General features: G+C 64.9%; 203 protein-coding genes (2 of these 203 running past the window's edge). 90 read left to right on the top strand and 113 right to left on the bottom strand.

Annotated features, from left to right (window positions below; genetic code table 11):
• The 3 genes from AB7535_RS06135 to AB7535_RS06125 all read left to right on the top strand — a co-directional run.
• A protein-coding gene (locus tag AB7535_RS06135) for a TonB-dependent receptor (protein ID WP_244623169.1) crosses the window boundary here: on the top strand, positions 1-1,148 show its end. The gene continues 1,201 nt to the left of window position 1, outside the view; the window shows 1,148 of its 2,349 coding nt (coding positions 1,202-2,349); the start codon falls outside the window, past its left edge; it ends in the stop codon at positions 1,146-1,148.
• A 138-nt stretch (positions 1,149-1,286) separates the two neighbouring features.
• Positions 1,287-1,694, top strand: a complete 408-nt coding sequence (locus tag AB7535_RS06130) for a GFA family protein (protein WP_085402715.1) — start codon at positions 1,287-1,289, stop codon at positions 1,692-1,694.
• A 160-nt stretch (positions 1,695-1,854) separates the two neighbouring features.
• Entirely contained in the window at positions 1,855-2,934 is a 1,080-nt protein-coding gene (locus AB7535_RS06125; RefSeq protein ID WP_085402714.1) for a Cj0069 family protein, read from the top strand.
• Between the two features lie 22 nt (positions 2,935-2,956).
• On the opposite strand, the gene AB7535_RS06120 is transcribed toward AB7535_RS06125, so the two are convergent.
• Positions 2,957-3,784 (bottom strand): MBL fold metallo-hydrolase, encoded by an 828-nt coding sequence (locus AB7535_RS06120; protein WP_135214853.1) that lies wholly within the window; start codon positions 3,782-3,784, stop codon positions 2,957-2,959.
• Positions 3,785-3,879: 95 nt separating this feature from the next.
• On the opposite strand from AB7535_RS06120, the gene AB7535_RS06115 reads away from it, so the two are divergent.
• The gene (locus tag AB7535_RS06115) at positions 3,880-4,743 is read left to right on the top strand and encodes a LysR family transcriptional regulator (protein ID WP_085402712.1); all 864 of its coding nucleotides are present in this window, start codon (positions 3,880-3,882) and stop codon (positions 4,741-4,743) included.
• On the opposite strand, the gene AB7535_RS06110 is transcribed toward AB7535_RS06115, so the two are convergent.
• Entirely contained in the window at positions 4,740-5,501 is a 762-nt protein-coding gene (locus AB7535_RS06110) for a hypothetical protein (RefSeq protein WP_085402711.1), read from the bottom strand. The genes AB7535_RS06115 and AB7535_RS06110 overlap by 4 nt on opposite strands.
• Before the next feature lie 15 nt (positions 5,502-5,516).
• Positions 5,517-5,705, bottom strand: coding sequence for a hypothetical protein (locus AB7535_RS06105; RefSeq protein ID WP_014496746.1), 189 nt, complete (start codon positions 5,703-5,705; stop codon positions 5,517-5,519).
• 255 nt (positions 5,706-5,960) lie between these two features.
• On the opposite strand from AB7535_RS06105, the gene AB7535_RS06100 reads away from it, so the two are divergent.
• Complete coding sequence (locus tag AB7535_RS06100; RefSeq protein WP_085402710.1) at positions 5,961-6,935, top strand: DUF2336 domain-containing protein; 975 nt, start codon at positions 5,961-5,963, stop codon at positions 6,933-6,935.
• Here the strand turns inward: AB7535_RS06100 and AB7535_RS06095 are convergent.
• Genes AB7535_RS06095 through AB7535_RS06085 form a run of 3 tightly spaced genes read right to left on the bottom strand, consistent with a single transcriptional unit; the run spans position 6,932 to position 9,914 of the window.
• Entirely contained in the window at positions 6,932-7,276 is a 345-nt protein-coding gene (locus AB7535_RS06095; RefSeq protein ID WP_063986550.1) for a DUF1491 family protein, read from the bottom strand. The genes AB7535_RS06100 and AB7535_RS06095 overlap by 4 nt on opposite strands.
• 57 nt (positions 7,277-7,333) lie before the next feature.
• A complete protein-coding gene (locus tag AB7535_RS06090) occupies positions 7,334-8,050 on the bottom strand; it encodes a peptidoglycan-binding domain-containing protein (protein ID WP_085402709.1) in 717 nt (238 codons plus the stop codon).
• On the bottom strand, positions 8,043-9,914 hold the full coding sequence (locus tag AB7535_RS06085) for a PAS domain-containing sensor histidine kinase (protein WP_085402708.1): 1,872 nt from the start codon (positions 9,912-9,914) through the stop codon (positions 8,043-8,045). The genes AB7535_RS06090 and AB7535_RS06085 overlap by 8 nt, the downstream gene beginning before the upstream one ends.
• 409 nt (positions 9,915-10,323) lie before the next feature.
• Here AB7535_RS06085 and AB7535_RS06080 point away from each other — a divergent pair, with 409 nt between their 5' ends.
• Together AB7535_RS06080 and AB7535_RS06075 are read left to right on the top strand one after the other, a co-directional pair.
• On the top strand, positions 10,324-10,749 hold the full coding sequence (locus AB7535_RS06080) for a DUF5330 domain-containing protein (RefSeq protein ID WP_063984586.1): 426 nt from the start codon (positions 10,324-10,326) through the stop codon (positions 10,747-10,749).
• Between the two features lie 68 nt (positions 10,750-10,817).
• Positions 10,818-11,246, top strand: coding sequence for a SufE family protein (locus AB7535_RS06075; protein WP_028149946.1), 429 nt, complete (start codon positions 10,818-10,820; stop codon positions 11,244-11,246).
• Positions 11,247-11,251: 5 nt separating this feature from the next.
• Here the strand turns inward: AB7535_RS06075 and AB7535_RS06070 are convergent, their stop codons facing one another.
• Both AB7535_RS06070 and AB7535_RS06065 read right to left on the bottom strand, forming a co-directional pair.
• Complete coding sequence (locus tag AB7535_RS06070) at positions 11,252-11,668, bottom strand: MucR family transcriptional regulator (RefSeq protein WP_063984587.1); 417 nt, start codon at positions 11,666-11,668, stop codon at positions 11,252-11,254.
• A gap of 158 nt (positions 11,669-11,826) precedes the next feature.
• Complete coding sequence (locus AB7535_RS06065) at positions 11,827-12,684, bottom strand: hypothetical protein (protein WP_085402707.1); 858 nt, start codon at positions 12,682-12,684, stop codon at positions 11,827-11,829.
• 312 nt (positions 12,685-12,996) lie between these two features.
• Between AB7535_RS06065 and AB7535_RS06060 the strand changes: the two genes are divergently transcribed.
• Positions 12,997-14,646 (top strand): glycosyltransferase family 39 protein, encoded by a 1,650-nt coding sequence (locus AB7535_RS06060; protein WP_085402706.1) that lies wholly within the window; start codon positions 12,997-12,999, stop codon positions 14,644-14,646.
• Between the two features lie 176 nt (positions 14,647-14,822).
• Positions 14,823-15,602 carry a class II aldolase/adducin family protein gene (locus AB7535_RS06055; RefSeq protein ID WP_028153549.1) on the top strand — a complete coding sequence of 260 codons (780 nt, stop codon included), beginning with the start codon at positions 14,823-14,825 and terminating at the stop codon, positions 15,600-15,602.
• A gap of 322 nt (positions 15,603-15,924) precedes the next feature.
• Here the strand turns inward: AB7535_RS06055 and AB7535_RS06050 are convergent, their stop codons facing one another.
• The 3 genes from AB7535_RS06050 to AB7535_RS06040 all read right to left on the bottom strand — a co-directional run bounded on the left by AB7535_RS06050 (position 15,925) and on the right by AB7535_RS06040 (position 20,487).
• On the bottom strand, positions 15,925-17,319 hold the full coding sequence (locus AB7535_RS06050; RefSeq protein WP_085402705.1) for a M20/M25/M40 family metallo-hydrolase: 1,395 nt from the start codon (positions 17,317-17,319) through the stop codon (positions 15,925-15,927).
• A gap of 24 nt (positions 17,320-17,343) precedes the next feature.
• Positions 17,344-18,627 (bottom strand): glycosyltransferase family 87 protein, encoded by a 1,284-nt coding sequence (locus AB7535_RS06045; RefSeq protein ID WP_193560885.1) that lies wholly within the window; start codon positions 18,625-18,627, stop codon positions 17,344-17,346.
• A 234-nt stretch (positions 18,628-18,861) separates the two neighbouring features.
• On the bottom strand, positions 18,862-20,487 hold the full coding sequence (locus tag AB7535_RS06040) for a helicase HerA-like domain-containing protein (RefSeq protein WP_085402703.1): 1,626 nt from the start codon (positions 20,485-20,487) through the stop codon (positions 18,862-18,864).
• A 348-nt stretch (positions 20,488-20,835) separates the two neighbouring features.
• Here AB7535_RS06040 and AB7535_RS06035 point away from each other — a divergent pair, with 348 nt between their 5' ends.
• The 16 genes from AB7535_RS06035 to AB7535_RS05960 all read left to right on the top strand — a co-directional run bounded on the left by AB7535_RS06035 (position 20,836) and on the right by AB7535_RS05960 (position 35,940).
• Positions 20,836-21,201, top strand: coding sequence for a hypothetical protein (locus AB7535_RS06035; RefSeq protein ID WP_063984593.1), 366 nt, complete (start codon positions 20,836-20,838; stop codon positions 21,199-21,201).
• A gap of 24 nt (positions 21,202-21,225) precedes the next feature.
• Entirely contained in the window at positions 21,226-21,633 is a 408-nt protein-coding gene (locus AB7535_RS06030) for a DUF4332 domain-containing protein (protein WP_071915663.1), read from the top strand.
• A 231-nt stretch (positions 21,634-21,864) separates the two neighbouring features.
• On the top strand, positions 21,865-22,725 hold the full coding sequence (gene folP / locus AB7535_RS06025; protein ID WP_135214856.1) for a dihydropteroate synthase: 861 nt from the start codon (positions 21,865-21,867) through the stop codon (positions 22,723-22,725).
• Positions 22,722-23,090, top strand: a complete 369-nt coding sequence (gene folB / locus AB7535_RS06020; RefSeq protein ID WP_008553485.1) for a dihydroneopterin aldolase — start codon at positions 22,722-22,724, stop codon at positions 23,088-23,090. Before folP ends, folB begins: the two co-directional genes overlap by 4 nt.
• Position 23,091: 1 nt before the next feature.
• Positions 23,092-23,583 (top strand): 2-amino-4-hydroxy-6-hydroxymethyldihydropteridine diphosphokinase, encoded by a 492-nt coding sequence (folK, locus tag AB7535_RS06015; protein WP_085402701.1) that lies wholly within the window; start codon positions 23,092-23,094, stop codon positions 23,581-23,583.
• Between the two features lie 81 nt (positions 23,584-23,664).
• Positions 23,665-25,536 carry a methylmalonyl-CoA mutase family protein gene (locus AB7535_RS06010; protein WP_439037241.1) on the top strand — a complete coding sequence of 624 codons (1,872 nt, stop codon included), beginning with the start codon at positions 23,665-23,667 and terminating at the stop codon, positions 25,534-25,536.
• Positions 25,533-25,997 carry a GFA family protein gene (locus AB7535_RS06005; RefSeq protein WP_085402699.1) on the top strand — a complete coding sequence of 155 codons (465 nt, stop codon included), beginning with the start codon at positions 25,533-25,535 and terminating at the stop codon, positions 25,995-25,997. Before AB7535_RS06010 ends, AB7535_RS06005 begins: the two co-directional genes overlap by 4 nt.
• Before the next feature lie 24 nt (positions 25,998-26,021).
• Positions 26,022-28,178, top strand: a complete 2,157-nt coding sequence (gene scpA / locus AB7535_RS06000; RefSeq protein WP_085402784.1) for a methylmalonyl-CoA mutase — start codon at positions 26,022-26,024, stop codon at positions 28,176-28,178.
• Positions 28,179-28,215: 37 nt separating this feature from the next.
• Entirely contained in the window at positions 28,216-28,512 is a 297-nt protein-coding gene (locus tag AB7535_RS05995; protein WP_085402698.1) for a nucleotidyltransferase family protein, read from the top strand.
• Positions 28,513-28,544: 32 nt separating this feature from the next.
• Entirely contained in the window at positions 28,545-29,318 is a 774-nt protein-coding gene (locus AB7535_RS05990; protein WP_085402697.1) for an RsiV family protein, read from the top strand.
• Between the two features lie 131 nt (positions 29,319-29,449).
• Positions 29,450-30,442 carry a tripartite tricarboxylate transporter substrate binding protein gene (locus AB7535_RS05985; protein WP_028146998.1) on the top strand — a complete coding sequence of 331 codons (993 nt, stop codon included), beginning with the start codon at positions 29,450-29,452 and terminating at the stop codon, positions 30,440-30,442.
• Positions 30,443-30,633: 191 nt separating this feature from the next.
• Positions 30,634-31,128, top strand: a complete 495-nt coding sequence (locus AB7535_RS05980) for a tripartite tricarboxylate transporter TctB family protein (RefSeq protein WP_039151132.1) — start codon at positions 30,634-30,636, stop codon at positions 31,126-31,128.
• A gap of 4 nt (positions 31,129-31,132) precedes the next feature.
• Complete coding sequence (locus AB7535_RS05975; RefSeq protein ID WP_085403858.1) at positions 31,133-32,644, top strand: tripartite tricarboxylate transporter permease; 1,512 nt, start codon at positions 31,133-31,135, stop codon at positions 32,642-32,644.
• 51 nt (positions 32,645-32,695) lie between these two features.
• Positions 32,696-33,685 carry a methylmalonyl Co-A mutase-associated GTPase MeaB gene (gene meaB / locus AB7535_RS05970; protein ID WP_085403859.1) on the top strand — a complete coding sequence of 330 codons (990 nt, stop codon included), beginning with the start codon at positions 32,696-32,698 and terminating at the stop codon, positions 33,683-33,685.
• Positions 33,682-34,338 carry a pyroglutamyl-peptidase I gene (locus AB7535_RS05965; protein ID WP_085403860.1) on the top strand — a complete coding sequence of 219 codons (657 nt, stop codon included), beginning with the start codon at positions 33,682-33,684 and terminating at the stop codon, positions 34,336-34,338. Before meaB ends, AB7535_RS05965 begins: the two co-directional genes overlap by 4 nt.
• 231 nt (positions 34,339-34,569) lie before the next feature.
• Positions 34,570-35,940 carry a TIGR03808 family TAT-translocated repetitive protein gene (locus AB7535_RS05960; RefSeq protein WP_063984604.1) on the top strand — a complete coding sequence of 457 codons (1,371 nt, stop codon included), beginning with the start codon at positions 34,570-34,572 and terminating at the stop codon, positions 35,938-35,940.
• A gap of 28 nt (positions 35,941-35,968) precedes the next feature.
• On the opposite strand, the gene AB7535_RS05955 is transcribed toward AB7535_RS05960, so the two are convergent.
• From AB7535_RS05955 to AB7535_RS05940, 4 genes are all read right to left on the bottom strand, one after another.
• A complete protein-coding gene (locus AB7535_RS05955; protein WP_094184353.1) occupies positions 35,969-36,721 on the bottom strand; it encodes a TIGR03809 family protein in 753 nt (250 codons plus the stop codon).
• 481 nt (positions 36,722-37,202) lie between these two features.
• On the bottom strand, positions 37,203-38,915 hold the full coding sequence (locus tag AB7535_RS05950) for a S8 family serine peptidase (protein WP_085403861.1): 1,713 nt from the start codon (positions 38,913-38,915) through the stop codon (positions 37,203-37,205).
• A gap of 15 nt (positions 38,916-38,930) precedes the next feature.
• On the bottom strand, positions 38,931-39,620 hold the full coding sequence (locus AB7535_RS05945) for a hypothetical protein (protein WP_085403862.1): 690 nt from the start codon (positions 39,618-39,620) through the stop codon (positions 38,931-38,933).
• Positions 39,617-40,186, bottom strand: coding sequence for a sigma-70 family RNA polymerase sigma factor (locus tag AB7535_RS05940; protein ID WP_008140099.1), 570 nt, complete (start codon positions 40,184-40,186; stop codon positions 39,617-39,619). Before AB7535_RS05940 ends, AB7535_RS05945 begins: the two co-directional genes overlap by 4 nt.
• 433 nt (positions 40,187-40,619) lie before the next feature.
• Between AB7535_RS05940 and AB7535_RS05935 the strand changes: the two genes are divergently transcribed.
• A complete protein-coding gene (locus AB7535_RS05935) occupies positions 40,620-41,777 on the top strand; it encodes a GGDEF domain-containing protein (protein ID WP_085403863.1) in 1,158 nt (385 codons plus the stop codon).
• 63 nt (positions 41,778-41,840) lie between these two features.
• A complete protein-coding gene (locus tag AB7535_RS05930) occupies positions 41,841-42,944 on the top strand; it encodes a DUF2336 domain-containing protein (RefSeq protein WP_085403864.1) in 1,104 nt (367 codons plus the stop codon).
• Positions 42,945-42,955: 11 nt separating this feature from the next.
• Here AB7535_RS05930 and AB7535_RS05925 read toward each other — a convergent pair whose 3' ends face one another.
• Together AB7535_RS05925 and AB7535_RS05920 are read right to left on the bottom strand one after the other, a co-directional pair.
• On the bottom strand, positions 42,956-43,594 hold the full coding sequence (locus AB7535_RS05925; protein ID WP_085403865.1) for an NrsF family protein: 639 nt from the start codon (positions 43,592-43,594) through the stop codon (positions 42,956-42,958).
• A gap of 2 nt (positions 43,595-43,596) precedes the next feature.
• Complete coding sequence (locus AB7535_RS05920; RefSeq protein ID WP_028146986.1) at positions 43,597-44,142, bottom strand: sigma-70 family RNA polymerase sigma factor; 546 nt, start codon at positions 44,140-44,142, stop codon at positions 43,597-43,599.
• A gap of 289 nt (positions 44,143-44,431) precedes the next feature.
• On the opposite strand from AB7535_RS05920, the gene AB7535_RS05915 reads away from it, so the two are divergent.
• From AB7535_RS05915 to AB7535_RS05895, 5 genes are all read left to right on the top strand, one after another.
• The gene (locus AB7535_RS05915; protein ID WP_085403866.1) at positions 44,432-45,067 is read left to right on the top strand and encodes a hypothetical protein; all 636 of its coding nucleotides are present in this window, start codon (positions 44,432-44,434) and stop codon (positions 45,065-45,067) included.
• 162 nt (positions 45,068-45,229) lie between these two features.
• Positions 45,230-46,009 (top strand): enoyl-CoA hydratase, encoded by a 780-nt coding sequence (locus AB7535_RS05910; RefSeq protein WP_085403867.1) that lies wholly within the window; start codon positions 45,230-45,232, stop codon positions 46,007-46,009.
• 188 nt (positions 46,010-46,197) lie between these two features.
• The gene (locus AB7535_RS05905) at positions 46,198-47,628 is read left to right on the top strand and encodes a TolC family outer membrane protein (protein ID WP_094184354.1); all 1,431 of its coding nucleotides are present in this window, start codon (positions 46,198-46,200) and stop codon (positions 47,626-47,628) included.
• 25 nt (positions 47,629-47,653) lie between these two features.
• Positions 47,654-48,211 carry a hypothetical protein gene (locus tag AB7535_RS05900; RefSeq protein WP_085403969.1) on the top strand — a complete coding sequence of 186 codons (558 nt, stop codon included), beginning with the start codon at positions 47,654-47,656 and terminating at the stop codon, positions 48,209-48,211.
• Between the two features lie 51 nt (positions 48,212-48,262).
• Positions 48,263-49,225 (top strand): amidohydrolase family protein, encoded by a 963-nt coding sequence (locus AB7535_RS05895; protein WP_085403869.1) that lies wholly within the window; start codon positions 48,263-48,265, stop codon positions 49,223-49,225.
• Positions 49,226-49,245: 20 nt separating this feature from the next.
• Here AB7535_RS05895 and AB7535_RS05890 read toward each other — a convergent pair whose 3' ends face one another.
• The 3 genes from AB7535_RS05890 to AB7535_RS05880 form a co-directional block, all read right to left on the bottom strand.
• Positions 49,246-52,362, bottom strand: coding sequence for an efflux RND transporter permease subunit (locus AB7535_RS05890; protein WP_063984613.1), 3,117 nt, complete (start codon positions 52,360-52,362; stop codon positions 49,246-49,248).
• A 29-nt stretch (positions 52,363-52,391) separates the two neighbouring features.
• A complete protein-coding gene (locus AB7535_RS05885) occupies positions 52,392-53,636 on the bottom strand; it encodes an efflux RND transporter periplasmic adaptor subunit (RefSeq protein ID WP_085403870.1) in 1,245 nt (414 codons plus the stop codon).
• A 145-nt stretch (positions 53,637-53,781) separates the two neighbouring features.
• Positions 53,782-55,194, bottom strand: a complete 1,413-nt coding sequence (locus tag AB7535_RS05880) for a CoA transferase (protein WP_439037240.1) — start codon at positions 55,192-55,194, stop codon at positions 53,782-53,784.
• Between the two features lie 113 nt (positions 55,195-55,307).
• Here AB7535_RS05880 and AB7535_RS05875 point away from each other — a divergent pair, with 113 nt between their 5' ends.
• The gene (locus tag AB7535_RS05875; protein WP_085403970.1) at positions 55,308-55,595 is read left to right on the top strand and encodes a hypothetical protein; all 288 of its coding nucleotides are present in this window, start codon (positions 55,308-55,310) and stop codon (positions 55,593-55,595) included.
• A 176-nt stretch (positions 55,596-55,771) separates the two neighbouring features.
• Positions 55,772-56,542 (top strand): SDR family NAD(P)-dependent oxidoreductase, encoded by a 771-nt coding sequence (locus AB7535_RS05870; RefSeq protein WP_085403872.1) that lies wholly within the window; start codon positions 55,772-55,774, stop codon positions 56,540-56,542.
• A gap of 255 nt (positions 56,543-56,797) precedes the next feature.
• On the opposite strand, the gene AB7535_RS05865 is transcribed toward AB7535_RS05870, so the two are convergent.
• Genes AB7535_RS05865 through AB7535_RS05855 form a run of 3 tightly spaced genes read right to left on the bottom strand, consistent with a single transcriptional unit; the run spans position 56,798 to position 62,440 of the window.
• A complete protein-coding gene (locus AB7535_RS05865; protein WP_085403873.1) occupies positions 56,798-60,172 on the bottom strand; it encodes an error-prone DNA polymerase in 3,375 nt (1,124 codons plus the stop codon).
• On the bottom strand, positions 60,169-61,755 hold the full coding sequence (locus tag AB7535_RS05860; protein WP_085403874.1) for a Y-family DNA polymerase: 1,587 nt from the start codon (positions 61,753-61,755) through the stop codon (positions 60,169-60,171). The genes AB7535_RS05865 and AB7535_RS05860 overlap by 4 nt, the downstream gene beginning before the upstream one ends.
• On the bottom strand, positions 61,658-62,440 hold the full coding sequence (locus tag AB7535_RS05855; RefSeq protein WP_085403875.1) for an ImuA family protein: 783 nt from the start codon (positions 62,438-62,440) through the stop codon (positions 61,658-61,660). Before AB7535_RS05855 ends, AB7535_RS05860 begins: the two co-directional genes overlap by 98 nt.
• Positions 62,441-62,603: 163 nt before the next feature.
• On the opposite strand from AB7535_RS05855, the gene AB7535_RS05850 reads away from it, so the two are divergent.
• The 3 genes from AB7535_RS05850 to AB7535_RS05840 all read left to right on the top strand — a co-directional run bounded on the left by AB7535_RS05850 (position 62,604) and on the right by AB7535_RS05840 (position 67,018).
• Complete coding sequence (locus tag AB7535_RS05850; protein WP_085403876.1) at positions 62,604-63,839, top strand: putative DNA modification/repair radical SAM protein; 1,236 nt, start codon at positions 62,604-62,606, stop codon at positions 63,837-63,839.
• Complete coding sequence (locus AB7535_RS05845) at positions 63,839-65,281, top strand: UdgX family uracil-DNA binding protein (RefSeq protein ID WP_085403877.1); 1,443 nt, start codon at positions 63,839-63,841, stop codon at positions 65,279-65,281. Before AB7535_RS05850 ends, AB7535_RS05845 begins: the two co-directional genes overlap by 1 nt.
• Before the next feature lie 108 nt (positions 65,282-65,389).
• Positions 65,390-67,018 carry an inorganic phosphate transporter gene (locus tag AB7535_RS05840; RefSeq protein WP_028146969.1) on the top strand — a complete coding sequence of 543 codons (1,629 nt, stop codon included), beginning with the start codon at positions 65,390-65,392 and terminating at the stop codon, positions 67,016-67,018.
• Positions 67,019-67,094: 76 nt separating this feature from the next.
• On the opposite strand, the gene AB7535_RS05835 is transcribed toward AB7535_RS05840, so the two are convergent.
• A complete protein-coding gene (locus AB7535_RS05835; protein WP_085403878.1) occupies positions 67,095-68,267 on the bottom strand; it encodes a M20 aminoacylase family protein in 1,173 nt (390 codons plus the stop codon).
• Between the two features lie 211 nt (positions 68,268-68,478).
• On the opposite strand from AB7535_RS05835, the gene AB7535_RS05830 reads away from it, so the two are divergent.
• From AB7535_RS05830 to AB7535_RS05805, 6 genes are all read left to right on the top strand, one after another.
• Positions 68,479-70,098: a GMC family oxidoreductase gene (locus tag AB7535_RS05830; protein WP_085403879.1), complete on the top strand. Its 1,620-nt coding sequence runs from the start codon at positions 68,479-68,481 to the stop codon at positions 70,096-70,098.
• 12 nt (positions 70,099-70,110) lie between these two features.
• On the top strand, positions 70,111-70,992 hold the full coding sequence (locus AB7535_RS05825) for an alpha/beta fold hydrolase (protein ID WP_085403880.1): 882 nt from the start codon (positions 70,111-70,113) through the stop codon (positions 70,990-70,992).
• A gap of 262 nt (positions 70,993-71,254) precedes the next feature.
• Positions 71,255-72,196, top strand: a complete 942-nt coding sequence (locus tag AB7535_RS05820; RefSeq protein ID WP_085403881.1) for a metallophosphoesterase family protein — start codon at positions 71,255-71,257, stop codon at positions 72,194-72,196.
• 39 nt (positions 72,197-72,235) lie between these two features.
• Positions 72,236-72,559: a cupredoxin domain-containing protein gene (locus tag AB7535_RS05815; protein WP_028146964.1), complete on the top strand. Its 324-nt coding sequence runs from the start codon at positions 72,236-72,238 to the stop codon at positions 72,557-72,559.
• A 142-nt stretch (positions 72,560-72,701) separates the two neighbouring features.
• A complete protein-coding gene (locus AB7535_RS05810; RefSeq protein WP_028146963.1) occupies positions 72,702-73,250 on the top strand; it encodes a sigma-70 family RNA polymerase sigma factor in 549 nt (182 codons plus the stop codon).
• Positions 73,247-74,014 (top strand): anti-sigma factor family protein, encoded by a 768-nt coding sequence (locus tag AB7535_RS05805; RefSeq protein ID WP_085403883.1) that lies wholly within the window; start codon positions 73,247-73,249, stop codon positions 74,012-74,014. The genes AB7535_RS05810 and AB7535_RS05805 overlap by 4 nt, the downstream gene beginning before the upstream one ends.
• 95 nt (positions 74,015-74,109) lie before the next feature.
• Here the strand turns inward: AB7535_RS05805 and hpnO are convergent, their stop codons facing one another.
• Entirely contained in the window at positions 74,110-75,501 is a 1,392-nt protein-coding gene (gene hpnO / locus AB7535_RS05800; RefSeq protein ID WP_028146959.1) for an aminobacteriohopanetriol synthase HpnO, read from the bottom strand.
• Between the two features lie 141 nt (positions 75,502-75,642).
• Between hpnO and AB7535_RS05795 the strand changes: the two genes are divergently transcribed.
• On the top strand, positions 75,643-76,320 hold the full coding sequence (locus AB7535_RS05795) for a DUF2147 domain-containing protein (RefSeq protein ID WP_085403884.1): 678 nt from the start codon (positions 75,643-75,645) through the stop codon (positions 76,318-76,320).
• On the opposite strand, the gene AB7535_RS05790 is transcribed toward AB7535_RS05795, so the two are convergent.
• Positions 76,288-78,876 (bottom strand): MMPL family transporter, encoded by a 2,589-nt coding sequence (locus tag AB7535_RS05790; RefSeq protein WP_085403885.1) that lies wholly within the window; start codon positions 78,874-78,876, stop codon positions 76,288-76,290. The genes AB7535_RS05795 and AB7535_RS05790 overlap by 33 nt on opposite strands.
• A 462-nt stretch (positions 78,877-79,338) precedes the next feature.
• Here AB7535_RS05790 and ispH point away from each other — a divergent pair, with 462 nt between their 5' ends.
• Positions 79,339-80,265, top strand: coding sequence for a 4-hydroxy-3-methylbut-2-enyl diphosphate reductase (gene ispH, locus AB7535_RS05785; RefSeq protein ID WP_063984631.1), 927 nt, complete (start codon positions 79,339-79,341; stop codon positions 80,263-80,265).
• 35 nt (positions 80,266-80,300) lie between these two features.
• Positions 80,301-81,461, top strand: coding sequence for an adenosyl-hopene transferase HpnH (gene hpnH, locus AB7535_RS05780; RefSeq protein ID WP_063984632.1), 1,161 nt, complete (start codon positions 80,301-80,303; stop codon positions 81,459-81,461).
• Between the two features lie 408 nt (positions 81,462-81,869).
• On the opposite strand, the gene AB7535_RS05775 is transcribed toward hpnH, so the two are convergent.
• From AB7535_RS05775 to AB7535_RS05750, 6 genes are all read right to left on the bottom strand, one after another.
• The gene (locus tag AB7535_RS05775) at positions 81,870-82,619 is read right to left on the bottom strand and encodes a phosphorylase (RefSeq protein WP_063984634.1); all 750 of its coding nucleotides are present in this window, start codon (positions 82,617-82,619) and stop codon (positions 81,870-81,872) included.
• Positions 82,616-84,583 carry a squalene--hopene cyclase gene (shc, locus tag AB7535_RS05770; RefSeq protein WP_085403886.1) on the bottom strand — a complete coding sequence of 656 codons (1,968 nt, stop codon included), beginning with the start codon at positions 84,581-84,583 and terminating at the stop codon, positions 82,616-82,618. Before shc ends, AB7535_RS05775 begins: the two co-directional genes overlap by 4 nt.
• A 50-nt stretch (positions 84,584-84,633) precedes the next feature.
• Complete coding sequence (hpnE, locus tag AB7535_RS05765) at positions 84,634-85,890, bottom strand: hydroxysqualene dehydroxylase HpnE (protein WP_085403887.1); 1,257 nt, start codon at positions 85,888-85,890, stop codon at positions 84,634-84,636.
• On the bottom strand, positions 85,890-86,729 hold the full coding sequence (hpnD, locus tag AB7535_RS05760; RefSeq protein ID WP_071915699.1) for a presqualene diphosphate synthase HpnD: 840 nt from the start codon (positions 86,727-86,729) through the stop codon (positions 85,890-85,892). Before hpnD ends, hpnE begins: the two co-directional genes overlap by 1 nt.
• Positions 86,719-87,603 (bottom strand): squalene synthase HpnC, encoded by an 885-nt coding sequence (gene hpnC / locus AB7535_RS05755; protein WP_014496822.1) that lies wholly within the window; start codon positions 87,601-87,603, stop codon positions 86,719-86,721. Before hpnC ends, hpnD begins: the two co-directional genes overlap by 11 nt.
• Before the next feature lie 192 nt (positions 87,604-87,795).
• The gene (locus AB7535_RS05750; protein WP_028143219.1) at positions 87,796-88,029 is read right to left on the bottom strand and encodes a hypothetical protein; all 234 of its coding nucleotides are present in this window, start codon (positions 88,027-88,029) and stop codon (positions 87,796-87,798) included.
• Positions 88,030-88,486: 457 nt separating this feature from the next.
• Here AB7535_RS05750 and AB7535_RS05745 point away from each other — a divergent pair, with 457 nt between their 5' ends.
• Positions 88,487-88,984 carry a hypothetical protein gene (locus AB7535_RS05745; RefSeq protein WP_028146949.1) on the top strand — a complete coding sequence of 166 codons (498 nt, stop codon included), beginning with the start codon at positions 88,487-88,489 and terminating at the stop codon, positions 88,982-88,984.
• Positions 88,985-89,059: 75 nt separating this feature from the next.
• The gene (locus tag AB7535_RS05740; RefSeq protein WP_085403889.1) at positions 89,060-89,893 is read left to right on the top strand and encodes a hypothetical protein; all 834 of its coding nucleotides are present in this window, start codon (positions 89,060-89,062) and stop codon (positions 89,891-89,893) included.
• Positions 89,894-89,918: 25 nt separating this feature from the next.
• Here the strand turns inward: AB7535_RS05740 and AB7535_RS05735 are convergent, their stop codons facing one another.
• The 4 genes from AB7535_RS05735 to AB7535_RS05720 form a co-directional block, all read right to left on the bottom strand.
• Entirely contained in the window at positions 89,919-92,285 is a 2,367-nt protein-coding gene (locus AB7535_RS05735) for an efflux RND transporter permease subunit (protein ID WP_071915703.1), read from the bottom strand.
• 207 nt (positions 92,286-92,492) lie between these two features.
• Positions 92,493-93,275, bottom strand: coding sequence for an ethanolamine ammonia-lyase subunit EutC (eutC, locus tag AB7535_RS05730; protein ID WP_085403890.1), 783 nt, complete (start codon positions 93,273-93,275; stop codon positions 92,493-92,495).
• Positions 93,276-93,281: 6 nt separating this feature from the next.
• Positions 93,282-94,868, bottom strand: coding sequence for a B12-binding domain-containing radical SAM protein (locus AB7535_RS05725; protein ID WP_439037239.1), 1,587 nt, complete (start codon positions 94,866-94,868; stop codon positions 93,282-93,284).
• A 152-nt stretch (positions 94,869-95,020) separates the two neighbouring features.
• The gene (locus tag AB7535_RS05720) at positions 95,021-96,403 is read right to left on the bottom strand and encodes an ethanolamine ammonia-lyase subunit EutB (RefSeq protein WP_085403892.1); all 1,383 of its coding nucleotides are present in this window, start codon (positions 96,401-96,403) and stop codon (positions 95,021-95,023) included.
• Positions 96,404-96,622: 219 nt separating this feature from the next.
• On the opposite strand from AB7535_RS05720, the gene AB7535_RS05715 reads away from it, so the two are divergent.
• Positions 96,623-98,362: a methyl-accepting chemotaxis protein gene (locus AB7535_RS05715; protein WP_085403893.1), complete on the top strand. Its 1,740-nt coding sequence runs from the start codon at positions 96,623-96,625 to the stop codon at positions 98,360-98,362.
• A 271-nt stretch (positions 98,363-98,633) separates the two neighbouring features.
• Here the strand turns inward: AB7535_RS05715 and AB7535_RS05710 are convergent, their stop codons facing one another.
• The 13 genes from AB7535_RS05710 to AB7535_RS05650 all read right to left on the bottom strand — a co-directional run bounded on the left by AB7535_RS05710 (position 98,634) and on the right by AB7535_RS05650 (position 116,049).
• Positions 98,634-99,143 carry an AAA family ATPase gene (locus AB7535_RS05710; protein WP_085403894.1) on the bottom strand — a complete coding sequence of 170 codons (510 nt, stop codon included), beginning with the start codon at positions 99,141-99,143 and terminating at the stop codon, positions 98,634-98,636.
• 147 nt (positions 99,144-99,290) lie between these two features.
• Positions 99,291-100,745, bottom strand: coding sequence for a hypothetical protein (locus AB7535_RS05705; RefSeq protein ID WP_085403895.1), 1,455 nt, complete (start codon positions 100,743-100,745; stop codon positions 99,291-99,293).
• 326 nt (positions 100,746-101,071) lie between these two features.
• On the bottom strand, positions 101,072-102,301 hold the full coding sequence (locus tag AB7535_RS05700; RefSeq protein ID WP_085403896.1) for an acyl-CoA dehydrogenase family protein: 1,230 nt from the start codon (positions 102,299-102,301) through the stop codon (positions 101,072-101,074).
• A gap of 357 nt (positions 102,302-102,658) precedes the next feature.
• Positions 102,659-103,870, bottom strand: a complete 1,212-nt coding sequence (locus AB7535_RS05695; protein ID WP_041955751.1) for an ABC transporter substrate-binding protein — start codon at positions 103,868-103,870, stop codon at positions 102,659-102,661.
• A 113-nt stretch (positions 103,871-103,983) separates the two neighbouring features.
• Complete coding sequence (locus tag AB7535_RS05690; RefSeq protein WP_014496835.1) at positions 103,984-104,208, bottom strand: hypothetical protein; 225 nt, start codon at positions 104,206-104,208, stop codon at positions 103,984-103,986.
• Between the two features lie 92 nt (positions 104,209-104,300).
• Complete coding sequence (locus AB7535_RS05685; protein WP_014496836.1) at positions 104,301-104,876, bottom strand: HdeD family acid-resistance protein; 576 nt, start codon at positions 104,874-104,876, stop codon at positions 104,301-104,303.
• A gap of 129 nt (positions 104,877-105,005) precedes the next feature.
• A complete protein-coding gene (locus AB7535_RS05680) occupies positions 105,006-106,529 on the bottom strand; it encodes an FAD-dependent oxidoreductase (protein WP_085403897.1) in 1,524 nt (507 codons plus the stop codon).
• Between the two features lie 32 nt (positions 106,530-106,561).
• Entirely contained in the window at positions 106,562-107,188 is a 627-nt protein-coding gene (gene folE, locus AB7535_RS05675; protein ID WP_071915711.1) for a GTP cyclohydrolase I FolE, read from the bottom strand.
• A gap of 126 nt (positions 107,189-107,314) precedes the next feature.
• Positions 107,315-108,205 carry an alpha/beta fold hydrolase gene (locus tag AB7535_RS05670; RefSeq protein ID WP_085403898.1) on the bottom strand — a complete coding sequence of 297 codons (891 nt, stop codon included), beginning with the start codon at positions 108,203-108,205 and terminating at the stop codon, positions 107,315-107,317.
• Positions 108,206-108,316: 111 nt separating this feature from the next.
• The gene (locus AB7535_RS05665) at positions 108,317-109,144 is read right to left on the bottom strand and encodes a metal-dependent phosphohydrolase (RefSeq protein ID WP_085403899.1); all 828 of its coding nucleotides are present in this window, start codon (positions 109,142-109,144) and stop codon (positions 108,317-108,319) included.
• Between the two features lie 207 nt (positions 109,145-109,351).
• Complete coding sequence (locus AB7535_RS05660) at positions 109,352-110,230, bottom strand: transglutaminase family protein (protein WP_085403900.1); 879 nt, start codon at positions 110,228-110,230, stop codon at positions 109,352-109,354.
• Complete coding sequence (locus tag AB7535_RS05655; RefSeq protein ID WP_135214867.1) at positions 110,227-112,752, bottom strand: circularly permuted type 2 ATP-grasp protein; 2,526 nt, start codon at positions 112,750-112,752, stop codon at positions 110,227-110,229. The genes AB7535_RS05660 and AB7535_RS05655 overlap by 4 nt, the downstream gene beginning before the upstream one ends.
• A 27-nt stretch (positions 112,753-112,779) precedes the next feature.
• The gene (locus tag AB7535_RS05650) at positions 112,780-116,049 is read right to left on the bottom strand and encodes a transglutaminase family protein (protein ID WP_354075227.1); all 3,270 of its coding nucleotides are present in this window, start codon (positions 116,047-116,049) and stop codon (positions 112,780-112,782) included.
• Positions 116,050-116,312: 263 nt separating this feature from the next.
• Between AB7535_RS05650 and AB7535_RS05645 the strand changes: the two genes are divergently transcribed.
• Positions 116,313-117,239, top strand: coding sequence for a lipase family protein (locus AB7535_RS05645; RefSeq protein ID WP_161495909.1), 927 nt, complete (start codon positions 116,313-116,315; stop codon positions 117,237-117,239).
• 13 nt (positions 117,240-117,252) lie between these two features.
• On the opposite strand, the gene AB7535_RS05640 is transcribed toward AB7535_RS05645, so the two are convergent.
• The 8 genes from AB7535_RS05640 to hpaR form a co-directional block, all read right to left on the bottom strand.
• A complete protein-coding gene (locus AB7535_RS05640; protein WP_071915717.1) occupies positions 117,253-118,776 on the bottom strand; it encodes a UxaA family hydrolase in 1,524 nt (507 codons plus the stop codon).
• A gap of 159 nt (positions 118,777-118,935) precedes the next feature.
• Complete coding sequence (locus AB7535_RS05635; RefSeq protein WP_028157190.1) at positions 118,936-119,712, bottom strand: HpcH/HpaI aldolase family protein; 777 nt, start codon at positions 119,710-119,712, stop codon at positions 118,936-118,938.
• A gap of 128 nt (positions 119,713-119,840) precedes the next feature.
• Positions 119,841-120,926: a malate/lactate/ureidoglycolate dehydrogenase gene (locus AB7535_RS05630; protein WP_085403904.1), complete on the bottom strand. Its 1,086-nt coding sequence runs from the start codon at positions 120,924-120,926 to the stop codon at positions 119,841-119,843.
• Between the two features lie 15 nt (positions 120,927-120,941).
• Positions 120,942-121,670 carry an ABC transporter ATP-binding protein gene (locus AB7535_RS05625; protein ID WP_063986556.1) on the bottom strand — a complete coding sequence of 243 codons (729 nt, stop codon included), beginning with the start codon at positions 121,668-121,670 and terminating at the stop codon, positions 120,942-120,944.
• Positions 121,670-123,448 carry a branched-chain amino acid ABC transporter ATP-binding protein/permease gene (locus AB7535_RS05620; protein WP_085403905.1) on the bottom strand — a complete coding sequence of 593 codons (1,779 nt, stop codon included), beginning with the start codon at positions 123,446-123,448 and terminating at the stop codon, positions 121,670-121,672. Before AB7535_RS05620 ends, AB7535_RS05625 begins: the two co-directional genes overlap by 1 nt.
• Complete coding sequence (locus AB7535_RS05615) at positions 123,445-124,317, bottom strand: branched-chain amino acid ABC transporter permease (RefSeq protein WP_071915720.1); 873 nt, start codon at positions 124,315-124,317, stop codon at positions 123,445-123,447. The genes AB7535_RS05620 and AB7535_RS05615 overlap by 4 nt, the downstream gene beginning before the upstream one ends.
• Before the next feature lie 83 nt (positions 124,318-124,400).
• Positions 124,401-125,546: an ABC transporter substrate-binding protein gene (locus AB7535_RS05610; RefSeq protein WP_085403906.1), complete on the bottom strand. Its 1,146-nt coding sequence runs from the start codon at positions 125,544-125,546 to the stop codon at positions 124,401-124,403.
• Positions 125,547-125,840: 294 nt separating this feature from the next.
• Positions 125,841-126,356 (bottom strand): homoprotocatechuate degradation operon regulator HpaR, encoded by a 516-nt coding sequence (hpaR, locus tag AB7535_RS05605; protein WP_085403907.1) that lies wholly within the window; start codon positions 126,354-126,356, stop codon positions 125,841-125,843.
• A 111-nt stretch (positions 126,357-126,467) separates the two neighbouring features.
• Between hpaR and hpaH the strand changes: the two genes are divergently transcribed.
• The 6 genes from hpaH to AB7535_RS05575 all read left to right on the top strand — a co-directional run bounded on the left by hpaH (position 126,468) and on the right by AB7535_RS05575 (position 133,059).
• Positions 126,468-127,274, top strand: a complete 807-nt coding sequence (gene hpaH, locus AB7535_RS05600) for a 2-oxo-hept-4-ene-1,7-dioate hydratase (protein ID WP_085403908.1) — start codon at positions 126,468-126,470, stop codon at positions 127,272-127,274.
• A gap of 30 nt (positions 127,275-127,304) precedes the next feature.
• Positions 127,305-127,703: a 5-carboxymethyl-2-hydroxymuconate Delta-isomerase gene (locus tag AB7535_RS05595; RefSeq protein WP_085403909.1), complete on the top strand. Its 399-nt coding sequence runs from the start codon at positions 127,305-127,307 to the stop codon at positions 127,701-127,703.
• Positions 127,696-129,234, top strand: coding sequence for a 5-carboxymethyl-2-hydroxymuconate semialdehyde dehydrogenase (gene hpaE, locus AB7535_RS05590; protein ID WP_085403910.1), 1,539 nt, complete (start codon positions 127,696-127,698; stop codon positions 129,232-129,234). Before AB7535_RS05595 ends, hpaE begins: the two co-directional genes overlap by 8 nt.
• 127 nt (positions 129,235-129,361) lie before the next feature.
• Positions 129,362-130,345 (top strand): 3,4-dihydroxyphenylacetate 2,3-dioxygenase, encoded by a 984-nt coding sequence (gene hpaD, locus AB7535_RS05585; RefSeq protein WP_085403911.1) that lies wholly within the window; start codon positions 129,362-129,364, stop codon positions 130,343-130,345.
• A gap of 194 nt (positions 130,346-130,539) precedes the next feature.
• The gene (locus AB7535_RS05580; RefSeq protein WP_085403912.1) at positions 130,540-131,409 is read left to right on the top strand and encodes a fumarylacetoacetate hydrolase family protein; all 870 of its coding nucleotides are present in this window, start codon (positions 130,540-130,542) and stop codon (positions 131,407-131,409) included.
• Positions 131,410-131,433: 24 nt separating this feature from the next.
• On the top strand, positions 131,434-133,059 hold the full coding sequence (locus AB7535_RS05575) for a thiamine pyrophosphate-dependent enzyme (RefSeq protein ID WP_439037238.1): 1,626 nt from the start codon (positions 131,434-131,436) through the stop codon (positions 133,057-133,059).
• Between the two features lie 6 nt (positions 133,060-133,065).
• Here AB7535_RS05575 and AB7535_RS05570 read toward each other — a convergent pair whose 3' ends face one another.
• From AB7535_RS05570 to AB7535_RS05550, 5 genes are all read right to left on the bottom strand, one after another.
• Positions 133,066-133,710: a hypothetical protein gene (locus tag AB7535_RS05570; RefSeq protein ID WP_028146918.1), complete on the bottom strand. Its 645-nt coding sequence runs from the start codon at positions 133,708-133,710 to the stop codon at positions 133,066-133,068.
• Between the two features lie 72 nt (positions 133,711-133,782).
• Positions 133,783-134,436, bottom strand: a complete 654-nt coding sequence (gene alkB / locus AB7535_RS05565; RefSeq protein ID WP_085403914.1) for a DNA oxidative demethylase AlkB — start codon at positions 134,434-134,436, stop codon at positions 133,783-133,785.
• A 9-nt stretch (positions 134,437-134,445) separates the two neighbouring features.
• Entirely contained in the window at positions 134,446-135,192 is a 747-nt protein-coding gene (locus AB7535_RS05560) for a 2OG-Fe(II) oxygenase (RefSeq protein ID WP_085403915.1), read from the bottom strand.
• A 156-nt stretch (positions 135,193-135,348) separates the two neighbouring features.
• A complete protein-coding gene (locus AB7535_RS05555) occupies positions 135,349-136,035 on the bottom strand; it encodes a DUF2848 domain-containing protein (RefSeq protein WP_085403916.1) in 687 nt (228 codons plus the stop codon).
• Positions 136,028-137,377 carry an amidase gene (locus AB7535_RS05550; protein ID WP_085403917.1) on the bottom strand — a complete coding sequence of 450 codons (1,350 nt, stop codon included), beginning with the start codon at positions 137,375-137,377 and terminating at the stop codon, positions 136,028-136,030. Before AB7535_RS05550 ends, AB7535_RS05555 begins: the two co-directional genes overlap by 8 nt.
• Positions 137,378-137,570: 193 nt before the next feature.
• Here AB7535_RS05550 and AB7535_RS05545 point away from each other — a divergent pair, with 193 nt between their 5' ends.
• The 4 genes from AB7535_RS05545 (at position 137,571) to AB7535_RS05530 (ending at position 141,461) form a co-directional block, all read left to right on the top strand.
• Entirely contained in the window at positions 137,571-137,984 is a 414-nt protein-coding gene (locus AB7535_RS05545; RefSeq protein ID WP_085403918.1) for a Zn-ribbon domain-containing OB-fold protein, read from the top strand.
• A gap of 3 nt (positions 137,985-137,987) precedes the next feature.
• Positions 137,988-139,127, top strand: a complete 1,140-nt coding sequence (locus AB7535_RS05540) for a thiolase C-terminal domain-containing protein (RefSeq protein ID WP_085403919.1) — start codon at positions 137,988-137,990, stop codon at positions 139,125-139,127.
• A 138-nt stretch (positions 139,128-139,265) separates the two neighbouring features.
• Positions 139,266-140,180, top strand: coding sequence for an SDR family oxidoreductase (locus AB7535_RS05535; RefSeq protein ID WP_085403920.1), 915 nt, complete (start codon positions 139,266-139,268; stop codon positions 140,178-140,180).
• 114 nt (positions 140,181-140,294) lie between these two features.
• The gene (locus tag AB7535_RS05530) at positions 140,295-141,461 is read left to right on the top strand and encodes an SMP-30/gluconolactonase/LRE family protein (protein ID WP_085403921.1); all 1,167 of its coding nucleotides are present in this window, start codon (positions 140,295-140,297) and stop codon (positions 141,459-141,461) included.
• Positions 141,462-141,533: 72 nt separating this feature from the next.
• On the opposite strand, the gene ppc is transcribed toward AB7535_RS05530, so the two are convergent.
• The 6 genes from ppc to AB7535_RS05500 all read right to left on the bottom strand — a co-directional run bounded on the left by ppc (position 141,534) and on the right by AB7535_RS05500 (position 149,518).
• A complete protein-coding gene (gene ppc / locus AB7535_RS05525; protein ID WP_085403922.1) occupies positions 141,534-144,332 on the bottom strand; it encodes a phosphoenolpyruvate carboxylase in 2,799 nt (932 codons plus the stop codon).
• 122 nt (positions 144,333-144,454) lie between these two features.
• Positions 144,455-144,859, bottom strand: coding sequence for a YccF domain-containing protein (locus AB7535_RS05520; RefSeq protein WP_071915736.1), 405 nt, complete (start codon positions 144,857-144,859; stop codon positions 144,455-144,457).
• Positions 144,860-144,922: 63 nt separating this feature from the next.
• On the bottom strand, positions 144,923-146,002 hold the full coding sequence (locus AB7535_RS05515; protein ID WP_085403923.1) for a rhomboid family intramembrane serine protease: 1,080 nt from the start codon (positions 146,000-146,002) through the stop codon (positions 144,923-144,925).
• 87 nt (positions 146,003-146,089) lie between these two features.
• Positions 146,090-146,884 carry an enoyl-CoA hydratase/isomerase family protein gene (locus tag AB7535_RS05510; protein ID WP_085403971.1) on the bottom strand — a complete coding sequence of 265 codons (795 nt, stop codon included), beginning with the start codon at positions 146,882-146,884 and terminating at the stop codon, positions 146,090-146,092.
• Positions 146,885-146,995: 111 nt separating this feature from the next.
• Entirely contained in the window at positions 146,996-148,540 is a 1,545-nt protein-coding gene (locus tag AB7535_RS05505) for an acyl-CoA synthetase (RefSeq protein ID WP_439037237.1), read from the bottom strand.
• Positions 148,541-148,708: 168 nt separating this feature from the next.
• Positions 148,709-149,518 (bottom strand): crotonase/enoyl-CoA hydratase family protein, encoded by an 810-nt coding sequence (locus AB7535_RS05500; RefSeq protein ID WP_085403925.1) that lies wholly within the window; start codon positions 149,516-149,518, stop codon positions 148,709-148,711.
• A gap of 105 nt (positions 149,519-149,623) precedes the next feature.
• Here AB7535_RS05500 and AB7535_RS05495 point away from each other — a divergent pair, with 105 nt between their 5' ends.
• The 3 genes from AB7535_RS05495 to AB7535_RS05485 all read left to right on the top strand — a co-directional run bounded on the left by AB7535_RS05495 (position 149,624) and on the right by AB7535_RS05485 (position 153,422).
• Positions 149,624-150,496 (top strand): SDR family oxidoreductase, encoded by an 873-nt coding sequence (locus AB7535_RS05495; RefSeq protein WP_063986558.1) that lies wholly within the window; start codon positions 149,624-149,626, stop codon positions 150,494-150,496.
• 285 nt (positions 150,497-150,781) lie between these two features.
• The gene (locus AB7535_RS05490; RefSeq protein ID WP_085403926.1) at positions 150,782-151,723 is read left to right on the top strand and encodes an IS110 family transposase; all 942 of its coding nucleotides are present in this window, start codon (positions 150,782-150,784) and stop codon (positions 151,721-151,723) included.
• Between the two features lie 118 nt (positions 151,724-151,841).
• Positions 151,842-153,422 (top strand): fatty acid--CoA ligase, encoded by a 1,581-nt coding sequence (locus AB7535_RS05485; RefSeq protein ID WP_085403927.1) that lies wholly within the window; start codon positions 151,842-151,844, stop codon positions 153,420-153,422.
• Positions 153,423-153,599: 177 nt separating this feature from the next.
• Here AB7535_RS05485 and AB7535_RS05480 read toward each other — a convergent pair whose 3' ends face one another.
• On the bottom strand, positions 153,600-154,874 hold the full coding sequence (locus AB7535_RS05480) for an acyl-CoA dehydrogenase family protein (RefSeq protein WP_085403928.1): 1,275 nt from the start codon (positions 154,872-154,874) through the stop codon (positions 153,600-153,602).
• Between the two features lie 212 nt (positions 154,875-155,086).
• Here AB7535_RS05480 and AB7535_RS05475 point away from each other — a divergent pair, with 212 nt between their 5' ends.
• Entirely contained in the window at positions 155,087-155,866 is a 780-nt protein-coding gene (locus tag AB7535_RS05475) for an enoyl-CoA hydratase-related protein (protein ID WP_085403929.1), read from the top strand.
• Positions 155,867-156,052: 186 nt separating this feature from the next.
• On the opposite strand, the gene AB7535_RS05470 is transcribed toward AB7535_RS05475, so the two are convergent.
• The 3 genes from AB7535_RS05470 to AB7535_RS05460 are packed head-to-tail and all read right to left on the bottom strand — an operon-like array spanning position 156,053 to position 158,205.
• Entirely contained in the window at positions 156,053-156,430 is a 378-nt protein-coding gene (locus AB7535_RS05470) for a DUF6285 domain-containing protein (protein ID WP_085403930.1), read from the bottom strand.
• 3 nt (positions 156,431-156,433) lie between these two features.
• Positions 156,434-157,420 carry a phosphotransferase family protein gene (locus tag AB7535_RS05465; RefSeq protein ID WP_085403931.1) on the bottom strand — a complete coding sequence of 329 codons (987 nt, stop codon included), beginning with the start codon at positions 157,418-157,420 and terminating at the stop codon, positions 156,434-156,436.
• Positions 157,417-158,205: an enoyl-CoA hydratase/isomerase gene (locus AB7535_RS05460; RefSeq protein ID WP_028146899.1), complete on the bottom strand. Its 789-nt coding sequence runs from the start codon at positions 158,203-158,205 to the stop codon at positions 157,417-157,419. Before AB7535_RS05460 ends, AB7535_RS05465 begins: the two co-directional genes overlap by 4 nt.
• Positions 158,206-158,384: 179 nt before the next feature.
• On the opposite strand from AB7535_RS05460, the gene AB7535_RS05455 reads away from it, so the two are divergent.
• From AB7535_RS05455 to AB7535_RS05440, 4 genes are all read left to right on the top strand, one after another.
• Positions 158,385-159,164: an SDR family NAD(P)-dependent oxidoreductase gene (locus AB7535_RS05455; RefSeq protein ID WP_085403932.1), complete on the top strand. Its 780-nt coding sequence runs from the start codon at positions 158,385-158,387 to the stop codon at positions 159,162-159,164.
• 109 nt (positions 159,165-159,273) lie between these two features.
• A complete protein-coding gene (locus AB7535_RS05450) occupies positions 159,274-159,654 on the top strand; it encodes a VOC family protein (protein ID WP_028146897.1) in 381 nt (126 codons plus the stop codon).
• A gap of 307 nt (positions 159,655-159,961) precedes the next feature.
• Positions 159,962-161,239 carry an acyl-CoA dehydrogenase family protein gene (locus AB7535_RS05445; protein ID WP_014496881.1) on the top strand — a complete coding sequence of 426 codons (1,278 nt, stop codon included), beginning with the start codon at positions 159,962-159,964 and terminating at the stop codon, positions 161,237-161,239.
• A gap of 151 nt (positions 161,240-161,390) precedes the next feature.
• Positions 161,391-162,008 carry a flavin reductase family protein gene (locus tag AB7535_RS05440; RefSeq protein ID WP_085403933.1) on the top strand — a complete coding sequence of 206 codons (618 nt, stop codon included), beginning with the start codon at positions 161,391-161,393 and terminating at the stop codon, positions 162,006-162,008.
• Positions 162,009-162,181: 173 nt separating this feature from the next.
• Here the strand turns inward: AB7535_RS05440 and yghU are convergent, their stop codons facing one another.
• Together yghU and AB7535_RS05430 are read right to left on the bottom strand one after the other, a co-directional pair.
• Positions 162,182-163,063, bottom strand: coding sequence for a glutathione-dependent disulfide-bond oxidoreductase (gene yghU / locus AB7535_RS05435; RefSeq protein ID WP_085403934.1), 882 nt, complete (start codon positions 163,061-163,063; stop codon positions 162,182-162,184).
• Between the two features lie 180 nt (positions 163,064-163,243).
• Positions 163,244-164,902 (bottom strand): flavin-containing monooxygenase, encoded by a 1,659-nt coding sequence (locus AB7535_RS05430; protein WP_135215958.1) that lies wholly within the window; start codon positions 164,900-164,902, stop codon positions 163,244-163,246.
• Positions 164,903-165,157: 255 nt separating this feature from the next.
• On the opposite strand from AB7535_RS05430, the gene AB7535_RS05425 reads away from it, so the two are divergent.
• Positions 165,158-166,291, top strand: coding sequence for a nitronate monooxygenase (locus AB7535_RS05425; protein WP_439037236.1), 1,134 nt, complete (start codon positions 165,158-165,160; stop codon positions 166,289-166,291).
• 184 nt (positions 166,292-166,475) lie between these two features.
• Complete coding sequence (locus tag AB7535_RS05420; RefSeq protein ID WP_085403972.1) at positions 166,476-167,987, top strand: acetyl-CoA acetyltransferase; 1,512 nt, start codon at positions 166,476-166,478, stop codon at positions 167,985-167,987.
• A gap of 106 nt (positions 167,988-168,093) precedes the next feature.
• Here AB7535_RS05420 and AB7535_RS05415 read toward each other — a convergent pair whose 3' ends face one another.
• The 6 genes from AB7535_RS05415 to ltnD form a co-directional block, all read right to left on the bottom strand.
• Positions 168,094-169,293: an efflux RND transporter periplasmic adaptor subunit gene (locus AB7535_RS05415; RefSeq protein ID WP_085403936.1), complete on the bottom strand. Its 1,200-nt coding sequence runs from the start codon at positions 169,291-169,293 to the stop codon at positions 168,094-168,096.
• On the bottom strand, positions 169,280-172,459 hold the full coding sequence (locus AB7535_RS05410) for an efflux RND transporter permease subunit (RefSeq protein WP_085403937.1): 3,180 nt from the start codon (positions 172,457-172,459) through the stop codon (positions 169,280-169,282). Before AB7535_RS05410 ends, AB7535_RS05415 begins: the two co-directional genes overlap by 14 nt.
• Positions 172,460-172,704: 245 nt before the next feature.
• Positions 172,705-174,396 carry a methyl-accepting chemotaxis protein gene (locus AB7535_RS05405; protein WP_063984694.1) on the bottom strand — a complete coding sequence of 564 codons (1,692 nt, stop codon included), beginning with the start codon at positions 174,394-174,396 and terminating at the stop codon, positions 172,705-172,707.
• 170 nt (positions 174,397-174,566) lie between these two features.
• Positions 174,567-175,844 carry a 3-oxo-tetronate kinase gene (gene otnK / locus AB7535_RS05400; RefSeq protein WP_135215959.1) on the bottom strand — a complete coding sequence of 426 codons (1,278 nt, stop codon included), beginning with the start codon at positions 175,842-175,844 and terminating at the stop codon, positions 174,567-174,569.
• Complete coding sequence (gene otnI, locus AB7535_RS05395; RefSeq protein ID WP_085403939.1) at positions 175,841-176,623, bottom strand: 2-oxo-tetronate isomerase; 783 nt, start codon at positions 176,621-176,623, stop codon at positions 175,841-175,843. The genes otnK and otnI overlap by 4 nt, the downstream gene beginning before the upstream one ends.
• Positions 176,624-176,639: 16 nt before the next feature.
• Positions 176,640-177,557 (bottom strand): L-threonate dehydrogenase, encoded by a 918-nt coding sequence (ltnD, locus tag AB7535_RS05390; protein ID WP_014496893.1) that lies wholly within the window; start codon positions 177,555-177,557, stop codon positions 176,640-176,642.
• 105 nt (positions 177,558-177,662) lie between these two features.
• Here ltnD and otnC point away from each other — a divergent pair, with 105 nt between their 5' ends.
• On the top strand, positions 177,663-178,337 hold the full coding sequence (gene otnC, locus AB7535_RS05385) for a 3-oxo-tetronate 4-phosphate decarboxylase (protein ID WP_028146885.1): 675 nt from the start codon (positions 177,663-177,665) through the stop codon (positions 178,335-178,337).
• A gap of 184 nt (positions 178,338-178,521) precedes the next feature.
• Here the strand turns inward: otnC and AB7535_RS05380 are convergent, their stop codons facing one another.
• The 6 genes from AB7535_RS05380 to AB7535_RS05355 all read right to left on the bottom strand — a co-directional run bounded on the left by AB7535_RS05380 (position 178,522) and on the right by AB7535_RS05355 (position 184,099).
• Complete coding sequence (locus tag AB7535_RS05380) at positions 178,522-179,226, bottom strand: ABC transporter ATP-binding protein (protein ID WP_085403940.1); 705 nt, start codon at positions 179,224-179,226, stop codon at positions 178,522-178,524.
• On the bottom strand, positions 179,210-179,941 hold the full coding sequence (locus tag AB7535_RS05375) for an ABC transporter ATP-binding protein (RefSeq protein WP_028146884.1): 732 nt from the start codon (positions 179,939-179,941) through the stop codon (positions 179,210-179,212). Before AB7535_RS05375 ends, AB7535_RS05380 begins: the two co-directional genes overlap by 17 nt.
• Entirely contained in the window at positions 179,938-180,921 is a 984-nt protein-coding gene (locus tag AB7535_RS05370) for a branched-chain amino acid ABC transporter permease (protein WP_063984699.1), read from the bottom strand. The genes AB7535_RS05375 and AB7535_RS05370 overlap by 4 nt, the downstream gene beginning before the upstream one ends.
• A complete protein-coding gene (locus AB7535_RS05365; protein ID WP_085403941.1) occupies positions 180,921-181,799 on the bottom strand; it encodes a branched-chain amino acid ABC transporter permease in 879 nt (292 codons plus the stop codon). Before AB7535_RS05365 ends, AB7535_RS05370 begins: the two co-directional genes overlap by 1 nt.
• A 150-nt stretch (positions 181,800-181,949) precedes the next feature.
• A complete protein-coding gene (locus AB7535_RS05360) occupies positions 181,950-183,194 on the bottom strand; it encodes an ABC transporter substrate-binding protein (RefSeq protein WP_085403942.1) in 1,245 nt (414 codons plus the stop codon).
• A gap of 89 nt (positions 183,195-183,283) precedes the next feature.
• The gene (locus tag AB7535_RS05355; RefSeq protein ID WP_071915761.1) at positions 183,284-184,099 is read right to left on the bottom strand and encodes a putative hydro-lyase; all 816 of its coding nucleotides are present in this window, start codon (positions 184,097-184,099) and stop codon (positions 183,284-183,286) included.
• A 119-nt stretch (positions 184,100-184,218) separates the two neighbouring features.
• Between AB7535_RS05355 and AB7535_RS05350 the strand changes: the two genes are divergently transcribed.
• From AB7535_RS05350 to AB7535_RS05330, 5 genes are all read left to right on the top strand, one after another.
• Entirely contained in the window at positions 184,219-185,136 is a 918-nt protein-coding gene (locus AB7535_RS05350) for a LysR family transcriptional regulator (RefSeq protein WP_085403943.1), read from the top strand.
• 32 nt (positions 185,137-185,168) lie between these two features.
• Complete coding sequence (locus tag AB7535_RS05345) at positions 185,169-186,419, top strand: Zn-dependent hydrolase (protein WP_085403944.1); 1,251 nt, start codon at positions 185,169-185,171, stop codon at positions 186,417-186,419.
• 12 nt (positions 186,420-186,431) lie between these two features.
• A complete protein-coding gene (locus AB7535_RS05340) occupies positions 186,432-187,343 on the top strand; it encodes an NAD(P)-dependent oxidoreductase (RefSeq protein WP_085403945.1) in 912 nt (303 codons plus the stop codon).
• A gap of 11 nt (positions 187,344-187,354) precedes the next feature.
• Positions 187,355-188,428 (top strand): malate/lactate/ureidoglycolate dehydrogenase, encoded by a 1,074-nt coding sequence (locus AB7535_RS05335; protein ID WP_071915764.1) that lies wholly within the window; start codon positions 187,355-187,357, stop codon positions 188,426-188,428.
• A 167-nt stretch (positions 188,429-188,595) separates the two neighbouring features.
• Positions 188,596-189,237 carry a suppressor of fused domain protein gene (locus tag AB7535_RS05330; protein ID WP_071915765.1) on the top strand — a complete coding sequence of 214 codons (642 nt, stop codon included), beginning with the start codon at positions 188,596-188,598 and terminating at the stop codon, positions 189,235-189,237.
• 200 nt (positions 189,238-189,437) lie between these two features.
• Here the strand turns inward: AB7535_RS05330 and AB7535_RS05325 are convergent, their stop codons facing one another.
• Positions 189,438-190,511 carry a tartrate dehydrogenase gene (locus AB7535_RS05325; protein WP_063984708.1) on the bottom strand — a complete coding sequence of 358 codons (1,074 nt, stop codon included), beginning with the start codon at positions 190,509-190,511 and terminating at the stop codon, positions 189,438-189,440.
• A 159-nt stretch (positions 190,512-190,670) separates the two neighbouring features.
• Between AB7535_RS05325 and AB7535_RS05320 the strand changes: the two genes are divergently transcribed.
• Positions 190,671-191,447, top strand: coding sequence for an SDR family oxidoreductase (locus AB7535_RS05320; protein WP_085403946.1), 777 nt, complete (start codon positions 190,671-190,673; stop codon positions 191,445-191,447).
• Positions 191,448-191,562: 115 nt separating this feature from the next.
• Positions 191,563-192,981, top strand: a complete 1,419-nt coding sequence (locus tag AB7535_RS05315) for an amidase (protein WP_135215960.1) — start codon at positions 191,563-191,565, stop codon at positions 192,979-192,981.
• Between the two features lie 53 nt (positions 192,982-193,034).
• Here AB7535_RS05315 and AB7535_RS05310 read toward each other — a convergent pair whose 3' ends face one another.
• The 3 genes from AB7535_RS05310 to AB7535_RS05300 all read right to left on the bottom strand — a co-directional run bounded on the left by AB7535_RS05310 (position 193,035) and on the right by AB7535_RS05300 (position 195,714).
• Positions 193,035-193,217 (bottom strand): hypothetical protein, encoded by a 183-nt coding sequence (locus tag AB7535_RS05310; RefSeq protein ID WP_135215961.1) that lies wholly within the window; start codon positions 193,215-193,217, stop codon positions 193,035-193,037.
• A 197-nt stretch (positions 193,218-193,414) separates the two neighbouring features.
• Complete coding sequence (locus tag AB7535_RS05305; RefSeq protein ID WP_085403948.1) at positions 193,415-194,524, bottom strand: amino acid ABC transporter permease; 1,110 nt, start codon at positions 194,522-194,524, stop codon at positions 193,415-193,417.
• A gap of 2 nt (positions 194,525-194,526) precedes the next feature.
• Positions 194,527-195,714 (bottom strand): amino acid ABC transporter permease, encoded by a 1,188-nt coding sequence (locus AB7535_RS05300; protein WP_439037235.1) that lies wholly within the window; start codon positions 195,712-195,714, stop codon positions 194,527-194,529.
• An 87-nt stretch (positions 195,715-195,801) separates the two neighbouring features.
• Here AB7535_RS05300 and AB7535_RS05295 point away from each other — a divergent pair, with 87 nt between their 5' ends.
• The 4 genes from AB7535_RS05295 (at position 195,802) to AB7535_RS05280 (ending at position 199,850) form a co-directional block, all read left to right on the top strand.
• On the top strand, positions 195,802-196,674 hold the full coding sequence (locus tag AB7535_RS05295) for a MurR/RpiR family transcriptional regulator (RefSeq protein ID WP_135215962.1): 873 nt from the start codon (positions 195,802-195,804) through the stop codon (positions 196,672-196,674).
• Positions 196,675-196,677: 3 nt separating this feature from the next.
• Positions 196,678-198,027 (top strand): aspartate aminotransferase family protein, encoded by a 1,350-nt coding sequence (locus tag AB7535_RS05290; RefSeq protein WP_085403951.1) that lies wholly within the window; start codon positions 196,678-196,680, stop codon positions 198,025-198,027.
• Between the two features lie 12 nt (positions 198,028-198,039).
• Positions 198,040-199,053: an amino acid ABC transporter substrate-binding protein gene (locus AB7535_RS05285; protein WP_063984716.1), complete on the top strand. Its 1,014-nt coding sequence runs from the start codon at positions 198,040-198,042 to the stop codon at positions 199,051-199,053.
• A 158-nt stretch (positions 199,054-199,211) separates the two neighbouring features.
• On the top strand, positions 199,212-199,850 hold the full coding sequence (locus AB7535_RS05280) for an aspartate/glutamate racemase family protein (RefSeq protein WP_085403952.1): 639 nt from the start codon (positions 199,212-199,214) through the stop codon (positions 199,848-199,850).
• Here AB7535_RS05280 and AB7535_RS05275 read toward each other — a convergent pair.
• Positions 199,847-200,494, bottom strand: a complete 648-nt coding sequence (locus AB7535_RS05275; protein ID WP_063984718.1) for a TetR/AcrR family transcriptional regulator — start codon at positions 200,492-200,494, stop codon at positions 199,847-199,849. The genes AB7535_RS05280 and AB7535_RS05275 overlap by 4 nt on opposite strands.
• 150 nt (positions 200,495-200,644) lie before the next feature.
• On the opposite strand from AB7535_RS05275, the gene AB7535_RS05270 reads away from it, so the two are divergent.
• From AB7535_RS05270 to AB7535_RS05250, 5 genes are read left to right on the top strand one after another with little or no spacing between them, the layout of a single operon-like run.
• Positions 200,645-200,854, top strand: a complete 210-nt coding sequence (locus tag AB7535_RS05270) for a ferredoxin (protein ID WP_007607931.1) — start codon at positions 200,645-200,647, stop codon at positions 200,852-200,854.
• Positions 200,855-200,913: 59 nt separating this feature from the next.
• Entirely contained in the window at positions 200,914-202,134 is a 1,221-nt protein-coding gene (locus AB7535_RS05265) for a cytochrome P450 (RefSeq protein WP_085403953.1), read from the top strand.
• A gap of 32 nt (positions 202,135-202,166) precedes the next feature.
• Complete coding sequence (locus AB7535_RS05260; protein ID WP_439037234.1) at positions 202,167-203,501, top strand: MFS transporter; 1,335 nt, start codon at positions 202,167-202,169, stop codon at positions 203,499-203,501.
• Positions 203,502-203,504: 3 nt separating this feature from the next.
• Positions 203,505-204,167: a sulfite oxidase-like oxidoreductase gene (locus tag AB7535_RS05255; protein WP_085403955.1), complete on the top strand. Its 663-nt coding sequence runs from the start codon at positions 203,505-203,507 to the stop codon at positions 204,165-204,167.
• A gap of 25 nt (positions 204,168-204,192) precedes the next feature.
• Entirely contained in the window at positions 204,193-205,416 is a 1,224-nt protein-coding gene (locus tag AB7535_RS05250; protein WP_085403956.1) for a bifunctional alpha/beta hydrolase/OsmC family protein, read from the top strand.
• A 61-nt stretch (positions 205,417-205,477) separates the two neighbouring features.
• Here the strand turns inward: AB7535_RS05250 and pdxR are convergent, their stop codons facing one another.
• Positions 205,478-206,923: a MocR-like pyridoxine biosynthesis transcription factor PdxR gene (pdxR, locus tag AB7535_RS05245; protein ID WP_085403957.1), complete on the bottom strand. Its 1,446-nt coding sequence runs from the start codon at positions 206,921-206,923 to the stop codon at positions 205,478-205,480.
• An 82-nt stretch (positions 206,924-207,005) separates the two neighbouring features.
• On the opposite strand from pdxR, the gene AB7535_RS05240 reads away from it, so the two are divergent.
• Positions 207,006-207,920, top strand: a complete 915-nt coding sequence (locus tag AB7535_RS05240; RefSeq protein WP_085403973.1) for a DMT family transporter — start codon at positions 207,006-207,008, stop codon at positions 207,918-207,920.
• Here the strand turns inward: AB7535_RS05240 and AB7535_RS05235 are convergent.
• From AB7535_RS05235 to AB7535_RS05160, 16 genes are all read right to left on the bottom strand, one after another.
• The gene (locus AB7535_RS05235; RefSeq protein WP_085403958.1) at positions 207,899-208,957 is read right to left on the bottom strand and encodes a YeeE/YedE family protein; all 1,059 of its coding nucleotides are present in this window, start codon (positions 208,955-208,957) and stop codon (positions 207,899-207,901) included. The two genes, AB7535_RS05240 and AB7535_RS05235, sit on opposite strands and share 22 nt — an antisense overlap.
• A gap of 2 nt (positions 208,958-208,959) precedes the next feature.
• The gene (locus AB7535_RS05230; RefSeq protein ID WP_085403959.1) at positions 208,960-209,964 is read right to left on the bottom strand and encodes a quinone oxidoreductase family protein; all 1,005 of its coding nucleotides are present in this window, start codon (positions 209,962-209,964) and stop codon (positions 208,960-208,962) included.
• A 180-nt stretch (positions 209,965-210,144) separates the two neighbouring features.
• On the bottom strand, positions 210,145-211,476 hold the full coding sequence (paaK, locus tag AB7535_RS05225; RefSeq protein ID WP_085403960.1) for a phenylacetate--CoA ligase PaaK: 1,332 nt from the start codon (positions 211,474-211,476) through the stop codon (positions 210,145-210,147).
• A 46-nt stretch (positions 211,477-211,522) separates the two neighbouring features.
• Positions 211,523-211,972, bottom strand: coding sequence for a hydroxyphenylacetyl-CoA thioesterase PaaI (paaI, locus tag AB7535_RS05220; protein WP_085403961.1), 450 nt, complete (start codon positions 211,970-211,972; stop codon positions 211,523-211,525).
• A 55-nt stretch (positions 211,973-212,027) separates the two neighbouring features.
• The gene (gene paaE, locus AB7535_RS05215) at positions 212,028-213,110 is read right to left on the bottom strand and encodes a 1,2-phenylacetyl-CoA epoxidase subunit PaaE (RefSeq protein WP_085403962.1); all 1,083 of its coding nucleotides are present in this window, start codon (positions 213,108-213,110) and stop codon (positions 212,028-212,030) included.
• Between the two features lie 2 nt (positions 213,111-213,112).
• Entirely contained in the window at positions 213,113-213,616 is a 504-nt protein-coding gene (gene paaD, locus AB7535_RS05210; RefSeq protein WP_085403963.1) for a 1,2-phenylacetyl-CoA epoxidase subunit PaaD, read from the bottom strand.
• On the bottom strand, positions 213,610-214,386 hold the full coding sequence (paaC, locus tag AB7535_RS05205; RefSeq protein WP_085403964.1) for a 1,2-phenylacetyl-CoA epoxidase subunit PaaC: 777 nt from the start codon (positions 214,384-214,386) through the stop codon (positions 213,610-213,612). Before paaC ends, paaD begins: the two co-directional genes overlap by 7 nt.
• Positions 214,386-214,673 (bottom strand): 1,2-phenylacetyl-CoA epoxidase subunit PaaB, encoded by a 288-nt coding sequence (paaB, locus tag AB7535_RS05200; protein ID WP_014496929.1) that lies wholly within the window; start codon positions 214,671-214,673, stop codon positions 214,386-214,388. The genes paaC and paaB overlap by 1 nt, the downstream gene beginning before the upstream one ends.
• Before the next feature lie 10 nt (positions 214,674-214,683).
• Entirely contained in the window at positions 214,684-215,676 is a 993-nt protein-coding gene (paaA, locus tag AB7535_RS05195) for a 1,2-phenylacetyl-CoA epoxidase subunit PaaA (protein WP_085403974.1), read from the bottom strand.
• 75 nt (positions 215,677-215,751) lie between these two features.
• A complete protein-coding gene (gene paaX, locus AB7535_RS05190; protein WP_085403975.1) occupies positions 215,752-216,618 on the bottom strand; it encodes a phenylacetic acid degradation operon negative regulatory protein PaaX in 867 nt (288 codons plus the stop codon).
• Between the two features lie 202 nt (positions 216,619-216,820).
• Positions 216,821-217,591, bottom strand: a complete 771-nt coding sequence (locus tag AB7535_RS05185) for an esterase/lipase family protein (protein WP_085403965.1) — start codon at positions 217,589-217,591, stop codon at positions 216,821-216,823.
• A gap of 201 nt (positions 217,592-217,792) precedes the next feature.
• On the bottom strand, positions 217,793-219,079 hold the full coding sequence (locus tag AB7535_RS05180; protein ID WP_085403966.1) for a DUF445 domain-containing protein: 1,287 nt from the start codon (positions 219,077-219,079) through the stop codon (positions 217,793-217,795).
• A 163-nt stretch (positions 219,080-219,242) separates the two neighbouring features.
• The gene (locus AB7535_RS05175; RefSeq protein WP_085403967.1) at positions 219,243-219,698 is read right to left on the bottom strand and encodes a phasin; all 456 of its coding nucleotides are present in this window, start codon (positions 219,696-219,698) and stop codon (positions 219,243-219,245) included.
• 202 nt (positions 219,699-219,900) lie between these two features.
• Positions 219,901-220,494 (bottom strand): GNAT family N-acetyltransferase, encoded by a 594-nt coding sequence (locus tag AB7535_RS05170; protein ID WP_063984735.1) that lies wholly within the window; start codon positions 220,492-220,494, stop codon positions 219,901-219,903.
• Positions 220,491-221,573, bottom strand: a complete 1,083-nt coding sequence (locus tag AB7535_RS05165) for a PHA/PHB synthase family protein (RefSeq protein ID WP_085404377.1) — start codon at positions 221,571-221,573, stop codon at positions 220,491-220,493. Before AB7535_RS05165 ends, AB7535_RS05170 begins: the two co-directional genes overlap by 4 nt.
• The gene (locus tag AB7535_RS05160; RefSeq protein ID WP_085404378.1) at positions 221,570-221,953 is read right to left on the bottom strand and encodes a hypothetical protein; all 384 of its coding nucleotides are present in this window, start codon (positions 221,951-221,953) and stop codon (positions 221,570-221,572) included. The genes AB7535_RS05165 and AB7535_RS05160 overlap by 4 nt, the downstream gene beginning before the upstream one ends.
• Before the next feature lie 164 nt (positions 221,954-222,117).
• Here AB7535_RS05160 and AB7535_RS05155 point away from each other — a divergent pair, with 164 nt between their 5' ends.
• The gene (locus AB7535_RS05155; protein ID WP_085404379.1) at positions 222,118-223,032 is read left to right on the top strand and encodes an alpha/beta fold hydrolase; all 915 of its coding nucleotides are present in this window, start codon (positions 222,118-222,120) and stop codon (positions 223,030-223,032) included.
• A gap of 124 nt (positions 223,033-223,156) precedes the next feature.
• Entirely contained in the window at positions 223,157-223,621 is a 465-nt protein-coding gene (locus AB7535_RS05150) for a nuclear transport factor 2 family protein (RefSeq protein WP_085404380.1), read from the top strand.
• A 99-nt stretch (positions 223,622-223,720) separates the two neighbouring features.
• Here the strand turns inward: AB7535_RS05150 and AB7535_RS05145 are convergent, their stop codons facing one another.
• From AB7535_RS05145 to AB7535_RS05125, 5 genes are all read right to left on the bottom strand, one after another.
• Positions 223,721-224,395, bottom strand: a complete 675-nt coding sequence (locus AB7535_RS05145) for a spermidine synthase (protein ID WP_085404381.1) — start codon at positions 224,393-224,395, stop codon at positions 223,721-223,723.
• 30 nt (positions 224,396-224,425) lie between these two features.
• Complete coding sequence (locus AB7535_RS05140) at positions 224,426-227,662, bottom strand: bifunctional cytochrome P450/NADPH--P450 reductase (RefSeq protein ID WP_085404382.1); 3,237 nt, start codon at positions 227,660-227,662, stop codon at positions 224,426-224,428.
• Positions 227,663-227,793: 131 nt separating this feature from the next.
• Positions 227,794-228,789: an alpha/beta fold hydrolase gene (locus AB7535_RS05135; protein WP_028146842.1), complete on the bottom strand. Its 996-nt coding sequence runs from the start codon at positions 228,787-228,789 to the stop codon at positions 227,794-227,796.
• 10 nt (positions 228,790-228,799) lie between these two features.
• Complete coding sequence (locus AB7535_RS05130) at positions 228,800-230,350, bottom strand: WS/DGAT/MGAT family O-acyltransferase (protein WP_028157105.1); 1,551 nt, start codon at positions 230,348-230,350, stop codon at positions 228,800-228,802.
• Positions 230,351-230,396: 46 nt separating this feature from the next.
• Positions 230,397-230,686: the final stretch of an esterase/lipase family protein gene (locus AB7535_RS05125; RefSeq protein ID WP_085404384.1), read on the bottom strand. Its footprint extends 511 nt past the window's final position; 290 of the gene's 801 nt are visible here — the last part of the coding sequence; its start codon lies beyond the right edge, outside the window — the gene reads right to left on this strand; its stop codon occupies positions 230,397-230,399.

Here is a 230,686-nt window from a genome sequence, read left to right as displayed (position 1 = left end):
AGCGCCTGGCGCTCGATCACGCGCAGCGGCTCTACGGCAACATCACCGACCTCACCGTCAATTCCAATCTCGGCGGAATGGACAATCGCTTCGTCGCCACCGTGGCGGCGAGCAGCAACCAGTTCAACGTCTCGCAGGACACGCTGTTCTTCAATGACTACGTCGACCTCCTCAATCCGGACCGCGGCCTCTACGGCCCGCGCAGCGACGAGAAGATCTACACCCATCTCGACACCGCCTCGCTGTCGTTCGAGGACCGGCTCAAGCTGACCTCGACCTTTGCGCTGATCGGCGGCATCCGTTTTGAGAATATCGAGCTGTCGCGGACCCGCTTCGACGAGAATGGCCTCCTGAAAGCCAACTATCCTTTCTCGAAGACGTTCAATCCGGTCACCGGACGCATCGGCTACACCTGGGACATCGCGCCCGGCGTGATGCTTTACAGCCAGTACGCGACGGCAGCCGACCCGACGGTGGCGAACATCTTCATCCTCAGGCCCACGACGCCGCTGCTGCTCACGACGTCGCGGACCTACGAGACCGGCGTGAAGCTGCTGTCGGCCGACAGGCGCGCGGAGGCCACGTTCTCGGCCTTCGACATCGAGCGCAAGAACGTCTACGTCCCCGAAAGCGGCATCCTCTTCAACGTCGCCGGCAAGATGGCCTCCAAGGGCGTCGAGATCGCCGCCGCGGTCAATCCGGTCGCGGGCCTGAAACTATGGGGCAACGTCGCCTTCGTGCAGTCGCGCTTCATCGACTTCACCTATGTCGACGGCAATGGCGACTTCCAGTCCTATTCGGGCAAGACGCCGCCCAACGTTCCCAACTTCATCGCCAACGCCGGCGCCTCCTATCGCTTCGACACGAAGCTGCCGGTCGAGATCGGCGGCCTCGTCCGTCACGTCGGCGACCGCTTCAACTTCCAGGACAATCTGGTCACGATGGACGCCTACACGATCTTCGACGCATACGCGTTCGTCGATATTCCAAAAGCCTATTTCCCGGGCGTCGACCAGACCCGGATCAGCTTTCGCGTGAGGAACCTGACCAACAAGCTCTACGCGGCCTGGGGCGATCCGGGTTACACCGACCAGATCATCCTGGGCGCGCCGCGCAGCTACGAGATCGCGGCTTCGTTCAAGTGGTAGTCGCGGATCACCTCGCCCGCGCCGTGGCAGGAGTTGTCACGCGACAGTAGGACGCAATCGCAAATCGATTGCGCCGTTGAAGCCGCAGGTCTCGAGAGCTATCGATCAACGAGACCTGTCTTCCATCGGGAGGAACGCATGAGCACCATCACCGGCGGTTGTCACTGCGGCGCGATCCGCTATCAGGTCGAGGGCGAAGCGATCGTGCACGCGCTGTGTCACTGCCGCGATTGCAGGCTTCACGCGGGCGCTCCCGTCGTCGGCTGGACGATGTACGCGGACGATGCCGTCAAGGTGACCAAGGGCGAGCCCAAGGTGTATCACTCCTCGGAAAATGCCCGGCGGCACTTTTGCGGCGACTGCGGAACCGGCCTGTTTTATGTCAATGCCGACATGTTGCCCGGGGTCATCGACGTCCAGAGCGCGACCTACGACGATCCCGATGCCGTACCGGCGACGATGCACATCCAGGTCGCAGAGCGCCTTCGATGGATGGAGCGCGCGCACGAACTGCCGACATTCGACCGCTATCCTCCGCCACCGTAGCGGCGCGCGCGAAGCGTTCGCCGTCTAGATGGAACCGCACAAGCACCATCTTGCAACGACCGGACGATTTCACGTACATTCATCGGCGTGGGGACGAAGCAGACTCCCCGTGAGACCTCGGTCCAAGCTCTGCGCAGCACGCCATTCGTGGAGCTTGCGCATGGATACCGAACGCCACCCTCCTCTCCGCCATACCGTTGCCATCCTCTCCCGCGGCGATGCAGCCGCGCGCCGGGACGCGACGGCGCAAAACAGCCGCTTCGTTCGCGTTTTCGAAGCACTCGCCGCGGTCGGCATCGAAGCCCGGCCGGTGATCTACGACGAGATTTTCGCCGACGCCGCGCGCGATCAACTGCTCGCCGTCGATGGCGTGCTCGTCTGGGTCGATCCGATCCATCAAGGCAAGACGCGCGAGGCCCTCGACCCGCTGCTTCGCGACGTTGCGGCGCAAGGGCCGTGGGTAAGCGCCCATCCCGACGTGATCCTGAAGATGGGCGTCAAGGACGTGCTCTACCGAACGCGTCACCTCGGCTGGGGAGCCGACACGCACCGCTATGACACCGCCGCAAGCTTCCGCGCCGAATTTCCTTCGCGCCTTCAGGCGAATGGTCCGCGCGTGCTCAAGCAAAATCGCGGCAATGGTGGCCAGGGGGTGTGGAAGGTGGAGGCCCTGCCCAACGTGGACGCCATGGTTCGCGTGCTGCATGCCCAACGCGGCAGTCTACCCGAGGACATTCCGCTCGATGCCTTGCTCGCCCGCTGCGAACCGTATTTCGGATGGGGCGGCTGCATCATCGACCAGGCGTTCCAACCCCGCCTACCCGACGGCATGATCCGCTGCTACATGAGCGGCGCCAAGGTCGCGGGCTTCGGGCATCAATTGATCAAGGCCCTGATCCCGCCGCCGCCGGAAGGCCCCGACGCACCCGAGGCTCAGCCGGGCCCACGGATCATGCACGGACCCGCTGCTTCGCAATTCCAGGCGCTCCGAAGAGCGATGGAGGACGAATGGACGCCGCAGCTGATGGGCACGCTCGGCATCGACGAGCCGTCGCTGCCGGTGATCTGGGACGCCGACTTCCTGTACGGGCCCCGCGACGCCGCCGGCACCGACACCTACGTCCTGTGCGAAATCAACGCGAGCTCATGCTTCGCGATTCCCGACGACGCGCCGGCGGCAATCGCCCGAACGGTGAAGCACCGCCTGCTCCGGACTCAAGCAGTGCGTTCGGGCGTATAACCGGCGGCCTGGCTTCGACACCCTAATGCGCAGCGCAGCGGCAGCTTTCATAGGCGACGGGATCGTGGCTATTGACGATGCTCACGCGGTCGCCGTGGTTGAGCTTCAGCGCGCGCAGCCGCGCCTGGTTGGCGATCCGCATCTTGCGATCCATGTCGCCGCGGCGCTGGAAATAACCCAGCATCAACGGCACGCGCGGCGATGGGTCGAGCTGGGCGTGGTGGAAATAGCTGTCGCCGGCATGCAACAGCCATTTGTCACCTGATCGCACCGCGATGCCGCAATGGCCGAGCGTGTGGCCGGCGAGCGGGATCATCAGGATGTCGGCTTCCTTGTCGCCGAGCGCGCGCACGCCCTTGAAGCCGAACCAGTCCTGGCCGGCCTCGCCATAGAAGGTCCAGCCCGGCCCATGGCTCCACTGCCCCGTGACATAGCGCCCTTCGGGCGGCGCGGGCTTGCGTAGCACCGCCATGTCGTATTCGGCGCGGTGGACGTGGATCGCGGCATGGGGAAAGTCCGGCACGCCGCCGGCGTGGTCGCGGTCGAGATGCGTCAGGAGCACGTGGCGCACATCGCCGGGTGAGTAGCCGAGCGCCTTCACCTGCTCGACCGCCGTCTCCGCCGGGTCCAGCCTCGGCGCGGTCTGGCGCAGCCATCGGCCACCCAGCCGATTGGGCGTTGCGATATCGCCGAGACCGATGCCGGTGTCGACCAGAGCGAGTCCGTCCCTCGTCTCGACCAGCAGGCAATGGCAGACCAGGCGGGCGCGCTGGAACAGGCCGCCGGTGCCGTTCACAAGGCGGCGGCCCATGGGGCACATCGTGCCGGTGTTGAGGTGGTGGATCTTCATGGCGCTTCCCTGCCTGTTGTGAGCAGGGCGCTGCTTGCCACCGGGCAATCCATAAGTAAAATATTGAATATTGATACTATCTCTAGGCATAACCTATGGACATCCGCGAGCTTCGCTACTTCGCCGCCGTGTATCGCGAGCGCAAACTGACCGCGGCGGCACGCGCTTGCTTCGTGTCGCAGCCGTCGATCTCGACCGCGATCACCCATCTGGAGGCCGAACTCGGCACCACGCTGTTCATCCGGCACAAGAAGGGCGTCGCGCCGACCGCCTCGGCCGAGCAGTTTCATGCGCTGGCCCGCCGCATCATCGACGAGGCGGACGCCGCACGCAGCCTCTTCAGGAAGCCGAATACGAAGACCACCGTCACGCTGGGACTGATGCGCACGCTCGACATACCCCGAACGATCGCGCTGCTGAAGCCGCTGACGGCGCGCACCGACATCGCGCTCCGCCTCGTCGGCAGCGACGAAGGCGCCGATGCGCGGATCATCTCAAAGAGCATGCTCCGCGCCGACGAGCATTTCGTCGCGCTGTGGAGCGAGCGCTATGTCGCCGCACTTCCGCCCTCGCATCCGCTGACGCTGAAGGAGAAGCTGCGGGCTGCCGATCTCGCCGGCGTCCCCCTGATCGACCGCTGCCATTGCGAGCAAAGCGAATTCTTCGGCCGGAGTTCACAACGAAGGCAGACCGCGGCGATCGCGCAATCGGAGGATTGGGCGATGGCGCTGGTCGCGGCCGGCGTCGGCATTGCGATCGTCCCGGAAGGCGTGGCGCGCGGCAATCCCGATGTCGCGGTGCGCGAGATCGAGGTCAGGGTCAAACGCGAGGTCGGGCTTGCCTACCGCGCCTCAGAGCCGCTGGCGGATGCGCTGAAGGATTTTGTCGGGAAACTTCAGAAGCAGCGGCGCAAGCCGGATCCGACCGGCCCACGGCGCAACAAACGCAGGAAGTCCTAGCCCTTCGAGATGACTGCGCGGCCATAGGGCGGCTGGGCCGCAACCGGCGGATTGGCGGTCTGGGCTGCGAGTTCGCCGATCAGGCGGTCGGCATCGGCGGCCATGCCGTCGGGCGCCTGGATCACCAGACGCTCCAGCGCCCAGCGATAGGACGAGACGCGCTGCTCGAGGCACAGCTGCACCCACTGGATGATCAGCGAGTTCTCCCGCATGCGCGCGACCGCATCCTCCCTCTCCCTTGGCGAGAGCTCGGAGACGCGCGCCATGGTCGCATCGCGCTTCCTGTCGAGATCGATGACGCGGATCGCGGAGCCGAAGAACGGCTCGAAACGGGTGATGTCGTTGCGCACGTCCTCGATCAGCTGCGCATAGCGCGAGGAATGCGAGCGATGCGGCTCGTCGATCAGCGTGCGCCCATACATAGTGCGGTCGAACACGACCTTCTGCTGCCAGGGCGACGGCAGCGCCTTGTAGTCGCCGAATACGCTCTTCCAGGCGGGCCGCGACAGCGGCGGCTCGATCATGGGATAGGCAAGATCGCGAAGCTGGCGCTCCGCGTCGGTGAGCTGGAATTGTGACGACTTCAGGCCAACGCTGCCGGTGGCCTCGGCCCCGAGCCAGCGATGCATGTCGTCGCTGCGCATGTCAGCGCGGGTGCGGCCGAAATCGCCGCCGCTGCACGCGCCGAGCGTCGCACCGACGAGTGCGAGCAGGACGGCCGTTACGACAGGCCGAATCTGGCGGATGGCATCCGGCATTGCAAAAGCCGGACGCTAGCGGCGACGACGACGGCGCCCCGGTGCTGTGCCCTGCTCCGGCCCGCGATCGCCGCTGGTTTCTTCCGTCTGGCGCTCGATGCGGATCACGGGGAGGATCAGAATCGTTCCCGTTTCCGTACGCGGCGTGGCATCCCCCGACGAGCCTGCCCGGCGACCGGCCGGAAATTCGATAATGGTCCCCATATCAGCTCTCTATCAATTGCCGCGCGACCGAGCGCGCTGGTGCAACGTGCGTTCATTAAGATCAGTTCATGGTTAACGGGGTGTAAACGCGCCTGCCGGACCGTAACTTCACGGGCGGCCTCCCGCGTCCCGTTGCGGGACGACAACACCTGAAATGATGGGGTCGACTTCACGCCTCGTTTTCCTTAACGAGCCTTTAAAGGAACCTGCGTTAGGCTCGCGGACGAGTATCTCTTCCAGGTCGCGTATCTCTCCATGACCAAGTCGCTGTTTCCCGGATTCGACGGGCTGATGAGCCTCTCCCGTCGCGAAGGCGTTGATGTTCGCCCGACGCTGCTGCGCGTGCTGACGGACCTCTATGTCCAGGCGCCCACCCACAGCGACGACGAGCAGCGCCAGTTCATCGAGCTTGCGACGCGGCTGATCGACCAGGTCGACGATGCGACGCGCGCGGCCGTCAAGGCGAAGCTTGCGATCTATCCGCAGACGCCCGTCCCGGTCCTGCAGAAACTCGGGCTGGTCGCGACCCAGGAAGGCCGCAGGGTTCCGCTCGCGCGCGAAATTCGCAGCTCGCAGCAGGCGGCTTCGCCTGCTCGCACGCCGACCGACGCCGAGTTGCGCATGGCCGCCAACATGGCGATGCAGCCGAAGGAAGCGGCCGAGATCCACGAGATGTTCTTCCGCGCCGATGCGACCCAGCGCGCGCTGGTCCTGCACAATCTGGGGCAGACCCCGCTGAGGGCCGCGCCGCGGATTCCGACCGTGCGTGCCAAGCGCGCGATCCAGATCCTGGAGATGGCGGCAATCGCCAACGATGTCGAGAATTTCACCTACGAGCTCGGCGACAGCCTGATCCTGCCCTCGCGCGTCGCAGCGCAGATCGTCGACGATGCCGGCGGCGAAGCGCTCGCGGTCGCCGCGCGCGCGCTCGACATGCCGAGCCCGAACTTCCAGCGCATCCTCCTGTTCTTCAAGCCGGAGATCGGCACGTCGGTCGATGCGGTGTACCGGTTGTCACGGCTCTACGACCGGCTCAGCGACCGCTCCGCGCTGGTGATGCTGGCGGCCTGGCGCGGCTCGACGCTCGCAGTCACGCGCGCAAAATACCAGTCGTCGCTGCATGAGAGCGAACGCCAGCGCGCGCGTGCGGGCGCCAATCAGACCCGGCCGGGCGTGCAGCCGGGCTCCGCGCCCGCGGTGCGGACGGGCACCGACGGATCGGACCGCTAGGTCTTCGCCAATTCGAGGAAGTGACGACCTTTGCGGTCCTCGGTCTCGACGATCCAGGCGTCCGGATCGAAGCGGATTTCCTTGGTGAGGCGCTCCTCGACCGCTGGCTCAGGCATCGGCTGCGCGGCAAGTGGCACGAAGAAGCGATCGACCGGCCGGCCGTCGTCATAGACGGTCTGCGGCGCCGGTACGTACAGCATCGCGTTGCCGTCGAGCAGCGACACCTTCACGAATACCGCGCCCGCCTCCTCGGCACCGCGACGACGCACCGCCCCGAACACGCCTTCGGTCTGGCACCGGCGCAGGTAGGCGGAAACCCAAATGTTTGATTTCAAACGCATGAAGAGCACGATAGGCCAGTGCTGCAATCAGCACCAGCCTTCGCACAACAATGACGCTTATTCGACGGGGTGGCCGATCGCGGCTCCGAGCTCGCGCAGCAGGCGGTCGGAGACCTGACCCGTCACCTGCATCTTGTGCTCGCGCTCGAATTTCTGGATCGCGGACTGCGTCTCTGCGCCCATCGTGCCCGTGATCTTCAAATTGCCATAGCCGTATTCGGACAGCGCGCGCTGCACGCCGGCGATACGCCGCGCGGCCGGACTCTGCGCGACGGGAATCGGCGCCGGCGGACGCGCGATGGCGACGGATTGCGGCGGCGCCGACGTCGTTTGCTTGACCAGATTGGTCATCGGATCGCCCGCGCGCGGCGTCGATGCCGTCGCCTCGACCGGCTTCTCGGGGGCCTTCTCGGCGGCGCGCTCGACAGGCTTGGGCTCGGCGCGGAATTCCGTCGCTCTCGGCTCCAGCGGCGAGGTATCCGCGCCGACGGGGCGCGGACGCGGCAAGGGGTTCGACAGCGGCACGGACGACGGCGCGGGAAGATTGATCACGGTGCCGAACATCGGCGCCGGATGCCGGCCGGTCTGAAGGAACAGCGCATTCGCAACGATCGCGCTGACTGCGGCGACGCCGACGAGACCGGCCAGCGTGTCCTTGGGACTGTGCAGCAGGATGCGCATCGCAAGATTGCGCTCGGTCTCGACATCGATGACCGCGGCCTTGGCGCCACGGCGGCGCGGAGCGGCTTCGTCCTTGGCAGACTTCTTAGGCACTTTTCTTCACCAGAGCGGGTTGGTCGTGAGATTGGTCCTGAAGCTCCTGGCGCGGCACCGGTGTCAGCGTCGCGATCTTGCTCTCGGCCGCCATTCTATCGGACGTCTTGGCCTGCGGCGGCGTGTAGACGAGCGGCAATCTGACGGTGACGGAGGTGCCCTCGCCGAGCCTGCTTTGTACAGTCAATTCGCCGAGATGCAACGCCACCAGACTCTTGACGATCGAAAGCCCGAGACCCGTGCCTTCGTGACGGCGCTGATAAGTCTTTCCGGCCTGGAAGAACGGCGCGCCGATGCGCTTGAGATCATCCGCCGCAATGCCGACACCGGTGTCGCTGATGCGCAGCGCGAGCTGCGATCCGGACACCGCGGCCGATACGGTGACCTGACCACCGCGCTCGGTGAACTTGATGGCGTTGGCGACGAGATTGAGCACGATCTGCTTGAAGGCGCGCGGATCGCCGGTCATGACAGGCAGGTCCTGCGGCGCATCGGTGATGAGGTCGATGCCGTTCTCCCGCGCCTTCAGCGCCAGCAGATTGCAGCAATGCATCAGAGATGCGCGCGGCGCGAACGGTTCCGACGCAATCTCGAAATTGCCCGATTCCATCTTCGACATGTCGAGGATGCCGTTGACGACCGACAGCAGATGCTGGCCGGAATCGTTGATGAGCTGGGCATATTCCTTGCGCTGGGCCGCACCCAGCATCAGGGTCTGCTCCTGCGCGATCATCTCGGAGAAACCGATGATGGCGTTGAGCGGCGTGCGCAGCTCGTGGCTCATGGTGGCGAGGAAGCGCGTCTTGGCGGCATCGGCCGTTTCCGCGGCGCTGCGTGCCTGATCGAGCGCCTGCTCCGCGAGCTTGCGATCGGTAACGTCGCGCATCACGCCGACGACTTCCGCCTCGCGCGTGGCGTCACCGTCAATATCCTGGCGGCCGATATCCTGGTCGAGCGGCCGGCAGCGCATCTCGACCCAGATGAAATCGACCTGGCCACGCTCCGATCCGGCCGGCTCCCGCCGCAGTCGGAACTCGACGCTGCGCACGTCGCCGCGCGCGGCATCGGAGAGCGCGGTGAGATAGGCCGGACGATCGGCGACATGGACGCGGTCGAACAGGCCGTGGCCGAGCAGCTGCGCGACAGGCATGCCGAGCATGGCTTCCACCGCCGGCGAGATGAACTGCACCGCGCCGTTGCGCCGATGCCGCGAGATCACGTCGCTCATGTTGCGCGCCAGCAGGCGATAGCGCTCTTCCTCGCGCAACAGCAGCGCAACGCTGGTGCGCGCGAGCGATTCCGCGCCGAAGGCGAGGCCCGCGGCATAGAGCGTCGCCGAGGCGACGCCGAACGCCATCAGCACGCCGCGTTGTGCGGAGCTGGCGTCTCCGGCCGGCAGCCAGCCGAGCTGGCCGGCAAGGATCAGGACGCCGGCGCAGGACAGCGCAAGCAGGGAGGCGAAGGCCGCGACGCGGCGCGAGGCCGACAACGCGGCTTCCAGGGGAACCACGACCAGCCAGATCGCGGCGAATGATTCGATGCCGCCGGTGGTGCCGGCAACCGCCATGATCAGGCCGGCGAGCGCCAGCGACGACAGCACATGGGCGCCTTCATAGCGGCCGGTGCGCGACAGGAACCATGACAGGAGAATGGGGGCGATCAGCCACGCGAAGGCGGCGACCTCGATCGCGCTCGGCGCACCGCGCGTGGCGAGATAGACCGGGAATGCGGCAAACGCGGCCAGGCTGCCGAGCAGCCGCGGCGCCATGAAGGCACGATGGCGCGCTCGCGTCAGCGCGTCGTAACGCGCGGAGGGATGCAGCAGTGCATCGAGACAATCGCGGATGATACTCAAAACTGTCACGGGTCTCGCGCTTCGGCCCACTCGTCGAGAAGACGTGCCGGAACGCCTCCTTATCGTTGAGCCACCGTGTCAGAGCGACCTTAAACGAGTGCTAAGGCAATGCGGCCCGCCGCCGGACACTGTGTCATCGCGGAGATTTTTAAGCGATTTGACCACGTCATCATCGGGGATGGTGAACGCAGGGTTTCACCAGTCCCCGCATGGTTTCGAATTGGTGGACAAGCGGCGCCGGCGGAATCACGGGGCTCCGGCGTCAATCGAAAATTTACGACGTGGCGGTTCGGGAAGATTCTTGCGCAGATTTTCCGCGAATTAAGCGGAAGGCAATCACTTGCGATTTATCGAGAGTTGCTAGGTCCGGCGCCTCGCGGGCATCGCCGCGGCGGGATCTAACATACAGGTCGATAAGATGCGCTTTCTGCTCCGCATCACATTCTGGCTCGGGCTGGTGCTGGTGCTCCTGCCGCGGGACAAGACGCCCGAATCGGAGAAGCTGCCGCAGATCGGCGCCGCCGATGCGGTGCAGGCTGCGACCGCGGCCGTCTCCGACGTGACCCAGTTCTGCAAGCGCCAGCCGGCGGCCTGCGAGGTCGGCGGCCAGGCCGCGACCATCATCGGCCAGCGCGCCCAGGACGGCGCGAAGAAGATCTACCAGATCATCAACGACAAGAAAGAGCAGCTCGAGAAGACCGACAAGAAGGCGCCCGATCATACCGGCTCGATCGCGCTGGCCGGCGAAGGCGATGCCGCCTCGGGCGAGGCGCCGCGCGACACCCTGAGCCAGGACGACCTCGCGCTGGAATGGCGCGGCCCTGCGGCGGCGCCGGCGAATTAGCGCCCAAACCCTATCGATTTCGCCTCCTCGCATCCTTATATTGGCCTGAACGGAAACATTGGGCCAGCATGACGACGATCGACGAAATCAGGGACAATTTCGAGCTTCTGGACGAGTGGGACGACCGCTACCGGTACGTCATCGAGCTCGGCCGCACCCTGGAACCGATGCCCGAATCCGAGCATTCGGCCGAGAACAAGGTGAATGGCTGCGTCAGCCAGGTCTGGCTCCAGAAGCTGGTCGATCGCGATGGCGGCGCCCCGATCCTGAAATATCGCGGCGACAGTGACGCCCACATCGTGCGCGGGCTGGTCGCGATCGTGCTCTCGCTTTACTCCGGCCGCACGCCGCAGCAGATCCTTGCGACCGACGCGATCGCGGTGTTCAACGAGTTCGGCTTTCGCGATCATCTGACGCCGCAGCGTTCCAACGGCCTGCGCTCGATGGTCGAGCGCATCAAGACCGACGCGAAAGAGGCGCTCGCGGAAGCCACCTGAAGCGGTTACTTCCGCTTCCGCTGCTGCTGTCCCAGTCCCATCTGCTTTGCCAGTTGCGAGCGCGCCACCGCGTAGTTCGGCGCGACCATGGGATAGTCGGCCGGCAGGCCCCATTTCTCGCGATATTGCTCCGGCGTCATGTTGTACTGGGTGCGCAGATGGCGCTTCAGCGACTTGAAGCGCTTGCCGTCTTCCAGACAGACCAGATAGTCCGGCGCGATCGACTTCTTCAGCGACACCGCCGGTTTGGCCGGCTCGAGCGGCGCGGTCTCGGTGCGGCCTGACGAGACGCGCACCAAGGCGCCATGCACCTGGCTGATCAGGTTCGGGATATCGGCCGCCGGCGTCGGATTGTTGCCGACATAGGCGGACACGATGCTCGCCGTTAGCTCGATGAAATTCTTAGCCCCGTTATCCGACATGGGCCCGACCTCTCCCTGACCTTGCGTCTCGCCGGATTGACGACGCCGAAGTATTTCGTGTCAACAATACATTCGGCCGAAATAAGACGACTGACGAATATGAGCTGATTACTGACGAAGTGACAAGAACGATGGCGCTCTACTTGGACGCAGCGGCCTCAGGACCGCTGGTCGAGATGGGCGCGCAGTTCGTCGATCGAGGCGAAGCGCATCATGCCTTCCGGCATCTGCGCTTCGATCGAGCCATCGGAATAGAGCGAATAGGCCATGCCGTCGACGATACCCGATTTGAGCACGGTCACGGGCGCCTGCTCGACCGGCGTCGGTTCGGGCGGAGGCGGCGGGCCGGGCTCGGTAAAGATCGACGGCGAGCGCGGCGGCGGGCGACGCCCGGCGGCCGGCGGTTCCGGTGGCCGCATACGGTCCGGCCTCGGCCAGGCATCGTCGAAGCTCGCCGGCTGACTCTCCGGGCCGGCCGGTTCCGTGGGCTCGTCATGAGGCTGCGGCGGCAAGCTCTCTGTCGCCTTCGCCTCCGCGCGCTCGCGCTCCTTGCGGGAGGACGATGCGAACAACAGGTTGCGGCGGCGCGGCGCTTCCGGAGCCGCAGGCGGTGTCGGAGCTTCCGGCTCCGGCGGCGGTTCGGCGCGCGGACGCTCGCGCGCGGCGGCCTCGCTCTGCCACGGCGGCAGACCCGCGGCCGGTGGTGGCTCGGTTTTCGTCGCCGATGCCGGGAACGGCTCGGACACTGGCACGCCAGGCACCGCGAGGCCTGGCAGCACGGGCCTGACCCGAACCTCGCCCGGCGCGGCCGATCCGGCCAACCGGCGGGCGATGCCCTTCAGTTCCACGACCACGACGTAGAGGCCGGCCAGTAACATTCCGGAGCAGACGCCAATGGTGCCGGAGATTATGAGGGTGCTGCCGAGGCTGGCCTCCCTAACGGTGAAGCCGAACAGGATCGTAAGGAGGCCCGCCAGGACGGCGAAAATCCCCACAATCAACAATGCCAAGCTCATCGAACTCACCCCTGGTCGCGCAGCCGTGCGCGACACCCGTTGCGCCACGATACCGTCATACGGTGTTCCACGCCAACGGCGAATTAGAGCCTGCGTTCCTAAAGGGAAGGATATCAGGGACTTATTCACATTCCCTTCAGCTACGGCCCGCTACTTCTAACTTGCTCTCAACTGTCTGGATTTGCTGCGTCGCATCAGGATTTTAGCCATAATGCCCAATTACTTGGTAATGGAACTGCGCTATAGGGATTCCGGGGAAGTGGCCCGCGGGCACCAGCAGGGCCAAGAGGGGATTCCGGGTCACCAATAGCCATGACATCCATCACGACTTCGGCGATCGACACGCCTCTGCGGCGCTCGGTTGAACGGACTTGCGACGATCTCGCCATGCTGGTGCTGGCTGCGGTCGCCGTCATTGCAGGCTTGACCTTCCGCGACTACGGGCTCGGCTGGGACGATTACACCCACGCTGAATATGCCGACCTGCTGCTGCGCATGTTCGGTTCCGGCTTCAGGGACACCGCGGCGCTCTCCTTCGCGAATCTCTACATGTATGGCGGCGGCTTCGACATGGTCGCGGCTCTCCTGCACAAGGTCATTCCGCTCGAGCTGTTCGAGACGCGACGCCTGCTCGGCGCCACGGTCGGCGTGATCGGGCTTGCGGTGACGTGGCGGCTCGGCCGCCGCATCGGCGGGCCCCTTGCCGGTCTTGCCGCACTCCTGCTGCTCGCGCTCTGCCCGATCTTCTATGGCCACATGTTCATGAACCCGAAGGATGCGCCCTTCGCGGTGGCCATGATCATCCTGATGCTGGGCCTCGTCCGCCTCGCCGAGGAATATCCGCAGCCGTCGCCGCGCACGATCCTGATTGTCGGCCTGGGTGCCGGCCTCTCGCTCGGCTGCCGCGTCCTCGGCGGCCTCGCGCTGGTCTACGCCATGATCGGCTTCATGCCGCTGTTCCTGGAGGAGCTGCGCACCGAAGGCGCCCGCGAAGCAGCCCGCCGCTTCGCCCATGTCGTCTACGTGCTGCTGCCCGGCCTCGTGTTCGGCTATCTCGTGATGGGCCTGATCTGGCCGTGGTCGATCATGGAGCCCGGCAATCCCTTCGAGGCCCTGACCTATTTCTCGCATTTCTTCGAGAAGCCCTGGAAGGAGATGTTCGACGGCGCGATTGTGTCCGTGCCCGACATGCCCTGGTCCTATCTGCCGACGCTGTTCGCGCTGCAGCTTCCCGAGGTCATGCTGGTGCTGATGGGCGGCGCCGTGGTCAGCACCTTCGCGATGCTGCCGCGCCGCGAGGTTCCGGCGCGCCGCAAGACCATCCTCCTGATGCTGACGCTGGCGGCGACCCTGCCGCTCGCGATCGCGATGGTGAAGCGGCCGGCGCTGTACAACGGCATCCGCCACTTCGTCTTCGTGATCCCGCCGATGGCGGTGCTCGGCGGCGTCGCCTTTGCCTGGGCCATGGAGCGCCTGCGCACCAACCACCGCACCTGGCAGCCCGTCGTGCTCGCGACCTTCTGCTTCGGCCTCGCGCTCTCGCTGGCCGAGATGATCCGGCTGCATCCCTATCAGTACACGCACTTCAACCACATCGCCGGCACCGTGCGCGGCGCCGACGACCGCTTCATGCTGGACTATTGGGGCCTTGCGCTGAAGCAGGCCTCGGACGAATTGCGCGAGCAGATCGTCGAGCGGCAGGAAGTGGCGCCGGGCAACCGCAAATGGAAGGTCGCGGTGTGCGGTCCGCAGCGCCCGGCCCAGGTCGCGCTCGGGCCCGACTTCACCATCGGCTGGGATTCCAACGCGGCCGATTTCGCGATGACGCTCGGCGAGTTCTACTGCAAGGGCCTCACTGCGCCCGTGATGGTCGAGATCAAGCGCGACGACGTGGTGTTCGCCCGCGTCTACGACATCCGCGGCCGCAGCATTTCCAGCCTGCTGTCGATCCCGGCGCCGTAAAATTCTTCTCCCTTGTAGCCCGGATGGAGCGAAGCGAAATCCGGGGACAGCGGCCCCCGCATTACGTTGCGCTCCATGCGGGCTACGCGTGGCTGCTGCGATTTGACCGCCTTGCCGCCAGCCTCACCCGCGACTACGCTCCCTCCCCGCAACAACGATGTTCGGAGAGATAAGCCATGTCGCCAGCGGAAGCGCGCCTGAAGGAAGTGCCGTCGAACATGACGGAGGCGGAGTGGCAGCAACGGGTCAATCTCGCCGCCTGCTACCGCCTCGTCTCGCTGTATGGCTGGGACGATCTGGTCGACACCCACATTTCGGCGCGCGTGCCCGGCCCCGACCATCACTTCCTCATCAACCCCTACGGGCTGATGTTCGACGAGATCACGGCATCGAGCCTCGTCAAGGTCGACCTGCACGGCAACCAGCTCTCCGAGAGCGAGTACAGCATCAACCCGGCCGGCTTCACCATCCATTCGGCGATCCACGAGGTGCGCGAGGACGCAATCTGCGTGCTGCATCTCCACACGCTCGACGGCACCGCGGTGTCGAGCAGCGCGGAAGGGCTGCTGCCGCTCAACCAGACCGCCCAGCTCGTCACCCACGACCTCGCCTATCACGACTATGAGGGCATCGCACTCGACCACGACGAGCGGCCGCGGCTGCAGAAGGACCTCGGCGACCACAACCACATGCTGCTGCGTAACCACGGCACGCTGACGGTCGGCCGCTCGGTCGCCTCCGCGTTCGAGCGCATGTACCACCTCGAGCGCGCCTGCTCGATGCAGGTGCGCACGCGCGCGCTGGGCACGCCGGTCTATCCGGTCGAGGAGATTGCGATCGAGAAGAACACCGAGCTGCTCGCCAACCGCGACCGCGCCGAGCTGCGCGCCACCAACCTGGTCTGGCCGCCGCTGCTGCGCAAGCTCGACCGCGAGCTGCCGGGCTACCGGTCTTGAGATTTTCTGGATTTCGTGTAGGGTAGGTCTCAACACCCTCTACACGTTTCGGAATGAAACGCCGCCCAATTCCGGGCGGCGTTTTTATTTGGCCCCGCCGTCATTGCGAGGACGAAGCGACGAAGCAATCCAGACTGTGCCCGTGGAGGGATTCTGGGTTGCTTCGCTACGCTCGCAATGACGAGGAGAGAGTCTTCGTAGGGTCGGCAAAGCGACTTGTCCGCCGTAGCTCGAAGAGCGAAGGCGGAAGCGTGCCCACCTCTTCCATCGCGATCGCGGAGAGATGGTGGGCACCGCCTTTGCCCACCCTACGGCACCGCGCCTATTTCACGTCCGCGAGCGCCGCGAGGATCCGCGCCCAGGAGCGGATACCCTTCTGGAAACTGCGGAGGTCGTATTTCTCGTTCGGCGAATGGATGTTGTCGTCGTCCAATCCGAAGCCGACCAGCAGCGAGTCGAGCCCAAGCGTCCGCTTGAAATCGGCGACGATCGGGATCGAGGCGCCCGAGCCCATCAGCACGGTCTCCTTGCCCCACTCCTCGGTCAGCGCCTTGCTGGCGGCCGCGAGCGGTTTCATGTTCCAGTCGAGCGCCACCGCGGGCGCGGCGGAGTGATCGCCGAACTCGACCTTGCAGTCGCCGGGGATACGCGCCGTCACGTAGTCGCGAAAAGCCTTGCGGATCTTCTGGGGGTCCTGCCCTTCGACCAGGCGGAACGAGACCTTGGCCGAGGCATGCGACGGGATCACCGTCTTGGAGCCTTCGCCGATATAGCCGCCCCAGATGCCGTTGACGTCGCAGGTCGGACGCGAGGAGGCCTGCTCGATCAGCAGCCGGCCCTTCTCGCCGGCGGGGATCGACAGACCGATCGGCTTGAGGAACATCTCCGGCGTGAGGTTGAGCTTCTTCCACTGCTCCAGGATATCAGGCGGCAGATCCTTCACGCCGTCATAGAAGCCGGGGATGGTGATGCGGTTGTCGTCGTCGAACAGGCCGCCCAGGATTTTCGTCAGCACCCGGATCGGGTTCATCGCGCTGCCGCCGAACACGCCGGAATGCAGATCGCGATTGGCGGCGGTGATCTTCAGCTCTTCATAGAGCAGGCCGCGCAGCGACGTCGTGATCGCGGGCGTGTTGCGGTCCCACATGCCGGTGTCGCAGACCAGCACGTAGTCCGCTTTGAATTCGTCCTTGTTGGCCTCGATGAAAGGGACAAAGTTCTTCGAGCCGACCTCCTCCTCGCCTTCGATCAGGAAGGTGATGTCGATCGGCAGCGAGCCCGTCACTTTCTTCCAGGCGCGACAGGCCTCGACGAAGGTCATGACCTGGCCCTTGTCGTCCTCGGCGCCGCGCGCGACGATGATCTTGCGGCCGTCGGCATGGTCGGTGACGACAGGCTCGAACGGCGGACGGTGCCAGAGATCGAGCGGATCGACCGGCTGCACGTCGTAATGGCCGTAGAAAATCACATGCGGCCGTCCGCCCGCCCCGGTCTTGCCGACGATGGCGGGATGGCCGGCGGTCGGGCGGACTTCAGTGGCGACACCGAGGCTCGCGATGTCCTTGGCGAGATGCTCGGCCGCAGCCTTGCAGTCGGCGGCAAAGGCCGGATCCGCAGAGATCGACTTGATCCGCAACAGCGAGAACAGACGCTCCAGGCTGTTGTCGAAATCCTTGTCAATGTGATCGAGCACCGATTGAAGCTGCGCATTGGCCATGGTCGTATTCCTGACTTGTGAGTCTCAAGAGGTACCGGGTTTTAGCGCCGCCGCCGCCTCGGAGCCAGCCGCAACCGGCGGATGCCGGATGTGCCATGCGAGGCTACCTGCAAGAATGGCGGTCGCGACAAGGTTATTGCCCCAGGCCTGGATGACATTGGGAAACCACGGCAGCGACAGCAGCATGAGGATGCCGGCAGCGCCCAGCGCGAGCCAGGTTCCCAGCCGCACGCTCGGTCGCGCGTCGAAAGCGGCGCGATGCATCAGCACCGTCATCGGGAAGAACAGCCACATGAAGTAGTATTGCCGCGCCAGCGGCGATGCCACCGTCATCAGGCAGAACAGGATGCCGAGCTCCTCCGCATCCGAGCGCGCCGTTCGCCGCGCTTGCGACGGCATCACCGCGAGGAAGCCGAGCCCGAGCAACGCCGACAACGCCAGCACGATCAAGTTCGCCGTCTTGTAGTCGACGTCGATGACATTCATCGTGCGCGGTGACTTGCTGGGATCTTCCTGATTGTAGTTGATCGGCCGGACCAGACGGTGCGTGACGGCAATGAGGGACTGGTTGACCCACGACCAGTTCTGCTCGTCGCGCTGGCCAAAGCCCTTTTCCGAGCTCGTGCCGACCATGCCCTGGTACCAGGTCTTGAGCTCGGCCGCGTTGCGCTCGAAGCCGCGGATCGGTGCCGGCACGACATAAAGAAGGATGCCGGTGAAAGCGACCGTCGCGACGGTGGCCGCCCACTTCCTGCGCCAGATCAGATAGGGCAGCACCGCGATCGGAAACACCTTGATGGCGGTAGCGAGCGCGAACAGGAAGCCCGCGAGCCAGGACCGCTGACGCTGCAACAACCAGAAGCCCCACAGCATCATCGCCAGCAGGACGAGGTTCGGCTGGCCGAGGTCGAACATGTCGAACACGAAGGTCACGGTGACGATGGCCGGCAGCGCTTCGAGCCACGGGCCGGGCCTGCGGCCCGATCCCGTCATGGCATTGGAGAAGTTGCCCGTGTACCACCATGCCACCACGTTCAGGATCGACAGCACGACATAGAGCGGGATCTTGCCGAACCAGCTCGGGATCGCCAGCAGGATCGCCGGCAGCGGTGGATAAATGAATTCGAAATACTCGCCGATCTCGTCGGGATAGAGCGATCCACCGTGCAGCACCTGCTGCCCGGCCCAGTACCACAGCCCATAATCCTTGGTCTTGCCGTGGCCGAAGATCTCGGGAACGAGCACGTCGGCGGTCAGGAGGACGCAGCAGAACAGGAAGAGCAGATCGAGCGGCGCGCGCAGCGACAAGGCTCTGTGCGGGCCGAGTTTGTCTGATAGATTCGGTGATGTCACATTATGTCCCGTCGGAAACAAATAGCACGTAGCAGACCGACGGACGCTTGGAGAACCCCCCTCACCTGAATTTATGGTGTTCGGCCTCGCCCGGCGTGCGGGGCAATCGCATCCAAATACTCGCGAGATTTCGTCATGCCCGGGCTTGACGCAGTGGAGGCTTTAGTGCCTCAAATCCGGCTTCCCTGCCTACCTTCGCAGCAGCCCGCCGAGCGCGCCTCGCACCAGGGTGCGGCCGATCGAGCCACCGAGCTGGCCGGCGACCGACTTGCCGAGATTGGCCGCCATCCCCCCGATCACCTGGTTGGTGACCGATCGCGTCACGTCGCGCGCAATGACCTGGCCCGCCGACAGGCGGCCGCGCTTGACGTTGGTGCCGAAGATGGTGCCGACCATCGAGCCGATCTGGCCGAGGATGCCGCCGCCACCTCCGTCGGCCGCACCGGCATCGGCAGTCGCAGCCGTGCCGGCAATCCGCTTCTGGATCATCTCGTAGGCGGATTCGGCATCGACAGCGGTGTCGTATTTGCCCTTCACCGGGCTCGCATCCATGATCGCCTTGCGCTCTTCCGGCGTGATCGATCCGATGCGGGCCGATGGCGGCCGGATCATGACACGCTCGACCATCGTCGGCGTGCCGTTGCCTTCGAGGAAGGACACCAGCGCCTCGCCCTTGCCGAGCTCCATGATCACCTTGGCGGTGTCGAGCTTCGGGTTGGGCCGGAAGGTCTGGGCCGCGGCGGCGACCGCCTTCTGGTCGCGCGGGGTGAAGGCACGCAGCGCATGCTGGACACGGTTGCCCAATTGCCCGAGCACACGGTCGGGCACGTCGACGGGGTTTTGCGTCACGAAATAGACGCCGACGCCCTTGGATCGGATCAAACGCACCACCTGCTCGATCTTGTCCATCAGCGCCTTCGGCGCGTCGTTGAACAACAGATGTGCCTCGTCGAAGAAGAACACCAGCTTCGGCTTCGGCAGGTCGCCGGCCTCGGGCAGCTCCTCGAACAATTCTGACAGCATCCACAGCAGGAATGTCGCGTAAAGCCGTGGACTCTGCAGCAGCTTGTCGGCAACAAGGATGTTGACCATGCCGCGGCCGTCGCGGTCGGTCTTCAGGAAGTCCTTCAGCGTCAGCGCCGGCTCGCCGAAGAATTTGGTGCCGCCCTGGTTTTCCAGCACCAGAAGCTGGCGCTGGATGGTGCCGACGGTGGCCTTGGTGACGTTGCCAAAACCCTGAGCCTCCTTCTTGATGTCGGCAAGCGGGCCTTCCTCGGCGTCCGCCCCCTTCTTGCCGGCATCCGGCACGATGGCATCGAGCAGCGCGCGCAGATCCTTCATGTCGATGAGGGTCAGCCCGTTGTCGTCGGCGACGCGGAAGGCGACGTTGAGCACGCCTTCCTGCACGTCGTTCAGGTCGAGCATGCGCGCAAGCAGAAGCGGCCCCATCTCCGTGACGGTCGCCCGCACCGGATGGCCCTGTTCGCCGAACACGTCCCAGAACACTGTCGAGAACTGGTCGGGCTGGAACGTCAGCCCCATCTCGGTGGCACGCTTGACAATGAAATCCCTGGCCTCGCCGACCTCGGAGATGCCGGAGAGGTCGCCTTTGATGTCGGATGCGAAGACCGGAACGCCGGCGCGCGCAAATCCTTCCGCCATGACTTGCAGCGATACCGTCTTACCGGTCCCGGTTGCACCCGTGACGAGGCCGTGGCGATTGGCAAGCGCCAGCGTCAGCCATGCCTGCTCGTCTCCCTTGCCGACGAAGATCTTGTCGTCGGTGTCGCCGAGCTTGCTGTCCTGTGCGGTCATGCTTCTCTCTGATCTCTCTGCCGTGTTTCGCCTATTGAAACTCGAATGCACCTGCTCCGTAGTTTAACGCATGTCGCGTGCGGATTAAAACCGTTCAACGCGCCCCGAGCATGCGACATTGTCGGAAACATACCGCCGACATCAGCCGAAAGTAGGAATGACGCGTTCGCACCGCGGCAATTTTTCGCTGAATCCATCTCCGCTCTTGCATCGTTGCAACACTTTTCGCGCCTTCGAGAGTGAATCGGAACCTTGCGTACGTTCATCGCTTGTATTTCACATCGCTCCGGATCAAGATCATTTCGGAAGCAATACTCGGGCATGCAAACCGGCTGAGGGGCGGGCCTTATGGACGAGCTGATCGGGCGGCTGGCGTCGAACGCCAGCATAGATGGTGCTGTGGCTGAAAAGACCGTCGGCATTATCCTGGGCTTCCTCCGCAGCGAAGGTCCTTCCGAGAACGTCGAAGCGCTGATCGATCAGATTCCCGGTGCAGAAGCGGCGATAGAAGCGTCCAGGAGCGGCGGCGGACTGTCGCGGCTGATGGGCGGCGGCCTGATGGCCGTCGGCACGCGCCTGATGGGCCTGGGACTTGGCATGTCCGAGATTCAGAACGTTGCCCGTGAACTTTTCCGCTACGGCCGAGACAAAATCGGAGCGGATCAGATGGGCAAGATCATCGCGGGGACGCCGGGCCTCAGCCAGTTCGCCTGAGCGACGCTTTTCATATCGAGTATCATGACATATCCGATCTCCGAGATTGAGGGCCTGCCAGCCTTTGCCGCCAACAAATTGAAGGCGCAAGGAATCCGCACGACCGACGCGCTGCTCGAGGCGGCCTCGACCGTGAAGGGTCGCAAGGCGCTCGCCGCCAAGACCGGCATCAGCGAGCAGCAGTTGCTGGAATGGGCCAACGTCTCCGACTACATGCGCATTCCCGGGATGGGCCGGGCCAAGGTCGGCCTCGTCCGCGCCGCCGGCGTCACCACCGTGCGCGAGCTCGCCTATCGGAATCCGGCACGGCTGGCCCAGAGCATGCGGGAAGCCAACGTGAAGAAGAAGCTCGTCCGCATCCTGCCCTCGGAAAAATCGGTCGGCGACATCATCGCCAAGGCGAAGAAGCTGCCGCCGAAGATTACGTATTAGGGCATCTCCCTCGGCATACGACCTGCCGCGTTAGCTCTCGGTGTCATACCCCGCGAAGGCGGGGTATCCAGTACGCAGCGGCTCCTCCATATCACCGCACGGCCTCGGAATACTGGATTGCCCGCTTTCGCGGGCGATGACAGCGGAGGCGATCGATGCTCCGCGAACACATCGACATTCGCCCCCAATCCCACCTTGAATCCCCCCTCCCCGACCGCTAAAGCGGGCCGCATGAATGCCTCGCCCTCCCCATCCGTCCCGCCGGCCGGCTCGGCCGGGCCCGACGTGCTGCGGACGCTGCTGGAGCGGCCGATTCCGGCAGTGATGGGCGTGCTCAACGTCACCCCGGATTCCTTCTCCGATGGCGGTGAGTTCATCGCGCCCGAGCTGGCGCTTGCGCGGGTGCGGGCGATGATCGAGGCCGGCGTCGACATCATCGACATCGGTGCCGAGTCCACCCGGCCCTACACGGGCGCCCGGCCGGTGACGGCGGCGGACGAGCTGGCCCGGCTGAAGCCGGTGCTGTCAGGCGTGGTGGCGTTGGGCGTTCCCGTGTCGATCGACAGCATGAAGGCTGAGGTGGTGGCCTTTGCGCTCGACCAGGGCGCTGCGATCGCCAACGACGTCTGGGGCCTGCAGCGCGACACTGGCATGGCACAGCTTATCGCCGCGCGCGGCGTCCCCGTCATCGTCATGCACAACCGCGAGGCCGTCGATTCCGCCATCGACATCGTCGCGGACATGAAAGCGTTCTTCCTGCGCTCGCTCGATATCGCCGCCAAGGCCGGCATCGCGCGCGACAAGATTGTGCTCGATCCCGGCATCGGCTTCGGCAAGACGGCCGAGCAGAGCATGACCGCGCTGGCGCGGCTGCGCGAATTCGACACGTTCGGCCTGCCGATCCTGGTCGGCGCTTCGCGCAAGCGCTTCATCGCCTCGGTGTCGCCCTCGGAGCCGAAGGAACGGCTCGCCGGCTCGATCGCCGCGCATCTGATCGCCGCACAGCGCGGCGCCAAGATCATCCGCACCCATGACGTCGCCGAGACCTTGCAGGCCCTGCGGGTCGCGAATGCAATCGAGAGCAAGCAATGACCGATACGATCTTCGTCACCGGCCTGTCGATCCACGCCCGCCACGGCGTGATGGATCACGAGACCGAAGTCGGCCAGCGCTTCGTCATCGATCTCGAGCTCTATACCGATTTGTCGGAGCCGTCGCGTAGCGACCGGCTCGCCGACACCGTGTCCTACGCCGAAGTCGTGGCGACCACGACGGCGGCGTTCAAGAATACAAATTACAAGCTGCTGGAGCGAGCGGCCGGCGCGGTCGCCGATGCCATCCTGTCGCACTTCCCGCGCATCCGCGCCGTGAAGATCACCGTGCACAAGCCGCATGCGCCGATCGCCGCAATCTTCGACGACGTCGGCATCATGCTGACGCGCTCGCGGCATCCGTAAGATGGCGAGCGTGCTGATCGCACTCGGCGGCAATGTCGGCGATGTCCGCGCGACGTTCCGGAAGGCGATCTCGCACATCTGCGGCATGGCGCAAGCTGCGCTGATCGCGCGCTCCTCGGACTATGCGACGCCGCCCTGGGGTGACGAGGACCAGGATCCCTTCATCAATGCCTGCGTCGAGATCGAAACCAGCCTCGATCCGCATGCGCTCTTGTTCGTGATGCATAAGGTCGAGCAGAAATTCGGCCGCACACGGAACAAGGAGAGGCAATGGGGCCCGCGCACGCTCGATCTCGACATGATCGCCTATGACGATGTCAGCTTGCAGAAACCCGACCTGACCTTGCCGCATCCGCGCTTGTTCGAGCGCGCCTTCGTGCTGGTGCCGCTGGCCGAAATCGCGCCCGACCGCGTGATCTCAGGCATTCGTGTGCGTGACGGGCTTGCCAGCGCCTCGACGCAAGGCATTGAGCGGCTTCCGGATACCGGTTAACCAAAAACAACCGTTTGCAGCGACGGCCGGCCGTGGCAATTTCGCCCGCGAACAACAAGATTTTTGGGAGCCCTTGGCCGTATGACCTCCGTGACTGACGACCTGCCGCTGGCGGCGGATTTCCCCAAGGCCACGGTCAACGACTGGCGCAAGCTGGTCGACGGCGTGCTGAAGGGCGCGCCGTTCGAGAAGCTGGTCGGCAAGACTTATGACGGCCTCAAGATCGACCCTCTCTATCCGCGCGCCCGGGGCGTTGCGCCCGTGGTGGGACGGCCTGCCGCCGCGCCGTGGCAGATCATGCAGCGGATCGACCATCCCGATGCGGCGCTCGCGAATGCGCAGGTGCTGACCGATCTCGAAAATGGCGCGACGGGGCTCGCGCTGGTGTTCGCCGGCGGCAGTGGCGCTCACGGGTTCGGGCTGGAACCTTCGGCCGATGCGGTCGCCAAGGTTTTCAAGGATATTCATCTCGATGCCGGCATCGGCATCGAGCTCCAGATCGGTCCGCAATCGCGGATGGCGGCGATCCATGTCGCGGAATATGTGAAGAGCAACGGCCTCGATCCCGCCGCCTGCAACATCCGCTTCGGGCTCGATCCGCTTGCGGCCGGCGCGGTGTGGGGTCACAGCCCCTACACATGGGACGAGATCGTTCCGGCCGTCACTGGCGCCATCAAGGGGCTCGCCGCGCTCGGCTTCAAGGGACCGTTCGCGTCCGCCGACGGGCGCGTGATCCACGATGCCGGCGGCTCCGAGGTGCAGGAGCTCGCGTTCGTGCTGGCCTGCGGCGTCGCCTATCTGCGCGCGATCGAGGGCGCCGGCGTTCCACTGGAGCAGGCGCAGGACATGATCTATGCGCGGCTCTCTGCGGATGCCGACCAGTTTTTGACCATGGCAAAATTCCGCGCACTGCGGCTGCTGTGGGCGCGCATCGAGACGGCGTGCGGGCTGACGCCGAAGCCGCTGTTCATTGCCGCCGATACGGCCTGGCGCATGCTGACCCAGCGTGCCCCTTACGTGAACATGCTGCGCGCGACCATCGCGACATTCGCGGCCGGGCTCGCCGGCGCCAATGCGATCACCGTGCTGCCGCATACGCTGGCGCTCGGGCTACCTGATCCATTCGCGCGGCGCGTGGCGCGCAATACGCAAGCCCTGCTTCTGGAAGAAAGCAACCTCGCCAAGGTCAGCGATCCCGCCGCCGGCGCGGGCGGCATCGAGACATTGACGGCGCAGCTTTGCGACGCCGCCTGGGCGCTGTTCCAGGACAGCGAGAAAGCCGGCGGCGCCTTCGCCGCGCTTCAGCAAGGCCTGTTCCAAAGCAAGGTCGCGGCCGCGCGAAAGGCCCGCGACGCCAACATCGCAAAGCGCCGCGACGTGCTGACAGGCGCCAGCGAGTTTCCCAACCTGCATGAGCGCGAGACGGCGGTGCTGACGGCGACGCCGGTCAAGCTCGCTCCCTACGGCGAGCAGAAATACAAGTTCGATGCGCTGCCGCCGATCCGGCTGGCGGAACCGTTCGAGGCGTTGCGCGACAAATCCGATGCGGCGCTGAAGGCGCGCGGTGCGCGGCCAAAGGTGTTTCTGGCCAATCTCGGCACGCCCGCCGATTTCACGGCGCGGGCGACCTTTGCCAAGAGCTTGTTCGAGGCCGGCGGCATCCAGGCCGTCGACAGCGAGGGCTTTGCCGATCCGGCCAAATTGGCCGCCGCATTCAAGGCCTCCGGCGCCGAGCTCGCCTGTCTTTGTTCCAGCGACAAGGTCTATCCGGAACACGCCGACGCCGCGGCGAAGGCCCTGCAAACGGCGGGCGCGCGACATATCTATCTGGCAGGCCGTCCGACCGATGCCGAGGCGGCACTCCGTGCGGCCGGCGTCACGGGTTTTGTCTTCGCCGGAGGCGATGCGCTTGCGACACTGCAAGACGCCTACCGACGGATGGAGCAGGCATGAGCGAGGCGGGCAAACCAGTTTTCACCGGCGGTTGCCAATGCGGCGCGGTGCGCTTTGCGATTTCGGCAACCCCCAACAGGGTTTCGATCTGCCATTGCCGTATGTGCCAGAAGGCGAGCGGCGCGCCGTTCGCGTCCTTCGCCGACATCAACCGGACGGACTTCGCCTGGAGCAAGGGGCAGCCGGCGTTCTTCCGCTCCTCCTCGATCGCTGATCGCGGCTATTGCGCCGCCTGCGGCACGCCGCTGAGCTTTGGCCGCATCGACGGCGACCGGATCGAGATCATGACCGGCGCCTTTGACCGCCCCGACCAGCTGGTGCCGACGCGCCAATACGGATCCGAATCCCGGCTCGGCTGGGTGGTCGGAATCTCCAATTTGCCGAGCCAGACCACGCAACAGAATTACGGACCGGAGAAGATGGCGACCATCGTCAGCCATCAGCATCCGGATCATGATTGAGCGTCTAATGATATGGTTGAAACCATGAGCCGCATTCCTGATTTCGCCGACGTCGCCTTCGAGCGCATCGCTACCGCCGCGCCGTCAGGCAGCGCCGAGCCGTGGCTGACGCCCGAGGGCATTCTGGTGAAGCCCGCCTATGGCGAGGCCGATCTCGCCGGGCTCGATTTCCTCGAGACCTATCCGGGCATCGCGCCGTACCTGCGCGGCCCCTACCCGACCATGTATGTCAATCAGCCCTGGACCGTCCGGCAATATGCCGGCTTCTCCACGGCGGAGGATTCCAACGCATTCTACCGCCGCAACCTCGCGGCCGGACAGAAGGGCCTCTCGGTCGCCTTCGACCTCGCCACCCATCGCGGCTATGACAGCGACCATCCGCGCGTCGGCGGCGACGTCGGCATGGCCGGTGTTGCCATCGATTCCATCTACGACATGCGCACGCTGTTCGCAGGCATTCCGCTCGACCAGATGAGCGTGTCGATGACCATGAACGGCGCGGTGCTGCCGATCCTCGCGCTCTATGTCGCCGCCGCCGGCGAACAGGGCGTGCCGCCGGAAAAGCTCTCGGGCACCATTCAGAACGACATTCTGAAAGAGTTCATGGTGCGCAACACCTATATCTATCCGCCCGCGCCCTCGATGCGGATCATTTCGGACATCTTCGCCTATACCTCCACGAAGATGCCGAAATACAATTCGATCTCGATCTCCGGCTATCACATGCAGGAGGCCGGCGCGACGCAGGACCTCGAGCTCGCCTATACGCTCGCCGACGGCGTCGAATATCTGCGCGCCGGTCTTGCCGCGGGCCTCGACGTCGACCGCTTCGCGCCGCGCCTGTCGTTCTTCTGGGCGATCGGCATGAACTTCTTCATGGAAGTCGCCAAGATGCGCGCCGCGCGCCTGCTCTGGGCGAAGCTGCTGAAGCCCTTTAACCCGAAAGACCCGCGCTCGCTGTCGCTGCGCACGCATTGCCAGACTTCGGGCTGGTCTTTGACCGCACAGGACGTGTTCAACAATGTGATGCGCACGACGGTGGAGGCGATGGCGGCCACCCAGGGCCACACCCAGTCGCTGCACACCAACGCGCTCGACGAGGCCTTAGCGCTGCCGACCGACTTCTCGGCCCGCATCGCCCGCAACACCCAGCTGTTCCTGCAGCAGGAGAGCGGCACCACCCGCATCATCGATCCCTGGGGCGGCTCGTATTATGTCGAGCGGCTGACGCGCGACCTCGCGGCGAAGGCCTGGAGCCACATCCAGGAGGTCGAGGAGCTCGGCGGCATGGCCAAGGCGATCGAGGCCGGCGTGCCCAAGCTGCGCATCGAGGAGGCCTCGGCCAAGACGCAAGCCCGGATCGATGCCGGCAAGCAGGCGGTGATCGGCGTCAACAAGTACAAGCCGACGGATGAGGCTCCCATCGACATCCTCAAGGTCGACAACACCAATGTCCGCCGCCTCCAGATCGACAAGCTGACGCGGCTGAAATCCGAGCGCAACCAGACCGACGTCGACGCGGCGCTTGCCGCGCTGACGCGCTCGGCCGGCGAAGGCAACGGCAATCTGCTCGCGCTCGCGATCGACGCAGCACGGGCGAAGGCGACCGTCGGCGAAATCTCGGACGCGATGGAAAAGGTGTTCGGCCGGCACCGCGCCGAGATCAGGTCCATCACCGGCGTCTACAAGCGGGAGGCGTCCAGCATGGGTAACCAGGTCGAGAAGGTTCAGGCGCTGATCGACGCCTTCGAGGAGGCGGAAGGCCGCCGGCCGCGCATCCTGGTCGCCAAGATCGGCCAGGATGGCCACGACCGCGGCCAGAAGGTGATTGCCTCGGCCTTCGCCGACATCGGCTTCGACGTCGACATCGGGCCGCTGTTTGCAACTGCCGATGAAGCTGCGCGGCAGGCGGTCGAGAACGACGTGCACATCCTCGGCGTCTCCTCGCTCGCCGCCGCCCATCTCACCGCAGTGCCTGAACTCAAGGCCGCGCTGAAGAAACAGGGCCGCGACGACATCATGATCATCATCGGCGGCGTGGTGCCGCCGCAGGATTACGACGCGCTCTATGCGGCCGGCGCCGAAGCCATCTTCCCGCCGGGCACGGTGATCGCGGAAGCCGCCGAGGAGCTGATCCGCAAGCTGAATGCCCGGCTCGGGCATAGCGAGGCGGCGGAGTAGATGGTACGCTGGCCGTATCACCGGCCGGATTGTCTCCATGACACGTGATGAGGTCATCGCTGCGATACGCCAGAACGCTGATGCCATCAAAGCCAAGGGCGTCTCGAAGCTCGCCATCCTCGGCACGCGGGACGGCGACGATTATCACCCGCACAGCGACATCGATGTCCTGGTCGAGGTCGAACCGGAGGCCTCTTTCTCGCTGCTCAACCTGATCGACGTCGAGCAGATCATCGAGGATGCGACCGGCTTGCAGGCGCAGGCGACTGTCCGGCGCTCCGCCTCCCCCCACTCTGCGCAGCAGATCGCAGACCACATCCTCGAAATATTCTGACGCTCACGTAAGGAGCACTCCCATTGAAGTTCATGATCGGTTTGAGCGTCGCCATGGCGCTTAGCGCAACGTGCGTGATCTCCGCCCTCGCCGCGGACCCCAAGCCCGACGCCATCATCAAGACCAAGAGCATCGACGCCCGCGTCTTCCTCGACGACAGGATCAAGGCGGATGCGGCGCTCGCGGCGGATTGCCTGGCCGAAGGCAGGAAGTGGCTCGACAAGAACGCGGCCGAGGCCGCCGCCTCGCGCAAGGAAGATCCGCAGTTCTTCAAGGACGGCGGCTGGGATTTCGAGCGCAAATATGCGATCCGCTCCGTTGTTGCAGATCGCTATGTCAGCGTCCTGCGCAACGACTACATGGACACTCATGGCGCCCATCCCAACTCGGACGTGAACACGATCCTGTGGGACAAGAGCGAGGGCAAGCGCATCTCGATCCGCCCGTTCTTCACCGAGACCACCGACAACGGGGCAACTATGAAGGCGATGGTGAAGGCCGTGATCGCTTCGCTGAGAGTCGAGAAGAAGAAGCGCGACACCAGCGAGACCGCGACCGACGAGTGGTTCAAGAGCGTCGAGCCGAGCCTGCTCAAGATCGGCGCGGTGACGCTCGCGCCGTCAACCGAAACGGGCAAGAGTTCCGGGCTCACCTTCCACTATCCGCCTTACGCGGTCGGCCCCTACGCCGAGGGCGAATATGTCGCCTTCGTGACGTGGGAAACGCTGAAGACCTATCTCACGGCGGAAGGCATGCGTATCTTCGGCGGTGCGCGACCGAAGGGCGACGCGGCGGAGCCGCAGTGATGATGTTTTGAGCAGCGACACATTGCTCACAACGCTGTGGTAGCGCTACCTTGCAGCGGCGCCGCAAAGCCGACTAGAATGCCTTCATTGACAAGAGCGCCCGGTGTCACGGGCGCCGCTGGGAGGCATTGATGTCCAAGATTTCGCGCCGCACTTTTGCGGCCTCTTCCGCCGCGATTGCCGCATCCGCCGCATTCGGTCTCACACCCGCACGCGCACAGGCGTATCCGGCCCGGCCGGTCACCGTGATCGTGCCCTGGGGCGCCGGTGGCGGCACCGACGCGACTGCGCGCATTGTCGCAGCCCTCCTGGAAAAGGATCTCGGCCAGCCCTTCAACGTCGTCAACCGCACCGGCGGTTCAGGCGTGGTCGGCCATAGCGCGATCGCGACCGCGCAGCCGGACGGCTACACGATCGGCATGCTCACCGTCGAAATCTCGATGATGCACTGGCAGGGCCTCACCGAGCTGACGCCGAAGAGCTACACGCCGCTGGCGCTGATGAACGAGGACCCGCCCGGCATCCAGGTCTCCTCCTCCTCGCCCTACAAGACCGTCAAGGAGCTCGCCGAAGCCATCAAGGCGGCGCCTCCCGGCAAGTTCAAGGCGTCGGGCACCGGTCAGGGCGGCATCTGGCATCTCGCGCTGGTCGGCTGGATGCAGGCGATGGGCCTGCCCGCCAACCAGGTCGCCTGGGTGCCGTCGAATGGCGCTGCGCCCGCGATGCAGGATCTCGCCGCCGGCGGCCTCGACCTCACGACGTGCTCGGTGCCGGAGGCGCGCGCCATCATCGAGGCGGGCAAGGCAAGGAGCCTTGCCATCATGGCGCCGGCGCGCAACCCGATCTTCAAGGACGTGCCGACGCTGAAGGAGGCGATGGGCATCGACTACGCAACCGGCGCCTGGCGCGGCATCGGCGCACCGAAGAACCTGCCGCCGGAGATCGCAACGAAGCTCACCGCAGCGCTGAAGAAGGTCTACGACTCCGCCGAGTTCAAGGACTTCATGAGCAACCGCGGCTTCGGTACGGTGTGGGGCGATGCCGGTCAGTTCGCAAGCTTCATGGACAAGGGCGACGCCCAGATGGGCGAGGCGATGAAGGCCGCCGGCCTGAGCAAGGCGTGATCCGGACCTGCGATGCTCTGATCGCCTCCCCCCGCTTGCGGGGAGAGGCCGGAATTCGCGCGAAGCGCGGGTTTCGGGTGAGGGGGACTCTCTACGAGTCCAATTCTCACCTCCCCCGCGGAGAGCCCCCCTCACCCCAACCCTCTCCCCGCGCGCGGGGAGAGGGAGAATACCTCGCATAGGATTCTCACATGCGTCTTCCCGACTCCGTCACGGGATCGTTTCTCGTCGTGCTCGGCGCGGCGGCTGCCTATGGCGGCTGGATCCTGCCGCCGGTGCCGGGGCAGCCGGTCGGCCCCAACGTATTTCCGCTCGTGATCGGCATCGGGCTCGCGCTGTGCGGGCTCGCGATCGTGTTCGGCATCGGCCATTCCTTCGAGGAGGAGGAAGAGCTGGTCCCGCTCGAGGACGGCCAGGTGGCGGCCGCACCGCCGCCGCAGGGCAAGCTCTACGGCCTGCGCGCCCTGCTGCCGCCGGCGCTGCTGCTGTTCTACGTCGCCGCCGCCGACCGGCTCGGCTTCATCATCACCGCGGCGATCATGGTCTACGTCACCTCGACCGCGCTCGGGGCGAAGTGGAAGCTGGCACTGCCGCTCGCGGCGCTGTCGCCGTTCGCCATCCACCTCATCTTCGGCAAGCTGCTGCGCGTGCCGCTCCCCGCTGGCCTGTTGCCGACGCCCTGGTGATCCCATGCTCAAGACCCTCATTGAAGCATTCGCGCTGATCTCCACCTGGGAGGTCATCATCGCGATGTTCGCAGCCTCCGTGTACGGCCTCGTCATCGGTTCGCTGCCGGGCCTGTCGGCGACGATGGCGACCGCCCTGCTCGTCCCCGTCACCTTCTACCTCTCGCCGATCGCGGCGATCGCAACCATTGTCGCAGCCTCCTCGATGGCGATCTTCTCGGGCGACATCCCCGGCGCGCTGCTGCGCATTCCCGGCACCCCCGCCTCGGCAGCCTATGCCGACGAGGCCTACGCCATGACGCGCAAGGGCCAGGCTGAGCTGGCGCTGGGGGCCGGCGTCTGGTTCTCCGCCGTCGGCGGCATTGCCGGTGTGCTGTCGCTGATGATCCTGGCGCCGCCGCTCGCCGAGATCGCGCTCTCGTTCTCGACCTTCGAATATTTCTGGCTGGCGCTGCTCGGCCTGATGTGCGCCACTTTGGTTGCGCGCTCCTCGCCGGTGAAGGCGATCGCGGGCATGTTCCTCGGCTTGCTGGTGTCCTGCATCGGTATCGAGAATCCGGGCGGCGTGCCGCGCTTCACCTTCGGCATCACCGATTTGTTCGGCGGCATCGAGCCGATCCCGGCGCTGGTCGGCGTGTTCGCGGTGGCGCAGGTGATGCGCGCGATGCTGACGCCCGAGCCGCCGCCGCTGCCGCGGCGAAAATTCGGAAGCATCATGGCCGGCCAGTGGAAGCTGACCAAGAAATATCACTGGCAGATGACGCGTGGAAACATCATCGGCATCATCATCGGCGTGCTGCCCGGCGCCGGCGCCGACATGGCCGCCTGGGTCTCCTATGCGATGTCGAAACGCTTCTCCAAGGAGCCGGAGAAATTCGGCACCGGCCACGTCGAGGGCCTGGTCGAGGCCGGCGCGAGCAACAATGCCAGCATCGCCTCGGGCTGGGTGCCCTCGCTGCTGTTCGGCATCCCCGGCGACACCATCGCCGCGATCGCGATCGGCGTGCTCTACATGAAGGGCCTCAATCCCGGCCCGACGCTGTTCACCGAGAAGGCGTCGAGCATGTACGCGATCTATCTGATGTTCATCATCGCGAACATCCTGATGATCCCGCTCGGCATCGCCATGATCCGGATCGCCGCCTACATCCTGCTGGCACCGCGCTCCGCCATCATGCCGATCATCATGCTGTGCTGTGCGGTCGGCTCATTCGCGATCGGCAACAACATGTTCGGCGTCGTCACCGTCGCCGCCTTCGGCATCATCGGCTATGTCATGGAGGCGAACGGCTATCCGGTGGCCGCGATGGTGCTCGGCATCGTCATGGGCACCATGGTCGAGCAGGCTTTCGTGACCTCGCTGATCAAGTCGGACGGCAGCATCCTGCCGTTCTTCGAGCGGCCCGTCGCGGCGATCCTCGCCGCCATGGCGATCGGCGCGCTGCTCTGGCCGGTGCTGGTGTGGGTCTGGCGCAAGGTGAAGCCGGTGCAGACAGCGGCGGCAACGACTCGGTGATATCGGGCGAGCGGCCCTCGCCTGCCCCGCCGGGGCGTTGTAAAGCAGGGCATGACTGAGAAGAAGGCCTCGCTGGACATCAAAACCCTCGCCCGCGACTTGCGCTCCGGCAGTCGCGCAGCCCTCGCCCGCGCGATCACGCTGGTGGAAAGCCGGCGCGGCGACCATCAGGCGCTGGCGCGCGAGCTGGTGCAGATGCTGCTGCCCGACACCGGCAAGGCGGTTCGCGTCGGCATCACCGGCTCGCCCGGCGTCGGCAAGTCCACCACCATCGACGTGCTCGGGACGTATCTCATCGAGCAGGGAAACAAGGTCGCGGTACTCGCGGTCGATCCGTCCTCGGCGCGCAGCGGCGGCTCGATCCTCGGCGACAAGACGCGGATGGCGCGGCTGTCGGCCTCCAATGACGCCTTCATCCGTCCCTCGCCATCGTCAGGCACGCTCGGCGGCGTCGCCGCCAAGACGCGCGAGGCCATGCTGTTGTGCGAGGCCGCCGGCTTCGACGTCGTGCTGGTCGAGACCGTCGGCATCGGCCAGTCCGAGACCGCAGTTTGTGACATGACCGACTTCTTCCTCGCGCTGATGCTGCCGGGCGGCGGCGACGAGCTGCAAGGCATTAAGAAGGGCCTGGTCGAGCTCGCCGACATGATCGCGATCAACAAGGCCGACGGCGACAATCTCAAGCGCGCCAACATCACCGCCGCCGACTATCGCGGCGCGCTGCATATTTTGGCGCCGCGATCCGAGCATTGGCACCCGCCGGTCGAGACCTATTCGGCGCTGACCGGCGACGGGATCGCAAAACTCTGGCAGAAGGTTCTGGATCACCGCAAGGCGATGAACGCGTCCGGTGATTTCGCCGCACGGCGGCGCGAGCAGCAGGTGAAATGGATGTGGTCGATGCTGGAGCAGCGCATGCTGGCGCGGCTGCGCAGCGAGGCGTCGGTGCGGACCAAGGTCAGGAAGATCGAGGCTGAGGTGGCCGAAGGCCATCTCACGCCGGCACTCGCCGCCGAGCAGATTCTGGAGTTGCTGCAATGAGCGAAAAGCTCCGCATTCTCCTCACCGGCTTCGGACCGTTTCCCGGCGCGCCCTATAACCCGACCCAGCCACTGGTGGCGCGGCTGGCGCAATTGCGCCGTCCGGCGCTCGACGATGTCGCGCTCGCGAGCCACATCTTCCCGGTCACCTATGCCGCGGTCGACCGGCAATTGCCTGATGTGCTCGCGAAGGAACAGCCCGACGCGCTGCTGATGTTCGGCCTCGCCTCGCGTACGCCTTACCTCCGCATCGAGACCCGCGCACGCAATGCCGTCACCATGCTCTGGCCCGATGCCGCCAACACCCGCTCCAGCAAGCGCGGGATCGCCGGCCATGCGGACGCGATGACGTTCGGTCCGCACACGGCAAGACTGCTGCGCGCCGCGCGCCTCACCGGCATCGACGCGCGCGCCTCGCGCGATGCCGGCGCCTATCTCTGCAACTATCTCAGCTGGCGCGCGATCGAGAATGTGAGGGCGGGCGGACCGCAGCTTGCGGCGTTCATCCACATTCCCCTGCTCGCCCGCAGCGGCGCGGTGCGGCGCAAGGGCGCAGCCCGGATTACGCTGGAGGAGCTGGTGGACGCGGGGGAAGCGATGCTGATGGAGCTGGTGGGGCTGGCAAGGAAGCAGCGGAACACTCAGATTTCGTAGGGTGGCAAAGGCGCGTCGCGCCGTGCCCACCATACATCCGCATTCGTGTAACAATGGTGGGCACGCTTCCGCCTTCGCTCTTCGAGCTACGGCGGACAAGTCGCTTTGCCCACCCTACGGCACCGTCTTTGCGGTAAACATTTAACCCTACCGCGAACAATCCTCACCGCCCCAGCCACCCTGCGCTACCTAGTCGGTCGCGGACCTCCCGCGTCCGCCGAAGGATGCGTCATGGACCTCAATCGCCGTCATCTCATCGGAGCTTCGACCGCAGGCATCGCGGGCGCCCTCGCCATGCCGGCCGACGCCGCGCGCGCGGCGCCGCTGACGTCCCTGCTCGGCCGCGATGCCACGCAATACGGCGTGCGGCCCGGCAGCAGCGAGGACCAGACCCGCGTGCTCCAGCGCGCCATCGACGACGCTGCGCGGGCACAGATGCCGCTGGCGCTGCCACCCGGCATCTACCGCAGCGGATTGCTGCGGTTGCCGAATGGCGCCCAGCTGATCGGCGTGCGCGGCGCGACAAAAATCATCTTCACCGGCGGGGCCGCAGCGATCCAGAGCGACGGGTCGGACTCGATCGGCCTGACCGGCCTCATCTTCGACGGCGGCGGCATCCCGCTGCCGACGCGGCGCGGACTGATCCATGTCCTCGGCGGGCGTGACGTCCGCATCACCGATTGCGAGATCACCGGCTCCGGCGGCAGCGGCATCTGGCTCGAGCAGGTGTCCGGCGACATCTCGGGCAACATCTTCACCAACATCGCGGTGACGGCAGTCGTCTCGTTCGACGCCAAGGGCCTCAGCGTGTCCCGCAACACCATCATCGGCACCAACGACAACGGCATCGAGATCCTGCGCACCGCAATCGGCGACGACGGCACGCTGGTCACTGACAACCGCATCGAGGACATCAAGGCCGGCCCCGGCGGCTCGGGCCAGTACGGCAACGCCATCAACGCGTTTCGCGCCGGCAACGTGATCGTGCGCGGCAATCGCATCAGGAACTGCGATTACTCGGCGGTGCGCGGCAATTCGGCGTCGAACATCCACATATCAGGCAACAGCGTCAGCGACGTGCGCGAGGTCGCGCTCTATTCGGAGTTCGCGTTCGAGGCCGCGATGATCGCCAACAACACGGTCGATGGTGCCGCCGTCGGCGTCTCGGTCTGCAATTTCAACGAAGGCGGCCGCATCGCGGTGGTCCAGGGCAACATCATCCGCAATCTGATCCCGAAGCGGCCGATCGGCACCGCCCCCGACGACGATGCCGGTGTGGGCATCTACATCGAGGCTGACAGCTCCGTGACCGGCAATGTGATCGAGAACGCGCCGTCCTATGGCATCGTCGCCGGCTGGGGCAAATATCTGCGCGACGTCGCGATCACGGGCAATGTGATCCGCAAGGCGCTGGCCGGCGTCGGCGTCTCCGTGGTGTCCGGCGCAGGCACCGCGCTCGTCAACAACAACATGATCTCGGAAACCCCGCGCGGCGCCGTGGTTGGGCTCGATCACGCCCGTGCAGTGACGTCGGATCTGTCGGCCGACGGCGCACAGCGCTTTGCGCAGCTGGTGGTCGGCGGCAATGCGGTGCGGCGGTAGCTGCCGCCCTCATCCCGGAGCCCAAACGCTAGAACGCGTTCCTCAGCAGCGGGTACTTCGCTTGCAGGCCGTCGAGGCTGAAGGTGAATTCGACGACGCGCTCGGGAGCGGCGACAATTTCGGCGGCGGGCGGGGCGAACTGCGGCAGAAGCGTTGCCATTACAGCAGGTGTGGCGGGCGGCGCCTTCACGGCAGGTGCGGCGAACGCCGCCTTCACGGCAGGCGTGGTGAACGCCGCCATTGCGGCAGGCGCGGCAACCGGCGACCTCACGGCGGGTGCGGTGAGCGGCGCCCGCGCAGCGGGAGCCTTGAGCGGCGCGACAGCGGCGGGCGCAGTGAACAATGCCACCGTAGCAGGCGTCGCTCGCGGCGCGAGCGGGGCTTCGGTGATTTCGGCAAGGACCTCCGGCTTGGGCGCGAGCCTGACCGGGACGGCGGTCTCCGCGGCGATGTGGACGGCCTTCGGCTGCACGGTCTGGGCCTGCTGGTCGCGCGGAAACACGCGGGGCATGGTCGCCGGCGACCAGCCGAATACGGGCGAGACACTCGCGGCCGCCGCGGCCACGTCACTACCGGTCGCGAGCGCGCGCCAGGTCTGGACGGCGCGCTTGGCTTCCTGGATGTTTTCGAGGAATGCGAGCTCGGAGTGATAGCGGCGCCAGCGTCCGGTCTCGAACATTTCGGAGAGATGTTCCAGCCGCTGCTCGGCGAGAGCGCACCAGCGTGCCGCAATGTCGCGGCCACGCGCCACGTCGCGAACAGCCTCTTGGCGATGTGTCATAAACCAGCCCGTTGGGAGAAAAATACGGACGCGACGCAACGCACACGAATCAATTTAGACGCGACATGAATATTTTGTGGAAAAGTTTTGACTTGTCCAGCAACGACACGCCGGTCGTCGTCAATCACCGTAGTCGTGCGGACAATTGCTGTGTTTTCGAGTCAAGCTTCGCACAAGCATAACCGGCCTGCGGGGCGACTCCCGGACGCCGACAAGGGGCGCCGCCACGTTCGCTCAACCAGAAGCTGATCGTGCCGAGCGATTCAAGAAATCAGACGCCTGAAAAGAAAAGACCCGTCCGGGGGGACAACCGGACGGGTCGAGCCATATGGGCGCTTGGGGTGGATGGGCGCTCGCGCCTGATATGACTTATGGGGAGGGATGACCGCTCCCACATAATTTGGTCGTGGCAGCCGGCTGAACGTTCAATGCGGCGTTCGATTTCTTGGCCCTCGCACGGCGCGCAAAGTTGTCGCAGCCGCTATCGCGTCGCCGGCCTATCCGCCTGAGAAATCGTGGATTTATCGTCTGCGCTCGACAGCGAAGGTTGTTCGATCGCGCGGATGCCAGGCTCGTCGCGACGCTTCTCGGCATCTTCACGTTTTGTTGTACCGGACGCAGCCGCAACAGGCGTCGCGCTGTCGGCGGGAACGGCCATCACTGCGGCAAACGCGTCGGCCTCACCGTCGCCGAACAGATCATCACGGCCGGGTGAGCCGAGGTCGCGCGCGGTCTTCGCCAGCGTCATGCGCAGCGCCTCCGGCTTGAGCGTGTAATTGCGCTCGAGCAGCAGCGCGGCGACGCCGGAGATATAGGCGGCCGAGAACGAGGTCCCCGAGGTCATCTGGTACTTGCCGTCGGGCGCCGGCAGGAAGATGTCGACGCCGGGCGCGGCCAGCGCGATGTAATTGCCGCGGTTGGACGCCGAGAACAGCTTGTCCTGCTGGTCGGTCGCGCTGACCGCGATCACGTTGGGATTGGCGGCTGGATAGAGCGGCGGCGATTTCGCGCCGGCATTGCCGGCTGCCGCGATCAGCACCAGCCCGCGGGCGGCGGTCGCCGCGATGGCGCGCTCGATCACGGCATCCTTCGGACCGGCAAAGCTCATATTGACGATCTGCGCGCCGTGCTCGGCGGCGTAATTCAGTGAGCGCAGGACGATGTAGGACGAGCTCTGGGCTCCACCCGTCGAGCCGCCAAAGGCGCGGATGGCGATGATGCGCGCCTCGGGCGCGCTGCCCATCAGCTTGGCATGCGCCACGATGGCGCCGGCAATGCCGGTGCCATGGACATGCGGGCCCTCGGCGCTGCCGAGCGCATCAAAGTTGTCGGCGATGGAGTGGGCGAGCTCGGGATGTTGGGCGTCGATGCCGGAGTCGATCACGGCAACCGTCACGTTGGCACCGTGCGCCAGCGTATGCGCCTGCGGCAGGCGAAGCCTGGCCAGCGCGTATTGCGCGGGATCGCCCTCGGTCGGCACTGACGATTTCTGATCCTGGAGCACGTAGCGGAAGTTCGGCTGGAGCGAGCGCACGCTGCCGTCGGCGGCGAACTCACGCCGCACCGTCTCGGAAGGCCTGCCGTCCGTGATGCGGAACAGGCCGAACGTCGCCCCGATCAGCGGGAAATTCTCGGATGAGACACGCGTCAAGCCGTGGCGACGCGCAAGCTCGTCGGCTTCAGTCGCCGACAGCGCGCCGTCGATCTCGGCCACGAATTCGTTGGCGAAGGTGCGCAAGTCGACGGCGGCCGGCGTGCTGTTGCCCCGCCCCTTCCCGGCGCTCTTCTTGCCCGATTTTCCCGCGCCATCGCCGCCCGCGCCCGGCTGCGCCAGGCATTCGCCGTCGGCGTCGCGATAGGGGGCGGTGCAGGCCGGATAGAGGTTCGGCGAATAGCGCGCATAGGGCAGCACTGGGGTCGGTCGCATCCGCGCCGTGGTGGTGGTACGCGGGATAGCAGGGATAGAACGCGGGCCGGGGCCGACGCCGACAGCCCGCGCACCAACACCGGGGCTGACGCGCGCGGCGATGCTGGGAGAGATGGTCGGGGTGCGCGTGGGGACGCTGATCGTCGGCGTGCGCATGATCGCCTGCGCCTGCGCAACCTCGACGCCGAGACCGGCGAGCAGGAGTGCAGCTCCGACCGATGAAGCGTAGGCCCCGGCTCGCGACTTACTCTCGGACTTGCGCGTCATCGGTGCAGCGGCGCCTTACGGCGCCGCGACGGCGAGGTTGACGAACTTCTCGCGCGACATCCTGCCGAGCAGCGAGGCGAGCTCGTCCCGGCCCATCGCCTTGTCGAACTGGAGACGGAACATGCCGCCCTTGGCATCGCCGATGATCGAAGCCTGGTAGCTGTCGAGCAGCGCGGTGATGTCGGCGACGCGCGCCTCGGGCGTGAAGCGCACCAGCGCGCGCGCAGGTGGAGCTCCAAGCTCACGCGTGATCGGCGCGCCGACCGACAGCGAAGCGGTCTCGAAGGTCGCGGGCTGGGTCTTTATCAGCACGGCGCCGATGATGCCGGCCTGGAGCAGCAGCGCGATGGCACCCAGGCTCGCCGACCAGGCCAGCGTACGCGGCGACAGGCTCGAGAAGAAGGTCGCGATGCGCGCCGAGAGCGGCAGCGAACCGACCGGCCGCGCCGGCTCGGCGTCGATCGCGGCGAACAGCTTCTGCATCGCCCGCGCCGACGGAGCCCCCAAGCTCTCGTTCAGATGGATGGTCTCTTCGTACTCGCCGCGGATCGCGGCATATTGCTTTGCAAGCGCCGGATCACGCGCCAGCGCTTCCTCGACGCGGCGAGCGTCACGCGTGTTCAGCGTGCCGGCGGCGTGCCAGGGCAGCAGCAGTTCAATTTCACTGGGCTCTTGCTCCAGCATCTTTTTGCTCAATGCCATCATGGCCAGCCTCGCTCAACGCCGGCTGCCTTCAGCAGTTCGGCCAGTTTCTTGCGCGCATAGAACAAGCGCGTCTTCACAGTGTTCTCCGGAATACCGACGATTTCGGCCACTTCTTCCACGGATTTCTCGTGGTAGTAGACGAGATCGACGATTTCCCGATGGTCCGGCGAGAGGCCCGTCAGACACTCCCGCAACGCTTCACTGGTATCCTTTTTCTGCACCGCGATTTCCGGATCGTCAGACGAATCCTCGATCGCGTTGGCAGCTTCGTCGTCCAACCCAACGTCCTTCCTGCGCCGGAGCGCAGACAGGGCCTTGAATCGGGTGATTGCCAGCAGCCAGGTGGAAACGGCGGATCGACCCTCGAACTTGCCGGCTTGACGCCAGACGTCGAGAAACACCTCGCTGATGAGGTCTTCCGCCGCCTGCTCGTCCCGCACCAGCCTTAGCCCGAACCTGTAGACCCTGACATGGTGCCGCCCGTACAGCACCTGCATGGCGAGCCGGTCACCTTGAGCGATCCTGGCGATGAGGACCTCGTCCGAAGCCGCCTGTGTCACGCTCAATGCCCGTCTCGCAAAGTTGGTCGGGTCGGCGCGGCGGACGGTTCGACGGGCGGGGCGAAATTCTTCAGCCTACCGCAGTCACACGGGGGTCTGTGTGATCTACCCCACATACGCGAATTTTCCTTTTGCCACCCGCGGCGGTTGGCCGGCTCGCTCGATAACGGTAACATAGTAATGAAGAATTCCCTGCGCAATGCCGTCCGGCGCGGACGGCCCGACATGATGGAACCATAGCAGCCCTGCACGACGTATGTCTCACCAAGCCCTGCTTTGGCTCGACCCCGTCGCCAACGATGCCTAATCGCCGGCAAATTTCCCCGCCGGCCGCTGTCACCCTGTTGCGCGCTGCACCGTTTGGATTCGATTTCGAAGGATACCAAACCTAAAGGCTTGCCGCGTAGATTTTTGGGCGACATTCACCCTTGGCGGGACAATGAGCACGGCCGCGACGACCTTACCGGAGAGGAATGCCGCTGAGGTCGCGGATCTCGTTCTCATGCCCGACGCGGCTGCGCCCGAGGTACGAGCACGCCGGGTCCGGCAACGCCGGCAGATGTATGTCGGCCAGGTCGCAAGCTACTCGCTCGGCGCCTTCGTGCTGCTGATCTATGCCCATGACGGCGTCGTCCCGATGAACGTTCCGTCGCTGTTCTGGGTCGGCGGCCTGATGATCATCGGCATCTTCGTCGTGATGTCGGAAGCCGGCGTCGGCGACAGACACAGCGACCATTATCTCACCGTCTTCCAGATCTCGGCGCACATGGCGCTGCAGTTCATCTTCCTGGTGTCGGTGCCGACCCTCGGCATCGCCTTCATCAGCGTGCTGTTCCTGATCTTCGCCTTCGGCACGCTGCGCATGACCTCGGCGCAGGCGATGTTCACCTGGGCGATCGCGACGACCTGCCTCGCGGCCGTCTTCCTCGCCTCCGACCTGCCGATCGGCATGCCAGTCGCCACGAAGCTCCAGCGGACCGCCTCGATGCTGTGCTTCGTCCTGGTGATCGGCCAGTGCGCCTTCCTCGGCCTGTTCGGTGCCACACTGCGAAAGGTCCTGTACCGGCGCAGCATCGAGCTGAAGGCCGCCTATCAGCGCATCGAGGAGCTCGCCGAGCTCGACGAGCTCACCGGCTCCTACAACCGCCGCTGCATCATGCGGCTGCTCGATGCAGAGGTCGAAAAGTCGCAGCAGGCGTCCGCACCTTGCGCCATCGCGCTGATCGACCTCGACTGGTTCAAGCGCATCAACGACGCCCACGGCCACCCCGTCGGCGACGAGGTGCTGCGCACCTTCGCCATCACCATTTTTGCAAATATCCGCCCGGCCGACTTTTTCGGCCGCTATGGCGGCGAGGAATTTCTGCTGCTGCTGCCGGGCACCGACGGCGGCGCAGCTGGGCGCATGCTCGAGCGGCTGCGCGGCATCGTCGCCGATCTCGACTGGAGCGCATTTTCCCCCGGCATGCGGGTGACGATTTCCGCGGGCGTCGTGACGCTGCGCGACAACGATACTGCCGACACGTTTCTCGCACGCGCCGACAGCGCGCTTTATTCCGCCAAGGCGCAAGGGCGCAACCGTATTGCAACGAGCTGACTAATCCATTTTTTCCTGGCTGCGCAGAAGCCGCAGCCGGACCGAACGCTCCAGGACAGGGCCATGAGATCGAAATCCGACAAACCATCCGAGAACCTGCTTGATGAATTGCAGACCGCGCTCTCGCACGGCACCGTCGCGCGCCGGGTCGAGGCCCTGCGCCGCGTCACCGATCTCTTCATCAACAATGCGGTGGATTATTCCGACGAGCACATCAGGGTGTTCGACGACGTGTTCCAGTGCCTGATCGAGCAGATCGAGACCTCGGCGAGAGCGCTGCTCGCCAACCGTCTCGCGCCGATCGCGGCCGCGCCGCCCAGGATCATCCGCACCCTCGCGCTCGACGAGGTGATCGAGGTCTCCGGCCCCGTGCTCTCGAAATCGGAACGGCTGGACGAGGCGACCCTGATCGAGATCGCGCGCACCAGGGGCCAGGCGCATCTCAAGGCGATCTCGCTGCGGCGGGTGCTGTCGGAAGCGCTGACCGACGTGCTGGTGGCGCGCGGCAACGAAGACGTCGTGCAATCGACCGTCAGCAATCCGGGCGCGCAGCTCTCCGAGGGAAGTTTTACCGACCTCGTCACGCGCGCCGAACGCGACGATGACCTCGCCACCTGCATCGGCCTGCGGCCCGACCTGCCGCGCCATCACTACCTGAAGCTGATCGCCAAGGCGTCCCTGAGCGTGCGCAGGAAGCTCGAGACCGCGCATCCGGAGCTCGCGGACGAAGTGTCCAGCGTGGTCCAGGAAGCGACCCATCGGGTCCGCGCCGCCGCCATGACCAGGCAGACCGAAATGGCGCGCGCGCTGGTGAGATCGCTGCACGAGGACGGTCGTCTCAACGAGTTTCAGGTCACCAGCTTCGCCGAGCAGGGCAAGTTCGACGAGACAAATGCGGGGCTCGCAGCACTCGCGGGCGTCGCGGTCGAGACCGCCGAGAACATGATGATCGAGAGCCGCAACGAGGGCGTGATGGTTCTCGCCAAGGTCGCGGGCATGCAATGGTCGAGCGTCCGCGCGATCATCGCGATGCGCGAAAAGCTCTCGGGCGGCTCGAAGACCGACATGCTGACGCTGCGCGATGCCTACGAGGCCCTGCGCTCATCGACCGCGCAGCAGGTGCTGCGCTTCCACCGCATGCAGCAGGGCACGACGCCGGCGGCGTGAGGCCGCCGCCGCTAGTAGCGCAAAACTTTCGAACCCGCGTAGGCGCCGATCGCGGTCACGAGTGCCGTCGCGATCGTGTACCAGGTCGCGACGAACAGCGGCGAGTCGTCGGTGCAGTGCGAGGCGTAGAGCGTTGCGGCAAGGCCGGCCGACAGCAGGCCGGCGAGCGCGCCGGCGAGTGCAGGATGCGACGGCGCGCCGTGGCGCAGGCCGAACAGCGCGCCCGCAAGCAGCGGCAGCGACATCGCGGGGATCGCGAGCATGCACACCCGGGAGTTCTTGCCCACCAGCCGCATCGTCATCGGCATCGCCGGGGCCATCATGGTCTCGCCGCCGATCGCAACCGCAAGCAGGCCGACGGGAAGCAGCAGCAGCCAGCCCCAGCCGCGCATCAAGGCTTCGGGCCGCGACAGATGCAGGCTGACGATGATCGCGGGAATCGCAAGCGACAGCGTGACCGCGAACTTCGTGTCGAAGAACGGATTATGCATCGCGGTCATCACGTCGGGCCGCACGCCAAGGAAGCTGGCGAAGATCAGGATCGAGAACGGCGCCGCCACCAGCAGCGCCATCGTCAGCACGGCACCGACGCGCGGCGCGCGATGGGCGTTGTCGGCCGCGAGCGAGCGAATGAGTTGATCGGTATCCATGACTAGTGGTCCCGCAGTTTGGCAGTCAGCGCCGCAAGTCCGCGATGCAGCGCGACCCGCACCGCACCTTCGCTCATCGAAAACTTTGACGCCGTGTCCTTGATCGAAGCGCTGTCGACGGCGATCGACTGCAGCACGTCGCGCTGGCGCTGCGGCAGCGTGTCGAGCTGCGTTGCGACCTCGGCCGCCGAGGCCGTCTCCTGCGGTGCCTCGCCCGGCAGCGTCTCGGCGAAATCGTCGATGTTGACGAAGACCCGCCGGCCCCGCCGCCGGAGCGCATCGATCAGCTTGTTGCGCCCGATCGCAAACAGCCACGGGGCGAAGGGGGCTTCGCTGTCCCAGGTGTGCCGCTTCAGATGCACCGCCAACAAAATCTCCTGCACGATATCCTCGGCCTGGTCGGGAGGCTGCCCGGCCCGCGCCAGACCCCGCCTCGCGGCAGCGCGCAGCACAGGCGTGACCGCCTTCAACAGGCGATGATACGCCGCATCATCGCCTGCCATGGCCGACCGCATCAGGCCGGTCCACTCGTCCTCACGTCCGCGCACGCGCCCTCACCATGCAATTCGGCAGCTCTTTCAGTTTGTTACGCCGGCACCAGAAAGATCACGACTTCGTGATCTGCGCCGTGCCTCGCCACGCGATGCGGCCGTCGAAACCCGCGACGGCTCATAACACCGATCGGTCCCGTCCGCATCCGGCGGCCGGTTGCGAGGCGGCGGTTTGCCCCGCTTTTGCCCGGGATAGCCCGAAGATTCCCATTTTTTGCCCCGCTGTGGTCACGCCCCAGGGGCTCTGTTCGGTCCCGGGACAGGCGGAATTGGGGAGATCGTCAACATGATGAAAGCCAGCGGGCGCGCCGCACTGATTCTTCTTGCCGGCCTTTTCGTGCTGGTCGGAGCCGCTGCACAGGCGGCACCGAGTTCAGCCGCAAGCAGCCAATCGGACAGCGCGGGCAACCAGGCCGACGCAGTCAAGCCGAGCAAGCAGCGGCGCCATGCATCGCGCCACCGCGACAGCGGCAAGACGGCGCAGAAATCCGACGACAAGGCCGACAAGAAGGACGGCGCGGCGAAGGCCGAAAACGACGTGCCGGCCTTGAGCCAGATGCCGCCGGCAGTCGCCAACGCCAACGCGCAGATCGCCGCAGCCGATACGCCGACGGCTGCCGCGGCCTCCGCGTTGACCGGCCGCGCCAACGACAACGTTCAGGCTGCAGCCGATAATACCACCGCGCCGAATGACGAGGCTCAGGTGGTGGCGCCCGATCAGCTCAACGACATCGACCGCGCCCTCCAACAGGACCCGCCGGCACAGAAGGCGGTGATCGCCGCAACCGACGCGCGGCCGGCGCCGGTGATGGCGAGCAGCCACAGCTCGGCCTGGGACCAGAGCTCGCTGATCGGCAAGATCTTCATCGGCGTCGGCACGCTGCTGACGCTGGCGTCTGCCGCACGCATGTTCTTCGCTTGATGCTTGGCCTGGTTTTTGGCCTGATTTTGGGGTGAGGGACCTCGTCCGGAACGCGCGTCTCGCCGCGCGTTCCGGACGGCCTCGTTCCGACAGCTTTTCGGCCCTTGAAGCCCACCGCGCCAGCGGGCACATTGCCCGCCCAATCAAACGCGTGGGTGGAGCATGAGCACGTTCGAACACATCATCGTCGAGAGCAAAGGCGCGGTCGGCATCATCAAGCTGAACCGGCCGAAGATGCTCAATGCGCTCTCCTTCGGCGTCTTCCGCGAGATCGCCGCGGCCGTCGACGATCTCGAGGCCGATGACGCCATCGGCTGCATCGTCGTGACCGGCAGCGAGAAGGCCTTTGCCGCCGGCGCCGACATCAAGGAGATGCAGCCGAAAGGCTTCATCGACATGTTCTCCGAGGATTTCGCCGCGATCGGCGGCGATCGCGTCGCGCGCTGCCGCAAGCCGACCATCGCCGCGGTTGCGGGCTATGCGCTCGGCGGCGGCTGCGAGCTCGCCATGATGTGCGACTTCATCATCGCCGCCGACACCGCCAGGTTCGGGCAGCCCGAAATCACGCTCGGCACCATTCCCGGCATCGGCGGCACCCAGCGCCTGACCCGCGCGATCGGCAAGTCGAAGGCGATGGACCTCTGCCTCACCGGCCGCATGATGGATGCGGCGGAAGCAGAGCGCTCAGGCCTCGTCAGCCGCATCGTGCCCGCCGACAAGCTCATGGACGAGGTCATGGAAGCCGCCGAAAAGATCGCATCGATGTCGCGGCCCGCCGTCGCCATGGCCAAGGAAGCGGTCAACCGCGCCTTCGAGACCACGCTCGCCGAAGGCATGAGCGTCGAGCGCAACCTGTTTCACGCGACCTTCGCGCTGGAGGACCGCTCCGAGGGCATGGCGGCGTTCATCGAGAAGCGCAAGCCTGTCAACAAGAACCGGTAATGCCCGCGAGCGGTCAGGCTGGTGTAAGGCTTCGCCGCTCTGGTGCAGAAACCCTGTGACGCACCTGCAACAAGCACGGAATAGATGGGGGTTTTCCCCGCGGCAGTTTGCCTGCGGGACCCCGGCTGGTTAAACAGTTAAGAGGCCACCGTCGGCGGGGGCGGACAGCCGGGGTTTAGCAGGATTACATGATTGGGCGTGCCGCCAGAGTTGGTCGCGTGATGACGCGGCATCGATCGGGCGTGGGTCCTGTGCTTGCGACATGGACCACGCTGGCGCTCTGTTGCGCCCTGCCCTCCGCCGCATGGGCGGAAGCCCTGCCGGAGGCGCTCGCCAAGGCCTACCAGACCAACCCGCAGCTCAATGCCGAGCGCGCGCGGCAACGCGCCACGGATGAAAACGTGCCGCAGGCCCTCGCCGGCTACCGGCCGCAGATCGTGGCAAGCCTCAGCGCCGGCCTGCAATCGGTGCGCAATCTGCTGCCCGACAACACGATCCAGACCGCCAATCTGAAGCCGTGGATCATCGGCGTCACCGTGACGCAGACCCTGTTCAACGGGTTCCGCACCGCCAACAGCGTCCGCGCTGCGGAACTTCAGGTGCAGTCCGGCCGCGAGGCGCTGCGCAATGTCGGCCAAGGCGTGCTGCTCGACGCGGTCACCGCCTACACCAACGTGCTGGCCAACCAGTCACTGGTCGAGGCGCAACGCTCCAACGTCGCGTTCCTGCGCGAGACGCTCGCCGTCACCCAACGCCGCCTCAACGCCGGCGACGTCACGCCGACCGACAGCGCCCAGGCCGAGGCGCGGCTCAGCCGGGGGCTCGCCGACCTCAACGCCGCGGAAGTCGCGCTGGCGGTGAGCCAGGCGGTCTACGCGCAGGTGATCGGCAATGCGCCATCGCAGCTTCGGCCCGCCGAAGTCGTCGACCGCTATCTGCCGAAGAGCCGCGAGGATGCGCTGACGACGGCGATCCGCCAGCATCCAGCGGTGATGGCGGCGGGCTTCGACGTCGATGTCGCCTCGACCAACATCCGCGTCGCCGAGGGCGCGCTGCTGCCGAGCGCCAGTCTCCAGGGCAGTGCCAGCAAGAGCCGCAGCAACGACCCGACGCTGAGCACCATCGCCGAAGACCAGGCCTCGATCGTCGCCAACGTCACCGCGCCGATCTACGACGGCGGCCAGGCCGCCGCACAGACCCGACAGGCCAAGGAGATCACGGCGCAGAGCCGGCTCGTGCTCGACCAGGTCCGCAACCAGGCGCGCACGGCGGCGACCAGCGCCTGGGTCGCCAATGAGGGCGCCAAGATCACGGTCTCCGCTTCCGAATCAGAGGTGAAGGCGGCGACCGTCGCGCTCCAGGGCGTGCAGCGCGAGGCCGCCGGCGGGCAGCGCACGACGGTGGACGTGCTGAACTCGCAGGCCGATTTGATCCAGGCCAAGGCCCGCCTGATCGGCGCACTGCGCGACCGCGTCATCGCCTCCTACACGCTGCTCAGCGCCGTCGGCCATCTCGACGTCAAGACGCTCAGCCTCAACACGCCGGACTATCTGCCCGAGGTGCATTACCAGCAGGTCCGCGACGCCTGGCACGGCCTGCGCACGCCGTCGGGGCAGTAGTTTCAAATCGTCTGGCCTGATGCCGATGAAGAGCCGCCGCATCCATCTGATGGGAGCTTCGGGCTCCGGCGTGACGACGCTCGGTCGCGCGCTCGCCGGCCGGCTTGCGCTGCCGCATCACGACAGCGACGATTATTTCTGGCTGCCGACCGTGCCGCCCCACCAGACGACGCGCCCTGCCGCGGAGCGCCTGCGCCTGATGCGCGAGATGTTTCTGCCGCGTCTCGACTGGGTGCTGAGCGGAACCGTCACCGGCTGGGGCGACGAACTCGTCCCGTTCTTCGATCTTGTCGTCTTTGTGACGACACCGCGCGAGCTTCGCTTGCAGCGCCTGCGTGGCCGCGAGGCTACGCATTTCGGAGCTGATGCCGTCGCACAGGGCGGCTGGCGTCACGAGGAGACGGAGTCGTTCGTCGAATGGGCCTCGCGCTACGAAGCCGGCGATCGCGAGGGCCGCAGTCTCACAAAAGATGAAGCCTGGCTCGCGGGCCTGCCCTGCCCGGTCGTGCGCATCGACGGCTCACGCCGGCTTGCGGATCTTGTCGAGCAGCTATGCAGTGAAGCGGAGCGGCTACCCGGCTGATGTGATATTGTTCCGGTCCCACCTCAAAAATAACGAAGCAGGGAGAGAACCATGCTCAACCGACGCAGCGTCCTGCTTGCCTCCCTTGCCGCCGGAGTAGCCATGACCAACAAAGCTCACGCCCGTGCGGCGCAGCCCGCGACGCCGGTCGATTTCGACGTTCCGGCCCTTGCCTGCGATTGCCACACGCACATCCATGGTGACGTCGAAAAGTTTCCGTTCTTCGCGGGGCGCGTCTATACGCCGGAACCGGCAAGCCCCGAGGAAATGGCGGCGCTGCACAAGGCGCTGCATATCGAGCGCGTCGTGATCGTGACGCCGAGCGTCTATGGCACCGACAATTCCTCCACCTTGTTCGGCATGAAGGCGCGCGGCGCGACCGCACGCGGAGTGGCCGTGATCGACGACAAGACCACGGAAGCCCAGCTCGACGCGATGCAGGCGGACGGTTTTCGCGGCAGTCGCATCAATCTCGCCACCGGCGGCGTCAGCGATCCGAATGTCGGCCGCGCGCGCTTCACCGCCGCCGTCGAGCGCATGAAGGCACGCGGCTGGCACGTGCAGCTCTACACCACGCTGCCGATGATCTCGGCGATCAAGGAGCTCGTGCTGGCTTCGCCTGTGCCGGCTGTGTTCGACCATTTCGGCGGCCTCGAGGCGTCGCTCGGACTGGAGCAGCCGGGATTCTCCGACCTGATCGCGCTCGTCAAATCCGGTAAGGCCTATGTGAAGATCTCGGGAGCCTATCGCTCGTCGAACCTCGCGCCCGACTATCAGGACATGGTGCCCTATGCCCGGGCGCTGATCGCGGCGAACCCGGACCGCATCGTCTGGGGCACCGACTGGCCGCATCCGGATTCCAGCCCCGTCGAGGGACGCAAGCCCACCGACATCGCGCCCTTCTATCAGATCGAAGACGGCCGGCTCCTCAACCAGCTTCCGGTGTGGGCGCCGGATGCGGAGGTGCGCAAGAAGATCCTGGTCGACAATCCCGCGCGTCTCTACGGATTCTGAGGCGCGGCGACGGCGCGCGATCAGCGCGCGCGGCGGGAGAAGAAGGAGATCAGGACCGGCAAGGTCACGAGGATCACGACCGGCGCGAGCATCATGCCGGTGACGACGACGACGGCGAGCGGCTTCTGCACTTGCGAGCCGATGCCTTCCGACAGCGCCGCCGGCAGCAGGCCGACGCCGGCAACGACGCAGGTCATCAGCACCGGCCGGAGCTGCAACTCGCCGGTGCGTATCACCGCGCTCACGCGGTCCATGCCTTCTTCGATGAGCTGGTTGAACTGCGACAGGATGATGATGCCGTCCATGACCGCAATGCCGAACAGCGCGATGAATCCGATCGCGGCGGAGACGCTGAAGGCGGTGCCGGTGATCAAGAGACCGAGCACGCCGCCGAAGATCGCCATCGGAATCACGCTCATGGCGAGCAGCGTGTCGGTCATCGAGCCGAAATTGAACCAGAGCAGCACGCCGATCAGCGCCAGCGAGATCGGCACCACGATCGACAGCCGGCGGATGGCGTCCTGGAGATTGCCGAACTCGCCGACCCAGTCCATGTGCGCGCCGGGCGGCAGCTGCACCTGCTCGGCGACCTTCTGTTGCGCCTCGCGGATCGCGCTGCCGAGGTCGCGCTCGCGCACCGAGAACTTGATCGGCAGATAGCGTTCCTGCTGCTCGCGATAGATGTAGGCGGCACCGGAGACGAGGCTGATGGTGGCGACCTCGCTCAGGGGAATCTGCGTGACGGTGCCGTTGGGGCCAGGCGCGCCGATGCGCAAATTCTGGATCGCCTCGGCGCTCCTGCGATATTCCGGCGCGAGGCGGACGATGATCGGGAAGTGACGATCGGAGCCCGGCTCGTAGAGATCGCCCGCGGTATCGCCGCCGATCGCGACCTTGATGGTGGCGTTGATGTCGCCCGGCGCGAGCCCATAGCGCGCGGCCTTGGCACGGTCGATGTCAATCTGAATGGTCGGCTGCCCGAGCGAGGTGAACACCGCGAGGTCGGTGACGCCTTGCACGGTCGCCAGCACCGACTTGATCTTGTTGGCGGTGTCGGTGAGCGCCTGGAGATCGCTGCCGAACAGCTTGATGGAGTTCTCGCCTTTCACGCCCGAGACGGCTTCGGAGACGTTGTCCTGGAGATATTGCGAGAAGTTGAATTCGACGCCTGGGAAGCGATCGTCGAGCTGCTTCAATAGCTGCGCGGTCAACTCTTCCTTGTCGTGCGTCCCCGGCCATTGGCTCGCGGGCTTGAGGGGGGCGAAGAACTCGGCGTTGAAGAAGCCGGCCGCGTCGGTGCCGTCATCGGGGCGGCCATGCTGCGACACCACGGATTCCACCTCGGGCCGGGCACGGATCAGCTTGCGCATCTCGTTGACGTAGGTGTTGCCTTCCTGGAGCGAGATGGTCGGCGGCAGCGTGGCGCGGATCCAGAGATTGCCCTCTTCCAGCTTGGGCAGGAATTCGAGGCCGAGCAGGCGGCTGAGCGCCACCGTCATCAGCACGAGACCGACCGCGCCGCCGAGCATGATGCCGCGGTTGGCGACGGCCCAATTCAGCACCGGCATGTAGATCCGGTGCAGGATCCGCATGACCCTCGTCTCGGTCTCCTCGAGATGCGCAGGCAGAATGATCGCGGACAGCGCCGGGGTAACCGTGAAGGTCGCGAGCAGCCCGCCGGCGAGCGCATAGGCATAGGTGCGCGCCATCGGCCCGAAGATGTTGCCCTCGACGCCGGACAGCGTGAACAACGGCAGGAACGCCGCGATGATGATGGCGGCGGCAAAGAAGATCGAGCGCGACACGTCGGCGGCGGCGCTGAGGATGGCGTGGCTCTTCATGCCGAACAGCGTCTCGGGCGACATCTGCTCGGATTCCGACACCGGCGTGGTCTGCGTCAGGCGGCGGAAGATCGCTTCCACCATGATGACGGTGGCGTCGACGATGAGGCCGAAATCGATCGCGCCGACCGACAGCAGATTCGCGGATTCCCCGCGTAGCACCAGGATGATCACGGCGAAGAACAGCGCGAACGGAATGGTGGCGCCGACGATCAGCGCGCTGCGGAGATCGCCGAGGAACATCCACTGCAACAGTACGATGAGCAGGATGCCGACCACCATGTTGTGCAACACGGTGTGGGTGGTGAGTTCGATCAGGTCCCCGCGATCGTAGATGCGCTCGATGCGCACGCCGGGCGGCAGGATGCTGGAGTTGTTGATGGTTTGAACGAGCTGGTGGACGCGCTTGATGGTTGGCGAGCTTTGCTCACCGCGGCGCATCAGGACGATGCCCTGCACGATGTCGTCGGAATCGTCGATGCCGGCAATGCCGAGACGGGGTTTTTGGCCGACAGTGACGGTGGCGACGTCCTTGACCAACACCGGATTGCCGTTGGTCTGCGAGACCATGGTGTTGGCGAGGTCGTCGATCGAACGGATCAGGCCGACGCCGCGTACCACGGCCGATTGCTGGCCGATATTGACGGTGTTGCCGCCGACATTGACGTTGGAATTGCTGACCGCCTGGAGCAATTGCGGCAGCGTCAGGCCGTTGGCGACGAGCTTGTTGAAGTCGACCTGGAGCTCGTAGGTCTTGCTCTTGCCGCCCCAGCCGGTGACGTCGATGACCCCGGGTACGGCGCGGAAGCGGCGCTGGAGGATCCAGTCCTGGATGGTCTTGAGGTCGAGCACGCTGTAGTTCGGCGGGCCGACGAGGCGGTAACGGAAGATTTCGCCGATCGGGCTGAGCGGCGAGATCTGCGGCTGCACATTGCCCGGCAGCGGCGCGAGCTGCGCCAGCCGGTTCAAGACCTGCTGCTGCGCCTCGTCATAGGTGTAGGCGAAGGAGAACTGCAGTTTGATGTCGGAGAGGCCGTAGAGCGAGATGGTGCGGATCGTCGTGAGGTTCTTCAGACCCGCGACCTGGGTCTCGATTGGAATCGTGATGTAGCGCTCGATCTCTTCCGCCGACAGGCCCGGGCTCTGCGTCACGATGTCGACCATCGGCGGCGTCGGATCGGGATAGGCCTCGATGTTGAGCTGGTTGAACGCGATCAGGCCGCCGATCAGCACGGCGAAGAACATCCCGACCATCAGGAAGCGCCGGTTGACGGCAAGGGCGACGAGACGATCCATTCAGGTCTTCAATTTTCTTGGGTCGTCGATCAGCTACCGGACGCCGCGCGGTCGATGAACAGGCTGCCCTTGGTGACGACCTGCTCGCCTGGCTTCAGATTGCTGGTGATCTCGACGAAATTGCCATTGATGAGGCCGGTCTTGATCTGGCGAAGCTCGACCGACTTGTCCTCGCGCGCGACCCAGATGCGGACCTTGTCGGCCTCATAGATCAGCGCCTGCTTCGGCACCGCCGGCGCGGCACGGTCGCCGGCCGAATAGATCGTGACGTTGGCGAACATTTCCGGCTTGAGCAGGCCGTCCTTGTTGTCGATGGTCGCGCGAACCAGCAGGCGGCGGGTGGTGGGATCGATGGCGGCGGCGACGTAGTTGATCTTGGCGGTCAGGGGGTGGCCCGGCAGCGCCATCACGTTGACGCTGATGTCCTGCCCGATGCACACCGCGGCCGCATCGCTCTCGCGCACGAAGGCGGTGAGCCAGACCGTCGAGAGGTCGCCGATCACGAACACCGGATCGCTAGCGCCGGAATTGACGTATTGGCCCGGGCCGATCTTTCGCTGCACGACGGTGCCGGAGATCGGCGAGTAGATCGTGATCTCCCGATCGATGACGCCCTTGTCCTGGAATGCCTTGATGGTCTCGTCGGTGAAGCCGAGGATGCGCAGCTTGTTGCGCGCGGCTTCCAGCGCCGTCCCCGAGGAGCGCACGTCGTTCTGCGCCTGGACCTGGGTCGTTTCGGCCTGCTGATAGTCCTTCAGCGGAATGGCGCGGCCCTCATAGAGGTCCTTGGCGCGCCTGAACTGGATGTCGGCAAGATCGATCGCAGACTTCGCCTTGTTCTGCGAGGTCATCGCCGCGATGAAATCGTTCTGGGCCTGCACGGTGTCGGCGGCCTCGATCGTGAACAGCGGTTGACCTTGCTTCAGCATCTCGCCCGGCTTGGCGAGCAGCTTGGTCACCCGGCCCGCATAGGGCGAGAACACCGGCGTCGAGCGATCCTCGTCGACCGCGACCTTGCCCTCGGTGACATATTCGGCCCGGAAGGTCTTGGCCTTGACCGGCTCGATCGTCAGCGTCGCCCACTCGGACGGCGTCGGCGTGAAATTCTGCGCATTCCTGCGCGACTGGCTGGAGACCTCGGAGTGGCTCTTTTCCTTGGCCCCCGCACGCAGGAAGCCATAGGCACCGGCGCAGGCGAGTGCCAGTAAAACTACGGATGTGATCACCCGTTGTTTTGTAAACACCTGCAATCGCTTGGTATTTTCAACTACCATGGGGCCCGGTCAAGTCTGCGACGATCTCGGCAGACGCCTGCCTTATCGGTCGCGCTAATAGTGCTGAATTGGGATTTCAAACAACCTAAAAAACGCCAGCCACCTTTCCGTTTGCGTTAAAATATTGCATCGCGTCAGCTTCACGTCAGTTTCGCGCCGGCCATTGTGGCGGATGACTGCCGAGCGGCATCGCCGGGCGGCTCCATCGCGCCGGCGTGGTCGACAGCAGCGCGGAATGGCGCACCGCCTTCAACGTGCCGAAGCCAGATGGCATGGACTCGATGAATGCAGCATGTACGGCCTCGCCCGTAAGATCCGGGGTGTCCAGGCCGCCATCGAGCCGGCCGAGATTCCACAGCCAGCGTCCGGTCTGCGCCAGCGACACGCGCACGTGCCAGCTCCCGCCCTCGCGGGCCTGGCGTGCCTTGGCCATCATCGCGCCGAACGCCATCAGATAGCCGGTGGCATGGTCGAGCATCTGCGCCGGCAATTCCTTCGGACCGTCGATGCCCGCGGCCTGCCCCTCGGCGTGGTTGAAGCCCGTCGTGGTCTGCACCAGTGAATCAAAACCGCGCCGCTCCGCCCAGGGGCCGGCATGGCCATAGGCCGACAGCGTGACATAGACGATGCCGGGATTGATGTTCGCTGCATCCTCCGGCGCGAACCCGAGGGCTGCAAGCGCGCGCGGACGATAGCCTTGCGAGAAGATGTCGGCGCCCTTCAACAGCTCGCGCAACTGCGCCCTGCCCGCCTCGCTCTTCAACTCGACCAACGTGGTGAGCTTGCCGCGGCCGGTGTCGATGGTGAGCCAGGGAATGGCCGGCAGCTCCGGCCCCGAGACGAGCAGCACATCCGCGCCGTGCGCGGCGAGCGTGCGGCCGGCAACGGGGCCCGCGATGACGCGCGAGAGATCGAGCACGCGCAGGCCGGAAAGCGGACGATCGCCGTTCGACAATCCCTGCGGCCATGGCTTGGGTGGGGCCTCGCCGATCTTCTCGATCGAGACCAACGGCAGTTCGGCGAGCGCGCGCGCCTGCGGCAGCGCGGACCATTCGTCGTAGGAACGCATCAGGGCGACGACGCCGCCCGCGGCATAGGCCGCAGTTTCAAAATCCTCGCCCTTCCATTGCATCAACGCGGCCTGAACCTTGTCGCGCTCGGGCTCGCAGCCGAGCACGTTGCAGACGGCGTCGCGATGATGCGGGAAATTGGTGTGGCAGCGGACGAAGCGGTTGTCGCCGGTCTTGTAGACACCGGCGATGGCGTCCCAGGCTGGCGGCGGCGGCTTATCGTCGAGGCGCAAATAGCGCTCCGAACGGCATTCGGCGACGGCGTGGCGCATGTCGACGGAGACGTCCTGCGTCTCACCGCTGCGCAGTCTCCGGATTTCGGCGGCGGCAAGACCGGCGGCTGCGATCGTCGTCTGTCCGGCGACGGCGACGCGAAACGAGGACGGAATTTGCGGCTCCTCGCCGGTCAGCCGCACGCGCTCGAGCGCGGCCTTGTCGCCGCCGATGGAGGTCCAGAGATCCCTAAGAATATCGGCGGAGCTTTGCATGACCGCTTCTCTCCCTTTCAGATTTGAGCATGATCTTTTCGTAAATCCGCTGCGCATTTTCCGGATCATGCTGTAGTTTTCGCGACCATGTCATGATCGCAGAAAGGAATGCAATGGCCGCCGTAGATCCCCTCACCGCAGGCGCCGTGTTCATCGCAACGGCGGCCACCGACGCAGTCTATGTCATGTTCACCTCGGCCGTGATCGCGCGCAAGCGCGTGCCGGCGGCGAACTGGAGCGCGGTCTGGTACCTGCTCTCCTCCTACGCCGTGATCAGCTACACCGAAAACCCGTTCTATGTCGCTTTCGCGGCGATCGGCTCGTGGGCCGGCGCCTACGTCTCGCTGACCTTCCTGCACCGCCCGCCCGGCGGCCCGCCGGTGGGGGCGGCACCGGAGTGAGAGGACCGCCTCTCCGCGTCGTCATTGCGAGGAGCCCTTGCGACGAAGCAATCCAGACTGTCTCTGCGGATGCATTCCTGGATTGCTTCGCTACGCTCGCAAGGACGAATTGGAGAGTTCAGCATGTCTCCTGAAACGGCTACACTCTTTGCACCAACAAAAAGGAAAACCAAACAATGGATCTCGGTCTCAAAGCAAAAAACGCCATCGTCCTCGGCGGCACGCGCGGCATCGGGCGGGCGATTGCGGCGACACTGGCCGGCGAAGGCGCCAACGTCGCGGTGTGCGCGCGCAACGCCGATCAGGTTGCGGCGACCGTCACTGAACTCAAGGCAAGCGGAATCCGTGCCAGCGGCGGACCGGTCGACGTCACCGACGGCGCGGCGCTGAAATCCTGGATCGAGACTGCTGCAAAGGAGCTCGGCGGCGTCGACCTGCTGTTCGCCAATGCCGGCGCGATGGCGCAGGGCCACGATGCGGCGTCCTGGGAACAGAACTTCCGGCTCGACGTGCTCGGCGCCGTGCATGCGTTCGACGCCGCGCGGCCGTTCCTCGAGGCCAGCGGCGAGAAAAGCGGCGATGCCGCCTTCGTCATCATCTCCTCGATCTCGGCGGCGCAGGCCGATCTCGCCAGCTCCTACGGCCCGATCAAGGCGGCGCTGATCCACATGGCCAAGGGATTGGCGCGGCAATACGCAAAGAAGAAGATCCGCGTCAACGTGGTGTCGCCCGGCACGGTCTATTTCAAGGGCGGCGTCTGGAACATGATCGAGCAGAACATGCCGGAGCGCTACAACGACGCGATGAAGCGCAACCCGACGGGCCGCATGGCAACGCCGCAGGAGATCGCAAGCGCGGCGGTGTTTCTGGCAAGCCCGGTGTCGGGGTTCACCACGGGCTCCAATCTCGTCGTGGACGGCGCGATCTCGAACCGGGTGAATTTTTAGAGCGGGCACTCTGTCATCGCCCGACTTGATCGGGCGATCCAGTATTCCAGAGACAGCGCGGCTAGAACCGAGAAGCCGCAGCGTACTGGATACCCCGCTTTCGCCGGGTATGACACCGAGAGTATGACACGGCCCGGCTCAACAAGCTCGTCATTGCGAGCGCAGCGAAGCAATCCAGAGTCTTTCCACGGGCGGCAGTCTGGATTGCTTCGCTGCGCTCGCAATGACGGTGTGGCAGCATTCTGCGTCACATCTTCAATGGAAATCCCGCGATGGCGGCAGGATGCGGACGTTGCGGGGGTGGCGGATTTTTTGCGCCGGCATATCCGCGTGGGCCCGGGGATCGTCGTTGAGGGGCTCGATCAGGTCGGCGCCTGCCGGCACCGGATGCTTGCGGCTCAGCGCGTCGTTGGCGAGGCCGACCAGATCGTGCGAGCGGTCGACCATGCGCTGGGCGATGAGATGCGTCACCTTTTCGGGGCTGCTCTGGATATAGCCCTCGACCAGGATGAGGCGTGCGCCCATCACTTCCTTGCGGTACTGCTCCATGATCTTGGGCCACACCACGACATTGGCGATGCCGGTCTCGTCCTCCAGCGTCATGAACACGACGCCGCTGGCGCTGCCCGGCCGCTGCCGCACCAGCACCACGCCGGCGCAGCGGACGCGGCGCCGCTCGTTCTCATGGCTGATGTCCCTGCAGGCCACGACACGCTCGCGCGAAAACATCTCGCGCAAAAACTCCATCGGATGGCCCTTCAGCGATAACCGGATAGTCTGGTAGTCCGCGACCACCTGCTCGGCCAGCGGCATCTCCGGCAACGGTTTTGCATGCTCGTCCGGCTGCTCGCGCGCGGTCGCGGCCTCGAACAGCGGCAGCGGCACGTCGTCGGGCAGCCGCCGCACCTGCCACAGCGCCTCGCGGCGGTCGAGGCCGAGCGAGCGGAAGGCGTCGGCATCCGCGAGCAGGATCAGCGCACGCTTGGGCAGGCCGGTGTCGCGGGCGAAGTCTTCGAGCGAGGTGAACCGCTGGCGGTCGCGAGCCTTGATAATGCGGTCGGCCCAGTCTTCCTGAGTGACATAGACCTTGCCCTGCCGCTCAGCCTGCTGCCTCTTAAGCTCCTCCTCATCCGGATCGAGCCAGTGGAAGCCGTCGATCTGGCGAAAACCCAGACGCACGGCGCAATATCCGTCGTCCATATTCTCCAGCGTATTCTGCGCAAAACTGCAGGACACGTCGATGTCGCGCACCTCGACGCCATTCTTGCGGGCGTCGCCGACGATCTGCGCGGGCGCGTAAAAGCCCATGGGCTGCGAGTTCAACAGGCCGCAACAGAACACATCGGGGTGATGATATTTCAGCCATGACGAGATGTAGACGAGCTGAGCAAAGCTCGCGGCATGGCTCTCTGGAAAACCGTAGGAGCCAAAGCCCTTGATCTGGTCAAAGCAGCTTCTGGCGAAGTTGGGATCGTAGCCGCGCGCGACCATGTTGCCGATCAGCTTCTCCTCGTACTGGCCGATGGTGCCGACATTGCGGAAGGTCGCCATCGAGCGGCGCAGGCCGTTAGCCTCCTCGGAGGTGAATTTTGCCGCCTCGATCGCGATGCGCATGGCTTGCTCCTGGAACAAGGGCACGCCTTTCGTCTTGTGCAGCACCTTGTAGAGTTCGTCCGCGGGACCGTGTTCGGGTGATGGCGAGGGATAACTCACCTTTTCCTGGCCGTTCCGCCGTCGCAGATACGGATGCACCATGTCGCCCTGGATCGGTCCGGGCCGCACGATCGCGACTTCGATGACAAGGTCGTAGAAGGTCCGCGGCTTCAACCGCGGCAACATGTTCATCTGGGCGCGGCTCTCGACCTGGAACACGCCGAGGGATTCCCCAGCACACAGCATGTCGTAAACCTTGGGATCGTCCTGAGGGACACTCGCCAGAACCCAGCGCTTGCCCTTGTGGTGGTCGATCAAATCAAAACATTTCCGGATGCAGGTCAGCATGCCCAGCGCGAGCACGTCGACCTTCATCATGTTGAGCGCGTCGACGTCGTCCTTGTCCCACTCGATGAAGGTGCGTTCGTCCATCGCGGCGTTGCCGATCGGCACATAGGTGTCGAGCCGGTCCTGGGTGAGCACATAGCCGCCGACATGCTGGGAGAGATGACGCGGGAATTCGATCAGCTCGGTCGCAAGCTCGACCGCGAGGTTGATCATGGGATTGCTGGGATCGAGCCCGGCCTGCCTGACCTGCATGTCGTTGAGGCCCTTGCCCCAGCTTCCCCAGACGGTGTCGGCGAGCGCGGCGGTGACGTCCTCGGTCAGGCCCAGCGCCTTGCCGACGTCGCGAATGGCGCTGCGTGGACGGTAATGGATCACGGTGGCGATGATCGCGGCGCGGTGGCGGCCGTAGCGGCGATAGACATATTGCATCACCTCCTCGCGCCGCGAATGCTCGAAATCGACGTCGATGTCAGGCGGCTCCAGCCGCTCCTTGGAGATGAAGCGCTCGAACAGGAGATCGACGCTGGTCGGATTGACCGAGGTGATGCCGAGCACGTAGCAGACCGCTGAGTTCGCCGCCGATCCCCGCCCCTGGCACAGGATGTTCTGGCTGCGCGCATAATGTACGATGTCGTGCACGGTGAGGAAGTAGTGCGCGTATTTCAGCTCGGCGATCAGCGCGAGCTCTTTCTTCAGGGTCGTGCGCAGCTTGTCATCGATCTTGCCGCCGAAATATTTGTCGACGCCGGCCCAGGTCAGATCCTCCAGATGCTCTTGCGCGGTCTTGCCCCGCGGCACCGGTTCGTCCGGATACTGGTATTTGAGCTGGTCGAGCGTGAAATCGATCTTGCCCGCAAAGCGCATGGTCTCCGCGATCGCCTCGGGAAAATCGCGGAACAGCCGCGACATTTCGCGTGGCGTCTTCAGGAAGCGCTCGGCGTTGGCTTCGAGCTTCCTTCCGACCGCCTCGATCGTGGTTTTTTCCCGGATGCAGGTGAGCACGTCCTGGAGCGGACGGCGGCCGGGATCGTGATAGAGCACCTCGTTGGTCGCGAGCAGCGGCACGTTTGCTTTGGCGGCGAGATCATCGAGCCGCGCCAGGCGGCGGCGGTCGTCGCCGCGATAGACCAGGCTCGCCGCCAGCCACACGCCCTCGGCGCGGCTGTCCTTAAGCTTGGCGAGAACATCCAGCGCCTGCGCGGGCTCGAAGCGATGCGGCAGCGTCAGGATCAGGAGCTGGCCCTCGGAAAACTCAAGAAGGTCGGCAAAAGAGAGATGGCATTCGCCCTTCTCGATCCGCGTGATGTCGTCGCCGCGCTTGCCTCTGGTGAGGAGCTGGCACAGCCGGCCATAGGCGGCGCGGTCGCGCGGATAGACAAAAATGTCGGGCGTGCCGTCGATGAAGACGATGCGCGCGCCGATCAGCAATTTCGGCTTGTGCAGCACCTTGTCATTGTCGAGCTCCTTGTAGGCGCGCACCACGCCGGCGAGCGTGTTGTGGTCGGCAATGCCGATCACGGGAATGCCGAGGATGCTCGCCTGATGCACATAGGCGCGCGGATCCGAGCCGCCGCGCAGGAAGGAGAAGTTGGTGGTGATGCCGATCTCGGCATAAGCGGGCGTGGTCATGCGAAGAGACCGTGCACATACCAGTTGGGGGGAATGGGTTTGCCTTCGTCGTCGAACACCTCTCCTTCGTAAAGACCGTCGCGAAAGATCCAGAAGCGCAGGCCTTCGGCATCCTCGATGCGGAAATAATCCCGCGTCAATTGCTTGCCGTCCTGCCGCCACCATTCCATCGCGATGCGCTCGGGCCCTTCCACCCGCACCACCGCATGCAGCGCACGCCGCCAGGTGAACTGATGCGGCGGGCCGTCCGGCACGGTCGCGAACGGCACCTTGATCGGCTCCGGTCTGTCGAACAGCCGCAGGGGGCGCAGCGGCGGCTCGCTCTCGGCGCGCGCCGGCCATTCGGCCTGCATGGCCACGGCGAGATGGTGCTGGGCAGGCGCGGCCAGCACCGCACATTCGGGGATATGGGTATCCTCAGGCAAATGCACGACGACGCGCTTTCCGCCGATGCGCGCGGCGATGCGGTCGATCAGCGCGGCGAGCTCGTCATTGTCATGGACATGGGCGTCGAGATCGCGCTGCTCCTGCACCACGATCTCGGTGCGGCTCGCCGACAGCCGCACCATGTCGAAACCAAAGCCGGGATCCAGCGGATCGGCGAGCGCATCGAGACGTTCGCGAAACAGCCGGTCGATGACTTTGCTTTGCGTCACCGGCCGCCCGGTCTCGACCATGATCGCGCGCACCACGCCGTCGGTACGAAAGAAGGCGGCTTCCAGGCGCCGCGCGCCCTTGCCCTGCTTCTCCATGGACGCGATCAGCGTGTCGGCGAGCCGCGACAGCGTCAGCGCGATCATGGTGTCGGTGGCGATCGGTTCGGCAAAGCGCTTCTCCACGATATAATCCGGCAGCGGTTTGCGCGGATTGATCGGGGCATCGCCATGCCCCTGCGCATGCGCGAGCAGCGTGGAGAACCGCGCGCCGAACCGCGCCGTGATCTCATGCGGCTCGCGCGAGGCGACATCGCCGATGGTTTTCAGGCCGGCGCGGCGCAGACCAGTGGTGATGGCCTCGCCCGCACCAAGCGCGGATACCGGCAGCCGGCTGATCGCCGCCGCCTCCCCGCCATCGGCGACGATGGTGCCGGAGGCCTGCCGCGTCAGCGTGCGCGCACAGACCGAGGTGCCGGCGATCGCCGCGCTGACGGCAAAACCCTGACGGGCGAGCGCGCGGACGAAGGTCTGCAACAACGCAGCCTCGCCGCCGAACAGATGCGCGCAGCCGGTGATGTCCAGAAACAGCCCGTACGGCGGATCGAGCGCCACCAGCGGCGTGAAGCGGTCGCACCAGTCGGCGACGTCGCTGAGCGTCTTCGCATCGGCCACGACATCGGCGTCGAACACTTTCAAGTCCGGACACATCGCCCGTGCATTGGCCAGGGGCTGGCCGATGTGCAAGCCGAGGCGCTCGGCGGCTTCGTCCAGCGCATGGATCACCAGCGCATTGTTGTCCTTGATGACAACGATGCTCGGATCATTGGTCTTACCCAGCGCGCCGAAGAACCGCTGAATCCGATCGATGGGCAGGCGCGGCAGCCACAGGCTGAGGATACGTCGACGGTTCAGAGAACTGGCACTCATCACATTTCCATTCCATGATCCACCGGCCGCACGGGCCATGACGATTGCGCAAGAGTTCGGCATCGAAGCGCGGCGCGCCCCAGGAGCTCCATGCCGGGCCCGGCGGCGAATGCGCCGCGCGCAACATCCACCGCGTCTCCGCGGTCGAGGGCAGCGGCTGCGCGGCCATCCGCAACATCAGGCCGGTGACACCGGAGCCTTGCGCGGCCAGTGTCAGCTTGCGGCTCGCCACGAGATCGAACTGCCGCGTCTCACCCCAGAGCTCGAGCACAACGGCGCCAAGCGCGTCGCAGGCGAGCGCATCGGCCGAGGTCCGCAACGCGCTCTCGACATCGGCGGCGCGCACCATCACCACGCGGCGCGGATCGAGACCGATCTCGGCAAGCCCGCTCATCGACAGCGCGCCGGTCTCGAGTTCCGAAAAATCCTGCCGCACCCACAGCAGCGGCCGGCGCCGCGAGACACGCCCCGCAAGCCCCATGACAAAACCCGTCGCGGCGGTTCCCTGCCGGCCCTCGCAAAACACCTCGTGGATCACCGCGCGCGCGAGCCCGCCCTTCAGCGCGCTGTCGACCTCGTCGTGGCCGAGCGCGACGCGATCGTGCTGATGCACGACCTCCGCCGTCTCGATGCGCTCGATCTGGCCGCGCAAGGTCGCAAGCGCGTTCATCCGTGCGCCGCTCATATACGCCGCTCCTTCAGAGGTGATTGCCGAGGTTCTCAAAAATAAGAACCTACGGCTGGCTCATTTGTTCATGATATGTTCTAATATAAAGCTAACAGCGGCCGGGGAGTCAATCGAATTGGTGCTCATCCGGATTCGTAAGCTGAATCAAAGGGATTCCACGATGGACGTACAACGCAAGCTGGAGATTCTGGCTGATGCCGCCAAATACGACGCGTCGTGCGCCTCCAGCGGCACCGAGAAGCGGGATTCCAGCGATGGCAAGGGCATGGGCTCGACCGCGCCGGGCATGGGCATCTGCCATTCCTACGCGCCGGACGGACGCTGCATCTCGCTGCTCAAAGTGCTCCTGACCAACGCCTGCAATTACGACTGCCTTTATTGCGTCAACCGCGCCTCCTCCAACGTGCCGCGTGCCCGCTTCACCATCGACGAAGTGGTCAAGCTCACGCTCGACTTCTACCGGCGCAATTACATCGAGGGCCTGTTTCTCTCCTCCGGCATCATCCGCAGCCCCGACTACACCATGGAGCAGGTGGTCAGCGTCGCGCGCAAACTGCGCGAGGAGCATCACTTCCGCGGCTACATCCATCTCAAGACCATTCCCGAGGCCGACGACGCGCTGATCGCGGAAGCCGGCAAATATGCAGATCGCCTCTCCATCAACATCGAGATGCCTGAGGAGACGAGCCTGCAGCAATACGCACCGGAAAAGGATGTGCGCGCGATCCGCCGCACCATGGGCCGGCTGCGGCTGAAGCTCGACGAGGCCGAGGAAAACCGCAGCACAAAGACGAAGGCCAGGCCGCAGCGCTTCGCGCCCGCCGGACAGAGCACACAGATGATCGTCGGCGCCGACGCGGCCTCTGATCACACCATCCTGCACACCAGCTCCAATCTCTATGGCTCCTACCGGCTGCGGCGCGTCTATTACTCCGCCTTCAGCCCGATCCCCGATGCCAGCCGCGCTTTGCCTCTGGTACAGCCGCCGCTGCTGCGCGAGCACCGGCTTTACCAGGCCGACTGGCTGATGCGGTTCTACGGTTTCGACGTTGCGGAGATCGTTGACGACAGCGCGATGCTGCCGCTCGACATCGATCCGAAGCTCGCCTGGGCGCTGCGCCATCGCGACCGCTTCCCGCTCGACGTCAACCGCGCCAGCCGCGAGGAGCTGTTGCGCGTGCCGGGCTTCGGCACCAAGGCGGTCGAACGCATCATCGCGACGCGGCGCACCACCACGATCCGCCTCTCCGATCTCGCGCGGCTGCATGTGCCCCGCAACAAGGCGCTGCCATTCATCGTCCTCAGCGATCACCGGCCCGCGCCGCATCGCCTCGACGAGGCGCGGCTGATCGAACGGTTCAAGCCGAAGGCAACACAATTGGGGTTTGGCTTCTGATGCAGTACATCACCCTCGACACCGAAACCGATTTCGACGGCTGGCGCAAAGCCGCGCGTAGCCTCGTGCTGCATCATGTGCAGCCAACCGATGTCACCTGGACCGTACAAGGCGGCGAAGCCGAGCTGTTTGCACCGCCCTCCCCGTCTCCGATATTTGAGGTGAACGACAGCACCTTTAACGTCTCGGCAAAATTCGTCGATCTCGCCAAGGCCGCGATCCTGCATCGCGACGGCGAGCGCTTTGCGATCCTCTATCGCCTGCTCTGGCGATTGAAGGACAATCACGATCTCATCGAGGTCGCGACCAATCCTGATGTCGCGCAAGTCACCGCCATGGCAAGAGCAGTCCATCGCGACGAGCACAAGATGCATGCCTTCGTGCGCTTCCGCGAGATCGGCCGCGAGCGCGCGGCGCATTACGTCGCCTGGTTCGAGCCGGAGCATTACATCGTCGAGCTTGCCGCGCCGTTCTTTGCCAAGCGCTTCGCCGACATGCCATGGTCGATCCTGACACCCGATCTGTGTGCGCATTGGGATGGCCACGCGCTCTCGTTCACGTCGGGCGTGAGCAAGAGCGAAGCACCCGGCGAAGACCGGCTCGAGGAAACCTGGCGGCGCTACTACGCCAGCATCTTCAACCCGGCGCGGCTGAAGGTGAAGGCGATGCAGACGGAGATGCCGAAGAAATACTGGAGGAACCTGCCCGAGGCGTCGATCATTAAGCCCTTGATCGAGGACGCCGAGCGCATGACCGGCGCCATGATCGCCAATGCCGCAACCGATCCGCACAAGCCCCAGAAGCGGCCGGAGGCTCCGATGCCACGCAAGCTGGCTGCCGACGATCTCGAAGCGCTCCGCGAGGAGGCCGCGCACTGCCGCGCCTGCCCGCTCTACAAGGACGCGACGCAGACCGTGTTCGGCGAGGGCCCGAAAGACGCGACCATCATGCTGGTCGGCGAGCAGCCCGGCGACAAGGAAGACCTCGCCGGCCACCCCTTCATCGGCCCGGCCGGCCAGATGCTCGACCGTGCGCTTCAGGAAGCCGGCGTCGACCGCAACAAGGTCTACGTCACCAACGCGGTCAAGCACTTCAAATTCGTGCCGCGCGGAAAGATCCGTCTGCACCAGAAGCCGGCGACGCCGGAGATCCGGGCGTGCCGGCAATGGTACGAGCGGGAAGTTTCGGCAATCCAGCCCGAGCTCATCGTGGCAATGGGCGCCACCGCCGCGCAGAGCGTGTTCGGCAAGATCACCCCGATCGGCAAGACCCGTGGCCGGCTCATAGATATGCCCGAGGGACGCAAGGCACTGGTGACGGTGCACCCGTCCTATCTGTTGCGGCTGCCTGATCCGGAAGCCAAAGTGCTGGAATATCAGCGCTTTGTCGAAGACCTGAAGATTGCCGCCAGTTTGCAGAAGAAAGCCCCACGCGCCGCCTAAATACTGGCGAATACTGGTGGGAAAGCGACTTTAGGACGCAGTTGTCATCCAGCCTTCAAATCCATCGCGGACAATAGCCCCTTCAAATTAGTTAAGGGGCGTCCAAAAATGACAGACGTTGCATTCGACCGTGCGGTAGGCGATCCGACGCCCGTCCAGCCGGCTTCCAGGCCAAATCTCGACAAGGGTTTTAACCCGCTCACGATGATCCTGTTCTTCGGCATCCTTGCCGCAGGCCTGCTGTTCGTTGCCTACAGCATCTATGTCGACGTCAACGCGACCGGCACGAAGGTGACGACCTTCCTGCCCTACATCCTCTTGTTCGTCGCGCTGCTGATCGCGCTCGGCTTCGAATTCGTCAACGGCTTCCACGACACCGCCAACGCGGTGGCGACCGTGATCTACACCCATTCGCTGCCGGCTGAATTCGCGGTGATGTGGTCGGGCTTCTTCAACTTCCTCGGCGTGCTGCTGTCCTCCGGCGCGGTCGCGTTCGGCATCGTCTCGCTGCTGCCGGTCGAGCTGATCCTCCAGGTCGGCTCCAGCGCCGGCTTCGCCATGGTGTTCGCACTCTTGATCGCCGCGATCATCTGGAACCTCGGTACCTGGTATTTCGGCCTGCCCGCCTCCTCCTCGCACACGCTGATCGGCTCGATCATCGGCGTCGGCATCGCCAATGCCGTCATGCGCGGCCGCGACGGCACCTCGGGCGTCGACTGGAGCAAGGCCACCGAGATCGGCTACGCGCTGCTGCTGTCGCCGCTGTTCGGTTTCATCTGCGCCGCCGTGCTGCTGCTGCTGCTCAAGTTCATCGTGCGCAACCCTGCGCTCTATGCCGCGCCCGAAGGCAACAAGGCGCCGCCGCTCTGGATCCGCGGCCTGCTGATCGCAACCTGCACCGGCGTCAGCTTCGCCCACGGCTCGAACGACGGCCAGAAGGGCATGGGCCTGATCATGCTGATCCTGATCGGCACCGTGCCGACCGCTTACGCGCTCAACCGCGCGCTGCCGGAGAGCCAGGTCGCCCAGTTCCAGAAGGTCTCGGAGGCCGCCTCCAAGGTGATCGCGGCCAAGGGCGCCGGTCACTCGATCATCGGCGATCCTCGTCCTGCGGTGACGCAGTACATCACCTCGCACCACATCAGCGAAGGCACCTACCCCTCGCTGTCGGTGCTGGTGAAGGATGTCGGCGACCAGGTCGCGAAGTACGGCTCGCTCAACAAGGTACCGGCGGAAGTGGTCGGCAACACCCGTAACGACATGTACCTGACCTCGGAAGCGATCCGCTTCCTGATGAAGGACAAGGAAAACGACCTCAACAAGGAAGAGGTCGCGACCTTGAACGCCTACAAGGGCGGCCTCGATAGCGCCACGAAGTTCATCCCGACCTGGGTGAAGGTCGCCGTCGCCATCGCGCTCGGCCTCGGCACCATGGTCGGCTGGAAGCGCATCGTCGTCACCGTCGGTGAGAAGATCGGCAAGACCCATCTCACCTACGCACAGGGCGCCTCCGCCGAGCTGGTCGCCGCCGCCACGATCGGCGCCGCCGACGTGTTCGGCCTGCCGGTCTCGACCACCCACGTGCTGTCGTCGGGTGTCGCCGGCACCATGGCCGCGAACGGCTCGGGCCTGCAGATGGCGACCATCCGCAACCTGCTGATGGCCTGGGTGCTGACGCTGCCCTGCGCGATCGCGCTGTCGGCCACGCTGTATGTGATCTTCTCGCGGATCTTCTGAAGCCGATCACGCGCCTCAAAGACAAAGGGCCCGTGCGATGCACGGGCCCTTTTCGTTTGTGGTTCGGGGGGCGGCGTTAAGACGCCGCGAGCGATTCCTCGACCAGCTTGACCCAATAGGACGTGCCGAACACGATCGCCTCGTCGTTGAAATTGTAGGCTGGGTGATGCAGGCCGGCGCTGTCGCCGTTGCCGCAGAAGATGAACGCGCCGGGCCGCGCTTCCAGCATGTAGGCGAAATCCTCGCCGCCCATCAGCGGCGGCATCTCGTGCACATTGGCCTCGCCGGCAACGTTCCTGGCGATGCGCCGCGCCACCTCGGTCTCCGCAGCGTGGTTGTTCACGACAGGGTAGTTGCGCTTGTAGTGCAGGTCGATCTTGGCGCCGGTGATCTGCGCCACGCCCGCCACCACCTCGTGCACGCGCTTCTCGACCAGCTTGCGCACCTCCGGCGACAACGTGCGGATGGTGCCCCTCAGCGTTGCGGTCTGCGGAATGACGTTGCGGGCGTTGCCGGCGTGAAATTCGCAGATCGAGATCACGGCCGATTCCAGGGGATCGACGCTGCGGGCGACGATTGACTGCAGCGCGGTGATCACCTGCGCGCCGACCAGCACGGAATCGACGCATTTGTGCGGACGCGCGGCGTGGCCGCCGAGGCCCTCGATCATGATGTCGACCTCGTCGGTCGCCGCCATGATCGGGCCCGGCCGGATTGCGAACGAGCCGATCGGAATGCCCGGGCCGTTGTGCATGCCGTAGACCTGCTCGATGCCGAAACGCTCCATCAGGCCGTCCTTGACCATGGCCGCGCCGCCGGCGCCGCCTTCCTCGGCAGGCTGGAAGATTACGACAGCATCGCCGGCGAAGTTGCGGGTCTCGGCAAGGTAGCGGGCCGCACCGAGCAGCATCGCGGTGTGGCCGTCATGGCCACAGGCGTGCATCTTGCCCGGAGTCTTGGAGGCGTAAGGCAGGTTGGTCTGCTCGTCGACGGGCAGCGCGTCCATGTCGGCACGCATGCCGATCACCTTGAGCCCATCGCCGGCCGGCTTGCTGCCCTTGATCACGCCGACCACGCCGGTCTGCCCGAGGCCGGTCACGACCTCGTCGCAGCCGAACTCGCGCAGCCGGTCCGCAACGAATGCTGCGGTGCGGTGAACGTCGTACAGCAGCTCCGGATGCTGGTGGATGTCCCGGCGCCATGCCTGAATATCGGGTTGGAGGTCGGCGACTCGGTTCACGATGGGCATGGAGGGTCTCAAGCCTTGTTGGGAATACAGGACTGTCTACCATGCAAGCACCAGTCCACCTAACTCCCGTGGATCGAGGGTCCCCTGTGCTCTCGTCATGGCCGGGCCTGTCACCAGCTTGTCTTGGCCATCCACGTCTGACTATTAGGACGGAAAGCGCGTGGATGCCCGGGACGAGCCTGGGCATGACGCCTGTTTGGGTGGAAGCAGAATGCCGAGGCGGCTCGAAGGTGAGTTTGACTACATTGTCGTCGGGGCCGGCACGGCCGGCTGCATCATCGCCAACCGCCTCTCGGCCGTATCAGGGAATCGCGTCCTCATTCTCGAAGCCGGCGGCGACGACAACTGGATCTGGTTCCACATTCCGGTCGGCTATCTCTTCGCGATCGGCAATCCGCGTTCGGACTGGATGTTCAAGACCGAGGCCGAGCCCGGTCTCAATGGCCGCTCGCTGGCCTATCCCCGCGGCAAGGTGATCGGCGGCTCTTCGGCGATCAACGCCATGATCTCGATGCGCGGACAGGCCGCTGATTACGACCACTGGCGCCAGCTCGGCATGACCGGCTGGGGTTATGACGACGTGCTGCCGCTGTTCAAGAAACTCGAAGATCACTTCCTCGGCGCGAGCGAGCATCACGGCGCCGGCGGCGGCTGGCGCATCGAGGCGCCGCGGCTGTCATGGGCCGTTCTCGACGCCGTGGGCGACGCCGCCGAGGAGATGGGCATCAAGCGCATTCCGGATTTCAACACCGGCGACAACGAAGGCACCAGCTATTTCCACGTCAACCAGAAGCGCGGTCGGCGCTGGTCGTCCGCGCGCGGCTTCCTCAAGCCCGCACTGAACCGCCAAAATCTGCGGCTCGAGAAGAACGTGCTGGTCGATCGTCTCATCATCGAGCAGGGCCGCGCCGTCGGCGTACGCTTCATCCAGAATGGCGAGGTCATCGAGGCGCGCGCGAAGCGCGAGGTGATCCTCTCGGCAGGCTCCATCGGCTCAGTGCAGGTGCTGCATCGCTCCGGCATCGGTCCCGCCGACTGGCTGTCGCCGCTCGGCATCGACATCGTGATGGACAAGCCCGGCGTCGGCCGCAACCTTCAGGACCATCTCCAGCAGCGCGCGATCTACAAGGTCGAGGGTGTGCGCACGCTGAACGAGACCTACTACAATCTGTTCCGCCGTGGCCTGATGGGGCTCGACTACGCCTTCCGCCGCCGCGGACCGCTGACCATGGCGCCGTCGCAGCTCGGCATCTTCACCCGCTCCGACGCGACGCGCGCCCGCGCCAACATCCAGTTCCACGTGCAGCCGCTGTCGCTCGACAAGTTCGGCGATCCCCTGCACTGCTTCCCCGCGATCACCGTGAGCGCCTGCAATCTGCAGCCGACCTCGCGCGGCACGGTGCGGCTGCGCTCGGCGAGCTTGGACGAGAAGCCGATCATCGCGCCGAACTATCTGTCGACCGACGACGACCGCCAGGTCGGCGCCGACGCCATCCGGACCACGCGGCGACTGATGCGGCAGAAGGCGCTCGCGAAATATCGCCCGAGCGAATATCTGCCCGGTCCCACCGTCGGCGACGACGATGCCTCGCTCGCCAAGGCCGCCGGCGACATCGGCACCACCATCTTCCATCCCGTCGGCACCGCAAAGATGGGCGCGGCGAATGATCCGATGGCGGTGGTGGACGAGCGGCTGCGTTTCTACGGCCTGAGCGGCCTGCGCATTATCGACGCGTCGATCATGCCGACGATAACGTCAGGCAATACCAATACGCCGACAGCGATGATCGCCGAGAAGGGCGCGACGATGATTTTGGAGGACGCGAAGTAGCGTCCCGTCCCCATGATCAATCCACATCGCTTCTCCATTGGCCCCACTGACGCGCAGATCGCGATGCTGCAATGGGGCGAGAGCGGGAGGCCGCCCGCGCTGCTCGTGCACGGCACCGGTTTCGTCGCCGACGTCTGGGACGAGGTCGCGCGCGAGCTTGCATCGACCTGCACCGTTTACGCGCTCGACCGCCGCGGCCACGGCGCGAGCCACAAGCCCGATGCCTATCATTTCCTTGATTATGCCGAGGATGTCTGCCGGGTGATCGATGCGCTCGATCTGCGCGACGTCTACGGCATCGGCCACAGCGCCGGCGCGACCGATCTCCTGCTCGCGACGAAACTTCGGCCAGGACGCTTCACGCGCCTGTTCGTGATGGAGCCGACCGTGATGGACCCGCGCGCGGCGCGGCCCGGAGGCTTGAGCGAAGACTCGCTCACCCGCGTCCAGGGCACGCTGCGCCGGCGGGCCGAATTCGACAGTGCCGACACCGTGTTCGAGCGCTACCGCACAGCGCCGGCGTTTGCCGATTGGACCGAACCATCGCTGCGGGCCTATGTGCGCCACGGCTTCGTGCCGCTGGAGAATGGCCGGGTTCGGCTTTGCTGCACGCCCGAGATCGAATTCGCAATCCTGCGTCCGATCTACGAGGCGATGGAGCAGGTCTATGTCGGCGATGCCCGCGGCAATCCGTTTGTCTCGCTCACCGAGATCGACTGCCCGGTGCGCGTCACCACCGCCGCGAAGTCGGGGCCGATCTACAAGGAGATGGCGCGACGCGCCGTGTCGCTGATTCCGCGCGTCAGCACACTGGTCTTCGAGGGCGCCGGGCACTGCGTGGCGCAGGAAGTGCCGGAACGCGTGGTGGAGGCCGTGCGGGAATTCGCGAAATAAGTCTCGCGCCCCGGACGCGCTGCAGCGTGCAACGCTGCTGCGCAGAGCCCGGCCCAGACAATCCGAGCCGCGTGGGTCCCGGCTCTGCGGCGCACCGCCATAACGCGTCGAAGACGCGCGTGAACCCGCTCTTGGGCGCTGCACCGCGTCCGGGACACGAGACCCTACCACCTCACGAAAACGTCATCGCATCCGGGAATAAGTCTCCTCCGCCCCCAATCACCTCCCCGAAGCCCAATTCCGGGCGAAGTGGAGACGTGCGATGAGCGGACACGATCACGGGGACGGCGTCAGCCGCCGCAAGGTGCTGGAATGCATGACCTGGGCCGGCACCGGGGTGCTCTGGACCATCACGGGCGGCGTGCCGCGCTCGCTCGGCATCATCGATTCCGCGCAGGCCGCCACGGCAGCCGCGCCCGGCATGACCTTCCTCCAGATCAGCGACAGCCATGTCGGCTTCGACAAGCCGGCAAACCCCAACGCGCTCGGCACGCTGGAGGAGGCCATCAACAAGATCAACGCAATGCCGGCAAAACCCTCCTTCATGATCCACACCGGCGACATCACGCACCTGTCGAAGGCCGCCGAGTTCGACAATGCCGACCGCATCATCTCGCAGAGCAAGCTCGACGTGCACTACGTGCCTGGCGAGCATGACTTTCTCGACGAGGAGGTGAAATTCTATCGCGAGCGTTACGGCCGCGGCACCAAGGGTGCAGGCTGGTATTCGTTCGACGCCGGCGGCGTACACTTCATCGGCCTCGTCAACGTCGTCGACCTCAAGGGCGGCGGTCTCGGCAATCTCGGCGCCGAGCAACTCGCCTGGCTCGAGGACGATCTGCGCGGCAAGTCGAAATCGACACCGATCGTGCTGTTCGCGCATATCCCGCTCTGGACGGTCTATCCCGAATGGGGCTGGGGCACCGAGGACGGCGGTCGCGCGCTCGAATACGTCAAGGGCTTCGGCTCCGTCACCGTGCTGAACGGACATATCCATCAGGTGATGCAGAAGGTCGAGGGCAACGTCACTTTCCACACCGCGCGCTCGACTGCGTTCCCGCAGCCCGCGCCGGGGACCGCGCCCTCGCCCGGACCGATGAAGGTCGAGGACGCAAAGCTGCGCGGCATGCTCGGCGTCGCCAGCATCAACTTCAAGCAGAACGAGCAGCGGCTCGCGATCATCGACACGCCGCTGCAGGGTTGATCCAAGATTGAACGGAAAAAGGCTGAACGGAAGCTGACAATGAAAACACTCAATCGCCGCGACTTCGGTGTCGCCGTGGTCGCGGCCATCCTGTTGCCCGCAACGACGGCCCGTGCCGACGACATGGAAGTGCATATCGACAATTTCGTTTTCCAGCCGGCCGAGTTGAAGATCAAGCTCGGCACCACCGTGACCTGGACCAACCGGGACGACATCCCGCACACCGTGGTGTCGGCCGGCAAGTTCAGGTCCAAGGCCCTGGACACCGACGACAAGTTCTCGTTCACCTTCACCAATGCGGGCGACTACAAATATTTTTGTTCGTTGCACCCGCACATGACGGGGATGATCAAGGTTGAGTAACGTCTCAAACCAAGGCATCAACGTCTTGCCCGGCCGGTGGTCCCACGCCGGCCGGGCTCGTGTGCCTTCCGTCACACACGGAGACGAAACAAACAGGGACGAAACAACGCGACGCGCAGAACAAGAGGCAAAGCGAGGAGCGATGCCCGCCAACGACGATTTGCAGAAGGCGCAGCGCTTCCGTGAAGCCGCGCTGCCCTATCTCGACGACGTCTACACGCTCGCGCGCTATCTGCTGCGCGATGCCTCCGACGCCGAGGATGCGGTGCAGGAGTGCTATTTGCGCGCGCTGAAGCATTTTGACAGCTATCGCGGGCCGGCGATGAAGCCCTGGCTGTTCGCGATCCTGCGCAACGTCTGCAACGCAGAATACGCGCGGCGCGCGCACAGGCCCAGCGCGATCGAGGATACGCCCGGCGCCGCCGAGCAGACGCCGATCTGGCAGGAGAGCGAGGCGAGCCCCGAGACCGAGGTGCTGCGCAGCCGCGATGCCGGCGCCATCCGCAAGTTGATCGACGCGCTCGCCGAACCGTTCAAGGAAACATTCGTGCTGCGGGAGATCAACAACCTGTCCTATCGTGAAATCGCCGAGGCCGTCGGCGCCCCCGTCGGCACCGTGATGTCCCGCCTCGCCCGCGCCCGCGCCATGCTGCGCGCGGCCTGGACGGCGGAAGAGGAGCACTCGAGATGACCTGCGACGAAGCAAAAATCCTGCTTCACGCGCTGCTCGACAACGAGCTCGATGCCGGCCACGCGCGCGAGGTCGAAGCCCACATTGCCAGTTGCCCGGACTGCGCCGCGGAGTTTGCCGCACAACGCGAGATGCAGCGCGTGCTCGCCGACACCGATTTGCGCTATGCCGCGCCGGCTAGCCTGCGCGCCCGGATCGAAGCCGCGCTGCCGCAGCCGCAGCGCCGGCAACCGACCCGCCGCTCCGTGCTGCGCGGCTTTGCGATGGGCTCGGCCGTCTCCGCGCTCGCCGCCTCCGGCGTCGTCGCCGTGGTGCTGCGCCAGGACGACCAGCAGCGCATCCTGTCGGAGGTCGTCTCCGCGCATCTGCGCTCGCTTCAGGCCGGCCATCTCATCGACGTGGTCTCCACCGACCAGCACACCGTGAAGCCGTGGTTCAACGGCAAGCTCGACGTCGCCCCGCCCGTGATCGATCTCACCGCGCAAGGCTTCACGCTGGTCGGCGGCCGGCTCGACTATATCGACGCCCGCGCCATCGGCGCCGTCGTTTACAAGCGCCGGCAGCACGTGATCAATTTGTTCGTATCGCAGACATCGAACGCGGAATATCGCGCGCCGAAGACCGAGACCATGCAGGGCTTCAACTGCCGCCGCTGGGGCAATCGCGGCCTGAACTTCTGGGCCGTCAGCGATATCGGCGCCGACGAGCTCGCCGAATTCGTCGACAAGTTCGAGGCGGCGATGAAGGCGAATGTGGAGGGGTAGCTGGCGGAGCGAAGCAATCCAGCCCGCATCCGCAGAGGGATACTGGATTGCTTCGCTTCGCTCGCAATGACGACCGCTGAGATAGATCGGCGAATTTACGCCGACCGCCGCACCGCGTTGTCCACCAGCGTCTTGCCGAGCGACCAGATCGCGCCGGGGACCTTGTGGCTGCCGGCGATGACGTCGTCGAAGGCGCGCTCGATCCAGCCGCAATCTTCCTCGGTGATGGTGAGCGGCGGCAGCAGCTTGATGGTGTGGCTGCCGTGACCGGCGACTTGCGTGAGGATCTTGTGGTCCTTGAACAGCGGCACGGTGATGAGCTGGCAGAACAGGCCCTTGTTGGCAGCTTCCAGCACGTTCCAGGACGCCCGCAGCCGCAGCGACTTCGGCGGGCCGAACTCGACGCCGATCATCAGGCCCTTGCCGCGCACTTCCTTCATCAGCTCGTAGCCTGGCACCATGCGCGTCAGCGCGAGGCGCAGCTCGGCGCCGCGCTTGGCGGCGGACTCGATCAGCTTCTCGGACTCCATGACGTCGAGCGTCGCGATGCCCGCGGCCATCGCCAGATCGTTCTTGGAGAAGGTGGAGCCGTGCACCACGGCGCGGTCCATCTGGTTGAAGATCTTGTCGAAGATGCTCTTGCGCGTCAGCACGGCGCCGACCGGCACGTGGCCGCCGGACAGCGACTTCGACAGCAGCACCATGTCGGGCTCGACGTTCCAGTGCTCGACCGCCAGGAAGCGGCCGGTGCGGCCCATGCCGGTCTGGATCTCGTCGGCGACGAACAGCGTGCCGTATTTCTTGCAGAGCGCGGCAGCGCCCGGCAGGAACTCGTCGGTGGGCATGTTGACGCCCTTGCCCTGGATCGGCTCGACGACGAAGGCCGCAACCTCGCGCGAGGCCAGCGCCTTTTCGAGCGCGGCGAGGTCGTTGAACGGAATCGAGGTGCAGCCGGGCAGCAGCGGCTCGAAGCCGGTACGGAAGTTCGAATCACCCGTTAGCGACAGCGCGCCGTAGGTCAGGCCATGATAGCCGTGGGCGCAATAGACGATGCCGGGACGGCCGGTGGCGCCGCGGGCGAATTTGATCGCGGCTTCGACGCATTCGGCGCCGGAATTGGCGAAGAACGCCTTGTCGAGATAGGGGACGTATTTCAGCAGCCGCTCGGCGAGCACGCCGGCAAGCACCGAGACGTCGAACTGGACCAGATTGGGCAGGTCGGCATCGAGCACGCTCTTGAGCGCCTCGCGCATGACAGGGTGATTGCGCCCGATCGCGAACACGCCAAAGCCGGACAACAGGTCGAGATAGCGCGCCCCCTCGCGATCGTAGAGGTACTGCCCCTGCCCCTTCTGGAAGCCGACATCGTAGCCGATGGTCTTGAGAACCCGAACGAACTGCTCGTTCAGATACCGATTATGCAGGGTGCTGCGCTGGGCCTGACGGTCCGCGAATAGCTGAGACATGTCTGGATTTGGGCTGTGCATCCGCTACATACTTCGCTTGAGGGCCGGCTCGTCAACTGAAAAGGGACCGTTACCGAAAACGGTCTGTGCGGCCTTTTGCCCTTTTTCGGACCATCTTCGCAAGCACAGCTTTAAACCATGTTGCACTGCCAAGGAACTATCATGCGTTTAGCCCTTTACACCGGACTAATACTGGCTGGTGGTTACACCTGCCTGACACCCGCGCTCGCCGCCGATCCCACCGGCGACTGGCGGGTCGCCGACGCCGTCGCCAACATTCGTGTCGCCCAATGCAATGGCAGCATGTGGGGCGCGGTTTCCTGGGAAAAACAGCCCGGCGGCCGCGATGAATACAATCCGGATCCGTCGAAAAAGACCAGGCCGACGCTGGGCATGGCGACCCTGATCGACATGAAGAAGAAGCCCGGCGTCGATCAGTGGGAAGGGCAGGTCTACAACGCCAAGGACGGCCAGCTCTACAGCGCAACCATCACGACCGTCGGCACCGACCAGCTCGAAATCAAGGGCTGCGTGATGGGCTTCCTCTGCGGCGGCGAGACCTGGACCCGCGTCGCCCCGCCGATTCCTTTGAGCACCGCCAACGCCATGGCCAAGGGCGCACCGAAGCCCACCGGCGCGGCGCCGAAAGCCCAAGGCAACAACGGCGGCACCACAGGCGGCCCGACAACAGGCGGCACGACCGGCGCCAGCGCCACAGCGCCGGCCCCTGCCCCCGCAGCCCAGAAGACCGCTACCACCGCCAAGCCCGGTCAGAAGAACGCCGCCGACCCGGTCGGCGACATCTGCCTACTCCCTGAGATTGCGGGGTTTGCCCATTAGGGCCGGCTGGAACAGCAGCACTGCGGCAAGCGTCGTCACCAGCGAGAGTGCGAGTAGCTTGCCCATGCTGGACGTTCCGGGGTGGCTCGACAGCCACAGGCTACCGAACGCGGTCGCCGTCGTCAGCGCGCTGAAAAAGATCGCGCGTGTCAGGCTGGTCTGGAGCAGGTTTGTCCTGCCCGAGCGCCAGGCCACGACATAATAGATCTTGAAGGCGACGCCGACGCCGAGCAGCAGCGGGAACGCGACGATGTTGGCGAAGTTGAGCGGCAGCCCGATCAACACGCAGATTTCGAGCGTCACCGCGCCGGCGACCAGCAGCGGCACCAGCGTCATCAGCACGTCGACGAACCGCCGCAGCGTGATCCAAAGCAACAGGCCGATCACCAGCAGCGCGTAGATGCCGGCGTGGATGAACGCCTTCACCACGGTGTCACCGGATTTCAGGATCGAGACCGGCCCGCCGATCGCGGTCGGCTCGGCCGCGAGCACCGCCGCCGCAAATTTGCGCAGCGTGTCGTTGTCGTTGGGATCGCCCTTCGGCTGCGCCTCGACGCGGATGATCCCGTCCTTGCTCTTCCAGGCGCTGACGAGCTCGGGGGGCAGTGAGGCCAGGGTGACCGGCCCGGCCTGCATCGCGTTCCTGAGCTGGCCGAACGCGATCTTCAGCGGCGTGACGAACACGTCCTGCGCCGTGTTCCGCGTGGCCTCGTCGCCATTGGCGAGCTTTTCGAGCGCGTCCGCCAGCCGGCGCGAGGCGACGGCGCCCGGGCCCTTCGTGTCACCGGCGGTCCGGCGCAGATTGTCGACCGAGGATTTCAACGCCTCGACGTTTTCCTTGTCCGTTGGCGCAGCGTCGACCTGGTCAGGATTGAGCGCGGGGTTGAGCACCTTGGCGCCCTGCGCGAGCAGCTTCAGCTTTGGCGCCTGGTCGGTCGGCACGAAGCTGTCGAGCGACATCACGCGCAGCACCTCCGGCACCTTCTCCAGCTTCGCCTCGACCTGCCTCGCCTGCTCCTCGGACGTGGTCATCACGTTGATGGCATTGGCGCCGGTGTTCGGATCCTTGCGCAAATCGAGGAAGGTCGCGATCGACTCGGCCTTCGGGTTGCGCAGGTTCATCGGGTTGAAGTCGAACTTCAGGAAGTAGAGCAGCGGCAGGCCGGCGAGCGCCAGCAGCAACGTGCCGCCCACGACCAGCACACGGTGCTTCTCCAGAAAGTAATCGAGCGGCGCCAGGAAGGCATAACCGACGGGCTCCTGCTCACCGGGCGGGTTCAACAGCTTCAGCATTGCGGGCAGTACGGTGATGCTGGAGAGGAACGCCACCAGCATGCCGACGCCGGCGATCTGGCCGAGCTCGGAGATGCCCTTGTAATCGGTGGGCAGGAAACAGAGGAAGCCGGCGGCGGTCGCCATTGCCGCCAGCGACAGCGGCACCGCGGAGCGCTTGGCGGCAAGCACCAGCGCGCCGGAGAGATCGTTGTGCTTGTAGCGCTCCGAGCGGTAGCGGACGCTGTACTGGATACCAAAATCGACGCCCAGTCCCACGAACAGCACGGCGAACGCGATCGACAGCAAATTGAACGAGCCGACCATCATCAGGCCGGCAGCGGTCGTCAGCGCAAGGCCGACGAAGAGATTGACGAACACCGCGAAAATGATCTTCGACGAGTGCAGCGCCATCCACAGGATGAGCAGCACGACCAGCACAGTCCCGACGCCGTTGACGACGGCGCCCTCCTGGACGGTGGCGTATTCCTCGTTGGCGATCGGGACGGGACCGGTCAGTCGCACTCGTGCCTGGTACTTGTTCGCAAAATCCAGATCAACTGCCGCCTTGCGGATCGCGTCGGTGGCGCCCTTGCCGGGCTCCAGCGCGTTGTAGTCCAGGATCGGCTTGAACTCGATGAAGGCGCGCTTATCGGAATCCGTCAGCGGCTCGTCGCTGACGAGCTCACGCCAGGAGAAGCTCGCTTTGCCCTTGTTGAGCACGGTCTCGACGGTCTGCGCGATCTGATTGAAGGGCCGCGCGGTATTGTCGAGCTTGACCTGGCCGCGCTTGACGCCGGCAAGTCCCGTCTCCAGCGCGCCGGTCAGGCCGCGGATCGAGGGATCACCGGCCATGATCTCGACCAGGGGCGCTGCGGATTCGAACTGGCTGGTGATCTTGCCGACCTCTTCGGTCGGCAGGAACAGCAAGCCGTTCTTCTCAAAGAACTCGCCGGTGCCGAGCTGCTGCATCGACTGGAAGTCGGTCTTGTTGTCCTTCAGCTTGGCGAAGAGCGCATCCGCCGCCGCGGTCGCCATCTCCGGCGTCCTGGCCTCGACGACCGCGAGAATCGTCGCGTCGCGGTCGAAGGCACGGTCGAATTGCTGGTCGCGCTGGCGCCAGTCCAAATTCTGGGCAATCAGCGAATTGATGTCGGTGTTGATGGCGAAATGCTTAGACGTGTAATAGCCCGCCCCGACCGAAAGCAGGAGCCCGAGAACGACGACGAGGGAGGCAAACCGGGTGCAGGCCCTGACGATGGCAACGACTACGCTTTGCAGCATCTTTTCTTTCTGCGGTTAACAGCTTGCCGGAAACGCCCGCTGTTTATCGGAGTTCCCCGGCGAAACCTATTGCTGTTTTGAGTGGTTCTCGCCGCACGAAGGTTCGAGGTAAACGGCGACAGACCTAGGCAAAATCATGCGGGGCGGTCGGTATAGCCGGTGACTTGAGGCGGGAAAGTGGCGAAGCGGTGAGCACAAATGTCGCCATTTTGCTCAGAGCGCATGCCCTATTATAATACCGCGGATGCGCACGGTAACGGAACCAGGGTTTCATCCGGTCTTTCCTTTTTGCCGATTTTTTGACACAAAGTGCTGTGCCTCCATGCGCCGGGGCCCAGATAGGGTGGGCGGTTACCGCGTGCGCGAAACCAATGGTGCGGTTATTGCAACTCATTGGACAGTATCGAAGTGCCGCCGGGGACTTGAGAAGCGGATTGGTGCAAATTGCGTGATGGGCGTCCTATGGAAGTTTATCTAGCGCAGCCGCGCGGCTTTTGCGCGGGCGTGGTGCGTGCGATCGAGATCGTGGAACGGGCGCTGGAGAAGTACGGCCCGCCCGTCTACGTGCGCCACGAGATCGTGCACAACAAGTACGTGGTCGAGAGCCTGAAGAACAAGGGCGCGATCTTCGTCGAGGAACTGTCCGAGGTTCCGCCGAAAGCCGTGACCGTTTTCAGTGCCCATGGCGTCGCCCGCAGCGTCGAGGAAGAGGCTGCCGCGCGCGACCTTCCGGTGCTCAATGCCACCTGCCCCCTGGTCACGAAAGTTCACAATCAGGGGAAACGCTACATCTCCAGGGGCCGCACCCTGATCCTGATCGGCCATGCCGGCCACCCCGAGGTCGAGGGCACGATGGGCCAGGTTCCCGCCCCGGTGCTGCTTGTCCAAAGCGTTGAAGAGGTTAAGGCCTTGACGCTGCAGGCGGATACGCCAGTGGCCTACATCACCCAGACCACCCTGTCGGTCGACGACACCAAGGACATTATTGCGGCCCTCCAGGCCCGCTTTACAGATATTCAAGGCCCGGATATCCGGGATATCTGCTATGCGACACAGAACCGCCAATCTGCGGTAAGGGACTTGAGCAAGCTGGTCGACGTGATCTTGGTGGTGGGCGCTGCCAATAGCTCGAACTCGAACCGGCTCCGCGAAATCGGCACTGAGGCCGGCGTCGCGAGTTATTTGATTGCCGACGGCAGCGCGCTCAATCCGGAGTGGTTGAAAGATGCCAAGACCGTCGGCGTCACGGCCGGCGCTTCGGCGCCTGAGGTACTCGTGGATGACGTGATCGAAGCGATGCGGCGGATCGGACCAGTCAAGGTCTCGGTGCTGCCGGGCCGCGAGGAAAACATCGAATTCCGGCTTCCGGCCGAACTGGCTGCGAGCTGACCCACCCGAATTCCTAGCCCAGAAAGAAACTTGTAATGGCTATCCCCTTCTTCAAGGAAATGCGTATCGGCGGCTATTTGCTCAAGCAGAAACTGCTTGGCCGCAAGCGCTATCCGCTCGTGCTGATGCTGGAGCCGCTGTTCCGCTGCAACCTCGCCTGCGTCGGCTGCGGCAAGATCGATTATCCGGATGCGATCCTCAACCGCCGCATGACCGCCCAGGAGTGCTGGGACGCGGCCGACGAGTGCGGCGCGCCGATGGTCGCCATTCCCGGCGGCGAGCCGCTGATCCACAAGGAGATCGGCGAGATCGTGCGCGGCCTGGTCGAACGCAAGAAGTTCGTCTCGCTCTGCACCAACGCGCTGCTGCTCGAGAAGAAGCTCGACCTGTTCACGCCCTCCCCGTACCTGTTCTTCTCGGTGCATCTCGACGGCCTGAAGGACCATCACGACAAGGCTGTGTCGCAGAAGGGCGTGTTCGACCGCGCCGTCTCCGCGATCAAGGCGGCCAAGGCGCGCGGCTTCACCGTCAACGTCAACGCCACCATCTTCGACGGCCATCCGGCCGAGGAGATCGCGAAATTCCTCGACCTCACCGTCGAGCTCGGTGTCGGCGTCTCGATGTCGCCGGGCTATGCGTATGAGCGTGCGCCGGACCAGGAGCACTTCCTCAACCGCACCAAGACCAAGAAGCTGTTCCGCGACGTCTTCGCGATGGGCAAGGGCAAGAAGTGGAACTTCATGCATTCCGGCCTGTTCCTGGACTTCCTCGCCGGCAACCAGGAATACGAGTGCACGCCGTGGGGCATGCCCGCGCGCAACATCTTCGGCTGGCAGAAGCCCTGCTATCTGCTCGGTGAAGGCTATGCCAAGACCTTCAAGGAGCTGATGGACACCACCGATTGGGAAACCTACGGCACCGGCAAGTACGAGAAGTGCGCCGACTGTATGGCCCATTGCGGCTACGAGCCGACGGCTGCGACCGCTGCCATCAGCCACCCGCTGAAGGCGATGTGGGTGTCGCTGCGCGGCATCAGGACCACGGGCCCGATGGCGCCCGAGATCGACATGACCAAGCAGCGTCCGGCGCAGTACATCTTCTCGGCGGAAGTGCAGAAGCGCCTGTCGGAGATCCGCAAGGACGAGGCGGCCGCGGCGCAGGAGAAGGCGGCGCGGAAGGCGTCGACCGCCGCGTAAGCACGCAAGTCGGTACGAACAAAGAAGGCCCGGTCGCCACCGCGACCGGGCCTTTTCATCTTCGGCACGAACGCCCCGAGGCGACCGGAGGCAGATCCGCTGCCCCGTGAAGCCAAACGGCCCTGCGCGGCCACTCGTGCCATAAGGCAGATTGCCGACCTTCGTCAGGCTGATCGCGCTGAATCCAGCAAACCGACGATCGAGCCCAGCGTGTCCGGAACGAGCGTCGTGCGACGGCGATCTATCTGCGTCCAAGCGAGTCGGCGGCAATTGTCGAGGGCATGATGCGACGGACGCTGTGGGTCGTGGATCGAAACCGCATGGAAGCGACCGAGTGAGCAGGCACCAAAACGCAAAAGGCCCGGTCGCCAATGGCGACCGGGCCCTTTGCTTTATCGTATCAAGAGGTCAGGCCGCCTTGGAGACCAGGGCCTCGCTGTCGACGAGCTCGGTGCCGATCAAATAGTCGCGGCAGCCGCGCAAGCTACGCAGCGCGCGGTTGAAGTCGATGCCGGTCGAGACCAGCGCATGCAGCGTGGTCGGATTGCGCACGATGCCGCGCAGAACGGCGGCGAGATCGATCTGGCCGTTCGGCTTGATGGCGGCGCGGGCGAGCGCCGGCAGCGCGCGATGGGCGGGATCGCTGATGACGCGGACCGCGGCAAAGGGCAGCCCCGCCTCGGCGGCGTAGGCGGCCGCGATGTGGCTCTCCATGTCGACGGCGGAGGCGCCGGTTTCCGAATGCAGCGCCGCCTTGCAGGACCGCTTCGTAACCACCTCCTCGGCGCCGGCAAGGCTGCCGCGCACCACGCGGCGGCGGCCCGACGTCAGGCGGTCGATCAGGTCGTCGCCGAGCGACAGGCCCGCGGCCCAGCGGGTATCGCCGGAGAGCACCTCGGTCGCCAGCACGACGTCGCCGGAGCGCAGCGTCGGGTCGAGCCCGCCGGCCACGCCGAACGAGATCACGCCGCGAATCGTCTCGGGATCCACCACCGTCAGAAGCGCCCGCAACTGGGTCGGGCTGCTCGACGAGCAAATGACCGCCATTCCGGGCCCAGCCGCGATACGGGCCTCCTGAACCAGTCCAGTCACGATCAATATCGGCCGCGGGTCGATGGCATTACCCACGGTCAGATAGTCCCCCGTCCCCAAAGTCACATCCCGACCCCTACCACCCTGCTGTTGGTGTTCCGCAAGTTCCGATACCGCGCCAACGCCCACAGCGGGAAGAACTTCGGGTAACCGTGATAACGCAGATAGAATACACGAGGAAAGCCTGTGGCGGTGTACCGCTGCTCGTCCCACAGTCCTTTTTTGTTCTGTGTTGCAATCAGGTACTCCACCCCGCGGGCGACGGCCGGGTGATCAACCTCGCCAGCAGCCATCAGGGCAAGCAAGGCCCATGCCGTTTGCGAGGCGGTCGAGGGAGACGCCTCCCAGCCCTTGTAGTCGAGACGGTAGCTGACGGCGGCCTCGCCCCAGCCGCCGTCCTTGTTCTGGATCGAGGCCAGCCAGTCGGCGGCTTTCCGAATCATCGGGTCGTTATGGCGGACGCCGGCCATGTTGAGGGCACAGAGCACCGACCAGGTTCCGTAGATGAAGTTCATGCCCCAGCGGCCGTACCAGGACCCTTCCGGGTGCTGGGTCTTCCTGAGGTAGGCGACCCCGTCGGCGACATGCTTGCTGGTCTTCTCGGTCTCGCCGAGCTGGGCCAGCATGGAGATGCAGCGCGCGGTGACGTCCTCGGTCGGCGGATCGAGCAGCGCGCCATGGTCCGAGAACGGGATGTTGTTCAGATAGTATTCGAGGTTGTTGACGTCGAAGGCGGCCCAGCCGCCGTCGTCGCTCTGCATGCCCTCGATCCACTCCCGGCCGCGGTCGATTGCGGCGTCATAGCCGGTCGCACCGTGCTCGCGTCGCATGCGGTCCATCGACATCACCACCACCGCGGTGTCATCGAGATCGGGATAATAGGCATTGTTGTACTGGAAGGCCCAGCCGCCCGGGCGCACGTCGGGCCGCTTCACCGCCCAGTCGCCCTTCACCTCGAGCTCCTGCTTCGGGATCAGCCAGTCGAGGCCCTGCTTGGCCGCAGGCAGGGCTATGTCACCGCCGGCTTCGAGCAGCGCGTGGGCGGTCAGCGTCGTGTCCCACACCGGCGAGACGCAGGGCTGGCAATAGGCCTCGTCGCCGTTGAACACGAGCAGCTTGTCGATGCCGCGGCGCGTGACCGCTCGCGGCGGATAATTCTCGTCCTTGCCGAGCGCGTCATACATCATGACGATGTTGGCCATGGGCGGATAGATCGCGCCCATGCCGTCCTCGCCGTTGAGCCGCTCCTCGGTGAAGGCGAGCGCCGTATCGATCGCGCGCTGCCGCAGGCTCTTCGGAAACATCGGCTCGATCACGCGCAGAATGCCGTCGAGCGCGCGGAATAGCACGAACCAGGCCATGCTCTGGTGCGGCGCCTTCGCGGTCATGCCGATCGAGCGCGGATCCTGGAGAAACAGCTCGTCGATCCCGACGCCCTTCGGATTCTTCGCCAGCGGCTTCAGCGCGGCGAGAACCATCAGCGGCACCATGGTGGTGCGCGCCCAGTAGGAAATCTTGTTGAGGTGGAACGGCGACCAGAACGGCAACAGCACGATCTCGATCGGCAGCACCGGCACCGCGCGCCAGGTCACCACGCCGAACATCGCAAGCAGGAAGCGCGTGAAGACGTTGCTGTTGATCGCGCCGCCGCGGGCATGGATCGCCTCGCGCGCACGCACCATGTGCGGGGCGTCGACGGAATCACCGATCATCTTGAGCGCGAAGTAGGACTTCACGCTCGCGCTCATGTCGAACTCGCCGTCATGCACGAGCGGCCAGCCGCCATGGGCGCCCTGCACGCGGCGGAGATAATTGCCGAGCTTGGCCTCGAGCACGGCGTCCACGGGCTCTGCGAGATAATGGCGCAGCAGGATGTATTCGGCCGGAATGGTGCAGTCGGCCTCGAGCTCGAACACCCAATGGCCGTCGGATTGCTGGAAGCCGAGAACGCCTTGCGTCGCCGACGCAATGCTCGATTCCAGGACGCCCGATTCCAAGGCTTCGCGGCTGGTCGCGTTCACGGAATCCATGTCGCTCGATTGCTCCGATAGTCGATTGAAATTGACCGGGACTTTGCCCGTCAGGGCCGCTTTGCGGCCAAAACCAGATCGGCGGCGCGATCACCGGACCGCACCGATCCCTCGATGGTTGCAGGCAATCCCGTAGCAGTCCAGTCGCCGGCAAGAAACAGGTTTTTCAGCGCAGTGGCCGGCCCCGGACGCAGGGCATTCTGGGCCGGCGTGGCCGCAAATGTGGCACGGCGCTCGCGCACGATCTGCCAGGGGGGCAGCTCGCCGGAGACCCCGCCCGCCTTGCAGACGTCGTTCCAGATCGCCTGCGCGAGTTCCTCGCGCGGCATGTCGACCAGGCGGTCGCCATTGCTGATGGTCACGGAGAGCCGGTTCGGGAACGCGAACAGCCATTCCACGACGCCGCCGATCACGCCGAGGATCGGCGCCGAGCCCGGCGGCGGTTCAAAGCGGAAATGCGCGTTCACGATGGCGCGGAATTCGGTCGGCGTCTTCAGCCCGGGCAGCAGGCTCGCAGCGGCACGCGGCGGCACTGCCATCACGACGACATCGCCCTCACCGAGCTGGATCACATCCTCGCCGCCGAAATTCAGCGCGCTGGCCTTGCCGTCACCGGTCGTAAACGAACGCAGCTCATGGCCGAGCTGAACGGTGTGGCCGCGCTCCTGCAAGAACTTGACGGCAGGCTCGATCAGCACGGCGCTCAAGCCGTCGCGCGCAATCAGCGGCCGGCACGCCTGTCCGCCGGCAAGCAGCGTCTCGCGCACGATCGCGCCGGCAAGCCCGGCCGAGCCCTCGGGCGGATCGACGTTGAGCGCCGCAAGCAGCAGCGGCTGCACCAGCCGCTGATACAGGATGCCTTCGCAGGGAATGGACTTGCCGACCAGCGTCTCCTCCGACGCCCAGATCAGCGGCGCCAGCTTGAGATAATCGCTGAGCCCGGTGTCGGGAACGCGGCGGCTCTCGTCGAGCACCCAGGTCGGCAGCCGGCCATCGCCGAGATCGATCTGCCAGCGCTGCCCGGTCTTGATGTCGACGAACGGAAACTGCGCGCGCTCGGGGCCGACGAGGCCCGCCTCGGTGCCGATCGAGCGGGCATAGGCGCGCGCATGGCTGTTGCCCGACAGCAGCAGATGATTGCCGTTGTCGATGGTGAGATTGGTGGCGCCGTCGAAATAGGAACGGCAGCGGCCGCCGGCCTGGTGCGTCGCCTCGTGCACGGCGACCTTGAAGCCGGCATTGGCGAGCCGCACGGCGGCGGAGAGGCCGGAAATTCCAGCACCGATGATGTGAGCTGTCTTTTGCATCAGATGAAAGCGTAACGGAGCAGGATCAGGATGCGCGCGACCTTCGACACACGCACCGGCTCGCGCGGCGCGTTGAAGCCGCGTGCGATCAGGAGGTCCAGAATGGAATGGTAGTATTTCGACATGATCCGCGGCGCGCGCACGGCGCGGCGCTTGTTGCGGTTCATGATCTCGTCAGACTTCTCGAAATGCGCCTTCGCACGCTGCGTCAGCGGCTGGCAGACCTTCGGCAGCGCGCGCTCGGTGATCACGCGGTTCGGGTCGTTGGAGGTGATGCCGGCATGCAGCAGCGCCTCGCGCGGCAGATAGAGCCGGCCGAGGCCAGCGTCCTCGTCGATGTCGCGCAGGATGTTGGTGAGCTGGAGCGCGCGGCCGAGATGGTAGGCGAGCTGGATGCCGTCTTCCTCGGGCAGGCCGAACACCCGCACCGACAGCCGCCCCACGGCGCTGGCGACGCGATCGCAGTAGAGATCGAGCGTCGTCATGTCGGGCGCGCGGATGTCCTGCGGCACGTCCATCTCCATGCCGTCGACGATCGCAAGGAAATCCTCGCGCTTGAGGCCGAAGGTCTTCACCGAGGCGACGTAGTCCTTCAGCCGCGGCGGCGGATGGCCCTGATAGAGCGCGTCGATGTCGTTGCGCCACTCCTGAAGCGCGGCGAGCCGCTCGTCGCGCGGGCCGTCGGAATCGGCGATGTCGTCGACCTGGCGGCAGAAGCTGTAGATCTGGAACATCGCTTCGCGCTGGTCATGCGGCAGGATGCGCATCGCAGCGTAGAAGGAGCTGTTCGATGCGGTCGAGCCGTAATTGGCGCTGGGCGAGGTCGCCTCAAGCGTCATGTGCAGTCCCCGGTCTGGAAATGGCCTTGCGCCCGATCGCGCGGCGGCCGACTTCGCCGATCATGCCGGCGAGGCTGAAAGTGAGAAGCTCGAACTTGTTCAGATGCACGCGCTCGCGCAGGGGATCGCGCACCTTCAACAGGCGCACGATGCGATCGGCATAGGCCTGGATCACCGCGACGTCGACGCCGAGGCGGAAATCGCGGATCTCCGCGCTGAGCGACCGGCCCTCGTCGAGCAGGGCTGCGTTGCGCACGGCGAGCGCCTGAAGGCAGGCCAGCATCGCCGGCGGCGACTGCGTCAGCCCGAGCTGCTCGACCGAGGCGCCACTCGCGGCCAGCGCGTCGCGCGGCAGATAGACGCGATTGAGCTCGCGAAAATCCTTGCCGCAATCCTGGAGGTGGTTGTTGATCTGAAGACCTGCGCAGAGCGCGTCCGAGGCCGCCCATGTCGACGTGCTCTCGCCGTGGACGTCGAGCATGAAACGGCCGACCGGCATCGCCGAGTAGCGGCAATAGTGGATGACCTCGTCCCAGTTCTCGTAGCGCAGCTTGGTGACGTCCATGCGGAACGCGATGAGCACGTCGAGCGCGTGGCGCGGCGCCATGCCTCGCTCGGCCAGCGCCCGCCGCAGAATGACGGCTTCGGCCTGGGTGTCGCCCTCGCCGAGCAGTTCCGCCTCGAGCAGGTCGAGATAAGCGAGCTTCTGGTCGGGCGGCAGCGTCGCGTGATCGGCGATGTCGTCGGCGGTGCGGACGAAATTGTAGTACGCCAGGATCAGCGCGCGATGGCGCGGATGAATGATCCAGGACGCGACGGGAAAATTCTCGTCGCGGTCACCCTTGCCGGATCGCAATTCGCTCGCAGAGGTCATCGAGGGCTGGTTTACAATCGTTTGGACAGGAAGGGCTTTTTCGCTCGCGCGGGCTCATACCGGCGATGCCGCCGCGGCCCCCATATAGGGGAATACGGCCGCAAAACCAATCCTGTCTCTCGATGGCTGCCCTTCCGGATCCGGCCCGAAAAGGCGGCCCCGGGGCCGCCCTTGGTAGGCCAGTGGCCGAGCTTACTGGTTGTGGGTCTTCAGGACCTGGTCGCAGGCCTGCGAGATCTTGGCCCGGTTCTCCTTGAGGCAGGCCAGGATGGTGAAATCGCCCTGGTCGATGACCGGACGGCAGAACTTCTGCACATCGCGCGTGCAGGCCTTCTGTTCCGCGTCCGTGCCGCGTCCTGCCTGGGCGAATGCCGCCGTCGAAAGGGATGCCGACAGCAGGGTGAGAGCGACGAGAAGCTTACGCATTGTATTCCTTCATTCTGACGGCAGAATCGCACCAATCCCGGACAGCACAGGGCGGACGACCGGAATGGATTGTTCTGATGGCAAGTCGCCGCGGAACGTGCGGCCTCGGAGAAGGCACAAGCACTGGCAAATGCGGCCAAATTGGCGCCACAGCCACCAAATTAGGTCTTCCCTCGCTCTTCATTGGCAGATGTAAGAGTTTGATACTACGTCATAATTCTGGCACACCGCGTTTTGATGCGTACCTGTTGCAGAGCTGCATCTCTCCGCCCTGCTTTTCCCGCCAGAAACACACCGAAACAGAGAGAATCGCGCAGCCTGACCTGGCGCGAGGGCGTCGTGAACCGCCGTCCCCGGCTGTCAGACTTTGAACCAGACACAGCCTCGGAACACTAAACTTTCGATGTGGCGAGACGTTCATCCTAAGCGAACGTCGCTCGAAAACGGGATATTCAAAATGCAATTCTTTGGGCGATCTGGACAGGCAATCAAGGCGGCCGGCATCGGGGCTGCGCTGCTCTTCTCAGTCTCGGCAAGCCATGCTCAGTCGTCCGGACCGTTTGCAGGTTTCGACGGTGCGTGGAGCGGCACCGGCACGGTGTCGCTGTCCGATGGCAGCACCGAGCGCATCCGCTGCAAGGCCGACTACAAGGTCGCCGGCACCGGTCTCAGCCTCAAGCAGGCCCTTCACTGCGCGTCCGACAGCTACAAGTTCGACCTCACCAGCGACGTGACGAGCCAGGGCGAGCGAATCTCCGGCAACTGGAGCGAGACCAACCGCAACATCTTCGGCAATCTCCAGGGCACCGCCGGCGGCGGCCAGATCGAGGTGTTCGTCGAAGCCAACGGCTTCGCCGCCAACCTGTCGCTGCGCACCAACGGCACCAAGCAGACGGTGCAGATCAGCTCGAAGGGCGAGATCCGCGGCGTCAACATCACGATGACGAAGGGCTGACGCCCTTCCCAGCGGATAAGGAACACGCCCCCGGTTCTCGCGAGCCGGGGGCTTTTTGCTGACATTGTTGCGGACATGGACCCAATTCGCAGACATCTGCTCAAGGCCGCCGGGCTCTTCGTAACCAGCCGCGCCTTCGCCAATGACCAGCAGGGTACGAGCATGCAGCCTTCGTCGGTAAAACCGCGTCACGTGCTCTGCTTCCTCGGCAAGGACGAGAGCCTGCTGCACCCGTCGAAGGCGGTGGCCAAGACAATCGCGGATTTCAACTTCGAGATCGACCGCACCTATTCGCAAGCCAAACCCGATCCGCACATGGAGCGGTCGTTCGGCGTGTGCTGGGACCGCGTCTTCCCGAAAGCCTGGTCTGCCGCGGACGAAGCGACCGTGGCCAGCCACAAAGCGGTGCTCTATTTGCTGAGCCCGCCGCTGGAGCAGCAGAAGGCAGTCGCCTTTTCGGCCGCGGCCTTGCGCATCGTCGAGGAGATGATCGAAGCCGGTGCCACCGCCGTGAAGGGCGAAAGCGCCGGCATTGCCCACGGCCTCGAGCGGTGGCGCAGTCTCGGCGATCAGGCCCGCAAGGGCGCAAAGACCAGTCAGGGCCTTGGCATGACCCTCGCCGTCGCCAAGGCGTGTCGTCTTGCTTTCGCCAAGCGTCCGCTCGGCGGCGATCGCTATTACGAGACCGTCGGCTATCACCTCGTCGGCTTGCCGGAGATCTATGTCGCGAAATCGCGCGGCAACGAATGGTCGGCGGTGATGCTCATGGAGGAGCTTGCCAACGCGATGGCCGAGAGTGGCATCGAAGCGACGCTACGCGATCGCAAGCTTACGCTCTCGCGGGAGCAGGACTACGCCGAGGACGATTTCAAGTTCAATCCGTACGGGATCGTCCGGGTCGAGGCGTGAGCAAAGGGCGGCGTATGCCGCCCGCTCAGATCGCCGGCTTGTCAGGGCCCTGAAGCTTGGCGTGCAGGTTGATCAGCCACATCGCCGTCGGCCGCAGGATGAAGAGGTCGGCGACGAGGGCCATCACCATCGAGAAGGCGCTGAGCCAACCGAACAGCCGCAGCGACGGCAGGTCGGAGAACACGGTGACGACGAGACCGCAGGCCAGCACCAGCGTGGTCAGGATCAACGCCGGGCCGACCAGCACCGTCGCGCGCTCCACCGCGAGCGCCGAACCGACGCCCGGCTTGCTCTCCAGCCTGAGGCGATTGAGGAAGTGGATCGTCGCGCTCAAGCCCAGGCCGAACGAAACGGTCAGCGCCACGACACTGGCAAATTGCAGCCCCTCGCCCATCGCCCACAGCACCGTTCCCGACATCACCACCGGGAAGATGCCCGGCAGGATACAGGCGAACATCACGACCCAGGAGCGGAAGGCAAGGCCGATGAAGATCGCGACGAGCGCGAATTCGACAGTGAGCCCGCGGTTGAGCTTCTCGATCATGCCGGCCGAGTTGCGCGCGGCAATCGCGGCAAGACCCGTTACCGCGATCTCGTAGCCCGGATGCTTCTTGCGGACGGCGTCAAGTTCGGAATCGAGCTTGTCGACGATCGGTAGCAGCTGGCTGGAATCCTTGTCCGGCACGCGGCCTGCGACCACGACGGCGTCCTGCTCGGCGTCGATGAAGCGCCGGACCAGATGCTCGGGGATGACGTTGACATATTCCTTCAGCGTCGCGACGTCGGCGCTGCCGGCCTTGTCTGCGAGCCAGCGGCGCAGGGTCTCGAGCGACCAGACGTTGCCGACACCGGCCGCCTTCTCGACGGTCGCATGCACGTCCGCGATGGTCTGGAGCGTCTCCGGCGAGTAGAGCGTCTCACCCTTGGGGAACTGGACCAGCACGTTGACCGGATTGGCACCGGTGAGCTTGGCATCGAGCCGGTCGCTGGCGGCGACGGCCTGGCGCTTGTCCGGCACCTGATCCGCGAGCCGGTAGCGCGGTTCCAGATTGGCGTAGATGACGCCGAGGCCCGCGACGAACAACACTGCAATCAGGCTGAACAGGCCGGGACGGCCCACCATGCGGACCGCGATCCAGTAGCAGAAATTGCGCAGCGCCTGCACGCCGGCATCCGCGCTCTGGAACTTGGAAGCAAAGACTTTCTCATTGCGCACCAGCAGCACGCCGAACACCGGCACCAGCGACAGCACCGCGACCAGCGCGATGATGGTGGCGGCGAGGCCCGCCTCGCCGAACTTGCGGATCAGGTCGGAGTCGGAGAACTGGAGCGCGATGAAGGAAATGCCGGCGGTGCCGTGCGTCAGCACGCAGGCCGGGCCCACCACCAGCACGGCGTTCTTGAACGCGGTGAACTTGTCCTGGCCCGCGATCAGCCGGTCGCGCGCGGCGAACGTCAACTGCATCGAGTCCGAGAAGCTGATCACCATGATGAGCGGCGTCATCACGTTCAGGAACATGTTGAGATTGAAATTGGCCCAGCCGAGCGCACCGAGCGCCAGCAGGATCGCAATCATCGGCGGGAACGCCGCCGCGACCATGAACGAGATCTTGCGGAAGAAGATGATGGCGATAACGCAGCCGGCGAGGATGCCGAGGATGTTGTAGGTCAGCCCGTCACGCTCGACCGCGTTGCGGATCTCAAGCTGCATCACCGGCACGCCGGAGAGCTGCACGTTGAGGCCGGTATTGCCGAGGTCTTCCTTCATCAGCGCACGGATGTCGCCGACGGTCTTGGTCAGCTTGCTGGAGGCGACCACCTCCGGATCGAGCGAGAGCACGATCAGCGCCAGCGTGCCGTCGTCCGACAACAGCTTGCCGCGGATGATCTCGTTGTTCTTGACGGTCTCGACGAACTTGTCATAGGCCGCGCCCTCGGGCAGTTCGGGCGGGAACAGCGCCGCCGGCAGCCTGCCCGGCGCCGGCGCCTGCCGCGCCGAGAACAGCGAGACCAGGCCGCGCGTGCCTTCGACCAGCTGCATGTCGGTGACGAAGTCGCGCAGCTTCTCGAGGTTATTCCGCGCCAGGAGGGTCTTGCCTTCGACCACGACGAGGACGTCGAATTCCTCAGCCGGGAACTTCTTTGTCACCGCTTCATACTGGCGGAATTCCGGCGTGTTGGACCGGAACAGCTGGGACAGCGAATCGTCGATCTTGATCCGGTGAATGCCGAACACGGCACCGACGATCAGGGCGAGCAGAACGATGCAGGAGACGATCGGCGCCCGGACGGCGATCAGCCCGATGCGCTCGAGCCCGAAGGCGATCGAGGACGTCGGTCCCTGCTCGACCTTGTCGACATGAACCTCATTCTCGCGGTGCTTTTCGAGCATGCCTTGTCCAGTTCCTAATCGGCTCGGGTCTGTGAGCTTATTGCGTCCCGCGAACGGCTTGAAAATGCCATACAGATGGGAGGCTTGCCCTTTGAAAATGCGCGGAAAATCGCCGCGAGGGGTTTAGCAGGTCCAAACGCCCTCTCGCAAGCGCGCGCAAGCGCACAAATTGGATCAACATGCGGCGATTTCGACCCTTGATACCGGTCATTCCGGCCGGATCGTCCCGATTCGAGCGGGAGGATCGCCGCTCTCGTCTTTCAGCGCCACGCCGGTGGCCTCCCGCGCCAGCCCCTCGCGAACAAGCCAGGCGATTTTGAAGGCGGCCTCGTCATGGCTCAACCCGGCCTTGTGGACGTTCGAGACGCAATTGCGCTCGGCATCGGTGCGGCCCGGCTTCGGTGCGAAGGTCAGATAGGCGCCGAGGCTGTCGGGCGCGGACAGGCCCGGCCGCTCGCCGATCAGCGTCACCACCATGCGCGCACCGAGAATGGCGCCGATCTCGTCGCCGAGCGCGACGCGCGCGCCTGAGGCGACAACGAAATGTCCAATCGCGACGTCGTTCCCTTCCGCAAGCAGCGGCAGCAGGTGAGACACCAGCGCCACCGCATGGGCGTGGACCGCGGCCGACGACAGGCCGTCGCCGATCACGATGGCGAGCTGGCACGGCTCCGAGGCACTTCGCGCCAAAAGCTCCGCTGAACCGGCATCGAGCTGTCGTCCCAGATCCGGCCGCCGCAAATAATCCCTGCGGTCGACCGCCTGGCTCCGCGCCTCGGTGACGATAAGGCCAAGCGCGCGGAGATCTGCGACCAGACGCGGCGCGTCGAAGACTGCATGCACGGCATCGCGGGCGCGGGCATGGTCCAGCGTGAAATCCAGCAAGGCCCTTGTCGGCACGCTCGCGCCGCTGCGGCCGAGCGCGACGCGCGCAGGCGTCAGCGACCGCAGATCGAGGGTCGGGCGGCGCGGGACGGCCGGATCAGACATGTCGCGTCATTCGGCGGGAACGGAGGCCTCGCGCAGGCGGATCGAATAGTTCGAGGCGTTTTGCCTGCCGCTGGACGCCGCGCGCGCAAACGTAATCAGATGGTGCGCGATCAAGGTGCAGCCGATCAGCCCTTCGAGGTCGCCGCGCTTGATGCGCCCGAGCGCAAACTTCCAGAACACGCGCCTGTAGTCGCCGAGCACACCGACCTTCCAGAAGATGTTGCGCAGCATCACGAGACCGCGCCGGATGTTGGGCCAGGTCTTCATCTCGTCCGGCGTCGGCATCTTCAGGCGGTGCACATAGACGTTGTCGCATTGATACTGGAAGCGCGCGTAGACCTTCTCGGGCTCGTAGGCGACGCCCATGGCGTGCTTCCAGGATGCGACGACCTCATCATAGGGCAACAGGAAGTCGACGTTGGAATCGCGACCGTCATCCTCGATCAGGCGTCCCTCGCGCTCCAGACGGTCCCACAGCGGCGTCTTCGGCAGCGCCTGGAGCAGGTTGATCGTGAGCAGCGGAATCCGGGACTCCTCGACGAAGGCCAGCAGCGCCTCCGAGGTGTTCGGCTTGTCGGTGTCGAGCCCCATGATGATGCCGGACACGATCTCCATGCCGTAGGAGTTGATCGTTTGCACGCCCTCGAGGATCGGGACCATCATGTTGTGGTCCTTGTGCATCGCCTTCAGCGCGTCGGGATCGGGCGTCTCGATGCCGCAGAAGATGGTGATGAAATAGGCCTCGCGCATCTTTTCGAGGATCTCGGGCCGCTTGGCGATGTTGAGCGTCGCCTCGCAGGCGAGCCGCACCACATAGCCGGTCCGCTTCTGCCATTCGATCAGATGCGGCAGCAGGTCCATCGCCGCCTTGCGGTTGCCGATGAAATTGTCGTCGACGAAATAGACCGTGTCGGTCATCCCGCATTCGCGCAGGCGGTCGAGCTCGGCGATGATCTGCTCGGGCGACTTGAGGCGCGGATTGCGGCCGTAGAGGCCGGGGATGTCGCAGAACTCGCACTGATAGGGGCAGCCGCTGGAATATTGGATGCTGCCGAGGAAGTATTTCTTCACGTCGGCGAGTTCGTAGGCCGGGATCGGAAACTCCGTCATCGGCACGCGGTCCTTGGTGGTGAGCACCACCTGCTCCCCGGGACGCGACGTGTCGCGCGCCAAAATCTCGATCAGCCGATTGGTGGCGTCGCCGAGTTCGCCGACATGGAGATAGTCGAAGGACGGATAATAGTCCGGGCAGGCGCTGACGGAAGGACCGCCGAGCGCGACCGGGAGATCGAACTCATGGGCGCGGCGGCAGATGTCGTTCATCTGCTGGCGCTGGATGTGCATGCCACTGACGAAGACCGCCTCCGCCCACGCGAACTCTTCGTTGGTCGCGCGACGGAGATTCTCGTCGACGAATTTGACCTCCCACTCCTCGGGCAGATAGGCCGCGAGCAGCAAGAGCCCCTGCGGGGGCATGAAGGCGCAGACGCCGTCGGTCAATGGATAGGAATGCTCGAACGTCCCGAACGACGAGGTGTACCGGGGAAACACGCACAGAATCCGCCGGGCCGTACCGTTACTTTCAGCTCGCATCAAAGCTCCCCCGCCACGGTCGACATAGCTGCGGAAATTGCCAGCCAGACACATAGCGTAATGCTGTCGCCGGAATTTCTCAATATTGTGGCAGGACCATAATTCCGAGAGGGACCAATGGTTTCCTCAAGCCGCCGGGCGCTCCCGCCGCGTCACGCGATCAGCCGTGAGGCAAAATCGGGCAGCAGGCCTGCGTCGCCGGCAAGACGGAAATCGGCGCCCGCGATCCCCGACTGCACCAGCCAGTCGTCGAATTCCGGCGCGCGGCGCAGGCCGAAGACGTCGCGGACATAGAGCGCGTCGTGAAAAGACGTCGACTGGTAGTTCAGCATGACGTCGTCGGCCCCGGGGACACCCATAATGAAGGTGACACCGGCGGCCGCCAGCAGCGTCAGCAGATTGTCCATGTCGTCCTGGTCCGCCTCGGCGTGGTTGGTGTAGCAGATGTCGATCCCGAGCGGCAGGCCGAGCAGCTTGCCACAAAAATGATCCTCCAGCCCGGCACGGATGATTTCCTTGCCGTCGTAGAGATATTCCGGGCCGATGAAGCCGACCACGCTGTTGACCAGCAATGGCGCAAAGGCGCGGGCGACCGCATAGGCCCGCGCCTCGCAGGTCTGCTGGTCGACGCCGTGATGGGCGCCCGCCGACAGCGCCGAGCCCTGGCCGGTCTCGAAATACATCACGTTCTCGCCGACCGTGCCGCGCTTCTGCGAGAGGCCGGCCTGCTGCGCCTCCTTCAGGAGCGCGAGATCGACGCCAAAGCTGCGATTGGCGGCCTCGGTGCCGGCGACCGACTGGAAGACGAGGTCGACCGGCACGCCCTGCCCGATCAGCGACAGCGTCGTCGTGACATGGGTCAGCACGCAAGCTTGCGTCGGGATCTTCAGCCGCGCGATGATCTCGTCCAGCAGCCGCAGCAATTGCGCAATGACAGCGGGATCGTCGCTCGCCGGATTGATGCCGATGCAGGCATCGCCGGCCCCTAACAGGATGCCGTCGAGGATCGAGGCGGTGATGCCCCTGGCGTCGTCGAAGGGATGGTTGGGCTGAAGCCGCGTGCTCATCCGCCCCTTCAGGCCAATGGTGTTGCGAAAGGCGGTGGTGACCTCGCATTTCCGCGCCGCCAGGATCAGGTCCTGGTTGCGCATCAGCTTTGAGACCGCGGCCGCCATTTCCGGGGTGATGCCGCCTGCCAGCCTGCGCAAAACCTCGGATGTCGCCGCGTCCGACAGCAGCCAGTCGCGAAAGGCGCCGACCGTCAGCGAAGCCACCGGCGCGAATGCTCTGGCATCGTGGCTGTCGATGACGAGGCGGGTGACCTCGTCGGCTTCGTACGGGATGACAGCTTCCTGCAAGAACTGCCCGAGCGGGACGTCGGCGAGCGCCATCCGCGCCGCGATCATCTGCGCGGCACTTGCCGCGGCAATTCCGGCCAGCCGGTCGCCGGAGCGCGGCGGCGTCGCCTTGGCGAGCAGGTCGCGCAGGTCCGGGAACGTGTAGGTCGTGGCGTCGATGGTGTGGCGGTAGACCAAAGGCCCCTCCGGGGTTCATCGGCCAGTGGCCGACATCAGCGCGATCCCAAACTATACCCAGATCAAGACACTGAAATATCTTACCTTTCTTTCGACTAAGGACGAAGGGGCCGGGCCACGGCGTTAAGACGGCGTCCATCTTCATTCTGCATAGTTTTGCATCAATTTTATACGACCGCGCTCTCCGGCCACTGCCGGCCATTGGGGCCTCTGAAAAGCATGACAACCGACCGATCTGGGAATGCCACGGGGGTGGCAGGCCGTTTCACGCTTGCGACCAAGCTCTACGCGATCTTCGCGCTGTTCGCGCTGCTCACGGCGGCGATCGCGACGCTGTCCGACTACAACAGCCGCCGCAGCGCCGAGTTGACGAGCGCGATCGAGACGGCGAACGCCGCCGCGCTCAATGTCGAGCGAGTCAACTCGCTGGTCTACGCGGTCGTGATGGAATCGCGCGGCGTCTACATGTCGACCGAACCGGCCGTCGTGAAGAAATACGGCGAAGGCCTGCTCAAGTTCAACGCCCAGATCCTCGACGTCGTGAAGCGCTGGGAGACCATCGTCAAAGCCGACGATGCCGAGCAGTTCGCCACGTTCAAGAAGCGCATCGAGCAGTTCGTCGAGTTCCGCAAGGAGCTGGTGCGCCGCGGCGTCGAGATCAATGCGGCCGCGGGCCGCGAATGGGGCGACAACGACGCCAATCGCGCCGTGCGCTCGGCGCTGAACAAGGATCTCGAGGCACTGTACAAGGTCTATGCCGAACGCGCCAGACAGATCGCGCAAGAGACCGAGACCAATCGCACCCTCTCCTTCGTGCTGACCTGCCTCGGCGGCGTCGCGCTGGCCCTCGTCGTGATCGGCATCGTCATCATCGCCCGCTCGATCGCCCGTCCCCTCTCCGCCATCACCGCGACCATCGAGCAGGTCGCGGACGGCGCCGAGAATGTCGTGGTACCGCACTCTGACCGCGCCGACGAGATCGGCGCGCTGGCACGCGCCATCCAGATCTTCCAGGACGCGATGGGCCGCAACCGCAATCTCGCCTCGCAGGTCTCGCAGGACTCCGCCGCGCGCGAGCAGCGCGCCCGCCACATCGAGCAATCCGTCGACGCGTTTCGCGAGGCGATCGGCGCGATCATGCGCGGCCTCAGCGACAACGCCTCTGTCATGCGCGAGACCGCGCAGACGATCACCCGCGTCACAGCGGATGCCAACAGCCGCGCCGGCACCGCGGCGAACGCCACCGAGCAGGCCTCGCACAACGTCACCGCGGTGGCAGGCGCAGCCGAGGAGCTGTCGGCGTCGGTGGTGGAGATCGGCCGCCAGGTCCGGCAGTCCGCAAGCGCGGTCGAGCAGACCGGTCAGCGCACCGAGAAGTCGATCTCCGAGATCGAAAGCCTCGCGGCCGCCACCCAGCGCATCGACGGCGTGCTCAACCTGATCCAGGCCATCGCCGAGCAGACCAATCTGCTCGCGCTCAACGCCACCATCGAAGCCGCGCGCGCCGGTGACGCCGGCCGCGGCTTTGCCGTCGTTGCGCACGAAGTGAAGGCGCTGGCGGGTCAGACCGCCAAGGCGACCGCCGAGATCGGCGAGAACGTCTCGATGATCCAGGCGTCCACCCGCAACGCGGTCGATGCCGTGCGCGAGATCGGCGGCGCCGTGCGCGAGATCAGCGACGTCACCTCGGCAATCGCCGGCGCCATCGGCCAGCAGGACACCGCCACGCGCGAGATCTCGTCCAACGCCCAATCGGCCGCGCAGGGCAACGAGACCCTGGTCGCCAACATCACCTCGCTGCGCGACGCCATCGGCGAGACGGACACGGCGGCAGCCTCCGTGCTGACGGCGGCGAGCAGCCTCACGGAGACGGCGGACACGCTGTCGCGCGAGGTGGAAAAGTTCTTCCAGAACCTGCGTTCGGGAGCGGCCGACAGCCGTATCGCCAAAGCGGGATGATGAAGGCGAAATGATCCGGCGCACCGCGGCGCCATGAGGCCGGCGGCAGGCCTGCCAGAACCAAAACTGAAAAACAACCCCATGCACAGTAGCCGGGGCCAGCGATATCAATGGCTTGGCTTCGCGCTCGGATGACTACTGATTTTACGAAATCGCTTTGACTCGTCGGGCAAAACACTGGCATGATGTCATCGTGGCGGCGTCAGGCGCCATGGATGAGCTGGGTCAGCTTCAGTAGACTTGTGTTTGCGGAAGGAGGCGCCAGAAGCGGCTACCGACGGTCAAGCAGGCCGAGCGCTTCTTCCACGCACTGCTCGAGACTGCGCCGTGCTGTGTCGACCGTAAAATGATCGCGCTCCCACGGAGCGTACGCTCGGCCGGCGACCGCATTCCAGCCGGGCAACGACAGCCCGGCAATGTCGGTCGATCTCGTCTCAATCCTGCGTCGGTGCTCGTCTGCATCGCTGCACGCCACCTCGATCCAGGCGATCTCGGCGCCAGCCTTTCGCGCAGCGATTTGCCAGCCTTCCCGCGCCTCCTCGCAATCATTGACGCAGTCGGCAATCACGTCCAGGCCGAGGGCGAGGTTGTCTGTCGCGACGGCCTGAGCGGCGCGATAGGTCCAGTCCAGCAGATCAGCCGGTGCAGTACCGGATGCCCAGATCGCTTGATCCATCGAATCGATCCGCAGCCAGGCGGCTCCGGTACGCCGCGCCAGAACCCGGGCAATGCTTGACTTGCCGACCCCCGGCAAACCAGCAAGCGTGATGAGTCTCGCCATTGCACACCCGAATTGCGTTGGACCGGCCCCTTAGGGACGTGACGTCGGCCACCACGAATAAGCGGCCAAGCAAACGAAAGCGGCTATTAGCCACTGCAGCCCGGCAAGCACTGCCATCGACAGCTCACATCGAGCGAGACGGGACTATCATTCCGAGCCGGATGGATCGACCAAGATGCGAACGCGGCCGTCGGCATCCGCGACTTCACGATAACGGCTCAACTCCGCCTTGAGGTCGGGATCCGAATTGGCCCAGGCCAGCCAATCGAACGGCATTGAGCTCAGCAGATAGGTATCCACGAGAATCACATTCGGCCGACCGGCCCGCAGGTCCGCCAACAGCAGCCGCCGCTCGAAATTGATGATGCCGTCCAGTTTCGCTCGCTCACCCTCAGGCAGTTGCGAGCTCTTCTGTTGGAGCATTGAGCCGGCCGCCAACGCCTGCCCACACGTGTTGCCCGCCCAGGTCGCATTGATCTGACGGACGAGCGGATGCCCGAGAGCGACGTGATCGCCGATCGTGATCAGCCGCGGATGCTTTGCAAGGGCCAGGATACGCCCCTCCAGTGGCGGGAACGGCCGCACCTGAAGGGACAAACGGGAGCCGATGCACACAATCGCAGCAAGGGCGCAGATCATGACAGGCAGGCGCAACGTCTTCGTGCGAGCCTGCAGCAATGGCGCGGCACTCGCAAACATGCAAAGCGCAAATGCCGTGTAGGTCCAGCCCTTACCCTGGATGATGAAACTCGCCGCTCCGCCAACCGCTGCGGCCAGCCACGGCGTTGCGCCGCCTTCCCATTTGAAGTCCTGCGGCGCCAACAGGCGCACGAGGCCGACGGAAGCGACCAGCATAACGGCCGGGAAAAAAAGCAGATCGCCGAAATCCATCCTCAATGGCACATAAGCGGCAGTAACCATCGGGGCAAAGGTCAACAGATAAGCCGGAAAGAAGATGGCGAGCACCGCTCCATAGCCGATCACGACAGCAGCGGCCGCACACGCTTCGGGTGTGAACAAGGGTTTGATGGAGCGTTGACGGAGGACGCAGAGGATGATCGGCAGGCCGACCACGAGGGTAAGGTAGGGCTTCAGGCTCATGCCCAACCCGGCACCCAGTCCCGCCAGGATCGCAACCGGTCCGGGCGCAAGCCCGCGCCAGCGGATCGCAGCGATGGCGACGAAAGGCGTCATCGCAATGACGGCGATGTGTTCACGCTGTCCGAATACGGCGCTGGGAAAAATTGCGAACAGGAATGCTAGCACGCACGCCGTAATGCTCCTCTCGTCGGCTTCCAGCTTTGCCGCCGCAGCGGCACGATCGATGATGACGAGTGCGGCAACGATCTCGATCATCACCAGGATGATCACGATGATCTCGGGGGCAATGCCGGTGATGCGCGCAAGCTGCAACGCCGGCATGTACAAATAGACCGACAGCGGCGGATTCAGTTCGAAGACGTCGACGCCGAGCTTTCCGCCATCGAGAACTTTCTCGCCTTCGGTCAGCAGGCAGCTCAAATCCGCGTTGAGAACGACAGGCATTTGAACGAGCAAGGCCATCAGCAGGATCGCCGACACGATGATCCAGCGGTAGCTCATGCTAAACGTGCTTCCTGACATGGCCAGGGGCGTGACCGCCTCTTTTGACGCCGGCAAAGGCCCTCTCCTCGAACGGAAGCGGTCTGTTCTCTCTCACCCGTGCGCGAACCTGCCGCTGCGCGTACTCAGCGCCACTTTCAATCGAGAGTCGTTACTATTGTGCTACAATGATCTGAAACAATACGGTAACGACCTGAAACAGTGCCGTTTCATGGTTAAATGTCAGGTCGAATGGCGAGACGCCGGGGTTGCGCGCGGCATCCTGCGCGCCGCTATGAGCGTTCATCCCACATCAAGGTGCACGCGCTCCTGGAGAGGGTCAGGCCCTACCCCATCACTCCGCCGCGCTTGATCAGCTCCTTGCCGACCGCGGCAAGGTGCACCTGGTCGGGGCCGTCGCCAATGCGGATGAAGCGGGCATAGACGTAGGCGCGGGCGAGGAAGGTGTCCTGCGAGACGCCGGCGGCGCCGTGGATCTGGATGGCGCGGTCGATGACGCGAGCGGCCATGCTGGGCACCACGATCTTGGCGGCGGCGATCAGGTCGCGCGCGGCCTTGTTGCCTTCGCGGTCCATCTTGTCGGCGGCCTGCAGCGTGAGGAGCCGCGCCTGCGCGATCTCGCAGAAGGAGTGCGCAATGTCCTCGCGCACCGAACCCTGGTCTGCGAGCGGCTTGCCGAAGGCTGTGCGCGACACCGAGCGCTGGCACATCAATTCCAGCGCACGCTGGGCGCAGCCGATCAAGCGCATGCAGTGATGGATGCGGCCGGGGCCGAGCCGGCCTTGCGCGATCTCGAAGCCGCGGCCCTCGCCGAGCAGGATGTTCTCGGCCGGCACACGGACATTCTCGTAGACGATCTCGGGATGGCCGACCGGCGCGTCGTCGTAGCCGTAGGTCAGCATGTCGCGGACGATGCGCACGCCGGGCGTCGCCTTGGGCACCAGGATCATGGATTGCTGGCGATGGCGGTCGGGATCGTCGGGCGCGGTCTTGCCCATCACGATCAGGATCTCGCAATCCTCATTCATCGCGCCTGACGTGAACCATTTGCGGCCGTTGATGACGTAGTCGCCGCCGTCGCGCTTGATCTCGCACTGGATGTTGGTGGCGTCGCTGGAGGCGACCTGCGGCTCCGTCATCGAGAAGCCGGAGCGGATGCGCCCCTCCAGCAGCGGCTTCAGCCAGCGCTCCTGCTGCGCCGGCGTGCCGTAGTTCGCCAGCACCTCCATGTTGCCGACATCAGGGGCCGAGCAGTTGAAGATTTCAGGCGCCCAGAGGATGCGGCCCATGATCTCCTTCACCGGCGCATATTCGAGATTGGTGAGGCCAGTGTTGTCAGGGTCTTGGCCGTGCTCGCCTGACAGGAACAGGTTCCAGAGCCCCTGCTCGCGTGCCAGCCGCTTCAGGTCCTGGAGGACCTGCGGCGTCTTGTAGCGCGCGGCCTCCGGCTTGACCTGCTCGTAATAGAGCTCCTCGACCGGCTCGACATGCGCAAGCATGAACTGGCGAACGCGTTCCTGCAGCTCCAGCGAACGGGCGGAGTGTTGAAAGTCCATGGTGGTCTCCTGTTCGCTGCGCTTAGCTCTTCCCTTCTCCCCTTGTGGGAGAAGGTGGCGCGAAGCGCCGGATGAGGGGTTGTATCCACTCGCACAAGCAGTCGTGAGGAGAGACACCCCTCACCCGGCTGCGCTTCGCGCATCCACCCTCTCCCACAAGGGGAGAGGGTGCACCGTCTGTGTGGCCGCTTTGCTAGCGGTGTCGTAGGGTGGGCAAAGCGACTTGTCCGCCGTAGCTCGAAGAGCGAAGGCGGAAGCGTGCCCACGTTTCTGTTTCGGTGTTGGATCGGTGGTGGGCACGGCGCAAGTGCGCCTTTGCCCACCCTACGATTCCGAGTTCGCGGAGAGAACGCCCCCTCACGTCCCGCGCAAGAGCTCGCTCGCCACGATCCAGTCGTTGCCGTCGAACTGGAGCATATAGCCGTCCTTGATCGGGCGGAAATCCTGCGGTGTGGTGTTGAGGGTGATGCCGGGCATCAAGAGCGACAGCGGCACGTTCTTGAGGTTCGCCGCCTGCGCCATGATGTTCTCGCGCGTCAGATTGTCCTTGCACTGCTTGAGCAGGACGACCAGTGCCTCGGCGACGGTGTAGCCGTAGAGGCCGGCGACATTGTTGATGTCGGCATTGGGCAGGCGCTTCTTCATGAAGTCGATATAGGCCGTCATCGACGGGTCGTCCTTCGGCTGCTCGACAAACGGCTTGAGCGAGCCGAGCGACAGCACGCCCTTGCCGGCATCGAGGCCCGCAGGGACCATGACGGTCGCCTTGTTGGCGCAGCCGGAGGCGAGGAAGCGCGTCGGCTGCCAGCCGACCTCATGGGCCTTGCGGATCGCCTGCGCGCAGGCGCGCGGCGTCACCGAATAGATCATGAAGACATCAGCCTTGGTGTTGGCCAGCGTCAGCACCTGGGAATCGACGGTGGGATCGGTGACCTCGAAGCTCGAGGCCATCGCGAGCGCCTTGTCGGCGTCGGCACCAAGCGCTTCCTTGACACCGCGAAAATATTCCTTGCCGGCGTCATCGTTCTGATAGAGCACCGCGAAACGCGCGTTCGGGTTCTTGGCGCGGGCGTAAGCGACGTCGATCGCGGCCTCGCTGGTGTAGTTCGGCGCCCAGGGCAGCGCCATCGACCACGGCATGTTGGCGGGATCGTTCCACTTCGAGGCCGAGCTGATCAGGAACAGCTGCGGCACCTTGTTGCTGTTGAGGTATTTTGCGATCGCCGAGCTCGGCGCCGTGCCCATGGTCGCGAAGATGAAGGCGACGCCGTCGCCCTCGACCAAACGTCGCGCGGCTTCCATGGTCTTCGGCGGCGAGAAGGCGTCGTCGAGCGACAACAGGTTGAGCTTGCGGCCGTTGACGCCGCCCTTCTCGTTCACCTCATCGAAATAAGCGGAGATCACCCTGCCGGTGATGCCGAGCGGCGATGCGGGGCCGCTATAGGGCATGGTGTTGCCGATCTTGATCTCGGTGTCACTGACGCCGGGACCGTAGGACTTTTGCGCGGAGACGGGCGTGGACAGGCAGGCGGCAGCTAGCGCTGCGGCCAGGACCAAAGCGGCTCTCATGGTTTCTCCCCGGTGATGATCGTCCACGCGAGGCGACCGCGCGGCGTGCTGCTTTTTGCCAGCACGTCAGATCAGCGGAGTTCCGCAAGATGGTCTTGCGTCGAGTTGCTGGTTCATTCGACGTCTCGTTTGGAACCTGCGTATGAACGCCGCAGCAGGGCGAACAGGCTGCCGCCGGTCGCGGCTCCAACGAGATAGACAACGAGGGTTTGGAGCGCGAGCGGCAGACTGAGATTCATCTTGAAGAAGGAGATCGTGACCGTGTCGAGATTCTGCACGGCGAAGACGATGGTCGCTGCGGCGAAAAACACGATCACGGCAAGATGAAACCAGCGCATGACAATCCCTCAGCGTCGCCCGACGCGCGATGAAATCTGGATGAACCGTCATCGCGCTCTTGGGCGACCACGGTCCTTCTCCGGATCAAGCCTTAATGGCGCCGCCGCAGGCTAAAGCCCAGACTGACCCAGCCGGCGCCGGCCATGATCAGGTCGATGCCGAGGAACAGGCCGAGGATATAGACGCTGTTGACCGGCCAGCGCGCCAGGATCAAGAGCCCGAGCAGCAGGGTGATGACCGCAGACAGTGCCACCCACACCCACGGGCTTTCCCTTTTCATGCTGAAGGCGAGAAACAGCCTGACGGCGCCCGAGGCCAGCAGCGACGCGCCGAGGAACAAGGTAAGCAGCACCGCGGCGAACAACGGGTTCTCGAAGGTCAGGAAGCCCGCGACGATATAGAGCACGCCGAGCAAGGCCCAGATCAGGAACTTGCCCCAGCTCTTCATCTGGAACGCGCCGATCACCTCGGTGACCCCGGCGATGATCATCATCACACCAACCACGAGCACGCTCGCCACCGTCGCCATCATCATGCTGCCGAGCGCGATGAAGCCGGTGATGAGATAGACGACGCCGAGGGCGACGATCCAGCCCCACTTGGCGTGCAGCGCAGCAATGCCGGACCCAAGACCCAAGTTTGGAGACGTATCCGAAGCACTTGTCATGACGGCTACTCCTGCATGCGAAGTCCCAAGGCACATCTCAGGATAGCACGAGCCGCGCTGGGACAACAGCCAGTAGAGCAGCCCCCGCGGGAGCCCCCATTGACTTAAGTCAAGAGCGGACGGGGCGCCTCACGCGCGCGAGCGCTCCATGTCGAGCTCGGCCTTGAGACTATCGAGATCGCGATAGATCGAAGCAACCGCCAGCACGCGCCCGCCCTTGCGGTACTTCAGCAGGCAATCCCTGCCGTCGATGCTGCCGTCGGTCGCGATGTCGTCGAAGCTCTCGGCATGGCCGACATAGTTGATCGGAACGTCATAGTGCTGCGACCAGAAGAACGGCACGGCGTCGAAGCGTTCGCGCCTGCCGAGCATGTTGCGCGCCGCGGCCTGGCCCTGCCGCTCCGCCACCACCCAGTGCTCGACGCGGATGTTCTGGCCCGAATGGGGATCGGGCCAGCGCGCGATGTCGCCGGCCGCGAAGATGCCCGATGCGCTGGTCTCGAGATATTCGTTCACGCTGACGCCGCGATCGATGGCGAGCCCCGCCTGCTCGGCGAGCGCAAGGCGCGGCCTGACGCCGATCCCGACCACGACCAGATCGGCCTCGATCACGCTGCCGCTCTTCAGCGTGGCGCGTTTGCCCTCGAGTTTTTCCACGGTGTCCTCGAGGTGAAAGTGGACGCCGTTCTCTTCATGCAGCGCGCGGACGAAGTCGCCCATCTCGGGGCCGAGCACACGCTGCATCGGCCGCTTCTCGGGGGCAACCACATGCACCTCCAGCTTGCGCGCTCGCAAGGAGGCCGCGACTTCGAGGCCAATGAAGCTGGCGCCGATCACCAGCGCGCGCTTCGCGCTACCCGCCGCCTTGATGATGGCGCGGCTGTCGGCAACGGTGCGCAAGGTGTGCACGTGTGGCTGGTCCGCGCCCGGAATCTGCAATTTGACCGGCTCGGCGCCGGTCGCGAGCAGCAGCCGGTCGAACGGCAGCTTGTCGCCATTGCCGAGCGTGATGGTGCGCGCCTTCGGATCGATCGCTGCGACGTTCGTGTTGAGCCTGAGATCGATGCCCGCGTCCTGATAATAGTCCTCGCCCCGCAGCGGCAGCCAATCCTCGGGTGCACTGCCGGCGAGGTAATCCTTGGAGAGGTTCGGCCGGTCGACCGGCATCGCGCCATCATCGCTCAGCATGGTGATGGCGCCGGCAAAGCCCTCGCGCCGAAGCGTCTCGGCGGCCGCAAAGCCGGCCGCACCACCGCCGACGATGACGAATTTTTCCGGCGTCGGCGCGCTGCGATGTGACGCTGCAGGCTGCGGCATCTCGCGCTTGCGCTGAACCGAGATCCTGTCCTGGTCGCGCGTGACCTCCCAGACCGCCAGCGCGTTCAGCGCCGGCGGGCGGGTGGCTTCGCCCGTGCGCAAGGAGAAGCAGGCGTGATGCCAGGGGCAGCGGATCGTGTCGCCCACGACCAGCCCTTCGGCGAGCGGACCGTGATAGTGGCTGCAGGACGGCTCGATCGCGAAGACCTCGCCATCTGCGGCTACCAGTAGCACATCTTCCTCGCCGACATGGCCGAGCAGCTTGCCGTCCTCGAACGCGGTTAGCAACACGCCCCTGGTGAGGTCCGGCCCGCTCGGCGTCTTGTGCTCGGTCATGGTGTCGTCTCCTTCAGCTCGGCCCGCGCGGATCACGCGTCCGAATTGGCCAGCCCCAACAGCTCCTGGCGCGTCAACGCGTTGTCACGGAACACGCCCAGCATGCGGCTGGTGACGAGATCGGTCCCAGGCTTGTGCGCGCCACGCGTGGTCATGCAATGATGCGTCGCCTTGATGATGACGCCGACGCCTTCCGGCTTCAACACATCGTTGATCGTATTGGCGATCTGCGCGGTCATCTTCTCCTGGATCTGGAGGCGTTTTGCGTAGATATCCACCACCCGCGCGAGCTTGCTGATGCCGACGACGCGGCCCTGCGGGATATAGGCGACCCAGGCGCGGCCCACGATCGGCGCCATGTGGTGCTCGCAATGGCTTTCGAAGCGAACGCCGCGCAGGACGATCATCTCGTCATAGCCTTCGATCTCCTCAAAGGTCTTTTGCAGGATTTCGGTCGGATCCTGCGCATAGCCGGAAAAATACTCTGCGAAGGCGCGCGCAACCCGGTCCGGCGTGTCGTGCAGGCCGTCGCGGGCGGGATCGTCGCCCGCCCAGCGGATCATGGTCCGGACCGCCTGCTCGACCTCGGCCCTGCCAGGCCGTTCGCCCGGCAGCTGCGCCACCGCGACGCCCTCCAACCTGCGCGCATGTGAATTCATCAATAGCCTCCCTGCAATGGGCCGCGCACATCTGGCGGTCCCTCAGCTTGGACGGCTGCAATCGGAAAAGGTTCCCGAAGTCGCGAAAAATCGGGCGACCGGGCGGCGGGGCGGGAAAGCCGGGCTTTACGAGGCTGCTTTCCGCACGTCGAGCACAGCGCGCGCCCATTCGGCAGGCCGCTCCTGCGGCAGGTTGTGGCCGGCTCCAGCGAAGACACGCCGTTCGAACACGCCTTCGAATTTGGGCGCATGATGGGCGGTGCCGGGATTGACGCCGTCGCTGTCGCCGTCGACCGCGATCGTCGGGACACGGACCGGCGGCTGCGCGGCGAGCTTGGCCTCGATCGCGGCATAGGCGGGATCGCCTTCGACCAGCCCATAGCGATGACGGTAGGAGTGGATCACGACATCGACGAAATCAGGATTGTCGAACGCCACCGCACTCGTTTCGAACGTCGCGTCGTCGAAGCCCCATTTCGGCGACCACATCGCCCAGAGCTGGCGCGCAAAGCCGCGCCGGTTGCGCTCCAGCGCGCGGCGGCCGCGCTCGTTGTGGAAGAGATATTGATACCAGAGCGCCGCCTCCTCCGGTGGCGAAGCCGGCTCCATCGCACGCGCGATGTTCTGGATGTTGTAGGAATTGCCGGAGACGAGGGCGATCACGCGCTCGGGATGCAGCACCGAGACCACGCAGGCCGCGCGTCCGCCCCAATCGTAACCGCCGACGACCGCGCGTTCGATGCGAAGCGCATCCATGAAAGCCAGCAGATCGGCGCCGAGCGCCGCCTGCTCACCGGAGCGCAGCGTCGCTGCGGACCGGAACCGCGTCGGCCCGTAGCCGCGCAGCCAGGGCACAAGCACCCGCGCGCCGGCTTCCGCGATCAGCGGCGCGGTCTCGGCATAGGCGTTCACATCGTAGGGAAAGCCGTGGCCCATGATGCAGGGCCAGCCATCCGGTGCGCCGTATTCGAGATAGGCGATGTCGAGGATATCCGTGGCGATGGTTTTTTGTTGCATGATTTGCTCACGGAGTTGAGAGGCCGTAGCCTGGATGGAGCGCAGCGCAATCCGGGATTCGCGGATACAGGCGTCCCCGCATTCCGCTTCGCTCCATGCGGGCTACGGGGGCTATTTCTGCGGGCCAGACAGCGAGATCTCGCGTTCGGCGCGGAACACGTTGCTGTAGAGATTGGCGATCCACTGCCGGCCGATCTCGGTCTTGTTGAGGTAGCCGATCTCGGTCTGAATGTGCGGTGCGACGCTGTTCCAGTAGAATTGTGGATAGCGGTTCACGATGTCGGCGGGCGAGTCGTAGCCGAGCTGGCGATTGATGCCGACCTCTTCGAATTCGTAATAGAGCGCGTTGGCCTTGCGCAGATAGTTGGGATCGCCGAGCTGGCCGATGAAATCGGCGGCACGCAGGATCGAGGCTTCGTCGTCGTACTCCTGGCCTTCGCGGGCCGGGAAGCGAGTGCCCTCGATGGCGCTGGCGATGCGTTCCGGGTCCAGCCCCGGGATATGCTGCAGCCGCCGCATGACATAGAGCTTCGACCGGTCGACATGATACATCATCAGGCTGGCATCCGAGGCGCCGCGCGGCAATGAAACCTTGGTGCCCGCCGCGTCGATCACGAAGCCGTCATTGTCATCCTCCTCGAACAGGCCCCGGGCATAGCCGATGTCGTGGGCGAGGCACGCGATCAGGATGTGGACGTAATCCGCGGCCTCGAGGTGGGTGTGGAGATATCGGCCGCTGAGGATGGAATGGCCCGCCAGGGTCACCAGCATCGTGTGCTCGACATTGTGGTAGAGCGCGTCGCTGTTGCCAATGCACTCCATCGCGGTGCGCGTCGCGCTCTCGACGATGTTCGCGGGAGACTCGCCGTACCTGCGACGCATGAACGAGCCCAGCACTTTCTCCAGGGATTCAGCCGCCAGTCTCGGTAACGTCATCATGGATGCAGCCCCGCTCGTCGGTGGTGTCCCACGCCAGCTCCCGACGTCTCATTTCGTGTCTTCGACGCAACGGCCAGCATAGCCCATCTTGGGCCAAGTGACCAAACGCCGGGACGAATTTACGGAAATATGTTGCTGTTGTGCCCTGCGACATCACGGTTGCAGTCGGGGCGCGACACAGCCTGGCCGGGCCCGTCAAGACCGCTTTTATTCCACCAGCAGCACGTCCACGGCGACGCCGAGCTTCTGCTTCGGCGAGCCGACGATGATGCCGTCGACCGGCGAGACGTCGGAAAAGTCGCGGCCGACCGCGAGCACGATGTGATCGTTGGCGACCAGCAAATCATTGGTCGGATCGAAATCGACCCAGCCAAGCTCAGCCCCACACCACAGCGACACCCAGGCATGGGTGGCATCGGCGCCCTGCAAACGCGGCTGGCCCGGCGGCGGAATGGTACGGAGATAGCCGCTGACATAGGCAGCCGGAAGGCCGAGCCCGCGTAGCCCTGCGATCATCACATGGGCAAAGTCCTGGCAAACGCCGTGGCGCTTGTCGAAGACCTCGCCAAGCGGCGTCGAGATCACCGTCGCCTTCGGATCGTAGCGGAATTCGGTGCGGATGCGATGCATGAGATCGGTCGCACCGGCGAGGATCCCTGCGCCTGGCGCAAAGCTCGTGGCCGCATAGGCGCTGACGGGGTGCAGCACCGGCACCAGCGGGCTCGCGAAGACGTAGCCGACCGGCGAGGACGGCCCGAGGCTCGTTGCTTCAAACGCGATGTCGCGGATGCTTTCCCAGGGCGGGCTGACGGCATCGCGCGCCGGCGATTTGCGCGAGACGGACACGCGCGAGCGCGAGTCGATGCGCAAGTTTCGGTGCGCGGTTTCGATCACGACGCTCTCGGTGAGCGTGCCGAAGAAGTCGCGGCGGACGTGGCGCTCGGACGGGCGCGGCCGGATCTCGACCCTGTGCGAGATCAGCTCCTGACCGTCGCCGCTCTTCGGCTCCAGCCGCAGCGTGCAGCGGGCAAAGCTGACCGGACTCTCGTATTCGTAAGTCGTGACGTGACGGATGTCGTAGATCACGCCAGCCCCGTCAGCTTTTCCGGCCGGCTCGCATTGGGGCCGTGCGGGAAGTAGTGCAGCCCGATCGCCTCGGCGAGGCTGAGCAGGTCCTGCTCCAGCGAGAACAGGGTCTTGACCTCGAGCTTCTCGGCTTCCGCGGTGGCCAGCATGGACTGCACCGCCACCGCGAGCCGCTGCGGCTGCTCGATCAGGCCGTGCTCCTTCAGGCTCGGGAGCGAAGCGATGTGCTCGTTCAGCGTCGTCACCTGGAACGCGACCGAACGCGGATTGTAGCTGTCGAGCACGGCGAGATCGCGCACCGGCGCCAGGATCGGCGCCAGCAGATAGCGCGAGCGGTAGGTGATCTGGGAATCCACCAGCGTCAGCAGGATATCGAGGTCCTCGTCGCAGGCCTCGTCATAGGCGAACTGGCGCGCGAAGCGCGTGGTGTTGATGGCGCGCTCGGTGCGGCGGCCGATATCGAGGAAGCGCCAGCCGGCGGCGCGGTTCATGTTCTCCTGCGCCAGCCCCGCCAAGCTCGCAAGCTCCTGCAAGGTCAGTTCGGCCGCACTCAGCACGTCGTCGTCGTCCTCGACCTCGTAGGCGAGGCGATCGGCCATCTCGGTGATGACCTGCCAGGCGTCGGGCGACAGCCGCTCGCGCAAGGATGTCGCCGTGCGCTGCGCCGCGCGCACCAGCGACAGCGCCGAGCCGAAACGCTCCGGGCTCTGCAGTGCTTCGGCGACGATGCGCCCCGGCGCCGTGCGCGAGGCCTGCGAGATCGCGCCCCACGCCACCAGCAGGCGCTGGATGCGGTCGGCCGATTGCAGCGAGGCAGCGGTGCCCTTGTTGGGCCCGCTCGGCGAACCCAGCGCGCGCACCAGCCGCAGCGTTGCCTCGGCGCGTTCGAGATAGCGGCCGAGCCAGAACAGATTGTCCGCGGCGCGGCTCGGCAGCACGCCGGCGATGCGGCGGATCCGCACCTTGTCGGTCGCGGGCAGCAGCGTCGCGATCGAGACCTTCTTGTCCGAGACCACCCAGACGTCGGCGGCGCGCGCGCCGTCGCCCATCGACACCGCGCGCGCGTCCGCCTGCTCGGCGATCCGGCAGAAGCCGCCGGGCATGATAGCCCAGCCGTCGGCCGTCGCGGCCGCGAACACGCGCAGCACGAAGGGACGCGGCGTGAGCTGGCCCTGCTCCCACACCGGCATGGTCGAAAGCCGCACCATCTCCTGGCCGACATAGTCCATGCCGCGCGCGCTGATGGCGTCGACGAGACGCTGGCGCCCGGCGGCGTCGAGCTCACTCGCGAGCACCGGGCCATTGCTGTCGAAGCCGGGAACGCCGCGGCGATAGGCGCCCTCGATCGCGACCTCGTCGAGCCGTGACAACACCTCGTCGCGCGCGTTGCGCTGGCCGCACCACCAGGTCGCGATATGCGGCATCTTGAGCTCTTGCCCGAGCAGGCGGCGGCTCAGGGCCGGCAGGAAGCCGAGCAGCGCGCGCGCCTCCAGCACGCCCGAGCCCGGCATGTTGGCGACGACGACGCCGTCCTTGCGCAGCACGTCGATCAGGCCGGCCACGCCGAGATGCGAGGAGGCATCGAGCTCGAGCGGATCGAGCGAGTTGGAATCGACCCGGCGCAAGAGCACGTCGAGCCGCTTGAGGCCGGCGACGGTGCGGATGTGGATACGGTTGTCGCTGACGGCGAGATCGTCGCCCTCGACCAGCAGAAAGCCGAGATAGCGCGCCAGGGTTGCGTGCTCGAAATAGGTCTCGCTGAAGCTGCCCGGCGTGAGCACGCCGATGCGCGGCTCGTCGCGATCGGCGCGCGCACGCAGGCTGTCGCGAAACGCCTCGAAGAACGGCGCGACGCGCGGCACGTTCATCGACTTGTAGAGATCGGAGAAGGCGCGCGAGAGCACCAGGCGGTTCTCCAGCGCATAGCCCGCGCCTGAGGGCGCCTGCGTGCGGTCGCCGAGCACCCACCAGCGCCCGTCGGGTCCGCGGCCGACATCGGCGGCATAGAGCGAGAGATAGCGCCCGCCCGGCGGCGGCACGCCACAGACGGGACGGAGATATTCGGGACTGCCGGCGATCGCGGCGGCCGGCAGCGCGCCTTCCGCGACCAGCCGCCCCTCGCCATAGATGTCGCGCAGCACGAGCTCGAGCAGCTCGGCGCGCTGGGTGATGCCGGCGGACAGCTGCTTCCAGTCGGCCTCGTCGATCAGCAGCGGCAGATGGCTGATCGACCACGGCCGATCGGCGCTGTCGCCGGGCGCACGGTAGGTGACGCCGGCCTCGCGCAAATGGCGGTCGGCCATGCCGAACCGCCGTTCGATCTCGTCCGGCGCGAGCGCGCCGAAGGCGTCGAAGAAGCGGCTCCAGACCGCGCGGGGGGCGCCGTCGGGCCCCAGGAACTCGTCGGGGATGCCGGGCAGGCGGCTATAGTCGCGGACCCATTGCGCGAGGCGGCGCTGGCCTTCGCGCTGACCTCGCGCCTTACCCGTCTTGTCGTCCTGCTCGGCTGCGCCCTCGCCCATGCGCCTCTCCCTGCCCCACCATCATTCTCATTGCAGGAGCGGGGTCCGCAAGTCGAGGGTCAGCGGAAACTCATTTGTGCGTTCCTCGGGCGGGGGCTGCATCGGACCCGGCGTATGGCCGTGGTCCTGAAAGCGCGCCAGCCGCCGCGCCTCGGCCTCGTAGGTGTTGACGGGCTTGGTGTCGTAGCTGCGCCCGCCGGGATGGGCGACGTGATAGACGCAGCCGCCCAGCGAGCGGCCGTTCCAGGTGTCGATCAGGTCGAAGGTCAGGGGCGCGTGAACGGGGATGGTCGGGTGCAGGCCGGAGGCCGGCTGCCAGGCCTTGAAGCGGACGCCGGCCACGGCTTCGCCCGAGCGACCGGTCGAGGTCATCGGCAGGCGGCGGCCGTTGCAGGTCACGATGTGGCGGCCCTCGACAAAGCCCTCAGCTTTCACTTGAAGTCGTTCGACCGAACTGTCGACGTAGCGCACCGTGCCGCCGGCCGAGCCCTCCTCGCCCAGCACGTGCCAGGGCTCCAGCGCCTGACGCAATTCCAGCGTCACGCCGCCATGATGGACGCGGCCGAAGGCGGGGAAACGGAATTCGAGCTGGGCCAGATACCATTCCGGCTCAAAGGGATAGCCGGACTGCTTCAACTCAGAAAGCACGTCAAGAAAATCCTGCCAGATGAAGTGAGGCAGCATGAAGCGATCATGCAGCGCAGTGCCCCAGCGCACGAACTTGCCTTGTTGCGGCTCGCGCCAGAATTTTGCGATCAGCGCGCGGATCAGCAACTGCTGCGCCAGCGACATGCGCGGATCGGGCGGCATTTCGAGCGCGCGGAATTCGACGAGGCCGAGCCGGCCAGTGGTGCCATCGGGCGAATAGAGCTTGTCGATGCAGATCTCGGCGCGGTGGGTGTTGCCGGTGATGTCGACGAGCAGGTGCCGGAACAGCCGGTCCACCAGCCACAGCGGCGTCTGGTAGCCCGGTGGCGGCACGTGCGAGAGCGCGATCTCGAGCTCGTAGATGCTGTCGTGCCGGGCTTCGTCGATGCGCGGCGCCTGGCTGGTCGGGCCGATGAACAGGCCGGAGAAGAAATAGGACAGTGACGGATGCCGCTGCCAGTACAGCACGAGGCTCTTCAAGAGATCAGGCCGGCGCAGGAACGGCGAGTCCTGCGGGCTGGAGCCGCCGACCACGACGTGGTTGCCGCCACCGGTGCCAGTGTGGCGGCCGTCGACCAGGAAGCGGTTGGCGCCGAGGCGTGTCTTGCCGGCGTCCTCATAGAGCCCGACGGTGATGTCGACCGCCTCGCGCCAGCTCTTGGCCGGCTGGATGTTGACCTCGATGACACCAGGGTCGGGCGTCACCTTGATCACCTCGATGCGCGGATCGAACGGCGGCGGATAGCCTTCGACGTGAACCTGGATCTGCATCTCCTCGGCGGTCGCTTCGAGGGCCGCGACCAGCTCGAGATAATCCTCGATGCGCTCCACCGGCGGCATGAAGGCGCAGAGCACGCCGTCGCGGACTTCGACCGACATCGCGGTGCGGACGGGGACGGACGTGTTGAGATGCTCGGGCGCGACCTGCGGCGGCGATTCCGGGCGCGCGGCGAGGGTGAACACCGGCAGCTTGCCCCGCGGCTCCAACGGATCCTGCTCGACGATGTAAGGATATTGGTTGGGCGGGATGTAGCCGAGCGAGCCGATCGGCAGGCGCAAGCCCAGCGGTGAATCGCCCGGCATCAGGAACAGATGATTGCGCCGGAGTTGCCAGCGCTCGCTGCGCCAGCGCGGCGGCGCGTTCCAGCGTTGCACCGGCAGCACGAAGCCACGCGGCGTGTTGAGGCCCTCGTCGAACACGCGCGCCATCCGCGCGCGGGCTTCGGGATCGGATAATTTGGAGTCGGACGGATCGACGTTGAGGGGAAGCTCGGCTTCCTTCTGGAGCCAGTACGCGGTGTCCTCATAGGCTGGGATGACGTAGCCGGGATCAAGTCCGAGCCGCGCCGCCGCGCCCTCCACGAATTCCTGGGCGTCCTTGACCTCGGCGCGCCGCGGATTCTCGATCCTGGCGATCAGATCGGCATTCTTCCAGATCGGTACGCCGTCCTTGCGCCAGTACAGGCCAAAGGCCCAGCGCGGCAGGCTTTCACCGGGATACCATTTGCCCTCGCCGAAGTGCAGCAGGCCACCCGGCCCGAAGCGCGTGTGCAAGCGGCGGATCAGATCGTCGGCGAGCGCGCGCTTGGTCGGGCCGACGGCCTCGGTGTTCCATTCCGCCGCTTCCAGATCGTCGACGGAGACGAAGGTCGGCTCGCCGCCCATGGTCAGCCGGACATCCTGCGCGGCGAGATCGCCGTCGACCTGCTCGCCGAGGTCATTGAGCCGCGTCCAGGATTCGTCGGAGAACGGCTTTGTAATGCGCGGCGCCTCGCGGATGCGCTTCACGCTCATGTCGAACTCGAACTCGACCTCGGCAAAGCCGGCGCCGCCGGAGATCGGCGCCGCCGAACGATAGTGCGGCGTGGCCGCAACCGGGATGTGCCCCTCGCCCGCGAGCATACCCGAGGTCGCGTCGAAGCCGATCCAGCCCGCGCCGGGCAAATAGACTTCGGCCCAGGCATGCAGGTCGGTAAAATCGTTCTCGACCTCTGGCGGTCCCTCGATCGGATCGATGTCGGGGCGTATCTGAATGAGATAACCGGAGACGAAACGGGCCGCGAGACCGAGATGACGGAAGGTCTGGATCAGGAGCCAGGCGGAGTCGCGGCACGATCCGGCACCGGAGGAGAGCGTCTCCTCCGGAGTCTGCACGCCGGGCTCCATGCGGATGATGTAACGGACGTGCTTTTGAAGCTCGCGATTGAGATCGACCAGGAAGTTGACGGTGTTCGGGGCTTCAGGCGGGATCGCGTCGAGAAATTTTGCGAACAGGCGATCGGGCTTGATGGTCTCGAGATACGGCGCGAGCTCGGTCTTCAGATCCTTCGAATACTCGAACGGAAAGCTGTCGGCATAAGGCTCGACGAAGAAGTCGAACGGGTTGACCACGGTCATCTGCGCCGTGAAATCGACCTCGAATTTCAGCTCGGTCGTCTTCTCCGGAAAGACGTAGCGCGCGAGCCAATTGCCCTGCGGATCCTGCTGCCAGTTCACGAAATGATTGGCCGGAGTGACCTTGAGCGAATAGCTCAGAACCGGCGTGCGCGTATGCGGCGCCGGCCGCAGGCGGATGGTCTGCGGGCCAAGATCGATCGGGCGGTCGTATTTGTAGTGCGTGACGTGGTGTAATGCGACGTAGATCGACACGGGGTGCGGTGCTCCAGCAGCTTTTTTGAGCAGAACACCGGTTCCGGGTGGGATCAAGCACTAACAACGGGCACGGGTTGCCTACGCCGCGGGCTGAATTGCGAGTTACACTTGCCGAAGTGATCTACCTATGATCGAATGAACCATTGCCTGCACAAGCCGCGCCCGACGCGCCGCTTTGCGCATGATGGACTCTCCCGTTCGTAATGGTTGCCGCGCAACGTCTCGACGCGTGGCGCGGCCTGAAAGAGGAGATGTTTCCGATGAGCTTTCTGGTCAGATTCCCGCGGGCTTCCTATCGCGCCGACGCGCTCGATGGTTTCACTGTCACTCCAGGTTTCACACCGGAAAACGCGCAAGCCATGATGTGGTTGTCGCAGCTCGCCTACGAGACCGACGACCGCGACAAGGTAGACAATATCCTGACGGCACTGGGGCTAGAGATGCGCGGCTTCGGTGCCGACACTCCCGCTACAGGTTTGGTACCGCCAAAAGCCCGCTTCATTGTCGCCGTCGGACGCGGCGCGACTTTCGTCACACTCTCCGGCACCGATCCGCTCAGTATCAAGGATTGGATCACCGACTTCACCCTCGCACCAAGTCAAAATGTTCTTCACAAGGGATTTGCCGAAGCCGTCGATGCAGTCCGATCAGACATCGAAGTCGCGATCAGGAGTGGCGGCGCCGGACAGCCGCTCTTCTTTACTGGACACAGCATGGGCGGCGCCTTGGCAAATATCTCAGCACTGCGGGCGTTGGATGCTGGCCTACGGGCAACCGCCATTTACACGTTTGGCGGGCCGCGAACCGGCGGTCAGGATTTCTTTGAAGCCTACGAGCCTCTCAGCGAAAGCACGTTCCGGCTCGTCAACGGTAACGACATCGTCCCGGCCGTTCCACCCAGCCTGCGAGGCAACTTCCGCCACGTCGGCCGAATGCTGCGTTGCGCGTCTGGCTCGACCTTCGCAGGTCAGGTGCCGGCGTCGAAAGAGGGAAACGACCCCAGCTTCAACCTAGTCGGGCTTGGTACCCTTCTTACCGGAGGCAATTTCCACCTGAAGATCCCAAGCATCGAGGAACTCCGCAACATCGACCCGCGGACGCTCGACCAATCCGACGTACTGCCCGGCTTCGTGCGCGACCATGTTCCGGCAAGCTACTTCCGGGCGTTGTCGGTCACCATTCCGTAACTGCCGCGTAGCCTCACATAGTCGCCCCGAGCACCCAGGGCGCGAATTCGGCACCGCCGAAATCGAAGCTCTCGCTCTTGGTCGGCTGTCCGGACGCCGTCTTCAGGATGAGCTCGAAGATGCGCTGGCCGCATTGCTCGACGCTCTCCTCGCCTTCGAGGATGGTGCCGCAATTGACGTCCATGTCCTCCTCCATGCGCTTGTACATGGGCGTGTTGGTGGCAAGCTTGATCGAGGGCGCCGGCTTGCAGCCGAACACGCTGCCGCGGCCGGTGGTGAAGCAGACCAGATTGGCACCGCCGGCGACCTGGCCGGTCGCCGCGACCGGATCGTAGCCGGGCGTGTCCATGAAGATGAAACCCTTCTTGGTGATGGGCTCGGCATAGCGCAGCACGTCGACGAGATTGGTGGTGCCGGCCTTGGCCATCGCGCCGAGCGATTTCTCCAAAATGGTGGTGAGGCCGCCGGCCTTGTTGCCGGGGCTCGGATTGGCGTTCATCTCGGCGCCCTCGCGCTCGGTATACGCGTCCCACCAGCGCATGAGATCGACCAGCTTCTCGCCGACCTCGCGGCTGACGGCGCGGCGCGTGAGCAGATGCTCGGCGCCATAGGTCTCCGGCGTCTCGGACAGGATCACGGTGCCGCCGTGACGGACGATGAGATCGCTGGCAGCCCCAAGCGCCGGATTCGCGGATACGCCGGAATAGCCGTCCGAGCCGCCGCATTGCAGGGCCACGGTGAGTTCGCTGACGGGCACGGATTCGCGCTTGACCTTGTTGGAGTCCGCGAGAGCTTCACGCACGAAGGCAATACCCGCTTCGACAGTCTTGCGGGTGCCGCCGACCTCCTGGATGTCCATCGCGCGCAGGCGGCCGGCGAGCTTCTGCTCCTCCATCAGGCCGCCGATCTGGTTCACCTCGCAGCCCAGCCCAAGCACGATGACGTGGGAGAAATTGACGTGACGCGCATAGCCACCGAGCGTGCGGCGGAGCAGCGCCAAGGGCTCGTTCTGCGTCATGCCGCAGCCGGTCTTATGGGTCAGCGCGACCACGCCGTCGACATTGGGGAAGTCGGCGAGCGGATTGTCGCCGGTGAACGGATTCTTCTTGAAGACGTCGGCGACGAGGCTTGCGACATGCGCGCTGCAATTCACCGAGGTGAGGATGCCGATATAGTTGCGCGTGGCGACGCGGCCATCCGGGCGGCGGATGCCCTCGAAGGTTGCCGGCAGATCGAAGTTCGGCGTCGGCTTGACGTCGGCGCAATAGGCATAGTCCTTGGAAAAATCGCCCATGCCGCAGTTCTGCGTATGCACGTGCTGGCCCGGCGCGATCGGCACCGTCGCAAAGCCGATGATCTGTCCGTAGCGCCTGACCGGCTCGCCCACTGCGATCGGCTTGATCGCGACCTTGTGGCCGGAGGGAATGCGCTCGACCGTGGTCACGCCGTCGGCAACCAATGTTCCCGGCGGCAGGCTCGCGCGCGCGATCAGCACGCCATCATCGGGATGGAGGCGAATGACGGGGCTGATGGTCATGGCAGGTCTCCTGTATCAAAACTATCGTGCCCCGGACGCAGCGCAGCGTGAAACGGTGCGCTGCTGAGCCGGGGCCCCATGTGTCGTTTCTTTCGCAAGCAACTGGGTCCCGGCTCTGCGAAGCGGCGCTAGGCGCCGCATCGCGTCCGGGACACGAGATCAGGCCTTCCCGGCCGAATCCTTGCGGGTCGCGTTGACCTGCATCTTGGCGTAGGTCGTCATCAGGCCGACTTCGTTGGACAACGTCACCAGCTTGAAGCCCATGTTGATCGCACGCGCTGCGCCTTCCGCACCGCTGCAATGGATGCCCGGGTTGAGACCGCGCTTGGCGCATTCCTTGATGATCTTGTCGTAGATCGCGAGAATCTCCGGCTCGGTGCGGTCGAGCTTGGGCTCGAGGCCGTAGGAGAAGCCGAGATCGGACGGGCCGATATAGACGCCATCGATGCCCTCGACGTCGAGGATCGCTTCCATGTTCTCGACCGCGGTCCTGGTCTCCATCATCGGCAGCAGGATGGTGTCGGCATTCGCGGTCTTCTGGTAGGAGCCCGCGGTGCCGTACATGCCGGCGCGGATCGGGCCGTTGGAGCGGACGCCCTGCGGCGGATACTTGGAATAGGAAACGAGGTTCTTGGCCTCCTGCGCCGTGTTGACCATCGGGCAGATCACGCCATAGGCGCCGCCGTCGAGCACCTTGCCGATGATGCCGGGCTCGTTCCAGGGCACGCGGACCATCGGGGTCACGGGATGCTTGTCCATGGCCTGGAAGCACTGCACCATCGAGAGATAGTCCTGCACGCCGTGCTGCATGTCGACGGTGACGCTGTCGAAGCCGCATTGCGCGATCATCTCGGCGGAGAAGCCGGAGGGAATTGCGAGCCACGCGTTGACCACGGCCTTGCCCGACTTCCAGATTTCCTTGACCTTGTTCGCCACGTTGCCTTCCTTCTTTTGTTGCTTGGACCGTTGTTTGGACCTTCGTCACCATGACGAGCGCCGCGACAGCACGGCTCTGCTGTTACCGCGAACCGGGGCTCCGCGCTACGCTCGCAATGACGCAAGGCCTATGCGGTCGCCCGCTGGATGCTGACTTCGCTGACGCCGACCTCGCGGGCGGTGTTCACTATTGCCGCCCAGGTGTCATCCGGCAAGGGGATGCCGTTCTTGGTGCGCTCGGCCCGGGTTTTCCGCTCGGGATCGCCGGGAATCAGCACCTGATCGACCCCTGCCATCGGCTTGGTGGCACGGATGAAGTCCGTATAGCGCGATACCTCTGCGTCGAACACATGGGAGGTATCAATCACCTTCGGATCGACATAGAACGCCAGCATGCCGTTGGCAAAGCGCCGCCCGCCCGAGGTGGCCCCGGTTCCGGTCAGCGCGCCGCCGAGCAGCTCGCACATGAAGGCCAGACCCGAGCCTTTGTGGTCGCCGAAGGCACGGATCGCGCCGGTGCCCTTGGTGTGATCGCGCGGCCCTTCCGGCGTGAAGGGCCCGTAGAGCACGGTCGGGTCCTCGCTCAGGGTCCCGTCGGCATCGACCAGTGCGCCCTTCGGCAGCTTCTTGCCGCCGCGGCTCGCGACCAGCACCTTGCCTTCGGCGACGACCGAGGTGGCGAAATCCAGCACGATCGGATCCTGCCCCTCGCGCGGGATGCCGACGCAGTAAGGCGCGGTGGAGAGCCGCTTCTCGACGCCGCCGAACGGCGCCACCAGCAGCGAGCCGGCCGCATTGACGAAATGCACCGAGACCAACCCTTCGGCGGCAGCCATCTCGGCCCAGTCGCCGACGCGGCCGATATGACCGGCATTGCGCAGCGCAACCGCGGCAAGGCCCGCCTTCTTGCATTTCTCGATGCCGATCCGGACCGCCTGCGGCGTCACGGTCTGGCCATAGCCGAACTTGCCGTCGACCACCGCGAGCGAAGGCGTGTCGACAACCACCTCTGCGTTCTGGTTCGGGACCACGAAACCCGTCTTCTTCCAGCGGATGTAGACGGGCACGCGGATCACGCCGTGGCTGTCATGGCCGGTGAGATTGGCCGTGGTGAGATAGGTCGCGATCCGCTTCGCTTCCTCCGGCGAGGAGTCTGCGTGACCAAACACCTCGCCGACGAAGTCGATGAGGTTCTGGACCTGGATCGTGACCATCAAGAAACTCCCCGGTTAAGCATTCACCTTGGCATGGCCGCCGAGATAGGCGGCGCGGATCGCTTCGTTGCCCCAGAGCGCGTCGGGCTTGCCGCCGAGCACGATGCGGCCGGTTTCGAGCACATAGCCGTAATCGGCCACCGACAGGCCCATGCGCGCGTTCTGCTCGACGAGCAGCACCGTCGTGTTGCGCCGGATCTCCGAGATGATCTTGAACACGGCCTGCACGATGACGGGCGCAAGACCAAGCGAGGGCTCGTCGAGCAATAACAGCCGCGGCTTGGCCATCAAGCCGCGCGCAACCGCCACCATCTGCAACTGGCCGCCGGACAGCGTCCAGCCGAGTGCGTTGGTGAACTTCCGGATGTCAGGGAACAGGTCGAACATCGCGTCCGCCTCCCGCGAGATCTCCGAGGTCGGCGCGCGGCGATTGGACGCGCCGAGCATGATGTTCTCTTTCACGGTGAGACCCGGGAAGACCCTGCGGCCTTCCGGCACGTGCGAGATGCCCATGCGGACGATCGCTTCCGGACCAAGACCTGCGATCGACTTGCCGTCGAACAGGATGTCGCCGGAGGTCGGCTTGGCGAGGCCGGAGATGGCGCGCAGCGTAGTGGACTTGCCAGCGCCGTTGGCCCCGAGCAGCGTCACCACCTGCCCCTGCTCCACCGCGCAGGTCACCCCGCGCAGCGCTTCGATCTCGCCGTAGCGCACCACCAGATTGCGGATTTCGAGCAACGGCATCATTCGCTCCCGAGATAGGCGGAGACGACGTCGGGATGACGCAGCACGGCCAGGGATTCGCCGTCCGCGATACGGCGTCCGAAGTTGAGCACGGTGATGTGCTGGGCCGCTTCCGAGACCAGCGTCATGTCGTGATCGATGATCAGGATCGTCAGGCCCTGCGCCGCGATGCGCTTGAGCAGCTCGTGCAGTTCCAGCTTCTCGGTTGAGTTGAGGCCGGCAGCGGGCTCGTCGAGCAGCAGCAGCGTCGGGTTCGAGGCCAGCGCACGGGCAATCTCGATCAGCCGCTGATGGCCGTAGGAGAAGCTCGAGATCAGCTCGTTGGCCCGGCTGCCGAGCCCGACGAAGGTCAGCGCCTCCATCGCCCGCTCGGTCAGGGCGTCGTCGCCCTTCCCGACCATGGTGTTGCCGGGCCGCTCGGCGCCGATCTCGACATTCTCCAGCGCCGTCATCGAACGGAACAGGCGAATGTTCTGGAACGTGCGGCCGAGACCAGACGCCGTGCGCTGATGCGGCGGCATGTGGGTGATGTCGGTGCCGTCGAGCACGATCCTGCCGGCTGTCGCTTCATAGAGACCCGAGAGCACGTTGAGCGTCGTGGTCTTGCCCGAGCCGTTCGGCCCGATCAGCGCATGCACGCCGCCGCGCTTCACGGCGATGTCGACGCCGTCGACGGCCTTGAGACCGCCGAAATGCTTCGACAGGCCGGTGACTTCCAGCACCGTGTCGCCGCCGATCGTCGCCGGCTTCAATTGCAGGGCAGCCGCTGCCGGCGGCGCCTTGATCTTGGCGCGCCAGCGCGTGAAGGCGTCCGCAACAAAGCCCCAGATGCCGTCGGGCATGAAGCGGATGATCAGGATCACGAACAGGCCGTAGATCGCGAGATACAGGCCCGGCACGCTCTTGAGGAAGCGCAGCCATTCCGGGATCAGGATCAAGAGACCCGTGCCGATGGCAGAACCGATCGGCGAGGCCACGCCGCCGAGCAGCGACATGGTCAGGAACACGATCGATTCTGCAAAGGAGAACTGATCGGGGCTGACATAGGCGAAGCCGCCGGCAAACAATCCGCCCGCGAGCCCGCCGAGCAGCGCACAGAGCGCGAAGGCGTAGATCTTGGTGCGGAAGACGTCGATGCCGTTGACGCCGGCCGCAAGCTCGTTGTCGCGCACGGCGCGCATGGCGCGGCCGAGCTTGGTGTCGGAGAGATGCCAGACCAGGTAGCCGACGATCGCCAGCATCGCCACGCAGAAGGCGAGATAGCTCTGCGACGACTGGAACAGGTCGGGACGCTTAATGTTGGGGACGCCGTCGGGACCGCGCGTGAGCCAGATCGCGTTGATCATCACCAGCGTGACGATCTGCTGGAACGAGATCGTCACCATCGCAAGATAATGGCCGCCGAGCCGCAGCGTGGACATGCCGAGGAACGCGCCCGCGAGCAGCGAGATCACGCAGCCGCCGACGAGACACAGCCAGAAGCTGAGCTGCAGATCCGTCGTGCCCATGCCGACCGCATAGGCGCCGAGCCCGAAGAACGCCGCCTGCGCCAGATTGATCTGGCCGCACAGGCCGAGCACGACGGAGAGGCCGAACACCGCGATCGAGAACGTGGTGGCCTGCAGCAGGATGTTATGGACGTATCCGTCGAAGCGCATGTTGGCCGCGAGCGCGACCAGGATCGCCGCGCCGATGAAGTACGGCAGGTGCCGGATCACGAGCGGTTTCGAACGGATGGCGGGCGCCGGAATCGGCATGTTGTCGCTGGGTGCGCTCATGCCTTTTCCGCCACGCGTTCGCCGAAGATGCCTTGCGGCCGGAAGATCAGGAAGGCGACCAGCACCAGGAAGGCGAAGCCGTCCTTGTAGGGCACCGAGATATAGGCCGCACCAAAGGTCTCGATCACGCCGAGCGCAAGACCGCCGATGATGGCGCCGGCAACGTCGCCGAAGCCGCCGATGATGGTGGCCGCGAACGCCTTCAGCGCGATCGTCGAGCCCATCTGGATCGAGACGAACAGCACGGGTGCGACGAGGATGCCGGCAAGGCCGCCAAGCACCGCCGAATAGATGAAGGTGATCATGATCATGGTGGAGACGGAAATGCCGAGCAGCGAGGCCATTTCCTTGTCCTGCGAGGTCGCCTGCAGCTTCTTGCCGAGCAGCGTCTTCTCGAAGAACCAGAAATTGAAGATCACGAGGCAGATGGTGACGCCGATGATCAGGAGATACTGGCTGTCGAGATAGACCGGGCCGACTTGAATGCCGGGCGTTTCAAACCAGCCTTCCAGCACCTGCGGCTGCGGACCGTAGATCGCGAGCACGGAATTGGCGAGCAGGATCGAGGCGCCGATGGTGGCGATGATCACAGGCAGATAGGTGCGGTGACGCAGCGGATAATAGACGCCGAGATTGAAGATGACACCGAGCAGCGCCATGCCGAGCAGCGCGACGATGAAGGCCGCCCAATAGGGCAGACCGGCTTCGACCGCGACGACCATCAGATAGGCCGCGACCATGGAGAATTCGCCCTGGGCAAAATTCACCACGTTGGTGGCACGGAAGATCAGCACGAAGCCAAGCGCGACGAGCGCGTAGACGGCGCCGATACCGATGCCGGTAAAAAGGAGTTGTAGGGCGAGATCCATGACAAGCTTCTGTTGGAGGTCGGATGCGTTCGCCGAAAGACGGTTCGACCTCCCCGATCGAAATCGGGGAGGCCGTTTCAACGTCAGTCGTTGAACTCGATGTGCTTGTCGAAGACGATGCTGCCCTTCTCGTTCTTCACGATGTTGTAGCCGTGGAGACCATCGCCGTTCTGGTCGAAATTGTATTCGCCCTCGGCACCCGGGAACTTCTTGATCGCGAGGATGGCTTCGCGGACCTTGGCCGGATCGGTCGTGCCGGCCTTGTTGATGGCCGCCGACAAGACGCTGATGGCGTCGAAGGTCCAGGAGCTCTGGTTGTCGGGCGCGACCTTGACCGCATCGCGGTAGATCTTGCCGAATGCCTTCGAACCTTCACTGGAATCCTCGGCATAGTCCGCCACGCCATACGTGTTGTAGAGCGCGGGACCTGCGAGCTTCAGCGCGGTGATGTTGACGATCGAAGGCGAGCCGACCCACGGGATGTTGACGCCGAGCTGACGGAGCTGGCGGGCGAAGATGCCGAGATCGTTCTCGAACGTGAAGTAGGAACCGAGGATGTCGGCGCCGGACTGCTTGATCGCGAGCACGACCGGGGTGAAGTCCTGGCTCTGGTTGGCGTAGCCTTGGTCGAGCACCGAGGGGGCACCGAGCTTTTCGAGCGCGGCGGTCAACGCCTTGCCGCCGGCGGTGCCAAAAGCGTCGGTCGAGTGCAGCACGGCCCACTTTTTCTTGCCGAGCGTATTGACGCCGTATTCGGCGATGACGCGACCGGAATAGCTGTCATTGGGGCGGCAGCGGAACAGCCACTGATTGCCCATGTGGGTGAGGTTAGGATCGGTGCCGCCGATCATCACGGGCTTGCCAAGCTTGATCACGTCGGGCGCCATCGCGTGCACCTGGGTCGAACGGATCGAGCCGAGGAACCCGACGATGTCGGACTGCGCGGCGAGCTTGGAGAAAGCGAGCACGATGCCGGGATTGGTGGTCTGGTCGTCCTCGACGATCAACTCGCCTTGTTTTCCCAGGATACCGCCGGCTTTGTTCACAGCTTCGAGCGCGAGCTTGGCGCCCTTGATGGCGTAACCGCCGGATTCAGCGGCGGGACCGGTGACGGGCGCGCACATGCCGATCTTGATGGTGGCGCCTTGCGCATGCGCGCTCTTGATGAGGTATGGCGCGGCAATGCCGGCAGCAATTCCGGCCGCGAAGTCGCGTCTCGTCAGTCTCATTCATTCCTCCCTGGGGCCGGGCATCCTTGTCGGCCCTTCTTGGTCTTGGCTCTATCGCTGAATACAGAACCGGATGCTACTTACGAATTCTGCCGATACGAGTAAATTGATATTGCGCCAACATCGACTAACTGCGCAGAGCGCGCACCCAATAGTGATCAACACCCGCGACGGCTGTCTATTCTCAGCGATTTCTCACGGCATTTTCACGCATTTCGTGGCGATCGCGCTGCCCACGCATTATGCAATGATGACAGTCATGCGTAGTTGGAAAGTGATCATGCAAATTTGCCGTTACGTTTCATCCGTGACGTCACTCGCGCCCGTGGAAGCGAGACACGATTCCAACTGACCGAGCATCTCCTGCAACTCGGCGAGCTTGCGCGCGCCGAAGCGTTGCGTGATCTCGGCGTAGATCGCTTCCGAGGATGGGGCGACCGCGGCCATCAGCTTCACGCCCTCCTTCGAGATCGAGACCATGCTGCGGCGCTGGTCCGCCTTCGCGGTCTTGCGCTCGATCAGATTGCGCGCCTCGAGATCGCGCAGGATGCGCGACAGGCTCGGGCCGAGGAGAAATGCCGTGCGCGCGAGCTCTGTCACCTCCGCGGCCTCGATGGCTGCCAGTGCGCGGAGGATGCGCCATTGCTGCTCGGTCAGGCCGTGCTCGCGCAGCTTGGGACGAAATTGCCGCATCACCGCTTCACGCGCCCTGAGCAGCGACATCGGCAGCGAGCGCGAGAAGTCGCGCATCGGCACCTGCCGTGCGGCGGGCTCACTTCCGTTCGCGGGATCAGCCGGTCTCTTCGCCATGTCGTCCTTTCAAGCCGCAAAATGTTTGCAGTGCAGCAAACCCAAATTGTGTTTGACGCATTCACTTAACATGTTAAGTATCTCCGGGCACCACGATTTGTAAGATCACAGATGGCGCTTTCCAACGACGATATCCAAGCTTGCGCGAACCGTCTGCATCAGGCGGAGAAGACCCGCACCCAGATCCGGCAGCTCTCGCAGGATTTTCCAGGCATTACCATCGCTGACGCCTACGCGATTCAAAAGGCCTGGGTCGACCTCAAGCTCGCGGAGGGCCGCACCGTCAAAGGCCACAAGATCGGCTTGACCTCGAAGGCGATGCAGAGCGCGCTCAATATCGACGAGCCGGATTCAGGCGTGCTGCTCGACGACATGTTCTTTGCCGATGGCGGCCTTGTCCCGACCGAGCGCTTCATCGCCACGCGCGTCGAGGCCGAGCTCGCCTTCGTCATGAGCAAGCGCCTCGCGGGGCCGGACTGCACGATGTTCGACGTGCTCAACGCCACCGACTTCGTCGTGCCGGCGCTGGAAATCCTGGACACGCGCATCGAGCGCGTCGATCCCAAGACCAAGGCGACGCGAAAGATTTTTGACACCATCGCCGACAACGCGGCGAATGCCGGCATCGTGCTCGGCGGACGGCCGATCCGCCCGCTGGACGCCGACCTGCGCTGGATCGGCGCGCTCTGCTTCAGGAACGGCCAGCTCGAGGAGACGGGCCTTGCCGCCGGCGTGCTCAATCATCCCGCGACTGCGGTGGCCTGGCTCGCCAACAAGATCGCGCCGCTCGGCCTTGCGCTCGAGCCCGGGCAGGTCGTGCTCGCCGGCTCCTTCATCCGTCCGATCGAGACCCGCAAGGGCGACACAATTCAGGCCGATTATGGCGCCTACGGCTCGGTGAGCTGCTACTTCGCTTAGACGAACAAAAAAACAGGGAGTGAAACCGCGATGCCGCATTTCACCATCGAATATTCGGCCAATCTCGACGGCCGCCTCGACATCGGCGCCGTCTGCGAGGTGGTGCGGAAGGCGGCAGTCGAGACCGGCATCTTCCCGCTCGGCGGCATCCGCGTCCGCGCTGTCAGGTGCGAGCACTACGCGATCGCGGACGCGCGGCAGGACTACAGCTTTCTCGACATGGTCCTGCGCATCGGCGAAGGCCGCGACCTTCCCACGCGTCAGAAAGCCGGCGAGCACGTCTTCCAGGCGCTTTCAAAACATCTCGATCCCGTCTTCGCCGCCAGCAAGTTCGCCCTGTCGTTCGACATGCAGATCAACGACAAGGACACCAGCTGGAAGCGCAACAACATCCACGACGCCCTGAAAGTGGAGGCTGCCCATGGATAAGCCCACGCCGAAAGCCGATGTGTTCCAGGCCAATCGCGACCGCGCAGCACCGCTGCTGAAGAAGCTGCGGGCCGACGGCATCGGCCACATGATCGACGGCAAGATCGTCGCCTCGATCTCCGGTGAGACATTCGAGACGAAGTCGCCGGTCGATGGCGCCACGCTCGCGAGCGTCGCACGCGGCAACGCCGAGGACATCGACGCCGCAGCCACCGCCGCTGCGCTGGCCTTCAAGTCCTGGCGCGACATGGGACCGGCGATGCGGAAGAAGCTGCTGCACCGCGTCGCCGACGCGATCGAGGACAATGCCGAAGACATCGCGGTGCTCGAATGCATCGACACCGGCCAAGCCTATCGCTTCATGGCCAAGGCCGCGATCCGCGCCGCCGAGAATTTTCGCTTCTTCGCCGACAAATGCGCCGAGGCGCGCGATGGCCAGAACACGCCGAGCGACGAGCACTGGAACGTCTCGACCCGCGTGCCGATCGGCCCGGTCGGCGTGATCACGCCGTGGAACACGCCGTTCATGCTCTCGACCTGGAAGATCGCGCCGGCACTGGCCGCGGGCTGCACCGTCGTGCACAAGCCGGCCGAATGGTCGCCGGTGACGGCCGCCGTTCTGGCAAGGCTCGTCAAGGAAGCCGGCGTTCCCGACGGCGTGCTCAACACCGTGCACGGTTTTGGCGAGGAGGCCGGCAAGGCCCTGACCGAGCATCCCGCGATCAAGGCGATCGGCTTCGTCGGCGAGAGCGCGACGGGATCGGCGATCATGGTTCAGGGCGCGCCGACCTTGAAGCGCGTGCATTTCGAGCTCGGCGGCAAGAACCCGGTGATCGTGTTCGACGACGCCGATCTCGACCGCGCGCTCGATGCCGTCGTGTTCATGATCTACTCGCTCAACGGCGAGCGCTGCACGTCGTCGAGCCGTCTGCTGATCCAGCAAGACATTGCCGAGACATTCATCGAGAAGCTGACCGCGCGCGTGAAGGCACTCAAGGTCGGCCATCCGCTCGATCCCGCCACCGAGATCGGGCCGCTGATCCACGAGCGGCACCTGGCCAAAGTGTGCTCCTATTTCGACGTCGCGCGGCAGGACGGCGCGACGATCGCAGTCGGCGGCAAGGCCTATGACGGCCCGGGCGGCGGACATTACGTCGAGCCGACACTGGTGACCGGCGCAACCGGCAAGATGCGCGTGGCGCAAGAGGAAGTGTTCGGCCCCTTCCTCACCGTGCTGCCCTTCAAGGACGAGGCCGACGCCATCGAGATCGCTAACGACACCCGCTACGGCCTGACCGGCTATGTCTGGACCAACGACGTCGGCCGCGCACTGCGCGTTGCCGACGCGCTGGAGGCCGGCATGATCTGGCTGAACTCGGAAAACGTCCGCCATCTGCCGACGCCGTTCGGCGGCATGAAGGCCTCAGGCATCGGCCGCGATGGCGGCGACTACTCGTTCGACTTCTACATGGAAACCAAGCACGTCTCGCTGGCGCGGGGCACGCACAAGATTCAGAAACTGGGAATTTGATTGTCATTCCGGGGCGCGCGGAGCGCGAGCCCGGAATCCATTCATCCACCAACTCTGCTGCGCGATGGATTCCGGGCTCGGCTCTGCGAGCCGCCCCGGAATGACAGAAGACCGAGGGGAAACGCCGATGCCCGTACCGCAACACATCTTCGAACCGCCGTTCAACATCATCCGCTCCAGCCACGTCGTGCTCGACGTGACTGACCTGAAGCTCAGCCGCGAATTCTACGAGACCACCGTCGGCCTGCATGTCGAGGATGCCGACGACAAGGTCGTCTATCTGCGCGCAGCCGAGGAGCACCAGCATCACTCGCTGGTGCTGCGCAAGGCGGCGGTGCCCGCCTGCGCCCGGCTCGGCTTCAAAGTCGGCAACGACAAAGACCTCGACAAGGCCGCCTCCTTCCTTTCGGAGAACGGTCTCTCTTACGCCTTCGTCGACCAGCCCTTCCAGGGCCGCACGCTGCAATTCACCGACCCCTTCGGCTTCCAGATCGAGCTCTACGCCGCGATGGACCGGCGCCCGCATCTGCTTCGCCGCTACGATCTCTACAGGGGATGCCATCCACAGCGGCTCGATCATTTCAACGTCTTCGCCGCCGAGGTGCAGGACACCGTCGAGTTCTACGCGCGGCTCGGCTTCCGCCTCACCGAATATGCCGAGGAGGACGGACCGAACGGGCGCATTGCGGCTGCCTGGATGCATCGCAAGGGCAATGTCCACGACTTCGCCATCACCAACGGCAAGGGCCCTCGCCTGCACCACTTCGCCTACTGGACGCCGACGGCGATGAACATCATCCATCTCTGCGACGTGATGGCCTCGCAAGGCTTCGTCAAGAACATCGAGCGCGGCCCGGGACGCCACGGCATCTCGAATGCGTTCTTCCTCTACGTGCGCGACCCCGACGGGCACCGCCTCGAACTCTACACCAGCGACTACTTCACCGGCGATCACGACCACGAGCCGCTGCGCTGGTCGCTGCGCGATCCGCGCCGCCAGACGCTGTGGGGCGCGCCGGCGCCGCGGTCCTGGTTCGAGCAGGGCTCGCCGTTCAGCGGGCAGGCCGTGCGTGAGCCGAAGTTCGTCGCCGACGTGCTGGTGGCGGATTAATGCCGATGACAGGCAAAGCCTCTCTCTTCGTCGTCCCTGCCTAGTGCGCAATTGCGCACGGGAGCAGGGACCCATAACCACAGGGAGGAGTTTGGTGAAGACCCGTTGTTCGGTACTCCTACCTCATCCAATCGATAGATTCCGCGGTATGGGTCCCGGCGTTCGCCGGGACGACAGGAAGTGAAGAGTCACCAATGAAGCTCCCTCGCCTCGCCACCTATTCCGTCAAGGGTGAAACCAAGTACGGCGCCGTCCTTGAGGGCGGCATCGTCGATCTCTCCGCACGCCACGCAAAAGACTATCCGACGCTGCGCGAAGTGATCGCCGCCGGAAAGCTCGTGGGCCTTGCCGAGGAGGCAGCCAGCCTGACGCCAGACCATGCGCTCGGCGACATCACCTGGCTGCCGCCCGTGCCCGCGCCGGAAAAGATCATCTGCATCGGCGTCAACTATCCCGACCGCAATGCCGAGTACAAGGACGGCCAGGAGGCGCCGAAATATCCGAGCATGTTCATGCGCTCGCCCCGCTCCTTCGTCGGCCACGAGACGCCGCTGGTGCGCCCGCGCGCGTCAGCGCAGCTCGACTACGAAGGCGAGATCGTGCTTGTGATCGGCAAGGCCGGCCGGCACATCGCGGAAAGTGCCGCGCTCGACCACATCGCGGCGCTCACGCTCTGCAACGAAGGCTCGGTGCGCGACTGGCTGCGCCACGCCAAGTTCAATGTCACGCAGGGCAAGAATTTTGATTCCAGCGGCAGCCTCGGCCCGTGGCTCGTGCCCTACACGCGGGAATCGCAGATCGCCGACATTCGTCTGACCACGCATGTCAACGGCGAGCTCAGGCAGGAGGACCGGACCAGCCGGCTGATGTTCCCGTTCCGCTATCTCATCAGCTATATCTCGACCTTCGCGACGCTGGTCCCCGGTGACATCATTGTGACGGGCACGCCGACAGGTGCCGGTGCGCGGTTCGATCCGCCGCGCTATCTGACGCCCGGCGATGTCATCGAGGTCGAAGCCGAAGGCATCGGCATGCTACGGAATGGCGTCGTCGACGAAGCCTGACAACAATCGAAATGGAATAGTGCAATGACCACCCTCACCGGCGGCGAAGCGATCGTAAGCGGCCTTGTCGCCCACGGCGTCGACACCGTGTTCGGCCTGCCCGGCGCGCAGGTCTACGGCCTGTTCGACGCCTTCCACCAGGCCCAGCTCAAGGTGATCGGCGCGCGGCACGAGCAGGCCTGCGGCTACATGGCGTTCGGCTATGCGCGCTCCAGCGGCAAGCCCGGTGTGTTCAGCGTGGTGCCCGGCCCCGGCGTGCTCAACGCGAGTGCGGCGCTGCTGACCGCCTACGGCTGCAACGAGCCGGTGCTGTGCGTCACCGGCCAGGTGCCGACGCAATTTCTCGGCAAGGGCCGCGGCCATCTGCACGAGATGCCGGACCAGCTCGCGACCTTGCGCACCTATGTGAAGTGGGCGGATCGGATTGAAACGCCCGGCAACGCGCCGACCACCGTGTCGCGCGCCTTCCAGGAAATGACGTCCGGCCGTCGCGGCCCCGCCTCGGTCGAGATGCCCTGGGACGTCTTCACCCAGCGCGCGGACACCTGTGCCGCGAAGGTGCTGGAGCCGCTGCCCGCGCCACTGCCCGATCCTGATCTGATCACCCAGGCGGCCGCGGTGATCAGGAGCAGCAAGGCGCCGATGATCTTTGTCGGCAGCGGCGCGATCGAGGCGCGCGACGAAATCCTCGAGCTCGCCGAGATGATCGATGCACCCGTCGTCGCCTTCCGCAGCGGGCGCGGCATCGTCTCCAACGCGCATGAGCTGGGGCTCACGATGGCTGCCGCCTACAAGCTATGGCCGAAGACCGATCTCATGATCGGCATCGGCTCGCGGCTGGAGCTGCCAACCATGTCGCGCTGGCCGTATCGTCCCGACGGATTGAAGAGCATCCGCATCGACATCGATCCCGTCGAGATGCGGCGCTTCATCTCCGACACCGCCATCGTCGCCGATGCCAAGACCGCGACCGCCGATCTGATCCAAGCGGTCAGCAAGGCCGGCTACGGCAAGTCCGCCGGCCGCCGCGCCGCGATCCGCGAGGCCACCGCGACCGCGCTGGCAGAGATCCAGAGCATCCAGCCGCAGATGGCCTATCTCAACATCCTGCGCGAGGTGCTGCCGGCGAACGCGATTGTCACCGACGAATTGTCGCAGTTCGGTTTCGCGTCCTGGTACGGCTTTCCGATCTACGAGCCGCGCACCTTCATCACGTCAGGCTATCAGGGAACGCTCGGCTCGGGCTTCCCGACCGCGCTTGGTGCCAAGGTGGCCAATCCCGACAAGCCCGTGGTGGCGATCACCGGCGACGGCGGCTTCATGTTCGGCGTGCAGGAGCTTGCCACCGCCGTGCAGTTCAACATCGGCGTGGTGACGCTGGTGTTCAACAACAACGCCTATGGCAATGTCCGCCGCGACCAGCGCGAGCGCTTTAACGGCCGCGTGGTCGCGTCCGATCTGGTCAATCCGGATTTCGTCAAGCTCGCGGAGTCCTTTGGTGTGGCGGCCGCGCGTGTCACCGCGCCGGACCAGTTCAAGGCGGCGATGGAAAAGGCGCTGGCCCATGACGGGCCATATCTGATTTCGGTGGAAGTGACGCGGGATTCGGAAGTCAGCCCGTGGGCGTTCATTCATCCGCCGAAGCCGTAGAGCTTCTCACGGGCTCTTCCCAGTCGCCGCCTCGCCCGGCGAGCCGATCATGTCATCGGCCACGCGAGAAATCAGGTCCTCGATACCGGTGGGAAAACTTATGCCGTGAGCATCCTCGTCAGCCATGTATACGATGGCGCGCTCCGGCCTGGAAGGTATCCAAAACTCGTACTTGGCGCGCCACAATACCAAATGAGCAAAAAGCGTCTGCAATCTTACTGAGAGCTCTTTGGCCTGTTGTTGTCTGCCTCCGCCTTTGAAATAATCGTCCTTCGAAAGCCAATCGATGATTTGCAAGTTCAGTGGGTACAAACAGTTGCTCGTATAATTGCGGATGACGCCATGCTCTAACTTCTGTCGGTCGTCCAAAGAGAGATATCCGTGGGCAAGAACGTTGTCATACGACCCATCTAGCTCCGGATGAGCACGAGTGATTTCGTCGCAGAGCCGCCGTGCCAGCGCGTTCTGTATAATGAAGGCCTTCCTCGTCGCCAGCAGCAGGGATAGCAGGTGAACAAGCTGAGCGCGCCGCGCAGTACGGGCCGCCCTCCATTGAAGAGCACTTTCGATCGCAAGCTTCGAGACATACCCCAAGGCTGCAATCACAGCACCGATCAGCGCCGTGCTCAGCCATCCCGGTATTTGCTGCATGGGCCCCTCGACTTTCGTACTCGGGTAGCCCCAAGTCTAGCCGATTTCCTGCGAGCAAGCACTCTGCTTGATTCACCGCGTCCTGCGGAACGTCAGATTGATCCGCTGCCGCCCGAGCAGGGCGTGCTCGCCATCGGCGAGCGGCGCGACGCCGTGATAGGCGAGTCGGCTCGGCCCGCCCCAGACCACGACGTCGCCATGGACGAGCCGGAAGCGGCGTGACTTGTCGCTGCGCGCCAGGCCGCCAAACAGGAAGGTCGCGGGCAGCCCGAGCGAGACCGAGACGATCGGGGCCGAATAGTCCAGCTCGTCCTTGTCCTGATGCAGCGACAGCCGCGTGCCGGGTTCGTAGCGATTGACGAGGCAGGCGTCGGGCGCAAAGTCGGTGAACCCGCCCTGCTCCGCCGCGCCTCGAGCCAGGTCGCGAAGCACCGTCGGCATCTGGGGCCATGGCGCGCCGGTTCGCGGATCGATCGGATCATAGCGATAGCCGGTGTGATCGGTGATCCAGCCGCGCTCGCCGCAATTGGTCATCGCCACCGACATCAGGTGGCCGCCGGGCGTGGTCATGCGGCGGAACGGCGACTGCGCCACGATCGCGCGCACGGCGGCGATCAGCTCGCTCTCGATCGGCCTGACGAATCCGCGCAGCAACACGGCGCCGTCGGCGATCTCCTCACGCGACGGCTGTGCCTCGGCGGCCGTGTCGAACAGATCACCCGTCAATCGCAGCGCTCATTTGGCATCATGGAAGATCACACCCAGCGTATGACGCTGGCCGGACCTGATCCGGCTGACGCCATGGCGGAGATTAACGCGGTAGGTGCCGCGTGTCCCCTGCACCGGGCGGTGATGCACGGCAAAGGCCACAGCGTCGCCCTGCGCCAGCGGCACGACCTCGGCGCGCGACTGCATGCGCGGGCGCTGCTCGGTCAGCACGAACTCACCGCCGGTAAAATCGCGTCCCGGCTCGGACAAGAGGATCGCGACCTGGAGCGGAAACACGTGCTCGCCATAGAGATCCTGGTGCAGGCAGTTGAAATCGCCGGTCTCGTACTGCAGCAGCAGCGGCGTCGGCCGCGCCTGGCCTGCCTCGTGGCAGCGCTTGAGGAACGCCGCATGCGCGGCTGGATAACGGATGTCGATCCCCATCGCCTCGTTCCAACGATTGGCAACGCCCTGAAGATGCGCATAGAGCGCCGGGCGGAGCTCCGCGATCAGATCGGGCAGCGGGTAGGAGAAATATTTGTACTCGCCACGGCCAAACCCGTGGCGGCCCATGACGATGCGGCTGCGGAAGCCCGCATCATCGGGATAGAGCGCGGCGATGGCGCGGCATTGGTCCGGCGTCAGCAGATCCTTCAGGACGGCGCTGCCCTGGGCATCGAGCTCGACGGTGATTTGAGGCCAGTCGAGGGCGTCGACGTGGGTGGCGAGGTCGACTGAGGGCTTAGGGGGTGATTTGCGTGCCGTTGCTGTCATGACTGCCACCTTCGCAAGACCGGCCCGCCCTTTGCCACCCGATTCCCGACTATCTCCTCGTCATTGCGAGCGCAGCGAAGCAATCCAGAGTCTTTCCGCAGAGGGATCCTGGATTGCTTCGTCGCAAGGGCTCCTCGCAATGACGGCGGAGGGGTATCAGCCTCGCACCGGCAGCGTCGTCACGTCGTACCCGTGCTTGATCGTCCGTTTCAGCACCGGATCCTCGAGCTCGAACTCGAACCGGTCCGCCGGGCGGATGCCGCCCTTGGCAGCAAAGGTGCCGCCGAACATGGCGCAGCCGTCGGGGAACTTGCCACCCTCAAAGCCGCGCGCGATGAGGTCGGCGACCGGCAGCATCGCGTCCAGCGTGCCCTCCTGGTAGAGCACGCGCTCGCCCTTGATGGTGGCGTAGGAGCGCAGGATCATCCTGTCCCAATGACCGATGACGTCCTCGAGCTCCCAGAGCGTGGATGCGACCGGCTTGTCGCACATCTGCTTGGAGACCGTGACGTTGTAGGCCTCGACCTTGCGGTCGGTATGGTCGGAGCCGCAGCCGACGAAGATGCGGCCCTGCCAGCCGATCAGCACGAATTCGACCTCGCCGGAGGAATCGCCGCCACAGCATTCGATGCCGTCTTCCTGGGTCAGCCGGCGCGCCGAGGCGCGGTAGTAGATCGGCGTCGAGGCCGGCGGGGCGATGCCCATCTCTTGCAGCTCGGCGATGTGCTTGTCGCGCGCGACGGGATCGCGGCCGGTCCAGCCCGCAATGACCATCTGGTCGATCGCCAATGTCAGCGGCGTGGTGGTGTCCTGGGCGTCAACGGTGAAAGTCAGGTCAAACACGAATTACGGCCTCCATGCCGGCAGCAAGCTCGAAAATACGACGGTCAGATCCGCCCGCGCCCGCCAGCATCAGGCCGACAGGAACGTCACCCTCGCGATGCGCGGGCAGCGAGATGGCGCAGCCGTCGATCATGTTGATGAGGGTGCAATTGCGCAGCGCCCGCAGGTTTTCCCTGGTGAACGCCTTGTCATCGGCGAGATCGGAAATCTTCGGCGGCGTGTTGGCGGTGGTGGGCAGCACCAGCGCGTCATAGGGCGCGACGCGCGCATTGACGCGCACGATCAGCGAGCGGCGCTCGTTGAGGAGATCGATGTAATCGGCAGCGCTCTGCGCCTCGCCGCGCATGATGCGCACGGAGACCCTGGGGTCGTAGACGTCGCCCTTGGCCGTAATGAGGTAGCGATGCCAGGCATAGCTTTCGGACGCCGCAAAGCCGCCCTTGGCGTTCATCGGGCCGATGTCGTGAAATTCGGCCATCTCGATCCGCTCGATGATCGCACCGTGATCGGCGAGGCTCTTGAGCGCGCGCTCGAACGTCGAGGCCACGTCCGCATCGAGATCGTCGAGCGCAATCGTGGTCGGCACTGCGAGCCGCATGCCCTTTACCGGCCGCGGCTTCAGCGGGACGATCGGCTCGTTCGCGAGCACGGCATCGAGAATGGCACAGCAGCTGACCGACCGCGCCAGCGGCCCGATGCTGTCGAGCGAGAAGGACAGCGGCACGGAGCCGTCCAGCGGCACGCGGCGCTGCGTCGGCTTGTAGCCGACGATGCCGTTGAAGGCGGCCGGAATCCGGCAGGAGCCGCCGGTGTCGGTGCCGAGCGCGCCATGCGCCATGCCGTCGAGCACGGACACCGCGGCGCCCGAGGACGAGCCGCCGGGCACGTGTCCCTCGGCTCGGTTCCAGGCGCCCTTCGGCGTGCCGTAATGCGGATTGATGCCGATGCCGGAATAGGCGAACTCGGTCATGTTGGTCCGCCCGATCACGACGAAGCCGGCCTTGCGCAGCCGCGCCACCGTCGCGGCGTCCTGATCGGCCGGCGCAGAATCGTCGAGCGCGCGGGAGCCGGCGCGCGTGACCTGGCCCTTGATGTCGAAGAGATCCTTGATCGAGACCGGGATACCGGCATAGCGCGACGGCGCCGCCTTGGCCTTGCGCAAGCCGTCCATCGCATCCGCGGTTGCGAGCGCGGCGTCCTTGTCGACGTGGATGAATGTGCGTTGGCCCTCGCCGGCCGGGTCGGCGATCCTGGCGAGGCATGCCTCGACCAGCTTGCGGGAGGTCGTGCGGCCGCTTTCGAGGTCGTCGGCGAGTTTCGCCAGTGTCGGAAAATCGGGCATGTCTGTCTCACGGAATATTGCGCGCGCAATCTATAGCGCCGCCTCGGTTCGACACAAGCATTGTGCGCATGATGGCATGCATGCGCATTGCTGGACCGTTGACGCGCGATGGTCGATTGTCGCATCAAGATCGAAACAGCCAGGCGTGAAGCCCAGGCATTAGCAAGAATTGCCTTTGGGAGGGTTTTCCGACATGGCCGAACCGCAGCGCGCGCGCCCGAAACCGACGCCGGAGACCCAGCATTTCTGGGACGGCACGAAAGCGGGCGAATTGCGTTTGCAGCGCTGCGACGCCTGCGCGCATGTCTATTTCCCGCCGCGCCCGTTCTGCCCGTCCTGCGCCTCGCGCAAGGTCAGCATCTTCAAGGCGAGTGGCAACGGTTTCCTCTACAGCTACGTGATCAATCATCGTCCCGCCGCTCCCGGCTTCACACCGCCTTATGCGATCGCGGTGGTCGAGCTTGCCGAAGGACCGCGGATGATGAGCAACATCATCGACTGTCCGCAGACGCCGGAGGCGCTGGAGCTCGACATGAAGCTCGAAGTCGCCTTCCAGGCGCTCGACGACAAGATCACCCTCCCCGTGTTCCGTCCGGCGAAGGGATAGGCCATGCGCAGCAACCAGGTTGCCGTCGTCGGCGCGGCCGAGACCACCGAGCTCGGTGTCATCCCCAATATGTCGCAGCTCCAGCTCCACGCGGATGCGGCGCTCAACGCCATCGCGGATGCCGGGCTGAAACTCTCCGACATCGACGGCTTTGCCACCGCGGTCGAAACGCCGCAGCAGGTCTGCCATTATCTCGGCATCAAGCCTACCTGGGTGGACGGCACCTCGGTCGGCGGCTGCTCCTTCATGCTGCATGTTCGCCATGCCGCCGCGGCGATCGAGGCCGGTCTCTGCAAGACCGTGCTGATCACCCATGCCGAGAGCGGCAAGTCGATGATCGGCAAGGCGCCGCGCTCGATCCCCGCCGACAGCCTGCAAGGACAGTTCGAGGCGCCCTACGGCATCTACGGGCCACCCAGCATGTTCCCGATCCCCGTGCTGCGCTTCATGAAGACCTACGGCATCACGCATGAGCAGCTCGCCTCGGTGGCGGTGGTGCAGCGGGAATGGGCGGCCAAAAATCCCCGCGCGATGATGAAGGACCCGATCACGGTCGCTGATGTCCTCAACTCGCGCATGATCGCCTATCCGTTCCGGCTGCTCCAGTGCTGCCTCGTCACTGACGGCGGCGGCGCGCTGATCCTGACCTCGGCCGACCGCGCCAAGGATTTTCCGAGGAAGCCCGTCTACATCATGGGCACCGGCGAGAGCGTGGAGACGCCGATGGTCAGCCAGATGGAAACGTTCAACTCCTCGCGCGCGTTCAAGACTGCCGGCCCCCTCGCCTTTAAGGAAGCCGGCATCGCGCACCGGGATGTCGACCATCTCATGATCTACGATGCGTTTGCGCATCTGCCGCTGTTCGGCCTTGGCGACCTCGGCTTCATGCCGCACGAGGAAACCGGCCAATTCATCGCGGATGGCAACACGCGCCCCGGCGGCAAGCTGCCGCTCAACACCAATGGTGGCGGCCTGTCCTACATGCATTCGGGCATGTACGGCATGTACGCACTCCAGGAGAGCGTACGCCAGATGCGCGGGATTGCCCCGGCCCAGGTGCCGAATGCGAAGATTTCGGTGTGCCACGGCGTCGGCGGCATGTTCGCGGCATCAGGCACGATCGTGTTTACGAACGAGAGGTAACGACTGTCATTCCGGGGCGTCGCGTCAGCGACGAGCCCGGAATCCATAACCACGATCGGGAGTATGGATTCCGGGCCTGCGCCTTGCGGCGCATCCCGGAATGACGGCGGAAATTGGAACGGCTAGCGGAGAACCCACATGAGCAAATCACTTCAAGACAAGGTCATCATCGTCACCGGCGCGGGCCGCGGCATCGGGCGCGAGATCGCGCTGCTCTGCGCGGCGGAGGGCGCCAAGGTCGTCGTCAACGACCCCGGTGTTGCCGCCGACGGCGCCGGTTCCAGCGCTTCGCCCGCCGAGGAGGTGGTCGACGAGATCAAGAAGCGCGGCGGCATCGCGGTGCCCAATTTCGAGTCGGTGGCGGAGGCTGTCCCCGCCAGCAAGATCGTGAAGACCGCGACCGATCATTTCGGCAAGCTCGACGGCGTCGTCAACAATGCCGGCATCTTGCGTGACATGATCTTCCACAAGATGAGCGTGGAAGCGTTCGAGGCCGTCATCAAGGTTCACCTGATGGGCTCGTTCTACGTCAGCCACGCCGCGGCGCGGATCTTTCGCGAGCAGGAGAGCGGCTCCTTCGTGCACTTCACCTCGACCTCCGGCCTGATCGGCAATTTTGGCCAAGCCAACTACGCCGCGGCCAAGCTCGGCATCATCGGCCTGTCAAAGTCGATCGCGCTCGACATGGGCCGCTTCAACGTCCGCTCCAACTGCGTCTCGCCGTTCGCCTGGACCCGCATGATCGGCACCATCCCGACCGAGACCGAAGCCGAGAAGGCGCGCGTCGAGAAGATCAAGCAAATGGGACCGGAGAAGATCGCGCCGATCTGCGCCTATCTGCTCTCCGATGCCGCCAAGGACGTCTCCGGGCAGATCTTCGGCGCACGCATGAACGAGCTGTTCCTGTTCAGCCAGAACCGCCCGCTGCGCTCGGTTCATCGCAGCGAGGGCTGGACGCCGCAAACGATCGCGGAACACGGCATGCCGGCACTGAAGGGCTCGTTCTACAAGCTCGACCGTTCGGCCGACATCTTCCCCTGGGATCCCGTCTAGCCGTTCTCCCAGCTATTGTTGCATTGCGATCTCCGGTTGTCCGGCCGGAGATCGCCCGCATTACGCCCGATTGCGGGCGAATGGTTTCCTTCCAACAAAAAACGGGAGGCGACTATGACAAAATCACTGACCAATTCTGCCGATACTGACGAGCCTTGCCTCGGGCGCCGCACCCTCTTGAAGGGCGCGGCGGCTGCAGTAGCCGCGACGGGCGTCACCATGAACGCAGCCCTGGCGGCCTCCGTCACGCCGTTCGGCCAGACCGGCACTCCGACGATATCGACGGCCCCGTTGCCCTTGGGACCGCTTCCCGGCAGCCGCTACCCGGACTCCCGTCTGGAATCCGCGAAGAAGGGGCCGCCAACGTTCGGGCCTGCCGACTTCCCGGCCTTCGCCGGCACCATGGCGGTCGAGCGTGTTGCAACCGGCTTCCGATGGGCCGAAGGTCCCGTGTATTTTGCAGCCGGACGATATCTGCTGTTCAGCGACATCCCCAACAATCGCATCATGCGCTTCTCGGAGGATGACGGTCATACCAGCGTCTACCGTCAACCCTCGATGAACTCGAACGGCAACACGATCGATCGCGAAGGACGCCTGATCACGTGCGAGCATAGCGGGCGGCGTGTGACGCGCACCGAACTCGACGGCTCGATCACCATTATTGCCGACAAATTCAATGGCAAACGACTGAACTCGCCGAACGATGCGGTCGTTACCGCCGATGGCGCGATCTGGTTCACCGATCCGGCCTACGGCATCGGTGGCTTCTATGAGGGCATCAAGGCCGACCCCGAGCAGGAGAAGAAGAACGTCTACCGCGTCGACCCGAAAACCGGCGACGTCAAGGTCGTCATCGACGATTTTGTGGAGCCCAACGGGATCACCATCTCGCCCGACGAGAAGAAGCTCTACATCTGCGAGACCGGGTTCACGGACGGACCGGACAACCCATCGCATATCCGCGTGTTCGACCTCGACGTGGCGGCGGGGAAAGTGTCGAACAGCAAGGTCTTCGCCGAGATGCCAAAGCCAAGCATCACCGACGGCGTCCGCTGTGACACCGAAGGACGGGTCTGGTGTTCGGTGGGCTGGGGCGATCCGAACGAAGACGGCGTGCGCTGCTATACGGCCAACGGCCAACTGCTTGGCAAAATTCACATCCCGGAAACCGTCGCCAACCTGAGCTTCGGCGGGCAGCAGCGAAACAGACTCTATATCTGTGGCTCGACATCGCTCTATGCTGTGTACACCGGTGTGCAGGGCGCACTAAAGCCGTGAACATCAACGAATAGCGAATGGTGAGTAGCGAATAGTCGGCAGCGGCACGCCTTCTGTTCGCTACTCGCCCTACTACCCCGTATTCCGCAATCCGGCCGAAATGCCGTTGATCGTGAGCTGAATCCCGCGCAGCACCTGCTCGTCCGGGTTCTGCGCGCGATGCTCCTTGAGCAGCTCGACCTGCACGTGGTTGAGCGGATCGAGATAGGGGAAGCGGTGGCGCACCGAGCGCTCCAGCAGCGGGTTGCCCTGGAGCAGCCGGTCCTGGCCCATGATGTCGAGCAGCGTCTCGATGCAGGAATGCCATTCGCGGCGGATCCGGCCGAAGATTTTTTCGCGCAAGGCTTCGTCCGGCACGAGCTCGGCATAGCGCGAGGCGATCGCGATCGAGCTTTTCGCCAGCACCATGTCCATGTTCGACAGCAGCATGCGGAAGAACGGCCATTCCCTGTAGAGCTCCTTCAGGAACGGCATGCCCTTGTCGGGATGCTCCGCGATCCACTGCTCGACCGCGCTGCCAAAGCCGTACCAGCCGGGCAGCATCAGGCGGCACTGCGCCCAGGAGAACACCCACGGAATGGCGCGCAGATCCTCGATCGCCCGAGTCTTCTTGCGCGAGGCGGGACGGCTGCCGATGTTCAGCGTCGCGATCTCGTTGATGACGGTGGAGGCCCAGAAGTAATCGACGAAACCGTCGGTCTCGTAGACGAGGCCGCGATAGGCCTTGAAAGCCAAATTTGAAAGCTCGTCCATCGCGGTGAGATATTCGCGGCGCGGCGCGCTCTGGCGCGGATGCAGCAGGCTCGCCTCCAGCGTCGCGGCAGCGAGGATCTCCAGATTGTTGCGGCCGACTTCGGCGTTGGAATATTTCGACGAGATGATCTCGCCCTGCTCGGTGATGCGGATCTGCCCGTTCACCGCGCCGCCGGGCTGGGCGATGATGGCGTCATAGCTCGGGCCGCCGCCGCGGCCGACCGAGCCGCCGCGACCGTGGAACAGGCGCAGTCGCACGCTGTGGCGCTCGAACACGTCGACGAGGCCGATTTCGGCCTTGTAGAGCTCCCAGCCCGAGGTGACGAAGCCGCCATCCTTGTTCGAGTCGGAATAGCCGAGCATGACCTCCTGCACGCTGCCGCGGCTGTCGACGAGGCGGCGGTAATCGTGCAGCGACAGCATGCGATCCATGATGGCGCTGGAGGCCTGCAAATCCTCGATGGTTTCGAACAGCGGCACAATGTTGATGGCGCTGCGCCCGGAGGGATGAACGAGGCCGACCTCCTTGAGCAGCACGGCCACCTCGAGCATGTCGGACATGCCCTTGCACATCGAGATGATGCATTGGGGAATGGCGTCCGAGCCGAACTTCGCATGCGCCTCCGCGGCGGAATGGAAGACGTTGAGCTCGCCCATGGTCTCGTCGCTGTATTTGACGAATGGCGAGACCAGCGAGCGCGTGCTGCGCAATTCATTGGTGAGCAGCGAGATGCGCGCGTCCTCGCCCAGCGCGAGATAGGACATGCCGGGATTGGCGGCGTCCATCAGCTCGGCGATGGTACGTTCGTGCACAGCAGAATTCTGGCGGATGTCGAGCCGCGCCAGATGGAAGCCGAAGCAATCCACCGCACGCCGCAGCAGCCGCAGCCGGCCGCGGGCGATGACGCGGGCATTGTTGGAGATCAGCGAACGGTGCAGCACATCGAGATCGGCCTGCAGCTCCCTGACGGTCTCGTAGGGCCTGCCCTTGCCGACCGGCCGGCGCGTGATCTCGACCTCGAGCTTTTCGGCCGTCGCCGTCAGGCGCGCATAGATGCCGGAGACCGCGAGACGATAAGGCTCGCCGCTCCGGTGCGGCGAGGTGTCGGGCGAGCGTTCCGCCAGCGTCCGCAGCTCCTCGGAGACGTCGGCGAGGTGCGCCGCGATCGACAGCTCCGAGCCGAGCACATGCAGCTCGTTGAGATAGAATTGCATCACCCGGCTCGACTGCAGCCGCAGCGTCCCGCGCATCACGTCGGCGGTGACGAAGGGATTGCCGTCGCGGTCGCCGCCGATCCAGCTGCCCATGCGCAGGAACGAGGCGAGCTCGCTTGCAGCCGCCTCGCCAGCCTCCTCCAGTCGGTCTTCGAGCACGTTGACCAGCCGCGGCACCTCGCGCAGGAAGGTGTAATCGTAGAACGACAGGCCGTTGGCGACCTCGTCGAGCACGGTGAGCTTGGTCCGGCGCAAGAGATTGGTCTGCCACAGCGTCAGCACCTCGCGGCGAAGCTGCTCGTCGCTGGCAGCGGCCTCGTCCGCGGTGAGCGCTACACGCTCGCGGCGGTCCAGCAGGCTGGCGACCTCCATCTCGCGGTCCATGGTGCTCTTGCGGCGGACCTCGGTCGGGTGCGCGGTCAGGACCGGGCTGACCAGCGCGGTCTTGAAGAAATTGCGCAGCACATCGGAGCTGATCCCGGCGTCCCTGGCATGGGCCAGCGTCTCCGCCAGCACGCCGGAACCAGAGCTCTGGGCGGCACTGCGGGCGCGCATCTGGCGAATGTTGTTCTGGTCCTCGGCGATGTTGGCGAGGTGGGAGAAATAGCTGAAGGCGCGGACGATCCGCACCGTCTCGGAGGTCGACATGCTGTCGAGGATCTGCTCGAGCTCGCGACGGGCGAGCCGGTCCTCGTCGCGGTGGAACCGGATCGAGGTCTGGCGAATGCGCTCGACCAGGTCGAACAACTCAGCACCTTCCTGGTCGCGCACGGTGTCGCCCAGGATACGCCCGAGCAGGCGGATGTCGTCACGCAGCCGCGCATCTGCCTCCAGCGCCTGGGCGTCCTCAGCGCGGTTCGCGCGGTTGTCGATGGCGTCGGGTGGCACGGTCTGGAGGGACATGGCTCGCTTCCTTGTTCGAGCTCGCTTCGCTGCCCGGCTCCGCCGAGTGTGCAAGTTTTTTGCCGCAGCGCAAGATGAAGTTGGGGGCGGCGCACACTGAAAGGGGCGATCACTCCTTGCGGCTAGGCCGGCACGATCACCTTGCCGATCGGCCAGAGCGCGATCCCCGCGAGCTTCAGATGGGCCCAGGCAAAGGGAATGCCGATGATGGTGACGGCGAAGATCACGGCTGTCAGCACGTGGCCGAGTGCCAGCCACCAGCCGGCCAGCACGAACCAGATAATGTTCCCGATCACCCCGAGCGGGCCGGTGCCGATATCGCCCATACCGGTGACCTCGTCGCGGTTGACCGCGCGCGAGCCGAACGGCAGCAGGGCGTAGACCGCGATGTTGAACGCCGCCCGCGCCCAGGGAAGGCCGATGATGGTAATGGCCATGATGACGGAAGCCACCAGCCAGCCGAATGCCATCCAGGCACCGCCGATGAGAATCCAGATCACGTTGAGCAGAATGGAAACGGGGGCCATTAGATTTAGGAACCTTGGGATGATCCGGGGTCAATGAGCCCTCTTATAGCACGACCTCCGCGGTCATAGTCCATGACGCCGGCTGCGTTCGGCACGCAGCGATGTGCCGACAAATCCGACATCCTCGATCCCGCGCGAAATTTCCCTTGCGCAGAGCCACAGCGTCACCGCGGCGGCACCGATCGCGGCCAGCCCCGAGATCAGAACAGGATTGGGACAGAATATGACGAGAAGATTATCGAGTGGAGCGGACCCGGTTGGCCAGCGCGGACTGCAAGAAGATGCCAGAGCCAAACCGCACAGCAGGACGGTGACAGCATTCGCTCCAGCCAGGGCGACCACGACGATCGCAAGACCCTTCTTCATGGAGAGGACGAGATCAACCACCTTCACGACCGCACAGCATGCGACCACGACAACGATGGCCAGGCCCCATCCGGAAATCCCGGCGGCGATGGCCTGACCGCTCCAAGCCCACGCAGCAGCAACACAGGCCAACAGAGTGAGATTGACCTTCACGGCTTCGGGAAATTTGCAACGAAGCGCGTAAGGATTCGCCTTCTCGATGAGGTCCAGCAATGCGCAGGCGATCAATCCGGCCGCAAAGCCGCCGAGATGGACGCCCCAGTCGATCCGCGAATTGCCGAGCGCAAACGCGATGTTCAATCCGATGTTGATGGCGAAGAAGTCGAACCTGACGTCGAGCTTGCCGAGGATCCACAGGCAGAGCAGCGCACCCAAAATGCCCGACGTGGCGCCGGACGCGCCGACGGTCAAATAGGGCGTGGAATGGATGCCATTGCCGATGACGGCGCCGAACACCATCGCGCAGAGATAGATGATGAGGAAATAGGCCGGTCCCACTCGCCGCTCGAGATGTCCGCCCCACAGCACGAGGCACAACATGTTCATGGTGAGGTGGACGAAGTTGACATGCAGGAAGCCATAGGCGAGCAGGCGCCAGTACTCATGCCGCGCGATTGCGCCCGAATACATGCCGCCATAGCGATACAGCAACTCTGCCGGCGCCGCCGGACTGCCTGCCTGGATGAAGCAGAATCCCGACGCCAGGACGGTCACCGTCATTAGCGCGTAAAGGGCCGCATGAGGAACTTCGAAGAAGCTGGCGCGGTATGAGGGCATCGGCGATCGCAAGCGGTTGGCGTGGGAACGTCAACCTAGCCGAGCCGATTACTGATTGCTACTCCAGCGTGCGCGATCAGGCGGCGCCTACCGCCCCTCGAACTTCGGCTCACGCTTCTCCATGAACGCCTTCATGCCCTCGGCCATGTCCTGTGTCTTGAACAGCGGCAGAAGCTGGAGGTAGACGTGGTGAACGTGATCGGAGAAGTTCTCGTTGAGGCCCATCCGCATCATGCGCTTGGAGGCCTGCACCGCGAGCGGCGCGTTGGCTGCGATTTCGCGGGCGATGGCGCGGGCGCGGCCCATCAAGTCGGCATCCGGCACGACCTCGTTGGCGAGGCCCCATTCCAGACACTCGCGGGCGCTGAGCGTCCGGCCGGTGAAGATCAGCTCGGAAGCCTTGGCCCAGCCGAGCATCCGAGGCAGCAGCCAGGTGCCGCCGGATTCCGGCACGACGCCGCGCTTGACGAAGGCCGCCGCAAGCTTCGAGGACTCCGCCATGATGCGGATATCGCAGCCGAGCGCGGTGTCCATGCCGTAACCAGCGGCGCCGCCGTTGACGGCGCAGATGGTCGGCTTGTCCATCGCCTGAAGCACGGTCGGCGGCGTGTTGCGCAGATTGATCGTGGTCGGCGAAGACGCGGCGCTGAGGCCATTGCCGTCGCGCTCCTTGCGCAAATCGAGGCCGGCGCAGAATGCCCGCCCCTTGCCGGTGAGGATCACGACCCGGACGTTGCGGTCCTCATTGGCCTCGGTCAGCAGCCGCGCCAGATCGTTCAGCATCGGGCCGGAGATCGTGTTCATGCGCTCCGGCGCATTCAGCGTGATCACCGCGATGTGGTCGGCGACCTCATAGAGGACTTCGTTTGCGGCGTCGGTCATGATCATTCGTTCCTGTGTTCGTAGCCCGGATGGAGCGAAGCGAAATCCGGGGTCTTTCTGACGCGAGCACCGCCCCGGATTGCGCTTCGCTCCATCCGGGCTACAAGGCTTTCAAATCTTCCGCCCCGCCTGCTCCCAATAGGGATCACGCAGGCGGCGCTTGAATATTTTTCCGGAGTCTTCGCGCGGCAGGCTCGTGCGGATCTCGATGTGCTTGGGCACCTTGTAGTCGGCGAGCGAGCCCTTGAGCCGGGTGCGGATATCGCCGGCATCGAGCGTGACACCTGGTTGCGGCTCGACCACCGCCATCAGCGCCTCGCCGAACTCGGCATCGGGGATGCCGAACACGGCGCAATCATGCACGCCGGGCACGGCGTGGAGCACGGATTCGATCTCGGCCGGATAGATGTTGACGCCGCCTGAGATCACCATGTCGCGCTTGCGGTCGCAGATGAAGACGTAGCCGTCCTCGTCGATATAGCCGACGTCGCCGGAGGTGATGAAGCCGTCGCGGTCGATCTCGGCGCGCTTCTCCGGCTTGTTGTGGTAAGTGAAGTCAGCCATTTCGGCCATGCGGGAATAGATCTCGCCGATCTCGCCCACGCCCAGCACGCGGCCGTCGTCGCCGATGAAGCGCAGCTCGGCGCCCGGCGAAATCCTGCCGACGGTGCCGGGCTTTTTGAGCGCATCCTCGGGGGTCGCGAAGGTGACGGCGCTGGATTCAGTCGAGCCGTAGAATTCGTAGATCACCGGCCCCCACCACTCGATCATCGCGCGCTTGACGTCGGCCGGACATGGCGCGGCGGCGTGGATGATGTGGCGGAGCGAGGAGACATCATACTTCCTGCGCACCGCCTCAGGCAGCTTCATCAGGCGAATGAACATGGTCGGGACCATGAAGATGGTGTCGATCTTGTATCGTTCGATCAGGTCCAGAAATTCTTCGGCCTCGAACCGTGGCATCAGCACCAGTGCGCCGCCGAGCTTGCCGGCGCGGATGCCGAACGAGTTCGGCGCGGAGTGATAGAGCGGGCCCGGCAGGATCGCGCGGGCGCCGGGCTTGAGCCCATAGATCATCGCACGCATGCGCTCGCCGGCCGCCGCCTGTTCCGGCGTGGGCGCATTGCGCCGCACGCCCTTTGGATGGCCGGTCGTCCCTGACGTGTAGATCATGTTCATGGGCTGCGGCACGACCGGGCCGTCGTAGGGCGGGTACTGTGCGAGCCAGGATTCGAAATCGATCGCGAAGTCCGGCGTCTTCAGGTGATCGGGGTCGATCTTGTAGTTGGACAGGATCTCCAGCGGGGTCGGCACGCTGAGCACGGTGACGCCTTTCGGAATGGCATCGCGCAGGGCGTGCAGCATGTGGGCATGTCCAATCAGCACGGACGTGCCGGTATCCCCGAGGATGTAGTTGATCTCCTCCGGCTTGAAGTGCCAGTTGATCGGCACGCCATAGGCCCCGAGCCGCATCGCGGCGTAGGCGGCTTCGAGGAAGGCGATATCGTTGCGCATCAGCATGCAGACGCAATCGCCCTGCTTGACGCCGATTTTGGCGAGGCCGCTCGCGATGCGATCAGCGCGGTTGGCGACTTCGGCATGGGTGCGGCGGCGCTCGCCGGAGACGATGCCGAGGAATGGGGACGTTTCGCTCATTTTTGTTTTTCTTTGTTGTTTAGCGACGTTGCCAGTTAGTCGTCATCACCGGGCTTGTCCCGGTGATCCACGTTCTTGCTTGCCGCTTCTGACCAAGAACGTGGATGGCCGGGACATCTAGCGCGAAGACGCGCTTCGCGCTTCTGCCCGGCCATGACGGAGAGCCTGTCAGTCTACATACCTCGCCTCGCGCTTCTCCAGATTGGAGCGCACCGCTTCGGTCTGGTTCGCACTGCCGATCAGCTTCTGCTGCTCGACCGACTCGGCGAGCAGCGCCGGGCCCGGATCGACCGAGAGATTGTTGAGCAGGCGCTTGGCGGCGCGGATCGCATCGGGGCTCTTGCCGGCGATTTCGCGCGCGACTTCGAGAGCCGTGGCGCGCGGGTCGTCGCAGATGCGCGTCGCGAGGCCGTAGCTCATCGCCTCCTGTGCGGAGAAGATGCGGCCGGTGTAGGTGAGATCGCGCAGGATGTCGTCGCGCACGAGCGAGGCCAGGATCGGCGTGCCGGCCATGTCGGGCACGAGGCCCCATTTGATCTCCATCACCGACATCCGCGCATCCGGTGAGAGAAAGCGCATGTCGGCACCGAGCGAGAGCTGGAACCCACCGCCGAAAGCGACGCCGTGCACGGCCGCGATCACGGGAACCGGAAGCTGGCGCCAGCCCCATACCGCCTGTTGCGGAAAGTTCGCCTGGCCATGCGTACGTTTGGTGAGATCGCGATTTTCGCCACCCGGAATTCCGTTGCCGCCTGTCTCCTTCATGGCGGCAAAACGCCCCATGTCGAGACCGGCGCAGAAGGCGCGGCCTTCGCCCGAGAGCACGACGACACGCACGCCCTTTTCCTTCGAAAGCCGGTCGGTTGCGGCAACAAGGGCTTCGAACATCGCCTGATCGAGCGCATTCATCTTGTCCGCGCGCACCAGGCGCACGTCGGCGACGCCTTCCGAGATCGAGATCGAGACGCGCTCTTCCATGGATGAATTCTCCCCTGTTCTTGTTCAGTGCCGCTTTACAGGAAGCCGGCGGCCGGATTTAGTCAATCGACCAATTAACTGACAATGCCTGCGGAGGAAACAGCCATGTTCAAGGAAAATCTTCTGGCCGGCCGGAACATCCTTGTCACCGGTGGCGGCACCGGGCTCGGCAAGTCGATGGCGGCGCGCTTCCTCCAGCTTGGAGCAGAGGTGCACATCTGCGGCCGGCGCAAGATCGTGTGCGACGAGACCGCGACCGAGCTGATGGCTGAGTATGGTGGCCGCGTCACCAGCCACGGCGTCGACATCCGCAACGCGCTCGCGGTCGAAGAGATGATCGAGACCATCTTTCGTGACGCTCCCCTCACCGATCTCATCAACAACGCGGCCGGCAATTTCATCTCGCGCAGCGAAGAGCTCTCGCCCCGCGGCTTCGATGCCGTCGCCAACATCGTGATGCACGGCACGTTCTATGTGACCCATGCGGTCGGCAAGCGCTGGATCGCCTTGAAGCAGCCCGGCAATGTCGTTTCCATCACCACGACCTGGGTGCGCAACGGCTCGCCTTACGTGGTGCCGTCCGCGATGAGCAAGTCGGCGATCCACGCCATGACGATGTCGCTCGCGACCGAATGGGGCCGCTACGGCATCCGCCTCAACACGATCGCGCCGGGCGAGATCCCGACCGAGGGCATGAGCAAGCGCATCAAGCCCGGCGACGAAGCCGGCGCGCGCACCAAGGCGATGAACCCGATGGGCCGCGTCGGCACCATGGAGGAATTGCAGAACCTCGCGGTGTTCCTGATCTCCGGCGGCTGCGACTGGATCAGCGGCGAGACCATCGCGATGGACGGCGCGCAGGCGCTGGCGATGGGCGGCAATTTCTACCAGCTCCGCGACTGGAGCGACGACGACTGGAAAACCGCGCGCGAGAGCATCATGGCGCAGAACGAGAAGGACCGGGCGAAGCGGGGGTGATGCACCCACCGCTGTCGTCCCGGGGCGCGCATAGCGCGAGCCCGGGACCCATAACCCCAGGATGAGGTTTGGCGAAGACTCACAACCCGATCTCGCGCCACACTCCTCCCTGTGGCTTTGGGTCCCTGTGTCTTGGAAGCCTGTCATGATGGAGTGGGCGGGAAGCCGTTGGGTCCTTGGCGCTTGACGCCGTGATCCGGCCCGGTCTCCCGCCCGTTCCATCTATCAACCTGAACAGTTGCACGAGGCTGCGGCAACAGACCTCGCATCACAGGGACAGGCACCGTGATCATACCCCTTCGTTACGTCGGAATCGACGTCTCCAAACAACATCTCGATATCTTCGATGAGGGCTTGGGTGTGCCGGAGCGCATCGCCAACGCGCCGCAGGCCATCACACAGATCGTGGCGCGTTGGCGATGCGACGTGCTGGTCGTCTTCGAGGCAACGGGTGTCTATGATCTCGAACTTCGCGAGGCGCTGGGTCAGGCCGGTATCCGCTTCGCGCGGATCAACCCGGCCCGGGCTCGCGACTTTGCGCGCGCCAGCGGCCAGCTCGCCAAGACCGACCCGATCGATGCGAGGATGCTGGCGGCCTTTGCGCGGGCCCTGAAGCCAGCCACCGAGCAAATTGCCAATCCCGCCCGCAATGCCTTGGCGAGGCTCGCAAAACGGCGGGATCAGCTGGTCCTCATGCGTGCGCAGGAGAAGAACCGGCGCAGCGAGGCCGACGACCGTGCCATGGCCGATCGTATCGGCCGTCTCATCGAGGTCCTCGACGGCGAGATCGCCGAGATCGAGGCCGACATCAGCACGCTGATCAAGACCGAGCCGGAGATCTCGGGCGATGCGCAGTTGATACGTTCACTTCCTGGCGTGGGTCCCGTAACCTGCATGCAACTGATCGCGCAGATGCCGGAACTCGGAAAAGTGGGACCGAAGCAGGTGGCAGCGCTAGCCGGCCTGGCTCCCTTCAACGTCGACAGCGGGGCTTACCGTGGCAAACGTAAGATCGCCGGGGGCCGAAAGCGCGTCCGTGATGCCCTTTACATGGCTGCTCTCAACGCGGGCCGCCGGGCCGATCCGTTCAAGGTCTTTTACGTACGATTGCGACAGGCCGGCAAACCAGCCAAACTCGCCCTCATTGCCGTCGCCAGGAAGCTGCTGACGGTCCTCAACGCCATGATGCGCGACAGGAAGCCCTACCTGAACGTCAAGCCGACATAACAGTTGCCGGATCGGCGCTTCGCTTGTCCGGGACGACAGCAGGGCCTCTCCCATCTTGTCTTCACCCGCGGATGACGCCACACTCCCAGACATAAAAACAAGACGCCACGGGAGAGACATGTCCACCACACAGCCATTGGCGAATCTCGCCGACATGGTGCGCGAGCGCGCGACCAGCCGCGGCAACGCGACCGCCTACGAGTTCGAGGGCCGCCTCACCAGCTTTGCCGGGTTTGACGTCAAGACCAACAAGGTCGCCAACGCGTTGATCGCGATGGGTGTCAGACGCGGCGACCGCATCGCCTATCTCGGCAAGAACAGCGATCTCTATTTCGAGCTGCTGATGGGCGCGATGAAGGCCGGTGTGGTGATGGCGCCGGTGAACTGGCGGCTTGCCGGGCCCGAGATCGCGTTCATCGTCGCGGATTGCAAGGCGCCGGTGCTGTTCGTCGGGCCGGAGTTCATCGCGCAGGTCCGCCAGATCAAGGACCAGCTGCCTGGCGTGCGCACCGTCATCACCACTGAAGGCGGCGCGCCGGAATGGCAGGATTTTACGGCCTGGCGCGATGCGCAAAGCGGCGACGACCCGAAGGTGCCGATCGACACGAAGGACATCGCGATCCAGCTCTACACGTCGGGCACGACAGGCAAGCCGAAAGGCGCGATGCTGTCGCATGCGAACTTCCTCAACCTCGTACAAACAGGCAATGCCGAGGACAAGCCGGAGTGGAACCGGTGGTCGACCGACGACGTGTCGCTGGTGGCGATGCCGATCTTCCACATCGGCGGCTCCGGCTGGGGCGTGATGGGACTCTATCACGGCGCCCGCGGCGTGATCGCGCGCGAGTTCGATCCGACCAAGGTGCTGGATTTCTTCGAGCAGTCGGGCATCACCAAGCTGTTCATGGTGCCGGCGGCGATGCAGTTCGTGGTACGGCAGCCGCGCGCGAAGACGGTCGATTTCTCGCGCCTGAAATACATGCTGTATGGCGCCTCGCCCATTCCGGCGGCGCTGCTGAAGGAATGCATCGAGATCTTCAAATGCGGCTTCGTGCAGATGTACGGCATGACCGAGACGACAGGCACCATCGTCGCGCTGCCGCCGGAGGACCACGTCGAGGGCCTCGAGCGGATGCGCTCGGCCGGCAAGGCGCTGCCGGGCGTCGAGATCGCGATTCTGGATGCGGACGGCAAACCGCTGCCGCCGCGCGAGGTCGGCGAGATCGCGACGCGCTCGGGCTCCAACATGGCCGGCTATTGGAATTTACCGGAGGCGACCGCCTCGACCCTGCGCGGCGATGGCTGGCTGCGCACGGGCGACGCCGGCTACATGGACGAGGACGGCTATCTCTACATCCACGACCGCATCAAGGACATGATCATCTCCGGCGGCGAGAACATCTACCCGGCCGAGGTCGAGAGCGCGCTGTGCGATCATCCTGACGTCGCCGAGGCCGCCGTGATCGGCGTGCCCGACGACAAATGGGGCGAAGCCGTGAAGGCCGTCGTGGTGATGAAGCCCGGCAAGCAGGCGACCGCCACCGACATCATCAACTTCACCCGCGAACGTATCGCTGGATTCAAGACACCGAAGAGCGTGGAGTTCTTGCCGGCGCTGCCGCGGAATCCGTCAGGCAAGATCTTGCGGCGGCAGCTGAGGGAGCCGTATTGGGTAGGGAAGGACCGACGGGTGAATTAGCCCCGCTCTATCCGCGTCGTCGTCCCGGGGCGCGCGCAGCGCGAGCCCGGGACCCATAACCACAGGGTGGAGTTTGGCGAAGACACGGAGTTGCCGTCTCGCCTCAAACTACTCCCTGGGGTTATGGGTCCTCCCCGCATTCGCGGGGACGACTCGGGGAGAGATCGCAGCGTCTCTCTAATGCTTCCCCGGCCCCATATACCCGAACAAGAACCCCGCCACCTTCCGCATCTGGATCTCCTCACTCCCCTCCGTGATGCGATAGCGGCGGTGGTGGCGGTAGATGTGCTCGAACGGCTTGTGGCGTGAATAGCCCATGCCGCCGTGGACCTGCATGGCACGGTCGGCGGATTCGCAGCAGAGGCGGTTTGCCCAGTAGTTGCACATGGAGACGCGGTCGGAGAGCGTGCGCTCGATCTGCTCCTCATTGAGCTGGTCCATCTCCCAGGCTGTCTTGCGGATCAACAGGCGCAGCATCTCGGCTTGGGTCGCGAGCTCGACCAGCGGAAACTGGATCGCCTGGTTCTCGGCGAGCGCCTTGCCGAACGGCTTTCGCTCGCGCGCGTACTTCACACTCTCGTTGATGCAGTAGACGGCGGCGCCGAGCGAGCTTGCCGCCTGGCGGATGCGGTTCTGGTGGACAAAGCACTGCGCCAGCGACAGGCCGCGGCCGACTTCGCCGAACAGCGCATCCTCAGGCACGAACACGTCCGTAAAGCTGACGCGCGGATGGTCGGTCGGCATGTTGAAGGTCCACATGTACTCCTCGACCTTCACGCCATGGCTCTTGGCCGGCACCAGGAAGCAGGTGATGCCGCGGGCATCGCCGTCATTGCCCGAGGTGCGCGCGAACAGCGCGCAATGCGTGGCGACGTGCATGCCGGTCGTCCACATCTTCTCGCCGTTGATGATCCAGCCCTTGACGTTGTCGCGGGTCGCGGGCACCGCGCGCGTCTCCATGTGCGTCGCGTCCGAGCCGTGATGCGGCTCCGTCAATCCAAAGGTGATGCGGTACTTGCCCCTGATCGAGCCGTCGATCATCGCCTTCTGGTCGTCGCGGCCATAGCGATCGAGCATGGTGACAACGGGAAAATTGCCGACGATGGAGTGCTCGTTCTGAAGATCGTTGTGCAGGCCGAGACCCTTGGCGGCAAAGTGCTCGCGGATCACAGCCATCCAGAGGTTGGAGCCGTCCTTGCCGCCATATTGCTTCGGCACCGGAAAGCGCAGATGGCCGGCGGCGTCCGCGAGATCCTTGGCCTTGCGCAGCAGCGCTTCCCACTCATGGCGCGGCAGGCCGCCATTGTCGAAATCGGTGCGCGCCCATTCGCGGCGATGGTCGAAGAAGCGGATGTTGTCGTCGGCCTGTTCGAGCGGCTTGATCTCGCGTTCGATGAATCGATCGAGCTCTCCGAGATAGGCGACGAGATCGGCAGGCAATGAGAAATCCACGGCTCTCTCCCGGAGTAGTTTTGTCGTTTTGCGTTAAGGCGCTAACCGCGCTTTTGCTTCGCGCGATTAAGGTGAGAAGTGCGCGCGCAAGTCAAGCAAGGCAAGGCGTGTGACGGGCGCAAGGCGCGCCCGCGCAATTCGATGGTGTCGCGGCGCTGGCACGCGCTAGTATGACGCCAATATTCCTTCACGAGAAAATGCGGGAGCGCGCGATGGATCTGAAATTCTCAAAGGTGGAACGCAAGGGGCCGATCACGATCGTTACGCTGTCGCGGCCCGAGGTCTACAACGCGCTGCACACCGACGCGCATTTCGAGCTCCAGAAGGTGTTTGACGATTTCTCAGCCGATCCCGAGCAGTGGGTCGCGATCGTCACCGGCGCCGGCGACAAGGCGTTCTGCGCCGGCAACGATTTGAAGTGGCAGGCGGCGGGCGGAAAGCGCGGCTGGGACAAGGGCGGCTTTGCCGGCCTTACCTCGCGCTTCGATTGCGACAAGCCGATCATCGCCGCGGTCAACGGCGTCGCCATGGGCGGCGGCTTCGAGATCGCGCTCGCCTGCGACCTGATCATCGCCTCGGAGAATGCGACCTTCGCCCTGCCCGAGCCGCGCGTCGGCCTTGCCGCACTCGCCGGCGGCCTGCACCGGCTGCCGCGCCAGATCGGGCTCAAGCGTGCCATGGGCATGATCCTCACTGCGCGCCATGTCAGCGCCAAGGAGGGCCATGAGCTCGGCTTCGTCAACGAGGTGGTGCCGCAGGGTGAGGCCCTGTCGGGCGCGCTGCGCTGGGCGGAGATGATCACCAAGAACTCGCCGATGTCGATCCGGGCGTCGAAGCAGACCATCCAGAAGGGCCTCGCCGTCTCGCTGGAGCAGGCGATCGAGGAGCAGCGGGAATATCCAGCGGTGAAGGCGATGGTGGCCTCGCAGGATTATATCGAGGGCCCGAAGGCATTCTCGGAGAAGCGGCCGCCGAAATGGGTGGGGAAGTAGAGCGCCGCTCTCCTCGTCACGACGACGGATGCCCCAACACCACAGGTGTCATGCCCCGGCTTGACCGGGGCATCCAGTACGCCGCGGCTTCAACGCATCTCATTGCCGTCTCTGGAATACTGGATCGCCCCCCCTGTGCGCAATTGCGCACTAGGCGGGCGATGACAGCGGAGAATATGGCACCGTCTACCCGCCTCGCCCCAGCTCCCGCTTGTATGAGGCATAGTTCGGCTGGTCGACCGCTAGCTTATCCATTGTGGTCTGCCAGAGATGCTCGGCGAGCCCCGGCGTTGCCAGATCAATCTCACCCTTGGCGATGCGATCGGCGAGCGCGCGGTTGAGATCGGCCACCGGGCCGTCCATGCCGAGCAGCGCGCGCAGCCGCTCCACCTCCTTCGCGTCGCTCCTCTCCTCCTGCGTCAGCTGCCGCGTCACGAGGTCGAGGATGTTGATGGCGACGCGCAGCTTGAAGGCCTGATGGCCGGAGATCAGCGGCGTGATGTCGTTGCCGAGGAAATCGGCGACCGCCTTGGTCAGCTCGGTCGGTGTCGGTTCGTCCTGCATGTGTCAGCTCCCGCGCGGCGCCAGCAGCCGCAACAGATCGATCTCGGTCTCGCTGGCGCGGCGGCCGATCATGGCGCGTTCCATCGAATGATCCGGCCCCTCGCGGAACCGCTGCATCATGCCGCCGCACATGATGCCCCAGCGCAGCGTGCCCATGACTTCCCAGAATTTGACGCGCGCAGGATCGCATTTGCGGCCCGCGGCCTCATAGCCGGCGAACAATTCCTCGCGTGTGCCAAAACCGCCCACCGGCTTGTCGATCTCACCAAAGCGCCAGGAGTTGACGCAGACCCAGCCGAGATCCTCCATGGGATCGCCGAGATGGGCGAGCTCCCAGTCGAGCACGGCGCGGACGCCGTCGGCGCCGATGATGAGATTGCCGTTGCGGAAATCGCCGTGCACCAGCGTGGTCTCGGCCGAGGGGCCGGGATCATGGTCGCGCAGCCAGCGCAGCGCCAGCTCGAACACGGGCTTTGGCCAGTTCAGGCTGCGATAGTCGCGCTCGAACTCGCCGATCTCCTGGGTCGCGGACCGGCTGCGCAGCTCGGGCAGCTTGTCCTGTGGCAGTTTGTGCAGGCCGGCGAGCACGCCGCCGATCTGCCGCGCGAGACGCGGCCGCGCCGCCGCGTACTCATCATCGCGAAGAATCTTACGGGCGATGGTCTCGCCCTCGACCCGCTGCATGATGAAGCCGGTGCCGAGATTTTCGTCGGGCGTCAACACATGCATCACGCGCGGCGACGGCACGCCCGCCTCATAGGCAAGCTGCATCAACTGGGCTTCGGCGGCGAGACCTGCCGCGCGCGTCGGCGCGGCGCCATAGCCCTTCGGCGAGCGGCGCAGGATCGCGCCGATCGGCCCATCGGGATGCTCGATGTCGAAGCGCCAGGTTTCCTGGCTGGCGCCGCCGGACAGTTTTGCCGCGCCGGTGACGCCAGTCGCCCCTTCGCACCAGCGCGCGACGCTGCGGGAGAGCTCGGCCTCGATCATTTGCCTTTGAACTGCGCCGGGCGCTTCTCCAGGAACGCGCCAACGCCTTCACGGAAATCGTCCGTGTCGCCGGCACGCAGCTGGCACTGGAATTCGAGATTGAGCTGATCCTCGAACGAATTTTCGGGGCTGTCCCAGTAGAGCTTGCGGATCAGCGACAGCGCGACCGTCGGGCCGCTGGCGAGATCGCGCGCGAGCTTCATCGCCTCCTCCATCAGCACGCCGTCGTCATAGACGCGGTTGACGAGGCCCCATTCCAGCGCCTTCTCGGCCGGCAGGCGCTCGCCCATCAGCGACAATTCGACCGAACGCGCCCGGCCGATCAGGCGCGGCAGCAGCCAGGTCGAGCCGCAATCCGGCACCAGGCCGATGCGGCGGAAGGCTTGAAGAAAGTAAGAGGACCGCGCGCACAAAATCATGTCGCCGAGCAGCGCGAAGCTCATGCCGGCGCCGGCGGCCGGGCCGTTGACGGCAGTGACGATCGGGCAATGCAGATTGCGGATGCGGCGCAGGAAGGGATGAAAGCCGGTCTCGAGCGTCAGGCCGGCCTTGGTCTTCTTCGACTGGTTGTTGCGCCCTTGCAGATTCGCGCCGGTGCAGAACGCCCGCCCCGCGCCAGTCAGCACCACGCAGCGCACCTCGCCCTTCTTCTCCTCGATCGCGTCGAGGGCATCGGAGAGGCCGCCCAGCATGTCCATGGAGACCGCGTTCATCACCTCCTGATGGTCGAGCCGGAGGATCGCGACCGAGCCATCGAAATCGAGCGTGACGTGTTTGAACTGCATGGTTTCCTCGTCAGTTGGTACTAGCGATGTTTCGCAGACCGGAATTAGTTTTGCCGGGGCGCATATTTGATTTTTGTCGCGGCCTTGTCCATGGTGGTCCGAACATACCTTGTCGTCGTATCGCACAATCTTGCGCGCACAGGCTGGCGCGCGCCCGTGCCAAAAACAGGAAACGCGCCATGAACCTTTTCGACCTCAGCGGCCGCGTCGCCGTGATCACCGGCGGAAATGGCGGTATCGGGCTCGGCATCGCGCAGGCGCTCGCCGGCCAGGGCTGCAACGTCTTGATCTGGGGCCGCAATCCTGACAAGAACAAGGCTGCTGCCGCGAGCATGACGGGCCTCTCCGGCAAGGTCGACACCCGCGTCTGCGACGTCACCGATCCGGCTTCGGTCAATGCCGCGATGAAGGCGACGCTCGACATTTTCGGCCGGGTCGACGGCTGCTTTGCCAATGCCGGTATCGGCGGCGGCGGCCGGCGCTCCTTCATCGAGCGCACCGAGGAAGAGTGGCGCACGATGTTTGCGACCAATCTGGACGGCGTGTTCCACGCTTTCCAGGCCGCCGCAAAACACATGACCGAGCGCGCCAATGCCGGCGATCCCTTCGGCCGGCTGGTCGCGACATCGAGCCTCGCCTCGATCTTCGGCACTGCGCGCAATGAGCACTATGCCGCGACCAAGGCCGCGATCAACGCGCTGGTGCGCGCGCTCGGCGTCGAGCTGGCGCGTCACGGCGTCACCGCGAACGCGATCCTGCCCGGCTGGATCAAGAGCGACATGACCGCGGGCATCATGGCCAACGAGAAGTTCGTCGCCAATGTGATGCCGCGCATTCCGATGCGGCGCTTCGGCGAGGCCAGCGATTTCGGCGGCATCGCGGTGTATCTGATGAGCAAGGCGTCGTCGTATCACACCGCGGATACGTTCGTGATCGACGGCGGCTATACGGCGTTTTGAATCTCGTAGCCCGGATGGAGCGAAGCGTAATCCGGGATTTTCAAAAACAAGCAAGACCCGGATTTCGCTGCGCTCCATCCGGGCTACAAACTCTGAGGGGAATGGGCAAATGTTCTCACACATCATGATCGGCACCAACGACCTGGACAAGGCCAAGGCGTTCTACGACCAGCTGCTCGGCACGCTCGAGGTGCGCCCGGCCAGGGTCGACGGCCATCGCATCTTCTACATCACCAAGACCGGCGTGTTCTCGGTGACGAAGCCGATCAACGGCGAGGCCGCCACGTGTGCGAATGGCAGCACCATCGGCTTTGCCGCCAACTCGCCTGAGCAGGTCGACAAGTGGCACGCCACCGGCGTCGCCGCCGGCGGAACGCCGATCGAGAATCCACCCGGCATCCGCGAGGGCGCAGGGAACAAGCTCTACATCGCTTATTTGCGCGACCTCGACGGCAACAAGATCTGCGCGATGCATCGGCTGCCGAACTGATTGCTCCAGGACGGTGTCATTCCCCGCCTTGTGCGCAATTGCGCACTGGAGCGGGGAATCCAGTACGCCGCGGCTTCTCCGTAAATCGCTGACGTCACGGAGTACTGGATCGCCCGGTCAAGCCGGGCGATGACAACAGTGAGTGCGGCCCGCACCTGCCTCCTCACGCCGTTCAAACAACATTTCAAACACTCTCGCGATATTCCATCGCATGGCATGGGTCGCCTGAAAAAATGCGCGCTCGCGCTTTGGCCGCGCTGCGACTATTCTGCGGCCCAACGCGATCTCAGTGACCCCGGGAGGAACAATGACAAAGCACGCCTACATACCCCGCACCACCAACTACACCCTCAATCCCGGCGACGAGCTCAACGATCTTCGCATGTCGGACCAGGTCCGGCCGCTCTACGATCACGTCAGGAAATTCATCCGCGACACCGTCGAGCCTATGTCGATCGAATTCGCCAAGGCCGGCGAAGGCAAGCAGGATCGCTGGAGCTTTACGCCGAAACAGCTCGAGGTGCTCGAGGTCGCCAAGAACAAGGCCAAGAAGGAAGGCCTCTGGAATTTCTTCCTGCCCGACGACGAGACCGGTCAGGGCCTGAAGAATCTCGACTACGCCTATATCGCCTCCGAGCTCGGCAAGAGCCCGCTGGCCTCCGAGACGATGAACTGCTCGGCGCCGGACACCGGCAACATGGAAGTGCTGGAGCGCGTCGGCACCAAGGAGCAGAAGGAGAAGTGGCTGAAGCCGCTGATGAACGGCGAGATCCGTTCGGCCTATGTCATGACCGAGCCGAACGTCGCCTCCTCCGACGCCAAGAACATTTCGACGACCGCAAAGCTCGTCGGCGACGAATGGGTCATCAACGGCGAGAAATATTACATCTCCGGCGTCGGCGATCCCCGCTGCAAGATCCTCATCGTGATGGTGAAGACCAATCCGGATGCGGCGCCGAGCAAGCAGCAGTCGCAGATCCTGGTGCCGCGCGACACGCCCGGCGTCGAGGTGCTCGGGCCCATGTACGTGTTCGGCCAGGACCACGCCCCGCGCGGCCACATGCACATGCGCTTCAACAACGTCCGCGTGCCCAAGGAGAACATGCTGCTCGGCGAAGGCCGCGGCTTCGAGATCTCGCAGCTCCGCCTCGGCCCGGGCCGCATCCATCACTGCATGCGCACCATCGGCAAGGCCGAGAAGGCGCTGGATCTGATGGTTCAGCGTGGCCTCACCCGCGAGGCCTTCGGCAAGAAGATCGCCCATCTCGGCGGCAACATGCAGATCATCGCGCAGGCGCGCTGCGAGATCGAGGCGATGCGGCTGATGGTGCTGAAGGCCGCCAAGGCGATGGACGTGCTCGGCAACAAGGAGGCCCGCGTCTGGGTGTCCATGGTCAAGGCCATGGTGCCGGAGCGCGCCTGCAAGATCATCGACCAGTCGATCCAGATGCACGGCGCCACCGGCATCTCGCACTGGACCCCGCTCGCGGAGATGTACCAGGACGTCCGCCATCTGCGCTTCGCCGACGGTCCGGACGAGGTGCACTGGATGGTGGTGGGACGCCACGAGTTGAGCATGGCGTAAAAGTCTCTGGCCTCTCCCCGCTCGGGAAGAGCCGTAGGGTGGGCAAAGGCGCGCTCTTCGCGCGCCGTGCCCACCATCGCGGCTTCGCAAGAAGTGGTGGGCACGCTTCGCTTTGCCCACCCTACGAGAGTTTCACTCCTACGGAGCCACCATGGAATACGCCGCCAGCGACCTGACGCCACGCGAGCGCTACAAGGTGCTGACGTCCTTCATCCTGCCACGGCCGATCGCGTGGGTGACCTCGGTCGGGCCGACCGGCGTCGTCAACGCCGCGCCGTTCAGCTTCTTCAACGCCTTCTGCGAAGATCCGCCGCTGTGCATGTTCGCGGCGAACCGGAAGCCCAACGGCCAGGACAAGGACACGTTTCTCAACATCCAGCGCACCGGCGAGTTCGTGGTCAACCTCGCCGACGAGCCGCTGGCGAAGGCCATGCACGAGAGCAGCGGAGATTTTCCCCCTGAAGTGGGCGAGCCTGACTATCTCGGGCTGAAGCTCGCACCGTCGGCGAAGATCGCCGTGCCGCGGCTCGCCGACACGCCCTGGGCGATGGAGTGCAAGCTCTGGAAGATGATCGACGTCAACGACGATCGCCGGCTGATCATGGGCGAAGGCATCCACTTCCATATCCGCGACGAGCTCTGGGACGACAAGGCGATGCGGGTGCACATGGACCGCTATCACCCGATCGGCCGCATGTTCGCCGACCGCTACTGCCGCACGGATGATCGCGTGGTGTTTCCGGCCGCGGAGGGGGCGAAGAGGAAGTAGGCCGCGCCATCGCGCTCCCTCGCCCCGTTCTTACGGGGAGAGGGCTGGGGTGAGGGGCTGCTTCCGAGAAAACAGTGTGAGTTGGACTCGCGGAGAGTCCCCCTCACCCGAATTCGATCTTCGATCGAATTCGACCTCTCCCCGCAAGCGGGGCGAGGTGAAGCGAGCACCGTTTACGTCGCCGCCGGCTCGCCGATCTTGTCCTGCGTCTTGGTGTCGAAATCGCCGGCGTCGTGCCGCTCGTGGAGCTGGCTGGCGGGATCGCCGGAGACGCGGTTGACCATGCGGCCGCGCTTGACGGCCGGGCGCTTGGCGATCTGATCGGTCCAGCGCTGCACGTGCTTGTAGTCCTGCACCGACAGGAATTCGCCGGCGCCATAGACCAGCCCCTTGGCGAGCGCGCCATACCAGGGCCACACCGCGATGTCGGCGATGGTGTACTCATTGCCCGCGAGGTACTCGTTGTCGGCGAGGCGCCGGTCGAGCACGTCGAGCTGGCGCTTGACCTCCATCGCAAAACGGTCGATGGCGTATTCGATCTTGGTCGGCGCGTAGGCGTAGAAGTGACCAAAACCGCCGCCGAGATATGGCGCGCTGCCCATCTGCCAGAACAGCCAGGACATCGCTTCGGTGCGACTCTTGATATCCTTCGGCAGGAAGGCGCCGAACTTCTCGGCGAGGTAGACCAGGATCGAGCCGGATTCGAACACCCGGATCGGCTCGGGACCGGAGCGGTCCACTAGCGCGGGAATTTTCGAGTTCGGGTTGATGTCGACAAAGCCGCTGCCGAACTGGTCGCCATTGCCGATCCTGATCAGCCAGGCGTCGTATTCGGCGCCCTTGTGGCCGAGCGCCAGCAGTTCCTCCAGCATCACCGTGACCTTCACGCCGTTCGGCGTCGCCAGCGAATAGAGCTGGAAGGGATGCTTGCCGACCGGCAGCTCCTTGTCGTGGGTCGCGCCGGCAATGGGGCGGTTGATGCTGGCGAACTGCCCGCCGTTCTCCTTGTTCCAGATCCAGACTTTGGGCGGTACGTAGGCGGGGGCGTCGGTCATGCGGGGGCTCCGGCGAAAAGATGCGCCTGCATTAATTAGCCCGCGAATGGCCGATGGCAAGGGCGCAGAAATGCATTGCCGGGCGGGGCAACTCTACGTTTCGTCATGGCAGGCCACTTCCCCGCCGTCGTTCCGGGCCCGCCGCTCTACGGCGCCCCGGAATGACGATCGGAGCGAGGCTCAGGACGCGGCCGCAGTCAGCCCCTGCTCGGCCCTCTCCAGCAAAAACCCCTCATATCCCTTCGCCGCGACCTCGTCGCAGATCCGGCGGTAGACGCCGACGCCGCCGATATAGGGCATGAAGATGCGCGGCTTGCCTGGAATGTTGGCGCCCATGTACCAGGAATTGGCCTGCGGATAGAGCGTGCCGTGGGCGACCTCGTTGACATGGGCGACCCACTTGTCCTCGGCCTCCCCGCTTGCCTCCATGGTGGCAACACCCTGCCTGCGCATGTGAACGAGGCAATCGGCGATCCAGTCGACATGCTGCTCGATCGAGACGATCATGTTCGAGAGCACCGACGGGCTGCCGGGGCCGGTGATGATGAAGAGGTTCGGAAAGCCCGCGCTCATCAGCCCGAGATAGGTCTTCGGGCCTTCCGCCCACTTCTCGTTCAGCGTCCGTCCGCCCGGGCCACTGATGTCGATCTTCGCGACCGAGCCAGTCATGGCATCGAACCCCGTCGCCATCACCAGCGCATCGACCTCGTGGTCCTTGCCTGCGACACGCACGGCATTCGCGGTGACCTCCTCGATTGGATTGGTCTTGATGTCGACCAGCGAGACGTTCGGCCGGTTGAAGGTCGCGAAATAATCCGTATCGATGCAGATGCGCTTGGTGCCGATCGGATGGCTGTTCGGCTGCAACAGCTTCGCGGTTTCGGGGTCCTTCACGATCTCGGCGATCTTGCCGCGCACGAAGTTCGCCGCGGTATCGTTCGCCGATCGCTCGAGGCCGAGATTGTTGTAGACATACATGAAGGTGAGCCCGCCGCGCTCCCAGCGCGCCGAATATTTGCCATTCCTGGTCTCATCGCTGTCGTCGAGTGCGCCGCGATCGGGTTGCTCGGCGAAAATGCCGTTGCGTGCGATTTCGCGGGCGAAGCGGCGGATCTCCGGATAGGTTTTGCGGACGTTGTTGCGCTCTTCGTCGGTCAGCGCGGCGTTGCGCGCGGGAATCGAAAAATTCGCCGTGCGCTGAAACACGGTGAGATGTCTTGCTTGTTCGGCGATGACGGGCGTCGATTGGATGCCAGACGATCCCGTCCCGATCAAGCCGACGCGCAAGCCCGTGAAGTCGACGTCTTCATGCGGCCAACTGCCAGTGTGGTAGACCGGTCCCTTGAAGCTCTCGAGGCCCTTGATGTCGGGCTTGCGCGCGTTCGAGAGGCAGCCGGTCGCGAGCACGATGAACTGCGCCTCAACCGTCTTGCCGTCGGACGTCGTCACCGACCAGCACTTCGCCCGCGCGTCGAACGCCGCGCGCTCGACGCGGGTGTCGAACTGGATGTCGCGGCGAAGATCAAAACGGTCGGCAACGTGGTTGGCGTAGTTCAGGATCTCCGGCTGCGGCGCGTAGCGCTCGCTCCAGTCCCATTCCTGCTGAAGCTCTTCCGAGAACGAGTAGGAATACTGCATGCTCTCGACATCGCAGCGCGCGCCGGGATAGCGATTCCAGTACCAGGTGCCGCCGACGCCACCGCCCTGCTCATAGACGCGCGCCGAGAAGCCAAGACCGCGCAGGCGGTGCAGCATGTACATGCCGGCAAAGCCCGCGCCGACGACGACCACGTCGTAGGCCTTCACGGTTCGGGCCGGACTCGCTTGCGCTTGCGACATCGGTTGGCGCTCCCTCGCTGTTTTCTCTTTGTTTGCGCCAGCATTCTCACAGACCCACAAAAGCGCAAGAGGCAAATCGGCGGGCTCCGGTCTGTTTATTTTGTGCAGCGGAATGGCTCATCCGCCGCGTGGCGTCTGCACGCAAGATGCGCGGCCAAATCCGGATTGGCATCGCTAGCGACGATGGGCTAGCGTCGAAGCGCCTTCGCTCAAGCAAAGCAACAACAGCAACGCGACGGCTGCCGGGAGAGAGCCATGAAATCGCCGATCTGCGACATGCTGGGCATCGAGTTCCCACTGCTCGCCTTCAGCCATTGCCGCGACGTCGTTGCCGCCGTCAGCCGTGCCGGCGGCTTCGGCGTGTTGGGTGCCACCGTGCACACGCCCGACACGCTCGAGCGCGAGCTGAAATGGATTGACGAGCATGTCGACGGCAAGCCCTACGGCATCGACGTGCTGATCCCCGAGAATATCTCGACCGCAGGCGAGAAGGACGTCACCTGGAAGAGCCTGGAGGCGCGCGTGCCGCAGGAGCACCGCGCCTACACGCGCGACCTCCTGAAGAAATACGACATCGAGTTGACGACAAGTGATGTGGCCGACAACCAGCCGCAACCGTTCGACGCGAAGACCGCACTTCAGCTGCTCGAGGTCTCCTTCAACCATCCGATCCGATTGATCGCCAACGCGCTGGGCGTGCCGCCGAAGGCGATGATCGAGATGGGCAGGAAGCACGGCGTGCCGGTTGCCGCCCTCGTCGGCGCCAAGGAGCATGCGTTGCGCCAGGTCGCCGCCGGCGTCGACATTCTCGTGGTGCAGGGCACCGAGGCCGGCGGCCATTGCGGCGAGGTCTCCACCCTGGTGCTGGTGCCGGAGGTGATCAAGGCGATCAAGAATATCCGCGACGTGCCGGTGCTCGCGGCCGGCGGCATCATGACGGGACGGCAGATGGCCGGCTGCATGGCGATGGGCGCGGCCGGCGCCTGGACCGGCTCGGTGTGGCTCGCCACCGTCGAGGCCGAGACCACGGCGATCTTCCGCGAGAAGATGATCACGGCGTCCTCGCGCGACGCGATCCGTTCGAAGGGGCGCACCGGCAAGCCAGCACGCCAGCTCCGCTCGGTCTGGACCGATGCCTGGGACCGCGCGCCGGAAAGCCCGGGCGCGCTGCCGATGCCGCTGCAAAGCGTCATCAGCCGCGACGCCTTCAACGCGATCGATCGCGCGGCGGCGAGCGGCAACGCAAAAGCGCGCGACCTCGTCAGCTATTTCGTCGGCCAGGGCGTCGGCCTGATCGACAGCGTGAAGTCGGCGGGCGCGGTGGTGCAGGAGTTCAAGGAAGAGTTTGCCGAGGCCGTCGAGCACATGAATGCGCTGGTGGCGGAGTAATTGCCTGTGGCCGGAATAGAGTCCGTGGCTCATCCTTCGAGGCTCGCCAAGCGCCGCAAGCGTCGCTCGGCTCGCACCTCAGGATGACGCTTCATCCGTAGCCGTCACCCTGAGGTGGCCGCTTCTTCAGCGGCCCTCGAAGGGCGACGGCGTGCCGAAGACCCAGAAAGTGAACCAAGAAGAAATGACCAAGACCTCTATCCCGGAAGACCTCATCCCCGTCATCGTCGGCATCGGCGAGATCGTCGACCGACCCAAGGAGATCACCGACGGCCTCGAGCCGCTCGATCTGCTCGAACAGGCGCTACGGCGGGCCGAACAGGACGCCGGCGCAAAACTGCTTGGCGAGGTGCAGTCGCTCGACGTCGTCAACTTCCTGAGCTGGCGCTATCGCGATCCGGAAAAGCTTTTGGCGCAGCGGCTCGGCATTGCGCCGGCGCATTGCTATTACGGCCCCGTCGGCGGCGAGAGCCCGATCCGCTACATCCACGAGGCGGCAAAACGCATTGCGCGCGGCGAATGCACGGTGGCGGCTGTCTGCGGCGCGGAGGCGCAGTCGACCGCGACCAAGGCGGAGCGCGCCGGGGTCAAGCTACCCTGGACGCCGTTCGCCCACGACGTCGAGGAGCCCAAGCGTGGGGCGGCATTCCAGAAGCCGCTGGCGGTGAAGCTCGGCGTGTTCCGTCCCGTCACGGTTTATCCATTCTATGAGTCCGCCTCCTCCGCCCATTGGGGCCAGACGCCGCGTGAAGCCATGGCAGAGTCCGGCACGCTGTGGTCGCGCTACTCCGAGGCCGCCGCCGAAAATCCCAACGCCTGGCTGAAGCGGCGCTATGCGCCGGACGAGATCACGACGCCGACGGCGGACAACCGGCTGATCGCCTGGCCCTACAACAAGCTCATGGTCGCCAACCCCAGCGTCAACATGGGCGGCGCGCTGCTGCTCACCAACCTCGCCAAGGCGCGCGCGGCCGGCATCGCCGAGGACAAGCTGGTCTACCCGCTTGGCGGCGCCTCGGCCGAAGAGCCGCGCGATTACCTCCTGCGCGATCAGTTCCATGAAAGCCATCCGCAGAATGCGGTGCTGAAGGCGGCGATGGATCTCGCCGGCGGCGACGGCAAGAAATTCGACGCGATCGAGCTCTATAGCTGCTTCCCCTGCGTGCCCAAGATGGCGCGGCGGACGCTGGGCCTCGGGGCCGACGTGCAGCCGACCGTGACCGGTGGCCTCACCTTCTTCGGCGCGCCGCTCAACACCTACATGACGCACGCGGCCTGCGCGATGCTGCGGCGTGTGCGCGATGGTGCCAAGCTCGGGCTGCTCTACGGCCAGGGCGGCTTCGTCACCAAGCACCACGCATTGGTGGTGTCGAAGACGCCGCGTGAGGCGCTGGCGCAGGAGACGAGCGTGCAGGCAGAGGCCGACCGCAACAAGCGCGCGGTGCCCGAGTTCGTCACGGAGGTCTCAGGCAGGGGCAAGGTCGAGAGTTTCACGGTGCTCTATGGCCGCGGCGGCGAGGTCGAACACGGCGTGGTGATGCTGCGGACGGAAGATGATCGACGTACGCTGGGGCGCATCGCGGCCAGCGATACGGCGACTCTGGCGCACTTGCTGAACATGGATCGCACGCCGGTGGGTTCGCTCGGCGAGATCGCGATGGCCGCGGATGACGTGCCGGAGTGGCGGGTGACGTAGCTTTCGTAGAGTGGGCAAAGGCGCTCTTGCGCCGTGCCCACCATTCTTCTTCCAATCACGTGAAGACGGTGGGCACGCTTCGCTTTGCCCACCCTACGAGATCAACCTAGCCCTTCGGCGCCTGCTTCTCCGACGCCGTCGCCGGCTTGCCCTTGGCACCGCCGGCGACGCGAACCTGGTCGCCGTCGGAAAGGCCATCCGGCGGGGCAGTGATGACGCGGTCGTCGGGTGCGATGCCCGAGGCGAGTTCAATCTCCTTGCCGAGATCGCGTGCGATGGTCACGGTCTTGAACTGCACCTTGTCGTCGGGACCGACGGTCGCAACACGCAGACCGCTGCCGTTGAAGATCAGGGCACTGGCGGGAATGCTCAGCGGCGCGGTGTCGCGCTGAAGGTTGAGCTTCACGCTGGCATAGCCGCCGGGCATCAACTCGCCGTTGGAATTGTCGAGCCGAAGCTGCATGCGGGTGGTTCCTGAGGCGACGTCGACGGCCTGCGAAGACGCCTCGACCGTCGCCTGGAATGTCCGGTTCGGGTATTCCGGCATGACCATGGTGGCCTTGGCGCCGATCTTGATCGCAGGCACGTAGTTCTGGGGAACGTTGACGTAAACGCGCAGCTTGGTGATGTCGGAGACCACGAACATCGCCGGGCCGGAGCCGCCGCCGGCATTGATCAACGCGCCGACGTCGGTATCGCGCGCCGTGACCACGCCATCGAACGGCACCGTGATCTTCTTGTAGCCGGCCAGCGCTTCAAGCCGTTCGACATTTGCCTGGCCTGAGTGGACGGCCGCGTTCTTATTGGAGAGATCGGCGGTGCGCTCGTCGATCTCCTGCGCGGAGACGAAGTTGGAGGCGACCAGCGTCTTGCGCCGGTTGAGCGTTGCTTCCGAGAGCCTGGCACTGGCCTGCTGGCTGGCGAGGTCGGCGCGGGCCTGAAGCAGTTGCTGGTCGAGGTCGGGCGCCTCGATCTCGGCGATCACCTGCCCCGCCTTGACGCGCGCGCCCATGTCGACGCTCCAGCTCTTCAGATAGCCGGAGACGCGTGCGAAGATAGGCGCGCGGTAATAAGCTTCGAGCCGACCCGGCAGGTCGATGGTGCCGTTGAGGGATTTTGCGTTCGGCAGGGTCACCGCAACGCTGGGAACGGCCTGATCGTCGGTCCATTCCTTCAGCTTGGAGCCCTGCTCCTCGCGGGCACGAATGCCGGTACCCACGACGAGGCCTGCCGCAATCAGCGCCACCACGCCGAAGATGCCCAGTTTCCGGTGCGACACCGGGGAGCGGGGTTCAGTGGGCGACATGCGGAGTCTCCAATGGGGCGGCGGCTTTGGCGCCTTGTTTCTTGTGTACCATACTGAACACCACGGGAACAAACATCAGCGTGGCGAAAGTTGCAAAGATCAGGCCGCCGATCACGGCGCGGCCAAGCGGCGCATTCTGCTCGCCGCCCTCCCCGAGCCCCAGGGCCATCGGCGCCATGCCGATGATCATGGCGAGCGCGGTCATCAGCACCGGGCGGAACCGGACGAACCCGGCCTCGAGTGCAGCGGCGATGGGGTCACCGAGCTCCTCGTAGCGCTCGCGGGCGAAGGAGATCACCAGCACGCTGTTGGCGGTGGCAACGCCCATGCACATGATCGCGCCGGTGAGCGCCGGCACCGACAGCGTCGTCTCGGTCATGAACAGCATCCAGACGATACCGGCGAGCGCGGCCGGCAGCGCCGTGATGATCACGAACGGATCGGACCAGGACTGGAAGTTCACGACGATCAGGAAGTAGATCAGCACGACGGCACCGAGCAGGCCGAACAGCAATCCGGTGAAGGCGCTGTTCATGGTCTGCACCTGGCCGAGCAGCACCACGGAGGAGCCCTTCGGCACGTCCTTGGCGGTGTCGGCGATCACCTGGCGGATGTCGGCGGCGACCGCGCCGAGATCGCGGCCCGAGGTCGTGGCAAAGATCTGCACCAGCGACTGGATGTCGTATTGCGACACCACCGCGCTCGAGGTCGAGCGCTTGATGTCGGCGATGCCGCCGAGGATCGGCGATTGGGAATTGCCGGTGGCCGTGATCGGCAGCGTCTGGAGCGCGCTGAGCGAGTCGATCTGGTATTGCGGCGTCTGCATCACGATCGAGTAGGACACGCCGTTGTCCGGATTGAGGTAGTAGGTCGGCGCCACCTGCGAGGAGCCGGCGAGATTGACCACGAGGCTGTTGGTGACGTCGCGCTCGGTCAGGCCGACATATTGCGCGCGGGTGCGGTCGACATCGATGTTGAAGGTTGGGTTGTTCGGCGACTGCTGGATGCGCGCATCGGCAACGCCCGGGATCTTGCGAACCCTCGCCAGCAAATTGTTGGCGTAGGCAAAGTTGGCGCCGATATTGGCACCACGGATTTGCAGGTCGATCGGCGCCGGCGCGCCGAAGTTCAGGATCTGGCTGACGATGTCGGCCGGCAGGAATGCGAAGCTGACGCCGGGGAACAGGCGCGGCAGCTGCTCGCGCAGCACGCGCACGTGCTCTTCCGTCGGCTTGTGGCCCTCTTTCAGCTTGATCTGGATGTCGCCGTCCTGCGGGCCGATCACGCCCGTGTTGTTGTAGGTCATGTTGATGCCGGAGATCGGCATGCCGATGTTGTCGGTCAGCGTCTCGATTTCGCCGGGGATCAGCTTGCGGATCGCCTTCTGGACGTCGGCGAGCTGGTTGGCCGTCTCCTCCACGCGGGTGCCGACCTGGGTGCGGACATGCATCAGGATATTGCCGGCATCGACCGCCGGGAAGAAGTTGCGCCCGAGGAACGGCACCAGCGCGAAGGACGCGCCGACCACGCAGAGGAAGCCGATCACGAACACCGCGCGGTGCACCAGCGCCAGTCCCAGCAGATTATGGTAGCCGCCGCGGATGCGCTCGAACCGCTTCTCGAAACCGCGCTGGAACCACACCAGCGGATTGCGCGACTTCGGCGGCGCGCCCTCGTGATGGACGTGCGCCTGCAGCAAATAGTTCGCCATGGTCGGCACCAGCGTGCGCGACAGGATGAACGACCAGATCATCGCGAACATCACGGCTTCGGCCATGGGCACGAACAGGAAGCGGGCGACGCCGGAGAGGAAGAACATCGGCACGAACACGATGCAGATACATAGCAGCGAGACGAAGGCCGGCGTCACGATCTGATTGGCGCCGTCGAGGATCGACTGCTCGACCGGCTTGCCCTGCTCCAGATGGTAGTTGATGTTCTCGATGGTCACGGTGGCATCGTCGACGAGGATGCCGACCGCGAGCGCAAGGCCGCCGAGCGTCATGATGTTGAGCGTCTCGCCGATCGCCGACAGCATGATGATGGCGCCGAGCACCGAGAGCGGGATCGAGACCGCGATGATGACCGTGGAGCGCCAGCTGCCGAGGAACAGCAGGATCATGACGCTGGTCAGCAGCGCCGCGATCACGCCTTCGATCGCGACGCCTTGAATCGCACCGCGGACGAACACCGACTGGTCGCCGATGAAGCCGATCTTCAGCGCGTCCGGCAGCTGGTCCTTGACGTCGATAACCTTCTGCTTGATGCCGGCGATGATATCGAGCGTCGAGGTCGCGCCCGCCTTCAGCACCATCATCAGCACCGAGCGGTTGCCGTCGACGTGGACGATGTTGGTCTGCGGCGGATTGCCGTCACGCACGGTCGCGACGTCGCGCACATAGACCATCGCGCCGTTGACGGTCCTGATCGGCAGATTGCCGAGCTCGTCGATCTTCAGCGGCGAGTTGTTGAGCTGGATGTTGTATTCGAACTGGCCGATCTTCTGGGTGCCGACCGGCGTGATCAGGTTTTGGGCTGCGAGCGCGTTGGCGACGTCCTGGCCCGACAGGCCACGGGCCTGGAGCGCGGTAGGATCGAGGTCGATCTGGATTTGGCGCTGCTTGCCACCGAACGGATACGGGATCGCCGCGCCGGGCACCGTGACCAGCGGGGTGCGCAGATTATTGATGCCGATATCGGCGAGGTTCTGCTCGGTCAGGCCATCGCCCGACAGCGCCACCTGGATGATCGGCACGGTCGAGGCGGAGTAGTTCAGGATCAGGGGCGGCGTTGCGCCCGGCGGCATCTGCTTCAGCAGCGTCTGCGAGATCGCGGTGACCTGCGCGTTGGCGGTGCGGATGTCGACGTTCGGCTGGAAGAAGATCTTGATGATGCCAAAGCCGTTATAGGAGTTAGCTGTAATATGCTCGATGTCGTTGACGGTCGTCGTCAGCGCGCGCTGGAACGGCGTGGTGATGCGGCCGGACATCTGGTCCGGCGGCAGGCCGGTGTACTGCCAGACCACGCCGATCACGGGGATGCGGATGTCCGGGAAGATGTCGGTCGGCGTCCGCAGGGCCGCGAGCGGCCCGATGATCAGGAGCAGAAGCGCGAGCACGACAAACGTGTAGGGTCGGCTCAGGGCAATACGGACCAGAGCAATCATTGGTCAGGCAATTCCAAATCGGGGACAGGGAACACGCCCCACGGGTTCCTAGGGCTGATTTACCCGAACACCGTGGAAATGGCCAACGACAGCGCCGCCCCGTCCGGTCACTTCCCTGCTATCGCACTGCGAAATCGCATTCCAGATATGCAGCCTGCGGCCGGAAGATTACGAAAGCGGCTCACCCCCACGTAAAAAAGCGGCGCCCGCAGGCGCCGCCTTCAGAACTGCGAGCGTGTCCCGGCTTAGGCCGCGCGGACGTTGGTCAGGAACTTGCTGACCTCGGTCTTGAGGCGGCTCGAGTCGTTGGACAGCATCTGCGCTGCCGACAGCACCTGCGAGGAGGCCGTGCCGGTCTCGGTCGCGCCGCGCTGCACGTCGGTGATGTTGGAGGAGACCTGCTGGGTGCCCTGCGCCGCCTGCTGCACGTTGCGGGCGATCTCCTGGGTCGCTGCGCCCTGCTCTTCCACCGCAGCCGCAATCGCCGAGGAGATTTCGGAGAGACGCTCGATGGTCGAGGAGATCTCCTTGATGGCGCCGACCGAGTCGTTGGTCGCCGCCTGGATGCCGGAGATCTGCTGGCCGATCTCGCCGGTCGCCTTGGCGGTCTGCTCGGCGAGCGCCTTCACCTCGGAGGCGACCACCGCGAAGCCGCGGCCGGCTTCACCGGCACGCGCCGCCTCGATGGTGGCGTTCAGCGCCAAGAGGTTGGTCTGGCCCGCGATGGTGTTGATCAGCTCGACGACGTCGCCGATGCGAGAAGCCGCCTTGGACAGCTCGCTGACGCGCTCGGTGGTGGCACGGGCCTGGCCGACGGCGTCGCCCGCCATCCGCGCTGATTCCTGCACCTGACGGCTGATCTCGCCGACCGACGAGGCCATCTCCTCGGTGGCCGAGGCCACCGACTGCACGTTGGTCGAGGCTTCCTCCGAGGCCGCGGCGACCGTAGTCGCCATCCGCTGGGAGCGGTCGGCAGTCGAAGTCAGCGTCGAGGCGGAGGCCTCGAGCTGGGTCGAGGCCGACGACACGGTCTGGACGATCTCGCCGATCATCGTTTCGAAATCGCGGGTGATGCCGTCGACGCGGCGGCCGCGCTCGATCTTGGCTTCGGCATCGGCGGCGGCGGCCTCGTCGGCGGCTTTCTTGGCGATCAAGGCTTCCTTGAAGATCTGGAGCACGTCGGCCATGGCGCCGATCTCGGTCTTCTCGCCGCGATGCGGGACTTCGGCGGAGAGGTCGCCCTTGCCGAGCGCCTGCATCGGTTGGATGATCGAGTTGATGCCGGCGGAGACGTCCTGGACCAGGTAGAAGCTGACGCCGATGCCGATGATCACGGCGGCGCCGAGGATGATCGAGACCAGCATGAAGGCATAGAAATAGCTGTCGGCGGCATCCTGGGCAGCCTGGTCGCCGCCCTTGGTGTTGAGATCGATGTCCTTCATCAGGACCTCATCCGACGCAAGGCCGATCTTGTTGACCGTCTTGGTGTTCAGCTCCTGGGCGTCATGCGGGACCTTGCCGGCCTCCTTGCGCGACAGCGCCATGACGTCTTCGGTGCCCTTCTTGTAATCGTCCCAGAGCTTGGCCCATTCGTTGTACAGCCGGCGCTCCTCGGGTGAGGTGATCATCGGCTCGTAGGCCTTGCGGGACTTGGCGAGCGCCTCGATGACGGTGCCGGCCGTCTTTTCGTTGGCGAGCTTCTCCTCGAGGGTCTCGGACAGCATGTGCTGGCGAACGACGTTGCGGTAGGTGATGACGCTAGCGCGGAGTTCGCCGAGCACCCGGACGCTGGGCAGCCAGCTCGTGGTGATGTCGGTGGTGTTGGCGTTCATCGACCGCATCTTCGTGACGGCGAGCAGGCCCATGCCGGTCATCGCGACCAGCAGGAACGCCACGACACTGATGATCTTGGCGCGAATGGAAATGGTGGCGAACATAATCGGGTCTCGTTGTGCTGGCGCGGGCGCGCGTCCGGGAGGTCTTAACAATCAACCAAAAGGAGCGACGCCGACATCAGACAACAGAGCGACTGAGCAGATGTTAACTACGACTCCGTTCGAGTACGGAGCCTGAAAGAAATGAACAGGCAGCTAAGAACGCCCTGCGCTCAGCGCATGAGCCCAAGCGCGTCCGCGAAGAATTCCGGCCCGCCGAAATTTCCGGACTTCAGCGCGAGCAACATATCGCCTGCTTCAGCGCCGACGGCGCGCAGCACCGGGACGCCCGCAGCGATCTCAGCGCCGACCAGAAAGCCGGGAATCCCGAGGCGATCGACGACGGCGCCGGAGGTCTCGCCGCCAGCCACGACCAGCCGCCGGACGCCTGATTTGACTAGGTTTTCCGCAATGTCGGCCATCGCCTGCTCGATGGCGTGACCGGCTGCATCGCGGCCGTGGCGCGCCTGCAAGGCGGCGACCTGATCCGGTGTCGCGCTCGACGCGATCAGGACCGGACCGTCGGCTAAACGCGGCTTGGCCCAGGCGATCGCGCGCTGCACTTCGTCCGCTCCCGTAAGAATACGGTCCTGATCGAGATGGAGCACCGCCATGACGCGTTCGGCATTGGCGATCTGCTGAAGCGTCGCCTGCGAGCAGCTTCCGGCGAGGCAGGCCGCCGGTCCGCCGACGGCGGCGTCCGCCCCGCCGCTGCCAGCGGCCGACTTGACCTTGCCCGTCGAGACCAGAGCCCGCGCCAGTCCGAGGCCGATGCCGGAGGCGCCGACCGACAGCTGATGCTGGGCAGCGACGAGGCCGATGGTCTCGAGGTCGCGGTCGAACACGGCATCGATGATCGCGGCACCGGTGCCCTTGCCTGACAATTCGGCAAGCCGAGCCCGCACGGCCTCCGCGCCGCGGGTGACGGTCGCGAGGTCGACGAGACCCACCTGCGTCTTGCTCTGGCGTGCCAGCACGCGCACCAGGTTGGAATCGCGCATCGGGTTGAGCGGATGGTCCTTGAGCGGACTCTCGTTCAGCGGCACGGCGCCGACGAACAGATTGCCCTGATAGACCGTGCGACCGGTCTCCGGGAAGGCCGGCGTCACCAGCACGACGGCCTCGCCGCTATCGGCGCGCAGCGCGTCCATCACCGGGCCGATATTGCCCGCATCGGTGGAATCGAAGGTCGAGCAGATCTTGAACAGCACATGGCGCGCCCCGCGGTCACGCAGCCATTTCTCCGCCGCACGCGAACGCGACACGGCAAGGCCTGCCTCGATCGAGCGGCTCTTCAGCGACACCACGACGGCGTCGACCTCGGGCAGCGTGAGATCGTCCGCGGGCACGCCGATGGTCTGCACGGTACGCAGGCCCGCGCGCGTCAACGTGTTGGCGAGATCGGAGGCGCCGGTATAGTCGTCGGCGACGCAACCCAGTGCGAGCGTCACGGCTTCACTCCCGCATAAGGCTTGAACCAGGCGAGGCCATCGGTGGTCTTGCCGCGCGGATTGTATTCGCAGCCGACGAAGCCGGTATAGCCGAGCCGGTCGAGCTCGGTGAACAGGAACGGATAATTCAGCTCCTCGCCGTCGGGCTCGTTGCGCGAGGGGACACTGGCGATCTGGATATGCCCGATGATCGGCATCATCTCGCGCAGGCGCATCGTGACGTCGCCGTGGATGATCTGGCAGTGATAGATGTCGAACTGGAGCTTCAGGTTCGCCAGTCTCAGCTCCTGGATCAGGTCGCGCGCGAAGCCGAAATCGTTGAGGAAGTAGCCGGGCACATTGCGCGCATTGATCGGCTCGAGCACGATGTCGATGCCGTGCGGAGCAAAGAACTCCGCAGCCCACGCCACCGACTTGTAGAACGCCTCGATCGCGACGCGCTCGCCGCGGTTGGCAATGCCGGCCATCAAGTGCAGCCGCTTGACACCGGTCGCCTTGGCGTAAGGCAACGCGGTCTCCAGGCTCGCCTTGAGATCGGAGAATCGCGCCGGCAGCGCCGCAAAGCCCTTCTCGCCGGCGTTCCAGTCGCCCGGCGGCAGGTTGAACAGCGCCTGCGTCAAACCGTTGCGCTTGAGCCGCTCGCCGACCACCTCGGCCGGATGCTCGTAGGGAAAGAGGAATTCGACCGCGGTGAAGCCCGCTTGCGCAGCGGCGTCGAAACGGTCGAGGAACGGCACCTCGGTGAACATCATCGAGAGGTTGGCGGCGAAACGGGGCATCGGAATCCTCTTGGCTCTACTTGTCGCCGGGAAGTTTTACGCCGGTGACCTGCGCATACATGCGCGCCACCGAGGCGTCGTCATCGCGGCCCATGCCGGCAGCTGATGTCATCAGGAACATCTGGAGCGCGGCGGCCGAGACCGGCACCGGGAAGCGGGCGCTGCGCGCCATGTCCTGGATGATGCCGAGGTCCTTGACGAAGATCTCGACCGCGCTGCGCGGCGTGTAATCGCCGTCGAGCACGTGCGGCATGCGATTCTCGAACATCCAAGAATTGCCCGCGGAGGCCGTGATCACCTCATAGACCTTGCGGATGTCGAGACCCTGCTTGGCGGCGAACGCCATCGCTTCGCTGGCGGCGGCGATATGCACGCCGGCGAGCAACTGGTTGATCATTTTGAAGGCGGCGCCCTGCCCTGCGGCATCGCCGAGCTCGTACAGTTTTGCCGCCATGGCATCGAGCGCCGGCCGTGCCTTCGCAAAGGCAGCGGGACTGCCGGAGGCAAGGATCGTCAGCTCGCCTTGGGCCGCGCGCTGCGCGCCGCCGGAGATCGGCGCATCCAGATAGTGACGGCCGGTCGCCTCCAACTGCTTCGCGAGGCGACGGGCCACATCCGGGTCCATGGTGGCGGAGGACAGGAAGACGCTGTCCTTCGGCAGGGTCTCGGCGGCGCCATCCTTGCCGAACAGGATGGTCTCGGTCTGCGCGGCATTGACGACGACACTGACGACGATGTCGGCGCCCTTGGCCGCTTCCGCCGGCGTGCTGGCGCCCGCGCCACCGTCCTTCACGAAACGCGCCACCGCGTCAGCCGAGACGTCGCAGCCGGTCACGGCATGACCGGCGCGCTTCAGCGAGGTTGCCATGCCGAACCCCATCGAGCCGAGCCCGATGACGGCGATACGCTGATTTTGTGACGTGGAGGCGGACATGCAACTGACCCTTGCGAACGTTTCCTGGACGGCCGCCCTTTGCGGCGGCTCACTGATCCGAATAACACGGCTTGGCCGCGCTGCCAAAGCGTGAGACAAGCGGGCATGACGGCTATGAGCAACGAGACCCGGCTGCGTGAGGATATCTGCCGCTTCGGACGGTCCTTGTTCGAGCGCGGGCTGACGCCGGGCTCTTCCGGCAATATCAGCGTCAAGATGCACGACGGGGGTTGGCTCGTCACCCCCACCAACGCCTCGCTCGGCTTCCTCGACCCGGCGCGACTGTCACGGCTGGACGCACGGGGGCGCCTCCTCTCGGGCGATGCGCCGACCAAGGAAGTTCCGCTGCACACCGCGCTCTACGACACGCGCGAAAGCGCGCGGGCGATCGTGCATCTGCACTCCACCCATTCGGTCGCGCTCTCGATGCTGCCCGAGATCGACCCGCGCGCCGCGCTGCCGCCGATGACGGCTTATTATCTGATGAAATGCGGCGCCACCGCGCTTGTGCCCTATTACCGCCCCGGCGATCCCGCGGTTGCGGATGCGATCAAGGGACTGGCGGGCAAATATTCATCCGTGCTGCTCGCCAATCACGGCCCGGTGGTCGCCGGCGACACGCTGGAGGCCGCGGTGTTCGCGACGGAGGAGCTGGAGGAGACGGCGAAGCTGTACCTGCTGCTGCGCGGGATGAACCCGCGGTATCTGTCGCCGGAGCAGGTGAAGGATCTGGTGAAGGTGTTCGGGGTGGCGCTGCCGGAGCATGGGCACGAGCATTAGGCTTCGTGCGGTCGAGAGTCGGGCAGGACCGCCCCGCGCAACGCTGTCATTCCCCGCGAAGGCGGGGAATCCAGTACGCCGCAGCTTATCCGTATCTCTCTGACGTCTCTGGAATACTGGATCGCCCGATCAAGTCGGGCGATGACACCGAGAGTGTGGGACGCGCGCGCCCAACAATTTGCAGCTACAGCCCCAGATACGCCTTCCGTACGTCCGGGTTCCCCCTGATCTCCGCGGCCGGGCCCTGCATCAGCACGCGGCCGGTTTGCAGGATGTAGGCGCGGTCGGCGATCTCCAGGCACTCGGCCATGCGCTGCTCGACGATCAGCACGGTCATGCCGGCGTCGCGGATGCGCAGTACCGCCTGGAAGATTTCGTCGACCAGCTTCGGCATGATGCCTTGCGAGGGCTCGTCCAGCATCAACAGCCGCGGGCGCGTCATCAGCGCGCGGCCGATCGCGAGCATCTGCTGCTCACCGCCGGACAGCGTCTCGGCGCGCTGCTCCAAACGTTCCTGGAGACGCGGGAACAGCGTGAACACGAGATTGAGCGGCCCCTCGCGGTCGGCGTCGCCGCGGTACAGATAGCTGCCGAGGCGCAGATTGTCGCGCACCGACAGGCGCGGGAACAGGCGGCGGTTCTCCGGCACATAGGCGATGCCGGTGGCGGTGATATGATGCTGCGCCATGCCGTCGAGGCGCTTGCCGTCGAACGTCACCGTGCCCGAGCGCGGACGCTCGGCGCCGGCGATGGATTTGAGCAGCGTCGACTTGCCCGCGCCATTGGCGCCGGCAACGCAGACGATCTCGCCCTTCTGGACCTCGATCGAGACCGCGGAGATCGCGACCAGACCCTGATAGGCGGTCGTGACTTCATGCACCGACAGCATGACGATCTCCCAGATATGCGCTGATCACCTTGGGATCGCGGACGACGTCGGAAGGCTTACCCTCGACCAGCACCTTGCCGAGGTCGAGCACGATGGCGCGGTCGACCAGCGGCATCACGATCTCCATGACATGCTCGACCATCAACACGGTGATGCCGGCATCGCGCACCTTGCGCACCAGCGCGACGCCGGTCTGCGCTTCGGTCGGCGTCAGGCCGGTGAGGACCTCGTCCAGCAGCAGCAGCTTTGGTTCGGTCGCCAGCGCACGGGCGACTTCGAGGCGGCGTTTCTCGGCCGGCACGAGGTCGCTCGCGAGCACGTCGGCGCGCGCGGCAAGGCCGGTGAATTCGAGCACCTCATGCGCCTTGCGGCGTGCCTCGCGCATCACGGTGTTGCGCACGAGAGCACCGACAATGACGTTGTCGATAACAGTCATGGTCTCAAAGCTCTTGACCACCTGGAAGGTGCGCCCGACGCCACGCTGGCAGCGCTCGGCCGCCGGCATGTTCGTGACATCCTCGCCGTCGAACCAGATCGACCCTTGCGTCGGCGGCAAGACGCCGGCGATGAGATTGAACAGCGTCGACTTGCCGGCACCGTTCGGCCCGATCAGACCGACGATCTCGCCGCGGCCGACCGAGATCGAGACATCGCTGTTGGCGACGAGGCCGCCGAACCGCTGCCAGACGCCGCGGGTTTCAAGGAGCGCAGTCATCGCGTGGCTCCTCTTGCTTTCGAACGGGAGAACAGGCTCACCAAGCCGCGCGGCAGGGCCAGCGAGATCGCGACGATCAGGGCGCCGTAGACGATGAGGTCAACGCCACGGCCTGAGCCACCGATATAAGAGCGCGTCAGCTCCGTCATCGGGATCAGGATGGCAGCCCCAAGCACAGGCCCCCAGAGGGTGCCGATGCCGCCGAGCACGGCCGGCAGCGCCATCAGCAGCGAGAACTGGAAGCCCATCACGCTTTCGGGGTCGATATAGGCGAGAAACTGCGCATAGAAGGCACCGCCGATGGCGACGAGGAAGGCGGAGACCGCGGCCGCGCCCATCTTGGAGTTGAACACGACGACGCCGAGGCTCTCGGCCGCTTCCGGATTGTCCTTCACCGCGCGCCACCAAAAGCCCCATTTGGAGTCCTCCAGCCACCAGGTGACGAACCAGGCGAGGCTGCACAGCACCAGCGCGAAATAGAAGTACGGCAGCTTGCTGCGCATGAACTGGAATTTCAGCCAGCTGTCGCCGCGCACGGGAACGGTGATTCCCATCGCAGCCCCCGCCCATTCCCAGTTCTGGAACAAGAGCAGTCCGATCTCGGCGATGACGATGGTCGCGATCACGAAGTAATGGCCGCGCAGGCGGAAGAAGGGATAGCCGAGCCCCATTGCGATGATCGCCGCAATCACGCCGCCGGCGAGCATGCCGAACCAGGGCAGCACGCCGAACTTGGTGAACAGCAGCTCGGTGGTGTAGGCGCCGATGCCGAAATAGAGCGCGTGTCCCAGCGAGATCTGCCCGCAATAGCCGGACAGGATGTTCCAGCTCTGCGACAGCGCCGCATACATCAGGGTCAGGATCAGGATGTTCTGGACGTAAACATCCTTGATCAACAGCGGAGCCAGCGCTGCGAGCCCGGCCAGCACTGCGGCGATGATGAGGTCGCGGCGGCGCCGCGCTGCAAAAGCCTTGTCCATCACATCGACCCGAACAGGCCGCGCGGCCGGATGAAGACGACGAGGAGATAGACGGCATAGATGCCGACGGACTTCAGCGATGGCGGCAACACCAGCGCGGTCACCGCTTCGACCAGGCCGACAATGATGCCGCCGGCGAAGGCGCCGAACACGCTGCCGAAGCCGCCGAGCGCCACGGTCACGTAGGCGATCAGCGCGAACGACGCGCCGACATCGGGATAGATGTAGAAGAACACCGCCATGATCGCACCGGCGAGACCGACCAGCGCGGCGCCGAGGCCCCAGCCGAACGCGAACACGCGGTTCTTGTCGATGCCGACGAGCGCGACGGCGCCGGGATCCTCGCGGGTGGCTTCCAGCGCGCGGCCGAAGTCGGTGCGGTTGATGAAGAGGTAGAGCCCGGCGAAGGCCGCGATCGAGACCAGCGCACCGATGAGCTGCGGCTCGGGCAGGAAGATGCCGGCGACCGAGATGGTTTTACCGCCAAGCCAGGACTGTGGAATGCTGCGATAGTCCGGCGTGAAGAAGTACTGCGCGAGGCCGCGCATCACGATCGCAAGGCCGAAAGTCGTGAAGATCTGCACCATGCCGGCATTGGCCTTGGCCCGCATGGCGAAGCGTACAAGGAGTAGATAGACCACCGCTCCGAACACGAACATCGCCGCTGCGACCAATGGGGCCGACAGCAGGGGATCGATCGCGAAGAACGCGAACAGAAAGAAGGACAGGTACATCGCGAGCATCAGGAATTCGCCATGGGCGAAGTTCGTGACGTCCATCAGGCCGAAAATCAGCGCGAGGCCGACCGCGATCAGTCCGTAGAGCAGGCCCATCAGAAGGCCGCTCGCGAGACTCTGGATAATGGCTTGAGCTGTCAAAAGTCGTCCCCCGAAATAGATCCTCATCCTGAGGAGCGCGCACCAGCGCGCGTCTCGAAGGATGGCCCAGCCCTCGTCCTTCGAGACGCGGGCTACGCCCGCTCCTCAGGATGAGGGCGGGAGCTACGTCCGAGCTCCCGCTTCCCAATCTTACTTCATCGGCCAGGTCGCTTCGGCGATCGCGGCCTGCGGCGGGAAGATGGTGACGAACTTGCCGCCGATATATTGCAGCAGCACCGGGTCGGCGTCGTTGTTCTGGCCGGCCTCGTCGAACTTGACGCGCTTCCAGGGCATGATGGTCTGCTCGCCCGGGATGTCGGTCGCGGCCAGTGCATCGCGGATCTTCTCGCCGTCGGCCGACTTGGCGCGGTTGACGGCGTCGGCCAGGATGATCAGGCCCATGAACTGGCGCGAGGTCAGGTCGTTGAAGTCCTTACCCGAGCGCGCCTTGAACATCTCGTTGATCTTGCCGACCATGGGACGCTTCTGCGCGAGATCGAGCGAGAAGGTGCCGCGCGAGATCACGCCTTCGAGCTTGTCGCCGACGGCATCATAGAGCGCCTTCTCCGAGAAGCCGGCGTCCTGCGCCACGATCGCGTTCGGCTTGTAGCCGAGCTCGCCCATGGTCTTGACCAGCAGGATGCCGTCGGTGGTGTAGCTCGAGGGCATCAGCACGTCGGCATTGGCGCTCTTGAGCTGCTGCACTTCGGCCGACAGCGACGGCGAATTGGCGCGATACTTGATGTCGGAGACGATCTTGTAACCGCGTTCTCCGGCGATCTTGGCCTGGGCGTTGCCGGAATCGGTGCCGAAGATGGTGTCCTCGTGGAACAGCGACAGCGTCTCGATCTTGGTGCCCTTCTTCTTCAAGGCATCGAAGAAGTCGAACATCGCAGCCGAGTACATCTCGTCATGCGGGGCAGCGCGGAAGTAATATTTGAGGCCGCGGCGATGCAGGCTCGGCGAGGAGTTGTCGGCGGAGACGAACGGGATCTGGTAGCGTTCGCAGATCTGGCTGACGGTGACGGCGACCGCGCTTTGATAGGTGCCGATGATCGCGGAGACCTTCTCCTGCGTGATCAGGCGCTCGGCCTCGGCGCGGCCCTTTTGCGGATCGGCCTGGTGGTCGGCGAACACGAGGCGGACTTTTGCGCCGCCGAGGCCCGGCAGACCCTCGCCCTTGGCCAGCGGCAGATCGAAATCGGTGTCCTTGTTGATGACCTCGAGCGCGGTCTCATAGGCCTTCTGCGCGTCGACGCCCTGCTGCGCGCTGCCGCCGGAGAACGGATAGATCACGCCGATCACGACCTCGGAGGTCTGGGCGCGTGCAGCGAGCGGCACCAGCGCGGCAGTGGCTGTGGCACCAAGCAGCACGTCGCGGCGAGAGATCGTCATGGCAAAGTCCCCTGTTACTAAATTTCGACTGATCGAATGGAGCGATTGATGGACGCGGTAAAGCCCGAAGAAGCAGCAAACGCTGCCTACTAAATCACGGCCATGTTCCGGTTCTTCAGATCCGTCACCAGCATCAGGCCGGGCGAATGCGTGATCGCGAACGGCAACCTGGCGGCGTTGATCACCGATTGCGGCGTCACGCCGCAGGCCCAGAACACCGGGATCTCGTCGTCGGCGACGGGCACGGGATCGCCGTAATCCGGCTTGGCGAGATCCTTGATGCCGATCAAATGCGGATGGCCGAGATGCACGGGGGCACCGTGCACGGCGGGATAACGCGAGGTGATCTGCACCGCGCGGATCGCATCGGCCGGCTTGAACGGACGCATCGACACCACCATGGGACCGGCGAACGGACCGGCCTCGCCGCAGGCGATGTTGGTGCGGTACATCGGCACGCGCACGTTCTGCTCGATGTGACGGATCGGCATGCCCTCGTCGAGCAACGCCTCTTCGAACGAGAACGAGCAGCCGAGCACGAAGGTCACGAGATCGTCGCGCCAATGCTTGGTCACGTCAGTCGGCTCGTCGACCACCTCGCCGTCGCGCCAGATGCGGTAGCGCGGCACGTCGGTGCGGATGTCGAGATCGGCGCCGAGCGCGGGGATGTGCGGGCTGCCGACGTCGGACATGCCGATGATCGGGCACGGTTTCGGATTGAGCTGGCAGAAGCGGTGAAAGGCGCTGGCGTATTCGGCCGGCAGGATCGCCAGATTGCCCTGGACGAAGCCGGGGGCGACGCCGGCAGTAGATCCGACCTGGCCGCCGCGATAGGCGAGCCGCGCCTGGCGGCTCGGGAGCGTGTCGGGCGTTTCAGTTTGCTGCGCTGCCACCAAAACAGTCATTTGATCGACCTGCCTATAAACTCGACAAAGACAGCCAACACCAAGCATGCTATAAAGTCTAATCTTCCTTTCTAATCGATCTTGATAAATTAGATTTATCGATCGGGAAAATCCTTCTCATGCTGGACTTCAGGTCGATCGAAACCTTCCTTTGGGTTGTGAAGCTCGGCAGCTTTCGCGGCGCCGCAGCACGGCTCAATACGACCCAGCCGGCGATCTCCCAGCGCATCGCCCAGCTCGAGCGCGAGATGGGCGTAAAGCTCCTCAACCGCGATCATCGCGTTGCTTCGCCGACGCCGAGCGGCCGGCAGATGATGGTCTATGCGGAGAAGTTGATCGGTCTGAGGGCGGCGATGATCGCCGAGATCGGCGACCGCTCGGCGATGCGCGGCGTGATGCGCCTCGGCGTCGCCGAGACCATCGTGCACACCTGGCTGCCGCGGCTCGTCAAGAGCATGAACGAAGTCTATCCGAACCTGTCACTGGAGATCGAGGTCGACATCACGCCGAACCTCACTGCGCGCCTGCTCGCGCAGGAGATCGAGCTTGCCTTCGTGGTGGGGCCGCTGTCGGCCTCGGGCGTCCACAATCGCGTGCTCGCGGATTATCCGATCGGCTTTCTCGCAAGCCCCTCGCTCGGGCTCGGCAACGGCCCGGTGACGCGCGCCGACCTCGCGCGGTTTCCGATCATCACCTTCCCGCGCAAGACCAGGCCTTACGAGGTCGTGCGCGAAGTCTTCGACCGGCCGGAACTGCCGCCGATCCGGCTGCATGCGTCCGCATCGCTGGCGACGGTCATCCACATGGCGGTCGAAGGGCTCGGCATCGCCGTGATCCCCGACGCCATCGTCGAGAACGAGCTCGCCGACGGGCGGTTGCAACTGCTCAAAACCGATCTCGCCATAGCGCCGCTGACATTCACGGCGAGCTGGCTCGCCTCGCCTGACGTCGTCGCGGTGGAGCGCGTCGCCGAGCTCGCACGGCAGATTGCGCAGAGCAGCCTCGCGGTTGACGAGTCCGCGCCGGCGCGTCATTGAAAAAGGCGCCGGACAACCGAGAGACCGACCGCATGAGCCGAGCCGCCACCAATCTGCAGATCGATTCCGCCCGCCTCTGGGGCTCCATCCACGAGACCGCGCAGTTTGGCGGGACGGCCAAGGGCGGCGTGCGGCGGCTGACGCTGAGCAGCGAAGACAAGCAAGTGCGCGACTGGTTCCGCAAGGCCTGCGAGGACGCCGGCCTCGAGGTGCACGCCGATGCGCTCGGCTCACAGTTCGGCCTGCGCAAGGGCCGCGACATGTCGAAGCTGCCCGTCGGCATCGGCTCGCATCTCGATACCCAGCCGACCGGCGGCAAGTATGACGGCATTCTGGGGACGCTCGGCGCGCTGGAAGTGATCCGCACGCTGAACGACGCAGGCATCGAAACCGAAGCGCCGATCTGCGTCGTCAACTGGACCAACGAGGAAGGCTCGCGCTTCGCACCGGCGATGATGGCGTCCGCCGCTTACGTCGGCGATTTCACCACCGACGACATCCTGTCGCGCAAGGATATCGACGGCACGACCGTCAGCCAGGCGCTCGACAGCATCGGCTATCGCGGCGACAAGCCGGTCGGCTTCCAGAAGCTCGGCTGCTTCGTCGAGCTGCACATCGAGCAGGGTCCGATCCTCGAGGCCGAAGGCAAGACCATCGGCGTGGTCGATTCCGGCCAGGGCGTGCTCTGGTACGACGGCAAGATTTCCGGCTTCGAGAGCCATGCCGGATCGACGCCGATGCCGCTGCGGCGCGATGCGCTCGCGACGCTCTCCGAAATCGTGCTGGCGATGGAGGCCATCGCGAAGAAGCACGGGCCGAAAGCAGTCGGCACCATCGGCGAGGCCGTGATCGCAAACCCCTCGCGCAACGTCATTCCCGGCGAGATCGCCTTCACCATGGACTGCCGCAGCGCGGATGGCGCCATCATGGACGCGCTCGATCGCGATCTGCGCGCCGCCACTGCCGAGATCGCCGCGCGCCGCAAGGTCGAGGTCAAGATCGACCTGGTCTGGCGCAAGCCGCCGACGCATTTCGATCCCAAGCTGATCGCGGCGGTCGAGAACGCAGCGAAGACGCTCGGCTATTCCTCCCGCCGCATCACCTCCGGCGCCGGCCACGATGCCTGCAACCTCAACACCGTCATGCCGGCGGCGATGGTGTTCGTGCCCTGCAAGGACGGCATCAGCCACAACGAGCTGGAAGACGCCACGCAGCCCGACTGCGCCGCGGGCACCAACGTGCTGATGCATACCGTGCTGGCGATCGCCGGCGTCGCGTCCTGATCGGAGAGAGCCATGCGCGGAGTTTTCGTCGACGCCAACGAAGCCCTCGCCGTGATCATGGAGCGGCTGGAGAAGCCCGGCGACCCCAAGGTGCGGATCCACAGGGATCCCGACATCAAGCCGGAGCAATATCCTGAAGTCCTCGATGGTGCCGAGATCGCCATCGTCGATCACACCGCGCTGCCGACCGAGGTCGCGAAGAAATGCGCGGGGCTGAAGCACGTCGTGTTCCTCGGCACCGGCGCGCGCAGCTACATGAATCCGGAAGAACTCGCCGAGCTCGGCATCTCCGTGCACCTGATCAAGGGCTATGGCGACACCGCCGTCGCCGAATCCGCGATTGCGCTGATGTGGGCCTCCGCCCGCGTCATCGCGATGATGGATCGCGAGATGCGCGGCGGCAACTGGCTGCGCGAGGATGGCATGCAGCTCACCGGCAAGACGCTCGGCCTGATCGGCTTCGGCGGCATCGCCGCGGAAGTCGCACGCATTGCGGTCGGCTCAGGCATGAAGGTGATCGCCTGGAACCGATCGCCAAAGAGCCATCCTGGCGTCGAGTTCACCGATCTCGACACGCTGCTGGCGAGAAGCGACGTCGTGTCGCTCCATCTGCTGCTCAACGACGAGACCCGCGGCATGATCACGCGCGAGAAGATTTCTGCGATGAAGCCCGGTGTCATCCTGATCAACACCGCGCGTGCCGCGGTCGTCGACGAGCAGGCGATGATCGACGCGCTGAAGTCGGGGCATATCCGCCATGCCGGCCTCGACGTCTTCAACATCGAGCCCCTGCCCGGCGACCATCCGCTGACAAGACTGCCGAACGTGACGCTGTCGGCGCATTCGGCCTTCCGCACGCCGGAAGCGAGCGAGAACCTGATTGAAGCGGCATGGGTCCATTGCCGCCGGATCGTGAAGGGATAAAAGCAACAACAATGGCCGACTATCGCACCATCAAGGCAGAGCCGCTCACCAACGTCGTCCGTGCCATCGTCAAGGCGGGCGGGTCTACGGACCGCGAAGCCGAGCTCGTGTCCACCAACCTCGTCGAGGCCAATCTTAGAGGACATGACTCGCACGGCGTCGGCATGATCCCGCGCTATGTCCAGAGCGTCACCACGGGCGGCCTCGCCGTGAACGCGCACGTCAAGGTCGTGCTCGACACCGGCCCGCTTCTCACCCTCGACGGCCTCACCGGCTATGGCCAGGTGATCGGCCATGAAGCGATGGAGCTGGCGGCAGAGCGCGCCAAGCGCAACGGCGTGTGTCTCGTCGGCCTCTCCAACTCGCACCACATCGGCCGCATCGGCCATTGGGCCGAGCAGTGCATCGACCACGGGCTGGTCTCGATCCACTTCGTCAACGTGATCTCGCGCCCGATCGTGGCGCCGTGGGGCGGCAGCGATGCGCGCCACGGCACCAACCCGTTCTGCGTCGGCATCCCGCGCAGGGGCAAGGACCCGATCGTGCTCGACTTCGCCACCAGCAGGATCGCGCAGGGCAAGACCCGCGTCGCCCACAACAAGGGCGTCGAACTCGAGCCTGGCACCATCATCGATAATGAAGGCAAGCCGACCACCAACCCGCGCTACACCGTGATCCCGCCGCACGGCGCCATCCTGCCGTTCGGCGAGCACAAGGGCTCCGGCCTCGCACTGGTGTGCGAAATCCTCGGCGGCGCGCTCTCCGGCGGGCAGGTGGTCAAGGGCCCGTCCGACGGCAAGTACAACGTCCTCAACGGCATGCTCTCGATCGTCATCGACCCGAACAAGCTCGGCACCGGCGACAACCTTGCGAGCGAGGTCGAGAGTTTTGTTGCCTGGCACACCGGCTCGCCGCCCGCTCCCGGCGTCGACAAGGTGAAGATCGCCGGCGATCCCGAGCGCGAGACCAGGAAGAAGCGTCTGGCCGAAGGCATTCCGGTCGACCCGACCACCTGGCAGGAAATCCTGGAGGCCGGGACGAAGTTCGGGCTGGATCAGGCGGCGATCGAGAAGATCGCGGGCTAGTCGGGAACGAAGCGCATCGCTGAGAATAGCCCGGCCAAGTGCACTATCGCGCAACGAGGTCTGGACTAAAGCGAAGCATCACCGCACTCGTGGAACGGATTTGAACCGGCCCGCGTCGTCTCGCGACAACGCGGATATCCCGGTCCACATCCGCCCTCGAGGTTCACATGTTCTCCCGTCTTGCAAAGCTCATGTCCGGCTCGAGCGAGCCGTTACCCGAAACCGACTTCTACCGGCACCGGCTCGCGATCTATGAAAGCGAGCTGGGCGAGCCCGAGCACAGCTTCACCGACAGCGCGGAGCGCCGCATCGACATCCACGCCTTTGGCCGCGATTTCGTGCCGGTGTGCGAAGAGGGATCTGACGAAGGTTATGTGCTTCTGACCAACGGCATGAGCGAACAGCGAATGCCGGGGGTGCATGGCGACGCAAAGCCACGTGCCGAGCTGATGTGGTATGTCCGGGAGCCGACAGAGGAGGTTTGCGCCAATCTGCGCTGGCTCGCCAATCTGCCGTTCATCGACACGACCTGGTTCGGTTTTGGTCATCACGTCGCGCTGCCGTGTCCGCCGGTTGCAGGAACGGACTTCCAGACGTTCCTGTTTCTCACACCGATCATCGGCCCCGATAAGCAGATCGCCGAGGCGCTGGAGATCGCGAGCGATCCCGTGGAGATCCTGACCGTGAACCTGATCTCGCATCAGGAGCTCGGGCTGATCAAGTCCAGGGGGCTCGATCCGTTTCTCGATCTACTCGACGAGAACGACTATCCGCCGATCTTCGATCCAACGCGGAAATCGTATGTCTAGGGTGCGCCAAAAACACCGCTGCCCTTCCCTTCTCCCGTTGTGGGAGAAGGTGGCGCGAAGCGCCGGATGAGGGGTTCTCTCCGCGAAGAAAAACTTCTCGGACGGGAGGCCCGTCTCTGCGGAGACAGACCCCTCACCCGCCTCGCCGCTACGCGGCGAGCCACCCTCTCCCACAAGGGGAGAGGGGAAGATCTGCCGCCTCAATCCACCATATCCGCAACCGCCTTGCCGCAGGCGGTGGTGTCGGCGTTGCCGCCGAGATCCTTGGTGCGGAGCGTGCGTTCGGCGAGCGTGCGCTCGATCGCATCGACGATCGACTTGCCGGCTTCCTTCTCGCCGAGGTGCTCGAGCATCATCGCGCCGGACCAGATCGCGCCGATCGGGTTGGCGATGCCCTGCCCCGCGATGTCGGGTGCCGAGCCGTGCACCGGCTCGAACACCGAGGGGAAATCGCCCTCGGGATTGATGTTGCCTGATGGCGCGATGCCGATGGTGCCGGTGCAGGCCGGGCCGAGATCGGAGAGGATGTCGCCGAACAGATTCGAGCCGACCACGACGTCGAACCAGTCCGGATGCAGCACGAAGTTCGCGGTCAGGATGTCGATGTGGTACTTGTCCCACTTCACGCCCGGAAACTTCTTCGCCATCGCCTCCACGCGCTCGTCCCAATAGGGCATGGTGATGGAGATGCCGTTCGACTTGGTCGCCGAGGTCAGGTGCTTCTTCGGCCGCGACTGCGCGAGCTCGAAAGCGAATTTCAGGATGCGGTCGACGCCGATGCGGGTCATCACCGTCTGCTGCGTCACGAACTCGCGGTCGGTGTCCGGGAACATGCGGCCGCCGACGGAGGAATATTCACCTTCGGTGTTCTCGCGCACCACCCAGAAATCGATGTCGCCGGGCTTGCGGTTCGCCAGCGGCGACGGCACGCCGGGCATCAGCCGCACCGGGCGCAAATTCACGTATTGGTCGAACTCGCGGCGAAACTTGATCAGCGAACCCCACAGCGAGACGTGATCCGGAATCTTGGCCGGCCAGCCGACGGCGCCGAAATAGATCGCGTCATGCTTGCCGATCTTTTCCTTCCAGTCGTCGGGCATCATCTGGCCGTGCTTCTCGTAATAGTCCCAGGACGAGAAGTCGAAATGGTCGAAATGCAGGGACACCCCGTGCTTCTTCGCCGCTGCCTCGAGAACGCGCAGGCCCTCGGGCATCACTTCCTTGCCGATGCCGTCGCCGGGAATGACTGCAATCCGGTACTGTTTCTTGCTCATCGAGAACGTCCTTGGTTGGTCCGGCAGCCGCCGCCTTTTTGACCGCACTGCAATGGACCAAACTCGGCAGCAGTGCAACGCTGCACTGCAATGTTGACCGTGGCGCGGCCGAGCGCCTACTGGTTTGATCCTGATGTTCCCACCGAGCGAGTACCCTTCATGGATCTGCATCTGCGTGGCAAGCGCGTCCTGATCACGGGCGCGTCCAAAGGCATTGGCGCAGCCGCCGCCGAGGCGTTTGCCGAGGAGGGCGCAAACCTCCTGCTCGCCGCCCGCAGCGGCGACCAGCTCAAGGCGCTGGCGGACCGTCTGCGCTCCGCGCACCAGATCGATGCCGCGACGAGCATCGTGGACCTGCGCAAGGCCGAGGATTTGGCGCGGCTCGCGACGGAAGCCGCCGATATCGACGTGCTCGTCAACAATGCCGGCGACATCCCCGGCGGCTCGATCGACAAGATCGACGAGGCGACCTGGCGGCACGCCTGGGAATTGAAAGTGTTCGGCTACGTCAACCTGACGCGGCAGATCTACGCGCAGATGAAGGCGAAGGGCGGCGGCGTCATCGTCAATGACATCGGCGCGGCCGGCGAAAAATTCGACGCCAATTACATCTGCGGCAGCGCCGGCAACGCCGCATTGATGGCCTTCACCCGCGCGCTCGGCGGCAAGAGCCTTGCCGACAACATCCGCGTGGTCGGCATCAATCCCGGCCCGGTCGGCACTGATCGCCACGTCACCCTGCTCAAGACGCGGGCAAAGCACCAGTTCGGCGATGAGAGCCGTTACAAGGAATTCCAGAAGAGCCTGCCGCTCGGCCGGCCCGCGCATGCGCGCGAGATCGGCGATCTCATGGCGTTCCTGGCGTCTGATCGCGCCGGATATACGTCGGGGGTCATCTATACCGTGGATGGCGGCATCAGCGCGGGCTGGGGTTAGTTTTTTCCCGTCATTGCGAGCGCAGCGAAGCAATCCAGAAATGCATCCGCTGTGGCAGTTCTGATTGCTTCGCTGCGCTCGCAACGACGAATGAATAAGCACAGGAGTAAAATAGTTGTCTCAAGACCTGATCCGAGAAACGGCCTGCACCGTCGTCGACAAGCTGCGATCCGGCGACGTCTCGCCGCTCGAGCTTCTGGATGTGCTGGAGAAGCGCGTCGGTGAGGTCGACGGCAAGGTCAACGCACTGCCGACGCTATGCTTCGATCGCGCGCGGGACAACGCCAAGGCGCTGATGCAGAAGCCGGCCGGCGCGCGCGGGCTGCTCGCGGGCCTGCCGGTACCGATCAAGGACCTGACCGATGTCGCGGGCGTGCTGAATACGCAGGGTTCGCCGATCTTCAAGGACAATGTGCCCAAGCAGTCCGATCTCATGGTCGAGAACCTCGAAGGCAATGGCGCGGTCGTCTACGCCAAGTCGAACACACCGGAATTCGGCGCTGGCGCCAACACGTTCAACGAAGTGTTCGGCGCGACGCTCAATCCCTGGGATACGACGAAGTCTGCGGCCGGCTCCTCCGGCGGCGCGGCGGTGGCGCTGGCCACCGGCATGGCCTGGCTCGCCCAGGGCTCCGACATGGGCGGCAGCTTGCGCAGCCCCGCGGCCTTCTGCGGCGTGGTTGGCATGCGGCCGAGCATCGGCCGCGTCGCGCATACGCCCAAATCGGCGATCGACCGCAATCTCGGCGTGGTGGGGCCGATGGCGCGCAACGTCGAGGATCTTGCGCTGCTGTTGGATGCCATGAGCGGCGACTATGCGGACGACCCGCTGTCGCTGCCGGCGCCTGCGACCTCGTTCCTGTCGGCGGCGCAGTCAGGCAAGAAGCCGAAGCGCATCGCCTATTCGCCCGATCTCGGCATCACGCCGGTCGATCCAGAGGTCAAGGCGATCACGCGCAAGGCCGCGGAACGCTTTGCGGAGGCCGGCGCGATCGTGGAGGAAGCGCATCCGGACTGGCGCGAGGCGCATGAATGCTTCCACGTCCTGCGCGCCTTCGATTTCGCGATCACCAAGGCCAATCTGCTGCGGACCAAGCGCGACCTCCTGAAGCCCGAGGTGATCTGGAACATCGAGGAAGGCCTCAAGCTCACCGTCGAGCAGCTCGCGCGCGCCGAGGCGCAACGCGTCGGCATGACCGCGCGCGCGATCGAGTTCTTCAAAAACTACGACCTGCTGTTGACGCCAACCACGATCGTGCCGCCCTTCCCGATCGAGCACCGCTATGTCGCCGAATGCGCCGGCAAGAAGTTCGAGAACTATGTCGAATGGCTCGGCATCGTCTACGCTATCACGCTCGCCTGCTGCCCGTCGCTGTCGCTGCCCTGCGGCTTCACGGCGTCTGGCCTCCCGGTCGGCGTACAGGTCGTCGGTGCCCCGCGCGCGGATGCGCAGGTGATCGCCGGCGCGAAGGTATTGGAAGATATTCTGGGTCTGCGCGGCTCCACGCCGATCGATCCCAAGGTGAAGGCCTGACGCGGGCCGCACGGCGGAGGCTTGGCCGTCCCCCGCCGTGCGCCGGTCAGACCTTAGTCGTTCGCTTTCGGCCCGCCGTGATACCGATGCGCATCGTATCCGGCCTCATCCGTTGGAGCGGCGAAGGCGAAGGAGTTCGGATGCGTTTCCGACATCTGGGCGGTGGCCGCCGAAGCCATGTGCGAGTGATTCATTGCCTCGTGGGCAGAGGCGGCGGAGCAAAGCGCGACCAGCATGGCCGACGCTGCGAGAACTGATTTCATCATGATGTGACGTGCCTCTTGTGAGTGCCACCAGCAAATTGCAGATGGATCTCGCCGCGTAGGATTGCCAGTTTGAATCCAGGCACGCGATATAGGCGCGGCATAAGCATTTCGCGCTCCAGTATGGGCTTCCAGCGCTTCTGGCCCGCTCCCGCGGCGGGGAAAGCCGCTCACCTCGAGGCGGTATTCGCCTCCAGGCCGCGACTGTACCGCGACATCGCAAAGCAAAACACAAAGTAGATCGCGGCAACGAAGATGTAGACCTCGACCGAGAATTGCTGCCAGGCGGGATCGATGATCGCGGTCTTGGCCGTCGTCAGCAGGTCAAAGATGCCGATGATCAGGACCAGGCTGGTGTCCTTGAAGAAAGCGATGAAGGTGTTGACCAGCGGCGGGATGACGTGGCGGATCGCCTGCGGCAGGACGATCAGGCGATGCTTGCGCCAGTAGGACAGCCCCAGCGCATCGGCGGCCTCATATTGCCCGCGCGGCACGGCCTGGAGGCCGCCACGGATGACTTCGGCAAGGTAGGCGCCCGCGAACAGGATGATGGCGATCTGCGCGCGCAACAGCTTGTCGATGTTGAATCCACTCGGCATGAACAGCGGAAACATCACGCTCGCCATGAACAACAGACTCACCAGCGGCACGCCGCGGATCAGCTCGACATAGAGCACCGAGAGCGAGCGGATCGCCGGCAGCTTTGAGCGCCGGCCGAGTGCGACCAGGATTCCGAGCGGGAAGCCGAACGCGAGACCAAACGTCGCCAGGATCAGCGTCACCGGCAATCCGCCCCAACGGTCCTGCGACACAAAGGAGAGCCCGAACACGCCGCCCCACATCAGTACGCTGATCAACGCGAGCGCGCCGATCCAGATATAGGCCAGCTCGCGCCGCCACAGGGCGCGGCGGGTGGAGAGATAGAACAGCGCGATGAACAGCACCACCGACAGCGCCGGCCGCCACTGCTCGTCGAACGGATAGGTGCCGAACAGGATGAAGCGATATTTTTCGGGGATGATCGCCCAGCAGGCACCGAGGCCGCGCGCGGCGCGGCAGGCGCTGGAGTCGTTTGCCGGCGTGAGCCACACGGCATTCGCGATGCCCCACTGCACGAAGCTGAAGATGCCCTTGGCGAGGATCGCCAGCAGCACGACCGAAAGAACGGCGTTGGGAATCGACGAGAACAAATTGGTGCGCAGCCAGCGCAGCACCGGATTGCCCATCTGCGGGCGGCGGGCAGCGCGCGGGGCGTCCGGAATGTCGGTGATCGCCGTCATGATCAGCGCTCCACCAGCGCGATGCGCGAATTGTACCAGTTCATGAAGAAGCTGATGCCGAGGCTGATGGTCAGGAACACCGCCATGATCAGCGCGATGGCCTCGATCGCCTGCCCGGTCTGGTTCAGCGTGGTATTGGCGACAGACACTACGTCTTGGTAGCCGATCGCAACCGCGAGCGAGGAGTTCTTGGTCAGGTTGAGATACTGGCTCGTCATCGGCGGTACGATGACGCGCAGCGCCTGCGGCAGGATGATCTGGCGCAGCATGAAGCTGCGGCGCAAGCCGAGCGCATTGGCGGCATCCCATTGTCCGCGCGGCACGGACTGGATGCCGCTGCGCACGATCTCGGCAATGAAGGCCGAGGTATAGGTCACGAGCGCGATCAGCAGCGCGAAATACTCCGGCGCGAGCGTCAGCCCGCCGACGAAGTTGAAGCCGCGCAGCTCCGGCCATTCGATCTTCCAGGACACACCAAGCGCCACGGACATTGCCGCCGGCAGCGCGACGATGAGGCCAACCGCAAAGGGCCACGCCGGCCGCGGCTTGCCGTCGCGCATCTGCTGCGCGATCAGCCATCGCCTGATGAGATAGAACACGGCAAGCCCGAGCACGGCTGTACCGAGCACCCAGAGCTGCGGCGAGCCCAGCGGGATTGCCGGCAGGATCAGGCCGCGATTGGACAGAAATACGCCCTCGACCGGCCGCCAGGCCGCGCGCGCGGCCGGCAGTGCCTGCATCAAGACGTACCAGAACAGGAGCTGAAGCAGCAGCGGGATGTCGCGGAGCGTTTCGACATAGACGGCGGCGAGCCGCGACAACAGCCAGTTGGCGGAGAGACGCGAAATGCCGATCAGCGTGCCCAGGATCGTCGCGAGCACGATGCCGATCACGGCGACGCGCAAGGTGTTGGCGATGCCGACGACGAAGGCCCACAGGTACGTGTCTCTCGGATTATAGGCGAGCAGGCTGTCGGCGATCGGCATGCCGGCTTCGCGGCCGAGGAAAGCGAAGCCGGTGGTGATGCGGCGGGCCGAGAGATTGGTGACGGTGTTGGACCAGAGGAAGGCGACAACCCCAAGCACGATCCCGACGACGAGCACCTGCCAGAACAGGCCTTGCAGCTCTCGGCGCCCAAATCCGCCGAAGAAGCGACGGCAGGGCGGCGGTCTCGGACTGTCTGAAGTCACAGCACAAAAACCCTTCTCAAGAGCAACGATTTCCGGCGGCGCACGTCAACTGTTGCACCAATCTGAAAATCGTGCAACAAATGTTTCATGGCCGAGCCCGCGAAATCCTCGCCCTTGAGCGAACTGCGCATTGCGTTGCCATCGCTCCCCCTGCGCCTGCAGGAGGTCGGCCGCTTCGTTGCCGCCAATGACTACGACGCCACCACCCGTTCGATGCGCGATCTCGCCGCCGAGGCCGGCGCCGACCCGGCCGCATTCACGCGGCTTGCCAAGGCCATCGGCTATTCCGGCTGGGACCAGTTGCGCGCGGCGCTCACCGAAGCGCGGCGGCCATCGCAGATCTCACCTTTCTCCGGCCGCGCCAAGAGCCGCCGTCACGGCCCGAACGCCGATGTCGCGCTCGTCACCGACAAGCTCGAGGCCGAGGGCGCCGGCCTTCTGCGCATTCCGGCCCAGCCGATTGCGGATGCAGCCCGCGCGCTGCACGACGCCAAGCGGATCTGGATTGCCGGCTACCGAAGCTGCCGGGGCGTCGCGGAGCTCTTGAACTACGAGCTCCGGCTGTTCCGTCCCGAACAGGTGCAACTCGTCGGTGCATCCGGCCCCGACGATCTCGATCTCGGCGCCTTTCGTCCCGGCGAAGCCGTCATCGTCATCGGCTTCCTGCCCTACACGCATGCGAGCGTCCGTGTTGCGCAGGCCGCCCATCGTGCCGGCGCAGCGCTGATCGCGATCGCGGACAGCCTCTCGGCGCCGATGGCCGAAGGCGCCGACCACGTGCTGCTGTTCGAGGCGGCCTCGTCCCCCGGCTTCTTCCCGAGTCTCACGGGTGCCATCGCGATTGCGCAATCGCTCGCGGCGGTCACATTCTCGCTCGGTGGCACGGCCGCCAAGAAGCGCCTGGAAACCACCGAGGCGCGGCTCGCCGCGGCCTCCACTTACGTCCCAGAGAAAGGTTGACCCATGGCCGCTCGCACCAGCCGCGTGCTGCACCGTTCGTTGCGCGAAACGCCGCCCAAGGCGATCGGCGGCGAAGGCGTCTATCTTTTCGCCGAGGGCGGGCGGCGCGTGATCGACGCCTCCGGCGGCGCAGCCGTCTCCTGCCTCGGCCATCAGCATCCGCGCGTGATCGCGGCGATGACAAAACAAGCCTCGACGCTGGCCTATGCGCACACCGCCTTCTTCTCCTCCGAGCCGGCCGAGGTGCTGGCCGAGACGCTGGTCGGGCATGAACCCGGCGGTCTCGCCTACGCCTATTTCGTCAGCGGCGGATCGGAGGCGATCGAAGCCAGCATCAAGCTGGCGCGGCAATATTTCATCGAAGGCGGCGAGCCGCAGCGGCAGCACTTCATTGCGCGGCGGCAGAGCTATCACGGCAACACGCTCGGCGCGCTCGCCGCCGGTGGCAATGCCTGGCGGCGCGCGCCCTATGCGCCCCTGCTGTCCGGCGCCTTCAGCCATGTGACGCCGGCCTTTGCCTATCACGAGAAGCACGAGGGCGAATCCGATGCGCAGTTCGTGGCGCGACTGGCCGCGGAGCTCGAAGCCGAGTTTCAGCGGCTTGGACCGGACACCGTTGCGGCGTTCCTCGCAGAGCCTGTTGTCGGCGCCACCGCCGGTGCGGTGACGGCACCGGACGGCTACTTCAAGGCGGTGCGTGAGATCTGCGACCGGCATGGCGCCCTCCTCATCCTCGACGAAGTCATGAGCGGCATGGGCCGCACCGGCACGACGCACGCCTGGGAGCAGGAGGGCATTGCTCCTGATATCCAGGCGATCGCAAAGGGCCTCGGCGGCGGCTACCAGCCGATCGGCGCGATGCTCGCGAGCGGCAAGATCATCGACACCATCCGCGCGGGCTCCGGCGCGTTCCAGCATGGCCACACCTATCTGGCGCATCCCCTCGCCTGCGCGGCCGCGCTCGCGGTGCAGGATGTGATCCGCGAGGACCGCCTGCTCGACCGCGTCAAGGAGCGCGGCAAACAGCTCGAGCAGCGGCTGACCGAGCGCTTCGGCAATCACCGCCATGTCGGCGATATCAGGGGCCGCGGCCTGTTCTGGGCGATCGAGCTCGTCGCCGATCGCGCCGGACGCACCTCGTTCGATCCGGCGCTCAAGCTGAACCAGAAGATCAAGGCGGAAGCCTTCGCCAACGGGCTCAGCTGCTATCCCGGTGGCGGTACCGTGGACGGCGTCCGTGGCGACCATGTGCTGCTGGCGCCGCCCTATATCGCTTCGGCTGCCGAGATCGATCTGATCGTCGACAAGCTCGGCACCGCCGTCGACAACGTGTTGCGTAGTGTCAATCACTGAGGGGAGAGTCATATGATGAGGAAAGTGGTTATCGTAGCCGGCATGCTCGCGGCATCGACGGTTGCCGCGTCGGCGGCGACGCTCGACACGGTGAAGAGCCGCGGCACGCTGATCTGCGGCGTCAGCGCCGGCTTTGCCGGTTTCTCCGCGCCGGACTCGCAGGGCAATTACAAGGGTCTCGACGTCGATTATTGCCGCGCGCTCGCGGCCGGCGTGCTCGGCGACGCCAGCAAGGTGCGCTACGTCTCGCTGACCGCGCAGAACCGCTTCACCGCGCTGCAATCGGGCGAGATCGACGTACTCTACCGCAACTCGACCCAGACCTATCTGCGTGGCGTGACGCTGGGCCTCCGCCAGGGTCCGGTCAACTTCTACGACGGCCAGGGCTTTGTCGTGAAGAAGGACCTCGGCGTGAAGGAGATCAAGGATTTGAAGGGTGCGACTGTCTGCGTCGCGCAGGGCACCACGCATGAGGTCACGCTCGGCGATTACGGCCGCGCTAACGGCATCGACTGGAAGCCACTGGTATTCGACCGTGTCGACACCATGTACCAGACCTTCTTCGGCGGCCGCTGCGATGCCATGACCCAGGATGCCTCCGCGCTCGCCGGCGCCGTGACGACCGCGGCGCCGAATCCGGCCGACTACGTCGTGCTGCCGCAGACCATCAGCAAGGAGCCGCTCGGGCCGTTCACCCGCAACGGTGACGAAGTCTGGAGCGACATCATCACCTGGTTGCATTACGGCCTGATCGAGGCCGAGGAACTCGGTGTCACGCAAGGCAATGTCGACGAGATGGCGAAGTCACAGACGCCGGCGGTCCAGCGCCTGCTGGGTGCCTCCGGCGACCTCGGCTCGCGGCTCGGTCTCGACAACAAATGGCTGGTGACGGTGATCAAGGCCACCGGCAATTACGGCGAGATCTACGAGCGCAATGTCGGCAAGGCGAGCCCGCTCAAGCTCGACCGCGGCCTCAACGGCCTCTGGAGCAAGGGCGGCTTGATGTACGCGGTGCCGTTTAAGTAAACGGTGCTTCACCTCTCCCCGCCTGCGGGGAGAGGTCGACCGCGCAGCGGTCGGGTGAGGGGGAGCCTCCGCGAATTCATCCCTCACCTTCAACGTGGATAGAGCCCCTCACCCCGCCCCTCTCCCCGTAAGAACGGGGAGAGGGAGAAGAGACACCGATGCGCATCGCCCTGATCCACGCCCTCAAGCATTCCATCGCGCCGATCGAGGCCGCGTTCGCGAAGGCGTGGCCGGAGGCGCGGCTGATGAACCTGCTCGACGACAGCCTGTCGGCGGATCTGGCCCGCGACGGCGTGCTCAACGATGCCATGACCGAGCGCTTCCTCGCGCTCGGCGACTATGCGGCAGCTACGGGAGCGAACGGAATCCTGTTCACCTGCTCGGCCTTCGGCCCCTGCATCAAGGCCGTCGCGCGCGCACATGCGCCGATGCCCGTGCTGAAGCCGAACGAGGCGATGATCGAGCAGGCCGTGACCATGGGCAAGCGCATTGGCCTGCTCTCGACCTTCCCGCCGACACTGGCCTCGATGCCACCGGAGTTTCCGGCCTCCGCCCAGGTCGTGCCGAAACTCGCTGAGGGCGCGCTGGCGGCGCTCGATCGCGGCGATCGCGCCACGCACGACAGGCTGATTGTCGAGGCTTCAAAGGACTTGCGCGATTGCGACGTCATTGCGCTCGCGCAATTCAGCATCGCGGCAACCGCTCCGCTGGTCGCCGAAGCCACCGGCCGCCCGGTCGTGACGACCCCGGACAGCGCGGTCGACAAGTTGATGAGGCTGCTGAAAGCGAAGGCCTAGGCGCCGGCCTTTTTCCGACGACGCGCATCCTTGATCGCAGCAGCAAGCGCGGCCTTCGTTTCGTTCACAAAGTCCTCGACCAGTTCCTCGCGCGTGGCATGCGCGGCCTCGCCGGTGAACAGGCCCTGCTCGGCCAGCATCACGACGCCATGCAACGCCGCCCAGATCTTGAGGGCTTGCCGTTCGCGCAAGAAGCCGACCGCCGGTGCCTCGAGGGCTTCGATCACCAGCGCAAAAGTCTCGCGCGTGGCGTCGTGCAGCTCGCTGCCCTTCGCCGCGCATGACACGGTGCGGGAAGCGAACATCAGGCGATAGATGCCGTTGCGGCGCAGACCGAAATCGAGCGTCGCCTGCGCCAGCCGCGACAGTTTCGATTGCTTCGACGGCTTCGCCATCGCCTCGCGCAGAAGTGCACTGAGCTGCCGGAACGCCTCCGCCGTCACCGCAGTTAGCAGCGCATCACGGTCGGCAAAATGCCGATACGGCGCCGGCTGCGAGACGCCGAGCTGTTTGGCAAGCGCCTTGATGCTGATCGCCTCGGCACCGCCCTGCTCCGCCTCGCGCAGCGCAGCCTTGATCAAGGCGTCACGGAGATCGCCATGGTGGTAGGTATTCTCCGGCTTACGGACGAGTTGTGAACGCATGTTGCGTCAAGCCTATAAGTTTGCCCTTGACAGGGGAAGCCCGCCGCGAATGTAATAGGATATAACTTAAAGCGGCGACAAATGCCGCCGATAAAATTGACATGAGGAACGCGCGGCCTTCGTCCCGCGCACACGACCGAGGAAGCCGCCATGACAGAGCGACTGAGGGTTCACGTCGATCCCGATAAATGCCAGGGCCACGCGCGCTGCAAGGCGCTCGCGCCGGAGCTGTTCGAGCTCGACGAATACGGCAACGCCCATGAGGCCGGGGACGGCACCGTGCCGCCCGGCCTCGAAGACAAGGCTTGGCTTGCCAAATCCAATTGCCCGGAAATCGCAATCGATGTGATCGAGGAGTAGCGCGGCCCCTGCCCGCTTGCGTGCTTTTAGCGAACACGAGCCCTGAGGGATTTCCTGCCATGTCCGACGTCAGCCAGCCTGTCGCCCACCCGCCCGTCACCGACTGGGTCAACGATTTCGACCACACCGATCCGCAATGGACGGAGGATCCGTTCTCGATCTGGGAGGAGCTTCGCTCCGCGAGCCCGGTGGTGCATACAAAGCGCTTCCTCGGCTGCTACATGCCGACGACTTATGAGGCGGTGCGCGAGATCGCCAACGACACCGAGCATTTCTCCTCGCGCCGCATCATCGTCCGTGACGTTCGGCCCGAAGTCGCCAGGAACGCCGCTCCGCCGATCACCTCCGACCCGCCCGTGCACAAGCCAGCCAAGCAATTGCTGTTGCCGCCTTTCACGCCGGACGCGATGAAGAAGCTGGAACCGCGGATGCGCGCGATCTGCAACGAGCTGATCGACGGGTTCATCGCCGATGGCAAGGTCGATGCCGCAGCGCGCTACAGCAAATATATCCCGGTTCAGGCCATCGCCCATATGCTCGGCATTCCCGAGAGCGACAGCGATCTGTTCATCGACTGGATCCACATGATCCTCGAGCTCGGCATCAAGGACGAGAACAAGCTGCTCCAGGCCGTGCAGGAGATGAGCGCCTATTTCAGGACGCATATCGAGGAGCGCAGATCGAAGCCGACCGACGACCTGATTTCCTATTTGATGAACGCCAAGGACAAGGAAGGCCAGCCGCTGGAAGAGTCCCATGTGCTGGGTTCGCTGCGGCTGCTCCTGATCGCCGGCATCGACACCACCTGGAGTGCGATCGGCTCCTCGCTCTGGCATCTCGCCCGGACGCCGGCCGACCGCGAACGGCTGATCGCCGAGCCCGGGCTGATCCCGATCGCCGTGGAGGAGCTGCTGCGGGCCTATTCGCCGGTGACCATGGCCCGCGAGGTGGTCAAGGAGACCACGATCTCGGGCTGCCCGGTCAAGGCGGGCAACATGGTGCTGCTGTCGTTCCCGGCCGCCAACCGCGACCCCAAGATGTTTCCGGACGCTGACAAAGTCGTGATCGACCGCCGGGAGAATCGCCATGCCGCCTTCGGCCTCGGCATCCACCGCTGCGTCGGTTCCAACCTTGCACGCATGGAGATGCAGGTTGCGCTGGAGGAATGGCTGAAGCGGATCCCGGACTTCTCCCTCGATCCGGCAGGCACGGTGACCTGGTCACAGGGCACGGTGAGAGGCCCCCGCCAGTTGCCATTTCTGTTCGGAAAGGCGATGTAGGCCTTTCCAAGACCAACGGAGAGAGGCCGGACGTGACAGAGCAAGCAACCCTACCGGCCTCTGATCACATCGATATCGACATCGACATCGCCGACGCCAAACGGCGGATCAAGGCGATCTTCATCGGCTCGATCGGCAATCTCGTCGAGTGGTACGATTTTTACGCCTATACGGCGTTCGCGCTCTATTTCGCTCCGGCCTTCTTCCCCGGCAACGACCCCGTCGTCCAGCAATTGAACGTCGCCGTGGTGTTCGCGGCGACCTTCCTGATGCGCCCCTTGGGCGGCTGGCTGTTCGGCTACATCGCGGATCATTTCGGCCGGCGTATCTCGCTGACGTTATCCGTCGTCTTCATGTGCTTCGGCTCGCTGATCATCGCGCTGACGCCGACCTATGCGACCATCGGTTTCGCCGCGCCGGTGATCCTGGCGCTCGCCCGCGTCATCGAAGGCCTGAGCCTCGGCGGCGAATATGGTGCCAGCGCAACCTATCTCAGCGAGGTTGCCGATCCCAAGCATCGCGGCTTCTATTCGAGCTTTCAATACGTCACGTTGATCGGCGGCCAGCTCACCGCGATCATCGTGCTGCTGCTCCTGCAAAAGGTCTTCCTCACGCCGGAGGAGCTGAGGGCCTGGGGCTGGCGCATCCCGTTTGCGATCGGCGCGGCGCTGGCGATCTTTGCCGCGGTGATGCGGCGCAATCTGCACGAGACTGAGGCCTTCGAGGAAGCCAAGAAGGTGGTGAAGCCGACCGGCTCGCTGGCCAATCTGCTACGCTACCCGCGCGAGTTGCTGCTGGTAGTGGGCCTCACGGCCGGCGGCACCGCGGCGTTCTACACCTTCACCACCTACATGCAGACGTTCGTCAAGCTCTCGGTCGGCCTGACCGAGGACCAGACCACTTTCGTGATTTTCGGCACGCTGATCTTCGCGACGATCCTGCAGCCGATCTACGGCGCGATCTCCGACAAGATCGGGCGCAAGCCATTGCTGATCTTCTTCGGCGTCGCGGGTACGCTCGCGACCGTGCCGCTGCTGATGACGCTGAAGGAGACCAAGTCGCCTTTCATGGCCTTCATCCTGATCTGCTGCGCCTGGTTGTTCGTCGCCGGTTACACCTCGATCAACGCCTTGGTGAAGGCCGAGCTGTTCCCGACCAATGTCCGCGCCCTCGGTGTCGGCCTGCCCTACGCCATCACGGTCTCGATCTTCGGCGGTACGGCGCCGGCGATCGCGCTCTATTTCAAGAGCATCGGGCATGAGGAGTGGTTCTACTACTATCTCGCCGGCGTCATCTGTTTGTCGCTGATCATCTATTCCACCATGCGTGACACCAAGCACGCCTCCGCGATGCACCGCCACGAGTAGCTCATGGCCGACGACAACGAGCCGCCCGACAGCAAGCTGACGCGCACCAAGGAGAAATGGGCGCGCGAAGGCCGCTTCCTCACCGGCCGCGTTACGCGACCGGAGGATCAGCGGCTGCCGCCGGGCCAGCATCTCACCAAGGACTGGCCGGTGCTCGATCTCGGAGTCGTGCCGCCGGTTTCGCGCGAGCGCTGGCGGCTCGACGTCTACGGTGCGATCGAGACCCCCGTATTCTGGACGTTTGCCGAATTCGCAGCGCAGAAGCAGGCGCAGTTCACCTCCGACATTCACTGCGTGACGACCTGGTCGCGCTACGACAATCAATGGGAAGGGCTCGCCACGCGCGAACTGCTGGCAGCCTGCCGGCCGCGCGAGGACGCGCGCTTCGTTGTCTTGCATTCCCATGACGGCTACACCACCAACCTGACGCTGGAAGACTTTGCCGCCGAAGACGCGCTGCTCGCCCACAGCTGGTCGGGTCAGCCGCTGACCGAAGAGCACGGCGGCCCGGTACGGCTCGTCGTGCCGCATCTGTATTTCTGGAAGAGCGCCAAATGGCTCCAGGCCATCGAGTTCCTGACCGAGGACGCGCCGGGCTTCTGGGAAGTCCGCGGCTATCATAACCGCGGCGATCCCTGGGCCGAGCAGCGTTATTCAAGCGATTAAGTTCAAGCAAGGACGGGGGAAACCCATGCCGACCGAACGCTTTCAATTCACCGGCGAAGGTGGCCATCAACTAGCCGCCGCGCTGGAACTGCCCGATGGCGAGCCCGCGGCCTACGCGCTGTTCGCGCACTGCTTCACCTGCGGCAAGGACACGCTGGCAGCAAAACGCATCTCGGTCGCGCTCGCCGCCACGGGCATTGCGGTGCTGCGCTTCGACTTCACCGGGCTCGGCTCCAGCGAAGGCGATTTTGCCAATTCGACGTTCACCTCCAACGTCGCCGACCTCGTGCGCGCCGCCGATCATCTGCGCCAGCTCCGCACGGCGCCATCGATCCTGATCGGCCACAGCCTCGGCGGTGCCGCGATCCTCGCCGCGGCCGGAAGGATTCCGGAAGCCAAGGCTGTCGTGACCATCGCGGCGCCGTCCGATCCCGCTCACGTCACCGGTCTGTTCAGCGAGCATCTCGACAGCATCCGCGCGCAGGGCGAAGTCGAGGTCTCGCTCGCGGGGCGCCCGTTCCGGATCAAGCGCGAATTCCTCGACGACATCGCCGAGCAAGAACTGATGAAGGACATCACCGGCCTGCACAAGGCGCTGCTGGTGATGCAGTCACCTGTCGACGACACCGTCGGCATCGACAATGCGACCAAGATTTTCGTTGCGGCAAGACACCCCAAGAGCTTCGTCTCGCTCGACCACGCCGATCATCTCCTGACCAAGCCGGCCGACGCCCTCTACGCGGCCGACGTGATCGCGGCCTGGGCCAGCCGCTACATCGACACCGCGAAGCCCGCGAAGGCGATGGATCTCGCGGAAGAGCCGCGCAAAGTGGTGGTGCAGGAAACCCGCAAGAGCAAGTTCAACCAGGCCATCACCGTCGGCCCGCATCACCTGGTGGCTGACGAGCCGGTCGCGGCCGGCGGCGAGGATGCCGGCCCCGGCCCTTACGACTTCCTGCTCGCCGGGCTGGGTGCCTGCACCTCCATGACCATGCGCCTCTATGCCGATCGCAAATCGCTGCCGCTCGATCGCGTCACGGTCACGCTGAAGCATTCGAAAATCTACGCCAAGGACTGCGCGGAGTGCGAGACGCGCGATGGCATGCTCGACCAGATCGAGCGCGACATCGCGATCGACGGCGCGCTCGACGCGGAGCAGCGCAAGAAGTTGATGGAGATCGCCGACAAATGTCCGGTGCACCGGACGCTGACCTCGGAGATCCGCATCGTGACGAAGGCCGTGGACTAGCGCGTTATTGTTTAAGCATGATCTTTTCAGAAAACCGCTTCACACTTTTCCGGATCATGCTCTAGAAGCACGACGCCATCGTCCGCACCGCCGCGCTGATCTCATTCTCGCGCCAGGCCGCGAAGCCGAGCAGCAGGCCATGGTCGCGTGGACGGCCGAGCGCCAGGCTGGACAGGGCCCGCGTTTCGACGCCTGCCTCGACCAGCCGTTGTACCGCCGCCTGATCGGCGCGACCGCGCTTGAGGCGGGCGACCAGCTGGATGCCGCCCGACGGCACTTCGGCGGACAGAACTTCGCCCAGATGGCACTCCAGTCCCTCGACGAGGTGATCGCGGCGCGCGTGATAGAGCCGCCGCATCCGGCGCAGATGCGCGAGAAAATGCCCGTCGGCGATGAACTCCGCCAGCGCTTCCTGGATGTGGCTGGAGGCGATCAGCCCGATGTGCCGCTGTGCGATCTCGAGGGTGCCGACCAGCCCTGGTGGCGCGACGACATAGCCGAGCCGGATATCCGACGTCATCGCCTTCGAAAACGTTCCGACATAGAACACGCGGCCATGGGCGTCTAACCCCTGCAAGGCCGGCACCGGCCGGCTGTCATAGTGGAATTCGCCGTCGTAATCGTCTTCGACGATCCAGGTCTCGCCTGGCCTGCTCATGCCCAGGAATTCGGTGCGGCGCGCGAGCGACATCAGCCGCCCGGTCGGATGCTGATGCGAGGGCGTCATGAAGATGAGCTTTGGCGCGGTCATGCCCGGCATCCGCTGCATGCCCTGCTCATCCAGCTTCATCCCCATCACGCGCGCGCCGGAGGCGCGGAAGGCCGCCGCAGCGCCGGGATAGCCGGGGTCCTCGACCCAGACATCGTCGCCGGGCGTGATGAGCGCAGCCGCAATCAGGGTCAGCGCGGCCTGCGCGCTCGGCAGGATCAGGATCTGGTCCGCGGCGGCGCGGACGCCCCTGCTGGCGGCCAGATAATGCGCCAGCGCCCGGCGCAGGCGCGTCCGGTTGACCGGTCCAAGCTCACGCTTGGCTGCGCGCACCGCGCTGCGGCGCAGGCAGCGGGCCCACACTTCGTGTGGAAACTCCCGCGCATCTCCATGCCCCGGACGCAGGGGTTTTAGCGGCGCCTGATAGGACATCGGCCAGTCGGTCTGCTTGAGCTTCGACGCCCAGGGCGAGAGCCGCGGCTTGCCCGAGCGGACGCTCGGTGCGACCGCGCCCGTCCCTTCGTTACGGCCGCCGTCGACCGTGACCATGGGACGACGACCGTGCGACGCCTCGAGATATCCCTCGGCGGCGAGCTGCTCGAAGGCATAAGTAACGGTGTTGCGCGAGACGCCGAGGTCGCTCGCGAGCCGGCGGCTCGACGGCAGCGCGCGGCCTTTGCCGAGCCGACCGGTCGCGATCAGGTTTCGCAGCTGGCTCGTCAGCTGCGCCGTCAGCCCCTCGTCGTCGGTCCGCTTCAGCTCGATCAGGGCGGAGATCACACCTTCCGAAACTGGCACCTTATTCCTTTCCGATCTGGCACTTTTTCAGGTGCCACTCCGGATGCTATCCGCCGGACTGGACTGCTTCAAGGATTTTGCGATGAACTCCCTCTCCTCCCGCGCGGCCGTCGGCCTGTTCCTGATCGTCGTGCTGGCCTGGGGCGTGAACTGGTCGGTGACGAAGCAACTCGTCCAGTTCCTTCCGCCACTATGGACTTCGGCGATCCGGAGCTGGATCGCGCTGGCCGGATTGTTCGTGATCCTCGGGCTGAGCAACAATCTGATGATCCCGGAGCGGCGCGACATTCCGGTGATCCTCAGCGTCGCGCTGCTGCACATGACGGTGTTCTCGGTTCTGGTTGCGGCCGGTGTGCGCTTCCTGCCCGCAAGCAAGGCGATCGTGCTCGGCTACACCACGCCGCTCTGGGTCGCGATCGCCGCGCCCTTGCTGGGGAAGGATACGCTGACGGCGCCCAAGCTCGCCGGCGCCTTGCTCGGGCTGATCGGCCTTGCCGTGATCCTGAACCCCACGTCGATCGATTGGACCAATACCAACGTCCTGCTCGGGGCCGGCATGGTCGTCCTGGCCGCGATGTCCTGGGCCGCGAACATCATCTATATGAGCGCGCATCGCTGGATTGCATCGCCGCTCCAGCTCCTGCTCTGGCAGGTGCTCGTGGCGACGATCGTACTGACGGGATCGGCTGTTATCATGGAGGGCCCGCCGCACGCGGAATGGTCGTGGAAGCTCGTGCTGCTTTTCCTGTATTCCGGCCTGATCGGAACGGCGCTGGCCTATTGGGCGATGTCGATGGTCAACAAGAGCATCTCGGCCCTGACGACGTCGCTCGGCACCACCGGGACGCCGCTCGTTGGCATCGCCAGCGCGGCGATCCTGCTGGGCGAGCCGATCGACATGAGCCTTGCCGTCGCGGCCGGACTGATCGTCACCGGCATCGGTCTTGCGACGCTGGGCGACCGGCTGCTGCGCGGTCAGGCCACCGCGAGCGGCTGAACCCGCAGTGCGCCGCGCAGGCCGGCCGTCGTGCCGAGCAGGATGCCGGCGACCGCGACGAACGAGCCCAGAGCGAGCGTCGATACGCCGGTGAGCCCCTGCCCGATCGAGCAGCCGAACGCCATCACGCCGCCGATCCCCATCAGCGCGGCGCCGCCGGCAGACCGCAGCATGTGGCGCGGCGAGGAATAACCTTCGAGGTGGAAACGGCCTGTGGCGAGCGCGGTGACAAGGCTGCCGGCGAGAACGCCGGCCACGGTAGCAATGCCGAAGTTGAGCGTCAGACCGGTCGAGAGCATGGCGTATTGCAGGCTATCGGCAATCGGCGCGACGAAGGTGAGCGAGGTCACCGGGACCGGATTGAAATCGTCGGCGCCGAGATAGCCGGTGACGAACCAGCCGCTGGCGACCAGGAGGCCAACGACGACACCGGCTGCAATCTGGCCGGGCGAACGCCGGAACGCCGGGTGCGCGAACGCAAACAGGATCAGCGCAACGACGATTACGGCAGCGCCCAGCGCGCGCGATGCCGCTTCGCCGGGGCCGAATGTCGCCAACAGTGACGGCAGCGAATTGGCGTTGACGGTCGTTTGCGAGGCCTGAAGCAGCGCGATGCGCGCCGGCGCGATCAGGCCCTTGAGCGTCATCTGCGCGGCGATGGCGAGCACGATCACGACGACGAAAGAGCGGAGATTGCCGCGGCCGAGCAGCACCAGCGCCCGCGAGCCGCAGCCGTTCGACAACACCATGCCGTAGCCGAACAACAGGCCGCCGAGGAACAGCACCGGCACTGAAAAGGATTGTTGCAGATAGATCGACTTGCCGAGATCGACCATGCCGCTACCGGCAAGGAATTGGCTCGCAGCAACCGCAACAGCAATCGCCATCGCAAAGGTTCGCACCAGCCGCCCGTCTCCTTCGACCAGCCAGCCGCGCATGCTGCTCATCAGGCAGAAGCCGCTGAGCAGGCCCACGGCGCCATAGATGAGCCCGATGACGAGGCCGGCAAGGATGACGAGTTGGATGGACGAGTCCATGATCAAGGCTTCAGGATCACGCGATCCCGCGACGAACCGGCGACCGCGACATAGGCCTCCTTGGCGCGCTCCAGCGGATAGACGGCATTCGCCTTGATCGGAAACGGTTTCAGGTGCCCGCTCGCAAAGCCGGGGCCGAGGTCGCGCAGCACCGCGCCGGTCGCGGCCGAGGACAGCCCGAGCGTGTCGATGCCGACATAGGTGTGTTGCCCGCGGTAGAATTCGAGGATGTTGAACTGCACGATGCGGTCGATCGCGGCGATCAGGATCTGGCGGCCGCGCAATCCGAGCGATTTGTGCGCGGCCTGGAAATAGGGATCGCCGACCGTGTTGAAGACGATGTCGGCCCCCTTGCCGCCGGTCAGTTCGCGCACGCGCGTGGCGGCATCGGTCGCCGAGGCGTCAATCACCTCGATGGCTGCGTTGGCATGGCCCTCATAGGCTTCCGCCTTGCGCACCACGCCGATGACGCGCGCGCCCTGCCACGTCGCGATCTGGACCGCGGCCTGACCGACCTTGCCGTTGACGCCGAACACCAGCACGGTTTCGCCGGGCTTTGGAACGCCGGCGCGGCGAAAGCCTTCCATCGCGGTGACGAAGGGCACGCCGACGCCGGCGGCCTCCTCCCAGGACACCGTCTTCGGCTTCTCCACCACGGCGTCGGCTTCGACGACGAGATGGCTGGCATGGGTGCCGTCGCGGCGGATGCCGAGATCGCCGGAGGAGCCGAACACCTCGCGGCCGATCGTATCGGCCGGCCCGTCAATCACCACGCCGGCATAATCGCGGCCGGGCGTGCGGGGGAAGACCGCATAGGGCATCAGCCCGGTCGCGGCCTTCACATCGGAGGGGTTGACGGCGGCGGCCTTGATCTCGATCAGGAGGTCCTTCGGACCGCGCGTGAGCATATGACGCTCGATCAGCGGCGCGATCGCCGCAGCATTATCGGCCTTGGCATCGAGGCGGACGCAGTGCGCTTCGACGGTTTTGCGATCGGCTGATGACATCGAAAGACCCACGATTTCTCGCGGGCCTTGTCGCCTTTGGGACCGGTCAAGTCAACCGCCTCCCCTCATCCTGAGGAGCCGCGCGAGCGGCGTCTCGAAGGATGTGGGCCCGCGCTGCAGCATCCAGGCCTTCATGGTTCGAGGCGCGCCTTTGGCGCTCCTCACCATGAGGAGCGACGGCTAATCCTTCGGCCGCTTGTCGTAGAGGCGTTTGGCTTTGCCGAGCGAGCGCTCCAACGTGGCCGGCGCGACCACCCGCACGTTGGAGCTGACCCCGATCGTGTTCTTGATGTGGGTCGAAATGCGATCGGCATGATCGACCAACCCCCGGCCGTCCCAGCTTTCCGGCCGCGCCTCGGCAATGATGGTCAGCTCGTCCATGCGGCCTTCGCGGGTGAGTTCAAGAATGAAATGCCCGCCGCACCAGTCGGTCGCAAGCAACACCTCCTCGATCTGGGTCGGGAACAGATTGACGCCGCGCAGGATGATCATGTCGTCGGAGCGGCCCGTCACCTTCTCCATCCGCCGCATGCCCGGCCGCGCCGTGCCCGGCAGCAGCCGCGTCAGGTCACGGGTGCGATAGCGGATCACCGGGAAGGCTTCCTTGGTCAGCGAGGTGAAGACCAGCTCACCCTTCTCGCCGTCCGGCAGCACTGCGCCAGTCTCCGGGTCGATCACCTCGGGATAAAAATGGTCCTCCCAGATGTGCAGGCCGTCCTTGGTCTCGATGCATTCCTGCGCAACGCCTGGACCGATCACCTCCGAGAGGCCATAGATGTCGGTCGCGTCCATGTCGAAGGCGTCCTCGATCTCGCCGCGCATCGCGTTGGTCCAGGGCTCGGCGCCGAAGATTCCGACCTTGAGCGAGCACTGGCGCGGGTCGAGCTTCTGGCGCTTGAACTCGTCGAGGATCGCCAGCATGTAGCTCGGCGTCACCGTGATGATGTCGGGTCGGAAGTCGTTGATGAGCTGCACCTGCCGCTCGGTCATGCCGCCGGAGATCGGCACCACGGTGCAACCAAGTTTTTCGGCGCCGTAGTGCACGCCCAATCCGCCGGTAAACAGGCCATAACCATAGGCGTTGTGGATGATCATGCCCGTGCGGCCGCCGGCGGCGCGAATCGAGCGTGCCATCACCTCCGACCAGGTGTCGATGTCGCGTTGCGTATAGCCCACCACGATCGGCTTGCCCGTGGTGCCGGACGACGCATGCACGCGCACCAGCTTTTCGCGCGGCACGGCGAACATGTTGAAGGGATAATTGTCGCGCAGATCCGTCTTCACGGTGAACGGGAATTTCGCGAGATCGGAGAGTTCGCGAAAGTCGGACGGATGCACGCCGGCCTTGTCGAAGGCCTGGCGGTAATGCGCGACGTTGTCGTAGGCGTGCTTCAGCGACCAGGCCAGCCGCTGCTTTTGCAGCACCATGATCTCGTCACGTGAGGCGCGCTCATGCGCGTCCATCTCGGCACGATAGGCGTTGCCACCTTCCTTGAGCCTCGTCAGAGCCATCCTCGTTTCCCCACATTGGTTGGTTCTTTTTATTGGTTGGTTCTTTTTATTGATCTTGCGTCGGCAGCCACGTGCCGGGAATGACACGCGAATGCCCCCGGAATTCCGCGATGACGGTGTCGCCGGCTGTCACGCGCACGTCGTAGATGCCTGAGCGTCCGCCACGGCTGACCTCGCGCGCCCTTGCAACGAGGCGGTCACCAAGCTTGCCCGGCTTGATGAAGGTGATCTGGCCCTGTGCCGCCACGACACGTTCATTGTGCGAATTGCAGGCAAACGCGAAGGCGGAATCGGCGAGCGTGAAGATGAAGCCGCCATGGGCGATGCGCTGGCCGTTGACCATCTCCGGCCGCACATTCATCGCCAGCGTCGCAAAGCCCGGACCAATCTCGACGATCTCCATGCCGAGACCCTTGGAGGCATCATCCTCGGCCCACATCGCGTCGGCGCAGGCGCGGGCAATATCCTCGGGCGACAGGTTGGCTTTGACGTTCACGCGCTTCTCCCGGCCAAATGTTTGGCCACAATGCTCTGCTGCCCGGCCATAACTGTCAAACGTGATCGTAATCGACCACGACCCGCTCCGACGACGGCTTGGCCTGGCAGGTCAGGACGAAGCCGGCCTTCAATTCCCAGGGCTCCAGTGAATAGTTGATGTCCATCGGCGCCTCGCCCTCGACCAGCTTGGCGCGGCAGGTCGAGCACATGCCACCCTTGCAGGCGAAGGGCAGATCGACGCCGGCGCGCAGCGCGGCATCGAGGATCGCCTCGTCCTCGGCAACCGGCACGTCGCGGCGCTTGCCGTCGATGATCAGCGAGGCGATCGCCTTCGGCGGCGCGTCGGGTGCAACGATCTTCTTCGGTCGCGGTTTGCCGCCGAATTCGGAGACGAAGCGCTCGACGTGGATGCGCTCTTCCGCGATGCCGAGATCCCTGCAAGTCACCTCGATCTCCTCGCTCATGCCAAGGGGACCACAGATGAAGACATGATCGACACTCGCGGCCGGCACCAGGGAACGCAGCAGCACTCTCACCTTATTGCCGTCCAGCCGGCCATGCAGGATCGGGATGTCCTGCTCCTCGCCGGAGATGACGTGGAAGATCGAGAGGCGATCGATGAAGCGGTCCTTCAGCTCCTCGAGTGCCTCCAGGAACATGATGTTGTCGGTGGCGCGGTTGCCGTAGAACAGGAAGAAGCGGCTGTGCGGCTCGCGCGCAAGCACGCCCTTGACGATCGACAGGATCGGTGTGATGCCGGAGCCCGCGGCAAAGCCGACATGGATGCGTCCGCTATCTGCCGGCGGGATCACGCCGAAGCGCCCGGTCGGCGTCATGACGTCGAGCTCGTCGCCGCATTTGAGTTCATCCGCCGCCCAGTTCGAAAATGCTCCGCCGTCAATCTTCTTCACGGCAATGCGGATCTCGCCATCGTCAGGACCCGAGCAGATCGAATAGGAGCGCCGGACTTCCTCGCCATCGAGCATGGTGCGGAGCGTGAGGTACTGGCCGGGCGCGAAAGCGTAGTCGCCCGCGAGTTCGCCGGGGACCGCAAAGGTCATCGATACGGCATCGGCCGCCTCGCGGCGGAGGTCGTTGACGGTCAGGCGATGAAAGCGCGGTGCGGCTGCGGACATGATCAATGACACTTGAAATAATCGAAGGGTTCGCGGCAGGCCTTGCAGCGCCACAGCGCCTTGCAGGAGGTCGAGCCGAATTCGGACAGCAGCTCGGTCTTGTCAGAGCCGCATTTCGGGCACGCGATGGCCTGCTCGCCGAACAGCGCGCGGCGGGAGCTTGACGCCTGCGGTGGCGCGATGCCGTAGGCGTGCAGCTTGCGGCGGCCCTCCTCGCTCATCCAGTCGGTGGTCCAGGCCGGCGACAGCACGGTGCGGACTTTTGGCTGGCGAAAACCGGCGCGCTCCAACGCAAGCTCGATTTCGAACGCAATCATGTTCATGGCCGGGCAGCCCGAATAGGTCGGGGTGATCGCGACCTCGACATGATCGCCGTCGAGCACGACATCGCGCAGCACGCCGAGATCGGCGATGGTCAGCACCGGGATTTCGGGGTCAACGACGCCCGCCGCGGCGTCCCAGGCGCGCCGGCGCAGCTCACTGTCGCGGTCCAGCACTGTCACCATGTCAGCCCCGGAAAAGTACGCTGCATCGACTGAAGCTCGGACAGGAGATGACCGAGATGCTCGCTGTGGCGGCCCACGCGGCCGCCCTGCTGCATCCAGTCATTCTGCGGCAGTGTGAGTGTTGCTTCGCTGACGACATCGGAGAGCGTCTTCAGCCAGCGACCGCGCAAGGTCCCGGGATCAATCGCGATACCGGCATGGATCAGGGCGCGCTCTCCGTCATCGACGGCGAACATCTCACCGGTGAAGGCCCAGAGGTGATCGATCGCGGCCTGCGCCCTGGCGTGACTCTCACCGGTGCCATCGCCGAGCCGAATGATCCATTCGGAGGCGTGGCGCAGATGATAAGCGGTCTCCTTCTCGGACTTGGCGGCAATGGCCGCGAGCGTCGTATCGCGCGAATTCATCATCGCGCGCCAATAGAGGTCGGCGAAGGCAGAATAGAAGAACTGCCGCACCAGGGTCTGGGCAAAGTCGCCATTCGGCTGTTCGACCAGCAGCAGGTTGCGGTACTGCCTGACGTCGCGCAAATAGGCGAGCTTGTCCTCGTTGTTGTCCTTGCCTTCGGTTTTGGCTGCGTAGGTGTAGAGTTCACGCGCCTGGCCGATGAGATCGAGCGCGATGTTGGAGAGCGCCATGTCCTCTTCCAGCATCGGCGCATGTCCGCACCATTCCGACAACCGATGACCGATAATCAGCGCATCGTCGGCGCGGCGCAGCGCGTAGAGCACCAGCGGTGTTTCCGCGACCTGGATGTTGGCCACAAGCATCACATGTGCCCCACTTCTTCCGGCACCTCGTAGAACGTCGGATGCCGGTAGATCTTCGATTCCGCCGGCTCGAACATCATGCCCTTCTCGGCCGGATCGCTCGCGGTGATCGCGGTCGACGGCACGACCCAGATCGACAGCCCCTCGCCGCGCCGGGTGTAAATGTCGCGCGCGGCCTGCAGGGCCATGGTGGCATCGTTCGCATGCAGCGAGCCGACATGCTTGTGCGCGAGCCCGTTGCGGCTGCGAATGAAGACTTCCCACAGCGGCGTGTTTGGCGTGGCCATCGTGATCTCCTTATTCCGCGGCTTGTGCGGTCTGACGCCGCGCCCGCTTTGCGGCATAGCTAGCTGCCGCCTCACGCACCCAGGCGCCCTCATCGTGCGCCTTGCGACGCGCGGCGAGCCGATCGCGGTTGCAGGGGCCGTTACCGGCCAGCACCTGCTTGAATTCGGTCCAGTCGATCTCGCTGTAGCGCCAGTGGCCTTCGGCGTCCTGCGTCATGCCGGGATCGGGAATGGTGAGGCCGAGATATTGCGCCTGCGGCACGGTGGCATCGACGAACTTCTGGCGCAGCTCGTCATTGGAGAAGCGCTTGATCTTCCACTTCGTCGATGTGTCGCTGTGCTGGCTCGTCGCATCGGGCGGACCGAACATCATCAGCACCGGCCACCACCAGCGGTTCAGCGCATCCTGCGCCATCGCCTTCTGCTCATCCGAGCCGCGGCACAGCGTCAGCATGATCTCGTAGCCCTGGCGCTGGTGGAACGATTCCTCCTTGCAGACGCGGATCATCGCGCGTGCGTACGGGCCGTAGGAGCAACGACACAGCGGGATCTGGTTCATGATCGCGGCGCCGTCGACCAGCCAGCCGATGGTGCCGATATCGGCCCAGGTCAGCGTCGGATAGTTGAAGATCGAGGAATATTTGGCCTTGCCGGCAAGCATGGCGTCGACCAGCTCTTCGCGCGAGGTGCCGAGCGTTTCGGCGGCGGCGTAGAGATAGAGTCCGTGGCCGCACTCGTCCTGCACCTTGGCCAGCAGCGCCGCCTTGCGGCGCAAGGTCGGCGCGCGCGTGATCCAGTTGCCCTCAGGCAGCATGCCAACGATTTCGGAATGGGCGTGCTGGGAGATCTGGCGGGTGAGCGTCTTGCGATAGGCCGCCGGCATCCAGTCGTTCGGCTCGATGCGCTCCTCGGCATCGATGCGGGCCTGGAACTGCGCAGCCTTCGCCGCATCCTCGAGACCGCGGTCGTCGGTCTCGGCCGTATTCAGCGCCTGGGTATACATGCGCATCCTCCCGTTTATTGGGAGGCAATATATAACAAAAATTACTTCATGCAATATATTTCTGTAACATATAAATCAGACCTCGAACCTCCGCTCCAGGAGCTTTCGAGCCGGCGGCAGTGGCCCCTTCTCATTGGTTCCATGGCTATCAAGCCATTGTTCCGACGGCGCAAGCAGCGCGCGATAGACCTCGCGGCAGACTTCACGTGCTGCCCTGCCAGGCCAGTCGCCGGGCAGCAGGCTCTCGGGCAGCAGCGGATCGCGCAACACGACGCGGCGGTAGTAGTGGATCAGCAGGATCCGCGCGGTGAAGGCGTCGGCCTCGGACAGATCCGCACCGCGCGCGATAGCGGCACGGAGCGGCTCGAACGTCTTCATGAACTTCAGATAGGCGTCGGCGGTGCGGTCCAGCGGCCAGCTCGCGCTGAGCAGACGGCGCCCGCTGTCATCTTCAGCCGAGACTTCGAGACGGATCGCCCCGGCAGCCTCGTCCGGCACCGGCACGCCTGATGGCGCGACCCACACGCCGGGCAGCGGACTGCCGAAGCCGGCGTTGCGCAGCGCTTCGCGCGAGACGTCGCGATCCTCGCCGTTGCCGATCAGGAGCAGCTCGAAGCGCCCGGTCCAGTCCGACGATGGCGGATCGTAGATGTGGCGCGTGGCGGCCTCGAAGGTCTGACTTCCCTTGTCGGCCAGGCGATAAAAACTGTTACGGCCAACCTTTTCGCGCATCAGCCAGCCATCGGCAGCAAGGCGCGACATCGCGGTGCGCACCACGCCGGCATCGATGTCCAGACTCTCGAAGAACTCCAACAGCGTGCCGAGCCACACCGAGCCGCCGCGCGGCACGATGGCGTCGCCAAACACGGTGATGACGATGGAGCCCGTGCGTGACGGCTCACGCTTGAGCTGGTCGATGATGCGGGACAATGGATGCGCCATGCGCGAGGCATAGCGCGTTTGGTGCGGGCGCGACAATGGACGGGGGCGACAATCAAAGCGAGAGCCGGGCTCGATCCTTCGAGACGGCGCTTCGCGCCTCCTCAGGATGAGGTCTGATCGCTTTCGCGCGGCGTCACTAGCTCTCAGTCCTCATGGTGAGGAGCGCGGCAAAGCCGCGCGTCTCGAACCATGCAGGCCGCGCTTACCGATGCGGATCGGGATAGATCATGCTGCGCCAGCCGCTGCGGTCGAACGGCCGCCACTGGCCTTCCTTCTGCGCGAGGCGGTCGGCGACCGCATAGACGGCTGCGGGATGATGGCCCATGCCGCAATGGCTGCTCTCGACCTCGATGCTCTCGGTCTGCGCGCCCGTCTTCTCCATACAGCCCTGCCAGGCGCAGACGCCGTCGGTGCGGCTGAAGACGGCGGTGGTCGGCACCGGCGGCGGGACGGCGAGCTCGCCGCCGAACTGCGGATCGACCTCGTCGGACTTCCGGCCGCTCGCCCATTCATAGACGCGCCAGGCATTGGTCGAACGGGGATCGCCCGCGAAGGGGCTGCCGAGCGTGATCACCTGGCGCACGCGCGCCGGCATCATCTTGGCGAGCTGGCGCGCATAGAGGCCGCCGAGGCTCCAGCCGACCAGACTGATCTTGCGGCCATGCTTGTCGCTGAGCTCCTGCACGAGATCGACCATCGCATGCTGCACGCCCTCGCGCAGGCCGTAGTTGCGGCCCTGGCGCCAGCCGCTTGCCGCGTAGCCCTTGCTGGTCAGAAACGAGCGCAGCGCGCGCGTCGACGCGTCGGAGGCCACGAGGCCCGGGAACACCAGCACCGGATGCCCATCGCCGCGGGGCGCAAGGCTCAGCAGCGGCAGTGCGCCGAGGAATGCGCCGAACTCGTGGATCGCGCGCCCTTCCAGGAACATCAAGGTGCGGGACGGCGGACGCAGCGTCTGGGCAGTAGCAGTCATCAATGGTCCCCTGGGCAGAATTGCTGAAAAGGCTACCGGTTGCGATGCCGGCAAATGGGTATGAATTCCAACACTCCGGCTTCTCGAACGTTCCGCAACGCAGCATGAATCAGCTAGGCGGCCGATGCCCGACATTCAAGCGGGTGAAACCCAAGGCGACAATAGGCCCGCGCGTGAATGCCAGCGTCCGTGACGCAAAAGTCACAACCACCGAAGCAGGAATTCTACGGAGTAGAGAGCAAGACCTGCGAGCCCGCCGATCAGCGAGCCATTGAAGCGGATGTATTGCAGGTCGCGGCCGATGTTGATTTCAATCAGCGAAATCAGCTGCGCCATATCCCACGCCTTGACCTGGTCGGAAATGAAGGTCGAGACGCCGCTCTTCTGATCCGCAACGAAGCTGCGCAGCACCGCCACCAGACCCTTGTTGATCTCGCCGCGGAGCTCGGCATCGCCGGCGAGCGCCTCGCCCGCGGCGACGAACATCCCGGCGAGATGATGCTGCAGCACCTGCGTCTCGCCGCTCGCGCTGCGCTCGATGAAGGAGCGCGTGTTGGCCCAGACGGTGCGGGCGAGATCGGCAAGCTCGGGCCGGGCGAGCAGATCGCGCTTCAATCCGTCGATGCGGTCGATATAGGCCTGATCGGTGCCGAGCCGGTCGACGAAGCCCAGCACCATGCGATCGAATTCGCCGCGAAACGGATGTTTGGGATCGCTGCGCACCTCGTTGAAAAAAGCCGTGGCGGACGCCACGATCTTGTTCACCAGAAACTTGTCGGCGCGATAGAGCCTGAGCAGGGTCGGCAACTCCGCGCGCACCTTCTCGCGGATCATCGCCATCGTCTCGGTCTGATTCAGCGTCTCGTGCATCACGCGCAGGAGATCATCGAACAGGATCTGATGCCGCCCTTCCGCGACGAAGCCGCGCAGCGTGCCGGCCGCGAGCGGCGCAAGGTCGATCGCCTGGAGCTGCGAGGACATGCGGCGAATGATGAAGGTCATCAGACCCGAGCTTTCCGTCGCGGAGACGGCCTCCGGCAGCAGGCGCAGCGCGAAACGCGCGAGATCATCGCTGCGCTTGCGGTCGCGCAGCCAGTCGGCGACGAAGGAGCCGAAATCGATCTCCCTCAGCTTGGCCTCGACGGGGCGGGCCTCGAGGAAATGCACCTGGATGAACTCGCCGAGCTTGTCGGCGATGCGGGCCTGATTGCTCTGGATGATCGCGGTGTGCGGGATCGGCAGGCCGAGCGGCCGCTTGAACAGCGCGACCACCGCGTACCAGTCGGCGAGCCCGCCGATGGTCGCAGCTTCTGCGAAGGCCGCGATGAAGCCGAACACGGGATGCACTGGCAGAAGCCATTTCGCAACGACGAACAGGGCAAGCGTCGAGGCCAGCACCAGCGTCGCCAGTGCTTTGACGCGGCGAAGCTCCGCCGCGCGTTCGGCGTCACCGGGGGTGTCGAAGGAGAAGGTAGCGGGCGGGGTCATCACTGCATCACCCTACTCGTCATTGCGAGCGAAGCGAAGCAATCCAGAGTCTTTCCACGGAGACGGACTGGATTGCTTCGCTTCGCTCGCAATGACGGCAGCGCAAAAAACAAAGGCCCGCCGAAGCGGGCCTCAAATTTCAGTTTGTACTCAGGGTGCCGTATCAAGCGGTCTTGGTGTAGACCTTGGCAAAGTTGTCCTGAGCGGACTTCGCACCGTTGGCAGCGAGCTTGCCGACATAGTCGGCGGTCGCCTTGGCGCGCGAGACGAAGACTTCGCCGCGGGCGCGGAGCAGGCTCGACTGGATCTCGACGGCTTCGCTGACCGACTTGGCGGACGCGAGCTTGTCGATGCCCGAGAAGAACGCCTCGGCGTCTTCATAGATCGCCTGCTGGATGTTGCGGCTGATCTTGCCGGCCTCGGTGACGGACTCGGTCACCGCGTTCTCGACGGCGGCGGTCACGCGCTCGGAGCCAGCGAACACCTCGGCAGCACGGTCCTTGGCGGTGTTGGCGGACTTCTTGACGAAATCGCGAGCGGCCTCGGGAACTTCCAGGTTCTGGATGTTCTTGAAAGCGTCCTTGAAGCCCTCGAAGGCAGTGTTGGTTTCGGTGGTCATGGGGTTCTCTCCATCCTCATTGGGTTGAGCTATGGGCTCACCCCGTCCTCATTGGCCCGGGGCACGGCTTGTATGACATAATTAATGGTGCGATGCAATATTCGTATTGCACTGCGATATCACGAAATCGTGAAAAGCCTTAATGGAAGGCAATTTGCCGCCTCCCTGGCCAGACGGGTTCCGGATAACGAGCCGGCCGCCCCTAATGCTGGACGGCACCCGGCAGCCCATAGGCCTCCATTTGGGCCTGCACCTGCGCAATATTGTGCCCGAGCACGACAATGTCGTGGGTCTTGCCGTCGACGTCCCGGACATGGTCCCGCAGCAGCGCCTCGGCCTTGAAGCCGAGGCTCTCGAACAAGGCGATCGCCGCCTGCTGGTCGACCGTCATCTGGACCGAAAGCTTTTCCAGGCCGGCGCCGAGCGCGAGCGCAAAGGTCTCCTGCGAGAGCGCCCGCCCGACCCCCTTCCCGCGCACGTCGAGGGAAACAACCATCCGGATCTCGCCGACATGGGGCGACCAGGAATGCGGATCGCGCACCAGCGTGCCGCAGCCGACGACCTTGGCGTCCCTGACCGCGAGCAGGCTGGTAATCGCGCCGCGCTCGATCTCCTTGACCCAGGCCGAGAGCACCTTCGGCTCGCTGATGTTGCGCGGCAGGAACAACAGATCATGGGTCGGCAGGCCCTTGCCGAAGGCCAGCATCGCGGCCTCGTCCGCAGGCGACATCAGGCGGATCTCGATATCGCCAGCGTCGGTCTTGACCTGACGCGGATAGGAACGCTGCTCACTCATGTCGATCTCTTCCCCAGCCAGGAATCCAGTTTCGGCCACAGCCGTTTCACAGCGTTGGCGCCGGCGACAAGCGAGACGTGACCGCCCTTCAGCATCACCTCTTCCTTGTCATCGGATCCGATCTTCGCGATCAGGTGTTTTGCGGCGTCATACGGCACGATGTGATCGTGCTCGGCGACCGCATGCAGGAACGGCACCTTGATGTCTTCGAGCTTCGCCGCGCGGCCGCCGACCGACATAGTGTCGTTGAACAGTTTGTTGTCCCACATCAGATCCTTGGTGATCGTGCGGAAATACTCGCCCGCAAGCGGCAGCGTGTCGGTCGCCCAGCGGTCGAACATGCGATACGATTTCACGAACTCATCGTTCCAGATGTTTTCCCAAAGCTGGATCTGGCTCGCCGTGCGCGAGGCCGGGCGCAGCATCTCGAACGAGGACAGGATCATCTCCGGCGGCACGTTGCCGACGCTGTCGACGAGGCGGTCGACGTCGAAATAGCGGCGGTCGGAGAAATTGGAGAACAGCTTCATCTCGCGAAAGTCGATCGGGGTGGTGAAGCAGATCAAATTCTTCATCGGCCCGTCCTTGTGGATCGAGCCGTAGAGCAGCGACAGCACGCCGCCGAAGCAATAGCCGATCACCGAGACGTCCTGCTCGCCGGAATCCGCCTGCACGCGGCGGACACAATCCGGGATGAAGTCGAGGACGTAGTCCTCCATGCGCAGGCTCTTCTCCTCCGGCCGCGGCGCGCTCCAGTCCAGCATGTAGACGTCGTAGCCGCGCTTGAGCAGGAACTCGATGAAGCTCTGACCAGGCACGAGATCGAGGATGTAGCCACGATTGGTGGTCGCCATCACGATCAAGACCGGTACGCGGTAGATCTCGTCGGACATCGGCCTGTAGTGATAGAGGCTCATGGTGCCGCGCGAATGCAGCACGTCCTTCGGCGTCGAGCCGAGCGAAGGGCCCGAAGTCGAGAAATATTCGACGCCCTTGATGCTGCGCTGGATGGCGCGCTGCACCTCGGACTGGATGCGATCCGGGATCGATGCGAGATCTAGTCCGGTGGCTGCATTCATGTCTGCTCTCCGCCCTCGGACGGCGGGCGCCTGGTGCGCGGCGGTCGCAATGCCGTATCGGAGCCCTGAGATACGCCGGAACGTGCCGCCATCTGGCTCAGCATCCACTTGATCTCACCGATCTGGCCTTCGATGGCTTGCAACCTTTCGGCAAGGCCAGTGACCTGATCGCGGCTGGGCAGGTTCATGGAGACCAGATATTTTTCCATGAGCTCGCCGAGTTGCTTCTGAGCACCTGCAGCAACCCCTCCCGCGCGGTTCATCGCCTGTGAAAACTCGGGCGACGACATGGCCTGGTTGGCGAAGGAGTTGAACCCCTTCTCCATCTCACCAACCATCTTCTGCCACATGGCGACGGGGTCATTGGTCTTGTCGGTCATCGGCGTCCTCCTGATATCGAGAGCTGCGATGCCCTTCTTTTTTCGCCATACCACACCGTTGCGAGGGAGCGGTCAACCGGCAGGTCGCGCGGTGCGGCGCACACGGCTTCTTTGCGGCGGCAAACCGTGCGATACAGCATCGATCAGCAGGAGGGAACGCGCCCGTGACCACCCATCAGCCGCCCCAGAGCATCCGCGCCAACGGCATCGACATCTGCTACGAGATCTTCGGCAACGACAATGCCGAGCCGCTACTGCTGATCATGGGGCTCGGGGCGCAGATGATCCACTGGGACGATGCGTTCTGCGAGCAGCTCGCCGTGCATGGCTTTCGCGTGATCCGCTTCGACAATCGCGACATCGGCAAGTCGAGCCATCTGACGGGCGGCAAACGCCTGACGCCGCTCGAGCTGCTGAAGCTGCGCTTTCTCAAGATTCCCGTCGCCGCGACCTACAAGCTGATCGACATGGCGAAGGACACGGTCGGCCTGATGGATGCGCTCGGCATCAAGTCGGCGCATCTGGTTGGCGCCTCGATGGGTGGCATGATCGCGCAGGAGGTGACGCTGTCGTTTCCAGAGCGCGTGCGCTCGCTCACCTCGATCATGTCGACGACAGGCAATCCGCGCGTGCCACCGCCGACACGCGAGGCCTCCGCGATGCTGATGGCTCCGCCGCCGCAAAGCAAGGAGGAGTTCATCGTCCGCTTCGGCGAGACCTGGAAGGTGCTGCGCGCCGGGTCCTTTCCGGAAGAGGAAGCGCTCGACCCCGATCGTGCCGAGCGCGTGTTCGCGCGCGGCCTCAATCCGGCCGGCGTCGGCCGGCAGCTCCGCGCCGTACTCGCCTCCGGCAGCCGCAAGGAGCGGCTGCATGGCGTGAAAACACCGACGCTGGTCATTCACGGCACCGTCGATCCGCTGGTGCGGCCCGAAGGCGGCAAGGACACCGCAGAGTCGATTCCCGGCGCAAAGCTGTTGATGATCGACGGCATGGGCCATGCGCTGCCGATGCGCTTCTGGCCCGACATCATCCGCGCCATCGACAAGCACGCTCATGGGGCGGCGGCGCAGGCGGCGTAAACGCGACCGGTCTCCTCGCGGTGACCATGTGAGCTTCCGGTTACTCTCTTAACGTGAGCCGGCGCGAAAGCTATACAGGCCTCCCTCAATCGCAAGACAGAGGCTGCGGCCTCTCGGAGTTCACATGCATCTCATCGTCCGGCCCGTCGCAATGATTGCGGCTTCCATTCTCATGCTGTCCCTCAGCAACGGCGCTGCGCTGGCCGCCAGCGCGCAGGAAGAAGCCAACCGCGCCGCCGTGCTGGCCTTCTACGAGAAGGGCCTTAACCAAAAGGACGCCGACGCCGCCCTCGCCTATGTCGGCAACCGTTATGTCCAGCACAATCCGAACGCGCCCGATGGTCCGGACGGTTTTCGCAAGTTCATCGGCTTCCTGCGCGAAAAGTTCCCGAGCTCGCACAGCGAGATCAAGCGCTCATTCGTCGACGGCGACTTCGTCATCCTGCATGTCCACTCCGTTCGCGAGCCCGGCAGCAGGGGCCGCGCGATCGTGGATATCTTCAAGCTGGAAAACGGCAAGATCGTCGAACACTGGGACGTTGTTCAGGACATCCCGGAAAATCCGGCGAACAACAATACGATGTTCTAGAGCCGTAGCCCGGATGAAGCGCAGCGTAATCCGGGACCACTCTTTGCGGATCGACCGCCCCGGATTTCGCTTCGCTCCATCCGGGCTACAAATCGCCGCCTAGCTCTTCCGCGCAATCCAGATTACATGGCGCGCGCCGCCGCCTCGTCCGGTGGCCCGGACATTGACTTCGTTCACATCGAAGCCGGCGCTGCCGAGGCGCTTGGTGAAGGCCGGGTTGGGTCCCGACGACCAGACGGCGAGCACGCCGCCCGGCCGCAGCGCCACCTTCGCCGCTTTCAACCCGCTCGCATTGTAGAGTGCGTTATTGCCCTTCCGGGTCAGCCCCTCCGGCCCGTTGTCGACGTCGAGCAGAATGGCGTCGAAGGCCGACCGCTGCGCGCGGATGATCTCGCCGACATCGGTTTCCCGGATCTTCACCCTGACATCATCGAGACTGTCGCCAAAGACCTCGGCCATCGGGCCGCGCGCCCAGGCGACCACCGCCGGCACGAGCTCGGAGACCACGATCTTCGCCTTGCTCCCGAGCACAGTCAGCGCCGCGCGCAGCGTAAAGCCCATCCCGAGGCCTCCGATGAGGACAACGGGCTTTGCGACCTTCTCGATCTGCTTCGCCGCCAGTGTCGCGAGCGCCGCCTCAGAGCCCGACAGGCGGTTGTTCATCAGCTCGTTGGTGCCGAGCTTGATGGAGAACTCCTTGCCGCGCCGCATCAGGCGGAGCTCCTCGTCGGAGCCGGGGATTTTTGCGGTGTCGATCTTTTCCCAGGGAATCATGGGAAAGCTTTAGCACGATCGGACGAACAATCACCCTCCCGCCCAGACGTCCAGCACATAGCGGTTCTTCGCGCCCATCTCCTCGATCCAGCGCACAGCTGTGGCGGCATCGCTGCCGCTCTTCTCGCGATGGATCGCAACGAGCGCGGCCTTCACGTCGGGCTCCATCTTGCCGCCATCGCCGCAGACATAAATGATCGCGCCCTGCTCGATCAGCGGCCAGACCCTGTCCTTCTGCGCGGCAAGCATGTGCTGCACATAGGTCTTCGGTCCATCTGCACGCGAGAATGCCGTGAAGAGCTCGGTGATGCCGCTTGCCGCCAGCCCCTTCAGCTCCTCCGCGTAGAGAAAATCCTGGTCGGGATGGCGGCAGCCGAAGAACAGCATGGCCGGACCGAGGGCGGCGCCTTTCGCCTTGCGCGCAGCGCGCTCCTGGAGGAAGCCGCGGAACGGCGCAAGCCCGGTGCCCGGGCCGATCATGATGATCGGCACCGATGACTCATCCGGGAGCCGGAAGCCGGCCTTGGTCTCGCGCACGGTGGCATAGATCGCATCGCCCGCACGCCGGTTGGAGAGATAATTCGAGCAGATGCCTTTGTAGACACCGCGCCCGGAGGCGGCCGGCCCTTCGACCACGCCGACCGTGACGCTGCATCGCGCCGGGTCGACCGACGGCGACGACGAGATCGAATAGTAGCGCGGCGCCAGCAGCGAGAGCATTTCCAGGTAAACGTGGAACGGCAACTCGCAGGCCGGATATTCGAGCAGCATGTCGAACACCGATTTGCGCCCGGCCAGAATCTCGGTGCGATAGCGCTCGAGCGGCTCGGCCTCCTCGCCAACGAAGGCCAGCAGCTTAGGCTTGGTGACCGGGCAGCGGGTGTGCTCTGCCATGATCTGGATCTGCTTCCGTGTCGCCACCTGCTGCAGCTCGACGAACTCGCTGAGCAGGCGTCCGACCGAGACGGCATTGCCGACCGGCAGCTGCGCGCGGCGGCCTTCGGCGACCTGAAGCCTGATCTGGTCCGCCGGCAGGAAGCCGAAGCGACGGGCAACCGAATCCACCAGCGTCGGATCATTGCGCGGGACCACACTCAGATGATCGCCGACGCGGTAGGTGATGTTGGACGGCAGCTGCACCTCGATATGGCGCGTCGAACGCTCGGACGGATTGGCGCTGGACTTGTTCTGAAGCTCGTCATTGACCAGCACCTTCATCGCGACAGCACCGCCCTGCGCGACGATGGTGTTGACGGCGGTTACTGCGACAGGCTCGATCGCATAGAGCGGATCGTCCTCCGCGGTGCGGGTGAAATTCCAGTCGATGCCGAATTCCTTGGTGGCGACCTGCGCGGCCGCAGGGAACCATTTCTGGAACTGGCCGTCGAGATCGCTGCGCGCATCGCCTTCGCCGCGCGGATAGACCGCGCGCGCACCATGCTTCGACAATTGCTCGTCGATGAAGCGCGGCACCGATTGATAGGTCGCCGCCCAATCGCTGTTGCCGCAGCCGAACACAGCGTAGCGCACATTGGCAAAGGCATCCTTCGGCAGATCGTCGCCGAGCCATTTGACGAATTGCGTCGCATTGTCAGGGGGCGCGCCGTTATAGGAGGCGCAGATGATCAGCACGCCACCCTCCTGCGGCAGCTTGCCGACGTAATCGTCGAGCGGCCCGAGATGCACGGCAAAGCCGTTGATCTCGGCAAGGTCGGCCATGCGCGTCGCGAGCTCCTCGGCCGTGCCGAGATTGGAGCCGTACAGCACCAGCATCGGCGTATTGTGGCCGGGCCGCGTCGTCGGCTGACGAGGCGCCCGCGGCCCCGAGGACGCAGCTGCGACAGGACCGCCATAGGCGCCGCGCTCGCGATCGGCGCGCGGACGTACCTTGATCTTGAAGCCTTCCGGCTTCATCGTCAGCGTTTCCTTCAGATGCATCTGATAGCGCTGATGGTCGATCAGCTTGAAGCGCTGGAGGATCATGCCGAGCGCGAGTGCCGCCTCGTGCATCGCAAAACCGCGGCCGATGCAGGCGCGCTGGCCATTGCCGAACGGCTTCCAGGCGTTGATCGGCCGCTTGGCCTCCGCCTCGCGGCTGAAATTCTCGGGATCGAAGGCGTCCGGATTCGGACCCCAGACCGAGGGATCGCGATGCAGCGCCGTCACCAGGATGGTGATGAAGGTGCCCTTCCTAAGCCTGTACTGGCCGCCGCCGATAGTCTCGTCGTTCAGCGGCGAGATGCCATAGGCCGGCGCCGGCGGCCACAGCCGCAGAGCTTCCTTGAGGATCTGCGTGATGTAGGTGAGCTGCGTCACCTGCTGGTAGGTCGGCTTCGCGTTGACGTCGGGGCCGAAGACGCGGTCGACCTCGTCATAGGCCTTCTTGAGAATGTCCGGGTGCTTGAGCAGAGCGTAGAGCGTGTAGGACAGCAGGCCACTGGTGGTCTCGTGCCCCGCGATCAGGAACGTGTTGATCTGGTAGCGGATGTTGATGTCGTCAAGCTGCTCGCCGGTCGAACGGTCGACGCCGGTCATCATCGCGGCGAGCATGTCCTTCTTGTCGTCGATCCCTTCGGCGCTCTTGCGGCGCTCGGCGATGATCTCGTCGACCATCTTGTTCATGAAGGCGACGTCTTCGGCGAGCGTCTTCCGGCGCTTCTGCATCCAGAGCTGCTCGAACGGCAGGCCGCGCGTCATCATGATGGTTTCGAGCGAGCGCACCAGCGACTCGACGAAGGGATGGTAGTCGCGTCGATAGAAGGAATTGAAGCGGTACTCGAAGCCGCACAGGCCGATTGTGTCCAGCGTCAGCGCGGTCATGTCATGGACGACGTCGATCTCGTCGTCGGCGTTGAGCCGTTCCCATTTGTTGACGAGCTGCTCGGCGATATCGACCATGCTCGGGTGATAGGACTGCATGGCGCGGTTGCCGAACGGCTGAAGCAGGATGTTGTGCGCCTTGCTCCAGTTCGGCTCCCTGGTGTCGGCCGTGAAAAGGCCGTCGCCGCCGACCGCGCGCACGCGGCGCAGCGCACCGCGCACCGTCTTGTCGAAGCGCTTCTCGTCGGACAGCTCGTCGACGAGATCATGGCCGGAGACGACGACGATCGGCGAACCCATCATGTCGAGCCAGAAGATCGGCCCGAGCTCCTTGGCAAGCCGGGTCAGGTGCTGCACCGGCGCGGCCGAATCCAGCGACAGCATGTTGCCGACCACCGGCTTGGTCGGCGGCTGCGGAATCGGGTCCAGACGGTTCTTGGATGACATCGAAATGTAGTCCCCCTGCCTCAATGTCGTCATTGCGAGCGAAGCGAAGCAATCCAGAATATATCCGCGGAGGCAGTCTGGATTGCTTCGTCGCTTCGCTCCTCGCAATGACGCGTTCGCAACGACGAGCGCTAACCAAACCGCCTTCTACGCCATTCGATCAGCTTGGCGCTGACCTCTTCCGGCTTCTCCTGCTGCGTCCAATGGCCGCTGTCGCGGACCAGGTATTTTTCGAGATCGGGAATCAGCTTGTCCATGCCATCGGCGGAAGACGGCGGCAACACCGCGTCGTTCTCGGCCATGATCATCAGCGACGGCACCCGCACCGTATGATCGAGCCCTTCGGCGCGCGTCCAGTTGCGCGACATGTTGCGGTACCAGTTGATGCCGCCGGTGAAGCCCGTTCTGGTGAAATTGTCGACGAACACCTTTTTCTCTTCCGGCGACAGGATCGGCGTGCGCGGATCGTGCTTCGCGTCGTAAGCCGCAATCATCTGCGGAAACGCCAGATTGACCCGCGGCGAAGCGCCCACGCCGGCAATCACTTCCTCAGCCGGCGCATCGGGCGGGCGCGGCGCCGGCTTGCGCATGAACGCATCGAATGTCTGCTCGACGCGACTGCCGAAGATCCTGTCGGGTTCACGCGCCGGATCCTGAAACTGCACGATGTACATCTTGTCGCCGAAGCGAGCGCGCAGCAGCTCGATCGGATCGGCCCAGGCACGGTTGGTGTGAGGCGTGTTGATGCCGACCACCCCCGCAACCCGGTCGATGTGCCGCAGCGGCATCTGCCAGACGATGAAGCCGCCCCAGTCGTGACCGACGAAGATGGCCTTGTCGATCTGGAGATGATCGAGGAGCCCAACGAGGTCGCCGGTCAGATGTTCGATGTCGTAGGCCTCGACCGGCTCGGGCCGGTCGGTCGCGCCATAGCCGCGCTGGTCCGGCGCGATCACCCGGATGCCGGCCTCGCTTAGCGCCTTGATCTGGTGACGCCAGGAGAAGGCGAGTTCCGGCCAACCGTGGCACAGCACCATCGGCGGCTTGTCGCTGACCGGGCCCGCCTCGTAGTAGCCCATGCGGATTCCGTTCGTCTGCACGAACTTGAGCGGTGGCATCTCAATCATCGCAATATTCCTACTCTGCGGCGCCCTTGACGTCGGCCGCCGGCGGCGCGTAGGCCGCCTCCAGCGCGGCGAACTCCTCCGGCAGCATGTCGCACATCACCTGCACGTGCGGAATGATGTTGGCGCCGACGATGAAGCCGAAGTCGAGCTGGTCGCGATAGCTCTGCACGGTGATGTTGAGCGCCTGTCCATGCGTCGAGATCGACACCGGGAAGATGTGCAACAGCTCCGCGCCGGCGGCATAGAGCGTCTGCCGCGGCCCCGGCACGTTGGACACCGTGATGTTGGCCGCCGGCGGCAGCACATCCGACAGGTTCGAGCGGCTGTAGAGCAGCGCCAGAACCTGCACCATCATCGGCGCACCCAGCATCGAGATGTTGGAAATCTGCGGCATCAGGGCCCGCAACGGATGCGACATCTCCTTGGACTTGGTCGACTGCGCGATGATCGCCTCCAGCCGCGCCTTGGGATCGTCGATATTGGTCGCGATCGAGCAGATCATGCCGAACACCTGGTTGTTGGCCTCGGTGTTGCCTTCCTCGCGCAGCGAGATCGGCACGGCGGCGGTCAGCGATTTCGCCGGCAGCGTGCCATATTGCTGGAGGTAGCGCCGGACCACGCCGGAGGCGAGCGCCAGCACCACGTCGTTGAGCTTGCCGCCGGCCTGCTTGGCGAGCGCCTTTGAACGCGACAGCGAGATCGAGACGCCGGCAAAGCTGCGTTCCGAGGAAATCGTCTTGTTCAGCATGGTCGGCGGCGACACCATGCTGGCGAGGCTTTCCCGGGATTTCGGATCGGAGATTTTGCCGAGCACGTCGGAGACGCTCTTGACCATGGTCGGGATGTTGCCGGCGAAGCGCACCGCGCTCTCGATCTGATACATCGCATTGTCGAACAGGATCGAGCCGATGTCGCTCTTGCCCGTGCGCGGCAATTGCAGGTTCTTCGCGGCGGCCGAGGCATCGAGCGGCTGGGTGAAGAGCTGCTGATAGGAATCGAGCAGGTTGGCGGCGATGTCGCGCGGCTCCTGTCCGGGCTTGCTGCCCGCCGTCGGCGGATCGACCTTCCGGGGGGTGGGCGAGATATCGTAGATCATGTTGGTCAGCGCCGCCCCGGCGCCGCCGTCTATGGCGGCATGGTGCATCTTGGAATAGAGCCCGACCTCGTTGTCCTTCATGCCCTCGAACACGTAGAACTCCCAGAGCGGCCGGGCGCGGTTCAAGAGCTTGGCGTGCATCCAGCCGACGATGCGTTCGAGCGTGGCGCGGTCGCGCGGCTGCGGCAGGCTGGCGCGGAAGATGTGGCGGTCGATGTCGAACTGGTCGTCCTCGACCCAGGAGGGATGATCGATATCGAGCGGCGCCTTCTCCAGCCGTGCCTTCAGGATCGGTGCGATGTGCAGGCGCGAGACGATCATCGCCTTGAAGTCTTCGAAGAAGTCGCCCTTGTAGTCGTCAGGCAGGCGAAAGATCGCCATGCTGCCGACATGCATCGGCATCTCCGGCGTTTCCAGATAGAGAAATGATGCGTCCAGCGACGACAGCTTCTTACCGTCAGCCATAGTTCCCTCCGCTCGTTTCGACGGGCGCCTTTGCCGGCGCTTCTCGTCAGGCCGATACTGCCCGTTCCGGCGGGGCATATGCAATGGCAAACGGCCCTGCCCGGTCGAACGGCCAGAATTCCCCCTCCGGTTGCGCCAGGCGGTCCGCCACGGCCCACAGCGCCGCGGGGTTCACGCCGAGCCCGATATGGCTCGCCAGGTGCACCTCGATGTTCTCGGCGCGGTCGGAGGGACGCAACAAACAGGTTCGCCAGTTCACGACACCGTCGGCGCGCGAATAGATCGACGTCGCCGGCACCGGCAGATCGCCGGCGATCGCCTCGCGCAGTTCGGCGA

This window comes from Bradyrhizobium sp. 956_D2_N1_4 (assembly GCF_052076025.1).
GTDB lineage: Bacteria > Pseudomonadota > Alphaproteobacteria > Rhizobiales > Xanthobacteraceae > Bradyrhizobium > Bradyrhizobium barranii.
This window is presented reverse-complemented; position numbering and strand designations above follow the sequence as displayed.

Bases quoted from the DNA above. Each gene is read 5' to 3' on its own strand.
- AB7535_RS05270 (WP_007607931.1), top strand. From the start codon at position 200,645: ATGACAGAGCGACTGAGGGTTCACGTCGATCCCGATAAATGCCAGGGC.
- ispH (WP_063984631.1), top strand. From the start codon at position 79,339: ATGGAAGTTTATCTAGCGCAGCCGCGCGGCTTTTGCGCGGGCGTGGTG.
- AB7535_RS05440 (WP_085403933.1), top strand. From the start codon at position 161,391: ATGGAATACGCCGCCAGCGACCTGACGCCACGCGAGCGCTACAAGGTG.
- hpaD (WP_085403911.1), top strand. From the start codon at position 129,362: ATGCCCGTACCGCAACACATCTTCGAACCGCCGTTCAACATCATCCGC.
- AB7535_RS05140 (WP_085404382.1), bottom strand. From the start codon at position 227,662: ATGTCATCCAAGAACCGTCTGGACCCGATTCCGCAGCCGCCGACCAAG.
- AB7535_RS05750 (WP_028143219.1), bottom strand. From the start codon at position 88,029: ATGCGTAAGCTTCTCGTCGCTCTCACCCTGCTGTCGGCATCCCTTTCG.
- AB7535_RS05350 (WP_085403943.1), top strand. From the start codon at position 184,219: ATGCTGGACTTCAGGTCGATCGAAACCTTCCTTTGGGTTGTGAAGCTC.
- AB7535_RS05295 (WP_135215962.1), top strand. From the start codon at position 195,802: ATGGCCGAGCCCGCGAAATCCTCGCCCTTGAGCGAACTGCGCATTGCG.
- AB7535_RS06100 (WP_085402710.1), top strand. From the start codon at position 5,961: ATGACCAAGTCGCTGTTTCCCGGATTCGACGGGCTGATGAGCCTCTCC.
- AB7535_RS05855 (WP_085403875.1), bottom strand. From the start codon at position 62,440: ATGAGCGGCGCACGGATGAACGCGCTTGCGACCTTGCGCGGCCAGATC.
- AB7535_RS05990 (WP_085402697.1), top strand. From the start codon at position 28,545: ATGATCGGTTTGAGCGTCGCCATGGCGCTTAGCGCAACGTGCGTGATC.
- AB7535_RS06005 (WP_085402699.1), top strand. From the start codon at position 25,533: ATGAGCGAGGCGGGCAAACCAGTTTTCACCGGCGGTTGCCAATGCGGC.
- AB7535_RS05620 (WP_085403905.1), bottom strand. From the start codon at position 123,448: ATGAGCGCACCCAGCGACAACATGCCGATTCCGGCGCCCGCCATCCGT.
- AB7535_RS05930 (WP_085403864.1), top strand. From the start codon at position 41,841: ATGAGATCGAAATCCGACAAACCATCCGAGAACCTGCTTGATGAATTG.
- AB7535_RS05250 (WP_085403956.1), top strand. From the start codon at position 204,193: ATGCCGACCGAACGCTTTCAATTCACCGGCGAAGGTGGCCATCAACTA.
- hpnO (WP_028146959.1), bottom strand. From the start codon at position 75,501: ATGCACAGCCCAAATCCAGACATGTCTCAGCTATTCGCGGACCGTCAG.
- AB7535_RS05380 (WP_085403940.1), bottom strand. From the start codon at position 179,226: ATGCTGTCGGTGCATGAAGTCACGACCGCCTATCAGGGTCTGGTCGCG.
- AB7535_RS06080 (WP_063984586.1), top strand. From the start codon at position 10,324: ATGCGCTTTCTGCTCCGCATCACATTCTGGCTCGGGCTGGTGCTGGTG.
- folK (WP_085402701.1), top strand. From the start codon at position 23,092: ATGGCGAGCGTGCTGATCGCACTCGGCGGCAATGTCGGCGATGTCCGC.
- AB7535_RS05235 (WP_085403958.1), bottom strand. From the start codon at position 208,957: ATGGACTCGTCCATCCAACTCGTCATCCTTGCCGGCCTCGTCATCGGG.
- AB7535_RS05505 (WP_439037237.1), bottom strand. From the start codon at position 148,540: ATGAGCGAAACGTCCCCATTCCTCGGCATCGTCTCCGGCGAGCGCCGC.
- AB7535_RS05975 (WP_085403858.1), top strand. From the start codon at position 31,133: ATGCTCAAGACCCTCATTGAAGCATTCGCGCTGATCTCCACCTGGGAG.
- AB7535_RS05370 (WP_063984699.1), bottom strand. From the start codon at position 180,921: ATGGACAAGGCTTTTGCAGCGCGGCGCCGCCGCGACCTCATCATCGCC.
- AB7535_RS05575 (WP_439037238.1), top strand. From the start codon at position 131,434: ATGACCACCCTCACCGGCGGCGAAGCGATCGTAAGCGGCCTTGTCGCC.
- AB7535_RS05740 (WP_085403889.1), top strand. From the start codon at position 89,060: ATGGACCCAATTCGCAGACATCTGCTCAAGGCCGCCGGGCTCTTCGTA.
- AB7535_RS05570 (WP_028146918.1), bottom strand. From the start codon at position 133,710: ATGCAGCAAATACCGGGATGGCTGAGCACGGCGCTGATCGGTGCTGTG.
- AB7535_RS05835 (WP_085403878.1), bottom strand. From the start codon at position 68,267: ATGCCCATCGTGAACCGAGTCGCCGACCTCCAACCCGATATTCAGGCA.
- paaC (WP_085403964.1), bottom strand. From the start codon at position 214,386: ATGCTTGTGGCCAACATCCAGGTCGCGGAAACACCGCTGGTGCTCTAC.
- AB7535_RS05840 (WP_028146969.1), top strand. From the start codon at position 65,390: ATGACAGACGTTGCATTCGACCGTGCGGTAGGCGATCCGACGCCCGTC.
- AB7535_RS05550 (WP_085403917.1), bottom strand. From the start codon at position 137,377: ATGCCCGATTTTCCGACACTGGCGAAACTCGCCGACGACCTCGAAAGC.
- AB7535_RS06060 (WP_085402706.1), top strand. From the start codon at position 12,997: ATGACATCCATCACGACTTCGGCGATCGACACGCCTCTGCGGCGCTCG.
- AB7535_RS05905 (WP_094184354.1), top strand. From the start codon at position 46,198: ATGATTGGGCGTGCCGCCAGAGTTGGTCGCGTGATGACGCGGCATCGA.
- AB7535_RS05285 (WP_063984716.1), top strand. From the start codon at position 198,040: ATGATGAGGAAAGTGGTTATCGTAGCCGGCATGCTCGCGGCATCGACG.
- AB7535_RS05470 (WP_085403930.1), bottom strand. From the start codon at position 156,430: ATGCAGGACGAACCGACACCGACCGAGCTGACCAAGGCGGTCGCCGAT.
- AB7535_RS05410 (WP_085403937.1), bottom strand. From the start codon at position 172,459: ATGATTGCTCTGGTCCGTATTGCCCTGAGCCGACCCTACACGTTTGTC.
- AB7535_RS06055 (WP_028153549.1), top strand. From the start codon at position 14,823: ATGTCGCCAGCGGAAGCGCGCCTGAAGGAAGTGCCGTCGAACATGACG.
- AB7535_RS05805 (WP_085403883.1), top strand. From the start codon at position 73,247: ATGACCTGCGACGAAGCAAAAATCCTGCTTCACGCGCTGCTCGACAAC.
- AB7535_RS06125 (WP_085402714.1), top strand. From the start codon at position 1,855: ATGGATACCGAACGCCACCCTCCTCTCCGCCATACCGTTGCCATCCTC.
- AB7535_RS05175 (WP_085403967.1), bottom strand. From the start codon at position 219,698: ATGACCACCGAAACCAACACTGCCTTCGAGGGCTTCAAGGACGCTTTC.
- AB7535_RS05165 (WP_085404377.1), bottom strand. From the start codon at position 221,573: ATGAATGCAGCCACCGGACTAGATCTCGCATCGATCCCGGATCGCATC.
- AB7535_RS06070 (WP_063984587.1), bottom strand. From the start codon at position 11,668: ATGTCGGATAACGGGGCTAAGAATTTCATCGAGCTAACGGCGAGCATC.
- AB7535_RS05685 (WP_014496836.1), bottom strand. From the start codon at position 104,876: ATGACAAGTGCTTCGGATACGTCTCCAAACTTGGGTCTTGGGTCCGGC.
- AB7535_RS05885 (WP_085403870.1), bottom strand. From the start codon at position 53,636: ATGGTAGTTGAAAATACCAAGCGATTGCAGGTGTTTACAAAACAACGG.
- AB7535_RS05335 (WP_071915764.1), top strand. From the start codon at position 187,355: ATGGCCGACTATCGCACCATCAAGGCAGAGCCGCTCACCAACGTCGTC.
- AB7535_RS06095 (WP_063986550.1), bottom strand. From the start codon at position 7,276: ATGCGTTTGAAATCAAACATTTGGGTTTCCGCCTACCTGCGCCGGTGC.
- AB7535_RS05545 (WP_085403918.1), top strand. From the start codon at position 137,571: ATGGCCGAACCGCAGCGCGCGCGCCCGAAACCGACGCCGGAGACCCAG.
- AB7535_RS05680 (WP_085403897.1), bottom strand. From the start codon at position 106,529: ATGACCGAGCACAAGACGCCGAGCGGGCCGGACCTCACCAGGGGCGTG.
- AB7535_RS05145 (WP_085404381.1), bottom strand. From the start codon at position 224,395: ATGATTCCCTGGGAAAAGATCGACACCGCAAAAATCCCCGGCTCCGAC.
- AB7535_RS06130 (WP_085402715.1), top strand. From the start codon at position 1,287: ATGAGCACCATCACCGGCGGTTGTCACTGCGGCGCGATCCGCTATCAG.
- AB7535_RS05865 (WP_085403873.1), bottom strand. From the start codon at position 60,172: ATGACCACGCCCGCTTATGCCGAGATCGGCATCACCACCAACTTCTCC.
- AB7535_RS05810 (WP_028146963.1), top strand. From the start codon at position 72,702: ATGCCCGCCAACGACGATTTGCAGAAGGCGCAGCGCTTCCGTGAAGCC.
- AB7535_RS05625 (WP_063986556.1), bottom strand. From the start codon at position 121,670: ATGCCGTTGCTCGAAATCCGCAATCTGGTGGTGCGCTACGGCGAGATC.
- AB7535_RS05360 (WP_085403942.1), bottom strand. From the start codon at position 183,194: ATGACGATCTCTCGCCGCGACGTGCTGCTTGGTGCCACAGCCACTGCC.
- AB7535_RS05960 (WP_063984604.1), top strand. From the start codon at position 34,570: ATGGACCTCAATCGCCGTCATCTCATCGGAGCTTCGACCGCAGGCATC.
- AB7535_RS05230 (WP_085403959.1), bottom strand. From the start codon at position 209,964: ATGTCATCAGCCGATCGCAAAACCGTCGAAGCGCACTGCGTCCGCCTC.
- paaK (WP_085403960.1), bottom strand. From the start codon at position 211,476: ATGGCTCTGACGAGGCTCAAGGAAGGTGGCAACGCCTATCGTGCCGAG.
- AB7535_RS06035 (WP_063984593.1), top strand. From the start codon at position 20,836: ATGGACGAGCTGATCGGGCGGCTGGCGTCGAACGCCAGCATAGATGGT.
- AB7535_RS05745 (WP_028146949.1), top strand. From the start codon at position 88,487: ATGCAATTCTTTGGGCGATCTGGACAGGCAATCAAGGCGGCCGGCATC.
- AB7535_RS05510 (WP_085403971.1), bottom strand. From the start codon at position 146,884: ATGACCGACGCCGCAAACGAAGTCCTCTATGAGGTCGCCGACCACATC.
- AB7535_RS05500 (WP_085403925.1), bottom strand. From the start codon at position 149,518: ATGGAAGAGCGCGTCTCGATCTCGATCTCGGAAGGCGTCGCCGACGTG.
- AB7535_RS05445 (WP_014496881.1), top strand. From the start codon at position 159,962: ATGACAAAGCACGCCTACATACCCCGCACCACCAACTACACCCTCAAT.
- AB7535_RS05640 (WP_071915717.1), bottom strand. From the start codon at position 118,776: ATGACCATCAGCCCCGTCATTCGCCTCCATCCCGATGATGGCGTGCTG.
- AB7535_RS05715 (WP_085403893.1), top strand. From the start codon at position 96,623: ATGACAACCGACCGATCTGGGAATGCCACGGGGGTGGCAGGCCGTTTC.
- scpA (WP_085402784.1), top strand. From the start codon at position 26,022: ATGAGCCGCATTCCTGATTTCGCCGACGTCGCCTTCGAGCGCATCGCT.
- AB7535_RS06065 (WP_085402707.1), bottom strand. From the start codon at position 12,684: ATGAGCTTGGCATTGTTGATTGTGGGGATTTTCGCCGTCCTGGCGGGC.
- AB7535_RS05255 (WP_085403955.1), top strand. From the start codon at position 203,505: ATGGCCGACGACAACGAGCCGCCCGACAGCAAGCTGACGCGCACCAAG.
- AB7535_RS05825 (WP_085403880.1), top strand. From the start codon at position 70,111: ATGATCAATCCACATCGCTTCTCCATTGGCCCCACTGACGCGCAGATC.
- AB7535_RS05430 (WP_135215958.1), bottom strand. From the start codon at position 164,902: ATGTCGCAAGCGCAAGCGAGTCCGGCCCGAACCGTGAAGGCCTACGAC.
- AB7535_RS05880 (WP_439037240.1), bottom strand. From the start codon at position 55,194: ATGCAAAGCTCCGCCGATATTCTTAGGGATCTCTGGACCTCCATCGGC.
- AB7535_RS05735 (WP_071915703.1), bottom strand. From the start codon at position 92,285: ATGCTCGAAAAGCACCGCGAGAATGAGGTTCATGTCGACAAGGTCGAG.
- hpnE (WP_085403887.1), bottom strand. From the start codon at position 85,890: ATGCAAAAGACAGCTCACATCATCGGTGCTGGAATTTCCGGCCTCTCC.
- hpnD (WP_071915699.1), bottom strand. From the start codon at position 86,729: ATGACGCTTGAGGCGACCTCGCCCAGCGCCAATTACGGCTCGACCGCA.
- AB7535_RS05710 (WP_085403894.1), bottom strand. From the start codon at position 99,143: ATGGCGAGACTCATCACGCTTGCTGGTTTGCCGGGGGTCGGCAAGTCA.
- AB7535_RS05280 (WP_085403952.1), top strand. From the start codon at position 199,212: ATGCGCATCGCCCTGATCCACGCCCTCAAGCATTCCATCGCGCCGATC.
- hpnC (WP_014496822.1), bottom strand. From the start codon at position 87,603: ATGACCTCTGCGAGCGAATTGCGATCCGGCAAGGGTGACCGCGACGAG.
- AB7535_RS05915 (WP_085403866.1), top strand. From the start codon at position 44,432: ATGATGAAAGCCAGCGGGCGCGCCGCACTGATTCTTCTTGCCGGCCTT.
- AB7535_RS05690 (WP_014496835.1), bottom strand. From the start codon at position 104,208: ATGCGCTGGTTTCATCTTGCCGTGATCGTGTTTTTCGCCGCAGCGACC.
- AB7535_RS05700 (WP_085403896.1), bottom strand. From the start codon at position 102,301: ATGGACTTTCAACACTCCGCCCGTTCGCTGGAGCTGCAGGAACGCGTT.
- yghU (WP_085403934.1), bottom strand. From the start codon at position 163,063: ATGACCGACGCCCCCGCCTACGTACCGCCCAAAGTCTGGATCTGGAAC.
- AB7535_RS05420 (WP_085403972.1), top strand. From the start codon at position 166,476: ATGACCAAGACCTCTATCCCGGAAGACCTCATCCCCGTCATCGTCGGC.
- AB7535_RS05150 (WP_085404380.1), top strand. From the start codon at position 223,157: ATGCATCTCATCGTCCGGCCCGTCGCAATGATTGCGGCTTCCATTCTC.
- AB7535_RS05305 (WP_085403948.1), bottom strand. From the start codon at position 194,524: ATGACGGCGATCACCGACATTCCGGACGCCCCGCGCGCTGCCCGCCGC.
- AB7535_RS06075 (WP_028149946.1), top strand. From the start codon at position 10,818: ATGACGACGATCGACGAAATCAGGGACAATTTCGAGCTTCTGGACGAG.
- AB7535_RS06040 (WP_085402703.1), bottom strand. From the start codon at position 20,487: ATGACCGCACAGGACAGCAAGCTCGGCGACACCGACGACAAGATCTTC.
- AB7535_RS05900 (WP_085403969.1), top strand. From the start codon at position 47,654: ATGAAGAGCCGCCGCATCCATCTGATGGGAGCTTCGGGCTCCGGCGTG.
- AB7535_RS05670 (WP_085403898.1), bottom strand. From the start codon at position 108,205: ATGCAACAAAAAACCATCGCCACGGATATCCTCGACATCGCCTATCTC.
- AB7535_RS06115 (WP_085402712.1), top strand. From the start codon at position 3,880: ATGGACATCCGCGAGCTTCGCTACTTCGCCGCCGTGTATCGCGAGCGC.
- AB7535_RS05985 (WP_028146998.1), top strand. From the start codon at position 29,450: ATGTCCAAGATTTCGCGCCGCACTTTTGCGGCCTCTTCCGCCGCGATT.
- AB7535_RS05415 (WP_085403936.1), bottom strand. From the start codon at position 169,293: ATGTCGCCCACTGAACCCCGCTCCCCGGTGTCGCACCGGAAACTGGGC.
- AB7535_RS05130 (WP_028157105.1), bottom strand. From the start codon at position 230,350: ATGGCTGACGGTAAGAAGCTGTCGTCGCTGGACGCATCATTTCTCTAT.
- AB7535_RS05695 (WP_041955751.1), bottom strand. From the start codon at position 103,870: ATGAGAGCCGCTTTGGTCCTGGCCGCAGCGCTAGCTGCCGCCTGCCTG.
- AB7535_RS05160 (WP_085404378.1), bottom strand. From the start codon at position 221,953: ATGACCGACAAGACCAATGACCCCGTCGCCATGTGGCAGAAGATGGTT.
- AB7535_RS05325 (WP_063984708.1), bottom strand. From the start codon at position 190,511: ATGAGCAAGAAACAGTACCGGATTGCAGTCATTCCCGGCGACGGCATC.
- AB7535_RS05515 (WP_085403923.1), bottom strand. From the start codon at position 146,002: ATGCCCTCATACCGCGCCAGCTTCTTCGAAGTTCCTCATGCGGCCCTT.
- AB7535_RS05630 (WP_085403904.1), bottom strand. From the start codon at position 120,926: ATGGTCACGATCCAGGTCCAGAACCTCATCGACTTCGTCGGCGAGGTG.
- AB7535_RS05425 (WP_439037236.1), top strand. From the start codon at position 165,158: ATGAAATCGCCGATCTGCGACATGCTGGGCATCGAGTTCCCACTGCTC.
- AB7535_RS05405 (WP_063984694.1), bottom strand. From the start codon at position 174,396: ATGTTCGCCACCATTTCCATTCGCGCCAAGATCATCAGTGTCGTGGCG.
- AB7535_RS06030 (WP_071915663.1), top strand. From the start codon at position 21,226: ATGACATATCCGATCTCCGAGATTGAGGGCCTGCCAGCCTTTGCCGCC.
- AB7535_RS05345 (WP_085403944.1), top strand. From the start codon at position 185,169: ATGAGCCGAGCCGCCACCAATCTGCAGATCGATTCCGCCCGCCTCTGG.
- AB7535_RS05820 (WP_085403881.1), top strand. From the start codon at position 71,255: ATGAGCGGACACGATCACGGGGACGGCGTCAGCCGCCGCAAGGTGCTG.
- AB7535_RS05850 (WP_085403876.1), top strand. From the start codon at position 62,604: ATGGACGTACAACGCAAGCTGGAGATTCTGGCTGATGCCGCCAAATAC.
- AB7535_RS05185 (WP_085403965.1), bottom strand. From the start codon at position 217,591: ATGACTGCTACTGCCCAGACGCTGCGTCCGCCGTCCCGCACCTTGATG.
- AB7535_RS05845 (WP_085403877.1), top strand. From the start codon at position 63,839: ATGCAGTACATCACCCTCGACACCGAAACCGATTTCGACGGCTGGCGC.
- folP (WP_135214856.1), top strand. From the start codon at position 21,865: ATGAATGCCTCGCCCTCCCCATCCGTCCCGCCGGCCGGCTCGGCCGGG.
- AB7535_RS05535 (WP_085403920.1), top strand. From the start codon at position 139,266: ATGAGCAAATCACTTCAAGACAAGGTCATCATCGTCACCGGCGCGGGC.
- AB7535_RS05180 (WP_085403966.1), bottom strand. From the start codon at position 219,079: ATGACCCCGCCCGCTACCTTCTCCTTCGACACCCCCGGTGACGCCGAA.
- AB7535_RS05725 (WP_439037239.1), bottom strand. From the start codon at position 94,868: ATGCGAGCTGAAAGTAACGGTACGGCCCGGCGGATTCTGTGCGTGTTT.
- AB7535_RS05790 (WP_085403885.1), bottom strand. From the start codon at position 78,876: ATGCTGCAAAGCGTAGTCGTTGCCATCGTCAGGGCCTGCACCCGGTTT.
- AB7535_RS05645 (WP_161495909.1), top strand. From the start codon at position 116,313: ATGAGCTTTCTGGTCAGATTCCCGCGGGCTTCCTATCGCGCCGACGCG.
- hpnH (WP_063984632.1), top strand. From the start codon at position 80,301: ATGGCTATCCCCTTCTTCAAGGAAATGCGTATCGGCGGCTATTTGCTC.
- AB7535_RS06050 (WP_085402705.1), bottom strand. From the start codon at position 17,319: ATGGCCAATGCGCAGCTTCAATCGGTGCTCGATCACATTGACAAGGAT.
- AB7535_RS05655 (WP_135214867.1), bottom strand. From the start codon at position 112,752: ATGGGCGAGGGCGCAGCCGAGCAGGACGACAAGACGGGTAAGGCGCGA.
- AB7535_RS05355 (WP_071915761.1), bottom strand. From the start codon at position 184,099: ATGACTGTTTTGGTGGCAGCGCAGCAAACTGAAACGCCCGACACGCTC.
- AB7535_RS05895 (WP_085403869.1), top strand. From the start codon at position 48,263: ATGCTCAACCGACGCAGCGTCCTGCTTGCCTCCCTTGCCGCCGGAGTA.
- AB7535_RS05330 (WP_071915765.1), top strand. From the start codon at position 188,596: ATGTTCTCCCGTCTTGCAAAGCTCATGTCCGGCTCGAGCGAGCCGTTA.
- AB7535_RS05945 (WP_085403862.1), bottom strand. From the start codon at position 39,620: ATGATGGCATTGAGCAAAAAGATGCTGGAGCAAGAGCCCAGTGAAATT.
- meaB (WP_085403859.1), top strand. From the start codon at position 32,696: ATGACTGAGAAGAAGGCCTCGCTGGACATCAAAACCCTCGCCCGCGAC.
- AB7535_RS05955 (WP_094184353.1), bottom strand. From the start codon at position 36,721: ATGACACATCGCCAAGAGGCTGTTCGCGACGTGGCGCGTGGCCGCGAC.
- AB7535_RS05705 (WP_085403895.1), bottom strand. From the start codon at position 100,745: ATGAGCTACCGCTGGATCATCGTGTCGGCGATCCTGCTGATGGCCTTG.
- AB7535_RS05615 (WP_071915720.1), bottom strand. From the start codon at position 124,317: ATGGATCTCGCCCTACAACTCCTTTTTACCGGCATCGGTATCGGCGCC.
- hpaR (WP_085403907.1), bottom strand. From the start codon at position 126,356: ATGGCGAAGAGACCGGCTGATCCCGCGAACGGAAGTGAGCCCGCCGCA.
- AB7535_RS05340 (WP_085403945.1), top strand. From the start codon at position 186,432: ATGCGCGGAGTTTTCGTCGACGCCAACGAAGCCCTCGCCGTGATCATG.
- AB7535_RS06010 (WP_439037241.1), top strand. From the start codon at position 23,665: ATGACCTCCGTGACTGACGACCTGCCGCTGGCGGCGGATTTCCCCAAG.
- AB7535_RS05935 (WP_085403863.1), top strand. From the start codon at position 40,620: ATGAGCACGGCCGCGACGACCTTACCGGAGAGGAATGCCGCTGAGGTC.
- AB7535_RS05980 (WP_039151132.1), top strand. From the start codon at position 30,634: ATGCGTCTTCCCGACTCCGTCACGGGATCGTTTCTCGTCGTGCTCGGC.
- AB7535_RS05965 (WP_085403860.1), top strand. From the start codon at position 33,682: ATGAGCGAAAAGCTCCGCATTCTCCTCACCGGCTTCGGACCGTTTCCC.
- shc (WP_085403886.1), bottom strand. From the start codon at position 84,583: ATGGATTCCGTGAACGCGACCAGCCGCGAAGCCTTGGAATCGGGCGTC.
- AB7535_RS05875 (WP_085403970.1), top strand. From the start codon at position 55,308: ATGGCCGCCGTAGATCCCCTCACCGCAGGCGCCGTGTTCATCGCAACG.
- AB7535_RS05580 (WP_085403912.1), top strand. From the start codon at position 130,540: ATGAAGCTCCCTCGCCTCGCCACCTATTCCGTCAAGGGTGAAACCAAG.
- AB7535_RS05595 (WP_085403909.1), top strand. From the start codon at position 127,305: ATGCCGCATTTCACCATCGAATATTCGGCCAATCTCGACGGCCGCCTC.
- otnC (WP_028146885.1), top strand. From the start codon at position 177,663: ATGACGGCTATGAGCAACGAGACCCGGCTGCGTGAGGATATCTGCCGC.
- AB7535_RS05665 (WP_085403899.1), bottom strand. From the start codon at position 109,144: ATGATGACGTTACCGAGACTGGCGGCTGAATCCCTGGAGAAAGTGCTG.
- AB7535_RS05455 (WP_085403932.1), top strand. From the start codon at position 158,385: ATGAACCTTTTCGACCTCAGCGGCCGCGTCGCCGTGATCACCGGCGGA.
- AB7535_RS06120 (WP_135214853.1), bottom strand. From the start codon at position 3,784: ATGAAGATCCACCACCTCAACACCGGCACGATGTGCCCCATGGGCCGC.
- AB7535_RS05910 (WP_085403867.1), top strand. From the start codon at position 45,230: ATGAGCACGTTCGAACACATCATCGTCGAGAGCAAAGGCGCGGTCGGC.
- paaX (WP_085403975.1), bottom strand. From the start codon at position 216,618: ATGGCGCATCCATTGTCCCGCATCATCGACCAGCTCAAGCGTGAGCCG.
- paaB (WP_014496929.1), bottom strand. From the start codon at position 214,673: ATGGCCACGCCAAACACGCCGCTGTGGGAAGTCTTCATTCGCAGCCGC.
- AB7535_RS06110 (WP_085402711.1), bottom strand. From the start codon at position 5,501: ATGCCGGATGCCATCCGCCAGATTCGGCCTGTCGTAACGGCCGTCCTG.
- AB7535_RS05860 (WP_085403874.1), bottom strand. From the start codon at position 61,755: ATGAGTGCCAGTTCTCTGAACCGTCGACGTATCCTCAGCCTGTGGCTG.
- paaA (WP_085403974.1), bottom strand. From the start codon at position 215,676: ATGTATACCCAGGCGCTGAATACGGCCGAGACCGACGACCGCGGTCTC.
- AB7535_RS05450 (WP_028146897.1), top strand. From the start codon at position 159,274: ATGTTCTCACACATCATGATCGGCACCAACGACCTGGACAAGGCCAAG.
- hpaE (WP_085403910.1), top strand. From the start codon at position 127,696: ATGGATAAGCCCACGCCGAAAGCCGATGTGTTCCAGGCCAATCGCGAC.
- AB7535_RS05995 (WP_085402698.1), top strand. From the start codon at position 28,216: ATGACACGTGATGAGGTCATCGCTGCGATACGCCAGAACGCTGATGCC.
- AB7535_RS05495 (WP_063986558.1), top strand. From the start codon at position 149,624: ATGTTCAAGGAAAATCTTCTGGCCGGCCGGAACATCCTTGTCACCGGT.
- AB7535_RS05275 (WP_063984718.1), bottom strand. From the start codon at position 200,494: ATGCGTTCACAACTCGTCCGTAAGCCGGAGAATACCTACCACCATGGC.
- AB7535_RS05830 (WP_085403879.1), top strand. From the start codon at position 68,479: ATGCCGAGGCGGCTCGAAGGTGAGTTTGACTACATTGTCGTCGGGGCC.
- hpaH (WP_085403908.1), top strand. From the start codon at position 126,468: ATGGCGCTTTCCAACGACGATATCCAAGCTTGCGCGAACCGTCTGCAT.
- AB7535_RS05265 (WP_085403953.1), top strand. From the start codon at position 200,914: ATGTCCGACGTCAGCCAGCCTGTCGCCCACCCGCCCGTCACCGACTGG.
- paaD (WP_085403963.1), bottom strand. From the start codon at position 213,616: ATGGTGACAGTGCTGGACCGCGACAGTGAGCTGCGCCGGCGCGCCTGG.
- AB7535_RS05610 (WP_085403906.1), bottom strand. From the start codon at position 125,546: ATGAGACTGACGAGACGCGACTTCGCGGCCGGAATTGCTGCCGGCATT.
- AB7535_RS05815 (WP_028146964.1), top strand. From the start codon at position 72,236: ATGAAAACACTCAATCGCCGCGACTTCGGTGTCGCCGTGGTCGCGGCC.
- AB7535_RS05870 (WP_085403872.1), top strand. From the start codon at position 55,772: ATGGATCTCGGTCTCAAAGCAAAAAACGCCATCGTCCTCGGCGGCACG.
- paaE (WP_085403962.1), bottom strand. From the start codon at position 213,110: ATGTCCGCAGCCGCACCGCGCTTTCATCGCCTGACCGTCAACGACCTC.
- AB7535_RS05465 (WP_085403931.1), bottom strand. From the start codon at position 157,420: ATGATCGAGGCCGAGCTCTCCCGCAGCGTCGCGCGCTGGTGCGAAGGG.
- AB7535_RS06105 (WP_014496746.1), bottom strand. From the start codon at position 5,705: ATGGGGACCATTATCGAATTTCCGGCCGGTCGCCGGGCAGGCTCGTCG.
- AB7535_RS05320 (WP_085403946.1), top strand. From the start codon at position 190,671: ATGGATCTGCATCTGCGTGGCAAGCGCGTCCTGATCACGGGCGCGTCC.
- AB7535_RS05530 (WP_085403921.1), top strand. From the start codon at position 140,295: ATGACAAAATCACTGACCAATTCTGCCGATACTGACGAGCCTTGCCTC.
- AB7535_RS05925 (WP_085403865.1), bottom strand. From the start codon at position 43,594: ATGGATACCGATCAACTCATTCGCTCGCTCGCGGCCGACAACGCCCAT.
- AB7535_RS05520 (WP_071915736.1), bottom strand. From the start codon at position 144,859: ATGGCCCCCGTTTCCATTCTGCTCAACGTGATCTGGATTCTCATCGGC.
- eutC (WP_085403890.1), bottom strand. From the start codon at position 93,275: ATGTCTGATCCGGCCGTCCCGCGCCGCCCGACCCTCGATCTGCGGTCG.
- folB (WP_008553485.1), top strand. From the start codon at position 22,722: ATGACCGATACGATCTTCGTCACCGGCCTGTCGATCCACGCCCGCCAC.
- AB7535_RS05375 (WP_028146884.1), bottom strand. From the start codon at position 179,941: ATGACTGCGCTCCTTGAAACCCGCGGCGTCTGGCAGCGGTTCGGCGGC.
- AB7535_RS05950 (WP_085403861.1), bottom strand. From the start codon at position 38,915: ATGACGCGCAAGTCCGAGAGTAAGTCGCGAGCCGGGGCCTACGCTTCA.
- AB7535_RS05170 (WP_063984735.1), bottom strand. From the start codon at position 220,494: ATGAGTGAGCAGCGTTCCTATCCGCGTCAGGTCAAGACCGACGCTGGC.
- otnI (WP_085403939.1), bottom strand. From the start codon at position 176,623: ATGCCCCGTTTCGCCGCCAACCTCTCGATGATGTTCACCGAGGTGCCG.
- AB7535_RS05795 (WP_085403884.1), top strand. From the start codon at position 75,643: ATGCGTTTAGCCCTTTACACCGGACTAATACTGGCTGGTGGTTACACC.
- AB7535_RS05310 (WP_135215961.1), bottom strand. From the start codon at position 193,217: ATGCTGGTCGCGCTTTGCTCCGCCGCCTCTGCCCACGAGGCAATGAAT.
- AB7535_RS05135 (WP_028146842.1), bottom strand. From the start codon at position 228,789: ATGATTGAGATGCCACCGCTCAAGTTCGTGCAGACGAACGGAATCCGC.
- AB7535_RS05475 (WP_085403929.1), top strand. From the start codon at position 155,087: ATGGATCTGAAATTCTCAAAGGTGGAACGCAAGGGGCCGATCACGATC.
- AB7535_RS05560 (WP_085403915.1), bottom strand. From the start codon at position 135,192: ATGACAGCAACGGCACGCAAATCACCCCCTAAGCCCTCAGTCGACCTC.
- AB7535_RS05290 (WP_085403951.1), top strand. From the start codon at position 196,678: ATGGCCGCTCGCACCAGCCGCGTGCTGCACCGTTCGTTGCGCGAAACG.
- AB7535_RS05890 (WP_063984613.1), bottom strand. From the start codon at position 52,362: ATGGATCGTCTCGTCGCCCTTGCCGTCAACCGGCGCTTCCTGATGGTC.
- AB7535_RS05485 (WP_085403927.1), top strand. From the start codon at position 151,842: ATGTCCACCACACAGCCATTGGCGAATCTCGCCGACATGGTGCGCGAG.
- ltnD (WP_014496893.1), bottom strand. From the start codon at position 177,557: ATGTCCGCCTCCACGTCACAAAATCAGCGTATCGCCGTCATCGGGCTC.
- AB7535_RS05240 (WP_085403973.1), top strand. From the start codon at position 207,006: ATGAACTCCCTCTCCTCCCGCGCGGCCGTCGGCCTGTTCCTGATCGTC.
- folE (WP_071915711.1), bottom strand. From the start codon at position 107,188: ATGAATTCACATGCGCGCAGGTTGGAGGGCGTCGCGGTGGCGCAGCTG.
- ppc (WP_085403922.1), bottom strand. From the start codon at position 144,332: ATGTCCCTCCAGACCGTGCCACCCGACGCCATCGACAACCGCGCGAAC.
- AB7535_RS05460 (WP_028146899.1), bottom strand. From the start codon at position 158,205: ATGCAGTTCAAACACGTCACGCTCGATTTCGATGGCTCGGTCGCGATC.
- AB7535_RS05540 (WP_085403919.1), top strand. From the start codon at position 137,988: ATGCGCAGCAACCAGGTTGCCGTCGTCGGCGCGGCCGAGACCACCGAG.